We start from the raw sequence: 230,686 nt of genomic DNA, 5'->3' as shown, positions 1-230,686 counted from the left end.
GGATATTGTCACCCAAAGCAATGTTTCCTGCTGAATTCTCGTAGACAAATTGACCATAGCTCGATCCAAATCGTTCGTATTCCGGATGTATGGCGTAGATGTATTCGAGTGGCGGCAAGTGTGTGAAGCCGTACCACAAAACTGCCATAGCAGCAAAGAAACCTGCCAGCGGGCCCGCAATTCCTATATCGAAGAATTTAAGCCTTGACTTCACAACAGAGGTGATGCGGATAAACGCGCCCATGGTACCAATACTCTGAGATATACCAAACCAGAGTGGAATGTAATAAGGGAGTGTAACTTTAACCTGATGTGCTTTGGCCGTGAAATAATGCCCAAACTCATGAATGGTCAATATGGCTAGGAATGGGATTGAAAATTGGAATCCCCGCACAAACTCTGACCAGCCCATCGCTTTTGCTGATGCAGCTTTAAGTTCAGGACTGTCGTTTCCGATTAATCCGAAAAAATCAAAAATAAAAGAAAAGGTATTTCCAAATATCCACTCCGCACCGGCCATGGTGGTGGTAATGAGTGTCGCAATAAATAAAAGGGCCTGAATAAGATAGGTACGTGAACTAGACTGCATAGTCTTTGAGATATTCCAGAATGGTGACAGGCTTTTGAACCAAAATGGTATCAATGCCCAATGCGGCAGCAGCTTTAATATTATCGGCGTTGTCGTCGAGAAACAGGGTTTCTTCTGCTGTAATATTTTGCTCTGCCAATACTTGAAGGTAAATATTGGGATCAGGTTTCATGAGTCCCATTTCATAGGATAAATACACCTTATCGAACAGATCATCCAGTTTTTTAACACCGGTTGAGGCTTCCAAAATCTTATTTACCTGTGTAATGTGAATAGAACTCGTATTGCTTAAAAGAAACAACCTGTATTCACCTCTCAGCTTTTTGAGCAGGTCTACTCTTTCGGCAGGAAGATCCAGAAGCAAGCTATTCCAGGCAGTGTCGACCATCTCATCTGTCCATTCCGGAAAATTAACTAGCTTGCGGATTAGGTTCCGGAAACCACTTTCGTCAAGGAAGCCTGTTTCAAACTGTCTGAAGAGATCATTCTCTTTAAATAGTGTCAATATTTCCGACTGCTCTCTGCCACTTAGTTTTGCAAAGGAAAGCGATGCAACCGGAACGTCAATGTTCAGAATTACATCGCCTAAATCGAAAATGATATTCTTTATCTTCTCGTTTTTCATTTTTTATTAGCTGTGAGCTCTTGGCTATTAGCTTTTTTGAAAGCCTTCGGTGGTTTTAACGATTCTACCGTAAACTTTAAATTCAAAATCACTCCACCACAACGCCCATTGATGAGAATTTGTCTATACGCTGATCTATTCTCTTGTCAACAGATATTTTAGATAACTCCTTGATATTTTCCAGAATTACTCTTTTCAATTCTTCTGCCATCCAGTCGTGATCCAGATGTGCTCCGCCCAGCGGTTCAGAGATAATACCGTCTACCAACTTGTTGGCAACCATATCTTTGGCAGTAATTTTCATTGCATCTGCTGCCTGCTCTTTAAAATCCCAGCTGCGCCAAAGAATCGTAGAGCAGTTTTCAGGAGAAATAACAGAATACCATGTATTTTCAAGCATTAGCACACGATCGCCAATCGCAATGCCCAAAGCACCACCGGATGCTCCTTCACCAATAACGATGCAGATCACCGGAACTTTCAGCATAAACATCTCTTTAAGATTTCGTGCAATGGCTTCACCTTGTCCCCGTTCCTCTGCTTCCATTCCTGGAAAAGCGCCCGGAGTATCGATAAAAGTTACAATAGGCTTGTTAAACTTTTCGGCAAGCTTCATCAATCGAAGCGCTTTTCTGTAACCTTCTGGATTTGGCATACCGAAGTTGCGATGTTGGCGCTGCTTGGTATTTCGTCCCTTTTGTTGACCGATAAGCATGAAAGATTGTCCTCCTACGTTGGCAAGTCCACCGATAACTGCCGGATCGTCGCGCACCTGGCGGTCACCATGAAGCTCGATAAACTCGTCACAAATACGCTCAATGTAGTCAAGCGTGTATGGGCGGTCGGGATGGCGCGACAACTGCACACGCTGCCAGCGGGTAAGATTTTCAAATATTTCTTTTCGAAGATCTGTTATATTCCCTTCCAACAAGGAAATGGCACCTGAAAAATCCACATTATTTTCTGATGCTAATTTTTTCATTTCTTCGAGCTTGCGTTCGAGCTCGGCCATAGGTTTTTCGAAATCCAGGTATGTTCTCATTTTTTAGGTTCTTAATTTTGGGGCTGAATGCGAGGTATTAAAGTTCGTAAGTTTGTCCTCTGAGTGGTATTTCTACTGTATTATAGCCCAATTGTTGAATTTTACTCTGGAAATCAGCCATGCTTTGCTGCTCTCCGTGAACCAGAAAAACTGATTTTAGTTTGTCAGGGTTCTGCATTTTTACAAATCTTATCAGGTCATTCTGATCTCCGTGACCGCTAAATACGTCAATTTTTTCAATATTAGCCAAGACGGGTAGCTGTTTACCACGAATGGAAATCGTATCCTGGCCATTTAACAGCCTCCAACCCAGCGTACCTTCCGAGGCATAGCCAATCATGAGTATGGTTGCATACGGGTTTCCGATATTTGCTTCCACATGATGTTCTACACGGCCACCCTGTACCATTCCTGATGACGAAATGATGATACACGGCTCATTGTAGTTGGAAATAGCACGGCTAGCGTCAGAACTTTCAAGGTAAATAAGGTTGTCGAAATCGAACAACATGTCATTGTCATCCTGGAAACTCCTTGCTTCCTTATTTAGCAAGCGCACATGTCGCTGGTAAACCTTGGTGCTGCTGTAAGCCAGTGGGCTGTCCGAGAACACTTTAAGGTTCGGAAATTTATGGTCTGCGTAAATTTTATTCAGTGTATACAGCAATGCCTGTGTTCGGCCAACGCTGAAAGAAGGAATGATGAGCCTTCCGGGTATGTCAACACACGTCCTTTTGATGACGTCTGCTAAGGCTGCCGAAGGTGATCCTGTTGTTTCGTGCAAGCGGTTTCCGTAGGTCGTTTCGCAGATCAGATAATCCACATCCGGTACTTCTTGGGGGTCTGTAAGCAAAGGATAGTTACTTCTTCCTATATCACCCGAGAAACAGATTCGTTTTTTCTCACCGTTTTCAAAAACCTCGACCACAATGTGTGCTGCACCCAACAAATGTCCTGCTGCATAAAATGTGATCGAAATATGATCGGCAATGCGGTAACGCTGACCAAAAGCTACCGGGACGAAATTATCAAGGGCTTCAATTACGTTTTTCTCAACAAAGTAGTCCCTCGGAACGTCCTTCTTTTTCTTTCCTTTCTTTTTACTGTTGGCTCCGTTGCGTGCATTCAGGCGTTTTTGGTGCAAATTGGCAGCATCTTTAAGAAGCAGAGCCGTTAGCGACAACGTAGGTTCGGTACAAACAACCCTTCCTTCAAAACCCTCTTTGAATAAATTCGGAATATTTCCTGAGTGGTCGATGTGAGCGTGTGTGAGAAGTACAGTGTTAATTAAACTTGCATCAAAAGGAAATACGCTTTTTTGTTCATCGTAACGGTTTTTTCTTCCTATCTCATCTAAATCAAAATCTGAACCGCAGTCAATCAAAAGTCGGTAATCATCAGCTTCCAAAAGGAACATACTACCGGTCACTTGCTGTGCAGCTCCCCAAAATGTCAATTTCATACTTTGTGATCGGGGTGAATATTTATATTATAATTTTCCCTCAGCCGGGAAAATCAATATTACTTCTATGTCTTTTTTATATCAACTTCTTAGATTCCAATGAACTACTAATTTTAAGTTACGTTCAATGGAGGTCAGCGCCGGCATTTAATGCCTGTGGAAGCTCACCTTATGAATGCAAAAGTACCAAAAAAGACGCTGAGATTTAGGGAATAGTTGCTAGTTTAGAATTGAATCTTTGTTTTGCCGGAAAACCTGACATTCGTCGAGCCTTATGAAATTTATTCTGACAATACTTTTTTCGCTTTGGGGCTGTGCCAGTTTTGCACAATCGCCCGATAGTCTGTCTATAAGTAATTTGAGCGATGCTGTATTGGAGTTGCAAAACAGTGAATTGTTTCGAAACGGGACCTTGGCGGTAAGTTTGACTACCGTGAAAGATGGTAAAAATGTGTTTTCCGTTAATCCGGAGTTATCGCTGCCGTCAGCGTCGACACTGAAACTGATATCAACAGCAACGGTATTGTCTATTTTCGGAAGTGATTATCGTTTCAGAACTTTTCTGGAACACGACGGCGTGGTACGAAAGGACACGCTGTATGGCAATGTTTACATTCGCGGAACGGGCGATCCTTCTCTGGGAAGTGACCGGTTTAAAGGTTATCCCAACTACACTACGCTGCTGACACGCTGGGCACAGGCAGTTTCCAAAGCGGGCATAAAAGTGATTAAAGGAAAGATACTGGCGGATGCCTCTTTTTTTGATAAAAAACCTGTGGCCGATAGCTGGATATATGCGGATCTGGGGAATTATTATGGTGCTGGTGTGTATGGATTGAACTTTAACGAAAATCAATATAAAGTTAAGTTCAAACCCGGCGTAGAAGTTGGAGACCCGGTTACGTACCTGGGAACGGAGCCTGCTTTGCCATATCTGGCTTTTCAAAATCAGGTGTTAACAGGAGAGAAGGGTTCGGGCGATAAGACCATTCTGTATGGAAATCCTTTGAGCAGTAACGTGGTAATGACCGGTACTATTCCTTTGGGATTCACAACTTATTCTGTCAAAGGGTCCATACCTGACCCTGGATTTTTCTTAAATCAAGCGTTAAAAGAAGCAATGTCTTCGACTCAGATTGTCTTAATTGAACCGGTTCCTTTGCTGACAGGTGATGTGGTTGCGTCGGTAGGAGAACGCAAAGTACTTGACGAGTATAAGTCTCCGCCGTTGCAGGAGCTCTGCCTGCAAACAAACTTGTGGAGTATCAATCTGTATGCTGACAGTTTCCTGAAACAAATTGGTAAGCGGCTTTCGGGAAATAGTGAATTTGATGCGTCTGTAACTGCGTTAGCTAATTATTGGTCATTGAAAAATGCCGACGTGCGGGGATTTTTTATAAAAGACGGAAGCGGTCTTTCTCCGTCTGGCTCCCTGACGGTACATAATCTTACAACAATTCTGAACACCGCAGGTAAAGGTTCGGACTTCGATTCATTTTACAAGACAATTGCCGTCATGGGGCAAAGCGGTACCGTAAGAAATCTTGGAAAGGGAACCATAGCGGCTGGCAACATCAGGGCTAAAAGTGGTTCAATTGAGGGCACTAGGGCATTTGCCGGCTATGTCACTTCGAAGTCGGGTGCACTCATGAGTTTTGCAATTATTGCTAACAAGTACCAGCCGGGAAGTCAGCGAATTGTTTCAGATGAATTGGTACGATTGATGACGCTGATGGCGGAGATTTGAAAAATGAATTATGAATATTGAAATTAAACAGGTTGCGGTGGATGATATCCTTGGGATACGGCATCAGGTTCTCTGGCCCGATAAATCACCGGATTTTGTGAAGGTGCCGGAAGATGATCAGGCAACGCACTTTGGCTTGTATTTAGAGGGGAGGTTGGCATCGGTTATTTCTTTATTTCCCAATTCAAAAAGTATCCGGTTCCGCAAGTTCGCTACACTTTCCGAATTTCAAAATAAGGGACTGGGATCGAAATTACTGACTCATGTGATAGACCATGCCCGTAACCAGCAGTATGAGAAAATCTGGTGCGACGCAAGAAGCTCGGCAATGAATTTTTATGAGAAGTTTGGTTTTGAAAAATTCTCAGAACCGTTTTTCAAAGAGGAAGTCGAGTATTTCAAGATCAGCAAAAGATTATAACAACTTTTTGCCAAAACATTAATTTGCTACGAAGTCACAAAGACACCAAATCTTGGATTTTTTTTGTGACTCGTGTCTCTAAGTGGTAAAAAATTAAAACACGATTAAGTACGAAGCTAGGCGAATATTGATGAATTGCAATCAAAAAAAATGCCACGGATGCACGAATGTTCACCAATTGAAATGAAAAAAATCAGTGCTAATCCATGTATCCGTGGCTAAAAATTACTTTGTCTTATTGGCAACAATAAAATCTACGACTGCACCTTTTCAATCACGAAATTGTGATTGGTGTAAATGCAAAGATCAGCAGCTACTGTAAGGCTTTCTCTTACCATTTCCTCGGCAGTCAGATGTTGCGCATGTTTTTTAAGTGCCTGCGCGGCGGACTGAGCGAAATTTCCTCCCGAGCCAATCGCAGCAATACCATTTTCTGGCTCCAGTACATCACCTGTTCCCGAAATTACCAATATCTCATCCTTACTTGCAGTGATCATCATCGCTTCCAGTTTGCGTAGGTAGCGGTCCGTTCTCCAGTCTTTGGCAAGCTCTATGGCGGCACGTTTCATATTGCCGCCGTATGCATTCAGTTTCTCTTCAAAGCGTTCAATAAGTGTAAAGGCGTCGGCAGTAGAACCTGCAAAACCTGCAAGAATTTTTCCACCCATCAATACGCGTATTTTTTTGACATTGCCCTTTGCCACAGTATTTCCCATCGTTGCCTGGCCATCAGCTCCCAAGGAAACTGTTCCATTGTGAAGTACGCCAAGGACGGTGGTTGCGTGTATTTTTTCCATGAATAAGTCTTTGTTAAATCTTACTAATTTATATCTGCTTTTCGATTGTCAGTTTACAGAAAACATTGTCGACCTGCATAATCGGGAAGTCTGCCGGTAATGACTCCTTACTTACCGTTACAAAACCATTCCGCTCATAAAACCTGAGCGCCGCAGCCAATTGACTAACTGTTCCCAGGTAGAGCGTCGTTACATCATTTTGTGCGCAGTAGCCAAGCATGTGATCAAATAAACGTTGCGCGATACCCGATTCTTTTCCGCGAAAATCTTTCGCTACGAACATCTTTCTGATTACTCCGGACTGGTTTCCAATACGAATGAGCGCAATACTGCCAACCACTTTATTTTCGGAAACTGCCAGCCAGAATTCTCCGCCATTTTTGCGATAGAAATCATCGATAATGAATAGATCGGGTTGATCTGCTGCTGTGATCGGTACATTAAATTCTAACTGCTGGATATCTAAAATTAACTTAACAAGTTGATCCTGATACTCTTTGCGAAAAGGAATTATTTCAATCATATACTTTCTTCTGCTCTGGTGCTATAAACTAAAACTGCTATATAAAACAAAAGTGCCAGGTTTTAAAACCTGACACTTTGTACATTTTATCAATATTAATCTGATCCGAACTGTTTGCTAACAGCTTAAACCAGCATGCTCATTGGCTCTTCCAATAATTTTTTCACTGTATTCAGGAACTGAGCAGCAAGTGCTCCGTCCACTACACGGTGGTCAGCAGAAAGAGTCACTTTCATGATGTTGGTTGGATATACCGTACCATCTTCTTTGAAAGCAGCAACTTTTTTGATTCCACCAATGGCAAGAATACATGAATCCGGTGGGTTGATAATCGCAGTGAATTCATCTACACCAAACATACCCAGGTTTGAGATAGAGAAAGTATTACCTTCCCAATCCTTTGGTTGTAGTTTTTTATCCTTCGCTTTACCGGCAAGATCCTTCACTTCACCAGAAATAGTAGAAAGCGTTTTCTTATCAGCATCACGGATTACAGGTACAAGCAAACCTTCGTCTACTGCAACTGCCACACCGATATTTACATAATTGTATTTTCTGATTTTATCTCCCAACCATGCTGAGTTCACTGCAGGGTGTTGTTTCAATGCAACAGCACAAGCTTTGATCACCATGTCGTTGAAAGAGATTTTCGCAGGACTTACATCATTCAGCTGAGGACGAAGTGCCATTGCTTTGTCCATCACGATTTCCATGGTTACATAGAAATGCGGTGCAGTGAACAAGCTATCGCTCAAACGACGAGCAATGGTTTTACGCATTTGCGACACCGGAGTATCGGTAAAGTCGCCTGATGCCGGAGCCGCCGCTGGTGCAGCTTCTGCTTTTGCAGGTGCAGCCTCTGCCGCTTTTGCCGGTGCTTCCGATTTTGCAGCAGGTTTGAAGTCGTCCACATCGCGTTTTACAATGCGTCCGTTGTCTCCGCTTCCTGCAACTTCGTTCAGGTTAATTCCTTTATCTTCTGCAAGGCGTTTAGCAAGAGGGGAGGCCTTAATTCTGTCACCAGAATCAGCTACCGAAGTTGTTTTTTCTTCCTTAGCAGGTTCACCTTTTGATTCTTCACTTTTCGCAGGAGCACTTTCCGGTTCAGCCTCGCCATTTTCACGGGCAAGTAATGCTTCCACATTGGATCCTTCCTCACCAATAACAGCAATAATACCGTCAACAGGTACAGCTTCTCCTTCTTTAATACCAACATATAGAAGTGTACCGTCTTCGTACGCTTCCAGTTCCATGGTTGCTTTGTCGGTTTCCACTTCCGCCAGAATGTCTCCCGACTTCACTTTATCACCCACTTTTTTCTGCCACGAAACCAAAGTTCCTTCCTCCATGGTATCGCTCATTTTTGGCATGCGAACCACAGCGGCATTTATTTTTTCAGTTGATTGAGCAGGTTTTGCCGCCGGTTTGTCCGGAGTAGCAGTTTCAATAGCTGGTGCTTCAGATTTTGCTTCCTCTTTTGCAGGAGCTTCTGCTTTGCTGCCATTGTCACTTCCGCCTTCCAACAATGATTTATAATCTTCTCCTTCTTCTCCAACCACAGCCATTACCCCGTCAATGGGTACAGCATCACCTTTTTGTACACCTATGTATAGAAGCGTACCGTCATAATAAGATTCAAGATCCATTGTAGCCTTGTCCGTTTCGACTTCCGCTATAACTTCTCCGGATTTGATTTTATCACCAACTTTTTTGTGCCATTCTGCGATAACACCTTCTTCCATGGTGTCGCTCATCTTGGGCATACGGATTACTTCTGCCATATCGCTTATTAAGGTATTTTAGTTTCTTGGTCTAAAAATTAGATTTCAGTCAAAATTACAACAAAAGGCTTACGTAGCACCTGATTTTGGTATTAATTCTGAAAACCGGACTTTCCGGAAAGCATGAAAGTAGTGGTGTTATTGTAAAACAGTGTACCGATTTGTTTGTTAAAGAAGCCTTTACACTGTTTTGATATATATCACATTTTAAGGCGAACTAGTTGATTTTCAATACAGCCATAAACGCCTCTTGAGGTATTTCAACATTACCCACTTGTCTCATACGCTTTTTACCTTTTTTCTGTTTCTCCAAAAGCTTACGCTTACGGGAAATATCACCACCATAACATTTTGCCAAAACGTCTTTACGCATGGCTTTTACTGTTTCCCGGGCAATGATTTTTTGTCCGATCGCTGCCTGAATAGCAATTTCGAACATCTGACGCGGGATCAGTTCACGTAGTTTTTCGCAAAGTTTTTTACCCCACTCGTAAGACTTGGTACGGTGTACAATCGCCGAAAGTGCATCCACAGGCTCGCCATTCAGCATGACGTCCAGTTTCACCATATCCGACTCCTGGTATCCGGCAAGCTCATAATCGAGTGATGCGTACCCTTTTGAAATGGTTTTGAGTTTATCAAAAAAGTCAAACACAACTTCTGCAAGTGGCATTTGGAACTGCAATTCAACACGCTCTGCGGTAAGGTAAACCTGATTTTTGAGTATACCTCTTTTATCCATACAAAGGTTCAGAATAGGACCGATGTAATCAGATTTGGTGATGATCTGCGCGTTGATAAAAGGCTCTTCAATCGATTTGATATGATTAGGTTCCGGCATTTCCGACGGAGCACTAATTCTTTGAAGAACATCTTTGGTATTTGTGATCCTGAACTGAACCGAAGGGACAGTAGTAATGACCGTCATGTCAAATTCACGTTCCAGCCTTTCCTGAACAATCTCCATGTGCAGCATACCCAGGAATCCGCAACGGAAACCAAAGCCAAGTGCGGCTGATGTTTCCGGCTCCCATACAAGAGCGGCGTCGTTCAGCTGAAGTTTTTCCATCGCTTCACGAAGATCTTCAAATTCGGTGGTATCAACGGGATATATACCTGCAAAAACCATCGGTTTTACTTCCGAGAAACCAACGATGGCTTCACTTGCCGGGCGTTGTATATGTGTAAACGTGTCACCCACTTTTACTTCTTTGGCAACTTTGATACCGGAGATCAGGTAACCTACATCTCCGCATTCAACCACCTGCTTTGGTATTTGTGCCAAACCAAGTGTACCAATTTCATCTGCAATGTATTCCTTACCGGTCGCCATGAACTTAACACGGTCGCCCTTTCTTACACTTCCGTTTTTAACACGGAAAATAACTTCGATCCCACGGTATGAGTTAAATACCGAGTCGAAGATCAGGGCCTGCAAAGGTGCCTCAGGGTCGCCCACGGGAGCAGGTATTCTTTCTATAATGGCATTAAGGATATCTTCAACCCCAATTCCTTCTTTACCACTCGCAGGAATGATGTCTTCTCTTTTGCAATCGAGCAGGTCCACCATTTCGTCTTTGATTTCTTCTGGTCTTGCACCAGGCAAATCAATTTTGTTCAAAACCGGGATAATGACCAGGTCGTGATTAATAGCCAGATAAAGATTGGAAATGGTTTGCGCTTCTGTGCCCTGTGATGCGTCAACCAGTAGCAGTGCGCCTTCGCAGGCTGCAATGGAGCGGGAAACTTCGTAAGAGAAATCGACGTGTCCCGGGGTGTCGATCAGGTTTAATATATATTCTTCTCCTTTATAGAGATAGTTCATTTGAATGGCATGGCTCTTGATGGTAATCCCGCGTTCGCGTTCAAGATCCATATTGTCCAATAACTGCGCCTGCATTTCGCGCTGGGTAACTGTTTTGGTGAACTCCAACAAACGGTCGGCCAGTGTGCTTTTCCCATGATCAATATGGGCGATGATACAAAAATTACGAATTTTCTTCATGAAGTAAATTAAGCCGATAACCAGCTGCCGGTTATCTGATTGATGCACAAAATTACAAGGCTCCCTGTGATTTTAACAGAATGGAAGATTTATTTATAAATTTTTCTGTCCGAACATGCAGGAAGGTGTAAAAGGTAAATGAAAACAGCTGTTTCATCTTATCTTGTTGACGTAGTGTCTGTTCTGTACAGTTGTAATATATTCTACATATTTGCAGAGTAAATGTGTCTGTATCAGTTGATTTGCTCTAAAAAAGAAAAACACGCAGGTTTCAAAATGAACCCGCGTGTCAAATTACACTTCATCAACAAACTAAAAACCAAATAAAACTACTACGAAAATATTCGCTTGTCAAGTTTTTTTTGCTGTAGGAGGGGGATTCGAACCACCCACGGTGCGGTTAGCTACGGTACAAATACTGATTTGGTGGTCCACCCCAGTCGACTTGCGTCGGCATTACACCGCGTTTATCCCTTATTCACCACCCCCGAGACAGGAGGGCATGGCTGCCAATTTCATCACCCTACAATGTGATATTTTTTATTTAATCCGTCACTGTTCATTAAAACAAATAACTGATTCAACACTGCGAAATTAATTCTAAACAATTTAATTATAAAATATTTTCATCAAAATTTCGTAAAATTTATCATTTTTTCATAATTTGTGTCTTATAATTACGAAATATCTAACGATTTATGAAAAAATGATAAAATATTCAGACATTGATAGTACGGATCTTCGCATACTTTCTCTGCTAATAGAAAACGCAGCATTACCTTACACTGAAATAGGAAAACGGGTTTTCGTTTCGGGTGGAACCGTTCATGTCCGGATGAAAAAACTGGAACAGATGGGCATTGTCAAAGGTTCACAATTGGTGATCGAACCTGCGAAACTGGGTTGGGATATCAGTGCTTTTTTGGGTATTTATCTCGAAAAAAGCTCTTTGTATGAGCAGGTAGCTACGGAACTGGAGGGAATACCCGAGGTGGTTAACATTCATTATACGACCGGCATATATAGTATTTTTATCAAGATAGTCTGTCGGGATACAGGTCACCTCAGAGAAATTCTACACGACAAAATCCAAAAGGTTAACGGAATTCAACGAACGGAAACGTTTATTTCGTTAGAGGAACGAATCAATCGTTCCATTCCGCTGTCTGAGGGGTAGTTCAGTAAAATTAATTTTTAGAAAATCATTGACGCGCTAGCGCAAAAAAGTTACTTTTGTATTGTATATATAAAAAACTTATATATATTTGCATAAGACAAAACGAAATTATGGAGAATAACGCAACAAGTAACGAATATGTGAGGGGTACGCTGAAAACCATCGTACTGAATTTGTTGGCCGAACATGACCGTATGTATGGGTATGAAATCACTCAGGAAGTTAAAGACAGAACAGGGGGAGCAATAGCTCTGACGTTTGGTGCCTTGTATCCGGTTCTTCACAAGTTGGAACAGGAGGGGCTGTTGGTTACAGAGTCGGTGGAAGTAGATGGCAGGCTGCGGAAATATTATTCGCTAACCACGCCCGGCAACGAAGCTGCCCGTAATAAAACCAATGATCTCGAGCGTTTTCTGGATGCGGTAAGATTATTGCTCGCGCCGAAGAGTTTAGCAACCGAATAAAAAACAATTCATGGCTAATTTCTAAACAGAAGATCAGATGAAACGCCTTCAAGAAAATCGAATCGCACAGTTAAGCAAATATCTGCAGGCCAGCAAGCTTGATCCGGAGTTGCTTCCGGAAATATTGGACCATCTTGCGTGTGAGGCAGAGGAGCGACTTTGGGACGGGAATTCATTCCAACAGGCCTACGATAAGATCGTGGCAGATGCTGATTTGAAAACCCTCCATCATTTGAGTGTTGATCACAAAAATCTGTTAGCCATGGACAAAACATTAGATGACATTGTTTTTGAAGGACGTAACAAACAGTATGGCGCTTATCAGCTCAGACGTGGTTACGGACAAACTATGCAAAGATCGGTTCTGATGGGCGTTACGCTGTTTTTATTGATGGTGCTGCTGCCCAATCTGTATGCGACTCTCGTGCCGGACAAAAAACCGGAAGATATTCGATTTGAAATAACATTAGATAGAAATATAGATATTCGCCCGGAACCGAAGCCATTACCGCCGCCTCCTGTGAAGGAAGAAGCTCAGCCTGTTGAAAAAACAGTTAAGAGCGTGATACCAACGGTGGTGCCCGATGAGCAGGTGGATGTAGAATATACGCCACCGGTTGTTGAAGATCTGCAAACAGCCAAACCTGGCGAAGTAACGCAGGATGGACTGGTGGATGTGAACGTAATTACAGCGCCTTCGGCAACGGTTACTTCAGGCAACGGCTTAGCAGTAGAAGTTGAGCCGGAGAAGGAAAAGGAATACATTCTGGTAGATCAGAAGCCTGAATTTATAGGAGGGAATGCTGCCATGGGCGCTTTCTTGCAAAAACATTTGAGGTATCCTTCTCAGGCTATCAAAGCCAGTGTGCAGGGTAGGGTGTTCTTAGAATTTACTGTTGGATCTGATGGAAAAATTGAAAATGTGAAACCGATTAAAGGCATAGGCTTTGGCTGTGACGAAGAAGCAGCAAGAGTGGTGAAACTCATGCCGGAGTGGAAACCGGGCAAACAGGCCGGTACTCCCGTACGAGTGAGATTTACACTGCCAATTGTCTTTAAAATGGATTGAGGATGAATATCGAAATGATGTAAGCTTCCTCTAAATTTGGTAAAATCCTCGCTTTGGCGGGGATTTTTTTGTTTTTTTGTATTTCATTTTAAAATATTCAGACTTGTTGAGAATGAGTTCTATGTACAAAATTAGTGCCCTGAATTAATGTACGCGATAGTTGATATTGAGACAACCGGAGGAGGAGCAGCTTCACGTATTACTGAAATAGCAATTTTTCGTCATGACGGAGCGAAAGTGGTGGATGTTTTTCACTCACTTGTGAACCCGGAAATGTACATCCCGCCCTTTATTACCAGGCTCACCGGCATCGACAATGCCATGGTACAGGATTCCCCCACCTTTTATGACATACAGGACTCCGTGCGCCAGTTTACAAAGGATGCGTGGTTTGTTGCACACAATGCAAAGTTCGATTATGGATTTATCAAGAAGGAATTTGCGGTTATGGAGGAATATTTTCAGCGTGATTTGCTATGTACAGTCCAGTTGAGTCGGAAAATTTTTCCCGGTTACAAGTCATATAGCCTTGGGAATTTGTGCGTGAGTCTGGATATCTCATTGGAAAACAGGCACCGTGCGCATGGAGATGCAGCGGCAACCGTTCAACTATTCGAAATGTTATTGCAAAACGACCGCCAGAATCTGATCCCCACAGACATCTCAGTTCTTGCCTGATTGCCCTTAATGAACATATTGGAACGATTATTTTATACGTAGATTTATTTACCAACTTAAATCGATCTTATATATGAAAGCGTTCCTCACCTATATGTTTATTTTTTTTGCAGCCATTGGGCTAACCAGCTGTGAAATTGTTGGCGGTATTTTCAAAGGAGGTATGTGGACAGGAGTTATCCTTGTCGTAGGCGTTATTGCCGTAGTGATCTGGGCATTGTCCCGTGCATTTGGCGGTGGTAACCGAAGTTGATGCAATTCCTTAAACAGATATAGAAGGAGCGGGCCAAAAGTCCGCTCTATTTTTTTGGTAGAAAGGCGGCATCGTATCAATTGAAATTAATACCGTAATATTTATCTGAGAAGCTTGTTTATAAAGTTTCTCCGTTTAATCTTTGCACTCCAATCCGAAACGCGGGGGATTAGCTCAGTTGGCTAGAGTGCTTGCATGGCATGCAAGAGGTCATGGGTTCGAATCCCATATTCTCCACAAAGTGTACTGTAAATCAGTAGGTTGTAGAACTTGCACAGTTTTTTACACACAGTTAAGCCCTGAGCACTCAATGTTCGGGGCTTTTTTATGCTAAACTTCTAAATTCCTTTGTACGGAGATGACTTCGTAGATAAAATAACATTGCCAAATTTAATTTTAAAGTCAGGGTACATAGTTTTATTCGGGTTCAGAGATGTGCAAAAGACGGATTTTTCGATCTGTATATCTTATTATTTGCAAGGGCCAACTAGTCAACACTACTATGACATCCTCAAAACCAGGCGTTTACCTTTATCTCATATCTTGAGGCCTTCAATTATCACGTCATCAATGGGGGCTTGTGCACTCAGTGCGACAGTTGCGGGTGATATTGGGGCGTTAATTGGCGCAGTTTTTGGTGCTGCCGTAGTTGTGTGGTCCGAGCTTAAAAATTGACACGCTAGAAATTCCCTCGACAGTCTTTAGTCAGCTGACTCATTTTTAGCCAAGAACTGTAAGGAACGATGCAATCTTCAAGAGAAAAGGTAATAATTTTTCCCACCCGTCTGCAATAGTTACAAGAGCACTGATGAACCCAATAATGGCACTGACAGCGACTGAGAGTTTAAAAAGCCAATTTTGGCTTGCGTTTCTAACCCTATTCTCTGACAAAAGGCCGAACCATTTTAGAACCCAAAGCGGTACCTGAAAAATGGTGTTAACACCCTCTCTGAAGCATATAAATGGGTTTTTTAACTCTTTTGCTAGCTCTTTGGATCTATCTTCAATGTCTCCTAAATATAGTGTCAGAGATTGATGCGTGACAATTATAAGCTGACTTTCAACACTTGAATCAGGGAATTGAGGTAGGATATTTACAATGAGCTCGTAAGAATCGCTACTGAATCCATTGAATCTGTGTTTATAAATATAGATTCCGAATCTTCCTATCATTCGTTGAGCCTTTGTTGATCTTCTTAATAACCAGTCATAGTCTTGATAAATTATCCCGGCAGCCCCGCTTTTACCGTACTGATTTGTGAAAGCTATAAATCGATTCAAGTAGTCCTGGATAAATTTGTAATCATTATCTATATCAGTATATTTCAATCTGAGCCTAGTGAATCCAAGAATTATTAGGAAAATCATTATTCCTACTGCGTAAATCATCTCGATGGTATTTTCCCCGAAAGTAGCTAATTTTAGTATTCTTGGAGTTACTAAGGGCGTTGTAACTTTTTCCTTGGGTATACTGCCAGTGTATCAACTAGTTACAGTCCCTAATCTGTCTAGGGTGCAATCGTGGATGTAGATTTACTGTAAGTGCCTCTAATTTTAGGCGCATTCATTACCAGATCTCCCAGGGTAAGGTTTCTATGATATTTTTCAATATCAGGCAGGTATACGAACAATTGCCTATCTCTTCTGGACTTAATTGTCTTTTACCTGGCTATCTATTATTTTTTTGAATTCAGCACGTATATCACTTGAGTTGATTAGTTTTTCAATTTCAGGATTTGAAATGAAGATAATTTTATGATGTTCGGTCGAAGTACGTACAGCTTCTATGTAGGTGGTTTGTGCAATATAACCAGTGGTGAATAAGATACCTAGCTCCGCTAATCCATTAGTGTTTTTCAGTTTAGATAAAAACTCTATAAATGCATTTTTCCCGACACCATCAGCTGGATAATTTTTACATTCCACTAAAATGTATTTGCCAAATTTACCTAAAAAAGTGTCGCTAATGTCATTTCTTACCAGTAAATCAACTTCATTTCTAGATCGGTCAATAACTCGATGCGTAATCTCGCGAAAGCCCATTATACCTAATAGAAAGGTGACAAAATGCTCAAACGCTTTACCTTTTAAATAGGTATCGCTTTCATTCTTAGCTTTTGAGTAAAAACTAAGCAGGGAATTGGATATTTCTGAAGGATTCTGTTCGATTTTCTCGAAATAGGTATTCATTAGGTCCGTGAGTTCATCTGACCAAGGATCTATTGATTTCTTGTCACTCACGGCCAAAATTTTACCTGTTCCGATAAACGGATTAAGCTTGTGGGTAAATTCACTTGTGAATGCCGATACCACGATTATTCGTGCAAATGGGTTTTCGGTTATAATTTTGCCGATCAGATCTACCCCATCGTAATCAAAACCATCCATTCGCAGATCAACTATCGCCAAATTGAAAAATGTTGTTTCTATCTTATGTAGAATGTCCTTTTCTTCAAAAGCATGAAAAAAGTGAGTGGATGGGTTTTTCTTTGTTAATAGACGGGTCAACCCTTCCGCTTGGTTTTTTTCATCATCTATAATCAGAACGTTTCTTTCCATTATTCAAGGTCCAAAGGTAATTCGATGGGGAACTTAATAGTAAATTTTTTGGTAAACAAGGAATTCTCTGGAATTGACAGTACGATTGATCCTTTTATTGCTTCACAGATATATTGAGCATGAAATAATCCAATACCCGAACCGCCAGTTGTAGAGTAGCCATATTCAAATATTTTCTCTAAATCTTGTGACTCAATCGGTATTCCGCTATCTAACACTTCTATTTCACATATTGAGGCGTCAATTGTTGCTGAAATAGAAAGTAGCTTAGATTCGGAGCTCGACAAGGCTTTAACCGCATTTAGAACTAGGTTGTGCATTAGCTGGAGCAGAGCGTGAAACGATTGTTTGATAGGAGTCTCAGATTTTCTTGGGAAATTAAATTTGTATGTTATCCTGTTCTGGTCGAGTAGTGATCGACAAAGGAGCTCGACACCAACCATGAGTTCAGGAAGCAAAAATCTGTTTTTTGAGTCAATAGGTGCTAATTTAGAAAAATCGTCAATTGTTTTCCTTATATTCTCTAAGCAGGCCTTTAAGCTCTCCCAATCTTCATTTTTAAGCTCATCTAATGAGAGAGTGTTCAAAATGCTGTCCATACTCTGAACACTATTTTTCATATCATGCCTAGCGAAATTAGCAAGATGCTCAATGTGTGTCTGATATGAGTCATTAACCAAATTATTTAGGTTTTTTAAATGGACGATTTTTTCACCCATTTTGTCTAATTGCCTTTGAAAAACTACTGAGTTAGGCTGCTTTTTTTTTATGTATTTGCTTTTTCCCATTAAAATTGTGCTAGTATCTTGCTATGATAGGATATTTTGGAAGAACTTTCAATACTGCTGTTAAATTTATTAGGAATTCTCCATCTTACATTGACTCAGAATCGAAAAACTACCGACTGAGTTGATTAGGAACTCTCGAAAAGGCGGCATACAGTGGATAATTTCTAACAGTAAAAGCCATGCGTTGGAGCCAGTTTTTACGGTAGCCTAAATCCTCCGTTTGATGTTGAATCTATGCGTTCCAATCTATCCACGATATCTATCAATAATTTGTTATACGCGGTGTCTTGCGCAATGGTAGACAGGTAGGGCACTGGGATTCGAGTGCTGTCTGCCATTGCGGCCTGATATGCGTATTGCGTTAATCTGCCCCATAAGTATCGACACAGACTCTTCGGAAACACCTTTTACTACTCCCTGCAAATTTTGATCTTTCGCTCCCTGACTACGCCCAAAAATATCCTCATAACCGTTTTTTAAAGCCTATTCGTCGAACTGTTTCAAGAAATCCATTCCCGATTCGAAACCGGGTAATCCATATCCTTTGAATTTGTTGAGATCATCAACAATTGACATGACATGTTATAGGGTTCCATGAGTCCGAAATTTTCCTTTAACGTTCAGCCAGGAAACGTTTTACGAATTTATGAATAGTAATCTTTTGTGAATTGATGGCAGTATTGCTACCAAATTTGGATGAATGTTTTGAAAGAGTGTAAACGTTTTTACAGATTAGAGTAAGGATCCTAAATTCAGTGATTTCCTTTCATCCCAACCCAAAAACCAATACCTTTGCACCCTTAAACCAATCACCCACATCGTGTAAGATATAATTTCTTTCAAAGAGGACAAGTAGCCGGGGCCGCGAGACGGCGGGCTATGATTATTCACTTTTTTAAGAAAGGAATTATGTTAATTCTTCAAAATCTTACGTACATACATCCCAATAAGGATCTGTTGTTCGACAACATCAATCTGTCCATACACAATCAAAAAATTGCGCTGATCGGTAACAATGGGGCGGGGAAATCAACCTTGCTGAGAATTGTTGCGGGTTTGCTGGCTCCATCAAAAGGTCTTGTTTCTGCTGATACAGCGCCATATTATGTCCCGCAACATTTCGGGCAATACAATGCACTAACCATTGCCGGAGCTTTGCAGGTCGAAGAAAAGATCACTGCTTTGCATCAAATTCTGGATGGCCATGTAACGGAAGCAAACCTTGCAGCGCTGAACGACGACTGGACCATAGAGGAGCGTTGTGCACAGGCATTGGCGCACTGGCAGCTCGCAGGTTTTGACCTCACGCAGCCGATGGGCACGCTGAGCGGCGGGCAAAAGACCAGGGTTTTTCTGGCAGGAATTTCCATTCACGAACCTGAAATTGTGCTGCTCGACGAACCAAGTAATCATTTGGATGTTTCGGGCAGGGCGCTGTTGTATGATCTTGTCAGGTCTTACAATGGCACTTTACTGGTGGTAAGCCACGACAGGCAATTGCTCAATATGCTGGATACGGTTTGTGAACTAAATAAACGTGGAATTACTGTTTATGGCGGGAACTATGATTTTTATGCAGAGCAGAAACAGATCGAAAGCAACGCGTTAAATCAGGATGTGAAAAGCAAGGAAAAAGCGTTGCGAAAGGCGAAAGAGGTAGAAAGGGAATCGGCAGAGCGGCAGCAAAAACTGGATGCGCGCGGAAAGAAAAAGCAGGAAAAGGCCGGAATGCCGACGATCATGATGAACACCATGCGAAACAATGCAGAGAATAGTACCTCCCGACTCAAAGGTGTTCACGCGGAGAAACTCGGGGCGATATCGCAGGAGCTCACCGAGCTGCGCAGTAACCTGCCTGATACAGATAAAATGAGATTTGGCTTCGACAATTCCATGTTACATGAAGGTAAAGTGCTGGTAACAGGCGAAGGGATCAATTATGGTTATGATGGCGACCTGCTTTGGAAACAGCCATTGGATTTTCAAATTACAAGCGGAGAACGGATTGCATTAAAAGGGGCGAACGGTTCTGGGAAAACAACTTTGATCAGGCTCATTCTTGGGAATCTGGAACCGGATTCAGGCACGATTTACAGAGCAGAGAACAGAGCTGTTTACATTGATCAGGACTATTCGTTGATAAACAATTCACTCAAAGTTTACGAGCAGGCGCAGTCATTTAATGTAGCCGGTTTGCAGGAACATGAAGTGAAAATCAGACTGAACAGATTTCTTTTTACAAAAGAGTATTGGGATAAAACCTGCGATACGCTTAGTGGCGGAGAGAAAATGCGGTTGATGCTCTGCTGCCTGACGATCAACCAACAAGCACCGGATATGATCATTCTGGATGAACCGACGAACAATCTGGATATTCAGAACGTCGAGATTCTGACTGCTGCGATCAACGATTACAAAGGAACGCTCATTGTGGTGTCACATGATGCATATTTCCTGAAAGAGATTGGCGTAGATAAAACACTTGTTTTGGAATAACACGAAATGGAAACCCAATGCTGCATTTGCACAGCATTGGGTTTTGTAATACTACATCATTATCAGTGGTCATTCGCCAGCTCACAACTAAGCATCCAATTGATGCCAAACTTGTCGGTAAACATGCCAAAGTAAGATCCCCAAAAAGTCTTGCTCATGGCCATGGTGACATTCCCGCCTGACGATAATCCGTTGAAAAGTCGGTCTGCCTCAGCTGTGCTGTCGGTGTTGATGGAAACAGAAAAATTGTTGCCTACTACCAATTGATTACTCCATTCGCCACCGGTATCACTTCCCTGTATCGTGGTTTCTTTGCTAATGGGCAGGCTCATGTGCATGATCCTGTTTTTATGTTCTTTCGGCAATGGCGGCATGTTCTCCTGTGGAGGCATATCACCAAAACGTCCAACGTACGGAAATTCTCCTCCGAATACAGATTTGTAAAAATTGAAAGCTTCCTCGCAATTACCATTGAAGGTAAGATAAACATTAACGGTGGTCATCGTTTTCAGGTTGGTTAGTTCATCGAGTGAAAACCAATTGTGTTGCCTTCCGTATCAGAAGTAATTCCGCAGAAGCCAAAATCACCAATAGAGAATTTTTCAGCAATAACTTTTCCACCGGCAGCCTCTACACGACCAATTTCTGTGGCGCAATCCTCACAGGAAAAATAAAGCAAGGTACCAGTTGCGCTAGGCTCACCCATTTCATGTTTTACGAGTGCGCCCGATGTGCCGGGGGCTGTCATGTCCCCAGGGAATGCAAACATTTGGCCTTCCCCCATACCTTCGGGAGCTGGCAATTCGGTTAAAGTAACCTTCAAAACGGTTTCATAAAATTTCCGGGCGCGGTCCATATCTGTTACATAGATTTCAAACCAGCCAACTGGGTTTTGCGCTGCCATAGGGATTTGTCTGTTTAAGATTTTTAAGAATTTTCTGAGATAAAATTAGGAATTTCCTGGATTTGGATTGCTTTCTGTCGAGATAAATTTGTGAATCGTTGGTTGGTTAAAAGCAACCGGATAAGCCCATTGTAAACTATCCTGCCTTTATGTAACTCCATCCTTCACTTTGCCGGATAATAATATGCGCTAGTGCGGAGGGAATGACATTGCAAAATGGTAAAAGGGATTCGGTTGTTATTTGCTTAGCCAGCAAGGTATTCTGACAAACCAGAAAATGTACATCCTGCTCGTGTAGTTTTTTTAGTTGCTCGTTGTACTTATTTTCCAGGTATAGCAGCGTGAGGCCGTCACCATGCACTACCACCTCCATTTCTATGTGTTCAATTGCATTTTTTATATTATTCAGTTGTGTAATTAACGATTCCTGGATTTTTGTATCGGAATCGGAGAGCTGAATTACGGCTTTGTATATCGTCATGGTTGATCTTTTGAGGTAAAATTAATCCGCTTTATCTATGGTAAATACGACTGATAAAGCGGAGGAATTTAGTTTACTTTTTCTTTCCACTCTGCTCCGCTTATGTCAGTTAGCGTGAGGAGGTAAGTGGCATTATCAGAGATGCCGTCATTTTTCAGGTCAAGGTTTATAACGCCTTTGGCACCCAATGGAATTACAAGACTGTGTTTTCCTGGTTTAATCTTAGTCACATATTTATTGGATATCTGAGCGGGTGATAACCTGGCAAGATCCTCGCCATTCATTTCAAAAACGGTTTTTCCGGTTACATCACTAAGTTTGATGCCAATCAGAAAAGAACCATATACATCTACGCCTTCGGTTCGGTATACCTCAAATTGTAAGGAATTGTTAAGGAGACTGACGTCCTTAATTTCTATCAAAGGTTTGATCGATTTGTTATGAAGCGTACCTACAACTCCTCCGTGAAAATACTGGTTGGTAAACAAGGTCATTAAAAAAATGAAAGCCGAACCCCAAAGTACAAATGGCTTTAAGTCTTTTACTGGTAATGAACCTGACCCAAGCCAGGGAAACCAACGAGATCGGGTAAATGGGAAGTCTTTTTGGACGAAAAAATTGTCGAGCGAGTAAATGCTGCTGCCGCTTAAAAACAATGTGAAACCGGAAGCAATTCCGAGAATACCAATTTGCCACTCGTCCAGGCAAGTGGTACCCAGCCAGCCTGAACCCAGCAAGATTCCCATGGCCAATGCAAAAACACCCACACTCATAAGGCGGGTAAATAGCCCGAGTATCATAAAAAGCCCTACGAAACCTTCAACAATGGTAAAAATGACCATGGCCCACCAAAGTGCTTCCGGATGCGTAACCAGGTATTCTATCAGCGGTTTAATTCCCAGGGCATTTGGAAGGAAGTGATTGAATTTTTCGCCTATGTAACCCGGCTCATCGGGTATCAGTTTGTTTTCTAAAACCAGTCTGCGCCAAAATGCAGAGAAATAAGTCCACCCGACTACCAGCCGGATAGAAAGTGCAAAAAGACCGTCCGTGCTGTACGGTCGGGAGATATAAGAGATTTTCATTAAAAGTATATTTATAAACGGCTTGTAAAACAGAATTTATGTCACACAACAGATGATGACAAATCCGATTTGAAGCGTTTATATAAAATATACATGGGTGGGCTGTTGCCGGAAGTAAGGCTGGAATAGCCGGCCTTTTTGGAAGCGATAATGGGGAGTAAAAAGCGTTGATCCCGATTTTTAACATGCCATACTTTTCGGGATTCACGCTTCCCGGCAAGCACATTGGTCTCGATTTTTAAGTCGGACGCAAGAAGGGAAGGACATGCCGTGCTGGCTGGCAACGCAGTTTTACTTTTATTTAAAGGCTGATTGTACGCAATATCCAGCGCATCAAAGATGGAAATCTTTACCGCACACGGAGCCAGCGAAAACATAACACCAAGAAGTATAATGATTTGGCCGATATTTCTCCGATCTGATTTGGTAAAGCGCATTAGTGAGTTTTCATTGTTACCTTCTTAACGGTTATTTTCTGTTAATATTCAACGCTTGCCGTGAATACCGGGTAAATATAATTTTGCAGTTAATCATTCAGGCTGTTTCTTTGTATATAGGTTTACTAGCTTAGCAGAGAGGGGTGTGTAGGGATGAAATGAAAAAGAAGTGATTTAATTTATTGATTATTAAGTATATGAATAACTTATTTATTTTTAATATTCGAAAAAAACGTCGTATCTGATCTTAGTTGCGGCGTTTTTTGTTGTTTGTTAAATTCAGGTCATCTGTTTGGATTTTATTTTTAAAGCTCATTTGAGCGTATATTCCTTTTCAAAAGGGCTAATATTGCACCTAATTGTACTATATAGAAATAATTTATGTCAAATAACTTATTCGATTTTGGGATGATCGGACTTGGAGTAATGGGTAGAAACTTGTTGCTTAACGTCGCAGATCACGGCTTTTCTGTTATCGGTTTTGATAAAGATGAAGCAAAAACGACGGCATTGGAAACTGCTGCTACGGCAGGAACAACAGTGAAGGGTGTTCCGGATCTTGAAGAAATGGTTCAGAATTTAAAAACACCCCGCAAGCTGATGATGCTTGTACCAGCTGGTCAGCCGGTTGATGATGTTATCGCTTCACTTTTACCGTTGCTGGAAAAAGGAGACGTTGTAATAGATGGAGGTAATTCACATTATACAGATACGTTACGCAGGGTTGAATATCTGAAAGAAACAGGTATCAACTTCATGGGCATGGGTGTTTCCGGCGGTGAGCAGGGAGCGCGTACAGGCCCGAGTATGATGCCTGGTGGCAATGTGGAAGCATACGGACACATTAAACCCATATTGGAATCCATCGCTGCGAAAGTAGGTGGTGTTCCTTGTGTGGATTATCTGGGAAAAGGTGGCGCAGGTCATTACGTGAAAATGGTTCATAATGGTATCGAATACGCCATTATGCAGCTGATCAGTGAGTCTTACGCTATTTTGAAGAAGGGCGGACTGAGCAACGAAAAACTGCACGAGACTTTCAAAACCTGGAATGAAGGTTTGATGCAATCGTTCCTGATTGAAATCACCGCAGATATATTCCTGCAAAAAGATGATAAAACGGATGCACATCTTGTGGATGTGATATCTGACAAAGCAGGATCAAAAGGTACCGGAAAATGGACTTCACAGGATTCCATGGAGCTTCCGGTAGCTGTTCCGGTGATTGATACCGCGGTTGCGATGCGTACTTTGTCTGGTTACAAAGACGAAAGAGTTCAGGCTGCTGCATTGTATCCGGATACTGATTCGAGTGCGAATTTGTCGGAAGAGGAGCTTATCGCGAAAGTACACGATGCTCTATATTTTGCTACCATTTTGAGTTATGCGCAAGGATTGGCGATGCTTTTCCAGGCTTCCAAGGACTTGAACATGGATATTCCATTGCCGAAAGTGGTAAGTGTCTGGAGAGGTGGTTGCATCATCCGTTCGCTGTTGCTTGAAGTATTCTCTAAGGCGTATGCTAAAAATGCGGATTTATCCAATATCCTGCTGAACGAAGATGTGGCCGCTGTGGTTAAATCTGTTGTTGGTAACACACGCGAAGTGGTTTCTTTGGCAGCGAAAGAAGGCGTACCGGCAGGTGCTTTGATGTCGTCACTGGCTTACTTTGATGCTTTCAGAAGCGAGCGCATGCCTACAAACCTGATTCAGGCGCAACGCGATTACTTCGGTGCTCATACTTATCAACGTACCGACATCCCGGGTACATTTCATACGGAATGGGGTCAAAATTAAATATTGAAATTTATGCAAACCAATAAGCGTCCCCCTGCATCGTTACTTTTCATTTTTGGAGGGAGCGGGGACTTGAATTATAGAAAACTTACTCCTGCGTTATACAACTTATTCCTGGACAACTGGATGCCTGAGAAATTTGCAATTGCAGGTATCGGAAGGAGTCCATATTCCAATGAAGCTTACCACACCCATTTGCTGGATGGTGTATCCCGTTTTTCCCGCAGGAAAGATCAGGAAAATCAGCATTGGTCTGAGTTTGCCGAGCATGTTTCGTATCTGCAGATGGACGGAGACAATGCCGAAGCTTACCATTTGATCACGGATGTGGTAAAGCAAAAAGAGGAAGAGTGGGGTGTTCACCCTAACGTCATTTTTTATCTGGCAGTAGCTCCTCAGCTGGTGCCATCCATAGCCCAGAAACTTGGCGCTCTGAAAATTTGCTCAGATAAAAGCAGCACGCGTATTGTAGTTGAAAAACCATTCGGTCACGACCTGAAAAGTGCACACGAGCTGAATGAGTTGCTTGCAGGCATGTTTACAGAAGAGCAGATATTCCGTATTGACCATTATCTGGGTAAAGAAACGGTTCAGAATATTCTTGCTTTGCGTTTTGCCAATGCACTTTTTGAACCTTTGTGGAACCGTCATTACATTGATCACGTACAGATCACTGCTGCTGAAAGCGTAGGGCTTGAAGGCCGTGGCGGGTATTTTGAACGCTCGGGTGCATTGCGCGACATGGTTCAAAACCATATTCTTCAGATTCTTTGTATGGTAGCCATGGAGCCTCCGGTCTCTTTTGATGCCAACGAAATTAGAAATAAAAAGGTAGATGTTCTGAATGCGATACGTCGTATTGGGAAAGATCAGGTGCACGATTACGCCGTGCGTGGTCAGTATTCCAAGGGCTGGAAAAAAGGTCAGCAGGTGGTAGGATATCGCGAAGAGGAGGGTGTTAATCCCAAATCGACGATTGATACTTTTGCAGCTGCCAAATTCTACATCGACAACTGGCGCTGGCAGGGAGTTCCTTTTTATGTTCGTACCGGAAAATACCTGAATGAAAAGGCGACACATATCACTCTGGAATTCAAGCAGGCGCCGCATTATGCGTTCCCTGCTGAGGCTACGGAAACATGGAGGTCCAACAGGTTGACGATCAGTATTCAGCCGAATATGGACATCAGCATTCGTTTCCAGTCGAAGAGACCAGGTCAAACGATGGATCTGGATCCGGTAGATATGACTTTTGATTACGATAAAGTAGCAGGAGAACATTTGCCGGAAGCATACGAAACGTTGCTGCTGGATGTAATGGAAGGTGATGCTACGTTGTTTATGCGTGGCGATCAGGTGGATGCAGCCTGGAAGGTAATCATGCCGATTCTGGAAACATGGGAAAACCGTACACCGGTAGACTTCCCTAACTACGCTCCGGATTCATGGGGACCTGACGAAGCTGACGCGCTGATTGGCCGTGATGGTCATACCTGGATCAATTTCCCACCACACGACTAGTTTCATGCAAATTCACATAGCAAAAAATACAGCAGATCTAAGTCAGGAACTGGCCATTCGCATTGCGGAACTGATCAGGGAAGTTTTGACGAAACAAGATCGTTTTACTTTTGTTTTGTCAGGAGGCAGTACACCCAAAGCACTTTACGCGCTGTTGGCTTCTGCTCCTTATAGTGAAAGTATCGATTGGCAGAAGGTTCACTTTTTCTGGGGTGATGAAAGAGCCGTTCCTTTTGAAGACGACAGGAACAATGCCCGGATGTGCTACGAAGAACTTTTGGATAAAGTGAATGTTCCGGCAAGTAACATCCATGTCATGCGCACGGATATTGGTCCGGGGGAATCAGCGGCTGAATATGAAAAAGTATTAAAAACCTACTTTGGAGATGCTGAGGTAACCTTTGATTTCGTACTTCTGGGAATGGGAGATGACGGCCATACCTTGTCATTATTCCCGGGGACAGATGTTGTCCATGAGCAAAATGTATGGGCAACGGCCTTCTTTTTGCCAGCTCAGGATATGTATCGGATCACGCTTACAGCTCCGGTTGTAAATGCTGCGAAGTATGTTGCCTTTATGGCGGCAGGTGCGGGCAAAGCGGATACTTTGAAGAGTGTGCTCGAAGGTGAAACCAATCTGGATAAATTTCCTTCTCAGATCATTAATCCCGCAAAAGGAGAGCTTCATTGGTTTGTGGATGAAGCTGCTGCGGCGTTGCTTTCGAAATAGGAAAGACATAATTTGTTAAAACAGAATAGCTCCTTGCCGGTTTGGGTAAGGAGCTATTCTGTTTTTAGTAACAAAATGAAGATTTCTTAAAACCACCTTTTCCATTTAAAGTAAAATACCATTCCGATCGTGACGACCAACATAAGCGCCCAGGTATAGTAGTAGCCGTTATGGAGTTTCAGCTCGGGCATGTTTTCAAAGTTCATTCCATATACCCCAACAATAAAAGTAAGTGGCATGAATATGGCTGAAAAGATAGTCAGCGTTTTCATCACCGCATTCATTCTGTTGCTGATGGTAGACAGGTGCACGTCTGCAAGACTGGCCAGTAATTCACGGTATGAATCAACGGTGTCGATCACCTGCATTACGTGGTCGTACAGGTCACGGTAGTAAGGAATGGATCTTTTACTCACCAGCGGGTTGTCCTCTCTGATCAGCTGATTAATAATATCGCGTAGTGGCCAGATAATCCTTCTCACAAGCGTTAGCTCTCTCTTCAAAGCATACAAATCCGCAAGCGAAAGGTGTTTGGTGCCCCTTATCACCTGATCTTCCACAAGTTCGAGCTGGTCGCCGAGCTGTTCCAGAATGATGAAGTAATTGTCTACAACCACATCCATGAGCGCAAACATCAGGTAGTCGGCTCCATTCTTACGGGTTTTGCCAACTGATGCCTGCAATCTGCTCAATACTGGTGTGAAAATATCATTGGTAAGCTCCTCCTGAAAGGAAATGAGATATTTTTCGCCCAGAACAAAGCTGACGTGCTCGGCCGAAATGGTTAGAGGCGAATTGCTTTCTATATGCAACATTTTCAGGGTAAGAAACAAGTGCCCCGTATCGTACAACTCAAGTTTGGGCTTGTGTTCCGTATTAACAACGTCCTCAAGTAACAACGGATGAAGCTGAAATAGCGATCCGAGTTTCTCAATCAAAGGGGTTTCATGAATACCGTCCACATCCAGCCAGGTGATCTGTCCTTCGGTATTGGCATCCGGCAAGCAGTCGCTCAGTGATTTCACATTTGTTTCCGAGAATACTTTGTCGTTATACTGGATTTTTTTAATCCTTGTTTTTAACTCAGTTTCCGGACCTATGTATACCAGCGTTCCCGGCGAAGTCATCAGATTGTGACGCTTGTAACGCTTACTCTTCGGACTTTTTCCCGGGGAATCGTTTGGTTTCAAATGTTCTATGGTGTCAGTTGTCTCCAATTGGCATTACTACTTAAGATGAAATACAAGTAAAGGAACGTGCGTATCAATCACCAGTTTTTTGGTAATGCTTGGATTAATAAGGAATTCCTCAATAAAGGAACGTTCTCTTGACGACATTATCAATAAGTCCGCGTTTGTTTCGTCGCAATATTCTTCAATACCATCGAGCACATAACGCGCCTTGCGGATGACAATATCTTCATCTGTAATAGCAAACTCAGTTTTTATTTGCTTAATGTACTGGTTGTCTGGTTGTATGTCCGGCTGTGTATCTGCATGTATTTTAAGTAGCCGAAGACGGCTTCCAAGGTGATTCATCATTACGAAAACTTCCCGCAGAATATCATTTTCATCGTATTCAAACTGTGTTGCATACACGACATTCGAGAACTTTTTAGGGGCGACCTGAGGTGGAATGATCATAACCGGGCAAGGTGAATGCAGTGCGATACTGGTTGCCGAACTTCCGATCAGTTTATCGAGGAAGCCACCTGTGCCCGTTCTCCCCATTACAACCAGGTCAGGATTATGCTCTTTAATCGCATCTTCCACGGCGGATTGTACGCCACCGGCAGACCATAGCGTTGTAACATGAAAACCTTCTTCTGTAAGGTTTTCGGAATAGCTTTCCAATCGTTTGCGGAACTCATCTTCCAACTCCATCGACATGGAGAGGAAGTCCGGAGAGCCAATTCCGGGCAGTACACTACCCGACATCACATTAACATCCGCTATGTATGGCTGGTAAGCATGCAGGATCAGAAGTTCGGTTGACTGTTTGTCTGCCATTATTTTGGCGGCAGCAAGAGCGCGGTCAGCATTTTCTGAGAAGTCTATGGGAATGAGTATACGTTTCATGATTGAAGGAATAAGGTGAAAAACAGAGGTGAATTTTTGAAAGAGGTAATATAATCCGATTATGCATCATAATTACCGCGCTCCCAAAATGTAATGATTGTTTAATATTGATCATGAAACTCAAATACTATGCCAGTCATTCCTGTGGGATGTTACCAGTGACAGAACAGAATTTAATTTTCATGAGCATTACTCAGGGAAAACGATTGATTATTTCTTAAACAGAATGGGGAATAGTACAAACTATAAACTATATCGTTCTATACCTCATATAAGTTTTGATATTTGTGCGAAATGCATTTATTAAATGAATGTTCCTTAAATTGATTTTTTATAAGTTTACTGTTATATAGCGTTTCCTTACACCAAATTTTCTGTATGAAGAGCAAAATTACTATTGTTAATATCGCCCTGATAAGTGTTGCCGCCATCGCTACGGTTCTTAATGCGTATAATATCATATCGTTCTCACCCGAATTTCTATTGGCGCTTCGCTGGCTTGCTCTGACGGGCTTGTTAATTTACGCTTTCATCAAAAGAAATCTTACCACATCCATTCTGATTTCAATGTTGGTTGGTACCGAAATCGGTTACGATTTTCCTGAAATGGGAACCAACCTCCATTTTTTGAGACAGATATTCCTGCAGATGATCAAAACGGTGATCGCCCCTTTATTGTTTGCAACGCTGGTGACTGGTATTGCCGGCCATTCCGATCTCAAACAAGTAGGACGAATGGGCTGGAAATCGCTGCTGTATTTCGAGGTTGTTACCACCTTTGCACTGATCATCGGGCTGGTATTTGCCAACTGGTTTAAACCTGGCGAGGGAATTATTCCACCTGCTTCGCTCAATGCTACCTTGCCGGATGTGAAACACCAAACCTGGCAGGACATTATTGTACACTCTTTTCCTGAAAACATGGCAAAGTCGATCTACCATGGAGAAGTGTTGCAGATCGTCGTTTTCAGTGTTTTGTTTGGTATCAGCCTTGCGTTATTGCCTGCTGTAAAAAAGGAGAAATTTGTTGCTGGTGTAGAGCTGTTGGCAGAGGTAATGTTCAAATTCACCAAAATCATCATGCTTTTCGCGCCAATTGGTGTAGGTGCTGCCATCGCGGAAACGGTAGGGCATATGGGTATTGATGTATTGAAAAATCTTGCGCTGTTGCTTGCGACTCTGTATTGCGCGCTGATTGTTTTTGTCCTGGTTGTTTTCATACCTGTTGCACTCATTGCACGCATTCCGGTTATTAAGTTGGCCAAAACCATTTTCGAACCTTTATCTATTGCATTTGCAACCACCAGTTCAGAAGCAGCCTTGCCCAAAGCCATGGAAAAGATGGAAAAGTTTGGTGTTCCAAGGCAAATCGTAGCTTTTGTAATGCCGACCGGTTACAGCTTCAATCTCGATGGATCCACGCTGTATCTTGCATTGGCTACGGTATTTGTGGCTCAGGCAACAGGTACAGAAATGTCCGTCGGTCAGCAGATTACGATGGTGTTTTTGCTTATGCTTACAAGTAAAGGCGTTGCCGGTATTCCTCGTGCCACGCTGGTAATCCTGCTTGGTGCCATTGCCAATTTTGGTATGCCAGAGTGGCCTGTGTTACTTATTATGGGTATCGATGAGCTGATGGATATGGCCAGAACAACGGTGAACGTTGCAGGAAACTGTCTGGCTACCGCCGTTGTTGCACGCTGGGAAGGAGAACTGGATGATGAAAAAATGCAGAATTCTGACAAGATTGTATCCGAACCAATAGTTGAAGCTTAAACAGTATTTTAATATTTATGTTTACCGTATACGGAATTCCGAATTGCAACACAGTGAAAAAAGCCCGTACCTGGCTTGATGAAAATGGTGTCGCTTATACCTTTCACGATTATAAAAAGAAAGGCATCAGCGCCGAAAAATTAGAAAAATGGATTGAAGTATTTCCCTGGGAAAAGCTGGTGAACAAGGCTGGTACTACCTGGAAAGCATTGTCGGAAGATGAAAAATTGGCTGTAAAGGATGCTCAGTCTGCAATAGAGCTCATGACTGAAAAAACATCGGTCATTAAAAGACCGCTTGTTGAAGATGAAACGGGGAAAGCCGTCTCGGTAGGTTTTTCTGAACCTGAATTCGCAAAACTTTTTTTATAGATCGGGCAATCCCCCTCATAAAAAAAATCCCCGGACTGATCAAATCGGTCCGGGGATTTTTTTTATCGGTGGATCTTATTTCAAGCCAGGAACTTTCACCTTAGCTGCTTCCAGTGCTTTTTGCTTGTTTTGCAGGTCAAGTAAAGAGGTTTGAGAATCTGTTTTTCCTTTTTCTAATTCAGCACGAAGCTCTGTGAGCTTCTTTTCTGTTTTTTCGATCTCTTTTGTTTTGTCCTCCATGTCACGCTGCAATTTCTGATGCGTTTTTTCAGCGCCCGTAAATACTTCGTCTGCGAGTCTCACCTGCTCACGCGAAGCTGCATATTCGGAGAAATCTTTCAAAATACTTTCAGCGGTTTTGTATGACTGGTCGCTGTCATTTGTGACGTAAGAACCATCCACATTAAGCGCGATGAACACTTTCGAAAGTGTTTTATTGACAGAAGCAACCTGGCTGGTGATCTGAACCGGATTTGGAGAAAGGATGGTAACGGCAGCCTTTTCAATTGAATAGGTGCCCTTTTTGCCTTTTACTTTTCCAAATTTGGTAAGATAATTTTCCCAATAAGTGCTTAAATGTTTGTCCTGAATTCCCTGACTAAGGGTTAGCCCGGAGTATTCTTTTTTATCAATGGTTTCTTTGCCTGGAAACACGCTTTGTGCAGATGCAAAAAATGATATTGCAGATAAGGCTGCAATGCTAAAAACGGAGGTGATTTTGAATTTCATTTCTATATACTTGTTTTACATACCGGATTTTCCGGTGTTTTGTGAGTAATTGCTTGGCTGGTCTATTTTCTGGTAACCACTACAATTTTCTTGTCGTCAAAAAGCGTAGTAGCAAACAGGTAAAATTCACCACCTTCGTTGAGACGCCATTTTTTACGCAAGTCTTGAATTTTTGCAGGAAAATTTCTGAGTGTTAAATTCGCTTTGTTTTGTCCTGTTAATTGCTGAATTTCTTTGGCATCCGGTTTACAAAAGCCCACTATTTCGAACGTCCGACCGGGAAAGTTGGCTACGCGATTGTGAGATGTATACAAATGACTGCTTGGTGCCAGCTTACTTACACCAAATCGCTGCCCTAAAACTTTAAATGCTCCCGATTTCAGGACAGCAGCATGTGGTTCGTACAAGTAGGCAAGCGGGTATGAATGCTCTATTTGCGAGTTTTGCTCTTCTGTTTTGTCAAAATCCAAAACCTGATCAGCTTTGCCGAAAGCATTAAGAATGCGAACTTTCAACTGAAAAGTGTCTGTTTTGTGTTCCTTGTTAATGTGAAACAACAGCTCTTTGCATTCCTGATCATAGCCAATAACATATACAACTTTTACATTTTTGAGCTCTTTTACAGCCAGGTCAATATCAAGCAAAGGAGATGTTTTTAGCAAAATATCCGGAGCTGCATTCTGCAATAGTTCCAGATTAGAAACAACATCGGGCGTGCAATCGGCAAGTCTTACCACTTTATCTTTATTGTTATCCCGCCTTGCCGGATCGGTATAGATCCAATCCGCCTTTAAGTTCTCCTGTTGGATTGTCGCAAGAGAGTCGGCATTTCGAACCGTTATCTTTTTGTTATTCAGAACATCAAAATTATAGGATGCAGTGGCTGCAACTTCTTGCTGCAATTCAAAATAAGTAGCCGTTTGAAATTTTTTGCTCATGTAAAAGCAATCCACACCCATGCCGCCGGTAATGTCTATGAGTGTGTTTCCTTCTACAAGACTGGCTTTAAAAAGCGCGGTTGCCTCTGACGAACTTTGTTCAACTGAAAGTGCCGGCGGAAATATCAGTTTTGGATTCGCGGACCATTCCGGAAGCTTTTTTAGTGCCTTTTGCCTGGCCTGAATCTGTGCTGCAAGTTTTTTTATATCAATGCCCTTAAAGCTGCTCGAACGCAGGATAAGCTGGTTGACGTCATCTTGCAAATGTTCATCAATAAAAGCCAGCTCAACCTCAGTCAGCCCAATTTTCGGCTTATCTGATTGATCAGAAAAATCGTCACTCATATTAACGGGAGGTAATCTTGATATTCCCTTCAAAGTACAGAAATTTCCCGCAATAGCATTTCGCAAAATATATATTGTATGGTAAAAATTATAAAATAAATCCGATATGTACAGAAGTTTAATTGTTCGGTTTGTATATAGGTTTCAGCAGTAATAGTTCGGAACATTCTATGCATCTTTAAGTAGGACTAACCGAATGAAAATTATAAATTGTCGGCTAATATCCTATTTCCCTAAGTTAACCAGTATTTACTATGAGAATAAAAACCTTTGAAGAGTATCAGATTGCCTACAAACAAAGTGTAGATGATCCCGAAGGTTTCTGGGCAGAGATTGCTCAACAATTTAAATGGCGTAAACCATGGAAAAAAGTCCTGAACTGGGATTTTAATGAAGCCAAGACCACCTGGTACGAAGGCGGTGAAATGAATATCACTGAAAATGCGTTGGATCGTCATTTGGAAGATAAAGGTGATCAGGTTGCTATATTATGGGAACCAAACGATCCTGATGATGAAGCGGTTAGTATCACGTATCGTGTTCTTTACGACAGAGTTTGCCGTTTTGCTAATGTGCTTAAAAAACATGGCGTTAAAAAGGGCGACCGGGTTTGTATCTATCTGCCGATGGTTCCCGAGCTTACGGTTGCTGTCCTTGCCTGTGCACGTATAGGAGCTGTTCATTCGGTTGTATTTGGAGGTTTTTCTGCTAAATCCATCGCCGATCGGATCAATGACTCGGCTTGTACCATGGTCATTACTTCTGACGGTGCATTTCGTGGTAACAAGGTAATTCCAATGAAGGAAACGGTTGATACAGCACTTGATCTTTGCTCAACTGTAAAGAATGTGATTGTAATGACCCGAACCAGAACACCGGTTTCGATGCTGAAAGGCCGCGATTTATGGTGGGAAGAAGAAGTAAAACACGTGGATTCCGTTTGTCCTGCGGAACCTATGGATGCCGAGGATACACTGTTTATACTTTATACATCGGGCTCAACCGGCAAACCGAAAGGGGTGGTTCACACCTGTGGAGGTTACATGATTTTCGCAACCTATACTTTTGCGAATGTATTCCAGTATGAACCAGGCGAGATACATTTCTGTACTGCGGACATTGGCTGGATCACCGGGCACAGCTACATTGTTTATGGTCCACTATGTTACGGAGCTACTTCTGTGATTTTTGAGGGCGTACCTACATACCCGGATGCAGGCCGTTTGTGGCAGATTGTTGAAAAGCATAAAGTAAACATTTTATATACGGCGCCAACGGCAATCCGTTCGCTGATGAGTTTTGGTTTGCAGTATGTGAAGGATCGCAACTTATCATCTCTCACCAAGCTGGGATCGGTTGGGGAACCTATTAATGAAGAAGCGTGGCAATGGTTCAAACAGAACATTGGCGGTAACCATTGCCCGTTGGTTGATACCTGGTGGCAAACGGAAACCGGCGGTATCATGATATCTCCTTTGGCAGGAATTACTCCTGAAAAACCAACCTACGCAACTTTACCGTTGCCGGGAATTCAACCTGTGTTGGTAGATGAGAGCGGTAATGTAATTGAGGGTAACGATGTGAGTGGTAACCTTTGCATCAAATTCCCTTGGCCGGGTATTGTGAGAACTACCTATGGCGATCATGAACGTTGCAAACAAACCTATTTCTCCACCTATCCGGGTATGTATTTCACCGGAGACGGTTGTTTGAGAGACGAAGATGGATATTACAGGATTACAGGCAGGGTGGATGATGTTCTGAACGTATCGGGTCACCGGATTGGAACGGCAGAGGTAGAAAACGCGATCAACATGCACCTCGGGGTAGTGGAATCAGCGGTGGTTGGTTATCCGCATGACATCAAAGGGCAGGGGATTTACGCTTACATTATTACGGATTCAAAACCGGATGATGCCGAAATGTTCAGAAAAGATATTTCTGCTACTGTTTCCAGAATAATCGGCCCTATTGCCAAACCCGATAAGATTCAGTTCGTGTCTGGTTTGCCAAAAACCCGTTCGGGCAAAATCATGAGAAGGATCCTGCGAAAAATTTCGGAAGGAGATGTCAATAACCTGGGAGATACATCTACGCTTCTGGATCCGGCGGTGGTTGATGAAATCAAGAAAGGGGCACTTTAAGTTTCAATTGTTAAGTATTAATTGTTAATGGTTAATTGCCTTTCGGGTGGTTAACCATTAACAATTTTTTTTCGCCTTGCCAGCAAGCTGTATGGCTGGATATCATGAAGAGTCGATAGCTGAGGATGCATAGAGCGATTAATCGTGGCTTAGTCAATTAAAATTAATCACTAACAATTAACCATTAAACACTTCTTTGTCCGCCGCGCATCCGCATCCTTTGGCGCATCCGCCGCCTTTTCTGCTGCTGAATGATTTATAGAATTTCCAGCCTATAAAGCCTCCTGATACCAGGAAAAGAACCAGGACGATAATTTCTTGTGTTGCCATAAGTTAGAAACAGCAGGCTACTACCAATTGTTCCGTGCAGCCAGCTGAAATGCATGCTGGTAATGGTGTTCGCTATGCCATGCATAATTCGCAATAACTGTATCCAGTCTCACTGTTTCATTATTTCCGGGATGGTAGTAAGTCCGCGCCAAATCCGCGTCATTCATGGAATTTAATAATAAAACCCAGCGAAGATGTACGTATCTGATCAGTTGTAATGACAATTCTACCTGTGCGGTTTGTGCATCAGGGAGCTCTGCCCAGGCAGCTTCGTTGTAAGGTTTAACGGTAGGGTTATCCTCGGTTAGCGCAAGCCGAAATCTCGTATATGCATTAATATGGCTGTCAGCAACGTGGTGTACAAGCTGGCGCACTGTCCATCCATCCGGACGATATGGCGTACTAAATTTATCTTCATCCCAGCCACCCATCAAATTAATGAACTTTGAAGGCAACGCGCTAATGATCTGAATATTGGTTTTTATCTCAGCCGGAGTGTAGCTACTCTGAGCGTTGAATTGTCCTATCGGGTATTTTAGTTTTTCCAGTTCCATGGTGATAATTCTTTGGTAATTTGTGATGGTGAATTTAGAAATTGGCTCGTATAACTTCAACCAGTTCCTGGTGCGCTCCGGCAGCTGCAATAATATCACCTCCAAAAAGGTAATTGTCGCCACCGTTAAAATCCGTAACCGTACCGCCCGCTTCTTTGATGAGCAATACGCCGGCTGCCATATCCCAGGAATTGAGATTGTACTCGTAAAAACCGTCGAATCTTCCGGCGGCTACATAAGCAAGGTCAACCGCTGCTGCGCCCATTCTTCTGATTCCATGTGTTTTACGCATCAGCAATTCCAGTATGTGCATGTAACGCTTTTGCTTTTCAAATTTATAATAAGGGAAACCGGTTGCAATAAGGCTTTCCTGTAAAAGCGGAGTCGTAGATACCTGCAATTTCTTGCCGTTACACCATGCTCCGCCATCTTTCCAGGCATAAAACATCTCATCCATATTAGGCTGATGAATTACACCGAGCAGCAAGTCTTTGCCTCTTGCCAGGCCCACGCTCACACAATAAACCGGAATTCCGTGTATGAAGTTGGTAGTGCCGTCCAAAGGATCAATGATCCAGTTTAGTGCTTCGGGATCAGGTTCTTGTCCGGTTGTGCCTTCTTCGGTGATGTAACTTGCTTCGGGTAAAATTTTACTGAGACCCGCCACCAACAACTTTTCTGCTTCCTTGTCTACATAAGAAACCAGGTTGTTCAGGTCTTTGTATTCAATTTTGTCACGGGAAAAAAGTGCTGCTTCCATCTGTATAAAAGCGGACGCTTTTCTAACGATCTCTATGGTTTGTTGGGTCAGCAATTCAAGATTCATGCGTCAATTATCCGTTTTGCGGGATTTTAGAAAGTGAGTTATTCATGTAATACACCCTGATGATCAGTATCAGTAGTATTGGAATAACGACAAGGTTATGTTTTAAAAGATTTCCGGTTGCACAAAGTAAAAGAAATCCATAAAATATCAATAGAAACTGAAACCAGGATGGTTTTTTGTTTGGCGAAATAAAGAATATCAATGGCATCCAGAGTGGAAACGCCCACAGGATATCATAGTTAAAAGCCGTTACGCCATGGTTGGTACCGAACCACAGTAAAAGGATAAACCAGCCAATAACTCCTGCAAAACCAAATAATATTTTATCCAGCGTAAAGTCAACCTTATTCTTTTTTGTCTGCCAATAAGTGAAAGCAAGAACCAGACCAGCCAGAACCCAGAAGAAAATCATGGGGGTAATGAGTTCTGCATTATCGACGGGCTGTGCGACGAAAATGTCTTTTTGGGATGCCACAAGTGGTAGTGTTTGCCCGCCTATTTTTATTTTAGAATCCCTGAAAGCCGCACTCAGGTTATCGGGTAAAAATGTAGCCTGCTCAGCAGTTGCAACTTCGTCGGATGGCGCACCAATTGCAAGGTCCATTCCAAAGTCAGCCCATGGATTTTGCTTATAAGCGTATTTGTCAATCCACTGGCGGAAACTCCTTTTTTCGTGGGTATAACCAGGGAACTCGAGACTATCGCCGCAGGCTGCTTTGAGCGCAGTAACCATACGGGTAGAGCAATTGTCGAAGAAGAATTTATACTGATATAATCTGTTTTCTGGCAAATAATTGTTTTCCAGAAAATTATAGAGCTTTTGTTTCTGGGAGGCCGATAAATTTAAAACTTCTTCCTTGATAGACCTGTTTTCCGCCTGCCAGTAAGCTGCCTGCTGATAAAGCGGTCCGACTGAAAGAGAGTACGGCAGCGTTCCTCTTAGAAATTTTACATAGAAATTTCCGGTTTCAAAACTGAAAGTACCGTAATTGTAAGCCCTGTCCAATCCTTGCATTGGGTCCGAAACCCAGAGTACACTATGGCCAAACCCAGAGTAAAGTTCGTTTCCGGGGGCAACGGTGATGAGACTGATTTTAGCTTCCGGACTTAGTGTTCCAAACTGTGCTGAAACTTTACCAGAAATTAGCAGCAAGCAAAACAGGACAAGAGTGAGTGGCTTCATATTATAACTCCTGGCAGTCAAAAAGAGGGATTTTAAATTAATGTTCATAAATGTTGATAACATAACGTGTTAGTCCTCAGAATCGTCGTTTGATTTTGCTCCACTGTTTTTTCCGCCAACGATGATCACAATTTCACCTTTAATCGTTTTTGCAGAAAAGTAGGCCAAAACCTCCGTAACGGTTCCGCGGATATTTTCTTCAAAAATCTTTGTGAGTTCGCGTGAAACTGAAACCTGGCGGTCGGGTCCGAAGTATTCCGCAAACTGCGTTAAAGACTTCACTAAACGGTGGGGCGATTCGTAGAAAATCATCGTCCGCTCTTCGTTTACAAGATTTTGCAGACGGGTTTGCCGCCCTTTTTTATGAGGTAAAAAACCTTCGAAAGTAAATCTGTCGCTGGGTAGGCCAGAGTTAACCAGTGCTGGTACAAATGCCGTTGGGCCGGGCAGACATTCTATTGTGATGCCGTATTTGATACATTCTCTTACCAATAAAAAACCCGGATCGGAAACTGCCGGTGTACCCGCGTCGGACACCAGTGCCATGGTTTCACCTTTTAAAATCCGCTCAATAACCCGAGTCACCGTCTGGTGTTCGTTGTGAATATGGTAACTCTGTAAAGGTTTGCTTATTCCGAGGTGTTTTAAAAGGTTACCCGAAGTACGTGTATCCTCAGCAAGAACAACGTCCACAGTTTTCAACACATTAATGGCACGGAGCGTGATATCTTCAAGATTTCCGATTGGAGTTGGTACTATAAAAAGCTTCATTTTTGTTCGAAAATCTGATCTATTGAGGTGGCTAGTTTTCTGTCTTTTTCTGTCACTATGTTGCCGGCATCATGCGTATTGAGCTCAATGCTAACTTTGTTGTAGGTATTGGTCCAAAATGGGTGGTGATCCATTTCATCCACTACTGCTGCAACTTTTGTCATAAAGGCAAATGCTTCTTTAAAGTCTCCGAATGTGAAACTTCTTTTCAGTTTGTTATCTTCTTCTTTCCACATGATCAGGAAATTTAGGATGGAATTTAATTGCTGTGGTCAGCAAAGCATTATCGAACGAAGATACAAGGATAAAACTTGTTTTTAAATTATGCCGTGGCCTAATCCATGATCAAGTATATTTGAACTTTGATTCGGTCATATACATTATAAGGTTACTTAGCGCGTGCGGGCTTTGCTGAGAATAAAATATTAACAGTCCGGAATTGATCATTTTAAGATTTTATTTACCAGATAAATATGAAAATTGAAATAGTACGTGTGGATGATGCTTTTCATTTTGAGGGAAGCGGTTCTTCGGAAATAAAAGTACATACCGACGGATCTCCGGAAATCGGTGGAACCAATCAGGGTGTGAGACCAATGGAACTTTTACTGATGGGTCTTGCGAGCTGCAGTGCGATCGACGTGGTCTTGATCCTGAAAAAACAAAAACAGGAAATAACGGATTTCAGAATCGTGGCAGACGGCGACAGGGTAGAAGAGGAAGGAACAAAACGTTCGCCTTTCAGAAATATCCACCTCACTTTCAAGTTTGCAGGAAACCAGCTTGATGAAAACAAGATCAACCGAGCCATAGCACTTTCGATGGAAAAATACTGCTCGGCGACTGCCCAGCTGGAAGCATTGGCAACCATAACGCACAGCGTTGAAATTGCATCAGTTTAAGACAGCGCTTACCAGTAAATTAACCGCAATGGACGCAAAGATGACGCAAGGACATGGGCTGTTTTTTGTCATTCTTTGACATAAAAGGACTACTCAGTGAAACTCCTAAACTTCTCTGTGAACCTCTGTGTAATTAAAAACTCTTACGACTAAATACCGGAATTTAAATACCAATGCAACAATATCACGATTTATTACGCCACATTCTTGCAAACGGAGTGAAGAAGACTGATCGTACCGGCACGGGTACAATCAGCGTTTTTGGCTATCAGATGCGGTTTAATCTCAAAGATGGATTTCCGCTTGTTACAACCAAAAAGGTTCATACCAAATCGATCATATACGAGTTGCTCTGGTTCCTGAAAGGAGATACAAACATTAAATATCTGAAAGACAACGGTGTGTCGATCTGGGATGAATGGGCGGATGAAAATGGCGACCTGGGACCTGTATATGGCAAACAATGGAGAAGCTGGGAAGGCATCGACGGCAAATCTGTGGATCAGTTGCAGGAGGTATTAAAACTGCTTAAAAATACGCCGGATTCGAGACGAATAATGGTTTCAGCCTGGAACCCGACTGAGCTTTCGAAAATGAAATTGCAGCCTTGTCATGCTTTGTTTCAGTTTTATGTGGCTCCTCCGGATGAGGAAGCGGGTGAAACGCGTGGCAAATTATCCTGTCAGTTGTATCAACGCAGCGCTGACGTTTTCCTGGGTGTTCCTTTTAACATTGCCAGTTATGCTTTGCTAACGATGATGATCGCTCAGGAATGCGATCTGGATCTTGGCGATTTTGTATGGACTGGCGGTGATACGCATATTTACAGCAACCATTTGGAACAGGTTGAATTGCAGCTAAGCCGAGAGTTCCGTCCGCTTCCTACAATGGCAATCAATCCCGACATTAAGAGCGTATTTGACTTCAAATTCGAAGATTTCGAGCTTCAAAATTACAATCCATGGCCGGGAATTAAGGCGCCGGTAGCGGTTTAGGGTAAGGGAATTAAGAATTAAGAATTAAGAATGAGGATCGGGTCGCCGGTGCGATTAAGAAGTCAGTAGTTAAGGAGTTATGATATAGGGATTTGAAGTTAGAAGAGTTATTTTTCTCTATTAATAACACTTCATTTTTAATTCCTAATTCTTTATTTTTTTCATGAGTATCCAATACATTTTAGAAATTATCGGAACCTTTGCTTTTGCCATTTCCGGTGCTTTGGCTATGAAAGACCAGAAGCATCAGGATTGGTTTGGGGCTAGTTTTACTGCTTTTATTTCTTCAATCGGTGGTGGTACATTGCGTGATATTTTGCTGGATAGTTATCCACTCGTTTGGATTAGCGACATCACCATCATATACGCCATCATGGCAGGGATTTTGGTAACCTTCGTTTTTTATAAATTTCTTCTCAATCTCCGAAAAACACTTTTTCTTTTCGATACCTGCGGTATTGCCTTGTTTACAATTGTAGGTACAGAAAAGGCATTGAACCTGGGGGTAAGACCAGAAATTGCCGCAATTATGGGCATCTTCTCGGCCATTATGGGTGGGGTGATTCGGGATGTAATGACCAACGAAATACCAATTATTTACCGCAAAGAGGTATATGCAACGGCCTGTTTTGCAGGAGCTTGCTGTTATCTGATTCTCGATAAATTCGGAGCAGAAAGGAACTTTGCATTTATTACAGCTTCATTATTGATCATTTTGATCAGGGTACTGGCTGTTCGTTACGAGTGGACTGTTCCGCGGTTTTTCAGGTAGTGATGAATTCAATTGCCAAATCTTAATTTTGTTTGCAATTCGTCTTAAACAAAAATAGCCGCTCCAATCGAAGCGGCCACTCTGTAAATTCTTAGAGCAAATACTTATTTTTTCTTCTTCTTTCCTTTAATTGCCGAAGCAGCTTCTTTTACAGCTGGCAATTTGGCTGTCATACTTTTAATACCATTTTCAATTTGTCCTTTGTAAAAGCTTGCAAATGCACCGTCACCAGATGCAGCTCCAACTGTCAGTGCTTTTTGTGCAACAGGTATTGCTTCTGCAACTTTTCCAAGCTTGGACAAAATCTGTGCTTTCAGCCATAGGTTTGAGAAAGTCTCTTTTATGCCAATCGCTTTGTCAGCCATAGAAAGTGCCTGCGACAAATCTTTTCCTTTACCAAGCAGGTAACCTGCTGTGCTTTGTAATGTAGCAACGTCTTCTGGTTTCTCAGCAACGGCTTTGTTCAAACCAGCCATGGTAAGTTGGTCCGTGTCAATGCTAATTTGTACCGGAACTTTAACAGATGCCCAGTTGATATTCAAGTAAGCTGTGCTGTCCGAAATGTTTGAAAAGTCGATCGAAAAGGATTCCGTAAAATCTGACGATGTAGGGACAACCATAATGCGTGCTACATCTTCTGTCTCCTTGTAATTATCCGTTCCTCCCTGGTTGAAATTCTTATTCAAAATGACTGCCCAGGCAGAGCCCGAAGGGATAGAAAACAATGCATATTTTCCAGCTGCAACTTTTTTGCCACCGAATGAAAAGTCAGTGCTTGATTCGAGTGTAGTGGCCATGTTGGCTCCTGTGCGCCAGATTTGATTATAAGGAGCAAGCGTAGAACTGTCTGCGAATATAGAACGGCCTTTTATATTTGGACGGGAATATTTCACGGTGAAATCAGTCACTCCGACAGTCTGCATGACGCCAGCCGCAGTGCTTGCTTGTGGTGTGCGCTGAGCCATGGATACAGTTGCAACAGCAATGGCCAAAGAAATTGATAATAGATACTTTTTCATTTTAACAGGTGGTTTGTGTATTATTTTTAAACTTGCAGCGAAATTAGAATGAAAAGTTTAGATAGCCTACGATGAACCGAAACAGTTTACTGTCGCTGCTTGACGCCTACAATACCACCGACGTGGAAGAGGCGGAAATGCTTACTGAAATGAAAAATTTTGTTGCCACTAATAAGGATTGTTTTGAGAGAACTTTCGCGCCTGGCCATGTTACAGCTTCCGGTTGGATTGTTTCTGAGACGGGCGATCAGGTGTTATTGATGCATCACAGAAAGCTGAATCGCTGGTTTCAGCCGGGCGGACATTGCGACGGAGATCCGGATGTACTGGCCGTTGCACGGAAGGAAGTTGAGGAAGAAACAGGGCTATTGAATTTTAGACTGGCAAATGAAGGCATTTTTGATGTGGATATACACCTTATTCCTGCCAATAGCAAAGATGCTGCGCACTACCATTACGATGTGCGGTTTTTGTTCAAAGCTGATGCGCAAACAGAATTGGTCATCAATTCCGAATCCAGGGATCTGCGTTGGATTTCGCTGTCAAAGGTTCAGGATTACAACAATTCGGAGTCTATTATGAGAATGGCCAGAAAGGCTATTTTTTAATAAATTTTAGTGTCCGTTCGCGGGAATCAACACTGGTTTTTAGAATGTAGAGTCCGGAGTTTAAGCTACTGGTAGCTATGCTGGTTTTGGCGGAAAGTCTTGTTTCCTGCTGTGAGATAAGGCTTCCGTTCACCTGATATATTTTCAGGGAAGCTTTTTTGCCAACCAATGATTCCGGCACTGTTAAAAAAAGTACTCCTTCCGTCGGATTTGGAGATAGAGTAAGGTTAGAAAGTATATCTTTTTCAGTTCCCAACGGTTGGAATTCCTCCTGAATAATGTGTTCCGCAACACTTATTCTGGGTACGCCATATCCCAAAATATTGTTAGGATTAGCGGCCTGATGTCCCGATTTTTTTAATACATATATAAGTTGTTGAGCCGTAAGGCGGGGATAGGCCTGCCACAGAATAGCACTTAGACCGGCAATGAGTGGTGACGCAAACGATGTTCCGTTACTGGTTGCTACATTACCTGCTGTGTTTCCAATCACAGCTCCCTGGCCTACCGCAGCCACATCAGGTTTCATTTGGTTGATGGCGTTAGGTCCAACGGAGGTATTTGTATAGGGGCTAAGATCCAATGCAGTTCCGCCCACTGTTAAAACTGAATCTACATCCGCCGGGGCGGATAACCCGGCACTACCTTCGTTTCCTGCTGCATTTACTACAAGCATTCCCGTACGAGTAGCGTAACGGGCTGCACGGCTGATAATCGTCGTCTTACCATCCATTTGCGCACGCGTGTAATTGTAAGCAGGGGTATTGAACTCCCTTGCAAACGTGCGGTAGCCTAACGATGAATTGATAATATCAGCACCAAGACTGTCGGCTCTTTCCGCGGCAAGCAGCCAGGTAACTTCTTCATAAGGTGATTCTTCCAGATCATTTTCGGTACGATACAGCGCAAATGCAGCTTTGAAAGCTGCACCGATCATGGTAGATGGAACGTATGCCGCTATGGTGGAAAGAACATGCAAACCATGCGAACCGTCGTTGTACACATTCCCGTCCCGCGCTACGAAATCGTGAGAGTCTACCAGCCTTTTTTCATCATACATTGATTTGAGGAAACTAACATTGTTGCCGTTCAGAAAACCATTATCAAGAACAGCAATAAGCATATTTTGACCTTGAAATCCTTTGTCGTGTAACTGGCTTGCTTCCATAAGCGCAAGCTGGCTGTTCATTCGCCCATAATCCAGGTCTTCGTAAGTGCCCAATTTATCCTGTACGGCTTCCGTCCGGAATATACCAGGTGATGCTGATGTGAGGTTAGCGACGGGTAAATTCAATTCTATTCCACGATAAAAGGGCAATTTTTTTATTTGTTCCAATTGATCTGCGGAAGCCTCAACGAGAGACCCGTTAAACCAGCGTGAAGAATAAATGAGTTTTGCACCTGTCTGTGTAATAGCCGCATTGTAAGCCGGATTCACCGGAAGATCATTTGTAGTGAAAGGAATGTTCTGACGTGTTCTTCTCAGCACGGACCGTTCAGATACGAATTCGGTTGGTTTGGAAATGGAATAGGGAGAGCCTGTTTTGTCTTTAAACAGAACCAGATATCGCGGATTGTTTTGTGCGGAAGCCACTGTTACAAACAACGAGCACAAGAAAATGAGTGATAGATATCTTGTCATTTTTTAATGTAAGTTTTTAATACGCTGATCTCTTTATACCCCGAATTGATAATCCCTTTTCCAATACAATCCGGTGTGTTACAATATTTGACAAACACCTTCTCCGTACTTATGAGTCCAATCTCTGCTGCATACATCTCTATATACTTGTTTCTGGACAAAAGTGTGGAATCGTCCTGTCGGATTATAGTAACTGTGTTTGGATAGTGAATTGAGCCGATCGTGAGAGGTTTATTTTTAGCAGTACAACGAAAAATAGTTTCGGGTAATGTGTTGTAGTCATTTCCGTTCCATGCAGTTCCATCTGCCAACGGGAAAATCATTTTTACAACTGTCTGCCCGTTTTCCTGTATATATGCTTTGTCTAAACCACGCCACAAAATGCTAACAGAATCTTGTCTCCATTGGTTTTGTCTGGTATTAACTTCAAATTCTATTTTATATGCCAGATTCCCGTTAAGGTCTGTAAAAGAATTTGTGATTGTCTGTCGAAGGTTAATTTTTTTGTTTGTCGGAGTTTCGCTCAATGAATAGTTTATCCTTTCAACCTCAAATACGGATTCACTTCCCACCGCTAACGGGAAATAGGAAGTATCTGGTGGCGCGTTTTCCTGATCTGACGAGCAGGAAAACACGAAAAGAATAAGAAGTGCAATTTGTACCTTTTGCAAAAATTTGATGGTGACTTTCATGGCTTAAAAAACAAAGAAGTACACTCAAATCATTTTAAGCAGAAGCTTTGACCCGGGTCTTATTTCCTCCCAAATGGCTGCAATCAAGCAATGAATCGATACCTGAATAGGGCACGATTGATTTTAAATAACCATAATTGTCGGCAAGAGGTACAGTCCGGTTGTTGTCTCCCATCGAAATATCAACGTCACTCATGCCAAACTGACAAGGATGTTCATACCCAGCCGCATGTGTGATTTCAATAATTTCTTTCGACAGCGTTTGCATGTAATTTTTGAAACGTTCACTTTTAAGTGTTGGATCTATACCTGCTTCCAGCCATTTGTTATTGGTGGCAATTCCCGTTGGGCAACGGTTGGTGTGGCAGGATTGAGCCTGAATACAGCCGATCGACATCATTGCTTCGCGGGCGACATTAATCACATCGGCTCCCATTGAAAACGCCATCACAGCCTGAGCGGGTAAGCCAAGTTTGCCTGAAGCGATAAAGGTAATTTTGTCTGTAAGGTTTCTCTTTTGGAATATCTTATAAACCGTACTGAACGCAAACACAAGAGGTAACGAAACATGGTCTGCAAATGATGGAGGTGCAGCTCCTGTTCCACCTTCTCCGCCATCTATCGTAATGAAATCAGGACCTTTCCCTGTCTCCACCATAATGTCAGCGAGCTCTTCCCACATGTCTGTTTTACCCACAGCCGATTTAATACCAATGGGTAATCCGGTTTGCTCAGCCATTTGTTCAATAAAATCCACCATTCCTCTGACACCCGAAAATGCACTGTGATAAGGTGGAGAAACAATATCCTTACCCATCGGTACCTGGCGTATCTCCGCAATTTCTTCGGTTATTTTGCTTGCCGGAAGTACTCCGCCTTTTCCTGGTTTAGCACCCTGCGAAAGTTTGAGTTCGATAAGTCGTACAAATGGTTTGGTTTCTGTCATTCGCACCAATTTCTCCATTACAAAATTGCCGTCGTCGTCGCGGACACCGAAATAGGAAGTTCCCATATTGAAAACCACATCGGCTCCGTATTGGTGGTACGGAGATAATCCACCTTCGCCGGTATTGTGATAGTTTCCAAATTGGAAAGAACCTTTGTTGAGCGATTCAATAGCCCTCGCAGAAAGTGAACCAAAACTCATGGCGCTCACATTAATAACCGAATGCGGACGATAGAGGCGTTTTCTGTTATGATGTTCACCAATTACTTTGGCCGACGGAATGGTGTAATGGTTAGGATCTTTTCCCTGGCTTACATGATGCGGATGCGATGCCGGAAGTTGGTAAGGAAGCATGGCAGGCTTGATGAGCACGTAACCCGGTTCCTGCATATTTTGATCTGTACCAAATCCCTGATAATTGTTTTCCTTTTTGGAAGAAGCATATATCCAGGATCTTTGGCGACGATTGAAAGGTAACTCTTCTCTGTTGTTGGCAACAATATACTGGCGTATTTCGGGACCTATTTTTTCAATCAGGTATCTGAAATGCCCGACGAGTGGGAAATTATGTTGAATCGTATGCTTTTTCTGTAAAATATCGCGCAGAGCAAGCGCAACTAATAAAATGAGGATGTAAGCCCAGAACGGGATAGAAAAAAGAAAATGAAGAGCGGGTTCCATTGGGATTTAACTTGATGAAGAAAAATTGAACCCGTCAAGATAACAAAGTTTCCTTTAATTATCCTGACGGGCTGCTTGTATTACAATTCTTCTATTACAATTCTTCCCAGGTGGTGACCTTGGCTAGGTCAGACCAATATCCAGGATATGATTTTACAACCACGCCTGGCTCTTCGATAATAATCGGGTGAAGCATTCCCACTGGTGCGAAAGCCATCGCCATGCGGTGGTCATCATAAGTGTGTATCGACGGCGTACTTTCCGGGAAGTCTGCTATGCGCGATACCCTATATAAATGATTGGTTTCAATTTCTTTGAGCTCTGCACCAAGTTTTTTCAACTCCTGCTGTAAGGCAAGTACGCGGTCCGTTTCCTTTATTTTAAGGCTTTCAATTCCTGTTAAAGAAAGCGGGATATCTTTCAGGGCACAGCAAACGGCTACGGTTTGAGCCAGATCCGGGCAGGCTGTAAAGTCCCAGCCGATGGAAGGCGCTGCATGTGTTTTTCTCAGCAGTACACCTCTTTCCGTGAAAATACTCTCAACACCCAGATGGCTCATAATTTCCGCAATGGCGCTGTCTCCCTGTAACGAATCTTTTTTGAGACCAAGAAGCTCAACTTCAGCATCGTTGGCCAGAGCCACAATGCTGTACCAGTAACTAGCACCCGACCAGTCTGACTCTATGGCATATGGAGCTTCCTTATACCTTGATGCCGGAATGTGTATAACATTGGTTTCCCAGTTTGCCTGATAATCGATTCCAAATGCTGCCATTTGGTTTAAAGTCATTTCAATGTATGGCCTGGATCCGACTTCTCCTTCGAGCTTGATGGTGAGGCCGGCTGGCAAAGCAGGAGCAATGAGCAAAAGCGCCGAAATATATTGGCTGCTCACATCGCCGCGCATGGTCAATTCATTGTTGCCCGAATAATTGAAACCGTTTATCAACAGCGGAGGATAGCCTTCCACTTTTTCATACTGGATATCTGCACCCAAAATGCGTAGTGCATCTACCAGGATTCCAATCGGACGTTCACACATTCTAGGTGTTCCGGTCATGCGTTTTTTCTGATTGGTAACCGCAAAGTATGCAGTCAAAAATCGCATGGTTGTTCCCGCATCAATTACATCTGCTTCAAAATCCTCAGAACCCAGCAATCTGAGCATGGTTTGCGAATCTCTCGCTTCTGAGATATTCGAAAGTTCGGATCTGAAACCCGTAAGAGCGTTAATGATCAAAGCTCTGTTACATTCACTTTTTGATGCAGCCAGTTTAATTTCTGACTGTATTGGTTGCTGCGGCGGATGGACAAGAATAGATTTCACTTTATAATATTACAAGGTTATTGGAGCAAAAATCGGAGAAATAGTGTTGGAGCCGAACTGTATGTCAGTACGTTTCAAGTACTTTTAATTTGTTGCGGTTGTTTATTTTCAGTGACGAAAAGGACAATTTGTAGCAGAAAAAACCGGTTGCTATAAAAGCACCACCCACGGCAATGGTAGAGCCGTCGGTAGTAAAACGTTTGTTGTCAAGCCCTTTATTAAAAAAGTCAGCTCCGATGTAAATCAGTCCGGCAAATGGTAACAGATAAGCAGCCTGACTAACGAAGGGAATGCGGCGGGATACTTTCATGAGGCGGATGTCTTTTAAAAGAATATCCTGATAATCCATTCTTCCAAGCGCATCATTCACAATCCCAATTGTAAAAGAAGAATCCTTCACAGCTGTGATCATGTCGTTGAATCGTATCGTTTCGTTATTGAGCCTGAACTTAATGTTATCGCCAGGGAAGAAACGATATCTGTGGAAACCTCCTATTACCGGAGATGCATCCAGAATGATGTATTTCTGCCCGGGTGTGCTTATGATCCGGTTGTTGCTATTTTGTTTCAGGAAAAGTTCTTCGCTGGAAAGTGCTTTTTGTGGATCATATTGATCCTGAGACCAGGCTGGAAAATTAGCAAGGACAAAAAGAAAGAGTATAGTAAGGTATTGTTTCATGTATCAAAAAGAATGGTTCAAAGATAGGGAATCATTCTTTTAAACGGGCAATTCCGTTGCAATGTTGCCCGGATTCAGCTCGATGGGTCATCATCTTCGTGGGTTTCCTCTTTGGAAATTTTGACCGACACACCACCCGAAATTAACATTTTCATTACGTCGGTTGAGCTCGTTTCCAGCATAGTGAGATTTTCAACCGGAACAATGAACAATTCGCCCGAAAGTGAGTAGGAAAGTGGCATGTATACAGCTACATGATCATGTATATTCAGGTGGCTAAGGTCGGTTTGTGTTATAAATCCAATCTTTTTAATTCCTGTGTCTTTATACATCGTCACCAACACAGGCTGGTTGAATTTCTTTTTGTCCCCAACAAAAGCCAGAATCAGATCTTTGATAGAATAGTAGATCAGGCTCACCAATGGAATTCTCCGCATAATGCTCTCCGTAAATTTTAGGAACGATTGCGGAACAAACGTGGAGAAGAAAAAACCCAGCAGAATAATCCCCCCAACGATGATAAGACCTCCCAAACCAGGTAGGTAAACCATCTGATTCCCGGAAATGGGTACGTGTATTGGAATAATATTGTCAAGAAACTCAATACCAGTCCAGATGATGAGTGCGGTGGCATACAACGGTGCAACCAGAACCAATCCCCGGATAAAATAACTTAGGATACGTTTTATAAAACTATTCTTAATTTCCATTTACAGTTTTGTATGCCGAATGATACAAGATTTATTAATGACTATACGAAGGTACAGTTTTAAACCGCTTTTGAGTCGATTCAGTGCCGTACCGGGGAATCAAAAGTTAGTATTCTGTCCAATTGCAAAGTGAAAATATTGGACGGTGCAGATGGAATACGGATATTTGCACCCGCTGGTTTCAAAGAAGTATTCATAGCAGCGATTTTAGTATCAAAAGCATTTCCATTTAGCAGGTATATATGTATCAGGCAAGTTATTTAAAGCATTTTACAGAAGAAGTATTTTTGGCAATTGGCTGCCGTCCTGAAGAAGCTAAACTGGCATCAGAGGTATTGGTAAGTGCCGACCTTCGTGGTGTAGATTCCCACGGAATTGCTCGTCTGGCTGGTTATGTTCGGTTGTACGACAACGGACGCCTTAATCCGACACCGGATATAAAGATTGTTCACGAAACGCCAAGTACTGCTGTGGTGGACGGAGACCGCGGTCTTGGACTAGTAGTAGCTCCCAAAGCGATGGAAATTGCAATGGAAAAGGCTGAAAAGGTTGGATCGGGATGGGTTTCTGTTCGGAACTCCAACCACTTTGGAATTGCCGGTTACCACGCCATGCTTGCTTTGCAAAAGGAAATGATCGGGATGACAATGACCAATGCTGCTCCGCTGGTCGCGCCTACTTTTTCCCTGGATAAATTGCTGGGTACAAACCCCATTGCAGTTGCCGTTCCGGCTTTAAATGAGCCGCCATTTGTTGCGGATTTTGCCTCTACGGCTGTCGCGTATGGGAAATTTGAAATATTGCAGCGAAAAGGTTTGCCAGCTCCGCTGGGCTGGGCTCAGGATGCAGAGGGACACGACACAACGGATTCCAACGCTGTGAAAAGTGGTGGTGGTTTGTTGCCATTAGGCTCAGACAGAGAACATGGCAGCCATAAAGGTTATGGACTTGGTGCTATTGTTGATATTTTTTCAGGTGTGCTTTCCGGTGCCAATTTTGGTCCCTGGGTTCCGCCATTCGCTACTGCCGGATTCATGTCGGCTCAGCAAGGTGTGGGATTGGGTACCGGGCATTTTCTTGGTGCCATGCGTATAGATGGTTTCAGGCCGGCAGAGGATTTTAAAAAGGATATGGATAAATGGATTGGTGCTTTCAGAGGAGCGAAAGCGGTTGAGGGGAAAAAAGTTTTGATTCCTGGTGATCCTGAGAGAGAAATAGAAGCAGTGCGTAGTGTAGAAGGGATTGAACTTTTGGAGCCGGTTATATTGTCATTAGCAGAACTGGCTACGCGTTTCAGTATTAGTTTTGACAAAAATATTTAATTGTATTTAACATTTAACCGGCTGAAAGTTAAAGGCTGACAGCTAAAAGCTAAACAACATGTCTCGTAATTTAAAAGTAGGATTATTTGTCACACTGGCGATCCTGACGACAACGTTCACATTTTACTTCTGGCAGATTTTCAAAACGCCTAATATTCAGGCAGATAAACAATCCAGCTTCGCTTTGCTTATTCCTGAAAGCGGCACATATCAGGGCGTGATTGACTCTTTGAACAAACACGAGGTCATTACCGATCAGATTTCTTTCCGGTTTCTGGCGAAATTTTTGAAATATCCCGAAAAGGTAAAGCCGGGGCGATATGTTTTTAAGCCTAACACCACTAATTATGAAGCTGTAAAAAAACTAATTTCCGGTGATCAGGATGCGGTGAAGCTAACTTTCAACAATATCAGATTGAAGGAAGACCTGATCAAACGCATCGGAAGTCGTTTTGAATTTGGAGAGGATAATTTCAGAAAGGCTTTAAACGATCCGGAAGTTTGCCGTAAATATGGTTTAGATACGCTTACAATTGTTTCCATGTTCCTTCCAAATACCTACGAAGTTTTTTGGACTACAGGAACCGAGAAGTTCCTTGACCGCATGCATTCGGAGTATAAGAAATACTGGACGGATGAAAAACTGGCAAAAGCAAAGGAAATAGGTTTGACGCCGGTACAGGTATCAATTCTTGCTTCTATCGTTGAGGAAGAGCAGGCACGGAAGACAGATGAAAGGCCGAAAGTTGCAGGGTTGTATATGAACAGACTGAACGCCGCGATGCCTTTGCAAGCCGATCCTACCATCAAATTTGCCTTGCAGGATTTCGCAATCAAACGAATTTTAAACGAGCAGCTTCGGGTAAATTCACCTTATAATACATATGTAAACATCGGTTTGCCTCCGGGCCCAATTCGTGTGGCGGATTTGAAGTCGATGGATGCAGTGCTCAATTATGATAAGCATGATTATTTATACATGTGTGCAAAAGCGGATTTGTCGGGTTATCATGCATTTGCCAAAACATATCCTGATCACCTGAACAATGCCCGGATGTATCAGGCGGAATTGAACAGATTAAAAATCATGAAGTAATACAATCCGAAGGAATAAATGTTTCTTTGGAGCGGAGCCGGATAAGGGTCTGTCGGCCTCTGATCCGGCTTTTTTGTTTACGCAATATCAGATAATAAAATGTTTATCTACGAAGTAAAAGGAATAAGAGTCCGCTATGCCGATACCGACCAGATGGGTTATGTGTATTATGGCAATTATGCGCGTTATTATGAAATTGGCAGGGTGGAAGCATTACGCAGTATAGACTTTCATTATAAGGCAATGGAAGATGAAGGTGTAATGATGCCGGTGTATGAGAACCGGTCGCGTTATTTGAAACCCGCACGATACGACGACGTGCTTAGTATTAAGGTTATTCTGAACCAACTTCCTGGTGTGAGGGTGGTTTTTCAATATGAGATAAGGAATCAGGATAATATTTTATTGAATACCGGCGAGACCACGCTCGTTTTTCAACGTACCGATAATGCGAAGCTTTGCATGGCTCCGGACAATCTGCTCGAAAAATTAAAACCTTATTTTTTGAAGTAGTAACTTAATTATCCGATCTATGCTCGAAAAACTGTTGAGAAACCGCCATGTTAGACAACTTGTGATCTGGCTTCAGAGAAATAATTTGTTTCGTGGAACGGTGTCGCTTTATGACATTCTGCTCAACGTTGTTCACAGTAACCGGAAATTCGACATAGATCAGAGAGCTTCTGGTGTCGCATATAGTTTGACACTCGCTTCGTTTCCAGCAGTCATTTTCCTTTTTACATTAATCCCCTACATTCCGATTGCGGATTTGGACAAGGAAATTATGGTGATGCTCCGGGAAGTGATGCCGCAAGGGATTTATGAAGATGCGAACGTCACCATCATGGACATTCTCAGCAGGCCGCGTCGGGATGTATTGTCTTTCGGTTTCATATTTACATTGTTTGCTTCTACCAATGGAATGATGTCGCTCATGCAGGCATTCGATATGGTATTTGAGGACGAAGAAACCCGCGGATTTCTGAAAACCCGCGGCATTGCCATACTGCTTACTTTGCTGTTAATCATTGTTCTATTCTTAGCCGTTTTGATGCTTATAGTCGGTGATGCTGCGATGAAACTGTTGAGTGACTGGCATATTTTTCAGGATGATTGGGTTGTTTTTACTCTGAATATTACCCGTTATCTGATCAGTTTCAGTGCTTTAATGTTAGCGATCTCTCTGGTTTACAGGTTCGCTCCAAGCCATGGAAAACGTTATGCCTTTATCAATCCGGGTTCCATTGTTGCTTCTATTTTGATATTGGTTGCTACCTACGCATTCTCTTTTTACCTCTCCAAATTCAGCTCCTACAACAAGCTATATGGATCCATAGGTACCATGATCGCCCTCATGATCTGGTATTATCTGCTTGCATTTCTGATCATTTTGGGCTTCGAGATCAACGCAAGTATCGACACTGCGAAAAGAAGGGTGAGTAATCTGAAAGGTTGAATTTTACCGATTAATAACTATCCGTTTTATACTGTGGTTTTGTCCCTGAATTTTGTGACTTTGGGTTATAGCTTTCGTATATATCAGCGTTCTGAAAAAATAAAATGGGGTTTTAAAAGTAATGAAACATCGAGAGCAACCTTTGGTGACTGTAATTGTTACTGCCTTTAATCACCAAAACTTTATTGAAGAATGTTTGAGATCTGTATTTGCTCAGCAATATGGCAATATCCAGCTTATTGTAATTGACAACGCAAGCTCTGACGATACCCTGCATATTATTGAGAGATTGCAGACAAATTCTCCCGATTTTATTCTTGTAAAAAATCTTTTCAACAAAGGGCTTTGTAAGGCATTTAACCAGGGATTGGCACTGGCTAAGGGAAAGTACGTGATCGACTTGTCGGGCGATGACGTTTTTTTGCCAGAGAGAATTGAGAAGCAGGTTGAAGCTTTTGAAAAGTGTTCCGAAGAATATGCGGTTGTATTTTCCAATGGAAGATATATAGATGTAGAAAGCAAACCATTGCAATACCACTACCATGTAAACGATGCAGGAAAGGCAGTGGGAAAAGTGCCAAGTGGTGATGTTTACAAAAAGGTACTTGAAAAGTACTTCATCTGTACGCCTACGATGATGATGCGCACAGAAGCACTTCGGAAAATAGGAGGGTACGATGAATCATTGAATTTTGAAGACTTCGATTTCTGGATACGTTCGGCAGTGAAGTATAAATATTTTTACGTGGATGAGGTTCTTACACTGAAAAGAGACACGCCTGGTTCTTTGCGGACTCAGGTCTATCAAAAAGGCAGCGGGATATTGGCATCTTATTATATAGTGTGTAACAAAGCTTATGATTTGAACCGGGATCAGGAAGAATTTGATCTTTTGGCAAAAAGAATTCGTACCTGTATCAGAAAGTGCCTCTATGCTCAGGAGTTTGAATTGGCGGTTAAATTTAGAAAGTTGCTTAATTATATAGAAAACCCTGGTTGGCAGACTGAAATGGTTGTTTTTTTATGCCGTCTTCATGTTCCCGTCAACGTTTTTTACAGATTTTACATTAATAATATCTATAAATTTTTCAGCAGGAGGAAGGATTTGGCTTTTGATATTGTTAATTAAAAAACCTAATTTTCGTTATGCCTGCCGACTTCATTAGAATATATCCTGAAAATCCTGACGAAAGAAGAATACGTCAGGTAGTTGATTGCCTTCGTGATGGAGGACTTGTCATTTATCCAACCGATACCGTTTACGGTCTGGGTTGCGATATTTATAATTCCCGTGCAGTGGAAAAAATAGCACGGATTAAAGGGATCAAACCTCAGAAAAACGATTTTTCATTTATTTGCTACGATCTGAGCCACATTGCTGATTTTGCAAGAGTTGGGAATTCAGCGTTTAAGTTGATGAAAAAAGTATTGCCTGGTCCATATACCTTCATTTTGGATGCAACAAGCAGTGTTCCGAAACTCTTGAACACCAATAAAAAAACGGTGGGTATTCGTGTGCCGGATAACCTCATTCCCCGTTTAATGGTGAAAGAACTGGGTAATCCAATTGTGACCACGTCGATCAAAGATGACGATGAGGTGATTGAATATTCTACCGATCCCGAATTGATTTTTGAAAAATTCCAGCATCAGGTGGATATGATCATTGATGGTGGATACGGTGGTAACATGGGTTCCACCATTATCCGGGCCGATGGTGATGATTTTGAAATCATCAGAGAGGGGCTTGGAGATACTTCTCTGTTCCTGTAAGGTTTTATTTTGGACTTAATGAAGTTGATTTTGTATAATAAAATACATGCAAAATATTTATTATTATTTTTTTGATAATATCACACCCCTTTCCCATATTTGATAGTGCCGGAATTATCTGTAAATGAAGCGAGTTGCCGGGAGGCACGCCTGGAACTGCAATACTTTCCCTGTCTGGATTATTTTGCCTGCATACTTTCTTATGATCATATATATATTGATGTTGAGGAGCGTTATGTAAAGCAAACTTTCAGGAATAGATGCATGGTTTTAACCGCTAATAAAGTGGATATACTTACGGTGCCCGTTAAGATCGAGAATAACGGTTTAACCAGAGACGTAAGAATAGATCATAGCCAGGATTGGACCAGACGGCATATTGGTTGTTTTCAATCGGCTTACGGAAAATCTCCTTTTTACGAGTATTATGCTCCCGAACTGATCAGTGTTTTTGAAAAGAAATACGATTTTTTGATTGATCTGAATTATGATTTATTGACAATTTGTCTTAGATTGGTAGGGATAAAGGACAGGGTGACGTACAATTTGTCAGGTACGGAAAATGCTCAAAACAACGTTATTGATGAGATTTCTCAAATAAATAATAAAAAAAGCGGGGATATTTTTAAATATTACACCCCGGAGCCCTATTACCAAACCTTCGGGAATGATTTTGTGAGTAACTTAAGCATTGTTGATTTGATTTTCAATATGGGGCCCGAAGCAAGAAGTGTTTTGTTAAGATCCTGCAAAAGACAATGAAGCTCATTTGAACAAAGATTGTTCAAGTAGCGTTTAGAATATTAAACACTTTTTTATTGCTGCATAATGGAAGCAAAATTTTCGAATAGAGTGAAAGAAGTAATATCTCTGAGCCGGGAAGAAGCGCTACGGCTTGGACATGATTACATCGGTGCCGAACACTTATTACTAGGAATGATACGTGAGGGCGATGGAGTAGCAATTGGATTGTTGAAGAAACTGGGAGTTTCCCTGGATGATGTGCGACAGACCATTGAGCAGGCAACCAAAGGTGCTGCAACCAATAATGTTAAAAACCTGCAAAATATTCCTTTGACTCGTCAGTCGGAAAAAGTACTTAAAATTACTTACCTGGAAGCCAAAATATTCAAAAGTCCTTTGATAGGAACTGAACATTTGCTTCTGTCGATTTTACGTGACGAGGATAATGTAGGGACCCAAATCTTACATAAGTTTAACGTTAATTACGAGGTCATTAAAGAAATGCTGGAATATCAATCATCAGGAACGAGGCCACACATGGGGCCGGAAACCGAGGACGGAGACGACGAAGCAAGAGGCGGAATGTTTGGCGGTGGAGGAAGTGGCTCAGCTTCAGGAAAAGAATCAAAGGGAGCGGAGAAATCCCGTACTCCTGTATTGGATAACTTTGGTCGTGATCTTACAAAAATGGCGGAAGTTGGAAAACTTGACCCTATTGTAGGCCGTGAAAAAGAAATAGAGCGTGTAGCCCAGATATTGAGCCGCCGCAAGAAAAATAACCCGATTCTGATCGGAGAACCAGGGGTAGGTAAAACTGCAATTGCAGAAGGTCTTGCTCTGAGGATCGTTCAGAAGAAAGTGTCACGAGTGCTTTTTGGTAAACGTGTTGTAACACTCGATCTTGCATCATTGGTTGCCGGTACAAAATACCGTGGCCAGTTTGAAGAGCGTATGAAGGCGGTAATGAACGAATTGGAAAAATCTCCGGACGTGATCCTTTTCATTGATGAGCTTCATACAATTGTTGGTGCAGGTGGTGCTTCCGGTTCTCTGGATGCTTCAAACATGTTCAAACCAGCACTTTCACGCGGTGAGATTCAATGTATCGGTGCCACTACGCTGGATGAGTATCGTCAGTACATTGAGAAAGACGGAGCGCTTGCACGTCGTTTCCAGATGGTAATGGTTGACGCTACTTCAATTGAAGAAACAATTCAGATTCTTGAAAACATCAAGGACAAATACGAAGAGCATCACCACGTAAATTACACTCCAGAGTCGATCAGCACAGCTGTGAAACTTTCTGAGCGCTACATTACTGACAGATTCCTTCCAGACAAAGCGATAGACGTTTTGGATGAAGTTGGTGCTCGTGTTCATATCAGCAACATTACGGTTCCTGAGGATATCCTTTCGCTTGAAGAGCAGATTGAAAATATCAAACAGGAGAAAAATCGTGTTGTTAAAAGTCAGAAATACGAAGAAGCGGCACAATTGCGTGATCGTGAAAAGAAATTGATCGATCAGCTTGACCGCGCTAAATTGGCTTGGGAAGAAGAAACCAAGCAAAAACGCTATACAGTTACTGAGCACAATGTTGCAGAAGTGGTTGCGATGATGACGGGTATTCCTGTTACAAACGTATCCATGGACGAAGGCAAGAAATTGCTCAACATGGCTGATGAACTTAAAGGCAAAGTTATCGGACAGAACCCACCAATTGAAAAGCTTGTAAAGGCAATTCAACGTACCAGGGTTGGATTGAAAGATCCTAAAAAGCCAATTGGCTCGTTCATTTTCCTTGGACCAACTGGTGTAGGTAAAACCGAGCTTGCGAAAGTATTGTCTACATATCTGTTCGATAAGGACGATTCTCTGGTGCGTATCGACATGAGTGAGTACATGGAGAAATTCAGTGTATCTCGTTTGGTTGGAGCTCCTCCGGGATATGTTGGATACGAAGAGGGTGGCCAGCTGACAGAAAAAATACGCAGAAAACCATACAGCGTTGTTTTGCTTGATGAAATCGAAAAAGCGCATCCGGATGTCTTTAACATTTTGTTACAGGTTTTGGATGATGGTATCCTGACTGACGGTTTAGGTCGTCGCGTCGATTTCCGTAATACGATCATCATCATGACTTCTAACATCGGAGCACGTGATTTGAAAGATTTTGGAGCAGGAATTGGTTTCTCTACAAAAGCGAAAGCAGAGAATCTGGATGACATCATGAAAGGAACCATTCAAAGTGCGTTGCGTAAAGCATTCTCTCCTGAGTTCCTGAACCGTTTAGACGATGTGATTGTGTTCAATTCTCTTCAAAGAGAAGACCTGCACCAGATCATCGATATTTCACTGGGCAAACTGTTCAACCGTGTAAAAGGTCTTGGTTACGAAATCGAGCTTACGGTTGCTGCGAAGGATTTCTTATCTGAGAAAGGATATGATCCACAGTACGGAGCTCGTCCTTTGAACCGCGCCATCCAGAAATACCTTGAAGATCCCGTAGCAGAAGAAATTCTGAAAGGTGATTTGCGTGAGGGAGATGTATTGGTAGCGAATCATGAAGAAAATACAGAAGAGCTGACAATCAATGTTCGGAAGAAAGAAGAGGAATTAGCTTAAATAGTTAAGAGTTATATTATAAAAGGGAAGAGGGCAGATCGCAGGATTTGTCCTCTTCCCTTTTTTTATCTAAATGGCTGAGCTAAAATAACTTGCACTTGATCTGTTACTTTCAATGCACTTTGCGTCAAATAGAGGATTTTACACACTTTATTAATCAAACCAATTAAGTTATTATGTCAATTAACATTCTAGACCTTGCCAATACCTACATCACAAAATCCAATGTTGAAAAACTAGCTGGACTACTTGGTGAAAATTCCTCAGGGATACAGGCTGCATTGGGAAGCATTTTACCTTCCGTTCTTGGAGGTATTATGCAGAAAGCATTAACTACCGTGGGTGCAGGAGAGATTTTAGATCTTACACGTGAAACCGAAGGCAATGATATTCTGGGAGGACTGTCATCTATTCTTGGTAATAGCACACAGTCTCAGGACTTGTTTTCACTAGGGTCTAAACTTCTTCCGGTTCTTTTTGGTAACAAAACTTCTGAAATAGCGGATGTGGTTTCCTCACAGTCAGGTATCAAAAAGTCTTCGGCGGCTTCGTTGCTAGGCTTCGCAGCACCATTGGTAATGAGTCTGCTTGGTAATCAAGTGAAATCTTCCGGTATGGGTTTATCTGGCTTCACTTCCCTGTTGATGAGTCAGAAAGATGCAGTACTTGGCGCTCTGCCATCTGGTATGGGCAGCATTCTTAAATTTGCTGACCTTGGAGATTTTAAAGGTTCGGAAGGACCGAAGAAAGTCACTTACAATGCTCCCGTAGAAAAGGAGGAAGGCTCATCAAAATGGATGATGTGGGTTTTGCTTGCTCTTATCGCAGCTGCGTTGGTATGGGCTCTTAAAACATGTAAGAAAGATGAAACAACCGTGGCGAGCACCGAGGCGACTCTGGATTCGGCAGGTCTTGCGGTAACAGATATGGTAGATTCTGCTGCAAGTAAAGTGAGCACGGGTCTGGATGCTCTGGGAACATTCTTTAAAAGAAAATTACCCAATGGAATTGAGCTTGATATTCCTGAATTTGGAATTGAGAACAAACTGGCAACTTTCATTGAAGATTCAAATGTTCCGGTTGATAAAACAACGTGGTTTAACTTCGATCGTATCAACTTTGAAACTGGTAGCAACAAACTAAGTGCAGAATCATTGGCTCAAACCAAAAATATTGCTGAGATCCTTAAAGCATTTCCAAAGGTAAGTTTGAAAGTAGGTGGATACACAGATAACACTGGTGACGCATCGTTGAATTTGAAACTTTCAAAAGAAAGAGCTGACGCGGTAAAAGCGGCTATCGTTGCCGAAGGTATAGAAGCAAGCAGACTTGATGCGGAAGGCTATGGTCAGGAGCATCCGGTGGCGAGCAATGATACAGAGGAAGGCAAAGCACAAAATCGCAGAATAGCGGTGAGAGTATTGACTAAGTAAGCGAATTGTTGGATATTGAAGGAAAGGGTGCGGTCTTTGGATCGTGCCCTTTTTTGTTGGCTTTATAAAACAGATTAAACCTTGTAATCATAGTTGATTGCTTATTTTTTATAATCTCAATTCAATTTATCTTAATTTAGAGCAACATCTGTCCATATCTACAAATGAGAATCCATCAACCATTACTTTCCATTTTGCTTATTTCCATCATTGCCTTATTGCCAAAACTGGCATCGGGGCAACAATTACAGTCTGGTCCGCAGGTTTTAACTTTCTTTTCCGATGCAGATGATACGGAACAACCTTATGGACTGTATTTACCAAAGAACTATGATCCTCAGAAGAAATATCCGCTGGTTATGATGCTTCACGGGGCGGGCTCCAACCATAGGCTTGCATTGAGAAGAGTGTTTGGGAAAAGTAATGCAGAAGGAGAAACGGATGCGGAAGCTACCCGATATTTCCCGGCTTGGGAAGATGTGGAGTACATTGTTGCCTCACCTTATGCACGTGGCACGGCCGGCTATCAGGGCATCCCGGAAGAGGATGTGTATGATGTTTTGGATGACGTTAAAAAGAGGTTTAATATAGATGAAAATCGGGTTTATTTAACTGGTTTGTCGATGGGCGGCGGCGGTACGCTTTGGCTAGGACTTACCCGACCTGACATATGGGCTGCAATTGCTCCCGTTTGTCCTGCTCCACCCGCCGGTACGATGGATCTTGCCATCAATGCGTTGAATTTCCCGGTTCATTTCTTCCATGGTGATGCGGATCCGGTTGTTCCTGTCGCGGGAACAAGAAAATGGGTTTCAGACATGCAGGATATGGGAGTGGAAGTTTTTTACAAAGAATTTGCGGATGTGAAACATGATAGTTGGGTAAATGCCTACGATAACGAATTCATTTTCGAATGGTTCGGACCGGCCGTACGGGAGCCATTTCCAAACAAAGTAAGATTCGTAAGTAAGCTATATAAATATAACAAGGCTTTTTGGGTGCAGTTTGATAAAATAAGCTATGGAATGCTCGCAGAGATCGACGCGAATTTTACTAAACAAAATTCTATTATTATTAAAAGTAAAAATTTAGAGTCTCTAAGTTTAAATCTCGCTGGTCATCCAAGATTTAAAGCAGGAGAGGACCTGAGTATTGAAATTGATGGAGTTAGCTTAAAAACCAAAACGGATAGTTCTGTCTCAATTGGCAAGACTAACAATAAGTGGGCAATTGTCAGTAAGGAATTTGGTAAGGATATTCTTCAAAAAAGGAAGGGTGCGGAAGGGCCAATTTATGATGCGTTTTCATCGAGACAGGTATACGTGTACGGCACCTTAGATAACCCTGCTGCAGATGAACTTGCTAGAAGAGTGAGCATAGCTAACAAGGCAGCCGACTGGTCTCAAAACCGCGGTCCGTTTCTTGGCAGAGTGTTGTTCTTTCCAATGGTTCTTTCCGATAAGGAGCTTAGGAAGTCGGATATTGAGACATCGAATCTGATCCTGTTTGGAACCAAAGAAACCAACTCAATCATTGCGCAACATGCAGCTAAACTTCCATTACATTTGAATGTCGCTGCAAAAGATTACGGTTTGTTGTATATCTTTCCAATTGGAAATCGTTATGTAGCGGTCAATTCCGGATTGCCCTGGTGGGAAGGTGCGGCAAATCAGGGATTTCCTTTTGTTCCCGTGGCGCACCGGAAGTTGTCCGGTTATAAAGATGTACTGTTATTTAAAAGCAATAGCAGCAATGTGGTCGCAGAAGGCTATTTTTCCGAATTCTGGAAGCTCTCTGGAAAACTGAAAGAAAGCGTGTTGCAACCAGGCGTGGTGACGGTCACTGAATAAGCACAATTATCATATTACTTTTATATTTTATACAATGAACGTCAACGAAAAGATTTCCCGGAAATCGTTTATTAAGGCAAGTGCTTTCGCATTGGCTACTCCGCTTCTGTCAAAGTTTGACCTGAACATGCCGTCTGCTTCCAAGATAGGGATTCAACTATACACTTTACGCGATGCTATCAGCAAGGATCTGGAGGGCACTTTGAAAAAGGTCTCGGAAATTGGGTACAAGGAGGTTGAATTGTTTGGATACAACGACGGGAAGTTCTTTGGCAAGACAGCTAAGGAGTTTAAAGCAATTTTAGCTCAGTACGGTCTTAAACCAGTGAGTGGACACTATGGCGCAGGGGTGGAGAATAAGACCACCAAAGGTACCTTGAGCAACGATTGGGAGCGTGCAGTTAATGATGCAGCGGAACTGGGTCATAAATATGTAGTTTGCGCTTACCTGACACCAGGTGAAAGAAAGTCGATCGAAGATTACAAAAAATATGTAGACCTGTTTAATAAGGCTGGTGAGACGGCTAAAAAGGCAGGGCTCCAATTTGCTTACCACAATCACGATTTTGAATTTTTGAAACTGGACGGAGAAATGCCCTACGATTATGTAGCGGGGAAAACAGATCCGAAGCTGGTTAAGCTTGAACTTGATCTATACTGGATCGTGAAAGCAGGGCTGGATCCGGTTGATTTATTTAAACAGTATCCTGGACGTTTCCCTCTTTGGCATGTGAAGGATATGGATAAATCGGACAAATCTTTTGCCGAAGTTGGAACGGGATCTATTGATTTCAAGAAGATTTTTGCTGCTAGAAAGACTGCTGGTTTAACCAACTTCTTTGTTGAGCAGGATGTTTCTAAAAGACCTGTCTTTGACGCAATCGCGACAAGTTATAAAAATGTTAAAGCTATGAAGGTTTAGGATTGGACTAGTAGATTGGACAAAAAAGAAGACCCGGCCGCATTGCAGCCGGGTCTTTCCACATTATGCAGATAAAAAAAATATTAATCAGCAAGTTGAAGTTTTAGCTCATTGAGCCTGCTTCTCAGAGAAGCATCTATCTGGCGATCATTAACACGAAGTACGTATCCACCAATCAGATTGGCATCTACTTTTTCTTCAAGTTCAATCGTTTTTCCAGTAGCAGAAGCAACAATATTGCTGAATTGCGTACGAAGTTCGTCAGTCAAAGGAACAGTAGTAACTACAGTTGCCTTTTGAACACCTTTAAACTCGTTGTATGCGATTATAAATTCGTCAGCAATTGCATCAAGAATTGCTTCACGGTTTTTCTTGGTAATAATCGTGAAAATGGCATAAGAAACCGCATTTACACGATCAGCGAAAAGAGCTTTCAGGATCGCCAGTTTTTTCTCGTGACGTACTACCGGGCTTTTCAATGCCAGCATCAGTCCACGATTCTTATCTGCGGTATCCTTGAACAATTTCATATCCTCAAATACTGCTTCCAATACGTTTTTCTCTTTTGCTAGTTCAATCAGTGATTTAGCGTATCTGGATGCAACTATACTAACAGACATAGTAATTGAATTTTATTAGATTATCCGGCTATTTTGAAACAGCCATTAAGATATAAGAAATTAGTTCAAACGGGCAGATGTTGCCAATTCGGCAATCAACGCCTGTTGTGATTCTTTATCTTTCAATTCACGGTGCAACACTTTTTCTGCAATTTCCAGTGAAAGCGTAGCCACCTCCTTGCGGATTTTAGAAACGGCAACCTGCTGTTCTGTACGAATTGTTTCACGAGCACTGTCAATGATTTTCTGAGCCTCAACAGCAGCAATATTTTTCGACTCTAAAATGGTGCGGTCAGCAGCATCTTTGGCATCACGAAGAATACGGTCACGTACAGCGTTGGCTTCTACGATAAGTTTCTCGTTGTCCGATTTCAGTTGGATCATCTCAGCTCTGGTTCTTTCAGCAAGATCCAATGCTCCTTGAATTTCATTTTCGCGGTCTTTAAGGCCTTTGATGATAGGCTTCCACGCAAATTTTGCCAGGATGAAAACAACCAGCAAAAATACCACCAGCATCCAGAAAATAAGACCTGGGTTAGGAGTAAGCAATGACATAGTATAAGATGAGTTTTAGTGGTAAAATATAAGGCAGATGTTGCCAGAATAATTAGTGACCTCTTTTGTTATTAAAATCCGTGGAAGCCTAATGCTCCCACAGGTAATTTTTTGTTTGCCTTCCTTTCGCCTAATGCGATTAAAGAAGTGAAAACCAGTTCGGCTTTCGTGCAGTGCTTTCTACTAAAGCTTGAAAGAAATAAGCAGACAGATTACCGCTGCGAACAATGCAACCGCCTCGATAAGTGCAGCGATGATAAGCATTGCAGTCTGGATAGCACCAGCAGCTTCTGGCTGACGTGCGATACCTTCTACTGCGCTTCCACCGATTTTACCGATACCAAGACCAGCACCAATAGCAGCAAGACCAGCACCGATAGCAGCACCGAAAACAGCTAGACCTGCACCACTTTGTTCTGCAGCCTGAAGTAAGATTTGAAGCAACATAATTGTTTTTGTTTTAAAATATATAATTAATAAAAAAGAGATTCAGATCAATGTCCGTGGTCAGCATGGCTATGTTCTTCAATAGCGCTACCGATGTACATGGACGATAAAAGGGTAAAGATAAATGCCTGAATAAAGGCTACCATGATCTCAATGAAGTTGAGGAACAAGGCAAAAAGCGATATTACAGGGGCAATCATGAAACTTTGGAATATGAAGATCAGACCAAAAAGACTCAGAAGGATAATGTGACCCGCTGTCATGTTGGCAAACAAACGTACCATCAGAGAGAAAGGCTTCATGAATACACCCACAATCTCAACAGGGATCATGATAAGCAACAATGGAACAGGTACGCCGTCAGGCTTAACAAGGTGTTTGTAGTAATGTCCGTTTGCTTTAAGGTGCGTAACAATAAATGTCAGAACCGCAAGTGTCATTGTCACCGCAATATTTCCTGTCAGGTTGGCTCCACCAGGAAGCAGACCTAAAATGTTATTGACAAGAATGAAGAAAAACAAAGTCAGCAGGTAAGGTAGGTATTTTTCGTATTTCGGGCCAACGTTAGGTTTAACCACGTCGTCACGAATGAAAAGTATAATCACTTCCATTGCAGACTGGAATCCTTTCGGCGCTTTTCCTTTATTATTTTGATATGACTTACCGATGCTAACAAAAATGAATACCAGAATGAAAGCACTCAGCAACATCGAAGCCACGTTTTTCGTGATTGAAAAATCGTACACTACTCGAGATTCGTCAACCGGTACTATTTTCTCTGAATCTCCGTGTACCAAATGGTATCCGTTGTATTCATGATGATCGTTGTGGAAATTGGAAGAAGAGAATACTTCAATACCGCGATCAGCAGAATAAAGAATAACAGGGAGTGGAATTGTAACACCGTGTGTAAATTCCCACTCATGAGAATCTGCAATGTGGTGCATGATCATCTCTCCAATGTTGAACTTTGCCTCTGACTCTTCCAGATTATGTTCAATTTTGTGCTCTGCCTGATTGATGCCTTCAGTCACCTTGTTAGGCTCGTGTTGGGCAGGTTCATCGGCATACGCCGGAACAGAAAAAAAGCAGGTTGCCGCTACAAGGGCAGTGGATATTAACAGTCTGAAATGCGTATACATAAATGCTTGAAATACTATGCTTTGTCAATCGCGGCGCAAGTTACAATACAAACCATATATTTCAAAGCATGTATAAAATAAATAGAGTGCAAAAAAGTTTATAACAAATAGAAATGAATCAGTTAGCCCTCTATATAAAAACAGCGCTATGAAGACGAGGCTCAGTATAAGCCTCCCAACAATGGTAGAAAGGTAAAATGTGACAAATTTTTCACGATTGTTTCTTAAGCCGAATTCCATGAGACGGTGGATAAGAAACGACAAGCCAAAAAAGAAAGCGAGTATGTACCAGATATCCGGGTGAATATAAGAATCGAACTTGAAATGCTGAGCAAGGAATAATACAATTCCAAGGATAATGGTAGCCAGTGTGCTGCGAAACATGATTGCGGGTTTTGTTACCGTTTGCCGGTTTGGGAAAGTCCTCTGATTAATAAATAAAGTGAAGCAGCTATGGAAGTCAGAGATAGAACCAGTGTCCAGACAGGAATTTTATTCTGCTGCCATTCATCAAGCTTGTAGCCTCCGTAGGTAAAAACAAGAATGGTGCCGAGCATTTGCATTGCCATGCCTGAGTATCTCAAAAAGCCGGAAGCTTTTCGAACCGGATCTTTCTGAGTTTCATCCTTTTTCTCGTCACTCATGGTATGCATTTGTATTTTCGATGCAAAATTGCTTCAAATTTTATAAATGGCGTTATCTTCGATACGTAATTATCGAAATTAGCGTTTTAGTTTTGCCCCTACAAGAGATCGAATCATTTATAAAGTTGTCGTTTGTGTTAAAGAATATAATGTCTGGTTTTCAGAAAATAGGCCTTTTTGTACTGATCTTGTGCGTTTCGGCTGCATGTTCGCAGTATAGCTCACGTCCGGTAGCAATTGGCGCACACAATTTTTCGGCCAGATACAATGCGTACTTCATGGCCGACCAGGATCTGGCGGAAGCCGAGTTTGCGATCAGAAAGGCATACATTGAAGATTATAATCAGTTACTTCCTATTTTAATTCCTCTTGATTCGGTATTGGCATTACCTGCAAAACCGCAATTGGAAAGTGCGATCAAAAAGGCTTCTATAGTTGCTGAGAAACATCAGAACAGCAAATGGGTTGATAATAGTTATGTCATTTTGGGTAAATCAAGATTATACCTGGGGCAATGGGCGGACGGGCTCGAAGCATTACGTTACGTATATGCAAACGGAAAGGATGAAAATGACAAGAATGTCGCGCTGATAGTTTTGATGAAAGCGTATACCTCACGAAAAGATTATTCGAACGCGCTTGGTGTTGCTGAGTATTTGAGTCAGCAGCCTTTGCCCAAATCCTCGTTGAAAGATTTTTATCTGACAAAGGCTTATTTGCACCAGCAAAATGGGGAGTACCTTACATCTGTTGCAATTCTGGAAGAGACTTTCCCATTACTCAAAAAGAATGTGGAAACAGCCAGGATACACTTTGCCGCCGCACAGATGTATGATAGGCTCGGGCAGTACGCCTTGGCAAACAAACACTATAAAGGAGTGATGAAAAACCGTCCTGGCTACGACCTGGGATTTTATGCGTCAATGAACTCCTTACAAAACAGGGTCATTCTGGAACCCAAATCGGATCTGGCTTCGGTTGGGTTTGACAAGATGCTAACGGATAGAAAGAACAACGATCTCCGGGACCGGATTTATTTCACAATGGGACTTCTTGCTGAGCACCGTAAAGATCTGCCTCAGGCTGTGGACTTGTTGCAAAAATCTGCGGCAGCTTCATCAGGTAAAAATCAGACCCAAAAAGCATATACATACCTTCAACTTGCCAGGATCAATTACGAGTCTCTGGAAAAATTTGAATTGTCGAAAGCGTATTACGACAGTGCTCTGGCTATTTTGCCTAAAGAAGCACCTGAATACCGGCTTGTGTCCGACAGAAAGCGTGCATTGGACAGCTTTGTGAATGAATTTACCATTGTTAACAGAGAAGATAGTCTGCAACGGTTGGCAGCAATGAATCCCGCAGCACTTGATAACAAAATTGATGCAATTATAGAAGAAAGAGAGAAGGCGCGTCTGGAAGAGGAAAAACGTGCGCGTGAGATGGCGGCAGCTGCTAATAATCCGGTGGTGTCAGGTGGCGGTGCGATCATTGATGGTAGCCAAAGGCGTTGGGAGCTATATGATCCGGCTTTGATCAACCAGGGGAAAATTGAATTCAAGAGGATTTGGGGAAACCGGGTTTTGGAAGATGACTGGCGTAGAAGTGGTAAACAGATGCGTTCGCTGGCGGCTGTTCCCGGAGCAGGTACTGATTCACTTGCTGCCGACGTGCCGGTGGACACTGAAATGAAAAAAGGAAGTGATGCATGGCTTGCTCAGCACGCGGAATTGAAGAAAAATGTCCCATTAAGCTCAGAAATGCTCGCTGTTTCGCAAAAGAACAAAGAAGATGCGCTATATAAATTAGGTAAAATTTACAGATTCGATTTGCATGAGGATCTCAGGGCGGTAACAACATTCAATCGTGTTTTAGACGAATATCCTAAGACCTTATATAAAGACGAGATTTATTACCTGATGTATCTTACTCTTCCAGAAGATGACAAAGGGAAGCTGGCGTGGAAAGACAAGTTACTTACCGAATTCCCGAATTCCACTTATGCAAGATTGGTGACTAAGGCTCCGGGAAAAGAAGGTACGTTGGCTGGTGGCAATCAGTTAAAAGAATATGAAGCGGCCTACGAATTGTATAACCAAGGGAGCTTCGCAAAAGCACTCGAAGATATTGAAGCAAATATGCCTTCGTATAAAGGCGGCGAACTGGAAGATAAATTTGCTTTGCTTCGTGTATTCCTGATTGGTAAAGTTCGTGGTAAAGAGGCTTATTCGCAGTCTATTACCGAATTTATCACTTTATATCCTTCAAGCAGCTACCTTCCACGATTGAAGGAAATGCAGGATCTTAGCTCGCTTTCTGGCGGAAAGAGATAGTTCCTGTTTTTTATATCTTTGTCTGTTTTTAATAAATACCCCAATTATATGATTGAATTACAACCAGGAAAATACCGTCGCAGCATTATCCGTCTCTGGAGATTTGTGGGGCTCGGCCTGGGACTGATCATTTTTTACGTTGTTGCCGTAAGTTTTAATTTTTTCTGGCTTTTCGGTGGAATGCCTGATTTGAAAACGCTGGAAAATCCTAAGAGTGAACTTGCTTCGGAACTGATTTCGGAAGATGGCAAGTCGCTTGGGAAATACTTCTTTGAAAATAGAACGCCTATTGAAATAGGTCAAATATCTCCCAATCTGCTAGAGGCACTTTTGGCGACAGAAGATGCACGTTTTGTTAATCACTCAGGGATAGATCCACGAAGTTTACTTCGTGTGGTAAAAGGTGTGGTGTCTGGGAATTCAAGTTCTGGTGGTGGTAGTACGTTGACACAACAGGTAGCCAAAAACTTGTTTCAAACCCGTTCGGAAAAATACAGAGGTATTTTGGGATATATCCCGTTGGTTCGTACAGTTATTTCAAAAACCAAGGAATGGATTCTTGCGGTGATTCTGGAAAGGAAATATACGAAGCAGGAAATTCTGAAAATGTACCTGAACACCGTATCATTCGGTAATAATACTTACGGTATCAAAGTTGCTGCAAAAACCTATTTCAATAAAGAAGCCTGGGATTTGAATGTACCTGAATCTGCTATTTTGGTGGGGATGCTTCAAAATCCAACATTGTATAATCCGTTACGCTTTCCTACCAATACGCTGAACAGAAGGAATACGGTCATGTCGCAGATGGTAAAATATGACTATCTGCCAGAGGAAAAGTTTTTGGTTTACAAAGAACAGCCTCTTAATCTCGACTTTACGGTTGATAATCATAATTCTGGTTTGGCTCCTTATTTCAGGGAATCCATGCGAAACTATCTGAAAAGCTGGGTGAAGCTGTATAATGAAGAACACGATACAGACTTGGATTTATATACAAGCGGATTAAGAATCTATACTACGATTGATTCCCGTATGCAGCGTTACCAGGAGCAGGCTGTGCAGGAGCATATGAAGCAACAGCAGAAGCTTTTTGATGAGCACTGGAAAGGCAGAAATCCATGGATTGATGCAAACGGAAAAGAGATTCCTGGTTTTATCAACAGAGCTGTAAAAATGTCTCCACATTTTATTGCCCTTAAAAAGGATTTAGGCGAGGAAAAAGCTTGGGAGATTATGCGGAAACCTTATAAAATGAAGGTGTTCTCCTGGGAAGGTGAAAAGGAAGTGACGATGAGCCCGATCGATTCAATCGCTTATTACAAGCGGTTTCTGAGAGTCGGGATGATGTCGATGGATCCGCGTAACGGGCACATCAAGGCATGGGTTGGTGGTATCAATTTCAAACATCTTAAATACGATCACGTTAAACAAGGGAAGCGTCAACCGGGATCTACCTTTAAACCGTTCGTGTATGTATCGGGACTGGATAAGAGTTTCCTGACTCCTTGTGATCATGTGACTGATGCACCGGTATATTTCGGTCCAAGTGACGGCGTGCCGGGAGGCTGGTCGCCAAAAAACTCTGATAATAAATACTCTTACCGATCGCTCTCACTGAGGCAGGCTTTGGGTAAATCAATCAATACGGTAAGTGCGCATATCATGAAGATGGTAAGGCCAAAAACGGTTGTTGAGTACGCACATAAATTGGGAATTACCAGTCCGCTGGAAGAAAAGCCCTCTTTATGTCTCGGTATCAGTGATGTATCTGTGTATGAAATGGTCGGTGCTTATTGCTCTTTTGCCAATGGCGGACACAGAACAGAGCCAATGACGATTCTTCGTATTGAAGACCGCCATGGAAATATTTTGCAGCAATTCTACCAGAAACAAAATCAGGAACTGAGCGAGAATATGGCATATAATATGTTGTACCTCATGCGTGGTGCTGTGGAAGATCCGGGTGGAACAGCTGGTCGTCTGCGTCAATATGGCGTAACGGAGGGAAATGAAATTGCTGCAAAAACCGGTACGACTTCCAACTATTCTGATGGTTGGTTCATGGGGATGACGCAGCATCTGGTTTCAGGTATCTGGGTTGGTGGTGAAGACAGAAGTATTCACTTCCGGACCATTGCTCTCGGGCAAGGTGGACGTATGGCCATGCCAGCCTGGGGACTTTTCATGCAGAAAGTTTACAACGACCAGACTTTAACAGAGTATAGAAAAGGACCATTTAACAAACCTGATAACTACGTACGTGACTGCGGAGGATTTGCCACCGATAGTACCGATACATACATTCCGCCTTCAAGGTCGGACGACGAAGGCGTATTGTTCTAATCACCTCAAATCATGCGGATACTTATTGCCCCTGACAAATTTCGCGGATCTTTGGAAGCAGACGAGGTATGCAATGCCGTGGAAGCGGGCATTTTACTCGCATATCCTGCTGCCGAAATTACGGCAATACCGTTAGCGGATGGAGGAGAGGGTACAATGGAAATCCTGACAAACCTTTCCAGAGGGACACTTGTAAATGTTTCCGTTCAGGATCCACTGGGGCGATCAGTAAATGCCCAATATGGTTTGTCAGAAGATGGGAACACTGCTTTCCTCGAAATGGCAGTTGCATCAGGTTTAAAGCTACTTTCCAGAGAGGAATACAATCCAATGAAAACAAGTACTTATGGCACAGGTCAGCTTTTGCTTGATGCCATAGAGAAAGGTGTAAAAAATATTATTCTCGGAATAGGAGGAAGCGCAACAACGGATGGAGGGATCGGGATGGCTGCTGCATTGGGTTACCGTTTTTTCGACCGATCTGAAAATTTATTAGAACCTGTCGGTGGAAATCTGTCGCTTATTTCAAGAATTGATTCCGAACAGGTTCATAAAGGATTTGATTCGCTGAATGTGATCGTAGCCTGTGATGTTACAAATCCATTATTTGGAAAAAATGGTGCAGCTTACATCTACGGCCCTCAAAAGGGAGCTGATTCTGAAATGGTGGAATTGTTGGATAAGGGATTAAAAAACCTTGCTGATGTTGCCTCCAAAACTTTTGGAGAAGATGTAAGTAATGTCCCAGGATCAGGTGCTGCCGGAGGACTAGGAGCTGGTTGTATGTGGTTTCTGAATGGAAAGCTGCAAAATGGTGTGGGCATTGTGATGGAGCAGGCTGGTATTGAAAAACTTGTTCAAAATTCGGATCTGGTAATAACCGGTGAAGGGAAAGTAGACGAACAAACTTTGAGTGGAAAAGTGGTACAGGGACTGGCCGGCATTTGTAAAAAATACAATGTTCCGCTGGCTGTGGTTTGCGGTACACTTTTAATATCTCCTGAAGAAACCCGTTCAGCTGGCATTACCTATGCGGTTTCAGTATTGAATAAACCGATGGATCTGGATGCCGCACAGCGCAATGCTTTTACCCTGGTTAAAGAAGCAACTTTTAATCTGGTACGCTTGTTTTTCAAACAATAGTAACAAAATTGGCTCAATTTTCTGCCAAGCACATTTTCTGCACCTGAACTATATCAATGCCAGAGTTTAATTATAAAGAAGAACTTTCCAAGATTCCGTTTGATCCCGGTGTATACCGTTATTTCGATGAAACGGGAGAGGTGATTTACGTTGGAAAAGCGAAAAGTCTCAGGAACAGGGTGTCGAGTTATTTCCTGAAATCAAATCAGCATGACCGTAAAACCAAACGTCTTGTCAGCCAGATACGACGGATTGAATATACCATCGTTTTAAGTGAATGGGATGCGTTGCTTCTGGAAAACCAGCTGATCAAACAACTTCAACCGAAGTTCAATATCCTGCTGAAAGACGATAAGACCTATCCTTTTATCTGCGTAACCGATGAGCCTTTTCCACGCGTTTTTGTAACCAGAAATCTCGATCGTAAAAAGGGGACTTTCTATGGACCATTTGCCCAATTACGCTCCATGCATGCTTTGCTGGATATGTTTAAGGCACTTTATACGATACGCTCCTGCCAATTGCCTCTTACCAAGAACAATATCGAAGCCGGGAAATTTAAGGTTTGTCTGGAATACCATATTGGCAATTGTAAAGGACCTTGCGAAGGTTTACAGGCCGAGGATGATTATAATGTAGAAATTGAGCAGGTTCATCACATTCTAAAAGGTAACCTGACACAGCCGCAGCAATATTTTAAAGACCAAATGCTGGCTGCCGCGGAGCAAATGGCCTTTGAACAGGCACATACATGGAAAACCAAGATAGAACATCTGTCTATTTTTCAGAGTAAGGCAACGGTTATCAATCCTAAAATTGGCAACATCGATGTATTAACGATTGTTTCCGACGAAGATGCGGCTTATCTCAACTTTATGAAAATTAAGCAGGGATATATGGTCGCTGCGCAAACAATCGAAATCAAGAAGAAACTGGATGAGAGTGATGCTGAAATCCTGGCGATGATGATCGTGGAAATGCGCACTAAATACGGTAGTGAAGCAAGAGAGCTGATATCGAATATCAAGCCCGATCTGGAAATGAAGCTGGAAGTACTGGTGCCTCAGATTGGGGATAAGAAAAAGCTACTGGATATGTCCATGAAAAATGTGATGTATTTCAGGCGTGAAAAAGCGGAGCGGAGAGAAGTTGAAGCATCTGCCAGTTCTTCTAAAAAAGATCGTGTATTGATCCGGCTAAAAACCGACTTGCAGTTAAAAACATTACCAAGACATATTGAGTGTTTTGACAACTCCAACATTCAGGGTACCAATCCGGTGGCTGCGATGGTCTGCTTTAAAGAAGGAAAAGCTTCTAAAAAGGATTACAGGCATTTTAATATAAAAACGGTTATTGGTCCTAATGACTTTGCTTCCATGAACGAGGTGGTCGGCAGGAGATATTTGCGGATGATTGCGGAGAACGAAAGCCTGCCGGATTTAATCGTGGTGGATGGTGGAAAAGGCCAGCTTAGTGCTGCCTGTGACGCTCTGAAAAGTCTGGGTATATATGGTCAGGTTCCGATTATTGGTATTGCCAAAAGATTGGAGGAAATCTATTTCCCGGAAGATTCTTTGCCGTTGTACATTGACAAAAAATCTGAATCGTTGAAGCTGATTCAGCAGATCAGGGATGAGGCACACCGTTTTGCGATTACTTTTCACCGGGATAAACGTAGTAAAGGAAGCCTTGTAAGTGAGCTTGAAGGTGTTGATGGCGTAGGTAAAGTGACGGCGACCAAACTCTTAAAACATTTTGGTTCTGTCAGAGCAATCCGTGAAAGTTCGGTTGAAACACTTACCAGCTTAATCGGTTTGGATAGGGCAAAAAAGGTACGAGCCTATTTTGATACCATGTCGCAGGGATAATTTGACTACCTGCTATTTCCCAACCGATTGGCCAACAATGTAACCCGTTGTCCAGGCGTTCTGGAAATTAAATCCACCCGTAATTCCGTCCACATCCATTACTTCCCCGGCAAAATATAAGCCGGGTACTTTTTTGCTTTCAAGGTTTTCGGGATTGATGTCAGAAAGTGTGACACCTCCGCAGGTTACAAATTCTTCCTTGAAAGTAGTTTTCCCTTTTACATCAAACTGACTGTTGTTTAGCAGATCTGCCAATCGGTTCAGTAATTTGTGAGGTGCCTCCGACCAGATAAGTCCATCCGGTATTTCAGCCTGTTCGGCAAACGCCTTCCAAAGTCTTGAAGGAATGCCAAATTTTGCGTGAGAAGAAATTTGCTGTTTAGGAGTTTTCGTTTTTTCGCCAACAAAAAAATCCCTTAACTGCTGTTCATTCAGATCCGGAACCCAGTTGATCCGGCACGAAAAATTATAGTTATTTTCAGCAAGATCTCTGGCACCCCAGGCAGACAGTTTAAGTACGGCAGGTCCGCTGAATCCCCAGTGTGTGATCAATACTGGTCCACGCCATTCGTGTTTGGTACCAGAAATTTTCACCAAAACATCCTGTACAGAAACACCTGCCAATGGAAGCAGATAATTTCCTGGAGTGTTAAACGTGAAAAGGGAAGGGTTAGGCGGAACGATCTGATGGTTATGTTCTTTGATCCAATCAAAACCAGTCTCTTTGGGATATCCGCCCGTAGCAATAACCAGGCGATCGGCAAAGAGCTCCTGACCGTCATCCAAATGTAAACTGAAACCGATTTTAGAATCTGAGGCGTACTTGAACGACTTAACACCGGTCGAGGTACTGATTTTTATTCCCAGGTTTTTGGCAGTTCTAAGCAGGCATTCAATGATCGTGTGCGATGAATCAGTCACAGGAAACATTCTGCCATCCACTTCAACCTTTAATGAAACTCCGCGTTTTTCGAACCATTCAATTGTGTCTTTTGGTCCAAAACGAAGAAGCAGTTTTCGCAGTAATTTTTCCCCTCTCGGGTAATTTTTAATGAAAAATCTTAAATCCGAAGGTTGATGCGTCACATTACAACGTCCTCCACCAGAAATCCGGACTTTATTTAGGACGGTTTTATTTTTTTCCAGAATGTGTATATGTGAATCGGGAAAGGTCTCGGCTGCTGTAATAGCCGCCATGAAACCAGATGCACCTCCTCCGACAATGATAATTTGCATAAGCAGGGAATGATATTGGGTACAAAAATGAAGGTAAGTTTTTAAAAACTGGAAATTCTTTTCCTATCTTTCTTCAATCCTTGAAATATTTTACTAATTCATCATTAAACTATATGCAAAATATTCTTGTAATCGGTTTGGGTAAAGTTGGTTCGCTCGTAGGAACTTTGCTGAGTAAACAGTTTGATGTAACAGGTATCGACAAGTCGCAGCCAGAGGCAACCCTGCCATTCCCGGTTAAGACGGGAGACATTACTCAGGAAGGTTTTCTTGAAGACGTGATGAAAGGTTTCGATGCCGTTGTTTCCTGCATGCCATATAATCTTAATCTTCCTATTGCCAGACAGGCATACAAAGCCGGGATTCATTATTTTGACCTTACCGAAGATGTAGCTACTACCACGGCTATCCGCGAAATGGCAAAAGACAGCAAAGGTGCCATGGCTCCTCAATGCGGACTTGCACCCGGCTTTATTGGAATTGTCGGGACAGATCTCGCAAGAAAATTTACCAAATTAAGGGACATTGAATTACGGGTGGGTGCACTGCCACGTTTCCCGAACGGTCTCATGGGTTATTCGTTCACCTGGTCTCCGGCTGGTGTTGTGAATGAGTATATCAATGATGCCGAGGTAATTCACAATGGTGTCAGGAAAATGGTGCCATCTTTGGAAGGTATAGAAATGATTAATATTGAAGGACAGGAATTTGAGGCATTTAGTACTTCCGGTGGACTTGGTACCATGTGCGAAACATTTGAAGGAAGGCTGGATACGCTTAACTACAAAACAATACGCTATCCGGGACATTGCCAGCTCATGCGTTTTATGTTGTACGAACTAATCCTGAAAGAAAAACGTGAATTGATTGAGCAGATTCTGACAGAAGCAAAACCGCCTGTTCAGCAAGACGTTGTGTATGTATACGCGGTTGTTGAAGGGTGGAAGGGAACGCACCTGGAAAGGGAAGAGTTTTACCAGGCATATCATCCGATCACAATTGACGGGCAGCATTGGCGTGCTATTTCCTGGACCACTGCGGCGTCTATTGCGGCAGTAGTTGAGATGGTGGCGGCTGGGAGCCTGCCATCAAGAGGTTTCATTAAACAGGAAGATATAGTTTTGTCGGAATTTCTGAAAACGGAAAATGGCAAATATTTTAATGCTTAAAACGCCGGAATTGTGGTTTTTATAAAATGATTTAAATCAATGAAAGATATACAGCAGGTTTTGGATCAACTGGGAATTAAGCTGGTGAACCACGGAATAAGTACAGGACAAAATAGTTGGGACGGAGCAGGAGAATCTTTTGAATCCTTCTCACCTGTTAATGGAGCAATGATTGCGCAGATTTCCAGTGCAGGAAAAGAAGACTATGATAAGGTTGTTGCAGTAGCGCAAAAAGCCTTCACCGAATGGAGAAGTGTGCCGGCTCCCCGCCGGGGTGAGATTGTTCGTCAAATGGGTGATCAGTTACGCTTTTTTAAGACGGATCTTGGTACACTTGTGAGTTACGAAATGGGTAAAAGCCTGCAAGAGGGTTTAGGTGAAGTTCAGGAGATGATTGATATCTGTGATTTCGCTGTCGGCCTTTCAAGACAATTGTATGGATTAACCATGCACAGTGAGCGTCCGCAACATCGGATGTATGAACAGTGGCATCCGCTGGGTATTGTAGGAATTATCTCTGCATTCAATTTCCCGGTAGCTGTATGGTCCTGGAATTCGATGCTTGCCTGGGTTTGTGGTGATGTTTGTATCTGGAAACCATCTGAAAAAACACCGCTCACAGCACTTGCCTGTCAGAATATTATCAGCAAAGTTCTTAAAGACAATCAGCTACCAGAAGGAATTTCCTGTTTGCTTACTGGTGGTAAGGAAGCAGGAGAGTGGTTATCAGCAGATACAAGAATTCCATTGATATCAGCAACAGGTAGTACCAGAATGGGGCGTTTGGTAGCCGAATCCGTAGGACGAAGGCTGGGAAGAAGTTTACTGGAACTTGGTGGAAACAATGCCATTATTGTTACGCCTTCGGCAGACTTGAATGTGGCTATTCCGGGAATTGTTTTTGGAGCAGTAGGTACAGCCGGTCAAAGATGCACTTCAACAAGAAGACTTATCGTTCATAAAGACATATATGAAGATGTTAAAAAACGGCTGGTAAAGGCTTATGCCCAGCTGCGCATCGGTGATCCTTTGAACGAAAACAATCATGTGGGGCCTTTGATAGACGTGCAGGCGGTGGAACAATATGAAAGGTCTGCAAAGGAGGTGCTTGATCAGGGAGGAGTTTTTCTGATAGAACCCCAAAAGCTATCGGGCTCAGGGTTTGAATCGGGATGTTATGTGGCACCATGTATTGCTGAGGTTAGCAATGACTTTGCAATTGTGCAGCATGAAACCTTTGCACCTATTCTGTATCTCATAAGTTACGATACACTGGATGAAGCAATAGCCATACAAAACGATGTTCCGCAGGGTTTATCTTCTGCCATTTTTACACTCAATGTGAGAGAATCGGAGTTGTATCTTTCTGCCGCCGGATCCGACTGTGGTATTGCCAATGTTAATATCGGAACGTCTGGTGCGGAGATAGGAGGTGCGTTTGGTGGAGAGAAAGAAACAGGTGGCGGACGTGAATCAGGATCGGATGCCTGGAAAGCATATATGCGTCGTCAAACCAATACCATCAATTACGGAAACGCCTTACCGCTTGCTCAGGGCATAAAGTTTGAGATAGACTGATTATTATTTCTAACTTTGCATGCTTACAAGCCGCACTCAAATATCTCTGAAATATTATTAAATATGAAATACAAGCTTACCTCTGAACAAATAGCCTCAAAAGTTGCCGGAGAAACGGTTATTCTTAATCATAACAAAGGAGCTTACTACGGTTTGGATGAAGTAGGTGTGCTTGTATGGGATTCATTGGAAAAAGGACCGCAAACGATAGATGAACTGTGCGCAGCTGTACTTGCGGAGTATGACGTGGAAGAGGCGGAGTGCAAATCGGATGTAGATGATTTGTTAAAAGACCTGATTTCGGAACGACTGGTTGAAATAACCGAATAGAAATTTTGAAAAACTTCAAAACATATTGGTCACGGTGGCAGGAAATTAGCTTTAAAGAGAAAGTAGCTTTTTTCAAAGCGTCTTTGAGCTTGACAGTGATCAAGTTTGGACTGGTGGTTTTGCCGTTTTCTACTTTTCGTAAATTGTATCATTGGTTTTCCAAAACAAATAGAAAGAAAGAAGTTTCACGGGAGCACATCGACACAATCGTTTGGGCGGTGAAGTCTGCTGCTGATCATCTTCCATTCGAGCTTTTATGCTTGCCACGAGCACTGGCGACAAAATATTTACTCAGACATGTACCAGCGCTAACCCTGGAAATTGGCGTGGATATAACTGCCGCTAAAGTGTTTGAGGCTCATGCATGGGTGGAAAAAAATGGCTCGGTGATCATAGGTGACTGGCCTGAAACAGTTTCATACCAGCGTTTGTGGGTGTGGGAATAATATTCAAAAGACCCCTCTTAAATGTACTTCTATAAAGCATTCGGATTAAACATACATTCTGAAATTAGTTTGCCTGAGCTAAGTATTGGCACAGAAGAAAATGTCGCTGATCTTACTATAAAAATAGGTAGTGTGAAACTTCCCAGGCTCGCTAAAACCCCCATTTACAGAAGAGGTATTCGTGCCAAATTTGGCAAAGGTGCCGGTGATAGTCTGATCTTGCATTGGGAGGAAGTAGCCGATTTTGAATCAATTGGAACAGATTTGCTGATTGTCGCCCCGCAGACACAAGACCCCAATATTCTGAGCCTGTTTACGGTTAGCGAAGCTTTAGGTCTTGTGTTGTTTCAAAGAGGACACTTTCTCCTGCACGCAAGTGCAGTTAAAGTTGGAAACGAGGCCTGGGTGTTTATGGGCAATCCGGGTGCAGGAAAGTCCACAACCGCCGCGGCGTTCATTAAGGCCGGGTGTGCATTGTTGAGCGATGATCTGACTGCGATAACCTTCGACAGTGATGGTATTCCTTATATTGTACCGGCCTATCCGCAGCTCAAAATATGGGATAACACGGTGAACGGTTTACAATATGATAAAAGGGATTTGCAACCCGTAAGCGAGGGCGTTAATAAGTTTTCCTATCAGCCGTCAAAAGACTTTGACCACCAGCCGGTTCGACTTAATTCTGTCTACTTTATTCACAAGGCTAAAAACAAAGCTGTTTTAAAAGCGCTGGCTCCGGGGGAGATACCAATTGAAATGCTCAAAAATTTTCCTTTGCCGGTAGAGTTGTTGAAAGACGAATCATTAAAGCAACATTTTACCCAAAGTTTCAGATGTGCTGTTCATGCTCAAATATGGAAAAAGAGAAGACCCGATGGTTTTGCAAATCTTGAGAATTGGGTTCAGCAAAGTTTAGTAAGCGTTACAAGTCCTGCCTGATGCCTGTAAATAAAAAATACTTATCCCCTGAGATGAAGATGATGTTGTCAGCCTGCTTTCAGAGCAATGCGGAAGCATCGGACATTGGCATCGATGATAAGTATTTGAGAAATCTGATCAGGTACCACGGTATCCGACCACAGTTTCTGGATTTTTTACACAAAAGCAAACTACAAACGGGTTTTCAGGACGCATTGGTAAAAGAATGCCAGCAAACTGCAATTATCAATTTATTGTCGGTCAAAGAGTTGGGCAAACTTTCCGATTTACTTAGAGCAAACGGGGTAGTTTGTTTTGCATACAAGGGTAGCGTTTGGGCTGATTGGCTATATGGTAATGTTGGGAAGCGTGAATTTGGAGATATAGATTTGCTGATTGAACGTAAATCTTTGGATACGGCATTGAAGGTGATGGCTGAGCAAGGTTACCATCCGGATGCGTATAGAAATTATCTTTTGCAAACTCCCGACAGGACAGAAAGCTTTTTCAGGACGGATTATCATGTGCCTTTGGAAAACACCTCTGTTGCTACTTCGAGTATGGTTGAGGCGCACTGGCAGGTGGCATATCCTCGCTTGAAATTTGATTTTCCGGAAGAAGAATGGGCGCAGTTTCAGTCTGACTACCAGCTGCACGGTAATACTGTGAATGCTTTTCAAAACGAGTATCAGTTTTTATTACTGCTTGTTCATCACGGTGGTAAAGAGCAATGGAGCCGCATAAAATACATTGCTGATTTTGCCGCATATATGATTCGTCATGGAAGCCAGACCGATTGGAAATTGGTAGAAAGATTAGCCAGAGAGAAAGGTATTTATACGTTGTTAACCAAAAGTCTCGACTTACTCAAATCCCTAGGTATAGAGTGGAACAGTAAATGGCCTGAATCAAAAGACGTGGTTGACATTAATCCATATCTAAAATTGTGGCTTGCTATGCCGCCACAAGCTGAAAATTCTACATGGCCTTATTTTGTACATGGGCTTACTGTTCACGATGGATTAAAACATAAAAGCAAGGTACTTTTTGGGCACCTTGCTTATTTCCTGGAATGGCGCCTTTTGTATGACAAAATGAGATGGTATTCTAACAATCCTTCTTAGCGCAGACTCACATTAATTGTTCCACTAATTGCTCTGCCCTGAGCAAGAATATTCAGCCCTTCTTCATTATTGAAGGCATTTACATTGCCGGTGAGCGGCTCAATGGCTACGCAATCTCTTGAAGGCGGTGTGTACAATACCAGATAGTTAAATTTACCTTCTCCTGTTTCCTGTTCAATTCGGAGTGTTACGTGCTGATTATCAGATATTAGTTCTGTAACCGCTGTTTGTGATTCTGAATCTATAATAAAGCAGTTATCCAACTCTCTTCTATACATCAACATGGGCAGCTCCTGTGTAAAAGGAGAGACGCCAGTTGGTATCATATTATCATCAAAAGTTACGATCTTGGTTGAGGGGATATTGATTTTCCAGGCGTCCAGATCTTCGTTACCCAACATGAAATACGGGTGCCATCCAAACATAACAGGGCAAGGTTCACTTCCCAGATTTTCTGCATGATAAGTGAGGTTAAACCGGCCATCTGAATGTAAAGAGTAAGTAACAGAAAACTTGACTTCAAATGGATACCCTTCCTGCTCACTCAATTGAAATGACAAACGTAAACTGGCAAAATCTGCATGAACAATCTGTTCTTCAAGTTTAAAGATTTGCTTTCTGACAAGACCATGTATGGCGTTCAAGCCACCGCTTTCATTTTTGTTCAGTTGATAATCTTTACCAAGAAATTTATACTTCCCATCAGGAATGCGACTAGCAAACGGGAATAATAATTCACTTGCGCTCTTAGAATCCTCTTTTAAAGTTTGCGGAGTAGGAGGGGTTTTGAGAACAGAATATAGTGTCAAACCTTTTCGGAGGGAAAGCTGGCGTACAATTCCACCCAATTCCGGGAGGATAACACACCTGTTACCGGTTTCTTTTTCCTGAATAATATATTCGGTAAGCTCACCGAATTGCTGTTTGAATATTTCGAATGACATATAACGATGGGATTAGGATAAAATAACTGCTCTAAAATAAAAAATAATAGCCGGACAGTTTATCACTGCCCGGCTATTATTAAAACTTTAATTTATTTAATCGTTGGAATCTTCTTTCGCTTCGGCAACCATTTCATCTTCTTTGGCCTTGGCAAGTGCTTTATCCTGTTCCAAAGTCTGTTTCACCACTTCTTCGTGGATCGCAGCCTCTTCATTTGAACGACGGTTGATGTATGCCTGATAACTCGTTTCTTTTTCGAAAGGACGTTTCCCAATCAATTTTTCAAGATCCGCTTGAAATAAGATTTCTTTTTCAAGAAGCTCTTTTGCAATGATTTCAAGCTTATCTCTTTTGTCAAACAACATTTTTTTAACGAACTGATATGCCTGGTCGATCAGCTTTCTAACTTCTTCATCAATTGCTTGTGATGTAGATTCAGAGTAAGGTTTGGTGAACGAATACTCGGTCTGTTTTGAATCGTAGTAAGAGATATTTCCGATTCTTTCATTCATCCCGTACATCGTAACCATGCTGTAAGCAACTTTGGTCACTCTTTCCAGATCACTCAATGCTCCGGTGGAAATTTTACCAAAAACGACGTCTTCTGCCGCACGTCCACCCAGAGTCATGCACATTTCGTCAAACAACTGCTCCGTACGATACAAATACTGTTCTCTCGGAAGGTATTGAGCGTAACCCAATGCAGCAACACCACGTGGCACGATAGAAACCTTTACCAATGGATCAGCATGTTCCAGGAACCAGCCTGCTACTGCATGACCCGCTTCATGGTAAGCTACGATTTCTTTTTCTTCAGGAGAAATAAGTTTATTTTTCTTTTCCAATCCGCCGATCACGCGATCCATTGCGTCCTGGAAATCCTGCATCGTTACTTCTTCACGATCACGACGGGCAGCTATAAGTGCAGCTTCGTTACAAACGTTGGCAATTTCAGCACCAGCAAATCCGGGAGTCTGTGAAGAAAGTTTCTGAATATTTACGTCAGTCGATAATTTCAAGGGTTTCAAATGCACTTTGAAAATGGCTTCACGACCAATAACATCTGGCTTGTCCACTGAAATCTGACGGTCAAAACGACCCGGACGAAGAAGTGCCGGATCCAACACGTCGGGACGGTTGGTAGCAGCTACGATAATGATACCAGAGTCTGTTGCAAATCCATCCATCTCCACCAAAAGCGAGTTTAGTGTATTTTCACGTTCGTCGTTAGAACCAGGCATTGCACCACGTCCACGTGAACGGCCAACAGCATCGATCTCATCAATAAAGATGATACAAGGTGCTTTTTCTTTTGCTTGTTTGAAAAGGTCACGAACACGAGCCGCACCTACACCCACAAACATTTCAACAAAGTCAGAACCTGAAAGAGAGAAGAATGGTACACCAGCTTCACCCGCAACAGCTTTCGCCAAAAGTGTTTTACCAGTTCCGGGAGGGCCTACAAGTAGTGCTCCTTTTGGTATTTTAGCACCCAATTTCTTGAATTTGTCAGGACTTTGAAGGTACTCTACAATTTCTTTAATCTCTTCTTTCGCCTCGTCCAATCCGGCAACATCATTAAATGTAATTTTAACCTTGTTCTCAGCATCAAATAAAGTAGCTTTTGAACGGCCAATGTTGAAGATCTGCCCACCAGGACCTACTCCGCCAGACATTCGGCCAAGTATAAAATACATTACCAAGATCATCACAATAAAGAATCCCCAAGTTCCGAGGAAACTGGTCCAGTCATTACGTGTATCTACCACAAGTTCGGCTTTGTCACTTTCCGGCAAGCCCTCCTGAAGTTTATCAAAATCCTTTTTGAAGGTTTCGGCCGACGTTACCTGGAACTGATAATGTGAAGCCGATTCACCACCAAAATAAGTGTTCTCTTTTGTCAGTGTTTTGTACTTGTCCGATTTCAGCGCTTCTGGTTTCAGCGTTACTTCCACAGATTTGTCGTTAACGACAGTGACGCGAGCAACCTCTTTGTCGGCCATCATTTTCTCAAATCGTTTCTGCGTAGTTTCCCTTACCGTTGATGTCCTGTTCAGGTATGTTATCCCCAGTATCGTAGCTATCAAGGCTGCAATAATCCAGCCCTGGTAACCCTTCTGTGGACTTTTAGGGCCCAAAGGCCCTCTTTTATTATCGTTATCAGACATTCTGTGTATTAATTAAGAGGAATATATTTAACAACATTCATAAGGCGGTGAATGTTCACCGCCTTAGATGGACTTATACCACGGAGTCTTCCAGGTATGTTACTACTGCGTCTCCCCATAGCTCTTCCAGGTCATAATGCTGGCGGCGGTCTTTATTGAAAATGTGTGCGACAACGTCCACATAATCAATCAATATCCACTCACCATTCGCTTTTCCCTCTTTCTGCCATGGCTCAGTTTTTGAAACCTTGTATACTTCGTCTTCTACCGAGTTGGCAAGAGCATCAAGTTGTGTGTCGGAGTTACCCGAGCAGATTACAAAAAAATCAGTTATGGAATTTTTTACTTTTCTGAGATCCAGAATTGCTATATCAAGCCCTTTCTTTTCCGCCATTCCTTTAGCTACAAGCTCGGAGAGATCTTTTGATGATAGTTCTTTATTTTTGCGTTGTTTCATGCGTAATTGATTCCCATTTCTATAAACCCTAAAGTAAAGCAAAAAAATTGTACAACTCTATACATAATACCCTAATTATTGGCAAAAATATAATATATCTGCCAAGTTGTCATTCTACAAACGACATAGCGGCGGAATTAGTACACAAAGGTTTGGCCGAAGAGGGCACTGTTGTCATAACCGACAATCAGGTTGGAGGACGTGGGCAAAGGGGGACAAAGTGGTACTCAGAACCCGGACAAAATCTTACTTTTTCGTTTATTTTAAAACCAGTCTTCTTGCCAATTGCTCAACAATTTCTGATAAGTCAGACTATTGCGCTCGCTATTTTTGATTTTCTCTCAGCTTATACCGATCAGGTGAAGATAAAATGGCCAAATGATATTTATGTTTCTGGTAAAAAAATAAGCGGAACAAGTATTGAAAATTCAATTCAGGGAACAATAATTTCGAGCACCGTGATTGGAATCGGTATAAACATTAAACAGATTGATTTCCCTTCTTCCCGAATGACGTCATTGGCTGCTGTCCTGGGGCGGGAGGTTTCGTTGCATGATGCTTTTGAACAACTTATTAAAATGCTGGACCGGCGCTATGAGGATTTGATGTCAATGACAAAAAACGGTACAATTCATGCTGAGTATCTGACTAAACTACATGGTTATCAGCAACCTATAACATTCAATTATCAAAATAAAATGATTAAAGGAAGTGTTACAGGCGTTGCTGACAACGGAAGAATTTTAGTTCTGTTTGACGGCGAACAGGATATCAGGGATTTCGGTCTTAAAGAAATAGAATGGGTGTGGGACAATTAACCCCATTTGCCCAGGACCGCCATCACAGCTGCACAAATTCCCAATCCCAGGGATTCTCTCGCGAGCTCGATGTTTAGCGTTTTCATTTGCATTCCTCCGAAAAATATTCCTTCGAACTCCGGTGGCCATTGAAGTATAGCTCCGATGAGATAGCCGGCAGCGAGCGCATAAAATACCCAGGAAGGCCACAGTTCCCGAATACTCATGTAGCAACCGAGTGCGGCAAAGCTATAAATTGCTATCCAAACACCTGAATCAGGGTCGTTTACCTGCAGGTATGAGAAAATGATGAATATAATACCAAAAGCAATCTTGAAAATTTTCATGGGTTATAGTAGGTTAGAAATTACTGACAAAACTGGCTTATGGCAGAAGTCGCATCTTTGTATCCCAACGTAGCAGCCTGCTTGAAATTACCACAGGAGAGATCCTTTTCTCCTTCGTACCACTGCGATAATCCAAGGCCATAATAGGCTTTGCCATTCTGAGAATCCAGTTTAAGTGTTTGTCTGAAAGCCAATGACGCTTTTTTATAATCTTTCTGCCGGTAATACGTATTGCCAAGATTATACCAGGCAAGTTTATTATTGTCATTAAGGCTGGTCGCTTTTTCAAAATCCTTAACAGCTTCCGGAAGATCGTCCAACAAAACCTGTAATTGTCCACGGTTTAAGAATACGTCCGACGTGTCAGGAGCCAGTTTGGCAGCCTGGTTATAGTCCGTTAATGCGGAATCGAGTCTGTTTTCACTGGTATGTAGTAAGGCGCGGTTAAAATAGGGGCGATAGGAAGACGGGGCGATTTTCACAGCCTGATTAAAATCAAGCATTGCGTTGGGATATTCCTTCAATTCGTAATAAGCAACGCCTCGTAAATTAAAAGCTTCGGCATTAGAAGTATTTTTTTCAATGGCTTTATTAATAAATTCGATGGCTTCGCGGGTTTTGCCTTCACGCATCAGGTCTTTGCCTTTTTGAAGGAAAGCATCGGAAGATTGTGAACAAGCGGAGAGGAATAATAAAAAAAATAAAAAAAATTGACGCGGCATAATGATTCATTTCTAGATGGTTCGCACAAAAGTAATGTGAAAGTGATCTCAATGTTTTCTTTTTGTCAATAAAATGTCTTTATCTTTGCATCGGCAAATCGGAACTACCAGCTCCTTCCGAATCCCCCAGGTCCTGACGGAAGCAAGGGTAGGTGGTCGATGCGGTGAGATTCTCGGTTTGCCTTTTTTTGTGCCTTTCTATTTCAATTCACTTCTTTCTTTTTGGTTTGATCAGGGTTTTCTACTTTTGTGGAATATTAAACCATACAATTCCCGATATGAAATTTTTTATTGATACCGCAAACCTGAAAGAAATTCAGGAAGCGTACGAGCTTGGCGTTTTGGACGGAGTAACAACCAACCCTTCTCTCATGGCGAAAGAAGGAATTACTGGCAAAGACAACATCATGCGTCATTACAAAGCAATTTGTGATATTGTTGATGGCGATGTAAGTGCAGAGGTTGTTTCTGTTGATCTTGCGGGAATGATTCGTGAAGGCGAAGAGTTAGTTGAGATTGATGATAAAATTGTGGTGAAAATCCCAATGATCAAGGAAGGCGTAAAAGCATTGAAATATTTCTCTCAGAAAGGTATCCGTACCAACTGTACATTGATTTTCTCTGCGGGACAAGCCTTATTGGCTGCAAAGGCCGGTGCAACTTACGTATCTCCATTTGTTGGTCGTCTTGACGATATTTCAACTGACGGTATCGCTTTGATCGAGCAAATTCTTACAATCTATCGTAACTATGGTTACGAAACACAGGTTCTTGCAGCGTCTATTCGTCATACCATGCACGTTATTCAATGTGCAGAAGTGGGTGCTGATGTAATGACCGGACCTTTGAGCGTAATGGAAGCTTTGTTGAAGCACCCTCTTACTGACTCAGGTCTGGAGAAATTCCTTGCGGACTATGCAAAAGGAAATGCATAATTTATTCTGAGCGATCAGAATGTCTATATACCTGTTTACCTTGGTGCAGTTGGAGCGCTTCAGACTCCGGTTGCACCAGGGTATTACACCACACTAATTTTTTGAATCTTTCTATTCTTGATTATGACTGAGGCAGCCGAGCCGATTATTGTACTGGACCGGGCAGATATTTATCAGGGCGATCGTCCTGTTTTAAATGATGTGCATTTTGAAATAAAGAATGGTGAGTTTGTCTTCATGATCGGACGTACCGGTAGTGGAAAAAGTTCGCTGTTGAAAACTTTATATGCCGATCTCTGGCTACATACTGGTTCAGCCAAAGTGGCTGGTTATGAGCTTCATAAGATCAAAAGGAGTGATGTTCCATTTTTAAGACGACGGATCGGAATTGTATTTCAGGATTTTCAATTGCTTTCCGACAGGTCGGTAGAAGACAATCTGTCTTTTGTTCTTCGTGCAACCGGTTGGGTTGATAAATCCAAAATTTCCAAGCGAATCGCGGAAGTTTTGATGCAGGTTGGCCTGGGCACTGCACAGAAAAGAATGCCGCATCAACTTTCGGGAGGTGAGCAGCAACGGGTGGTAATAGCCAGAGCGATGCTTAATGAACCCAAAATATTAATAGCAGATGAACCGACAGGAAATCTGGATCCGGAAGTAGGGGATCAGATTATGCAGGTTTTTAAAACCATCAACAACGCAGGAACTGCCATATTAATGGCAACACACAACCACGATTTCCTAAGAAAGTTTCCAGCCCGCGTCCTTAAATGCGAAAATGGAAGTGTGACGGAAGGGTGATTTTTTAGTTCACAGTTTTTAGTTTACAGAATCAGTGAAAAAGCAAAAGTTCAAAGTTTACAGTGTCTCTTACGAGGGTTGCTGTAAACTTTGAACTTTTTTATTGGACTATGAAAGTCAGGTGGTATTGGTCGTAGTTTGTATACTGTAAACTAAAAACTGTAATACTTTAAAACTCCCCAGCCAAAGCCACTAACCCCATACCTCCTCTAACTTCTTCCAAAAAGGATCTACTTCGCAGTCATATCAATAAAAGGAATAATCATTTCTTCCAGCGAAACACCTCCATGCTGGAAAGTATCGCGATAAAGATTTACGTACTGGTTGTAGTTGTTCGGATAAGCAAAGAAATAATCTTCCTTGGTGAAAACGTATGAGGTAGAAACGTGCGGTTTCGGCAAGAAAATTCTTTCAGGCTTGCGGCAAACCATCAGGTGGTTATCATCAAACCCAAGATTTTTTCCGTGTTTGTAACGCAGGTTGGTATTGGTTTCGCGGTAGCCAATGATTTTAACAGGCTTTTGAACGCGTATCATTCCGTGATCGGTAGTCAAAATCAGACGGCATTTTTTCTCCGCAATCTTTTTAATGAAATCCAAAAGAGGCGAGTGCATAAGCCACGACTTGGTGATGGAACGATATGCCGCTTCGTCTGGCGCAAGTTCCTTAATCATCTGAACGTCCGTGCGGGCATGAGATAGCATGTCCACGAAGTTGTAAACAATCACATTCAGCTGGTTGTTGAGCAGGTTGCTGAAATTGTCAATCAAAGATTTACCCTGATTGGTATTCAATATCTTGTGATAGGACGATTTAATATTTAAATGGTTGGTTTCAAGCTGTTTTTGCAGGAAATCGTATTCATGGTTGTTCAAACCTTCTTCGCCATCCGGCGTATTTTCGTCACTCACCCACCATTGCGGATGTTTTCTTTCCATTTCGCTAGGCATCATACCTGAGAAAATCGCATTTCTTGCGTAACCCGTTGTGGTTGGCAAAATGGAATAATAGGAGGACTCTTCTTCAATGTTGAAATACTCCTGAAGAATAGGCTGGATCATCTTCCACTGATCGTAACGGAAGTTGTCAATCAGAAGGAAAAATACAGGTTCTGTTGAGGTTTTAAGATGTGGAAAAACTTTTTGTTTCATCAATTGATGTGACAAAATCGGCTTGTCCGAACGTGGATCGTTCAGCCATTCTTCATATTCCTCTTCTATAAACTTACAGAAATTGGCATTTGCATCGCTTTTCTGCATGCTGAATACCTCCGACATTCCGTCGTCATCAGAGTTCTCCAATTCCAATTCCCAGTAAATGAGTTTTTTGTATATATCCGCCCACTCTTCATGCCCGATACGATCCTGGTATTGCATCGCCAGGTTTCTGAATTCCTGCTGATAACTGAGCGTGGTCTTTTCTGTTACGAGTCTTTTGTTATCAAGAATTTTCTTTACAGATAAAAGGATCTGGTTGGGATTCAGAGGTTTGATAAGATAATCATCAATTTTAGAGCCAATGGCGTCTTCCATGATATGTTCCTCTTCACTTTTGGTAATCATCACCACAGGAAGGTTGGGCTGCTGTTGTTTAATCTGGGCCAATGTTTCAAGGCCTGTCATGCCCGGCATCATTTCATCCAAAAAAACAATATCGAAACGTTCGTTTTCTATTCTGTCCAGAGCATCGGCGCCGCTGTTGACTGGGGTTACGTTGTAACCCTTATTGGTCAGGAACATGATATGTGGTTTCAGGAGATCAATTTCGTCATCGGCCCAAAGAATATTGTATTGCATAAGCGAGATATTTCTAAGATGTATTTAATTAAAAACAATGTAAGGGTAACGAGTCAAAAAGTGAACTCGTATATGATTCGTGGTTTTAACGTATTTTAACATTTATGTAATTCGACCAAAAATATGTTAAAAAGACCACGCCAGCAGGTTTAAAGAAACTTTTTGGATACTTTTTCCAAATCTTCGGGCGTATCCACCCCATGTGAATCATCGTTTGTAATCACAGCTTTAATTGCGTATCCGTTCTCCAGCCATCGAAGTTGTTCAAGCGCCTCGGCCTTTTCCAGCGTACTCACAGGGAGGCGGGTAAGTGCTTCGAGTACATCTGACCTGTATGCATATATGCCAATATGCTTGTAGAAAACATGGTTTTTAAGCCATTCGCCTGCTTCATGATTTCTGATATAAGGAATGGTCTGCCGACTGAAATACATCACTTCATTACGAATATTCAAAACAGCCTTCGGAACATTCACGTTGAACAGCAGATCTTCCTGGTCAATTATCTTTACAAGCGTAGCAAGTTCAGTTACACCGTTCAGTTCCTGGGCCAGGCTATCAATGGGTTCGGGACTTATAAAGGGCTCATCACCTTGTATATTAATTACATAGTCATAGTGTCCATCCGTTTTTGTCAGTGCCTCGTAGCAACGGTCTGTGCCGCTCTGGTGGTTTTCAGAGGTCATTACAGCTTGTCCGCCAAAATCTAAAACGTGGTCCATAATGCGTTGATCGTCAGTGGCTACAACAACCTTACTCAACTTGCCTGCTTGCAGGGCCTGCTCATACACACGCCGGATCATGGTTTTTCCGCCTATGTCGGCAAGAGCCTTTGCTGGAAAACGGGTCGACGCATATCGGGCTGGTATTATTCCTAATATTTGCACAGATTTGGAGTTTGAATGATATATTTCAAATTTTGTTTCAAAATAAAGCTAAAAAATTGCAAAAACTTTTTTCATTCCGATTTTCCCAAAATATATGGCGGATTTTGCCGGATCAGGATCCGGCTAGTAATCTGTGGGCCATTGAATTGCGGAGTGGCGAAGAAAAGAAAGTTTCTTTCGCTGTGATAGATGCTGCCATTCCTGCGATAAAATGGGAGGGAACACCGGCAGGAACGGATTGGTGGACAGCTGTTACTGCTTTTTCATATAAACACCTTTTTCTCCACAACTACCGTTATCCTGACATCCCTGAACCAACGGATTTGCTGATGGTAGATGGAGAAAATGGGGAAATGCAATGGGTTTTGCCAAATTACCTGTTGGTGAAAACGCTGAGTACAACGGAAATTGAAGTCGCGACAAAGGCCGGCGACCAGTTTCGGTATATGAGGTGCAAAGCAGATACCGGGCTTTTGAATCACGACAATGAAATTGGAGAACCGCAAGCAGAAGAAATAATTTTAAGGGAGCCGATTCGTTACAAGGAAGGAAATAAGTATTTCGAACAACTGGCATCTTTCATTACAGATGTGACCGGAGGGAAACAACCGATGGCTATTGATTATCTGGAGAAAAGGCCCTATATGATGTTTTCTTACTATATTTACGAGCAGGAAAAAATAGCAGAATACCTCCTCATTATAACCGATAAAAAGGAATTTATACTTCATGAAAAATTATCGGAGGGACGAGATGGCACTGGTCAGTCGACGATGTTACTGAGGGGGGATAATCTGGTATTTTTGAGAAACAATAATGAATTTACAGGTCTAACACTATATTGTTAAATGAAGTACATTTTTTGCCTTGCGATGATCGCAGGTCTTTTTGGAGGTTTGAATAGTGCCCGGGCTAACGGGGTAACAACTGTTGATTCAGTAGGTGTGGAAAGAGTAGGAGGGAAGATGTTCATAATACATAAGGTTAATCAGGGACAAACTATGTTTGCCGTTGTGCGCAGATATGGAACTACAATCCATGCCCTGAGAGAGGCAAATCCGGGTATGAGTGATCAGATACAATTTGGTCAGACGATCCGGGTTCCTTATACTCCGAAAAGTCCTGCAAAAGAAGTTAAAAAAGAAGAAACGAAGGTGGCAGAGGCAGCAAAGCCGGTGGAGACTCCCAAAAAAGTCACTCCTGTTGCTACGCCCGCAACAACAGCTCCGGCAACTAGTCCTCCGCCAACATCGGCAGTGGCCGTGGCCCCGAATGGCATTCATAAAGTGGAAGCCGGACAAACACTTTACCGTGTAGCTGTGAAATATGGCGTGTTGATGGCTGATATCAGAAAGTGGAATAACCTTACAGATGATAATTTAAAGGATGGTCAGGAACTGATCGTAAGCGAGAAGGCTGGCGAAAAGGCGGCTACACCTGCACCGGCTCCTAAGGTTGTTGCGACAACCGTAGTGAAAGATTCTGTTCGATCCAAAGCGGCTGTTGCTGAAAAAGTTGTGAAGCCGGTTGAAGAAGTGGCTCCTCCGAAAGTAGTGAGCGGAAAAAGAAAGTCGGAATCGGGGTTGGCAGAAGTGATCGAAACCGATGAAAGTACCAGCAAATTTTTAGGATTACACCGCACGGCACCAATCGGCGCGCTGGTGGAGGTTTTGAATGAGTACAATCAGGAAAAAATTATTGTTCGGGTTATCGGACGTATTCCTGATACGAGCATTAATGATGATATTGTGATTAAACTTTCTTCCCGCGCTTTTGAAAAAGTTTCGCCGAACAGCAAACGTTTTCGCGCTGTGGTGAGTTACCTTGATAACAATTAATAGTTTTTAGCAAGGCAATCATGAAACATTCACCCGAATTTCGTTCGAAAAGAGAAGAGGAAAGGGCTGCTCTGAAAAATACTACCGGATATAAAATGTGGAGTGTACTCTTCACGATTTTATATCCATTTATTGCAATCTTCACATTTGTATTCTCTGGCATCGTGATGTTCTTCTCAGGAATATCCAGAGTACTCGCATACCTGTTGGGAAAGATCGGTGTCAAATAATAGTAAAGAACTTTCAGTTTTCTCTGCCTATGTAGCCGATCTGCTGGAAGAAAAAGCGGATCAGTACAACCAGCCAGAATTCATTCCTCACGATCCGATCAGTATTCCTCACCGTTTTACAAGGAAACAGGATATTGAGATCATGGGTTTTTGGGCCGCAATATTGGCTTGGGGACAACGTAAGACAATCATTAATAAATGCCTTGAGTTATCACAGCTCATGGATAATGCTCCACACGACTTTGTGCTGAATCATCAGGAAAGTGACCTGAAACAATTCCTGAACTTCAAGCACAGGACTTTCAACGCAACAGATACGCTTTACTTTTTACATTTTTTTCAGGATTATTATCGTCAGCACGATTCACTGGAATATGCTTTCAGCAGCCATTTGAAAAAAGGAGACGTAACGGTGGAAAATGGTCTGATCGGTTTCCATGATTTGTTTTCTGATTCTGAAAACTTTCCTGCACGTACCAGAAAACACATTGCTACACCTTTGAGGAAATCATCTTGTAAAAGGCTGAATATGTTCCTGAGATGGATGGTGAGAAAAGATGACAAAGGAGTGGATTTTGGCATTTGGAATGAGATAAAACCCGCCCAACTCGTTTGCCCTTGCGATGTCCACGTTGACAGAGTTGCCCGCCTGCTAGGACTTATTAAACGACCCGTGACCGATTGGCAGACAGCTATGGAATTAACGGCATCTCTTCGCTCACTTTCGCCAACAGATCCCGCCCGATATGATTTCGCGCTGTTTGGTCTGGGTATTGAAGGATTTGCCACACCTGCGATTCTACCGGTAAGGAAATGATCCTATTAAAATGCCGAAGGTTTTTTTGTATTAAAAGTTAACGTTATACCAAGTCCCAGATTCATCAAATCACGGTATGCGAAATCTCTACTTGGGCTAAGCGACGGGGTAACGCTGACGTAAAATTTAACCAGATCGAATCCGCCACTGAATCGGAATGATGGCTCCCACACAAACTTGTTGGGATATCTACCCAACTCATTCAATTCCTGTTCGAATGAACCAGAGGAATTAAAGGAGAACGGAGTATTGAGGTAATTTACAACTGCCATGCGTGAAGCAATGCCGAATTCGATATTCTTGGACGGGTGTGTATAAGTTAAAGATGGTTGCGCAAAAAAACGATTTTGATTGATCTGAGGTAGCTTAACAGATGCATTCTCAATGTAGTAAATACCGCGACCCATACCTCCGTATATCTCAAATAACCAATTCGGGTTTTCATCAAATTCCTTAAAGTAGCCAATACCTGCTTCATAGAAAACACTTCGGGTTCTGTCGTTTTCAGAGAATTCTCCTGTTCCGGATTGGTTTTGATTAACAGCTCCGTTGACCATTATACCAATGTTCTTGCTAACAGCATAAGAAGCCTGTAAATCAGCTCCCTCCATCATGAATCCGCTGCCGAGACCGGTCTCTATCCTCATGTCGTTTTTCTCTCGCAACGAAGGTATATTGGCTTTGTTTGGTGCATAGTAGTAGCGATTGCAGCTAGTAAATAATATCAATGTCGAAAACAAAATGGTGGTTAATGCTTTCATGACGGGAGAAGTTTTATGAGTAATAGTCTATTGATAATGTAAGTTAAAGAAAAAAATAGCTCTAAATATTTATATTTCTTCATTTATGTTATAAAAGTATTTGTACAAAAAAAGCGACGTTGACAGATTGCCAACGTCGCTTTTTAAACCAATTTTACTCCTTAAAGTGCACTTTGAAATTCAATCCATTCCAATGTGAAAAGCGGCTTCGTTCCCGCGCTAGCATTTTTAAATACAAACACCAGTTTGTGTAATAAATTGTCAGCTGGCGCTTTAACAGGAATTGCGACATTTCCTGTTGCTTCCACTTTTGCCTCACCTATTTTTGGTCCGGTAGGAGAGTCTAGTCGGGCTTCCAGGATTCCACCGGCAGTTCGTCCTTCGGTGTATCCAACAGCAACATTGAGACGGTTAATGCCTTTCAGGTCAATGTCATCAAAAGTGATAGAACTTCCATTTTTTAAGCCAACAACCACTTCTGGTCCGGATGGTAATTTGAATTTGGCAAAGTCAGCACCCTGATCCATACTGTTTGCGTAGATTTTTGCAGGACGCAGCGCAACAGTTTTGGATCCGGTAAGTGGTCCCATCGTGCCATTGCCTTTATCCGTGTAGCTCGCCGTGAAAATGTATGATCCAGCCTTCGGTTTTGATTCAGTGAGGTAGGTGCTTTTCAGCGGTTTCTTATCTACAACTTGCTCCTTTGCCAACGACAAAATGTATTTAACCATTTCTTCTGCCTCTTCGGGTTTGTGTTGAGGGTGAGCTGCCATCGCTTGTTCACCCCAAACTCCGCCACCGCCGTTAATTACTTTTTGAGCAAGAGTCTTTACTGCGTTGCGCTCTTTTTCATAGCGCTTGGCAACTTCCCTGTATGACGGTCCAATAGATTTTTTATCAATAGCATGGCAGGCTTTGCAGTCACTCAGTTCTATCATACGTTTTCCTGTTTCGAAACCCGTGTTTGCCTGATGTCCCTGTGCCAGCTGTGTTTTATCAAAGCCTTCAAGATAATTGATGGTTAGGGTAACCTCGTCTTCGGGAATTTTTTTAGTTGCAAGGCTTCCGTCTTCTTTGTCAGTTACCGATACTTCATATGCAACAGGCTTATTATTCCAGTAAAAAGTTTTGTTGCCTTTGATAGCCACGTCCACTTTTGGAATTGCATTTCCTGCCTTGATCACAATTTCAGAAGTATTAGAGTTTCCTGCGGAATCGGTCACCTTCAATATTGCTGTATGCTCGCCCGCTTTTGTATAAGTAAAAACCGGGTTTGCTTGCGTGCTCTTAGGAAGTCCTTTTCCGAAATTCCATTCGTACTTAATCGCATCCCCATCATAGTCGACTGATCCTTTCGAAGAGAAATTTACCTTCAAAGGAACTGCACCAACGGTATTGGTGGCCTTTGCAACTGCCAATGGTACACGATTTCCCGGGTTGTAGGTAATGTGAGAAAGACTAGCTTCATCATTTTGGGCAAACCAGTTTGGTCCATACTCTAGTGTGTAAAGCGATCCGTCTTTCGCAAACTGCATATCAATAGGGTGACTGAAAGTAGCACCTGGCATAAAGCGTTCCATGCTTACCAGGTCGCCTTCTTTATTCATGGTTACAATATTGATGTAATCACGGATCCAATCGTAAGCGAAAAATTTGCCGTTGTAATAATCAGGGAACTTTGTTTTGCTATTTTCAAAATCATCTGAATAATAAACAGGGCCTGCCATAGCGTTACGTCCACCCTTACCTACAATAGCCCCGAAATCCGGTGAATCGGCATAAGGATAATAAATGAACGCTGGCTGTGCAGGAGGGAGCTCTTCCAATCCTGTATTATGTGGCGAGTTGTTGATCGGCTTGGCCGGATCGAATGGTTTACCTGAAACTTTGGTTTCAAAATTATATTCGACATACGGCTTGTTGTCCGCAATAAAGAGTGGATAACCAAAGTACCCAGCCTTTCTTGCCTGATTCACCTCATCGTAACCACGAGGCCCACGGGTTGGGCTGTCATTGGAAGCATCCGGACCAACATCACCCCAATAAAGGAAACCTGTACGTTTGTCAATGGAAATACGGTATGGATTACGCGTGCCCATTACGTATATCTCCGGTCGTGTTCGGCGGTCGCTACCGTTGGGGTTGCCGGGAGGGAATAAGTTACCTTCCGGAATGTCATATAGGTTTGTACCACCAGGCATGTTCGCACGACGGTCTCCGTAACGCGGCTTAATACGAATGATCTTTCCTCGCAAAGAATTGGTATTGGACGATGTATTACGACCATCCCAACCTTCGCGGCCCGGACGGCCATCCATTGGCCCGTATCCGTCGGACTGGAATGGGTTGATATCATCTCCGGTTGACAAATATAGATTCCCTTTTGCATCCCATTCGATAGATCCACCTGTATGGCAGCAATCTGTTCTTTTTACGGGAACTGTAAGTAATACTTCTTCTGTAGAAAGCAGCAGAGTATCTTTTACATCGTCATACTTGAAACGCGACAGATGCTGTGCCGTATCCTTTTCAGATGATGGCGGAGAATAATAAAGATAAACAAGCTTGTTGGTTTTGAAGTTAGGGTCAATGTTCATCCCCATCAGTCCGTATTCCTGTTTGCTGTAAACCGGAACATCGGCAACTAACTTAATCTTCCCGGTTTTTGGACTGTACAATTTGATTTTCCCTTTACGCTCAGTCAGTAAAACACGCTGATCGTCCAACACTGCAAGTTCAGTTGGTTCATCCAGTTTGGAAGCCAATACTTTTTTAGTAAAGCGGTTTTCTTCAGGGCGTGTTTTGCTGTAATCCAGTTTGGACGCCATCACATATTCAAGACCACCCGTGAGATGTTTTACAAATACAGGGTTTGAGAAAGTAGCATCTTCATGGCCAAAATTGGTATAAAATGCTTTTCCTCCATCAAATTCATGATACCATGACATCGGGTGATCGTCACCCATCTTACCGTCCTTGTACGACTTTTCGTCCATTTTAACGAGAACATTTACTTTCTTATTGAAGCTCTTGAAATCATAAAATTCATCCTTTATTTTCCATTTGGCAGGAAAGTCTTTCATTGAAGGATGGTTTTTGTCAACCACGAAAGCTTCGCCTTCCTGAACATTAGGATTGCCAGGATGGCTGGCAAAATATGCACCGGAGAGCTGATTGTACCATGGCCAGTCGTATTCGGTGTCGGTAGCCGCATGTATACCAACGTAACCGCCGCCAGCCTGAATGTAATGTTCGAATGCCTCTTGCTGAGCATCATTGAGAACGTTCCCGGTCGTGTTCAGAAAAATAACCGCACTGTAACGTTTAAGATTTTTTTCTGTGAAAACAGATGAGTTCTCGGTAGTATCGGCAACGAAGCCTTTTTCTTTGCCCAATGCGATAATTGCTGTTCTTCCCGCTGGAATGGAGCTATGCCTGAAACCTGCTGTTTTTGAAAAAACCAGAACGCGCTTTTCCGGTGTGATAATTGTTTGGGAGAAGGTATTAAAACCGAAAAATACAAGCATCATCGAAAGGAATAATCTGCTTATTCCCGGACGACTTTTGCGAACAGTAACATTCATTTTGGTAATTATGGATTTTGGTGAAAATGATAGTGGCGGTAAATTCAAACGGGACTATAACGCAAGAATTGTATTATTATTTGTATGAAAAAACCTATCAGTCATAAGAATGATAGGTTTTAAATATACTTGTTGATCAGACAATTACTAATTATAATCCCAGAACTTTCCGGTTGAAAGCTTCGTCTGCACCTGTTCCGGCAAAATCATCAAAAGCTTTTGTAGTAACTTCTATTAGGTGACTTTCAATGAATGGCGCTCCTTCTGCCGCCCCTTGCGAAGGCGATTTGATGCAGCATTCCCATTCCAGAACCGCCCAGCTATCGTAGTCGTACTGAGATAGTTTTGAGAAAATTGATGAAAAATCAACCTGACCATCACCCAAAGAACGGAAACGACCAGCGCGGTCAGCCCATCCTGCAAAACCACTGTATACACCTTGTTTTCCCGTTGGGTTGAACTCAGCATCTTTTACGTGGAATGCCTTGATACGATCGTGATACAAATCAATGAATTGTAAGTAATCCAGTTGCTGCAATACGAAATGGCTCGGATCGTAGTTGATGTTCGCACGTGAATGACCATCAAGATAATCGACAAACATTTCAAAAGTTGAACCGTCGAAAAGATCTTCACCAGGGTGAAGTTCGTAACAAACGTCCACACCGTTTTCGTCATAAACATCCAGAATTGGCTTCCAGCGAGCAGCAAGTTCTTTGAATGCTGTTTCTACAAGTCCGGCCGGGCGTTGTGGCCATGGATAAAGGAATGGCCACGCCAATGCTCCTGAGAAAGTTGCGCTGGCTTTTAATCCAAGATTTTTACTCGCAATGGCAGTGTACTTGAGTTGCTGTGTTGCCCACTCGGCACGTGCTTTCGGGTTTTTACGAACTTCCGGGATAGCAAATCCGTCATACATTTCGTCATACACAGGATGTGATGCAACGAGCTGTCCAATGATGTGAGAAGCAAGTTCGGTGATTTCCAGACCTTTGTCTTTCAATTTACCTTTCAGCTCATCCGCGTAAGTCTGCGATTCCGCCGCCTGCTTGATATCTATAATTCTTGGATCCCAGATGGGTAGCTGAACACCTTTATAGCCTAGATCGGCCATGTATTGGGTAATGCCATCAAGTGTATTAAATGGTGCTTCGTCTCCCAAAAATTGGGCAAGAAAAATACCAGGTCCTTTTATTGTTTTCATATTTTAACAGCTTTTAGCTATCAGCATTAAGCCATTGGCCTGCCGACAATATTTAATAACTGAAATTAATTTCTATGAGATATTCTCTCATTCAATCATTCACTCATTCAAAATTATACTTCCACCCAAGCTTGCGCTTTATTGCTTTCAAGTATTCTTTCGCAGATCAAAAGCTCTCTGTAACCATCTGCAAAGGTTGGGAACGTTGGATTTTCAGGCTGTTTTCCAGCTTCGATCGCTGCATAAACTTCTTTGAAAAGTTGTTTGGATGTATCAGAGAATCCTTCATTGTGTCCACCAGGGAAGGTGATCAGCGAGCGAACGTCTTCGTTTACCAGCGATGGGTCACGGATAAGCACCTCATTGGCCTTATCTCTGTTACCAATCCACATTTCGTTCGGAGCCTCCGAAGTCCAGTTAAAAGTTTTCTTAGAACCGGATATTTCCAGCGTCATGCGGTTTTTGCGTCCGGCAGAAACTTGAGAAACAGTGATCACACCTTTGCTACCATTGTCAAAACGCAGCAATACGTTTGCATGATCTTCCGTCGTAATAGGTACATCGGCGTAATCGCTCGGCTGAAGCATTTTTCCAGAATAGGTCTCAACAGGTTTAAGCGGCTTTTTACGGGTTTTGTGAACCGTATTGAAGTCAGCAAGAACCGAAACCGTTTTCAGACCAGTGATATATTCCAGAATGTCCATCAAGTGAGAACCGATATCGGCAATTGCTCTTGAGTCACCAGATTTGTCTGGTTCAAGGCGCCAGTTGTAATCTGTTTCGTAGAAAAGCCAATCCTGCAGATAGGATCCGATGAAAGAATAAATTTCTCCCAGTTCACCTTTTTCACGCATCGACTTCATTTGACGCGCCAACGGGTAGTAACGCAAATTGAAATGAACAGCATTTACCAATCCTGTTTCGGCAGCAAGAGCAACCAGTTCTTCGGCCTCAGCAAGATCTTTGGCAAGTGGCTTTTCACAAATAACATGTTTCCCGGCAAGCAGAGCCGCTTTCGACTGAGAGTAGTGCAGGAAGTTTGGCGTACAGATATGGATTGCCTGAATGTCCTCTTGTTTCAAAAGATCATCGAAGGTGTAGGAGCGGGGAATACCCAGTGCATCTGCTTTGTCTCTTGCCAGCTCGGCAGTTACTTCGCAAAGCGCTACAACTTCTACGTTCGGAAGACGTCTCAGAGCTTCAATATGAGCAGGTCCAATGAAACCGGTACCTACTACGCCAACTTTAATTTTGTTCATAAATAAAAATAATAAAAATGAAAAGGTGGAAAAACTGTCCGTTTATCGGTTAATATTTAAATGGTAAAATGTGAGATGTAAAAAGTGAAATGAGGGATTACGTTGTTTTTTTATTTCTCTTTCATTTCACTTCTCACTCAATTTTTTATACATGAAAATCTGTCCATTTCTGGTCTGACTTATTGGAAGCCAGCACGGTATCAATGAACTTCATTCCACGTAATCCATCGTGCTCTGTCGGGAAATCGTATACCTTGTCAGCGGTTTTTCCTTCCCATCTTGCGCGTAAATGGACGGCGAAATTACGATAAAGATTGGCGAAAGCTTCAAAATAACCTTCTGGATGCCCTGCCGGGATACGTGTGTGTACCTGAGCGGCTCTTGACAAATTGCCAACCCCCGTACGAATGATTCTTGCACCCTGATTGGTTTTGTGGATTAACGTATTCGGTTCCAGCTGTTTCCATTGCAGTCCCCCTGTTTCTCCATAAACGCGAATGTTGAGGTCATTTTCTTCGCCGTTGGCAATCTGGCTGTTTTGCAAGATGCCTTTGGCGCCGTTATCAAATCGAAGCAAGATATGGGCGTCATCGTCCAGCTGCCGGCCTTCAACAAAAATTGTTAGATCTGCACAAAGCTGGGTTATTTTAAGCCCGGTAATGTACTCGGCCAGGTTTTCGGCATGTGTGCCAATGTCACCAAGTCCACCGGCTGCACCGGATTTGCTTGGATCAGTACGCCAGGCAGCTTGCTTGTTTCCTGTAACCTCTACAAGTGTTGCCAGCCAGCCCTGCGGATATTCAACAATAACTTTTCTAACCTTGCCAATTGCACCCGAAGCAATCATTTCCCGGGCCTCTTTCACCATCGGATAGCCGGTGTAGTTGTGTGTAAGGCAAAAGATCAGCCCGGTTTGCTTTACGAGTTCTACAATTTCTTCGGCCTCGGCAGTATTAAGTGTTATAGGTTTATCGCAAACCACATGAAAGCCATTTTCAAGGGCAAGCTTGGTAGGAGCAGCGTGCATGTGATTGGGTGTTACGATGGACACGAAATCCATCCTTTCTCCCTGTGGAAGCAGCTTTTCCTTTGCGATCATTTCTTCAAAATCTCTATAAACCCTGTTTTCAGGCAAGTAAAGGGCTTTTCCGGTTTCCTTGGATTTTTCCGGATTGGAGCTAAATACACCGCAAACCAGTTCAATCTCTCCATCCATAATGGCAGCACGTCGATGCACACCGCCAATGAATGCATCCAGGGAACCACCAATCATACCCATTCTTATTTTTCGTGACATTCCTGTTTGTTTAAGTTTTGAAAAGATTTTCTATTATTAAAGAGTAGTATAGATTACTCTTACTTCTTACAAATATAAATTTATAGTGTAAAAAACGTGGTGCAACTAACGAATTGAATAGTAGATTTGCCAACTATTTGTTTTTTTTGTGAAAATCTACAACAAAAGTAGGATCCCAAAATTCTTAATCTATCACATTTAAATATTCAACCTCAGGTCTCATGACTCAACCAGTTAACAGCACAAGGCTCTTTAACGCAAGTTGTTTTGCGCTTATTACCACAGCATTTTCTTTCAGTATCAGGGCTGGGATTCTTCCACAATTGGGAGCGGAATTTAATCTGACTGCTGCGCAGCTTGGGTTTATCAACTCGATGTTTTTTCTCGGATTCCCGATATCAATGGTGATTGGTGGACTGGTTTACCATACTGTTGGACCTCGTATTATTATGCAGGTAGCTTTTGTCTGCCACACAATTGGTATTTTAATGACAATCTATTCCGGTGGTTATGCCGGGTTGTTAATTTCCACATTCTTTATTGGAATTGGAAACGGATGTACAGAGGCTGCTTGTAACCCAATGATCGCCGATGCGTACTCGGGTCTTAAAATGAATAAAATGCTGAATCGTTTCCACATGTGGTTCCCCGGTGGTATCGTTGTAGGAAGTCTTATTTCGAAGTTCATGACTGACGCGAATCTTGGATGGCAGGCTCAAATCTGGGTGATCATGATCCCTACAGTTGTATATGCTTTCCTTTTCTGGGGACAAGCATTTCCGAAACCACATATCGATGGCGTTAGCTCGATAGGTGAAAATATCAAAGCCATGTTCACGCCGCTTTTCTTGTTCATTTTTGTTTGCATGATGTTCACCGCTATTTCAGAATTTGGACCACAGCAATGGACAGGTTTGATCATGAGCAAGAGCGGTGCAAGTCCGATGTTGATTTTGGCCCTGGTTACTGGTCTTATGGCGGTAATGAGGTTCTTTGCCGCTCCGGTTGTTAAGTTGTTGGGTGATACAGGAATTTTATGGACTGCATCCATTTTAACTGCGATCGGTATTTATCTGTTCAGCACTGTTACTGGTCCAACTGCATACCTTGCTGCCGTTATATTTGCACTTGGTGTGGGCTTGTTCTGGCCAACAATGGTTGGTTTTGTTGCTCAGCATGTGCCTTTGAGCGGTGCATTGGGTATGTCGATCATTGGTGGAGTAGGTATGTTATCTACTGCAATCTTCCAACCGATTATCGGTGGGTGGATTGATGCAGATACTGCTGAAAAAGCTGCTCTTGGATTAACGGGAGACCAGTTGGAACTGGCAGCAGGTCAGGCTACGCTAAGCACGATGATCGCTTTTCCAGCTGTATTGATCGTAGCTTTCGGTATACTGTTTTTCTGGATGAAAGGTAAAAAACCAGCAGGGGTTGCAGCTCACTGATAAGTATAGAGATTAATTGAGTCAAAGGTCGTTCCGAGTAATCGGGGCGACCTTTGTTTTTTGAGGGGATTTTCAAATAAATGGTTGTTGTTTTGAGATAATTATTTAATTATTTTTGATTGTAATGTTGTATTAAACATCTTGGATATGCAGTCGGATCTTGTTGGTGAACTTCTTGATGAACCTAATGTTATTTTCATCATGGAAAAAGTGCAGACCGCTCTTGCCAATGAAGCTGAGAGGAGAAAGGCATTTTATGATTGGATTAAAGAGGATCAAAAGGCAGAATTCATCAATGGAGAAATTATCATGCATTCACCCGTAAAGAGGAGCCATTTGAATGTAGTTGGAAATCTTTTTCGACTTTTAAGTGTGTATGTACTTTCTCATGAACTTGGGCAGGTGGATTCTGAAAAAGCTTTGGTTTCGCTCAGCAGGAATGATTACGAACCGGATATTTGCTTTTGGACAAAGGAAAAGACCGCTCATTTTCATGCAAACCAAATGCAACATCCCGCTCCTGACTTGATTGTTGAAGTTCTGTCAAAAGGTACGGAGGAACGCGATAGAGGAGTTAAATTCAAAGATTACGCGGCTCACGGCGTTACTGAATATTGGATTGTTGATCCTGTTAAAGAGTCAGTTGAGAAATATATTTTGGATGCAGAATTGATGGAATATGAAGCTCAGGCACCGATTAACCCTAAACAGTTCATAACCAGCGAAGTCATAGAAGGGTTTATGATTCCAGTGAGGGCAGTTTTTGATCAAAAAGTAAACCTGGATACTTTGCAGAGTCTGATGAAATAGTATTCTCCGGTTTTTAGCCCATCTTTGACCAGCTCTGTTTACTTTTTTCGGAAATCAATTGGTAGCGTGTATCTCATACGTATCACCCTACCTGATTGTCGGCCTGGTTTCCAGTTTGGCATTAATTTTACAATTCGGATTGCCTCATGATCATATTCAGAACTTAGGCCTCGCTTAATTGAGATATCCTGCAAGCTCCCATCAGTATCAATAATAAAGGAGATAAAAACTCTCCCCAAATGGTTTTTAGTTGAGGGGACTTTTGACAGGCGCATATTACGGTTAATAAATTTAGTCATTGCCATTCTTCCACCCGGGAATTCTGGTTCTTGTTCCGCCACAACCAGAAATATCTTTTCGTCGGATTGTTTGTTTTCTTCCGAATTTTTTAGTGTTTGACTATGAACCATATGAGAAGTGAGTGCCGTTAAGCAAAGCAGAATGAACAAGAGTTTGGTAGTCTTATACATGGTTCCCATTTAGCTTTTAATGATCTTTAAGGCATGAGATAATAAATGTAATATATTAAAGAAAATTAAATATAGTTTTTTTAATTATTATTGAAGATGTTTTATTTTTATAAAATATTAACACCTGATAGACAATGTCCATGCTTACAATTTCTGAATTGAAAAGACATCCTTTAGCGATTCTGACATATGTCATTTACCTGGGATTGTGGATATTTCTCATTGCGGCGTTTATCCGTATCAGCGCCGTGCAAGCAGCATCGGGAGAAATGCGTTGCATGACAGGGCCGATGGTTACCTATTTTGCGTTGCTTTGGATATCTGTTTTTTATCTGATATCCACCTTGTTTTTTGCAATTTTTGATTCAGACAGGCGGTTTTTTATCAAAATAAGTATAGCGATTTTAGTGCCTCTTGCACTGGCATTTCTATGGCGGTTCACATGGTAAAAAAAATGTCAGTATCCGGTTTCTTCCGGGTACTGACATTTTAAAATATTCAATCTGACTCTCGCTATTTCATTTTTACAATTGTAACGCCTGCGCCGCCCCGATCCGGATGTTCATCCTGCATACCTGCTACGTGTGAATAGCCACGTAAATGATTGCGCACCAGTGTTCTCAGAATGCCGTCGCCTTTGCCATGAACAATTCGTAATTCGTCATAACCGAGCATAATGGCATTATCCATGAACTGATCCACAATACCTAATGCTTCCTCGCCTCGTTTTCCACGCATATCAAGATTGAAGCTGAAATTCATCATACGTTCATTCAGGTCAACGCCTTTTGAACTGGTTTTTAACTTCTTTTCACCGGTAGCTGCCTTGTACGTTTTTTTACTTACCCGTTCAAGCCGGTTCAATTTGATGGTGGACTTAAGATCGCCAATCCGGATCTCCGCATCCTTACCTCTCAGACTAATCACTTCTCCAATAGCGGTTTGACCAGCAATGCGTACATAACTGCCCGGTACAATCGCACCTTCTTCCGGCTCATAAATATCTTCGGGTTTCGCAGTTTCGGGAAGAGCTTCCGGTTCCAGACTTTTTTTAGTGAATTTTTCCAGCTCCTGCCTAACCGTTTTCGTCTTTTCTTTCTCAGCCTTATTTTCCTTTATTTCTCTGATCGTATTCTCAATCAATTGGTTAGCGTCAGCAATCAGCGTTTTGGCTTTTTGCTTTGCTTCGTTTACGATCTTTTTCTCGTTGGTTTCCAGTCCGGACTTTAAGGCGGTATAATCTTCAAGCTGTTTGGCCAGTTTGCGCTCTTTTATACCCAGTTCAATATTCTTCTCCGAGAAAACACGACGCTCGATATCCAGCTCTTTCAGTAATTTTTCAAAATTGACCTGCTGGGTTCCCAGTTTGTCTTTTGCACGATTGATAATGCCTTTGGGCAAACCTATTTTTGACGCGATCTCAAAAGCAAATGAACTCCCAGGTCTGCCAATTTCAAGCTGATACAGTGGTTCCAGATGTTCGCCGTCAAAACGCATTGCTCCGTTTACGAGCCCGTCGGTTTTATCGGCAAGTACTTTCAGGTTGGTATAATGTGTGTTGATAACACCAAAAGCGCCTGACTTTGTAAGGTCCTCAAGTATCGCTTCCGCAATAGCTCCGCCAAGACCAGGTTCTGTACCAGTTCCAAATTCATCTATCAGAAAAAGCGTCCGCTTATTAGCAAGCGTAAGGAAATGGCGCATGTTGGTGAGGTGAGAACTGTACGTACTCAAATCATTTTCAAGGGATTGCTCATCACCAATATCAATAAAGATATTTTGAAAAAAGCCGATGGAAGAGTCTTCCCGCATGGGAACAAGCAGACCGCACTGAAACATGTACTGGATCAGACCAACCGTCTTTAATGACACGGACTTTCCTCCTGCATTGGGTCCCGAAACAATCAGAATGCGTTCTTTATCTTTCAGTTCTATATTAAGCGGAACTACCTTTTTACCTTGTTTTCGGAATGAAAGGTGTAAGAGCGGATGCCGGGCTTCCCGCCAATCAATAAATTGTCTGTTTTCAAATGCGGGACTAATCGCATTCATCTCCGCAGCCAGTTTTGCTTTGGCACGCAAAAAATCCATCAGCCCCAAAAATTGATAGGCTTTTTGTAAATCCGGAACAAATGGTCTTAGCCGACTTGTCAGTTCGAGCAGGATCCTGTTAATTTCCCGTCGTTCCTCATATTCCAGTTCCCGAATTTCGTTGTTGGATTCAAAGACGTCAGTCGGTTCGATAAAAACGGTCTGACCCGTCGCCGATTCATCATGGATAAAGCCTTTCAGTTTACGCTTATGTTCCGATGAGACCGGAATCACCATTCGGCCGTTACGTACGGTAAGCGATACATCTTCACTGATCCAGCCGTTGCTTTTTGCGGAGCGAAGCATGGTGTCCAGCTTCTTGCGAATGCCCGCCTGTTCTGAAATCAGCCTGCGTCGAATCCGTGTGAGTTCTGTGGATGCTGAATCCCGTATTTGCCCGCGATCGTCGATGATCTTTTCGATGGCATCGGTTATGGCTTTGTCAACCCGCACATTTTTTGAGTATTCCGCCAGTAAGGGAAAAGCGTTTTCTTCCTGGTTTTCAAAAAAACGGATGCACAGTTTTATCGTCTGTAAGGAAACTTTAAGATCGGAAAACTCACTCTGCGTGAGAAGCATTCCTTCTATAGATGCTCTTTTAAGATAAGGAGTAGCGTCAATATAATTCTGAGACGGAAAATTTTCTCCAATCTCCATAATCTTTCTCATTTCGGCTGTCTGGCTCACCAGCTTTTCAACCAGTCCGAAATTGTCAGAAAATCTTATTTTTTCAACAAAATACTGCCCCAGCGGGCTGATGCAAGCATCTTTAAGCCAATCGCGCAGTTTGTCGAAACCAAGTTTTTGTTCTATTGTACCAGGGTATAACATTGTTTTTTCAGGAGCTTTTAAACTTGCGCTTAAAGCTGTGTAGTTCTGTTTATTTTAAGCAGCTTAAATGCTGTCGTTTATTCCGTATCAAATAATGGATTTGTTATCTAATTGGTTCATTTAGAAAATCTCACGAATCTCGTCTTTAAGAATTTTCAGAGCCACGGTTGTTGGCTGTACCTCTCTTGCAATGACAATCGCAAAAATTTTCTTCCCTAAATCTGCCGGAGGCGACTCCGGAGCAACCTCGGATGCCGCCTTATTGATGTCTGCAACGATTTCGTTCATGGCATGGCCGATTTGTTCCCAGGCGTTGTTACTCATGTAGATTTGCTGCGCAACATTATGGTTGTACTCCTCCCGAATATCATTGAGCAACAATTGCTGTAACTCCAAAGCATTTGTTGCTGACGGTACAAGGCGGAGTAACAGGCTCGACGGGCTTATTCTTTCCAGAAATAACGACATGCGTTCGTAAGCCTGCAAACGCAAGGGAAGAATGATCTCTGTGTTTTTATTACGCGAATCCCATTTCTGTTTTTGCAAAATTTTATCGGCAACAGTGGTAATAGTGAGGTAGGTTCCATAAATAACACCGACCCCGAGAACGACCGACGTTAGTAAAAGATAGTATTCCATGGCGCTTTGCACTAGTTATTGGCTAAATGAAGCCAAAATTACAAGATAACTAAGATTAGAAGGAAGATTATTTGAATAAAACGAATTCAATCGTGTAAATTGATGTTAGGTGACTTGTAATGCACCTTTTTTACAATGGAAGATCCTATCCAAATTACTGATAAAGCGAAAGCCGAAATAATCTCAACCCTGGAAGCAAACAAAATACCCGACACCTATGGTCTAAGAGTCGGTATTAAAGGAGGCGCGTGCAGTGGTACTGTACTGCTTGGTTTCGACACTAAATCCGAGTTTGATCAGTTATATCTCATTGATGGTGTAAGGGTATACATCGACAGGAGGCACCTCATGTATGTGGTGGGCCTTTCGGTGGATTATGAGGAGGGAATGAACGGCAGCGGTTATACGGTCTCAACACCTGCCGACAAGTAATATCAAGTGGTTTATTCTTCAATGGTTACGTGTTTCCAATTCTCTCCCGACCTGATGCGATTTAGCTGCGTGTGCGTGATGCCAAACTGTTTTGCAATCATTTTCAATCGGTTGTTATCGTTTTTCAATAACTTCTTAATTATCCTGACTTTGCTTTCAGTGAGTTTGTAATTCTTTGTGCGGCGTGGAATAACCCTGTTAATGAAAGCCGGGTTTTCCTTGTTATGCTCAATCATCTCCGCCTTGGTGACCCACTTTAGGTTTTCGTAGTAGTTGGTTTGTTTTTCAAAATCCTTGTGAATTACAAATGCATGATCATCACTCGGCTTTTCAACAAAATACTCAGCTACCAGTTTGTGGACGTATCTGTTGATGGTTTTCCCTCCGGTTACCCGTATGTTCAGCGACCTGTATCCCTGAATAACCGAGCCCTTTATAATCGCTCCGTCCTTGGGATTATTCTGAAAACTCTTAAGTCTTCCATAATTGGAAACTTCGTAATGAGGAGCATTTTCGATTTCGTCGAATTTAATTCTAGCCCACTTTTCGTTCCAGTAACTCCGACTTACATTTGACTCGTTCATTGTAAATAATATAAATAATTAATATTTTTTTACCTGGTTAAATTTATCAAGTGGAAACATTTTACAGATCAAGCTCGTTTCCTTTTGTGAGAACATTTATTCTCATTGTATACATTTAACTACACCATCATGAAAAACACCCTGATCGTAGGAGCGTCTTCTAATCCATCCAGATACGCTTATCTGGCAGCACAGAGGCTAACTTCCTTAGGACATCCGATATTTTTAGTTGGTCGCAGGAAAGGTTCTGTTTTGGGAAAAGATATTAATCTCGAAAAGATTAATTGGGCCGATATAGATACAGTTACGCTTTATATAAACCCCAGTCACCAGCCGGAATACTACGACTACATTATTTCACTTAATCCTAAACGTGTGATTTTTAATCCTGGTACAGAAAATCCTGAATTTGAAACCATACTGGATTCTAAAAATATCATACCAGTTCAGGCTTGCACACTGGTTATGTTGGCATCCGGGCAATATTAATTTCCGGATGAGCAATTCTTTACCATCTGATCAATGCCGAGGCCCACGTAAACCCACTTCCAAAAGCAGCCAGGCACACAAGATCACCTTCTTTGAATTTGTTCTTCTCCCATGCTTCGGCCATGGCAATCGGAATAGAGGCGGCAGTGGTATTCCCAAATCGTTGGATATTGTTAATAACCTGATCCTCAGATAGACCCATTTGCTGGCGTACATAATCACTGATCCTGATATTGGCCTGGTGCGGTACCAGCAAATTCACATCGGAAGATTGGTAACCGTTGGCGGTGAGAGCCTCCTGGATCACTTCCCCGAATTTTACAATGGCGTGTTTAAAGACTGCATTGCCGTTCATGAATACATTAAAGCCGCCCTCATCAATTAACTCTTTGCTGAATGGACGTTCCCGGCTACTTCCGGGATCTTTCATGTACAATTCTTCCGCATATCGCCCATCAGCATGCAGGTGGGTAGACAAGATGGAATGTGCGGGATCGCTGGTTGCCTGAACTACGGCCGCTCCTGCGCCATCTCCAAATATAATTGCAGTGTTTCTTCCTGCCGTACTTTTATTGAGCAATGAGGATTGTATTTCCGAACCTACAACCAGAGCCGTTTTGTACATGCCCGACTTTATGAACTGATCCGCGATGGAAAGCGCGTAAACAAATCCTGAACATTGTTCCCTGATGTCAATAACCGGTTTACCGTCCATTTTGAGCTCCCGTTGCATCAAAAAGGCCGAACCCGGGAAGAAGTAATCGGGCGTAATGGTGGCGTAAACGATCACATCCACATCGTCAGCAGTGATTCCGGCACGATCCAGTGCCTGGCGGGAAGCAGCCGTTGCCATACTGTAATTGGTGTCTTTCCCGAATTCAAAGTACCTGCGTTCCTTTATTCCGGTGCGTTCCTGGATCCATTCATCAGAAGTTTCCATCCATTTGGTAAGGTCGTTGTTGGTAACCACATTATCGGGAACATAGTATCCAAGACCGGTAATTCGGGAGTAAGCCATAGTAAGAGTCGGGAGTAGAATATTAAGTGTTTAGTCAGGTCGGTTTAAAGCATTATTTTTTGCGTGGGTTGCTCCAAGCGCAATGTTTACAATAAAATTTTTTATGCGAATCAATTTGCTTCTTTTGTTTTAGCGAAGTTTGAGCAGATTGAAATTACAATATATAACACAATTATAATGGGTACTGCCAAAATGTGCAAGGTCAAAAGCAGTAAAACACATGCGAGAATAAATGAAAAACGGATTTCATTTCCCTTCCATGTAAACGCTTTGAATTTTAATGCCAGCAAAGGTATCTCTGAAACCAGAAGCAGCGACATCACGACGGTTAATATCAATAAATTATTGGTGTTGATGATCACGTCTTTCCACTGGTCTCCATGGAAATGAAGTATTAGAGGAAGTGAAGCGATCAGCATTGCATTGGCGGGTGTTGGAACACCAATGAACGAGTCGCTCTGCCGTGGATCATTATTAAATTTTGCCAGGCGAATTGCTGAGAAAATGGCGATCAGGAATGCAGGGTATGCCTTCCAAATTCCCATAAGATCCGGAATACTTTGCATGAGCAACTGATATACGATCACGGCCGGAAGCAAGCCAAATGTGACCATGTCTGCCAGCGAATCCAGATCCCGCCCAATGGGGGAGCTTACTTTGAGTAATCTTGCCAAAAAGCCATCAAAAAAATCGAAAATCAGCGCGATGCCGATCAGCATGCACGATATCAGAATGTTGTTATGGAAAACTTCAACTACACCTATACAGCCGCAAAGCAGATTGCCACAGGTGAGTGCATTGGGTAAATTTCGACGGATCATGATGAGGGTGACTAACCTGGTCGGTTATTTTAAAAATGGATTATTCTTTTTCTCAAAACCGATTGTTGTCGGTCCCATATGTCCTGCATAAACGGTGTAATCGTCATCCAGGGTGAATAATTTCATGCGAATACTTTCTATCAGTGTATTGAAATCTCCTCCGGGAAGGTCGGTACGGCCAATGCTTTGACGAAAAAGGACATCGCCTCCAATTACAAAACGCTGTTCATGACTCACAAATGCTACGTGGCCAGGTGCATGGCCGGGAACAAAAATCACTTTCAGCTCGGAATTTCCAAACCTGACCGATTCCCCTTCAACCAGATAACGATCAATTTCCGGTTCGTCAAATTTCGGGAAACCATAGTTGGGAGCGTAAGTTTTTACTGCTTTAAGTAGCTGTTCGTCAATTTTGTGCAAAGCAAATGGAATGTTATACTTCGTTTTTACAGCATGAACACCTAATACGTGGTCTATGTGTGCATGCGTATTGATGATCTCAACAGGTTTAAGTTTGTTGGTTTCAATATAATTGTAAAGTTCTTCCAACTCTTCGGCATCATAACAACCCGGATCCACAATCACCGCTTCTCCGGTTTCATCGTAAAGTACGTATGTGTTTTCAGAAAATGGATTAAACGTAAAAGATTGTATTTGTATCATGGTTTGTCAGCCGCAATGTTTTATTAAATGGAAAGGCGAAGTTACGAAACTGTTTGATAGCACTGGAAAAGGTATCCGGCTACTAAGCATTGAATGTATCGCTTGTGTTATGCTTGTGCCGTCCTTAGTTCTGTAAAGTCAGTTCTGCTTTAATGCGATCGTAAAATAAGGTGGTCAATCCTTTGAAGCCCGAATCCGTACCAATACAAAGCCATAGCTCACCATTTGCATCAGCAGTGACAGTGATGGGCTGATCTCTGTTGCTACGTGTCACAAGACGGTATTGGTTGTTATTCGTTCCATTGGTTATATTTCCCATCACAGCCATTTCCGAACTTCCACCGGACAGGTTACCCTTGTTTATACTGATCGTGTATTTTCCACCTTCCGGTTTAATTGTTGGTTCATTCACTGATGCGCCCGCTTTTATATACGTATCATTCCCGGAGGAAGCGCCTGTTACATTATCGGCGTATTGCGTTCCGATGGTCATGTCAAAAGTTACAAGGTAAGTTGTAGCAGGTCTTAATCCCGATACTCTTTTCTTCAAAAACATGAACATGACGTCGCCACGATTGTAACTTTCAGCCTTTATGCCATATCGCGTCGAATCCAGAATACCTGGCAGGCGGGCCCGGTCGAGTGTCAACTGAAGTGTAGAATCGGGCGTGGAGCTACTGTATCCCGAAAAGCCGCTTTGCCAATCTTCAACAGTGGTTTCGAATTCAGATTCGATAGTAATAATTCCGTTTAGCTTGGCGTCATTGTTGCAGGATAATAATCCGGTAAACATTGCCAAGCTCACCATTGTAATCCACTTTTTCATGAATGCTGGTTTTTGTTGCAAGCACATTAATTAAATATCCAAAACGGTTTGTATGGCCGATCGGCGAAAGTCATTTTTCTGTTTTGCCTTAACCAATCAGGAACATGGCCGGTCTTTTGTGCAGGTCGGGTTTTTCCTTTCTCCACTTTTTTACAGGCCAGGTCCGGATGAATTCATTCCCGGCAGTGATGCTGGCCGCTAGACACAACAGCGTATCTGGCTGGCATGATTCTAAAACTGAATCCATGAGCTGATTATTGCGGAAAGGCGTTTCCATAAAAATCTGAGTCTGATTATTATGATTAGCATCCCGTTCCAGCTGTTGCAGCGCTTTTCTTCGCAGCGCTCTGTCAATTGGCAAATAGCCATGAAACACAAAAGATTGTCCGCTCATGCCGGAGGCCATCAACGCCAGTAATATAGAAGAAGGACCAACCAGGGGTACCACTTCCATACCTATTTCGTGGGCGATTTTGACAGCAACGGCACCAGGATCTGCCACACCAGGGCATCCCGCTTCCGATAACACACCGGCATTCTGAGTCAGTCCAAGCAACTGTTCCCGTGTTTCGCCGGAGGGAGTATCCTTCGTGAGTTCGTAAAAAGTGATCTGATCGATTACCTTTCCCAATTTAAGTGAACTGATAAACCTTCGTGCAGTTCTGACATTCTCCACAAAAAAAACGTCTACATGCGATATCACGTCTCTAATTTGTGGGCTCAATACCTTAGAGGAAGTGTCTTCTGCAAGTACGCAGGGTATAAGAAACAGCGATACAGCTGACGGATTATTCATAATTAAGCACTTAATTTAATCTTGTTTCCAACCTTTCGGGTCGATATCGTATCATATTAACAGGCAAAGTTAAATGCTATGTTACGACAACTATCTATTTTACTGTTTTTATTCCTTACCCTGTCCTGTCAAAAGGATTCCATGCATGTGCCCTCAGATGCACTTGCCGAATCCGTAGCAGGAGTGTGGCATCTTTCAGAAAAGGAGGCGGGTTCATTTGGTAAGAAATATTGGGAGGATGCAAAAGCTACTCCAAAAGATCATCGCATCATTTTAGGTAATGGCTCAATACTTGATACGGACAGCCTTTCGGTGTGTTGTGCACCAACCTCATTGCTGATCAACAAAAACCTTATTGAGGTAAAACCCAATTCTTCGTTGATAGTTAATCCTTTATGTGCATTGATAGAATGTGTTTCCTGTCCAACCTGGGATTTGGAATGGACAGGAAATCAATTGATCATCACCTATTGTGACGGAACAAGGCTAAAATATCTTCGCAGGTAATTTCTTAAATAGAAACCAGTTCTGCTTAGCCAAGAAAATTGAGCAGACTTGCAATAAAAGCTTTTGGTTGTTCAGCTTGTATCCAGTGTCCTGAGTTCTCGATGGTGTCAAGCCGTGCATTTGTGAAAATTTCAAGAATCCCTTCCCAGTCTTCATCCAGAATGTAATCGGAGCGGTCGCCACGCATGAAAAGCGTCGGAACTTCAACAGGCTGGGTACTTTCTATTGCGGCACCCACATTTGCCATTTCCCTGGTGAGCAGTGGCAAGTTGAAACGCCATCCAAATCCTCCTTCCTCTTTTCTGTAAAGGTTTTTCAGAAGGAACTGTCTCACTGCCAATATCGGTTCGTACTCCGCCAGGATGTCGTCTGCCTGCTGTCTGTTTTCGATTTCAGCAACGGGAATCTGATTCAATCCCTCAATTATTTTTCTGTGATGAATAGGATAGGATTTGGGGCCGATGTCGGCAATTACCAGTTTTTCATAAGTGTCCGGAAAACGTACTGCGTACTCCATTACAGTTTTTCCACCCATGGAGTGCCCAAGCAATATAGGGTTGGTTAGATTTTGCTGATCCAGAAATTCTTTCAGATCGTTTGCAAAAATTTCATAATTAAGCCCTCCCGCGTGCGGAGAACGCCCATGGTTGCGCTGATCTACTAGATAAACCTGATAACCATGATCAGATATGGCCTTACCTACTGTAAGCCAGTTATCTAAAAAACCAAAAACGCCGTGAAGTATAACAATTGCCGGACCAGCTTCTCCTATTTTTTTGAAATTAAGATTCATTCTGAAAAAAAGTTTTTCATTTCCTTAAATATTTTTTCTGACGATTTAAAGAAGTGTATTTTATCTTATTATTAACAAAATTGAAAGTGCAAATGATGTTTGTTGCAATAGCGGTAAAGGTCGGCAGTAATTCTTGGAAAGAAAAGAATATAAGGGCTGGATTGTTAACGAAAATTTAACATCGGAGAGCTTGTCATTTTAAAGATAGAATTCTGTATTATTTCAATAAATCAGGGGTTTATGCGAAATAGTATAGCACTTTAGTAGGATGGAGTACTTTGTTTATGAAAGAAAAAAAAACTTATTTTACGGCACAATTAGTTCATCAATAAATGAACCATCCTATCACAAGTTTCAAACAAATCCCCAATTTTATGAACAGGAAAAGTTTACTTTTCAGGGCAGCGTTTATGGCGTTGTTCGTGTTTTCATTGACCTTGCTCGGTGGTTATGCCGTTGCACAGGTGACTACGTCTTCCATTGGTGGAAGGATAAGCGATCCTAATGGATCAGATTTGCCAGGAGCAACAGTTATTGCAGTGCATGAGCCGACTGGTACAAAATACGGAACTGTTACTACTGCTGACGGAAATTTCAACCTGAATAACCTTCGCGTTGGTGGACCATACACAGTTACAGTGTCGTTTATTGGGTTTAATGACCATGTAGATAAGGATATATCTCTTCAGCTTGGTGAAAAGTTTGTTTATAATGTAGTTTTGAGAGAAGAAGGTAAGCAATTACAGGAAGTTGTAATTACATCTAACAACCTTTTAAACGACAGAAAAACCGGGGCGTCTACCAATATTGGAAAGAAACAACTAGAAACGCTTCCAACAATCAGCAGAAGTCTTCAGGATTTTACAAGGTTAACTCCACAAGCTAATGGTAGTTCCTTCGGAGGTATCAATAACCGTTACAATAACATCACCATTGATGGTGCTGTAAATAATGATGTATTTGGATTGGGAAATGCAACTCCTGGTTCTCAAGCTAATACCCAGCCTATTTCTTTGGACGCGATTCAGGAGCTTCAGGTTGTTCTTGCTCCCTATGACGTCACATTGGGTAACTTCACCGGCGGTGGTATCAATGCTGTAACAAGATCAGGGACAAACAATGTAGAAGGATCAATTTACTATTTCGGAAGAAACCAAAACATTATTGGCAAAAACGTCCTTACTGATGCAAAGGCTGATTTTAAAGATACCCAGCTAGGTTTCCGCGTCGGAGCTCCTTTGATTAAAAACAAATTATTCTTCTTTGTTAATGCTGAAATGGGACGTCGTTCCGCCCCACTTGCAAATAATGCAGGAGAAGCGCAGTCAGCTATTTCGGCTGAGACAGCAAAAAGTATTGCAGATTTCACACAAGAAAAATACGGTTATGATGTAGGTGGATATGGTCCAATAAATGCTAAGACAGAAAATAATAAGGTTTTAGTGAAATTGGACTGGAATATCAATGCCAATAACCAGCTTACGTTACGCCACAATTATATCAAGGCGTTTGACGACAACATCAACCGCTCAGGAACCTTTTTTAGATTTGGGAACAATGGTTATAAGTTCAATAATACTCAGAACATTACTGTTATGGAACTTAGGTCGAAGTTGTCTGATAAACTATCGAATAACTTGATTCTTGGTTATTCCCGCATAAGAGATAACCGGCAGATTTTAGGTTCATTGTTCCCTCAGATCACAATCACCAATGTAGATGGTATCAGTACAAACTCCGTTGAGTTTGGATCTCAGAGAAGTTCTACTGCAAATGAATTGGATCAGGATATTTTCGAATTTACTGACAATATTAAATTGACCGCAGGTAAACACCTGTTTACATTTGGTACTCACAACGAATTTTTCAAGTTCCGTAACTTATTTATCAACAACTATAACGGAAGATGGGATTTTACAAGCGTAGAGAACTACTTCAATAATGTACCGGCAAGGGTTAGAGCAACTTACTCAGTTATTCCTGGTGACGACAAACCAGCTTCTAAGTTCAACGCGATGCAATTAGGTTTTTATGCGCAAGATGAATTTGAAGCTTTCAAAGGCTTTAAGCTTACGGCGGGTCTTCGTCTTGATGTACCGATTATCCCGGACAAACCGCTTCGTAACGAACTTGTTGAGCAAACATATGCAGGATATCGTACAGACGAAACACCCAGCGGTAAATTGTTGATCTCTCCACGTGTAGGTTTTAACTACGATGTTAAAGGTGACCGTAGTATACAGTTACGAGGTGGTATTGGTATATTTACTGGAAGGGTTCCATTCGTTTGGTTGTCTAACCAGTTTACAAACAGTGGTAAATTGTTCGGTACTGTTGATGCAAGAACAACCGCAATTAATGGAGGTAAAGGTTTTGATCCAGAAATTGCAAACCAAAGAAACTTAGGGCCTGCTGGTACTACTGCTGAGATAAACCTGGTTTCTCCTAACTTCAAAATTCCTCAGGTATTAAGATATAACCTTGCTGGTGACTTCAAACTACCTGGTGGTATTGTGGCAACTCTGGAGGGTATTTATTCTAAAACATTGAACAACATTGTTTATAAGGATTTGAATAGAAAAGATGCAACCGGAACGTTGAATCCAGATCTTTCAGGTGGAGCTGACGCACGTCCTATTTACACAGGTGGTAGAGTAAACTCCGCATTCACTAACGTGATTTTGTTAGAAAATTCGAACAAAGGTTACACTTACACTGCAACTGCTCAGTTACAGAAACGCTTCTTAAATGGACTTACTTCAAGCGTAGCTTATACATATGGTGCTGCAAAGTCTGTGAACGATGGAGCTAGTAGTACTGCCTTGTCGAACTGGGAATTTGTTCAGATCACACAGGATGCAAACAATCCTCCTTTGACATATTCTGTTTTTGATATGCGCCACCGCGTAATTGCAAGCGTTGGATATACATTCCGTTATGGTAGCAACAAGTTGTCAGGAACTGGATTCAGCCTGTTTTACGCAGGACGTTCTGGATCACCGTTCTCATTTGTTAACAACTCTTCAATTGACTTGAATGGTGACGGTGCGTTTTCTAATGACCTGATCTTTATTCCTGCTAACCAGAGCCAGATTAAATTGAAAGATGCAACTGTTAGCGGCAAAGTTGTTACTGCTGCTGAGCAGTGGACAAACCTTGATAATTTCATCAAGAACAATGATTACCTTAACGACAACAGAGGTAAATATGCAGATAGAAATGGAGCAAGAACTCCTTGGGAAAATCACTTTGACCTTAGATTGGTACAAGATCTTGGAATCAAAACCGGAACTAAAAGCAATGTCCTGCAAATTACTTTTGACATCTTCAATGTTGGAAATTTGCTTAACAAAGAATGGGGACGTAGCTATGGCGTAGGTAATGATGCATTGGGATTGCTTAACCCTTCAACTACTGGTTACACATTCACTTCTGCAAACAAAGATGCGTGGAATGTTAACGACCTGTCTTCAAGATGGCAGGCACAACTTGGTTTGCGTTACACGTTTAACTAAATGACCAGGCAACATAAATTGTAACGAAGCGGGGCCGTCTCAAATCTTGAGACGGCCCCGCTTCGTTACTGCGGCAATACTTCGTAATGGTAAAAAGCATACTATCTACACCACAACCTTCTTCCTTAAAACTTCAATTCCAGCCTTGTAACCCTCCACAATCAATCTTGAAATGTCGTCTGATGTGAAATGTTGCAGATCCAGAACGGGTGGAGATGTTGGGCGGATAACTGTAAGTTTCATGGGAGTGCCACGCAGGTTTGCCCGTTCTGCAAAGGATTCTGCCCATATAATGTTGCTATTTGCAACTTCATTTACTGTGATGTCTCTGATACGTTCAATGAGGGTGATCAGGTTACGAGCATTGATACCTTCGGGTTGGTACAAGTGCGGCGAATGACAACCGATCAGTACAACCTCGGTTGCGCCATCGGCCAGTGCGGGTCGTATGGGAATTACTTCTCTGAGTCCACCATCAAGGTAAAAATCATCTTCGATTTCAACTGCCGGCATCAGCATGGGTATGGATGAGCTGGCGCGTACATAGTCCAGAAAGTGGCCGTCACTTGGAGAGACATATTTCATTTCTCCACTCTCAATATTTACTGCACCAACCTTAAGTTTTATCAGGCTCTTTTCCAGCAACTCATCTTTGACATTTTGCCTGATCAGATTATGCAATGGGGAAGGATCAAGCAAACCATCAAAACGGCTCATCAGCGTATTTACGCCAAGCATCACGCGAGAACGTAAGGTTGAAATATCCTGTGGATGTGTGATATTTTTAATCCAGAATTCCAGTAAACGACGACTTACCAGCTGCCAGTTGACTTTCCCGGAGTCCGTTCGTTGACGTTCGGCCTCGTTGACTAAAAATGTTGCATTAAGTGCGCCTACCGATATTCCGTAGATCATATCCGGTTCAAATCCACTTTCGAGAACAGACTGGATCGCCCCAACCTGAAATGCCCCTTTCATTGATCCGCCGCCCAGGACGAGTGCTTTCATATTGTACTAGCTGTGAGCCGTTAGCAATTTGCTTTCAGCTTTTTTGTAAAGGAAATATCGTTGAATTCGATTCAGAAGGAAGGAAAGAAGCAAAAGAACAAAGTCTGCCTTTTCGCCATTCACATTCTTTTTTTCTCAATTCTAAACATTTTCATTCTAAAATTGGTATAAACAAAAGATTTTATTCCAAATTTGAACATTGGAATCCTGAAACCGGTTTATTTAAATAACTAACTTTGGTTTCTGCAACCAGCTTTTCACACCAGTAGGGATTAGAGTGCCCCCCGATTATTAATATGACCCTTTCAATAAAGGATATACAACTTCCTATTGCCGATGAAATGAAAGCTTTCGAGCAAAAATTTCGTCAATTTATGAAGAGTGACGTCATGCTTCTTGACCAGATCATGAATTACATCGTTCGGCGGAAAGGGAAACAACTCAGGCCAATGTTTGTGTTTCTGTCGGCAGGTGTTTGTGGGAATGTGACGGAATCAACCTACCGGGGCGCAGCCTTAATTGAGTTACTTCACACCGCTACGCTCGTTCATGATGACGTGGTCGACGACTCGAATTATCGAAGAGGCTTCTTTTCTGTAAATGCACTTTGGAAGAATAAAATTGCCGTATTGGTAGGAGATTACCTGCTGTCACGCGGGTTATTGTTGTCAGTTGATCATCAGGAATTTGATCTCTTAAAAATCGTTTCCACTGCCGTTCGTGAACTAAGTGAAGGTGAGTTGTTGCAAATTGAAAAAGCCAGAAGACTGGATATCGATGAAGGTGTTTATTATCAGATCATAAAACAAAAAACGGCTTCGCTTATTGCTTCCTGTTGTGCTGTTGGAGCCTGTTCCGTTGGTGCTGGTGAAGAAGTGGTGAAGCGGATGCATGCATTTGGAGAGAAGGTGGGTATGGCTTTCCAGATCAAAGATGACCTGTTTGATTATGGCGAAGATGAAATTGGAAAACCTCTTGGTATTGACATCAAAGAGAAAAAAATGACTCTTCCATTAATTTATGCACTCAACCAGGCTGGTTGGTTGGAAAAACGTCGCATTATCAATATCGTCCGAAATGAAAGCCATAAACCCAAAAAAGTGAACGAAGTAATCGACTTCGTGAAACAGTCGGGTGGATTAAAATACGCGCAACAGGTAATGGAACGCTACGTGGAAGAAGCCAGGGCGTTGCTGTTTGAATTCGCCGATTCCCCGCACCGCCGTTCTCTGGAACAGCTCGTTCAATATACTATTGAGAGGAGTAAGTGATTTTTTAAAGCTAATAGCGGTACGCCGCCCGGCTAATTGCTATCAGCTACTTAGCTCCTAGGAATTGTGACAATTATTTTGGTCATACCAATGTAAAAGTGGTATGAAGTTTTTTTTCGCCATCGTTTTCGTCATCGTTTGTGTTCCCGCAAACGATCTGCGAGCCGTTTTGAGGAAACAAATGCGATGCTCAAAAGCCGTTTGTGAGGACACAAACTGCGGCACTTCCAAGTATCATAAATCGACCACATCATAATTAATACCTAAATAAAAGTGGTATTAAGCTTTTCGCCATCGTTTGTGTCCCCACAAACGATCTGCGAGCCGTTGTTAGGACACAATGCGATACTCAAAGCCGTTTGTGAGGACACAGACTGCGGCACAGTCCAAGGATCATAAGTAAAAGTGGTATTAAGCTTTTGAGATTTAAAAGCTCTTACTATCACCTGCCCTGCGATTCATTCTAAAATCACCAACCATAAGCATATACAGATCAAATACATGTTTTATATATAAGAAAATTTTATAAAACTCTTGTTTCGACTAAATACTTAGTTATATTTGTGACATCATTTAAACAATGTTTGTCATGAGAATATTCATAATTTTTACACTTTCGCTGTTAAGTATTTCATTAGCTGCGCAGCCTGTGGTAGTGAGTAAGGCTGATGTGGCTAAAAAAGGAATTGTGGAGAAAGAGTTGGACAAGACTTATGGTAGCATTCCTGAGGTAGGGAATGAGATTCCGCTGAGTATGTCCACCAGATTTAATGCCGCCTACAACAGTGTTCTGGGATCGGATATTCGGGTGAAGACATATATCTTGACACAGGTCTATTTCAATGACAAAGGCAAGGTGGATTATTGCATTTACAAGGTAGATGAAACCATGCGAATGGTGATGAATCAGACCGGAAAACCTGCACCGCCAAAACAAAATCTGGATTCATTGAGCAAAGTGATTGATAGCGGCCTTCCTGCGAAACTCGCAGATTATGTATCGCGCCGTCATGTTGGCAGAAAAGGCCAGCTGTCTGTATATACGGTACTGGAAGTCAGCAAGCCGGATCCAAAGGAAGTGGCAAGGCAGGATAGTCTGATGAAGAAGTTTATGGCAGAAAACAAAGGTTCCGAACACAAAGTGGTGGTTCGTGACAGTGTTATCAAAAGTCTTGAAGGAGCATTGGCGATTAAAGACTCTTTGAAAGTAAAAGAGTTGATCATAGAGAAAGCCATGCTCGAAGCCGTACCGGGCGTTATTTACAGATTTCCCAATCTTGAAATGTTAAGCCTTTCTGACAACGATATTGAGCAGGTGGACATAGACCTTTCCCGCCTTCCAAAACTGAATCATTTAAAACTGACCGGAAATATTTTAAGGAACGATGGCTTGAAACTGACTTCAAACAAGACATTAAAACTGTTGAATTTACAGTCTAACCAATTAACGGATATTCCGGATGCTGTAAGGAACTGCAAAAAGCTGGAAACGCTTTGGTTGGGTAGAAATTCGATTACAGGGCTTACAAACAGAAGTTTCAGGAAATTAAAACAGGTAAAGGATATCAATTTTTACAAGTCGCAGATTGCAGCTTTGCCAGCAGGAATAAAAAAAATGAAGGGATTGCAAGTTTTGGATCTCTACTATAATAACCTGACCGTTTTACCAAATTCAATATCAAAATTAAAGAGGCTTACCCATCTTGCAGTGGCGCATAACGAACTTACTGATCTTCCTGCCAAAATAGGTAAAATGAAAAATATGAATACCCTGTTTGCCCATCATAACCGACTCAGCAAATTGCCGGGAAGTATTGTGAAAATGAAAAACCTTCAGGTGGTGGATTTGGGATACAACTGGTTTACCAATTTTCCACAACAACTTACAGCCCTTGATAACTTACAGGAACTCGATCTTTCTGCAAATAATTTCACTGAATTTCCAACCCAGATACTGGCTATTAAACAACTTGACAAATTGCATTTGAGAGGGAATCCATTCCTTACCGAAGATCGGGAAACCAGGTATGACAAGCAGTTCAGTCTCCTGAAAAGTAAAAATATTGAAGTTTTTTATTAAACATAAAACGGCCGATTCTTTTTGGAGTCGGCCGTTATGTTATTGGTTCAGTTGCAAATTTACTCCTAATCCTTCGCTCAAATCCCCAATCCCTAAAGGTTCCACCAGTAAGTGAATTTCAACACAATAGCCCGGTTTTTAACTCTGAAATTTTCCGGAAGATAATTGTCTGTGTATACCAGAAAGAGGTCCGATGCTGGCTTGTAGCGCCACTGCAGCCTCGAATTAAGATTGATGTTATCGGCCTGGTTGTTGTATTGCATAAAGGTGGTAAAGAAGAGTTTGTTAGTGAATGTGACATCCACCCGTGGGCCTACGAGCCATAATTCTTTTCTGTTCCATGGGTCAGGCAACCGGATATCGTTGTAATTTCCCGCCATGGCAATAGCTACAAACGGTTGAAAGCGGTAACCAAGTTCTGCCCTTAAATTATTACGGTGTCCGCCCTGATAATAACCGCCAAAAATTGCGGAAGCATTGTAAGTAAGCCTGTTTTGAGGGCCCGATGCAATGTCAAATCCGGTTGATTTCCAGCTGTGTTCAGTACCAGTTCCAAGTGTTGCTCCACCCAAATTCGTAGGATCGAACGGCCGCAATAGCCGCACGTAATTACTCGCTCCCCACACCGAAATGGTAGCGCGGTTGATGAAATTGATGTTATAAGAGAAAATAAATTCCTTGTCACTTACATTTCTTTGTTTGTCCCAAAATACATTACTTACCAGTTTTGGACCATGGCTGATGATACTTGGGGACTTGATAAAGAAGAGGTAACCTACATTTGGACTGATTTTGTAATAACCCATCCGTGTGGCGTTGGGAACATATCCCACTTCCGCATTGTAATTTTTACCTACGTATTCGTGCTGCCATTGCCAGAAAAAACTTGCTTTGCTGAATTTCAGATCGGCAGCGTGAGAAAAATCGTCGTTGGATTTCCCCGGTGTGAAAGATTTCAGAAACATCACCTTGCCTGTCCATAAATTACTTGCACTTGCTAAGTTAAACTCGGCTCCTATATTGCGGTTGTAGCGATTTGTGCCCTCGTTTTTTTCATGCGAATAGTTGATTGCGTCCCGGTTTACGAAGAGAAACCTGACATTCGATCTTGCAAAAAGTTGACGCTGCAAGGCGAAAACGGCATAATTATTTTTCGGGGTACTATCCTGAGAAGCGGTCTGCACATCCAAAACTCCGATACGCCAATTCTTATTCAGCTTCCCGCTCATACGCGCTCCAAACTGAATGGGTACGCCCAGCCCGATCCGCCGTGAGAAAAACGGTCTCAGCGTTGCATATCCGAAGTTGGCGAACAGATCCGCATTTTCTAAAAAAAATTGCCTTCTTTCCGGAAAGAAAAGTTCGAAACGGTTCAGGTTGGTTTGTTGCACATCAACATCCACCTGTGAAAAATCAGGATTTACGGTCAGGTCGAGATTCAGTGATGGGGTGAGACCAATTTTCACATCTCCGCCAACCGTAGGTTTGTATTTTGCAGGTGTATCTTTTTGATAATCCCTGGTAAGTCGTGTTGCAGCGTAAGGAATAAGGGAAATATTTGGTCCCGGATTGGGCGGAGGTGTATCCCACACAAGTACGCCGGTATAAGCCAGCGAGGCCGATGGAAATTGTCGCGGAACTGGTGCCCAGGCCGATTTTTCTGAAATGGTGAGGTCCTGTCTGCTGAAATTTATTCCCCATTCCGTGATTCCTGGTTTGTATCGGATGCTTTTAAATGGAATTGCAGCTTCCCACACCCACTTTTCACTATCATTTTTTACTTCTGAAACCCACTTATTGTCCCAGCTCAGATCCACGGCGCCACCGTCGCCCATCTGACCGTCCCAGGGTGCGCCGGCCGCATTGGCACCAAACGAAAATCCATTGGTACGGTCATCGAATGTGTCCATGAAAAGAAGGAAATTGTCATTCTTCCCAAAACTAAAATCTCTTTTAAGCGACTCGACAATGATGGCACCATTTACAGGCTTAAAATTGACTACCAGAATATAAAGATTCTGTTTGTCGTAGGTCATCCGCACTTCCGTTTTACACCGGGAAAAACTGGTGTCCATAGGCGTAACCATGTAGAAGTCAGTGGCTAGCTGAGTGCTGGCCCATGCGGGATCATCTCCTGCGCCGTCAATTCTGAGCGGGGATGAGGCGGGATGAATATGGTATTTATACTCTTCGTTGGGTTTCTGAGCCAATACGTGACTAAGAAACGCAAACAGGAATAGTTGCGGAAGTAAAATTTTTTTCAAGATGTCGGGAGTAGGAAGTTGTATTGGGGTCTCGCTTTGCGGGCGAAAATTGGTATTAAAAAAGCGGGAAGTAAACCCCGCTTATTCTTTAAACCATTTGGCATCAGCATAAAAAGTACCAAAAGGAACAATAGAAGCCAGTATGCTCAAAATTGCTTTTTTCCATGACCAACTTCTTTCAATAGCAACTTGTACTACAAGCAGAACGTACAACACGAACAGAACGCCATGTGCCATTCCCACGATACGGACAGCTTCCGGCAGACCGGCCATATATTTAAGTGGCATGGCAATTCCTAGTAATAAAAGCAGTGATACTCCTTCAAGAAATGCTACAATACGCAGACGGCCCAGAGATGATTTTAACAGTGAAAGAATCATAATATTAAGTTTATTCAAAAAGGTATTATTCTAAGGCAAAGATAAAATTTTATTTGCTTCGTTACTGCGGTAAAATATTATTGTTTTCTTTACAGCACACTTTAACTAAAAACTAAAAATGATGAACAAAATCTGCGTTTCAATCTTCCTGATATTAATTTCTATTTCTGCTTTTGCGCAGAAATATAAGGTGGCGGGGAAAGTTACTGATGAAAAGGGGGATGCATTGCCGGGAGCTTCGATAGTTGAAAGAGGGACTAATAATGGTACAATTACGGATGCAAACGGGATATATACCCTTGATGTGGGGTATAATAATGCAACGCTGGTTGTGACCTTTGTCGGATACAATAGTGTGGTAAGGGAAATTGAAGGAAAGGGAACTCAGAATTTTACGCTGGAAAATGCTACGCTTCTTAACCAGGTCACCGTGGTGGGGTCAAGAAATATGAACCGGTCTTCGACAGACACGCCCGCACCCGTGGATGTGATCAACATTGCAGAAATTACCAGTAAACAAGGCCAGCTGGATGTGAATCAGCTCTTGCAGTTTGCTGCACCGTCGTTCAATTCCAATCGCCAGACAGGTTCTGATGGAGCCGATCACGTGGATCCCGCTTCACTGAGAGGACTTGGTCCGGATCAAACGCTGGTACTCATCAACGGAAAACGCAGGCATCAGTCTTCCCTGGTAAATATATTCGGTACACGTGGTCGTGGAAATACCGGAACTGACCTGAACGCCATTCCTGCCGCTGCCATTGAACGCATTGAGGTATTGAGAGATGGAGCCGCTGCTCAGTATGGCTCAGATGCCATTGCAGGGGTAATTAATATTGTGTTGAAAGAAAATGTGAATCAGCTAACTGCTAATGCGAATGCTGGAATTTATATGGCTTCCTATCGCGCAGATGGTAAAAGTTTTGACGGTCTTAATTACAACGCAAATGTAAACTATGGATTAAAGTTAGGTAAGCGAGGCTTTTTGAACATGACAGGAGACTACAATTCAAGAGCACATACCAACAGAGCCGATACACATCCTGAAGATGAGATCGTGCGCCGCGAATATGGTGATCCGAAGGTGGAGAATATGGCTTTTTATTACAATGCGATGATTCCTGTATGGAGAAACGTGCAGCTCTATAGCTTTGGAGGAATCAACAAACGTAAAGGAGATGCTTACGCCTGGACCAGAAGTAAAGACGATAAGCGGAATATTGAGTCCATTTATCCAAATGGTTTTGATCCTATCATTGGAAGTGACATTGATGACCAGGCTGTCACCGGAGGTGTAAGAGGTGTTTGGAAAAACTGGAGTATTGATGCAAGTAATACCTATGGATTCAATAAATTTGATTTTTCTGTAAGAAATTCCCTGAACAGGTCACTTGGGTCGGACTCAAGAACATCGTTTGAAGCGGGCGGTTTTCAGTTGGGACAAAATGTAAGTAACCTTAACCTGACCCGTTTTTACAAGAATGTTTTTCAGGGGCTAAATGTTGCCTTCGGGGGAGAATATCGCACAGAGCGTTACAAGATATTTGAAGGTGAACGTCCGTCGTATTACAATTATGATCCGCGTTATGAAGGTGGTTCACAGGGCTTTCCGGGATTTGGACCATACAATGTGGTGAACGAGAGCCGGTCTAATGTGGGAGGCTATTTGGATTTGGAAGCAGATCTGACTAAAAGTTTGCTTGTCGATGTTGCCGGACGATTTGAGAATTACAGCGATTTTGGAAGTACAGTAAATGGTAAAGTAGGTTTCCGTTACAAACTTTCGGATCAATATGCTGTTCGCGGGTCGGTGAGCACAGGTTTCAGGGCTCCTTCATTGGCTCAGAAATACTTTAATTCAACCTTTACGAATTTCGTGAACGGACAAGCTGTTGAGGTATTGCTTGCAGGCAATAACAGCGAGGTTACCAAAGTATTGGGTATTCCGCAGTTGAAACAGGAGACTTCTGAAAACGCAAGTTTCGGCATAACCATGAATCCGGTTTCAGGATTTTCGGTGACTGTGGATGGTTATTATGTAAAGGTGAAAGATCGCGTGGTTTTAACGGGCCAGTTCAGCGATGAAGACAAGGATATAGGAAATCTGTTGAAATCTCTGAGAGTAGGAGAAGCTCAGTTTTTTACCAACGCCTTATCTTCCACCACATCTTACGGAATTGATGTAATTGTAGCTCATTCAACTGCGCTTGGTAAGGGACGTCTTAGCTCGACGCTGGCTGCTAATTTTAACCACATGGAGTTGGGTAAAATCAATACAAGTCCAAAGTTGGCTGGTAAAGAAGACAAATATTTTAGTGAAAGAGAGCGTCATTTTGTGCTTGCGTCGGCACCGCCTTCTAAAATCAACCTCACGCTCGACTACACTGTTGATAAACTTAGCTTTATGTTGAGAGGAATCCGATTTGGAGAGATCAGTCTGATCAACTGGAATTATGGCGAAGAAAAGAATGCAGCTACCGGAGAAAAATATTCCAGAGCCGAGTATACCGATTTATATAGACCAAAAGTGCAGTTGGATTTGACAGTAAGTTATAAATTCACTAAAAACATTTCTGCCTCAATAGGAGGGAGTAACATCCTGAACACCTATCCTGACATGCAAAGCCCGTTAACTACAGAGTCGGGTGGAGCCTGGGACCCGGTGCAAATGGGAAGTAACGGGGCATTTTTCTTTACCCGTTTAGGATTTAAATTTTAAGATACCAATTCATGAAATACAGTTTCCTTGTTGTTCTTCTAATGCTGTCGTTATCAGTGAAGAGCCAGCCGTGTGCATTGCTAACCCAAACTTTTGCCGTAGCGGATACCATTAAAAGGGATAGCAAGGAACTGTATGTTTTCCGTTTCAGCGAAAAACAGCTGAACGACATCCGAACATTACCTGGTTTCGAGAAAGCTATTGACGCGATTAAAAAACTGCAAAAAACACTGGATGAAGATCATACTTCATTCAAGAACGGAATACTGTGGCAACTCGATGTAAAGCTTGCAGAAAAGCAGTTTGCCGAATTAAAAAAGGAATGCCCTGAAACGAGTTTTGGAGTTTACAGGAGAGAGATGGATTATTACAGGAGCAGGTTTGTGGCGAAGGATAACAAGTAGTGAAAAGAGAAAATCGCGATCAGAAGGCCTCATACAAGCTTTAATTTTTGCAATATGCTTTTCCGAAGCTGTGGGCGGATGGCATTTGGCGTAACCAAGTCTACTTTTATCTTTAAAGCTTCTTCAAGTAAATCCTGAACTCTGAAAAACTCCCAACCTACCGGCTGACTGAATTCGACGAGGATATCTATGTCGCTATTCTCCCGGGCAGAACCTGATGCATGAGAACCGAAATAGCCTATTTCCTTAACAAAATACTCCTGGCTTAGTAATGGTTTAAGCGCTCGTATCTTTTCAACTATTGTTTGCTCGTTTATCATCGACATATTGATAACGGTTTTAACAAAGATAGTTAAAACTAGGATGGGCAAACAAATGTACTTTGACCTAATTATACATAAGGAGGCAACAAAAAAGGCTCTGACGAAAATCTCCGCCAGAGCCTTTTTGCATGAACTTGCTTTTACACAGTCTGAACTTTCGGTTTACCCTTCTGCTTGGTTAAGGCTGCACTTTCTTTATCCCGCATTTTAATGAAGTCTTTAAAGCGTCGGATGGTAGCCAGTACAAAACCGATAATCAATACGAACGTTCCCAACCACAGAATGTTAATCAATGGCTTTTCGGTCGCTTTCATAACGATGAAGTCGCGCTGGGTTGTGTTGACAGCAAATGAGAACTGGCCAGTCTGCGGATTAATTTCACTAAACTGAACACGAAGTCCCAGGTCATTATTAACCTCCGTCTTACGAGCAACCATGCGGTCACGAATGACGTAAGATGGTGTCAGAACGAACTCATTCTCTTTGTCAAGAACGCGGATCATTGCCTTCACAGCTGCATCGCCAGGTCCAAGTGTTACACCGTCAACAGAGTCAGTACGTACCACGTTATCAAGAATGGCCACGTAATCATTGACAAAGAACGTGTCACTCATGCTCACTGTGAAATTCTCTGTCTGGCTCCATACAGGCTCAGCAGTAGGATTGGTAACCATTGAAACGTAGGTGTACAAATCTTTCCCAAGCTCCCTGTTGATATCAGGAGACACTACGATTCCACCCATTTTTGGGTTAATCTGTACCCTAGGAAACAGGTTGAATACTTTTCCAGATGGCTCTCTGTACTCAATTTCGTAGTAGAAGTTTTCAGGTGAAATTTCAAGCGTGTCACCTTTGGCATAATACTGTTTGTCGTTGTAAACGATGTCTCTCAACGCAACAGCACGGTAATCGTTTTCAATGATATCAACCCAGCTTTTGGAAATATAACCTGGAATGTGACGTGGCTCAACGCGAACATCGCGCCATGTAAGCATGTAGTCGCCCATTTTCTCCGGCTTGTTAAGCCAAAGTGTAATGTTCTCCTTATTCTCTTTATTGTCGTTGCTTGTAAATTCCTCACTGCGGGAAATCATCAGCCCGGAGTTATTAATGGAAACCACTTTCGTATATGCAGAAGAGAAAAGTACTCCTATCAGCATTAACGCTACACCAATGTGCGTAATGGCTCCACCGGAAAGGTTGTAATTGCCTCTGACGATGTTGAAAAGTATGGTTCCGTTTGCTACGATTGCGAAGATCGAAGCCGTAAGCAAGGCAATGTATTGAATATCCTTCACACCCTGCAAAGTGATTACGGCTGCACTGATAATGAGCGTGATCAGCAATGGATTGTATAAAGCCTGAAGTTTATCTTTCCCTACACGTTTCCACCAGAAATACTGTCCGATACCTGTTAAAATGATGATGAGAGAGAAAAACCACAGCTGGAATTTGTTGTAGTGTCCAATCTGATCAGCGGGTAAAGCCATGTTTAAAACAGTGCCAAATGCTTCCGCTATTTTGTTGTAAACAGGAATAGAAGTCGTTGCAAGGATCTGGAAGCCAGACAGGCACAATAACGTTGCTCCTATGAAAATCCAGAATTCCTGCGAGTAGGTTGAAACTTCTTCATCATCGGAAGGCAAACTTTTCCAGCGATAGATCAGTAAACCAACTGAAAGTATTAGGAATGTAAGCAGGTAAATCAGAAGTTGTCCTGATAAACCAAGATCCGTAAACGAGTGCACAGACGCATTGCCCAATACGCCGCTTCTTGTCATAAACGTTGAATAAAGAACGAGTACGAAGGTGGCAATGGTTAATATGAATGACGTTTTAAGAGCAGTCGCATTCTTACGCCCAATGATCATCGTATGGATTGCCGCTACGAGAATAAGCCATGGAACGAAAGATGTATTTTCAACCGGATCCCAGTTCCAGTAGCTACCGAAGTTAAGCGTTTCGTATGCCCAATAAGCACCCATCAGAATTCCTACACCAAGTACCAGTGCCGAGAAAAGTGCCCAAGGAAGAGCGGGACGAAGCCATTCGTTAATTTTTTTGGTCCAAAGACCCGCCATTGCAAAAGAGAACGGTATCAGTGTAGAAGCAAATCCTAAGAAAAGTGTAGGCGGGTGAATTACCATCCAGTAGTTCTGCAACAATGGATTAAGACCGTTTCCGTCTTTGGCAATGAAATTCGGATCCATCTTAAAGACCGGAATATCCGGCATTACTTCTTTCAACAAAAGGAAAGGAGTTGATCCAATTTTAAGGTCAAGACCAGGGATAACCACACCAAGGATCATGGATGTAAGAAAGGCCTGTACCAATGCAAATATGGTCATTACAGGTGCTTCCCACGATCGGTTACTGAATATCAGAACGGATCCAAGAACGACATTCCAGAAAATCCATAAAAGGAAACTTCCTTCCTGATCCTGCCAGAAGCTGGAAATGGTATAACCTGTTGGCAGTGAAAGTGACGAGTTCTTCCAGGCGTAATGGTATTCAAAGTAATGATTTCCAATAATCCAGTAAAGCGAGAAAACAACGCCGAGTACTGCTACTACGTGTACAACGTAAGTAGCGCGTGCAAAACGTTTCCAGGTTAGCTGGTCGTCGAAGGTGGCGACAGCTGAGGAGGCTTTAAAATAAGCAAAAGTTGCGACCAGAGCCGAAACAAATGCAACAATTACCAGCAGGTGACCTGCACTTCCTATTGTTGTATGAATCATGATTTAGTTGCGGTCGCTTCCGTTGTTTCCAGTTTTCCGTTTTCGTATTTTGAAGGGCACTTCATAAGAATTTTTTCAGCGTTAAATGTGCTGCCTTCCATTTTGCCGATTACCACTACTTGTTCCGACTTATCAAAGTCCTGCGGTTTGGTGCTTTTGTATACCACCTTTTGCGCTATATTGTTATTATCGATCAACGTAAAGGAGAAATAATTCGGGTCAATTTCAGGCTGGTATTCCATCTCTAAAATCTGCCCTGCGGTATTCTTTTTAAGTTTACCAACAACGTGGATACTTTCGTTATCGCCATCCGATGCCATTTCTTTGGCTTTGGAAAAATCAACATAGGTACTGGCGTCGCCAGCTGTTGACACAATGATGCCAATAGCAACTGCAACAATGATCAGGCCGAATATTTGGATCTTTTTCATAACTCTTACTTGATTTTTAATTCTTTTTCAATTTTGCCAACCTTGGATTCCAGGCGAAGCATGTTGATGGCGATTCCTGCAAATACAACAGCGATAACGACTACAACAACCCATATTTTACCGTCCTCACGCAGCTTGTCTGCCATGGGAACGGTGGTGTCGACCGTGGTTTGGGCGATTGTATTAATTGATATGATCAATAGGGAAAGCAGAAGGGGAAAAACTTTTTTCATGATATTCATATAGGACTAAATTCTTAACGAATTTTTGTTTTGAAATGTTTACTATTTCCTGAAAATGTGTGTTTTTCGGTTACAGAGGTTTGCTAGTCTGTATAAATTCCTCTTCCCGTAATCTGTTGATCCTTTTGATTCTCACCCGAAGTTCAGCAAACCAGAGACCAAGTAAAATCCAGCCAATAATTGCAGGGTAGAACACCATACGCAGGTCATTATTCATATCATAAGAACCGAAAGTGCTGTTACCACCACTTCCCGGATGCAGGGAGTCGGTCAGTCTTGGAAGTATATAAATCAACGGTACAAAAACAGCAAAGGCAAAAATGTTGTAGACCGAGGCAATACGTGCCCGACGCTGTTCGTCTTCGAAAGAAGATCTCAGCAGTAAATAGGCCAGATATATCAGAATTCCGACAGCCGCACCATTCAGTTTCGGATCATTTGGCCAAGGATCACCCCAGGTAAAATTGGCCCAAACCGAGCCTGACAAACATCCCAGAATTCCGTAGAATAAGCCCGATTTGGCCAATTCGCTGGCGACGTCGTCGTGTTTCAGATTGCTACTACGCAGGTACATCAGGGAGTACACCATCGAAGCAAACAACAGGGTTGTCATGGCGAGCCACAAGGCCACATGGAAATAGGTATTTCTGATACTTTCATTGAGTATCGGCAGGTGAGGCACCGGGCCCATTAATCCCATAAAAACGACATAGAACAGCAGCGCTATGCACAGGATTTTCCACCACAGTTTTTTCATTATACTTGCTGATTAGATAATCAATTTGTTAACTCAATTCTAGCTTCTCCACAGATACGGAAACAGGAGGTAGCTTAATGTAATTACGATCAGATCGATTGATAATAGTGTGATGATTTCGTCGTTGCTCACACTCCAGTCCAGGCCATCCATGGCGTTTTTAGCCAGCCGGATGGTCATTAGAAGCATGGGCAGAATAATCGGAAAGCTCAGTACTGCCATCAGTGTTGCACTGTTGTCGGCCTTGGATGCAATTCCAGCAATAAGTGTTAGAACGGAAGCAAATCCGATCGCTGACAGGGCGATACAAATGGCGTAAAGCCCCATGTCGCCAACCTGATTTCCCATTACAAATGCATAAAACACAAAACCAACACCTGCCAGAAACAACATTACAAACGAATTGTAAATGATTTTTGACATGATGATAGCCTGGGGGCTGCACAAATTATAATAGTAGATGAGCCGGCCATGGCGTTCCTGAGAAAAACTTTTTGCAATAGCATTAACTGCTGCAAAAAGAATAATTATCCAGAATAGTGTGTTCCAAACAATGGGTGTAAGCTGATTGCGACGCAGACTGAAACTCAGATAACAGACAAAAACAGTGCTGACTACATAAAGAAGCATGCCACTCAATGCATATTTCTGACGCCATTCAAGCGTGAATTCTTTCCAGATCAGGGTTCTTATCTCGTTCAATGCTATTGACAGTCGGCAGGCAGCAACAGGCTTTCGGCACAGTGATTAATTTTTCTCAATTCTATTTCCTCTTTCGCGCTGCAAAAGTACTACATAAAGGCTCAGGGTGATAATAAAATGGTCATGATTTTGTATGATGCATGTGTTGAAAAGAGGTAAATGCCGTGTAATAGTTTGAATTACGAGCTGATAATGCTTAATTTGCAGTTTAAGTGTATTCAATCTAAATAAGGGTGTGCGATGTCCAGAACAGTATCCCATCTGCGGAAAGGAGAAAAAGGAATTATTAAATCGTTTTCAGATAAAGTAATGTCCTTGAAATTGTTGGAAATGGGTTGTTTGCCCGGATGTGAAGTGAGGCTAGACGCCATTGCTCCTTTTGGCGATCCGATATGTATTAACGTGGGAGGCCAATATTGTTTGTCTCTCAGGCTCAACGAAGCGGATGCCATCATCCTCGAATAAAGTGGCTACTCATTTAATTTAAGTAGTAACGAAAAATTAGTTTATTGATTAATTTTTTTAATTCGTTATTAATCATGCTGTTATTGTGCTAATCGCTTTTATTAGATTGGCGCCCGGCCAATGGCCAACAGCTACTTATTGCTTTTCAATTGAAATCAGAAAATATTAAAATTGCGCTTGTCGGTAACCCTAATGCCGGAAAATCCACATTGTTTAATGCTTTGACTGGCTTGCGCCAAAAAACCGGGAATTTTCCGGGCGTAACGGTTGAGAAAAAATCCGGAACGTTTCATCTCAAGGCGGCTCAGGGAGAACCTGCCCGGGAGGTTACGCTTGTGGATTTGCCGGGGACTTACAGCATTTACCCAAAATCCAAGGACGAAACGGTGGTGATGGATATTCTTGCTAATCCAAGGCATCCTGACTTCCCCGCGGTCATTATAGTGGTGGCTGATGCGTCCAATCTGCAAAGGAATTTATTGCTTTTTACCGAGATTCATGATCTGGGTGTGCCGGCGGTACTTGCGCTGAATATGCTGGATGTTGCTAAAAGTATGAATTTGACAGTGAATGCAGTGCAACTTGCCATGCAGCTTAAAGTTCCTGTGGTACGTATCAACGCCCGTACAGGAGAAGGGATGGCACATTTGCAAGAAGCGGTGTCGCAGGTACTGGATCAAAAAGAAAAGCAGGCAATTTCCTATTTCTACGAGCCGACTTCCAATGAAGTTGCATTGATTGATGAGGTGAAAAGTATACATAGCCTTGACAATGACTATGTTGCACTGCAATATGTTTGCCAGCATGATAATTTTTCTTTCCTCGAAACACCGGCAAGGGTGAAACTGGACGGACTGATTGAGAAATACGGATTTGATGAGAACCATTTTCTTGCAACAGAAACCATTGCCCGCTACGAAAAGATAAAACCCATTGTTTCCAAAGCGGTAAAGTCAGAAGGTATTTTGGAACAACCATACTGGACCAGAAAACTGGATGCCATTTTGCTTCATCCGGTTTGGGGTTATGTTACATTTCTTTTTGTATTGCTTGTAATTTTCCAGGCGATATTTGCATGGGCATCCTATCCGATGGATATGATTGATGCCGGAACCGCCGCTACAATTGAATGGGTGAAAGGTGCTCTGCCGGAGGGAATTTTGAATGACCTGATCACAGATGGAATACTGGCTGGGATTGGCGGTATTATCATTTTTATACCTCAAATTGCCATTTTATTTGCGCTAGTCGCCATTCTGGAAGAGTCGGGTTATATGGCTCGTGTGATGGTGATCATGGATAAACTGATGCGTAAGTTCGGCTTAAATGGCCGCAGTGTGGTTCCGCTTATTTCCGGTGTGGCTTGTGCAGTTCCCGCCATCATGACGACCCGAAGCATCAGTAGCAGATACGAAAGACTACTCACCATCATGGTTACACCATTAATGAGCTGCTCGGCGCGTCTACCTATCTTCGCTATCCTTATAGCACTGGTTGTTCCTTCAACAAAAGTGCTCGGTTTTTTCAACTTGCAAGGACTGGTTCTCCTGGGACTATACTTGCTTGGTTTGGTAGGAGCGTTGTTATCTGCCTGGCTTTTATCTCTTTTTCTGGAAAGAAAAGAACCTGGATACTTCATGCTTGAAATGCCTTCTTACAAGCTGCCCCGCTGGGGACATGTGGGTTTTACGATGTATGAAAGTGTGAAATCGTTTGTACTCGAAGCGGGTAAGGTCATTATGGCGATTTCAATCATTCTCTGGGTATTGGCTTCTTATGGACCGGGTGATAAAATGGAGAAAGCGGAAGCGCAGGTAGTTGAGCAGATGCAGCAAAAACCTCAGGAAGAAATAGATGCAGCCGTTGCTTCTGTCAGGCTGGAAAATTCTTACGCGGGAAGCTTTGGCCGATTTATTGAGCCAGCAATTCGTCCGCTTGGTTATGACTGGAAGATCGGAATTGCATTGTTGGCTTCATTTGCCGCAAGAGAAGTTTTTGTAGGAACAATGGCGACCATTTATAGTATCAGCGGAGATTCGGAAGATGTATTAACGGTGAAAGAAAGGCTTCTTCAGGAAAAGAATCCGGAAACTGGCGGACCCATGTATACCCCGGCTGTATGCTATTCGCTGCTTATGTTCTATGTTTTTGCCATGATGTGCATGAGTACCATTGCGGTAGTTTACAGGGAAACACATGGCTGGAAATGGCCGATGATTCAGCTGGCTTATTTGACTGTCTTGGCTTATGTGTCCGCTTTTGCGGTGTATCAGTTAATGAGTTGAGTTTCCTAGAAATCAGGGGAGTATTCGTCAGAATGTATACACGCTGGATGATTTGCCCAGTTCAAGATAAAAACCTTTCTCCTGATTTAGTTTGTAAATCACAGGAAGGTTTTTGTCTAAAAGTTCGACAAGATCCTGATTGGAAATGTTTCCAAGAATAATTCGGATTAGTTTTTTTGGAGTCCGTTTAAGTAAAAAAGAGTTACGGAAGTCCTCATCCTTGGTTATTAAAATCAACTTATGTGTATCCGCATAAATGCAAATTTCGGAATCACTGGTATTCCACTTGTTTGGAAGCCGATTTACATGTAGAGCAGTGTGACCCGCGTTTGCAAGATGCCGGACGAGCTTAAGCGATATATGAACGTCGCATAAAAAATCCATCACGCAGCTTCGCCAATAATCCGACCGGAAACCAAAAGTTTTGCATAGCTCAAACAGGCAAGAATATCATTCTTTTCCAACTCAGTATGATCTTCAAGAATTTCATCAGAAGACATTCCAGAGCTTAACATATCCATAATAACTTCCACTGGCCAACGCATTCCACGGATGCATGGTTTACCGTGACAGATGGAGGGATCGATGGTAATTCTTTCAAGATGTTCCATGTGTTGTGTTTATATAAAACAAATTTACTCTAAATCCCGCTTATTTACCAGCCCAGGTTATCTATTACATCCGAGGCAATCATGGCACTCATTCCTCTTTTTCCTACGGCCCGGTCGCCGGCCAAACCATGTTGATATACGCCCAAAGTCGCTGCATGTTCAGGCGAATAGCCCTGCGCCAAAAGTGCCGTAATAATTCCTGTTAAAACGTCTCCTGTGCCGCCAGTTGCCATTCCGGCATTTCCCGTCGAATTGAAATGAACATCTCCATTACTTAGGATTACAGCGGTATTAGCCCCTTTCAGGCATATGATGACCTGATATTTTTTTGCGAAATCACGCGCCAGTTCCAGTCTTGCAAATTCATCACTGCTTTCACCCGCAAGTCTTTGAAACTCTTTTTGATGTGGTGTTAAAATGGTTTCTTTGGGCAGTATACTGAGTAAATGCTGATTCTGAGCCAGAAGATTTAAAGCATCTGCGTCGATGACCAAACTTGCCTTCGCAGTTTTTATTAACTTTTCCAATAGCAATACTGTCGGTTTTTCCTGACTTAAACCTGGCCCTATTCCGATGGCAGAATAGGTTTCAACATCTGGCAGTTCTGTTAAATGTTTTAGACCGGAATCAACTGTTGCCATTGCTTCCGGGATGGCAATCTGCATAATATCATAACCGCAGGCCGGAATATGCATCGTTAGTAAGCCAACTCCTGATCTTAAGCACGCTTTTCCTGACAACACTGCCGCACCTATTTTTCCGTAGCTACCGGCAAGAATTAAAGCATGGCCGAACGTCCCTTTGTGAGAGAATTTTCGTCTGGGTGTAATAAGCTTTTCGGCAGTGATCTGGTCTGTGAAATGGTAAGGAGTGTCTGTATTGTTAATAAATTCCGGATGGATCCCAATATCAACAACATGCCAGTTTCCAACAAAATCTGCATTTTGAGGTAGCAAAAACGCAAGTTTAGGAAATTGAAAGGAAACGGTGCATTGCGGTTTAATGATCACATCATCCTTTCCATTGAGCTTATCGGCATACAGCCCACTGGCAATATCTACCGAAATGATTTTGTTGCGTGTTTTGTTTAAAGCGTCAATCACTTCTGCCAAAATTTCCGTTGCAGGACGTGATAGACCAGATCCTAATATGGCGTCGATTACAATCGTGTTGGCCGGGAGGTGAGGCAAATCTTTTATTTTATATACATGAGTTGGCGTTGTGTGGTTTTTCAGTTTTGTGAGATTCGATTGAAAATCCACTGAGGCATTCGCACTGTGTTCAATAATAAAAACTTTAACTTGGTAAGATCGCTCGCACAAAAGCCTGGCGATGGCAAGTCCGTCTCCTCCATTATTTCCTTTGCCACAAAAAATGGCAATGGGTCGCGTATGCACAAACTGGTCGCAGAACCAGCGTACAAAAGCTGTGGAAGCGCGTTCCATCAGATTGATGGAAGATATTGGCTCGTTGGCAATGGTGAAAGCATCGGCCTGCCGGATCTGCTCTGTGTTAAATATTTTCATTTGAAATCGTATTTCAATGCCTGTAATCTGATTCAATTTGCCCTTAGTTTCTACAAATATTGCGCCGCTTTAAGGCTGTATGCGTCCGTATGAGGATTCGAGTGATTAATTTCTTCCTAAAACCGTGTAACACTTTCTTTTAACGAGAAAAAAAATTAGCTTTGCACTCGTTTTCGCAAAAGCTGTTTTGAATGAAGGGGCGTCACCTCATCCGCTGGAAACTGCTCAATTTATTAAATTATAAAAATTTTTCGTCATGAGCGAACTTATTAAACTCGTAGAAGCTACGATTGAAAATCGTAAAGCCGAGTATCCTGAATTTAAATCAGGCGACACGATTAACGTACACGTTAAGATCAGAGAAGGTAACAAAGAGCGTATTCAGCAATTTCAGGGTACTGTAATGCAACGCCGTAACCTTAGCGCGAGCGGTGAAACTTTCACAGTACGTAAGATATCAAACGGAATCGCGGTTGAACGTGTATTCCCAATCCTTTCTCCAAGTATTTCTAAAATTGAATTACTTCGTCGCGGTAAAGTTCGCCGTGCACGTTTGTTCTTCTTACGTGGACGTCAGGGTAAAGCAGCTCGTATTAAGGAGCTTAAAGTAGCAAAAGCTTAATACAGCAATTAGCTAAGAAATTTGAAGCCCTGCACGATCTTTTTCTTGCAGGGTTTTCTTTTTATAGCTATTAGCTGATAGGCTGTTAGCTTTTATGGCTGGTACAATTTAAGCTAGGAACTTATAGACTTTCGAATTCTTAACTTATCACTGAACTGTCGCAATTAAATTTAAGTTAATAGGAAAAGCTAATGGCTAACTGCTATTGGCTAAAAGCTTCTAAGAAATGAAAATCGCATTTTATAAATATCAGGGCACGGGTAATGATTTCGTTATGGTTGATGATCGTTCGGCCACTTTTCCGGTTTCACAGGAATTGATCGCATCACTTTGTCATCGTCGGTTTGGAATCGGAGCAGATGGGTTAATCTTGCTTCAAAATGCCGAAGGTTACGATTTCCGGATGGTATACTTCAATGCAGATGGCGGAGAAGGAAGTATGTGCGGAAATGGTGGTCGCTGTGTTGTCAGATTTGCACATGATCTTGGGCTTTTTGAAACAGACACTACATTTATAGCCGTTGACGGCCCGCATGAAGCAACTGCAACAGACGAAATTATCCGACTGAAAATGTCGCCGGTTAGCAAAGTAGAGCTGTATGAGGAATATGATTTCATGAATACGGGCTCACCACATTATGTCACTTATGTAGACGATATTGAAGAAACCAACGTGGTAGAAATCGGAAAGGATATTCGCTATGGTCCTGTATTTGGTCCGGTTGGTGGAACAAACGTGAACTTTATTCAGGTTCTGGGGGAAAATAACCTGAGCGTCAGAACCTATGAAAGAGGTGTTGAAGACGAAACCTATTCCTGTGGAACCGGTGTTACTGCCTGTGCATTATCTGCCCACATTCGTGAAGGGTGGGAAGGACCTATTTCGGTTGAAACTATCGGAGGCAATTTGCAGGTTTCCTACAATGAACGTATTCCAGGGCAATTTGATGATATTTATTTGATTGGCCCCGCGGTAAGGGTTTTTGAGGGAGAGTTGGATGTTTGATCATTGGTGCTTTTCGCACGATAGTTCTATATATCATAACGCGCGCCATGAAAATCTTCATTTTTATGGCGTTTTTGTTGATACAGTATGTTTTATTTTAGCATTAGGCCCTTTTCTAAGATTCTAATATATTACATAGTGCCTGAGCAGCTATAAGTATTTGCTCATTCCGACTCTATAATGCCTCCCTTCACATGAAGAATTTTTTTGTCGTTCCATTCGGGAATGCGACAGTAATCCATAGCGGCAACTTTGCTCCGGACGCCATTGGTGCATATTACAACAATGGTATTGAAATCAGCTGCCAGTGAACGTTTTTCCCGGATCTCCGCCAATGGAATATTGATCCCGCCTTCGTTAAATTCCTCAAATTCCCAACCTTCACGAACATCAATCACAACGGTATCTTCCTGCCTTTGGATTTCTTTCATTTCTGAAAGGGATATATCTGAGTACGTATTTTTCGGCATTGTTAAATAAGCTTGCTTTACTAAAATCTTATAAAAAATAAACCGCAAAAGTAAACGGTTCGGTTCACTTTTGCGGTTGTAAATTTTCAGATTGTTGGTTGCTTACCTTCCTGCGTCATAAGGATGATCCTTCACGACAGGAATATTTTTAGCAATCAGTTTGTGAATATCTTTCAGATATGGTTTCTCTTCAATATCACAGAATGAAAGTGCTGTTCCTTTCGCACCCGCACGCCCTGTTCTACCGATACGGTGTACATAGGTTTCAGGGATGTTTGGGATTTCATAGTTGATCACGTGGGTAAGGTCATCAACATCAATTCCACGCGCAGCTATGTCTGTTGCCACCAATACACGGGTGGTTTGGCTTTTAAAGTTTTTAAGCGCATTCTGGCGTGCGTTCTGCGACTTATTTCCGTGAATCGCTTCGGAAGTAACGCCAGCTTTGCGAAGCACTTTCACAACCTTATCGGCACCATGTTTTGTTCTGGTAAATACCAAAGCGGTAGCAATAGTCTGATCGCTCAAAATGTGAAGCAACAAAGAGTTTTTATCCGATTTGTCTACAAAGAAAACAGACTGCTTGATCGTATCCGCAGTTGAAGAAACAGGAGTTACTTCCACTTTCGCAGGATTTGTCAGAATCGTATCGGCAAGGGTCATAATTGCAGGCGGCATGGTTGCTGAGAAAAACAGCGACTGGCGTTTAGCTGGCAATAATTTAATCACCTTTTTTACGTCATGTACAAAACCCATATCCAACATACGGTCGGCTTCGTCCAGAACAAATATTTCCAGTTGGTTCAGTTTTATAAAACCTTGATTGATAAGATCAAGTAAACGGCCTGGTGTGGCAATCAAAACGTCAACACCTTTATGCAGCGCATCAGTTTGTGGTTTTTGTCCAACACCGCCAAAGATTACGGTATGTTTGATGTTGGTGTGTCTTCCGTAAGCTGCGAAACTTTCTCCGATCTGGATGGCAAGCTCACGCGTGGGAGTCAATATCAAAGTTCTTATTCTTGCTTTTTCCCACTTATCCAGTGGTCTGTTCTGAAGAAGCTGCAAAATAGGAATTGCAAACGCTGCTGTTTTTCCGGTTCCGGTTTGTGCGCAGCCCAGTAAATCTCTTTGTTTTAAAATAAGTGGGATTGCTTTCGACTGAATGGGGGTGGGGGTATTGTATCCTTCTTCTGTCAGAGCCTTGGAAATAGGCTCAATGAGGTCTAATTCTTGAAATGTCATTTGGTTGTGTTAAAAACGCTCCACCAAATTATTCAAAAATGGAAAGAGCAAAAATTAAAATAATGCGTGATCGTTTTAAGTTGACCACAACATTATACACCTAACAGTTTAGAAGTTTTAAACGTTCAATAGGTCTTTGCAGGAGTTAAATACTGAACGTAATATAAATAATTTAATATTGGCAAAACAGTTACAACCAATGTCATTCGTTTTGTTTCTTATAATTTAGCTGTGTAACTGTTGGTCCTATTAGCTTAGGTAAATTCTATTTGTTCCTGTATATTATCCCGATAATCATCCTATATTAAAATGAAAAAGCTATTCATCCAGGTCCTTTTTAGTCTGATTTTCTTATACGGGGCTCAGGCACAAGATGTAATTGTGAAGAAGAATGGAACAGAGATAAAAGGAAAGGTAACAGAGGTTGGTGTTGATAAAGTGACTTACAAGCTGAATAACGATATGAACAGCGCCAATTTTGTGATCAGAAAAAGTGAACTGAAACAGATCGAGTTTGGGAATGGAGAAACGGTTGTGATAAGCAATCGTATTGATCCGCGATCACGACGCAGCCCGGTTGTTAATTACGATGAGGCGTTTGGGAAAAATATGATAAATTTTTCTCCTTTTAAGGCATTAGACAGCGGGCCAGGAATTGGCCTCAGTTATGAAATCCTGGTCGACAAGCGCCAGATCGTAGGTATTATCTTGCCGGTTAGTCTGATATTCCCCGATAGTTATGGTTTTAATTACGGATCCAATTCAGGTGGGAACAGCTACTTTTATGCATCACCTGGTGTAAAAATTTATCCTTTTGGTCAGAGAAAAGTCACTTATGCTGTGGGGCCAAACGTGTTTACAGGTTTTGGCAAAGTGAGAAATTATGAAAGTATATATGTTCCGGCAACAAACACTTATATCTCTTCCGAAAGGACTGTGGATAATTTCAGACTAGGTGTTTTGGTTAATAATTATATCAATTTTCAAATCACCCAGCATTTTCAAATCACCTTGAACGGAGGACTAGGCTCCCGTTATATTAACCGGAGAGACTTTGGAGGCAGCACCATCAATCGCGATAACGTGAGGATCACAGGAGAATTCAATTTTAACCTTGGCTTCCGTTTTTAACCGGTTACTTCAAGACTCTGAACACCGGATAACGTTGATATTCCTTCTCAGCATACGGTGAGTTTTCATAAATGAAATTCAATTGAGCGTCCCCGTTTTTCGCAAATTCGGGGTCGCTCTTTTTCTTTTCATCCAGTTTCTTTTTTAGGTCTGGTGATTTTCCAAGAAGCTCTGCTGCCGTGTCTTCAAATACATAAGCAGAGAAATGTTCTTTGGATTGCAGAATTGTGTCAAAGAAATTCCATTTGAAAAACGAATCAACCGCTTTCGGTTCCAGCGTCTCGATGATGTACCTGTTTGTCCATTGATTCACAGGAATATACCAGTCACCTTTTTTGAATTTAACCTTTTGAATCTGCGGTTTTAAAGTTACTCCTGTATGCCAGTAATGACCTTCAAAAGGTTGTTTTGGTGACTCGTATGCGGTTATGTAATAAGATTCCACTTCTATTTCGGTGTCTTTCTCCAGCTGCTCAACTTTCACCTTGTTTAGTTTTAACAGATCAACGACATTAAACCATCCTTGTGGAATAATATAGGCCTTTGGTTTTGTCACCACATCAAGAGGGACGTAGGTATCGTAAAAGGGAATCAGCTTTGTAAATGGTTTCTCTCTGTTATAATGAAGCCGGTTTTGTCCGCTTATTTTACTTGGGATGTATTCCGGCTCATACCCTTTAAAGTCGATTTGCGAACTTTTGTCTTTATTCACCTGCCAGCTTATCGCAAACTTCTCCTGTGATTTTACGGCTTCTTTTGTCTCTTTCCTGAGTTGGAGCAATTGCTTGCGCTGAGCCGCCAGGAATTTTAGATTTCCATGCAGATAGGCATAAGTAGATTTCACACGCTGGTCATACGGTTTCAGCATGTGCGTTTCTGTCATGACGCCAATTGTGTGGAACAGCGCGGCATATCCTGTTGAATACCTGGGCCAGTCCGGGAACTGAACAAAGCCTTTGTCGGGCGTTTGTCCCCACGCATTGACGTAAGGTGTTGCTTCAAACCCTGCTTCCTTCAAATGTTTGTACATATACGGAAGAAAAACCTGATCATTGAAATTGCCTAACGAGCCACCCAATTTATCTTTCTGAGCATAGTCCAGCGTAATCACATACTGGTAATCGGCCCCGTTGCTCACATGCGTATCGGCAAAGAGATCAGGATCCAGTTCATGAAATATTTCTGCAAAGCTTCTTGCGTTGCGTGTATCATTTTTGATAAAATCGCGATTCAGGTCAAAGTTCCTGGCATTCCCACGGAATCCGTATTCCTCCGGTCCGTTCTGATTTGTCCGTGTTGTACTGTTTCTATTGAGTGCGCCGCCAATGTTATAAAACGGAATGATGGCCAGCACAACGCTGTCCAGTTCCGGAAATTTTGCAGGATGAAGCGCTATGTCTCTTAGCAGAAGCATGGATGCATCCACGCCATCTGGTTCGCCGGGATGTATGGCGTTGTTGATAAGCAAGATTGCTTTGCCCTGAGCCTTCAATTTCGAAATGTCAAAAGTTTTATTTCGGGAATAAACCACTAGATGAAGCGGTTTTCCACTGTCGGTTTGTCCTTTTTCTGTGATCCGGATCTGCGGGAAGTTTTTGGCAAGCTGTTTGTAAAAGGCAATACCTTCTTCGTAGGTTGGAGTTTGCGTTCCGCCACTTTTTTCAAATCGGGTTTGATATTGTGCAATGGCTGGCATGGATACAACCAGGCTTAATAGAAGGTAAAGCAGACGTAGTGACATAAGTTGTGGCAATTATGTAGCGGATGTACATTTAAAAATAGAAATTTTCCACTTGGCTACTTCTATACGAAGGTGATTCATGAAAAACATTATAAAAAAAAGCCAGACAAGTACAGGAAGACCTGCATTTGTCTGGCTGGTAATTCTGTGACTTATTAATTAGTCTTCTTCCTCGGCTTGTTCATCAGCATGTGTTTCAGCTTCGAAGCTGTCTGCATATTTAATATCATCAAGCCAGTAAGATGAACTTACAATCTCATACGTTAAAGATTTCTCATCTTTCGAAATCGGATTAAGCTGCCATAGGATGTGTTTGGCTTCCTGAAATTCGGAACTTTCGAGCTGATCGGAAAACAAACGGTGGATCAGGCTTCGATCAGACATTCCGGCTGCAAGTAATCTCAGTATCGGCGCTTCGGGATTGGTTTCAAAAAGACTTAAATCACCATCTGCGGCCGTAATCTGGATTTGAAACTGCACAGCTTCTGCTCTTGGGAATTTGCCATTGTATGCCTGATACAGCAATTGCGTGGCTCTGAAAAAATCCGGATGCAGCGACAACTCCGGGTATTCCTCCCAAAGCTTCTCTGTCAATATTTCATGTGAAAGATTTTCGATCTGCCCGTCTGTGAGTCTTTCGTTCACCACGTAGTCCAAAACAATTTTGGCAGCTTCGGCAGGTTCAAAGTCTGTGAGTGCCATCAGACACATTTCTTTCAACTCTGCGTCTTTGATTTCTTCCGGATTGTCATAATCTATATTATTCAACAAAGCCAGATAGTCGCTCTTTTCCCATGAATTGGGAAGTTCATTGATAGTCTCAAATGACAGGATGTCTACTTTAAAGGAACTCATATTAGTTTGTTTGATCTGTTTAATTTCTGATTAATCCCTATACATCAGGTTGAGAAAGGGCTTTCTAGTAATTTTAGTAAAACCATGCCATGGCATTTTAATTTCCTTTTCGTGACAAGAATGGTAAAGTATTGAATCCCTTTTTTTAAGGTTTAAATAGTGAAAAGCATCGCAACACGGACTCTTTTCTAGGATGTAAAACAACATATTTTTTGACCCGGAAACGAAATTAGAATACTATTAGAATGATTTATTGACGCTCTTCTGGTTTTCGATTTTGCTCATTTTTGCCTATTTTGTGCTAGTACAAAAAATATTTCATGGAGTTATACTATTCATTCTCAGGACTAATCGTTCTTTCAGCCTTTTTCTCTTATTTCAATGCAAGGTATCTGAAATTGCCTGCATCAATCGGTATCATGGTCATCGCCTTATTGGTTTCCCTGGGTTTGCTCGCCACCGATAATATCTTTCCCCACACATTTGATCGCATTACAAAACTGATCGCAAGTATTGATCTTACGGAGATTCTGATGGGGGCCATGCTTAACTTTTTACTCTTTGCCGGTGCAATTCACGTGCATCTTGAAGACCTGAAAGAGCAGAGGTTGCCGGTAGTTGTTTTTTCAACCGTAAGTGTTGTGATCTCCACCTTCGTCGTTGGGTTTTTGATGTACCACATCCTGCCTTTGGTAGGGTTGCCAATTCCTTTTATTCAGTGTCTTGTTTTTGGTGCGCTCATTTCTCCCACCGACCCGATTGCCGTACTTGGTATTTTGAAACAGGCTGGTGTTCCAAAATCGCTTGAAACTAAAATTGCGGGTGAGTCACTGTTTAATGATGGTATGGCAGTTGTGGTATTTATCGTCATGCTTGCGCTTGCACGTGGCGAAGAGATAAACACTTCGTTCAGCGGGATATCGCTGCTGCTTGCCAAGGAAGCTTTGGGTGGTATTGTGCTTGGGCTGTTGCTGGGTTTTATCGGCTCACAAATGATTTACCGCGTGGATGGATACAATGTACACGTTCTGATAACCCTTGCAATTGTAATGGGCGGACACCTTGCAGCGCAGGCTTTGCACATGTCAGGTCCATTAGCGATGGTTGCAGCGGGTTTGGTAGTGGGTAATTATGGTAAAAATCTTGGGGGCGTTTCAGATGATGAACGTGATTATATAGACAAGTTCTGGGAGCTGATAGATGAAATCCTGAACGCAATCCTGTTCCTGATTATCGGGTTTGAATTACTATTGATTCCTGATCTGAGACAGTACGGTTTAATAGGTGGTATCGCCATTGCTGTTGTGCTGCTTGCAAGGTTTATATCCATTTATCTCCCTGTGAAAATAATTCCTTTCAGAACCAAGTTTGGACGGAAATCCATTACCATTCTGGTCTGGGGAGGATTAAGAGGAGGCGTATCCATTGCCCTTGCCCTGTCCATTGATCCCGGATTGCATAAGGATCTTTTGCTGGCCATCACCTATTTCGTTGTCTTGTTCTCAATCATCGTTCAGGGACTTACCGTTGGGAAACTAACCAAGAAGATGGAAAACCTTTAAGGCGAATAGTTCTTAATGCAAAAAGGTGTTGTCAGACTTGCTGGCGACACCTTTTTTGTGACTGAATGGGCTTTGTGGTCTTTAAATCAATTACCGTCTGTGATCTTATTAATGGTATTATTTACCTTATTAAGCCAAAGATATTGCCCCTGACAAGTCCAGTGCGAATCACCTTTAAGATATGCAGCTGCACCCATCTGACGAAACAGCGTGTACACATCCAGATATTCAACCGATAAGTCCGGATGTTTGTAAACCCGTTCAATCAGATTGTTGTATTGTCCATACTCCGGCATCAAAACCGAAACTTTATTCGGAATAATCGACAGTAACACCTTATCAAAACCCAGTTCCAGCGCTAGTTTTTCACTCTCATTCAAATTGCGAACCAGTGTGTCTATTTCTGCATTTTCAATTTCTGCAAATGATGATGTAGTCTCAGTAGTATCCTCATCCGTATCCATATAATACACAAGCTCTGTACCTCCCTTTATGGGTACGACCTCTTTATTGACACGGCCAAAAACATGGTTGTTGAAATTTGCCTTTAATTCTTTGAGTGACAGAATAAAGTTATTCTGAAACAAAAATTCGTCAAGCCGACCCTCTGTTGATTTGGAACTAAAAATACCGTCCAGCGTGTGCATGAAGCCTGGATTTTCGGCAGCAGCTATAAAACTGGCTGAGTCAGGTATAATATTGCCGATAGGATGATCGCTGAATTTTTCTCTGAAATGACGTTCAACCGATTCAATCAAAAGAATATTGATCGCCGAGGAGTCGGGCTTTACATGAAGTACTTCGTTCCACGAAATGCGGGTATAGCTGTCTGCCAGAAAATCCGCTTTCCCGATTCGTTGTTCTTCCGTAAAACTATCGCCTATGACGTACAAATGTATTTTACGGGAAGTTTTTTTCACAGGTGGGCTGTATGCCTCGCATCGCTTAGCTGGATCTTTAAACTCTGAAAGGTTTGATAAACGATACAGATCTCCATATCGGTAACTATCAGTTCGGCTGAGTTTCCTGCTGAGGTAAGGGCTCAAACCCACCATCCATACCATTGCTCCCAGCGCTAAAAATATATATCTGAGGTATTTCATTTATCTAAGCTTAATAGACCAGACCTGAATTTTCTTTTCTGACCGGCTAAAAATGAGCAGTTTATAATATCCCGGCTGGTATGTAAGCTGTACGGGCATTTCTGACGGAATGGCCTTGTCGCCCAGTCGTCGTCCGGTCATATCAAATACGGTCGTGTAGTTTCCTGAACGTATCGTGATAAAACGGTTATCAACACCAAAGAAATGATACTGAATGGTTGAGTTGGGGAGAATGTCCTTAATCTCAAAAAGCTCCTGACCTTCTTTGTTGAGGATCGCTGTTTTGGAAAATGCAGAACGTACCAGAATCCAGTCCAGTGAATTTCTGTCAAACAAAGTCTTGAAGCGGGAGCCAGGTTCCGGTCGTAAAAGTTGCTTACGTGAGGATACTTTTCCGTCCTGTCCAATGCGGATCAGTTCACCGGATACACTTACACCGACCAGCTCGGGTTGACCGGTGGAAAGGTTTTGAGCCCAGGTGAAAGGACTTTCAGTCCGGGTGAGTATATCGACCGGAAATCCTGCCCTTACAGAACCGTTTTCTTTGAGCAGGTAAATTTTCCCATTTTGCTGCGTAACGATAAAACCCCTGTTTCCGATCTGGTTCAGGGCAATCACCGGACTTTGAATGTTTTCAAACTTGTTGGTCCTGTTGAGACGACGAAGTGGTTTGCTTACACTTTCCCACAAAAACAGCTCCTGAGCAGTATTTTTGAGGATAAATCTGTTACTGCCGTCATAACCGCCGTCAATCAGGTAAAGATCTGAAATGGGACTCACCGACGGGATGCTTTGGGAAAACGCCGATATCTGAGATGAATCATCCTGATCAAGTGCGTACACGGATTGCTCTGTAGCGAATATGCGTTGTTCACGACCGATGTTAAGAAAATCGACCTTATAGGAAGCAGTGCGTATCGGCCCATTGAGTTTGGTTATAACCTCCGTTTTTCCGCTTTTAAGGTCAGTGGTCCGAAGCAGATCATGCTTTTCATCCGTAAGCAAAATCTCAGAACTTCCATCCACCGGATTTTGAAGAGCTGCAAGCTGATTATCGTAAATAACCGGCCATTCGACGTCAATATTCAGGAATGTACGATTGAGCACTTTCTGCGGCGTAAGTCGTTTTTTAGGGAAAAGTGTAATTTCCGGAATGGCCTTATCGTCCTCGTAATGGCATTCAAAAACCGCCGACTCAATCTTGGATAATAAATCGGTATAACTTTTGCCACTTCTGCCAGCACGCGACTGTGCTTTTCTGAGGTTGACAACCATGGACAGCTGTGCATCGGATTTTTTACTGGTAAGCACGCTGTCGTATTCCGGCGACTGCTGCCAGGTAATGTGGTTTTCGTAATCCACAATGTAATTTTGCAATACCTGAGAATTATTGCTGATCACCAGATAAGGCGCCACGTAAGTAATATAGCTTACAGGAAATCCTGAAAACATAGAGCCATACATACCAGACGGCAGTTCCGGAATAGCAACGGAATAGATATCATAACCCTGGTATTTGTCCAGCGAGACATTGGCTTCTTCGTTGGAAAGCCGCGCCAGCTTCTGCATTACAGGCCTCAGTTTATCATAATTTGAAAACTCTGAAAGCATGATTTTCGCATCGCTGATGCTATTGTTTTCTTCCAACTGACACAAGATCAATTCCGAACCAGAATTTTCCGTAAGTAACGCACTCTCCTTGCCAAGGATGTAGTTGACTTTTTCCCAGGCCTCGCTCTTGTTTTTTCTGTGCCATTTCAAATATTGCTTCTTGAAAGCCGCTTTGTCTTTTCCGGCAAATCTGTAAAGATAAGACGTCTGCTGAGAGATGTGTTTATGACCTGCAAATGGAAAACCAGGGTTGTCCATCAGCATTTGAGTCAGATAAAAATCCGGTGCTTCACTCCCGACGGAGGTCAGGTGCAGCGAGTTTTTATTCAAAGTCTTATCAATATGCAGATCCTGTATGTTTGGAAAATTTCGTGCAAACTCCCTGAAAGTGACGCTGATGTTTTCGGTGGATACAACCGATTTCCATGCCTCTGCTTTTAAATAAACACTGGTTCCATACTCATCATCCTGGATTTTAGAAAACTGGGATTTTAATCTGAATGACTGAATGTTGAGTGACGAAGCCCGCACTACGTCTTCTATCAAGTCCCCGAAATAACTTACAATGACGTAATTATCTTTAACAAGATAGGAAAACAAAGGACGCGACTGGCTGTCGTAAATGTCCGTAATTCTATTATCCTGGAAGTTGTGGTGCAGCGCACGGATATTCACATTCTGAGGCGTTGAAATCCACTTTGCTTCTTCCTCATTTTCAATAGGAATGTACATCAGAATTCCCCACTCGGTGCTTGTGCGCGGATGGTAGGAGTAACTAATGGTCTTACCTTTCAAAAAGTTGTTCAGCTTTTTGGTATCGGTCGAAAACAAACTTAATAACGAAAGGTTGTCACTTGCCAGATCGAGGAGAGGGAGTTTTTTCAGATCCACACCAGCCTCCGTAGCCACATATAGGGAATCCTGCAAATGCTCGCTGGTGATTACCACCACGGCATTGGAGGGAATATGCTTCCACGCAGCGGATGAGCCTCTAAACCATTTAAATATAAAATATCCTGCTAATGCGATAACGAACACCAGCAGGATAATAAGAATTTTCTTTTTCAGCACAGGCCTAATAATTTAAGCACGTATCGCCTTTACTTTTTGATTCAGTTCCAGGCGGAAACGCAAAAGTTCTTTGAAACTACGTATACAAACTTTCCAGAGGTTCCATTTTACAATTGAAACTTCTCCGGTTTCGCGGTCTTTATGCGTAATTGGAATATCGAAAGTCTCTTGTCCTGATTTTTTCGCCATTACCGAAAGGAAGATATTCGGTGCAAAAGGCTCCGGATTTGGCAGCTGATCCATCAATTTTTGCAGGAAGGTTCCTTTTATCAGACGGAATGGAATATTGCTGTCCATGATGAAAGTCCCGTATACCAGAGAAATGGTACCACGCAAAAACTTGGTAATGAACAAGCGCACACCTGCGTCATGCCTTACTTCCCGGTAACCCAGTATAAATTGAGACTGATCTCTTTTACTCCATAATTTGTCAAAATCATCGGAAATGAACTGGTCATCGCTGTCTGTTTGAAAAACATATTGCGAACCAAGTTCCAGTGCTTTACGGTAACCATTCACAACGGCATTGCCGTGGCCTCCGTTCTTTTGATTTATTACTGTCAGATTGGATACTTCTTTTTCCAACTTGTCCAAAAGTACTTTTGTATTGTCTTTGGATCCGTCGTTAATAACGATTAGTGTAGTATTATCATTTGGAAATTTATTTTTCAAGAAGCTTGTCCAGCCATATACTACTTTTTCTATACAATCCTGTTCGTTGTATGCGGGCATTACAATGCTTAAAAGGAACGACATGCAGAAGTTTATTTGGTATGTTAGTGCGAAATTAATAAATTAAACCTAGTAAACCACCCGGCTGTGGTCATTATTTAGCGAGCATACTTGTCTTTCAACTCGTTGATTGGTTTTTCAAAGAAATGCCATGATATGGCAGCTATCAGAATCGTGATGGCAACAACCGTAAGTATTTGAAATGGAGGGAAGTGCTCCAACTGAGGAAAATGCCGATAGACTTTATTGAAGAACCGAACAATGGGATGGTTAGGAACCGTATAACTATGATAGTGATTGAACACAAAATTGTGATACAGGTATATTCCGTAACTAATCCGGCCCAGGTATACGCTTACCGGGTTTTCAAGAAACAGAGCCATCAGTCCTGAATAACCTACCGCAGCGCTTCCAATCAGAAAGAATGAAAATGCGGATGCAGCCAAACGGTCGCCAACAATTTTAACAACATTGTATTTGTTAACCGGATCTGATTGTAGTCCAAGCTGAACTGACCAATAGTATACCAGAAACCAAACAATAAGACTTAAAACGACCAGCCATTTTTTGCTGAAAAGATTACTGAAAGCCTCTTTTTTGTTCAGCTGCAACCAAGCCATAAATCCACCAAAAGCAAAGGAATCGAGACAGGCTGGCATGGAAACATAAGACACGATCCATGACTTTCCGGTCATGAAGAAGTAAAACCTTAGCAAGACGGCGAATACGCCCATTACTCCCAAAACGGTAAGCAGGTTTTTTCTCGGAACAAAAAAGATAAGGAAAGGGAAAATAAGGTAAACCTGTTCTTCCACGGCCAGCGACCAAAGGTGATCCACGGATCCCATCCATCCTTCATTTATCGCCATATAAATATTGGTGGCGTAGAGAACCAGCCAACCCAGATGCTCACGCACGGACGGAACGCCCAGCAGATAAAGGATAAATATACAAAGATAATAAACCGGGAAAATTCTTATCGTTCTCCGTATCAGGAACTTGCGAATGTATTTTTTGAAGCCACCCGGCTCATTTTTCAGCTTATCACGGCTTTGCATCAGAATTCTGGTAATCAGAAATCCGCTCAAAACAAAAAACATGGTCACACCAAGTTCTCCAAGGGGAAGGGTAGTATCGGTAAGGTGAGCGAGTAATACGAGTGCAACCGCAATGAAACGTATGCCATCCAGTTGTATAATATGTCCCCTAGAAGTTACGTGCATGGTTACCAGTTTACTTTAACTTTATTTTCTCCAACTTCCGGGACATCTACTTTTACATTTTTGAAAAGTATGCCTGTTTGCTCTCCGTCTTGTCTCACTAACGCCACATTGTACGTGCCTTTTTTCATTTTATTAAAAGGAATATCGGCATGAAAACCTGGGGCAAAATAGTATTGTTTCAGAAAAAGTTGTTTCCTGCTTTTGTTGCGGGTACGGTCGGCGGGGAAAATATAATACCTATCTTTTGAACTGAACAAAATATAAATTCCACTATCCTGCAAACGCTGGCTGGTGAAGGTTTTGTTTTCTACTCTGAATGAATTTGCTTCTTTTTGGAAACTGGTTTCATCGTAGAGTTTCACCAATCCGCGGGAGCTGCCCGCATAGGTTTGTCTTTCAGCGATTGAAATAAGTGAAAGCCACTTTTCGTAAATAACTGGTGTTTTCGCCATCACGTTGGCAGCAAAAGCTGTATCTTCTTTCGCTTTCAGATCCTTGTTCTCATAGGTCCAGTTAAACTGATCGGTGACCAACATCTTCCTCAGATTGAAGGCATCCACAAGGTGGTAATGGTAACTGAAAATATTGAAAACGACAGCCAGGAAAACGATGGCAGTAATGTAGGACGACTGAAAACTGCCGCGTATCGGAATCACGACATACAAATACGCCACCAAAAGCAACAGTACCGAATATATTTTATACTTGCTGGTGACAAGACCTTCGATTCCGAATCCTGCACGGCTGTAAACCACAATGAGTGCTGTACCGAGAATAAAAAGTATAGCGCCAAGGCAGAAAAGATCCGTTATTTTTTCAAACTTAACGGTATACTTATTTCTGATAATACGGAAAAGGGTGGTGGACACAATTGAAACGGCCACCAGAAAAAGAACGCAACCAAGCAGAAAGCAAACCCGGAAATTGTCCAATACAGGGAAGGATTCCGCAAAAGACCCCAAAAACGCCATGTACCCTTTTACTATCTGGAAAAATGAGGCTTTTGATTCCGGATTATATTCCGCCCGGACGTATGATTTGAAAAAGAAAAATATCGTTGCAATGGAAGCTGCTGCATACAGGGCAAGCCGTTTTCTGTCACGCGTAAGTGCGATGAGAAAAGCGCCTATCGGCAAAACAAAAAGGGCATTTGGACTTGTGAACACTGCCAACAAAGCCAATGGGATAGATAAACCAAATAAGTAATTACTCGGATTTACACATAAATAAATCGTCCATAGCACCAGAGTCACCACACCAAAATTCTGAATGGATGCCATTCCCCAATACATATTTTCCCACATGGCGAGCGTCAACAGCAGGAAAGGAACCGGAACAAGGGCAAAAAGAGGTTTCTTGTTGTTTTTCAGTATTACATACCAAAGCGGAATGATACCAACGAGCAACAGATTGCCTATGAACATTAAATGCCGGTAATTCAGGGAACCGAAAACAGCATAATCCCACCACGCGAAAATCCTTGTGAGGGTTATCCGATGCTCGTTGTGTTGTTTGATAAGTGCTGCAAGCTTACCATTCCAATTGGTTGCATGGGCAAATTCGTCAATGAATCCTTTGAGGGGATGGTCGTCCCATTTAGGGATATTAATGGCATAATAATCCCAGGCCGTAAAATATACAACGACCGGGATCGCAATGATCAGGATGAGCACTAAACGTAAAACTCCCTTTGTCATGCGGGGATCAACAGTTGATTGATGTTACTGATGATGGAATCAGGATCAAGCCCTGAAAGTTTTTGGTGATACGACTGGCTACCGTATTTGCCATTCGGATAACCTTCGGCTTTCAAACTTTTGAACGAACGAGGGGAAATACCTCTCTCTAAAAGCTGTACAGAAAGTTGCTGCGCAAGACCACCGGTGCTGATATGTTCTTCGGCAACCAGAATATTGGGTGCATTACGAACCAGTTCCAATATGTCATTTTCAAGTTTCAATGGAAAATGAAGGGCTGTGATCACATTCACTTTCTCAGCAAGTTCAGGGCCGCTCCCAAGAGCCGACATGACATTATTGGCAACCGGTCCTAAAACGAAAATGGTTGTTTCTGCTTGTGCACCACGGTGTATCACTTTGAAAGATCCGGACAGATAGGCATTGTCAGGAGTTGTCTTTCCAGCACCCAGACGCAGGTACGCGGGGCAGGCATCACTTACAATTTGCTGTAAAACAGGCTCAACCTCGTCGGCAAATGCCGGAACCCACACATTGGCATTCTGCAATCCGCTAAGGCAGGCAATGTCTTCCAGCGCATGGTGGCTGCTTCCCATTATCCCATATCCGTAACCACCGCCATTTCCAACCAGAAATACAGGTAAGTTGTTGAAACAGATGTCGTTGCGAAACTGTTCCAGGCATCGGTAAACGATAAACGGAGCAATGCTGTAACAAAAAACTTTATATCCTTTGTGCGCAAAACCCGCCGCTACGCCAACCATATTCTGTTCGGCAACTCCGGCGTTAATAAAGCGTTTGCCCAATTTCGCTTTCAGGTTTTCAAGAGCGTTATATCCCAGGTCACCGGTAATGAAAACGATCGAGTCGTCTTCTGTTGCCAGCTGCTCCATGGTGTTTGAAAATTCTTTTCTCATTTTCTTAACTGCTTTACAAGTGTCCTTATTTCGTCAGCGGTTTTGTATGATCTGGAACCGCGCCTGATGCGGGTGCGAATGTACTTCGGACGTTTTTTTGTTTCTTCAAATATCTTGGCAATGTATTCTCCCAGGAACGAAATTCCCAGAATGGTAAGTCCGCCAAACAAGGTAACGAGTACGATGAGCGTACTGATACCTCTCGGTGTATCCGGGAAGAAAATAAACTTCGCCAGGATTTGCCAGATGATACCCAGAATAGACAAGCCTGTAAGACCGAAACCGGCATAACTCATCAATTCCAACGGAGCGAAACTGAATGAGAAAATGGCCTTCTTAGCCCACCAGATGTTTTTTGTCCAGTTGTTGGTCGAAACACCAAACATACGTTCAGGCCGCACATAAGGAACGCCCGTTTGTTTGAAACCCACCCAGGCTCTAAGTCCGCGAAGGAATTGTTCTGTTTCGGGCAAATCAACCAGTTCTTTCACAACCTTGCGATCAATCATCGAGAAATCGCCGGCGTCACGAGGTATAGGGATGTAACTCAATCCCTGGAAAATTTTATAAAATGTTTTGTAGAAGAAATGAATGTGCGGTTTCATTTCGCGCTGTACACGCACACCGTAAACCACGTCATTTCCCTCCATCCATTTTTCGTAAAATGCAGGAATAATTTCAGGTGGATCCTGTAAGTCTCCATCCATCAGAACCACACAATCACCCGTAGCGATTTCCATTCCGCTCAGGAAAGCAGACTGCGAACCAAAATTCCGTGAATGGCTGATTCCCACCACGTTCGGATCTTTGTCGCAAATTTTATTGATCACTTCTTCCTGATTGTCGGGTGAGTTATCATTTACAAAAATGATCTCGTACCGTACTTTCAGTTCATTGAATGTCTTCACCAGCCTTTCGTACATGAAAGGAATGGCCTGGGCATCTTTATAACAAGCAATAATGGCCGTTATTACCGGATTCAGTTTTGGATTTTCAAAAGCCGGAATAATGCTTTCTTCATATTTTACCGCTTCCTGCCACTGTTCGGTTTTATATAATCCGGTTTCCAGTGAAGTACGTGCTTTCCATCCAAAATCGTTTTCAAATGCAGAAGGATCACCGTACCAGTCCGCAAGGTCCCATTTCCTGTTCGACATACTTCCCCATTGCGGTTCCTGTGCAATAGAGAAAGTACTGCGGGAGGTTTCAACAAGATCACCGATTGTAGTCTTGCGACCCGTTGCGATGTTATAGGATTTTCCCGAAGTGGCACTGCTTATATTGAGCGCAGCATCAAGAAACGCTTCTACGCAATCTTCTATAAAAACAAAGTCACGACTAATGTCCGGTGAAACCAGTGACGGGAGCTGTTTTTTTCTTGCGCTTTCAATCAATTTTGGTACCAGTCTGTCGGGCTCTTCCCAATATCCATAAATGGAATACAACCTGAGATTGAGCGTTTTCAGATCCTGCAAACGTGCGTAGTATTCGAGTAAATAAGCCGCAGATACTTTCGAAACTGCATAGTGGCTATTTGGCTCAACACGATCTGTTTCCTTGGGCGATGTGCAATTAAAACCATACTCCGAACTACTTCCTGCATGGATGTACACCATTTCACGGGTACAGTTCTGCAAAATGTTCACCGTCCCGATCACGTTCGTTTCGTAGGTGAGGTTTACATTGCTTTGTTTGCTGTAAGCACCGTATGCAGCCAGGTTAAAGATGGTCTGCGGTTTGTACTTTTCAAATACTTCCAGTACAGAATTATTGGAAAGTATATCGCAATGAATGATATTTTCGAAAGGAACATTCAGCAATTTCAGACGCCATGCCTTGGTGGCATCGTGCGTAAGTGCATAACAGTCCTTTCTTATTTTGAAGATGTCGTGGAAAAGATTGGCGCCGATGAAACCACTGGCACCGAAAACAAATATAGGTCCTTTAAGTTTTTCTATTTTTTCCTTGTAGACCGGTAACTGATCAAGCATTCGTTAATTCATTAAGATAGCGTTCCTTTATTTCCAGAGTGGCTTGCTGATATTGTTCCGCGTTCATCGGTAAATAGTGCCATTCCATTTTGTTTTCCATGTAAGAAACACCCTTGCCTTTCACTGTTTGAGCTATAATTGCTTTCGGCAGTCCGTTTTTGTGTGTTTTTAGCTCCTGTATAGCGTGATTTAACGATAAAATATTGTGCCCGTCCACTTCGACCGTTTCAAAACCAATCGCTTTCCATTTTTCGGCGGAGGCAGTTTCGCCCAGTACTTTGTCGGTAAAGTCAAATCCCTGCAATCCATTTTTGTCAACAATCATAAATAGGTTGTCGAGCTGATTCTGAATCGCATAATGTGCAGCTTCCCAGGTAGTTCCCTCGTTCGTTTCTCCGTCAGAAAGTAATGCGAAAGAATATGTTCCGTCTTCACTGATTTTGGCAGCGTGTGCAATGCCGGTTGCAACCGGTAAACCGTGACCTAGCGATCCTGTTGCAAATGGAATGCTTTTGTATTGCCTTGGTGCGGGGTGTGCAGGAAGTGTGGTTCCGTCTTTGTAAAACGTATCCAGTTCTTCATCAGATATTTCACCCAATGTATTGAGGCAGGCATACAAAGCTGCTGCTGCATGTCCCTTGGATAAAATGAAGGTATCTTCTGCTGATTTATTAAGGAAAAGTACAGCGATCATCAGATCAATACAGCTCAGCGAACAGCCGATATGCCCTGCATTTGCCTTGTTATAAAGCCCCAGTACTTTGAGACGGAGCTCGCCGCTGATTTGGCTGGGGTCATTCAATATTTCTTCTATGGTCATCGCCATTGTGTATGTTGATGTACGGGAACAGTGCTGTTTTGTACTTCTAAAGTTAGACAAAGTAACAACTTAAGTCGTACAATTGAAGGCGCAATATACGAAATCTTATTTGACGGCTCCCTGCTTCTCTACTTTTCAGATCGGCAGAATTAGTACTGTTTGCCTTTTAAATCCATGATAGTCAGCGTGTCTTTTTGCATGCTGCGAAGAATGAATATTTTGTCGGTCTGCGTCGTATCCATGGCCTGAATATAATCGGCATCTTTGGGCAGATACAGGTTGGTGATCTGCGCTTCGCGGATAGAATAGGAGAGAAAGGTCCTGTCCATTACGGATACCATCGGGAATACTGGTGCCGGGTAATAAATCGTATCTCCCTTCTGATAAACCTCTTTTATCTTCCGAGCAGCCTCATAATAGGGGTTGGGCGAACGCGGATTCTGGAAGTAGCCGTATTTGACTGATCTATCCTGATAAAATTCTTTCAACCGAACACCAACATAATAGAGCTGCAAAGCAAGAAATACGAAAACGACGAGTCGGAATTCATTGGGCAAACGTGTGAAATATTGCAATAAGAGGCTTAGTACGATAATGACATAAGGAAACGAGAAACCTGAATACCGTTGTGTGAGTCCAAATGTATGCCCTCCCCGGAATGCCATTACAATGAGAAAAAAGGTGGGAACCAGTGCCATGATATAAAGTAACCACAGTCTTTTTTTCTGTTCTGCGCTTGCTTCCCTGTGAATATCGGGAATGAAAGAAAGAGCAAACAGGCTCACAGAAAGAATGGCAAATTGCGCTTTGTGATTGGTATAGAACAAAGTAGTTACCAATATCAATATGTATGGCAATCTGTTTCCGAGCCACGCAGGAGGATTGATCTTTTCCCTGAAACGAAACCAAAGTACCAGGATAATAGCCGCGGCAATGGCTATGATCACATTTCTTTTTCCAACAGGACCATCTGTGAGTCCGTTGGTGAAAATGATAAGATCTGAGAATATCGGCAGAGCTTTGTTAAAAACGTTTCCTAATGTTGCGGGCAGAATGAGCCCGTACGGATTATCATATGGCATGGTCTCGGCTACGCGCTTGTATAACGCTGCCTGATAACTGAGTGAATACAAGGTGTACTGCCCGCCTCCGGCAACGAGCCACCATGTAACACCCGATAAAGCCCCAATTGCTGCTATTCCCATTCTGATCCACCCTTTGATAGAACGGAGGAAGAACAAAGCATATACCGCATGTGCAAGAAGAACCGAAATAGTAAGGAAATGAGATAGCAAACTAAGTCCCGCAGCAAATACGTAACCAACGTAAAGCCATACCGTTTTTTGCTTGCTGGCTTTGTTTTCTATGATCTGGATAAAGAAATAAGTTGCCAGTAATGTCAGAAAGAACGTAAGCGAGTAGTTGCGTGCCTGGTGGCTGTAAGCAATAAAAAATGGCTCAATGGCCACAATTGCTGAGGCGATCAGCGCTGTTTTATCATCGAAAAATCTTCTTGCAAATAAAAAGGTGAGACCAATAATGAGCACGCTGAAAACAACCGAGAACAAACGGACAGCAAAATCGGACATACCGAAAATATCCATCCAGTTATGCACCAGCAAGTAGTAAAAAGGACTATTACCAATGTCACTGCGGGTCATGGCTTCGTAATAATCGGCCAGAGTTTTGGGAGACCAGAATTCTGCTGGTGTAAAAGTCTTGGGACTGTAACTTTCAGTATAGGTAAGTGAAGTGATTACGTTTGAAGGCCGGTATTCAAAAGGAGGCGTTTTCCAGAATTCAGGAACGGAAAGATGTTTAACAGCAAAAACTTCTTTTTGATTAGCGCCTTCGAGCACAATTCCCTGGCTTACTACAAGTGTACTTTTTTCGTCAAAGAAAATGCTGTAAGAATCCAGGTGGTAAAGCCTGAGCGCAGTTCCGGCTATGAGTATGATTAAAAATATCAGCAGAGTGGTTCCGCTTGCTTTTTTAGTTGTGTGAATCATTTTGAAAAATTTGTTCCCTTATTACACTTCCGGGATGAGCATCGTCGGAGGGATTTTTTGCGAAAATAAACAAATTTATCGGGACAGCCTGTTTTCTACATTTTAAGGATCGTGAATTCGACTCTCCGATTTTTCTGGCGGGTTTGTTCGGTAGCGTTGCTGGCGATCGGTTTGGCCGGTCCCCACGCTTTAGTTTGAATTCTCCTGGCTGCGATGCCTTTCGAAAGCATGTATTTTTTTACCTGAGTTACCCGCTCTTCTGAAAGTTTCACATTTTTAGATACTTCTCCCTGATTGTCCGTGTGCCCTTCCAACAAGATTTCCATCGCCGGATATTCATTAAGTGTTGCTACAATGCGATCGAGTTCCGGAAACGAAGCCGCGACCACCTCTGAACTGCTCTGGGCAAACATGGCATTGCTCAGCCTGATCTGCTGTCCCGCTTTAATGGGTTGCAGTACAATATTTTTTGTAATCGTACGAAAGCTGGTTTCAGCTGACAGGTCGATTTCCTCTGTTGTAGGGAAGAAACCTTTTTCGGTAGCTGTAAGTCTGTACACATCTTTCATAGGAAGTACCAGACGATAATTCCCTGTTTCCGGGTCGTAGGTAACGGATGTGAAAACCTCACCGCTTTTTGCAAGGTCTGCAACAATATCCGCATGCACAGGTTGGTTGCTTTCTGCCACCAGAACTGTTCCTGTAATAATCGCCACCGGATCAGGTTTGAGTTCTTTTGGAAGTGAAATTCTGAATATGTCCTGCTCACCCAAAGAATTTTCGCTGGAACTGATATAGGAATACTCTCCGGATGCCGGAATGCTAAAATATACATCCCATTGAGGACTGTTAATAACGGGTCCCAGATTGAGCGGTTTTGACCAGTTCGTCCAGGAATCGTCCAAACGGCGCGTCACAAACAAATCACTCTTGCCGTATCCGCTTTGTCCCGCCGAGGAGAAATACAAAGTTTTATTGTCCAGTGCCAGAAACGGTGTTCCTTCGTAATCCGCTGAGTTAATGACATTGCCCATGTGTCTCGGTTCCGACCAACTGTTATCTTTTTGCTTGAAAGATACATACATGTCTTTGTCGCCTTCCGTATCCCGACGTTGCAGTGATAAAATCATCACATTTCCATGCGATGAAACAGCCAGATCCATCCCATTCTGGTCGCTGTAAAGACCGGGCATCTCGATATTCTTTGGGAAACTCCACCCATTTTTGGTGTAGAATGATTGAGAAAGTCCAAAGAACATGGAGCCATCAGGTCGGTAATGATTGATGAGATAGATTGTTTTCCCGTCAGACGATATACTTGTGACAGCGTTGTCGCCGGCATTGTTTATTGGAGAACCCATGTTCACCGCAGGAGTCCACTGATTTTTGTTATTTAGTGTGGAATACCAAACGTCCTGATGGCTTGGAGAGCCAACGTTCTGTGGATGATTTGATCGGGTAAAGTATAGCGTCTTGCCATCCGGCGATATAATCGGTGCCAGTTCCTGCCCTTTGCTATTGACATTTTTACCAAGATTTTCCTTCACAAGATCCTTTGGAATGTCCGGAGCAAGATTAATAACCGCCTCTACCAGCGTCTGATGATCAGCTATGGCAATGGCGTCTAACTGGTTAAAACCCGGAACTTTATCTGGTTGTAACACCACTTTCACAGCGTTAGCATTCGGGATTTTTTCAGCGGTCATGATATTAAGTACGCGGCCCTTGAGCGAAACAGGGGCCGGGTTGTCTTTATAAATCAAAAATTCCTTGCCCGATTCATTGTAAACATAAACCCTTGCAATGGCACCGGGATTAAAATTTTCTCCGATCGCCACCTGGCTTAGTGTAATACTCTCGCTAAAGCCCACCTTAATCCATTCTTCATTCCGACTCTCAGCCTCGGCGGGAGACCAGGCAACAGGACTGTTTCCGATGGCCGGTAGTTTATTGGGTTCTCCAAGGATTTGTTTGGCACGATAAGCATGACCGTATTGATCGGGCCGGTACTCGGATGAATAACCGAGAATCTTGCTTGCCCAGAGCGTTTTTTGACTAAAACCTCGGGTCTGTGTTAGTATGAGAAGAAAAAAAACAGATATAAATTTCAAAAATATCATCGGGGTCGAGGAAGCCTGTATTTCAAATAATAAATTTCAAAGAGCAGTTTCCAACTCTGATACTTCTCTTTTGTAAAGTAATATTAAAACAAATGACAAAAGATACAAGATTTTTTACATCGGCGGTTGGCTTTCTGCTATCGGCTGTTTGGTTTTACAACCATGATATTTTTAATAGGTCGTCCGGTCAGTTGCAGTGGGCCGAAAAGTTTTAATCCTGTGCGCCTACCAGCAATATCCAATCCCATTCAGGTTTTGGATCCGGCGGTGTCACTGTTACCTCAGATCCGGTTAATGCACTGGCGCCCGACCATCTTTTCCCAGTCCGCGGACTGTACCACACCACACGGAACTCATTTCCTTTCAATTTGCTCAGATCGAGTTTGACCGGATTTGAATCTGGTGTGTACAACATAGCAAGGCGGTTGTTGGACAAGGAGAAAATACCAATTTTCTTTTGATCGGTGGAGTCGGGCAGCAAGCCTGGCGACATATCCGGGTACATGTATTCCCAGGGAATGCCTTTCAGAATTTTTACAAAATGATCGATATACTCAGCTCCGTCTCTGGTGATATTCACTTTCCAGGTTGGATTGAAATTTTTAATCGTACTCATGTGACAAAATCCTGCGGCAGAACTCATCACAGACTGATAAGCCTGGTTTCGTATCAGCACCGACTGATCCTTTATCTCTTTCGGGAATTCCGAATTGGCGATCAGAAAAGGACGTACCGAAAGTTCACCTGAGTTTTTTTGCCAGTTGGCCAGGTTGGCATATTCCGAGACGGTAACGGTGGAATCAGGAATGACGAATTTTAGATCCGATTTGTTTGGTGAACTATTGATGTCAACGGTTGGAGAGCAGGTAGAAAGCGAGGCAATCAGATTGTCGGGCGATGCGCTCCTGAGGCCGTCTGCAATGAATTTGTACTGAGCCGCGCTCTGGTATTCTTCCTCACTCACGATCCATATTATATTGGAGAATTTGGCAAATCGTTCACCCACATATCGACCGTAGGCTTTCCAGGCGTCTTCTTTATGTGCATCAAAAACAACATTCCAGCTTTTACGCGAAACCACCACACCTACTACCAAATTACGTTCCCGGGCGGCAATGATGATTTTTTCAAGATAATCAAAGTAGGCCTTGTTGGGTTGGGAAATGTCATTATTGACAAAAGGCGTCGTTTTATTAAAATTTCGCTGAGTTGGTAAAGCGGGCAAAAGTTGCACTAGAAAAGTATTAAACGACTGCGATTTTCGCTGATCCATGTAATTCACAGCCTCTGGATAGCTGAGTTTTCGCAGCATTTGCCAGGCGACATCGGCCACCATCAAAAACGGCTTTCCATTGTTATCCGTGATGTGTTTGCCGTTTGGATGAATCTTTAAGGGGAAAAAGCCGATTGCAGGAACATCTGCAACAGACACGTTTGTTTTTATCAGCAAAAAAATGAAGAAGATGAACAAATTCAGCCGGCTCATAGCTTTCCCGCAATTTTTAGATCCTCGATGGTCTGGGTTGGATTGGGCGAATTGAAGACAAAACTGCCAGCTACCAGCACATCGGCACCCTCAGCGGAAAGCTTGCCCGCGTTTTCTACATTCACACCGCCATCTATTTCAATCAGGAAATTATGATTTCCTTCGCGGCGCATCTCTGCCAGCCGGGCTATTTTTTTGTATGTGTTGTTTATAAATTTCTGCCCGCCAAAACCTGGATTTACCGACATGATCAACACCAGAGAAATATCTCCCAATATTTCCGAAAGTACTTCAACCGGTGTATGCGGATTTAACGCAACTCCCGCCAACGCGCCAAGTTCTTTGATGTGCTGAACCGTGCGATGTAAATGCGGGCAGGCTTCGTAATGAACGGTGATGATGGAAGCGCCTGCATTACGAAAATCGGCCAGGTAACGGTCTGGCTGCTCGATCATCAAATGAACATCCAATGGTTTTTTGGCATGACGATGCACCGCTTCACAAACCGGTAAACCAAATGAAATATTGGGCACGAACATTCCATCCATAATGTCCACATGTATATATGCTGCCGTGCTGTTATTAAGCATTTCAACGTCCCGTTGTAAATTGGCAAAGTCGGCGGCTAGGATAGAAGGTGCAATTCCGGTCATCACGGCAAATAATTAGCGAATAGAAAATAATGTAGCAAAACTAAATAAATTTGGCAAAAATTGGCACAGCTATTATCCGATCCGAAACCAGATAAAACAGTCCTGAAAAATATGAATCCCGAAAAAGAAATAGAAGAACTGAGCAGCAAACTCGATTATTACAATTCCCGCTACTATCAGGACAGCGTTTCCGAAGTATCGGATTACGACTTCGATCAGCTGCTAAAACAACTGAAAGACCTGGAAGAAAAGTATCCCGAGTTCAAAAAAAGTGATTCCCCTACGCAACGGGTTGGCGGCACGGTGACAAAGAATTTTGCCACGGTTTACCACCGTTATCCGATGCTTTCGCTGGATAACACGTACAACGAACAGGAGCTTCGGAATTTTGATGACCGTGTAAGAAGAGGATTGGACGGTGAAGCATACGAATACATTTGTGAACTGAAATTTGACGGGATCTCGTTGAGTTTTACCTACGAAAATGGTGTGCTTGTGCGCGGCATAACACGTGGTGACGGAACCCGCGGTGACGATATTACCAACAATGTAAAAACGATACGTTCACTTCCTTTGCGCGTGAAAGCGGATGATCTGCCACCTGTTTTTGAGATTCGCGGAGAGGGTTTTATGCCGTTCAGTTCGTTCCAAAGGCTGAATGATGATATGGATACGCTGGGAGAAAACCAGTATGCCAACCCAAGGAATGCGGCGTCCGGCTCATTTAAATTGCAGGATTCTGCTGAAACCGCCCGCCGGAATCTGGATTGTTACCTGTATTCTTTTTTGAGTGACGATATCATTTTTAACAGCCACGAAGAAAGTTTGCTTGCGCTCAAATCATGGGGTTTCAATGTTTCTCCTGGCTGGCGCAAAGTGCAGACCATAGACGAAGTGATTGAATTCATTCATGAGTGGGAAGAAAAACGTGCAACGCTGCCGCTGGCTACGGATGGTATTGTGATCAAAATCAATTCTTTTGAACAGCAGCGTGAGCTTGGTTTTACCGCAAAAAGTCCTCGTTGGGCAATTTCATTTAAATACAAAGCCGAAAACAAACCGGCTATTCTGCGTTCTGTTAATTTTCAGGTGGGGCGAACCGGAGCCGTGACGCCGGTTGCTAATTTGTCGGACGTGACGGAGAGATCGCTGGATTATAAAAAAGTAAAAGGAGTACATCTTTCGGGTACACGTGTGAAGCGTGCTACGCTGCACAATGCCAATGAAATTCTAAGACTGGATATCCGCATTGGCGATACTGTTTTTGTTGAAAAAAGCGGGGAAATTATCCCAAAAATAACGGGTGTGGATGTTGAAAAACGGGCTGAGTTTATGACTGAACCCGTTGAATTTCCAACCAAATGTCCTGAATGTGGATCGGAGCTGATGCGGAATGAAGGAGAAGTCGCGTTTTTCTGCCCGAACGACAGCCACTGTCCGCCACAGCTCAAAGGCCGGATTGAACACTATATTCACCGGAAGGCGATGAACCTGGATAGTTTGGGTGAAGGAAAAATAGAACTGCTATTTGATCTCGGACTTGTGCGCACGCCGGCGGATTTGTACGATCTGAATGAAGAAAAGTTGCTTGGACTGGAAAAGAATATTTTAAATGAAGAAACCGGCAAAACCAAGAAGATCAGTTTCCGCGAAAAAACGGTTGAAAATATTCTGAAAGGCATTGAATTGTCAAAAACAGCTCCTTTTAAAAATGTGCTGTTTGGTTTGGGAATCCGTTTTGTTGGAGCCACCGTTGCCGAAAAACTGGCGGCTTATTTCAAATCCATTGACGCAATCCGCTCGGCAAACTACGAGCAGCTCACAGCCGTTCCGGAAATTGGAGGCAGAATAGCCATGAGTATTGAATCCTATTTCAGCGTGCCCGAAAACCAGGAACTGGTAGAACGTTTAAAGGCAGCCGGTGTGCAAATGGAGAGTGACGAAAAACCAGTGGAAGTTGAGAGTGATGTTCTGGAAGGCAAAACGTTTGTGATTTCCGGTGTATTCGAACATTTTGAAAGAGATGACCTTAAAATAAAAATAGAGGCCAACGGTGGCAGAGTACTAAGCGGTGTTTCCGGTAAACTCAACTACCTGCTCGCCGGAGCCAACATGGGGCCATCCAAACTTGAAAAAGCCAGAAAACTGGGCGTAACAATTTTGTCTGAAGAGGAGTTTTTGGGAATGATTGGAGGGTAGCTGTTGGCGATTGGCTTTTAGCTTGATTTGTAAATTGTACAGGTGGCACCTACGGAGCCAGATGTTACATGTTTGGATCATATTGCTATAAACAGGAAGCTCTTCCAGAGCTGATTCGGGTGAAATAATGGCTCCGTTGGAGCCTCCTGTTTTTAGAAAAATTAAAGGAGGTTACCAGTAGTTATAACCTCACAGTGCATTTGCATTATTGAATCCGGATAATAATCTTTTAGCGCATCTTATTGCATTTTCATTATGCTAAATAAAGTATTCCTCAAAGCATTCATTGTTGTTATGGCAGTAGCGGCAGGATCATGCTGTACAAAAAAATATTGTATTGGCTCCGACGATATGGACTATATTCAGTTCAATAACTTCACAAATAGCGAACTGGATACGATTACAATACAACGATTCAGCAAGAGTAGTAATTTTGCGACCGTTCTTGAGGACATAACTGTAATAACCAGTAATTTCTCCCAAGGTTCAAATTTTCAACACATCCAACTGCCTGTAAAACTGACAATTGATTATGATTATAAAGTAAAGCTAAACAGCACCGGGGATAATTTTACGATTTCTGATTTTGTCTCAAAAAAGGAAAGTTGTAATACTGGGTTTATGTGTAATGATTCCTACAATTCATTAGAAAGTTATTTAGTAAATGGAAATCTGATGAATACTTATCAGATCGAAATAAGTAAATGAAAAGTATGATTAATTGATATGGAAGGAGAACGCCCTTTTCACCTTGGCCCGTGTCTCCACGGGACTTTTGGAGCGACATAAAGGGTCTGTGGAGACACAGACCAGGGTTGATCTATCGAGGAGTCTGCCTGTTTTTAGAAAAATGGAAGGAGCGCAATGCTGCTGGTCGGTCTCCTTGGCCTGTGTCTTCACAGGACTATCGCAGAATGCTACTCAAAAATTCAAATCCGTGTAGATATATTGATGCTTATGTAACTATTTCTGTCCTTTTGAGTCAAAAGTGAATAAAGAAATAGGTCAAGCTATGGCACCGAATCATCACCTTGAAAGTAAATACCGAAATTCCAGAATGGAATTTGATAAAGTGTACTTTTGGACGGATACTATAAAAGACTGGAAACATTTACTCAAACAGGATAAATACAAAGACCTTATTATTTCAAGTTGGCAGGAGCTTATAAGAAGGGAGAATATTGTTATTTATGCGTTTGTTATCATGCCGAATCATCTACATGTAGTTTGGGAGATGAAAGAGCCGAACGGCAAGGAAATGGGTCACGCAAGTTTCAATAAATTCACAAGTCATTTGATTGTTAAAGATTTGAAAATTAATCACCCCAACGTGTTGCCACATTTTAAAGTAGACGAAAAGGAGCGACAATATCGAATTTGGCAACGCGACCCACTTGCAATTTTAATGGATACAAAATTAAAAGTTGAACAAAAAATTAACTACATACATAACAATCCACTTCACGAGCGATGGAATTTGGCCTCTCGTCCAGAGGAATATCCCTGGTCATCTGCTGAATTTTACGAATCAGGTAAGGATGAGTTTGGTATTTTGACACATTATGGTGAGCGATTTTAAATGGAGATTTGCAATTAGTCCTGTGAAGACATAGGCTAAGGTTGATTACAACAGGCTTTTTTACCTTGTCACGGGGCTTTGGGGGTGATATAAAGGTGTCTATGAAGACACAGACCACGGTTGAGATTTGAGCTTTATCCTGATAGAGGTGGCACCTACGGAGCCGGATATTACATGTTTAGATCATATCGCTAAAAACAGGAAGCTCTTCCAGAGCTGATTCGGGTGAGATAATGGCTCCGGTGGAGCCACCTGTTTATAGTAAAATTGAAGGGGGTATGGTTTGGCTCCTGAGGAGCCTCCTGAAATGAGTGAAAAGCTTCCCTTGGCCCATGTCTTGACGGGACTTTGGGAGCGATGTTAAGGGGGCTGTGGAGACAGACTAAGGTTGAGAAGTGAACAAATATGATATGGAATGAAAAAGATAGTTTAATTGAAAGTGAAATTTGATAAAAATCAGTGATGAAAAGTAAAAAAAGTCAAATTGAAGAAATTCTTTTGAAGTTTTCTAGCGGTTACTCGAAAGCTCAATCAGTTGATGAAATTTATAGTATTTTCTATCCGCCATTGGTTGACGTCTCAGTTCATATGAGTAAGAAATTTGAAAAGGCGGGTATGTTGTTAGTATCGGCGGAACAGGAAGTAGTAGTGTGGTTGGAAGTTAACCCAAAAATCGGTCGTTTAGATCCAGTGCCTTTTCTATATGACACTAAGGCTTTCGTTGGTCTGGACGGTCATTATTTCGGAAACATTGTTCGAGTAGAGGCATCCGCAGAAGAAGTAACGGGTTTAAAATTTGATGCAATTGCAGACCTACTAATTCAAAAAATTAAAATGGGGAAATTTGAATAATCAGTTCCGTAAATGCTACTTTACTTTGGCCCTTGTTTTCACGACGGTTAGGGCACTGTAACGGGTATGTGAAGACACAGGCCACGGTTGAGAAAGCGGCTATTGCCTACAACAATAATATTAGCTTAATTGCAAATGAAATCTACATACAATTGAGACAATTCTGTGAAATTTACTGCCCAACACCTCAGTTGGAAAAGGCTGTTAGGGAAAAACTTCATGCCCTTGGTTACAAGTGGTCGGGTGGAGATTCATTGATTGGAAAATCATTTTGGGAGGCTGATAATGATTTTTCCCTATGTATAAGCAAAGATGGGATTACTTATGGTCCTGTTACTCCTTCGGAACATAGAAAGGATTTCTATTCTGTGTATTCTGCTGTTGATTTTCTGTATCATATGATACACTTCTCTTTAAAATATAAGACAATTAGTGGCTACCCAGCTAGATTAAGCTTCGCTATTGATGAAACAATCTATGGATGGATAGAAATAGATCGTGATACGTTTATACCTGCAGAGTGGATAGAGTATTCTGGTCGATTATGGAGAACTCACCCGATTACTCTTGATGCATGGTATGACGAAATAGGAAGTCTTGATCTAATCGAGGTCATGGAGAATTAACGATCTAACCTGAACGTGGTATTTTGATTTCTACACCTCAGACAAATGGTTCAGACTAAAATAACAAAGCACTCAGGATATACGGCAACCGCTGCATATGTTTTGGAGCCAGACCGCCGAATGCCATCATCCAGGTCGATCATGTCAAGCCACGCCCCCCGTTGCTCGTACTCTCCCGACTACCATCCAGCGTAATCCGTCTCCAGGCGGAAATACGATACACAACGATCAACACCAACCTCAATCCACCCCACCAAAATATTCCGCCCTACCCCAAACTCCCCCAATTTTAAATGCATATTCCGGATTACTTCCTTACATTTGCACTTTGAAATCAACCAATAATATAAGAATATAATGCCATTGGACTTACGTTTCAAAGGGGTTGGAGCAGCGCTGATTACACCTTTTGATGAAAAGAACGAAATCGATTACCCTGGTCTTAAAAAACTGATTGACCTGGTTACGGAAGGAGAAACGGATTATCTTGTTGTGCAGGGCACCACAGGCGAATCTCCAACGGTTTCTGCACAGGAAAAGAAGGATATTCTGACTTTCACGATCAAGAATAACACGAAGTCTTTGCCTATCGTATACGGTGTTGGTGGTAATGATACAAAATCGGTTCTTGATACAATAAAGAATACAGATTTCACAGGTGTAGACGCGATTCTTTCCGTTTGTCCATATTACAATAAACCTACTCAGGAAGGCATTATTGCTCATTTTACTGCCATTGCAGACGCTTCGCCGGTGCCTGTTTTGTTGTACAACGTACCGGGCAGAACGGTGATCAACATGAAGGCCGATACAATTGTAGCATTGTCGGCACACCCGAATATCATTGGTATTAAAGATGCAGGCGGAAGTCTGGAACAGAGTATGGAACTTGCTTCAAGAGTGCCAGATGATTTTATTCTGCTTTCCGGTGACGACAACCTGGTAACAACCATGATCAGCGTAGGTTGGCATGGCGTTATTTCGGTGATTGCCAATGCGTTTCCAAAAGAATTCAGAGACCTTACCTGGCATGCACTGGAAGGTCGTTTTGCGGAAGCTTCCAAGTTACAGCTTGCATTCCTTGAATTTGACACTTTGCTTTACATTGAGTCGAATCCGGTAGGAATCAAAAAATGCCTTGAAATCAAAGGTATTTGTAGCTCAGACGTTCGTTTGCCATTGTTAAAAGCAACGGATAAACTGGGAGCGCAACTTGAAACAGCGATGAAAAGGGAAGGGTTTATTTAAGGTATAGGAAGTTAAGAAGTTAAAATAGAAGTTACAGGGAGTTAAGAAGTTATACTAACAGCAGTTACAGGAAGTTAAGAAGTTTAAAGCAGTTATGGTTGCTGCGGCCTGAGCGCTTTTTAGCGGGCCGGGCTGAACGACTAAGAAGTCTAAGAGATAAAATGGCTTTGAATAAATGCAAAAAAGTGAGCTGTAAGAAAGACCTTCTTGCACCTCACTTTTTTAGTTCAAACTTAGCTAGCAACCTATTTCAGGCAATCACAACTTTTCACATTTCACCAAATTCAAAAGCCAACGGTTCGCATAGCTCATTTCACCGCCCGGCGGCCCGGTTCTCACATTTCACTTTTTACAACAAAAATATGAACCACATGATCTCCTTTTATCCCGGACCTTCCAAGGTATATCCTCAGGTGGAGCACTATTTGACTGATGCGTATCGCAGTGGGATTCTGAGTGTGAATCACCGGAGCGATGTGTTTATGGAAATGCTGCGGAACACGATTTTTGCGCTGAAAAAAAGTCTGGAAATTCCGGAGGATTATGAGGTTTATTTTGTGTCTTCTGCAACGGAATGCTGGGAAATTATAGCGCAGTCGCTGATCAGTACGTCGAGTTTGCATTTGTATAATGGTGCATTTGGAGCCAAGTGGATGGAGTATACCAATAAAATACGGCACGGTGCAGAAGGAGTGGAGTTTGGAATAAACGAACTGCCTGATTTGTCCGGGCTGAGTATTGATCTGGGTTACGATGTGATTTGTGTAACGCACAATGAAACATCAAACGGAACGGCATTGCCAGCTTCTTTTTTGTCGGCTCTGCGGCAGCAAACCAACCAGCTTATTGCAGTGGATGCTACGTCGTCGATGGCTGGTGCTGCGTTACCTTGGACCGAAGCTGACGTCTGGTATGCATCTGTTCAGAAATGTTTTGGATTGCCGGCTGGTCTGGCGGTGATGGTGGTTTCGCCTCAGGCAGTGAGCCGGGCGGAGCATGTTGGCGACCGGAATTTTTACAATAGCCTGTTATTTACGAGAGAGAACTTTCAAAAATTTCAGACGCCTTACACGCCAAATGCGCTGGGAATCTATTTGTTGGGAAGAATAATGGAAACGATAGCGCCAATCAGCGAGATATCGGCGGAACTTCATAGCAGGGCTAGTGAATTGTATGCTTTCCTGCCCGACAATGGTTATGAAGTGCTGGTGAGCAATGATGCCGTTCGGTCGGATACGGTTATTGCAGTGCAGGCGGATCGGGAAAAGGTTACAAAAGTAAAAAGCATGGCCAAACAGGCCGGTTTACAGCTGGGAAATGGGTATGGAGCCTGGAAAGATTCCAGTTTCAGGATTGCCAACTTTCCGGCGATCACATTGAGTGATATTTCTTTACTGAGAAATTTTTTGTTTTCAATTTCTCATTTGTAGTTTGAGTAGTTAAAATTAATATTGGGTTTATAGATATGTGGCGTTTTAGCCTGCAATTTATTCGACAACCCATCCTTAGAACAAGATACGTGCGATTAGATATTTTAAAACAATACGAAAACCAGACAAAATGTTTGGTGGCTCTCGATTCCATTATTTTTGGCTTTGACGGAGAACAATTAAAATTACTGCTCGTGAAGCGGGGAATTGAGGAGGAGCAACATACCTGGTCTCTGATGGGAGGTTGGGTGCAGCCGACGGAAAGTCTCGAAGATGCCTCCAACCGGATCCTTTTTGAGCTTACCAGCCTGAAAGACATTTATCTGGAACAGCTTCACACGTTCGGTAGCCCGCAGCGTGACCCGGTTGAACGGACCGTTTCGGTGGCCTATTTTGCGCTGATCAATGTGGAAGATTACGACCACAAAATCTCCAAAAATTACGAAGCGCAATGGTTTGGTATGAACGATCTGCCCAAGCTGCTTTTTGATCATGGCGCCATGGTGGAAATGGCCATTCAGCACTTGCGGTACAAGGCGTCGCAACATCCGATTGGTTTTGAATTACTTCCTGAAAAGTTCACCGTTCCTCAATTGCAAAAGCTTTACGAAGCGATTTTCGGTACGGAGTTGGACAAGCGTAATTTCAGCAGAAAACTGTTGTCGACCAATCTGCTTATAAAACTGGACGAAAAGCAAAAAGGATACTCAAAAAAGGGAGCTTATTTTTACAAGATCGACGAGGATAAATACAAAAAGCAATTTAATACTTTCCTGAACTTCCTGCCCAACGGGAACTCCTGAGCCGTTTTATTTCGGTTTGTAATGGGAAAAACGTTGCGTAAACAATGCCTTTTGTTCAACTTTGCGGGCTAAAAGGCATCGTAATGTTCAATTTAAAGGAAATAATATCCGTCTCCCTCATTCTTTTCTCTGTCATCGACGTGTTGGGATCCATTCCGGTCATCGTTGATTTTCGGAAGAAACTGGGGAAAATAGAATCGGAAAAAGCGACCCTGGTTGCCGGGTTTATCATGATCCTATTTCTTTTTCTGGGAGAAAAATTATTGAGGCTTTTCGGGGTTGACGTCGCATCTTTCGCCATCGCAGGTGCCATTATTCTGTTTCTTCTGGGGTTGGAAATGATTTTGGGACGCGAAATTTTCAAACACGGCAGTGTAGAAACCGGAGCGGCATCCATCGTTCCCATTGCCTTCCCGATTATTGCCGGTGCAGGTACCATGACAACCCTTCTGGCACTCCGATCGGCCTACGAAATCCAGAACATTCTGATCGGCGTTTTACTAAACCTGATTTTCGTATACCTGGTTTTGAAATCATCAAACTGGCTGGAAACCAAACTTGGACCAGGCGGAATTGAAATACTCAGAAAAGTTTTTGGCGTAATTTTGCTGGCTATTGCAGTGAAGTTGTTTAAAACCAATCTGGGAATCTGAAAGGCTGTTAACAGCCATAGATCATAATCTGCTAATAATTAATCCAATAGCTAACGACTAACAGCTAATAGCTTTATTTAAAAATCATACATCATGCAACAACTGGACAGCCTTAATCAGGTCGCAGAATTTCACCGTACATTCAAACACCCTATTCTTGATAAACCTACCATTCCGTCCGAAGACAGAAGCAGGCTGCGTGTGGCTTTGCTTGCTGAGGAATTGAAAGAACTGGAAGTGGCTATTCTGGAAAAGGATATCGTAGAAATCGCTGATGCGCTTTGTGACCTGCAATATGTATTGTCGGGTGCGGTGCTGGAATTTGGTCTTGGAGATAAATTCCGTGAATTGTTCGACGAAGTACAACGTTCCAACATGTCCAAAGCTTGCCTGACGGTAGAAGAAGCCGAAGCAACAGTAGCTCATTACACGGCGAAAGGAACAGAATGTTATTACAAAGAAGATTCTGGCAAATACCTTGTGTACCGTACCGCGGACGATAAAACGCTAAAAAATATCAATTACTCTCCTGCTGATTTGTCGGGGATTATTGGGTGATGGTGTTTTTGTAAAAAGTAAAAAGTGGCGTGGTGCGAACCAGCGGTATATTACTTTGGTAAAAGGTGAGAAATTTGGAGTAAGGTGCGCCCTTTGCATTTTATCTTCTTTTATCTAAACCGTTCAGACCGCGAAAAGCGTTCAGACCGGACCTCTCACTTCTCACATTTTACTTCTTCACTTCTATAACTACTCCCAAAAATGACTTCCGTTCTTGATCGTTTTCTTCGCTACGTCAAAATTGACACACAGTCTGATCCTCAGTCGGAGAGTTTTCCGAGTACTGCCAAACAGCGGGATTTGAGCAATTTACTTGTTGTTGAGTTGCAGGAGCTTGGCATTGCGGATGCCCATCTGGACGAGCATGGATATGTGTATGCGACCATCCCTGCCAATACGAATAAGGAAAATGTACCTGTGATCTGTTTCTGCTCACATGTGGATACTTCTCCTGATGTAACGGGTGCGAATGTAAAACCGCTTGTGCATAAAAACTGGGACGGAACGGATATCGTTTTGCCTGACGACACCACGCAGGTTTTAAGAGTTGGAGAGTTGAATGATCTGGAAAATCAAATTGGTAACGATATTGTAACAGCCAGCGGAGATACTTTGCTTGGCGCAGATAATAAGGCTGGTGTAGCAGAAATCATGGCTGCAACGGAATACCTGATCCAACATCCTGAATTGAAACATGGTGATATCAAAATCCTTTTCACACCGGATGAAGAAGTAGGGCGCGGAACGGAAAAAGTGGATTTGACAAAATTGGGAGCTGACTATGGATACACGGTAGATGGCGAAGCGGTAGGAACGCTGGAAGATGAAACCTTTTCAGCCGATGGTGTGAAGATTACGATTACAGGTGTAAGTACGCATCCGGGATACGCTTTCGGCAAATTGGAAAATGCGCTTAAAATAGCAGGAAATATTCTGGCGGCTTTGCCAAAGGATTCTCTGTCGCCGGAAACTACGAAAGATAAACAAGGATTTATTCATCCGGTTCATATAGAGGGTATTCAGGAACAGGCCGTTCTGGAATTTATCATCAGAGATTTTACGGATGAAGGTTTGAAACGAAATGAAGATCTATTGCAAAAGATCGTGAACGAGGTTTTGACCCAGTACCCGAATTCTGTTGCTAAAATGGAGGTTAAGGAGCAATACCGGAATATGAAAAAGGTCCTGGATCAACATCCACAGGTAATTGCCAATGCTGTAAAAGCCATGCAACGCTGCGGTCTGGAAGCCACGCCAAGAAGTATTCGCGGCGGTACAGACGGCTCACGTTTGTCGTTTATGGGTTTACCTTGTCCGAATATTTTTGCAGGAGAACATGCGTTTCATTCACGTCTGGAATGGGTGTCGGTACAGGATATGGAAAAGGCAGTGGAGGTGATTGTCGAACTTGCCCAGGTTTGGGAAGAAGAAGCGTAAAACCAATGATTAATGAGAGAATGAGTGAATAAAAGCTCAATTATTCTTATCCCAATTCACTCATTCACGCACTCATTCATTCAAAATTAGTAAATGGCAAAGAAGACAAAATTTTACGTCGTGTGGCAAGGTAGGCAAACGGGCGTGTTTACCGATTGGAAGGAGTGTGAGGCGCAGATCAAAGGATTTGAAGATGCCCGTTACAAGTCTTTCGAGTCGTTGCAGGAAGCCGAAACGGCCATTCAGCGAAACTATTGGGAGTATGTTGCCAAGGCAGGGCAAAAAGATGTTCCCAAAATAACAAAAGTTGCCCCTGTCAATATTGGCAAACCCCTCACCAATGCTATCGCCGTGGATGCTGCCTGGAACACCGCCACCGGTGATATGGAGTACCAGGGTGTGTATCTGGAAACGGGAAAAAAGATATTTCTGCAAGGTCCGTTTAAAGACGCGACCAACAACATAGGCGAATTTCTAGCGATAGTACACGGACTGGCCTATTTGCAAAAAAATGAGAGCTCTCTACCCATTTACAGCGATTCTCGGACGGCTATCAGCTGGGTGAAGAAGAAACATGCCAATACAAAACTCGCTCTAACTCCCAGAAATAAGCCGGTTTTTGAGATGTTGCAGCGCGCCGAAAGGTGGCTGGCTGCCAACAAATTCCCGAATCAGATTTTAAAATGGGAAACGGAATATTGGGGCGAAAATCCTGCTGACTTCGGCAGGAAATAAGAGTTATGGCTAAAAATTCTTACTTCCAGTTCAAGCAGTTTACCATTCATCAGGACAAGTGCGCCATGAAGGTGTGCACGGATGCTTGTGTATTGGGAGCGTCGTCAGAGCTAGGAAATTCAAAACGAATTCTGGATATAGGAGCGGGGACAGGATTGTTGTCGTTGATGACTGCGCAGCGTTATCCATTTGCTCATATACATGCCGTCGAGCTGGATTCCGATGCTTATTTACAGGCTGTTGACAATGTGGCTGCGAGTCCGTTTTCGGGACAAATTTCTTTATTCAATACAGCCATCCAGGAATTTGTCCCGGCTTATCAATACGATTCTATTATCAGCAATCCACCCTTTTTTCAGTCCGATTTGCTTTCTCCTGATACGCAGAAAAATCAGGCGCACCATTCTACTTCACTTACTTTTAATGACCTTTTGGCTGCGATCGACCGGCTTTTAACTGATCAAGGTCAGTTTCATATCTTGCTCCCAAAGGACGAGTCGGAGTTATTTTACCAAAAAGCAAAGACTTTGGGTTGGTTTATGACCAACAATCTTACTTTACAGCACAATAAGGATAAAAAGCCATTTCGCCGGATTATGACGTTTGGTAGGTCTTATTTATCTGAAAATGAGATTGATAATACAGTTTTGAACATATATGGCGAGAATAACAAAGTATATGATCCGGAGTTCGTAAGTTTAATGAAAGACTTTTATATGATATTTTGATCAGGAAAAGTGCGAACTTTGCGTTTTAAAAGTAAGTTGGAGATTTTCCCCGTTGTAATAAATTCATGATTGACTCTGGTATTCAGATTTCCGTAGTAATTCCGCTATTCAACGAAGAAGAGTCATTGCCGGAGCTTAGTGCGTGGATTGAGCGTGTGATGCTGGCCAATAATTTTTCCTACGAAATCCTCTTCATTGACGACGGAAGTAAGGATCAATCGTGGGCTGTGATCTCGGAGCTTTCCCGCAAAAACCCATGTATACGCGGATTTAAGTTTGTCCGGAATTACGGGAAAACAGCTGCTTTACAAACAGGTTTTCAGGCGGTTAAAGGTCAGGTTGTGATCACGATGGACGCCGACTTGCAGGATAGTCCGGACGAAATTCCGGATCTGTACCGAATGATTACCGAAGAGCGTTACGACCTTGTGTCAGGTTGGAAAAAGAAACGGTTTGACCCCATTACGAAGACCATTCCTACCAAGATCTTCAACGCTGCCACAAGGAGTATTTCCGGGGTAAGTTTACACGATTTCAATTGTGGATTAAAAGCTTATCGTAAAGAGGTGGTTCAGAATATCACCATTTACGGAGAAATGCATCGCTATATTCCTGTAATTGCCAAGTGGAACGGTTTTGGAAAAATAGGAGAAAAAGTAGTGCAGCATCAGGCCAGGAAGTATGGCTACACGAAATTTGGCCTTGAAAGGTTTATTTTCGGATTTTTAGATTTACTTTCGATTGCCTTTGTAAATAAATTTGGCCGCAGACCCATGCACCTTTTTGGGAGTTTGGGTACGCTAATGTTCTTTTTTGGGAGTATTATTGCAATGTGGCTGATATTTACCAAGATTTATAAAATTTACGTTTCTCATGAGCCGTTCAGAAATGTAACCGAAAACCCTATGTTCTTTTTGGCTTTATTGGCCATTACAGTCGGGTCGCAGCTGTTTCTGGCGGGTTTCATTGGCGAGTTGTTTGTGAAACAATCCATATCCAAAACCGGAGATTATCTGATTGCGGAGCAGGCAGGAGAAACGAATGAAATATGAGTTAACAGATAACAGTAAAAAGTTAACAGTAGAATAGGAGTTGACGGAAAAAAGTTATTTAAGCAAACGGCTAAAAGCCAATTGCTAATAGCTATTTAAAACAAGTATTACCAAATTAAGCCTTTTACATATTTAAATAATGATCGCTAACGTACACAAAGCCCATCCCTGGCACGGTATTCCAATGGGAGAAAATGCACCTGAATTAGTAACTGCATTTATTGAAATTGTTCCTACGGATACAGTAAAATACGAAATAGATAAAGCTACGGGCTATTTGATGATCGATCGCCCGCAAAAATATTCCAACATCGTTCCTGCTCTTTACGGTTTCATACCTAAAACTTATTGCGCTGAGAAAATCGCTGCTTTGGCACGCGAGCGTTCTGGTCGCGATGTAACAGAAGGTGATGGTGACCCGTTGGATATCCTGGTATTGTGTGAAAAAATCATTTCTCACGGTGATATCATGTGTCAGGCTAAGCCAATCGGTGGAATTCGCCTGATCGATGGTGGAGAAGCAGATGATAAAATCATTGCTGTACTTAAAGGTGACGAGGTTTATGGCGGATTTTCTGACCTGAGCGAACTTCCTGAAGGTATCGTTGAGCGTTTGAAACACTACTTCCTGACTTACAAAAACCTTCCTGGCGAAAAAGCACATATCGAAATTACGAACGTGTACGGCAGAGAAGAAGCGCATGAAGTGATCATGACATCTGTTGAAGATTATAAACACTCATTTTACTGAGAGTCTGAGTGTAACTAAATAGCTGACTTTAAAGCAATTTAAGCCGCCGCGAATAGGGGCGGCTTTTCTTTATGCTTATCTTTGTGCAAAATTTCGGTTTGGACTTCTGATTGTAGGTTACACAGAGACGCACGGAGATTTAAAAGAGAGCCACGGAGAGCATCTGTTAAACTCTTCAAATACAGAAGAAATAAGTCAAAAAGATTCTTCGCTTGACTTGTTTATTGGATAATAAAAAAGATAGATGAGTAATTTACAGGAAATAAAAAAACGCCGCACGTTTGCGATCATTAGTCACCCCGATGCCGGGAAAACGACGCTTACTGAAAAACTTCTGCTTTTTGGAGGTGCAATCCAGACTGCGGGTGCGGTAAAATCCAATAAGATTAAAAAGACTGCAACCTCCGACTTTATGGAGATTGAAAAGCAGCGTGGTATTTCGGTTGCTACGTCTGTAATGACATTCGAATACAAGGATCTGCTGATCAACATTCTGGATACACCCGGTCACAAGGACTTTGCTGAGGATACCTATCGTACGCTTACGGCTGTGGATAGTGTAATCCTGGTGATTGACTGCGTGAAAGGTGTGGAAGAGCAAACGGAGAGACTTATGGAAGTTTGCCGTATGCGTAACACGCCTGTGATCGTGTTTGTAAATAAGCTGGATAGGGAAGGGCGTAATGCTTTTGAACTGCTGGATGAGCTCGAAACCAAGCTAAAAATCCGAGTGAGACCGCTTACCTGGCCTATCAATATGGGTGTTCAGTTTAAAGGCGTTTACAGCTTGTATGAGCAAATGCTGTATTTCTTTAAGATCAATAAAACCAAAATCGAGAGTAACGTTGCCAAGGTAAGTCTGGAAGATGATAATCTTGCTGAGCTGGTTGGGCAGCGTGATGCCGATCAGTTGCTGGAAGATGTAGAACTGGTTGAAGGGGTTTACGACACATTTTCGGAAGAAGCTTATCAAAAAGGAGAACTTGCTCCGGTATTTTTTGGTAGTGCGATCAATAACTTTGGTATCAAGGAATTGTTAGATACGTTCTGTGATATTTCGCCCATCCCGCAACCACGCCCGACGGATGTGCGGGAAGTAGAGCCAACTGAGGCAAAGTTCACCGGTTTTGTATTTAAAATACACGCGAACTTAGATCCGCGTCACCGCGATCGTATTGCGTTTTTAAGGATTTGTTCCGGCAAATTTGAGCGCGGTAAATTCTACAAACATGTCCGTCTGAATAAGGATGTCCGGTTTTCGAGCCCGTTTACTTTCATGGCGTCCGATAAGAGCGTGATGGATGAAGGTTTCCCCGGAGACGTGGTGGGGTTGTATGATACAGGAAGTTTCAAAATTGGAGATACACTAACAGAAGGCGAAAAACTTCAATTTTCGGGAATACCAAGTTTCTCTCCCGAGATTTTCAAGGAGTTGATTAACCTGGATCCAATGAAATCCAAGCAATTGGAAAAGGGTATTCAGCAGCTTACCGACGAAGGTGTAGCGCAGCTGTTTAACCTGGATTTGGGTAACCGTAAAATCGTTGGTACGGTAGGTGAACTTCAATTTGATGTAATTCAATATCGTCTGGAACATGAATACGGTGCAAAATGCCGTTGGGTTCCGATGAGTATTTCACGTGCATGCTGGCTCACAGCCGACGACAAACCGGCTATGGATCAGTTTGTACGCCTGAAAGGGAACCAGATCGCCTACGATAAAGACAGAAACCCGGTGTTCCTGGCGGAATCAGAATGGATGATCCGCATGAATGTGGAGAACAACCCGGCAATCCATTTCCATTACACATCTGAATTCAAGACCGAGATTGGGGCGTAGTGAGCCTGTTAATGCAGTCACCGACCGTCTCGATTCCAAATTTCTGACACCAAAAAAGCTGCGGTGAATTTCTTCACCGCAGCAACTCAATTGAATTTTAGGAGGGTTTTATTTCAAAGTGAGTGTCGCTGCTGTATCCAAGAGCCTTTTGAATTTTTTCATACGTTGAGTTCAAAATGATATGAACCAACCCGGCCTGCTTTCCCAGTTGCTGAGTCTGTATTTTATAGAGGAGGGTTTAATTAAATGGTTATAAGACTGTTGCTTAGTAACTATTTCAATACTTCTGACCTCTTAAACACAGCAACGACATTTATATCAGATATTTTATTTTTTGGAATCTTCTCAATTTAAGGTCGTTCCGGTCGTAATTTTTGCTTGGCGAACCTTAGACTATTCCATCTGTCAATTCCTCTCCGCACTTTTCATAAATACATAAAAAGTGACCTGATCTTTTTAACGGATCAAAGTTCTCCATAAAATGTTTTCTCTGTAAGCCGTAAAACACGTGTTTCCAAAAACAGGTGTTTTACGGGGGGGGGGAATTCAACCTCGCTATTCTGTTTACCGCGATAGCAACAGGAATCAGGAATTTCCTGTAATAAAATTTCGATCTTTTTTATTCAGATCGTTGTAAATCAGATAGTATAATGTCTCTGATTTTACCTTCCTATTTTCGAAAACACCTCTTTTTAAGCCACAGTCATTGGTAGCAATGCCTTAAATCATTTTAACCCTATGCTCAACAAAGAATTAAATGCAAATCTTATCTCAGAAAAAGTCTTTGACAACTGGACAATAGCCTGGAAAGAGCTTGAATTTGACCAGAAACCCTATGAATTTTTTAAAAAAGAGGAAGGACTTATTACAGCAGCCGTGTTCGATGCTGCGGACATGACCTCACTGATTTCCACAATTGGCGTAAGTACTGTAAAAGTCCGGTTCGGGCTGGATGAGGAAAACAAAAGTTTCCAGATCCTGCTGTTTGGAACGGACAATACCGGCCAAATCCTGACGCCCTATTACGTGCAGGCAAGAAATGTATATTCCGCATTGGGTGAGGATGAAGGAGAAGTGCCTATTGAACTGATTAATCAATGGAAGAGAAACTGGATTGTAAAGGGTAGCGCGGATGAGATTTCCAACAAAAGCTTCCTGACGCCTTATGGTTTTACAAGAGGGTATAATTATCCTCTCAAGGAGTTTATACAGACCTTATTCAAATTTGAAAAGGCTCCTGATATCCTCATCGAATTTGTTCTGCACGAATATTATGGCGTAAATTATCTGACAACGAAGGAAATGACATCTACATTTGGAGTGGTACTTCATGGAAACGATGTTTCTAAAGGGTTGGATGATGGTAAAGACGGCGGATACTACGACCTGACAGCACCTTGCCCAAGAACCTGCTAGAATCATAAAATGACTCTTTTTTGCCGGTAAAATCTTCTATATCCGGCAAAAAGAGTCATTAATGTCTTTATTTGCGCCTCAATCCAGCACTTATGCATTATTCTAGTGAGCAGCTTGTTATTTTCTTTGCTTTTTTACCCATTCTGTTAGCCGCTGTAACTGGTGCGGTCAGATTTAAAAAGTTGGATACAACGCTTAAAATCCTGGCCTGTCTTGTTTTCTTTGCTTTTGCTATTGAATCGCTTTCCAGAATCTATTGGCTCTACAAAACCTCAAATCTTTTTCTTTGGCCAATATACATTACGGTGGAATTTGCCCTGTTGTTATGGATGTTTAGCAGCGAGCTGAACATTAAACTTCTGACACGGGCATGTATCCCGATTATTTTAGCTTTTACCAGCTATATGATTTACAAAACCCTTCAGGTTTCGAACGAAGGCGTGATGATAGACAACAGCGGCAGACTGATCGAGAGTGTTACGTTGCTGCTTTTAATCATGCTCTATTACGGAAAATTGTATAAAAATCAGCCTTCCGGCAAGCTTTGGACGATTCCGATGTTCAGTATTTCTACCGGGTTACTCTTATTTTTTTCGGGAAATTTCCTGATTTTTCTCTTCATTAATTTTATGTTGCAGTATTCTCAAAAACTGAATTATCAGGTCTGGATGATTCACGCTTTGCTTAACGGACTGCTATACCTGACTTACACTTATTCATTATGGAAAACCCGGGCGAATTAGAGTTCTCGCAGCTTTTATTTGGAGGCCTGGCTTTTGTGTTTGTCCTTGCGTTGTCGCTGATCATATTTTTCCTGTTGTACCAGCGAAAATTGCACAAGCAGGCACAAATCATTCAGGATCAGGAATTACAGTATCAGAAAGATCTAACGGGTCTGGTGGTTAATTCGCAGGAAAATGAGCGGGAGCGGATATCGCGGGATCTTCATGATGAAATTGGCGGAGCACTTTCGGCTGCCAAACTCTATATCAATCAGATTCAGTACGAAACATCGGCGGAGGAAATGATGCAGCTTGCGTCGAACGCGAATGGAATTCTGGAAAATACGGTGCAGGAGATCAGGCAGATCGCGCAAAATCTTTCGCCTCTTAGTATCGAAGAATTCGGGTTTCAACAGGCCGTTCGTATGCTTTTAACAAGAATAGAGGCAGGAGGAGTTAATGCCGAATGTGAGATTAATTTTGATGCCAAACTGAATAGGCAAACTGAATTGGGACTGTACCGCATTGTGCAGGAAGCAACGGGAAACGCTTTGAAACACGCCAATCCGGAATTGATTGAAGTTACGCTCAATCAAAATCAGGGTTTTCTTATTCTGACAATATCCGACGACGGATGCGGTTTCGACTATCAGGAGGCAGATAATGCTCCCAAACAATCCATGGGGCTGAGTGGCATAAAAGCACGGATAAGCTCTCTCAACGGAAAGCTCAATATCAGCTCATCGCCTGGTTCCGGCACCCGGATCGAACTAATGGTACCCATTGTCTAATCACCTCCTAAGCCAGCAAGAATTATGGATGTTTTAAAATTGGCCATTGTCGACGACCATATGCTTTTCAGGCAGGGGTTGATTCAAATCCTTAAAAAGTTTGATAAATACGAGGTCGTTTTAGAGGCTTCATCCGGAGAAGAATTGCTTGCCAAGTTAGCATTTCAAAAGCCCGACGTAATATTGCTCGACCTTAAAATGAAAGGCATGAGCGGGCAGGAGGCCAGTGTGATTATCCGGGAGGATTTTCCTGAAATAAAGATTATCATTTTGTCCATGAATTATTCGCACGACTACATCAGGCAAATGATGAAAATTGGCGTTCACGGGTATTTGCCAAAAGACATTGACCAGAAAAAAATGATTGAGGCCATTGATCAGGTTTATTACAAAGGGCATTACATGGACGAGGAAATCGCGGCCGTTCTGAGAGAAGCGATACAGTCGGTTGAACGAAAGAACCTTCGGAAAAATACGTTTCTTGAATCAGAAAATATCTCCTTGACTGAGCGTGAAATGGATGTTTTGAAACTGATCTGCAAAGGTCAGAATACACAGCAAATAGCAGACGAGCTTTTCATCAGTTATAGAACCGTGGAAGGTCACAGAAAAAACCTGTTGTTAAAAACAGGCTTAAACAATTCTGTAAGTCTGGTTGTGTTTGCAGTGAAAAATGGGTTGATAGAAATGTAGCGAAGCACTTTACTTCACCTGCTTCAAAATCCAACCCGAAATCTCATTCAGCGCGGCAGGTGCAAAAGTCTGTTCTATTTCACCATACTCTGCCGGCGAACCGGTTTTACATTCCTGAAACAGATGGTTCAGATTAGGTAGTTCTTTTGTTGTCACATTCGTATTTCCTCCCTTTTTCAGCGCCAGTTTAATCGCTGAAAGATTCTCCTCCGGAACTACCTGTATATCTTTCTCTCCATTGATTGCCAGAACAGGACATTTTACTTTTACAAGTGTTTCTTCCGGATTGTATTTCAACGCATATTGAAACCAGGGTGACGACAGGCTCTCAATTCGGGCGGCCGCAACTTGTTCCCGGGTCATTTTGGCCGGAATGAGCTTATCCGGAATTTTTGAAATATTTTCATTCACGAATCGAGTCATGTCGGTTTTGAGCTTGTTGATATCGGTAGACTGAATTACCAGTTCATAAGCCTTTTCATTGATGCCAACCAATTTTTTGACGTTCTCATCCGACATACCATAAGCTTTTGCAATCAGCCCATCTTGTATCAAAAGTAGCTTTTTAAGTTCCATACCGGGTCCGGCAAGCAATACGATGACGGCAACATCTTTGGATCTTGCAGCGACCATAGGCGCAATCAATCCACCTTCACTATGCCCGATTAAACCAATTTTTGCGGTATCAACATCCTTTCTGCTTTTCAGAAAATTGACAGCACTTTCGGCGTCATGAGAGAAGTCATCAGAAGTTGCAGGTTTGAAATTTCCGGTTGACTTCCCGAAGCCCCGGTCATCATACCGCAAAACGCCAATACCGTTTCTGGTCAGGTGATCAGCCAGAACGAGAAAGGGTTTGTGGTTTAACATCTCTCCATCCCGGTTTTGTGCACCGCTCCCGCTGATCAAAACCACCACCGGATATTTGCCCGTTTTTGAAGGCAAGGTCAGCGTTCCTGCCAGCGTCACATTTTGGTTTTTGAAACTGACCTCTTCTGAATAGTAAGGATAAGGCGGCGAGGGAGTTTGCGGTCGTCTTATGACCTGGTTGTCGAGGTATACGTACCAGGCCATTACACCAGCCACCAACACAAGAATTGTTACTGAAATGAGGACTGTCTTTTTCACTGTATGTGTATTTTGGAGGATTTGCAGAGTTGATATACGGAATAACCAAAAGCACCTGAAATCCTTTGTATATCGGGTCGTTTTAAAATTTGTTTTGTTAAAAAAGCATAAATGAAAAGGGTCGCCAGCCGATTAAAGCTGACGACCCTTTTTGAAAATTTATTTAAAATATCAGATTATTCACCACCTGATTTACTGTCCCTTTTTTCTTTTTTGTCGGCTCTCTTTTCTTTCAGACTCTTCTCTGCCTTTTTCTTGTCACCTTTCGGTGCAACTTTTTCTTTTGCCATATTTTTTTTGATTTATGTAAGATAACCCTTTAAAACGGACATTCAACATATCTGCACCTCCCTGACCGAGGCAATGAGTGTAATATCTTAAATGTACTGAAATTCAATGAAATAGGGTTCTGTTGTGGGGTAATTTGGTTAACTTAGAAGAAATCAACTCCGCACAATTATGAAGATTTCGTTTATAGGTACATTCCCGCCGCGGGAATGCGGAATTGGTACGTTTACTAAAAATTTATTTGACTCCATGGTTGGTGCTGCCCATGTGGAGCGTGTAAATCAGGGACTGGTGGTGGCGATGGATGATAATGACCAACATTACGATTACCCGAGTGAAGTTAAACTGACCATCAGGCAGGAAGAGCAGGCCGATTATCTGGAAGCTGCCAATTTTATCAATATCAGTGGTGCGGATGTTTGCCTTTTGCAACACGAATTCGGGATTTTTGGAGGACAAAACGGGATATACATTCTTCCGTTGTTATACAGGCTGCAAGTACCATTGATCGTAACATTGCATACGGTTTTAAAAAATCCTTCTTACAATGAGCGCGCCGTACTGATCGAGATCTGCAAAATAGCGCAGTCGGTGGTGGTAATGAGTCAAACGGCGATCGATATGCTGGTGGCTGAAAACGGAGTGCCTGAAAGTAAAATCATACAGATTAATCATGGTGTGCCTGACATCCGGTTTGATCAGTTGCAGGCCAAAAAGGAATTTAAATTATCGACCAAACAGGTATTGCTCACCTTCGGTTTTATAGGCAGGAACAAAGGAATTGAAACCGTTTTAAAAGCACTTCCGGCAGTGGTGGCGAAGTATCCGCAGCTGGTTTACATTGTTTTGGGCAAAACCCATCCCAACGTGATCAGGCATTCGGGAGAGGAATACAGGATCTTTCTTTTGGGGCTTGTAAAAAAACTCGGCTTAGAGAAACATGTTATTTTCCTGAATGAGTTTATTGATCAGTCTGAGCTGTTCAAATACCTTTCTGCCACAGATATTTACATCACGCCTTATACCAACGAAGCGCAAATTACCAGCGGGACATTGTCTTATGCCATTGGCGCAGGCGCTGCGGTGATATCAACGCCTTATTGGCATGCAGCCGAAATGCTTGCGGAGGGACGGGGAAGGTTGTTTGGTTTCAATGATTCAGAGGCATTAAGCGACATTTTCCTTGACCTGCTCGATCACCCTGAGGTGATGCAGGAACTTCGTAAAAAGGCATCTGACTTCGGGAGAGAAATCACCTGGCCAAAAATTGGTGAAAAGTATTCCGATCTGGCACACAAGGTTGTAGCAGAGCAGCCTGAGCTGACAGACAAGGAGATGATGCTGGATCTACCCGCGCTGCCTCCGTTTTTATTGGATCACATTCAGCGACTTACCGATGATACCGGTATCATTCAACACGCCAAATACGGAATTCCGAACTTGAAGGAAGGTTATTGTCTGGACGATAACGCAAGGGCTTTGCTGATGGTGATGATGACTTACAAACGCAATAAACATCCGTTGGCGCTTAAACTCTCGCCGACGTATCTGAGCTACATTCATTACATGCAGAATCCGGATGGGGCTTTCCGGAATTTCCTTAGTTTCAACCGGAATTTTTTGGATGAGGTAGGTTCGGAAGATTCTTTTGGCAGAACAATATGGGCATTGGGCTATTTGCTGGGCAATGCACCCAATGACGCCTATTACCAAACTGGCCGGGAGATTTTCTTTGATGCCTATCCAAATTTTGTAAAACTTAAATCAATCCGAAGTATAGCCAATACCATGGTTGGGATTTGTCATTATCTCAAAAGTAATCCTTCCGACGAAGGCATGATCGAGATACTGAGAAAACTATCTAACCGGCTCATTGAAGATTATGAGATTAATCGCACCGACGACTGGCATTGGTTTGAGTCATTACTGGCTTACGACAATGCATTTTTACCTCTTGCGTTGCTGCATGCTGCGGAGTTTTTGAATGACGAAAAAGTAAATGAAGTAGGGCTGGAAAGCATGAATTTTCTGACTGAGATCACGTTGCGAAATGGTTATCTTTCAGTGGTAGGAAATGATACCTGGTATAAAAAGGATGGAGAGAATTCCATGTTTGCGCAGCAGCCACTGGACGTTTTGGCTATGGTTCTGATGTTGCATCAGGCATTCAGACTCACCAAAGATCAGGCCTACATTCCGCAGCTTTATACCTGTTTTATGTGGTTTTTGGGAGAAAATGACCTTCGTATCAGTTTATATGACTTTGAGACTAAAGGCTGTTGTGACGGATTGGAAAGTTATGGCGTGAACCGGAACCAGGGAGCGGAAAGTACATTGGCCTATCTGATTTCTTATTTGAGTGTGCTTGAAGCATTTGAAGAAGTTTCCAAACTGGAAGGGCAACGATTGTGAAAATAGCCATTTTATCTTCCATAGCATGGCGCACACCTCCCCGCAAGTACGGACCTTGGGAACAGGTGGCCTCTTACCTTGCAGAAGGGTTGCACGCAAGAGGTATTGATGTAACCCTTTTTGCTACTTCCGATTCCATTACAAAAGCGAAGCTGGATGCGACTTGCGCGGTTCCCTATGCGGAGAACGCGCAAGTGGATGCCAAAGTGGTGGAGTGTATGCACATCAGTAATGTAATGGAAAAAGCCGATCAGTTTGACCTGATCCATAATCACTTCGATTTTTTGCCACTCACATATTCCAAGCTGATTCGGACGCCAATGGTCACGACCATACATGGTTTTTCGTCATCCAAAATCAAGGAGGTTTATCGAAAATACAATGGCCATACGCATTATGTATCCATCAGCAATGCCGACCGGGATGAAAATCTGGATTATGCGGCAACGGTATACAACGGGATAAACGAGGAGGAATTTCCATTCGTAGCTATTCCGGATGATTATCTTTTATACTTTGGCAGAATTCATGCCGACAAAGGCACGAGCGAGGCAATTCAAATAGCAAGACAGGCAGGATACAAGCTCTTCATAGCCGGACTGATACAGGATGAAGGCTATTTTGAAAGGGAAGTGAAACCGCATATAGATGAAAAGCAGGTCTTCTATATTGGGAATGTTGGTACTGAGGAAAGAAGGAAATTACTTGGAAAGGCTGTCGCCTTGCTGCATCCTATAAAGTTCGAGGAACCGTTTGGTTTAAGTGTGGCGGAATCCATGTTTTGCGGCACACCCGTGATCGCTTTCAAACGTGGTTCCATGCCCGAGCTTATTCGAGATGGAGAGACCGGTTTTCTGGTGAATACAGTAGATGAAGCCGTTGATGCCGTTGGAAATGTAGGCAAGATCAAACGGGCAGATTGCCGGAAATGGGCTGCTTCGGTTTTTTCAAAAGATAAAATGGTGGATGGCTATATTGCCGTTTACGAAGAGCTGTTGAGGAAATAGGGATTGGAAATCAGTAAAAAGTGAGAAGTAAAAAGAACTCTCACTTTTTACTGATTTTATTTCAAATTGAATGACGTGCGTGATGTTATTTTTGTAGCTCTGTGAGCAGTTCTTTTAAATCCACTACGGCATAACTTGAAGCATAATCGGACATGGCGTAAGGAATAATGAGGCTCTCGTTGTGGATGAGCGCGCCGCAGGAATACACCACGTTGGGCACATAACCTTCTCTTTCTTTCCGATTCGGGATCAGCAGTGGCTGACTAAGTCTTCCTATTTCATTCTGAGGATTATCGAGCTCAAAAAGTGATGCACCCAGTACATATTCTCGCATGGGCCCGACGCCATGCGTGAGCACTAGCCAGCCTGCTTCTGTTTCCATGGGCGATCCGCAGTTGCCGATCTGTACAAATTCCCAGGGATATTTGGGCGACTGTATCATCACCGCTTCCTGCCAGATACTGATATTGTCGGAAAAAGAGATGTAATTGTTGACACCGTCGATCCGGCAAAGCATGGCATATTTACCCTTGATTTTTCTTGGAAAGAGAGCCATTCCTTTGTTCTGGGCAATCTCTCCGTGAATGGGGAGAACTTTGAAATGGTAAAAATCCTTTGTTTTTAAAATTTTTGGCAGGATGGATGTTCCGTCATAAGCCGTGTAGGTTGCATAGTAAATCGGCTCTTTTTCATCTTCGCTAAACTTCACAAACCTTGCATCTTCAATACCCTTTTTCTCTGTATCGGCGATGGGGAAAATCACCCGTTCTGAAATATCCGTATCAAGAGAAAAGTCCATTTCATAGTGCGAGGAGGCAAGCCACATTATTTCTTTCAGGAAAATCTTACTTGGCTCATCGATTTCGATCAGCCTTCTGGTTTCGTCCACATAACGTTTTAGTTCTTCATAGGTAAAAGTTTCAGTGAGTTTTTGCTGAATTACCGGATACGCCTTGTTATCCAGATTATGCATTTCGCCTAATTTGGCCAGGAATGATCTTTTCTTATAAATGTGATTACGAACATGCTCTGGTGCATCCAGCATTCTGCCGGGAGGTTCCACACTGATGAGGTTGTTTTGGTCAATAATAGCTGACCTGAATACGATGGACGAAATATGTCCTTCTCCGGTTGCTCTGAAACTCAGAATAACTCTTTTCTCACCAGGCCCAACACGGGTTTGATCGGGATCTTCAACAATGGATGGATTAAAAAACGCAGCTGCCTCGATCGAATATTCCAGCGTAAAGTAAGTGCCGATCAGTAGCTTTTGAGAGGTTTCCAGAGTCTGAGAATTAATTCCCATACTCTGGAATACCGGTATCAATCTATGAAAATGTTTCTCAAATATCTTAGAAATACTCCTGTGCCTTTTGACATACTTGCGCAACACGTTGCTCAGTTCCTGTTTTTGTTCTTTTTCGGACAGATTAAGAATCAGCGTAATGAGTTGTTTGCTTCTCTCTTCGCTGCTGTATAAAAATCTTGCAATGACTCTACTTGAATCGGGTTGGAAAACAATATCTTTCCGGGTGACATGTATTGACATTTGCTCTTTTCGCACAAGATGAGCTATTAATCCGACAAGTGAGCTATGTTTAGCCTAACTCCTGTCAAATCTTAACGCTCTTTCCACTCGCTACGGACTTGTAAATTGCCTCCACAACCCTGATATCGCGAAGACCTTCTTCACCTGGGGCTATGAGTTGGGTGTTGTTAATAATCGCCGCGCAATCTTCGTCCATTTGTTTTGCCTGCTGGCTTTTTAAAGGAACATTGATGATGGTACCGTCCGACATGCTTCCCTTGTTACCACTGTAAGCGGACTGAGGTTCCATTTTTAACCAGCCCTTTTCGTAATTCACTTGCAAGTGGTTCATATTGATACCAAAGCTCGTCTGACATGCCGCTCGTGCACCACTTGGGAAATCGAGCATAAACATCATCGTTTCTTCCACCTCCTTATATATCTCCGGTCTGGTTGTAGAAGCTTGCGCAATGACACTGATTGGCTCCTCACCCGTGGCAAGTCGGGCACCTTGCAGTGCATAAACACCCATGTCGCCCATTACACCGCCCCCCAGTTTTTTATTTTGTTTCCAATGGTCTGTGCGGCCATCCACATAACCGGCAGCACTGTTCACCATCTTGATCTTGCCAAATTTCTTTTCCTTCGCCACCTGCATAAATGCCTGTATGTTGGGATCGTGCTGGCAACGGTAGCCAATCGCCAGTTTCACTTTGTTGCTTTTGCACGCACTGATCATCGCTTCACAGTCGGCAACGGAAGGAGCCATTGGTTTTTCACAAAACACATGTTTACCGGCTTTCGCAGCTCTCACCACAAATTCGCGGTGCATGGAAGGTGGCAGCACCACATACACGATGTCAATGTCCGGATTGTTAGCGATCTGGTCGAAGTTCTGATAGTTGTAGATATTTTTATCAGGAATGTTGTACTTCTTTTTCCAGGTTTCGACCTTGGCCGGCGTGCCTGTTACGATTCCTGCGAGGTAGCATTTTTCTGTCAGTTGGAGCGCCGGTGCCAGCAAATCGGTACTGTAATAACCCAGACCGACCAATGCAATACCCAGTTTCTCTTTTTTCGGAGATATTGCCGCCAACAAAGAGTTGCCTGAAAACAAAGTGGCCGCTCCGGCCAGGGTCAATGTGGATAGGAAATCGCGCCTTTCTATTTGCATAGCCTGTTTGGTTAAATGATCTTGTTGCCAAGTTAATGCCGGATCCGTGCTTTTTTACTCATGATTGCGTCAAAATCGGAGAACTTCTTTCATGGTTTGAGTCTGGGCAGGAAAAGTCCGCTGTTTCTGGTCTTGTTTTAGTGTAAGGATCTTAATGGTTTGGAGGAAGTTTTATAGAAACGTAAAATTGCGGTCGTGCTTTTAGTTTAATTGGAGTTGCAATTTTTGATTTAATGTGAACATATAGCGTGTATGAAAATATTATGGAAGTACTTGAAGCCGCATCGCGTACTCATTTTTTGTGCTTTGCTGCTGGCAGGTTCGGCGCAGCTGTTAACGCTGATTGACCCGATTATCTTTGGTAAAATCATTGATCAGTACGCCACCAATAAATCGAATCTGTCTGAAAATGAAATGATCAGAGAGGTTTTGCTGTGGTTGTTTTTAGCGTTGGGTATTGCCATATTGGCCAGGTCTGCAAAGGCCGGACAGGATTACATTACCAGAAAAGCGGTTGCTCGTTTCGGGATGAATATCTTCAATGACGGTCTAAAACAAACGCTGAGGTTGTCTTTTCAGGAATTTGAAGAGAGCAGGAGCGGCTCCACATTGTCGGTTCTTCAAAAGGTGAAGACCGACGCGGAACGTTTTATCAATTCGTTTATCAACGTGCTGTTTTCATCGTTGGTGGGTGTGGGTTTTCTTTTGTGGTATAGCATCAACAAAAACTGGTTGCTGGTACCCGTCTTTTTTGTCGGAGTGTTGCTGCTTGGTTCTCTTACCGGATTGGTTTCTAAAAAGATTAAGGGCATTCAAAAGTCGATCAACAGACAGACTGAAAGCCAGGCCGGAGTTATAACGGAAAGTCTGAGGAATATAGAACTGGTGAAAAGTCTGGGTTTAACCTTTGCGGAGATCAGACGGCTCAATGAACTGACCCTGAAAATATTCGACCTAGAAATGCTAAAAGCACGCAAAGTAAGTATGCTTTCATTTTTGCAGGGAAATTTGCTTAGTCTGTTGAAACAATCCATTCTTTTCATTTTGTTGTGGTTGATTTTTCGTGAAGTGCTTAGTACGGGTGAACTGATCGCCATGCAGTTTATTTCCACAGCCATTTTTACACCCTTGCAGGATCTGGGCAATATGATCATTCTGTACCGCGAAGCAGATGCATCGTTAACCAGTTTTGACAGGCTGATGAACCGGCCAGTGGAGCAACGACCGGAAAACTCTATACAACTTGGTAAACTGGAAAGTCTGCGGTTTGAGCAGGTTGTGTTCCGTCATAAAACAGCCGGGTACAATGCTATTGATAATATTTCATTCAGTATTAAGGCGGGACAAACCATCGCTTTTGTTGGGCCGTCGGGTTCGGGAAAATCCACTCTGGTGAAATTGCTTGTGGGTTTGTATGTGCCTGTGCAGGGAGATATTTATTTCAATGAAGTGAGTTCTACCCAAATACGATACAATCCATTGAGGAGACAAATCGGATTTGTGACGCAGGATACGCAGCTATATGCAGGCTCCATTAAAGACAATCTGCTTTTTGTGAATCCTGCTGCAACGGACCAGGAAATTGCCGAAGCTTTGGAGCGGGCATCTGCAACTACACTTATAGCCAAAGCGTCGCACGGAATTAATACCGTGCTCGGAGAAAGCGGGATGAAACTTTCGGGCGGAGAAAAACAGCGTTTGTCTATTGCAAGAGCTTTGCTGCGCCAGCCACAGTTGCTCATTTTCGACGAAGCCACCTCAGCACTTGATTCACTTACCGAAGAGGATATTACCGACACCATCAGGGGGATATCTGGCAACAGGCAGCAAATGACCATCCTGATAGCCCACCGCTTGTCGACCATCATGCATGCAGATGTTATTTATGTACTCGAAAAGGGAGTTATTTCCGAAACCGGTTCACACGAAGAATTACTTGAACAAAAAGGATTGTATTATTCGATGTGGAGGCAGCAGGTGGGTGAGAGGAGATAGTGGTGTTTTGGGGATTTGTAACACTGGGAAAGTGGGTGATTTTCCTTAAAATGCTGATCAGGTATTTAAAATTTCAATTCCATCATGGTAAATTCAAGCGTGAAAGCGACTGACCACATACCTACACTCGGCATTACGGAATTCCAGATTGACCTGCATGTCGATGGGAGTATTCAGTTTCATGAAATTCTGGGTCCGCGTTATATTGACAAACCGCACAAACACGACTTTTTTTTATTCCAGCTTTTTGAGCGTGGCAGTGGTGTACACAGCATTGATTTTGTTGACCATAAGGTGCGGGCAAATCAGATTCACCTGTTATTTCCTGGTCAGGTTCATTCATGGAAGTTGGGAGAAGATACACTGGCACATCAGATTATGGTGAGCCGGCCTGTTTTCGAAACTTTTGCACATGCGCTGAGGTATGATCTGGTTCATTATCAAAATCATCCGGTTCTGGAACTGGATACTCAGATATTTCAAAAACTGTTGTACGAATTTCAGTCGGTAGATACCGAACTTCGGTCGGAAACCATTCTTTGGGAGATCGTTAGTGCAAGGTGCAGGATCATCGCGCAAATGGTGAGCCGGGAGGTAGAGCGGACATTTGACGACCTGAAAATTTATCGGTCAAAACCTGTTCTTCTGCAATACAATGCGTTCATTAATTTGCATTACAAGGAACAGAAATCGGTCTCGTTTTATGCCGAAAAGCTGAATGTTTCTGCAAACTATCTGAACATTCTCTGTAAAAGGCATTTTCATGCATCTGCAACTTCACTGATCCACAACCGGCTTATTCTTGAAGCAAAGAGACAACTTACGTCCAGAAATACCATCAAGGAAATTTCTTACAACCTCGGATTTTATGATCTGGCATATTTTTCCAGATTCTTTAAAAGCCAGACCGGAATGGCTCCAAGAGAATTCAGAGAGAAGTTGTAACGTTCAGATTTTTAGCAAAAAAACTTTTGAAAATCATGTATTGTTATAAATGGTACAAGTTTTGGTATGAATGTTACCATTCTTTCGCCTTTGGGATATTTACTTTTGTATAAAACTACAATTCATGGAACCACGATCAATTTCCCGAAAAGACTTTATTAAAAACTCATCCATGCTGCTGGCTGCTGGTGCAGGTATTCTGAAGGCATCGGAGTCTATTGCTGCCGAACAGCCTCAATTCGCAGCTAAATCTTTGACCTTGAAAAATGTAAGGCTGGAAACAGGTTTTGAATATGATGGAGAAGGAAATGCGGTTCAAACAAAAACAGAACTGTTTACTATTGAGGTTCTTGATGGGAAAATAAAAGCCATTCTTCCCAATAATACTGCCGCGAAAGCAATTGATGCAAAAGGTTTGCTGCTATTGCCCGCGTTCAGGGATATGCACATTCACCTCGACAAAACTTTTTACGGACTGCCCTGGAAAGCAAAATCACCGAAACATAAAACGGTGAAGGATATGATTGCCTATGAACAGGAAATTATTCCCGAATTGCTTAAAACCTCGGTTTCCCGCAGCGAAAAGTTGATTGAACTGTTGCAATCACATGGAACAAACTACGCCAGATCCCACGTCAACATTGATCCAACTTCAGGACTGAATTCGTTGAAAAACCTGCAAAAGGCGCTGGAAAACAAAAAAGATTCGTTTCAGGCTGAACTGGTTGCGTTTCCGCAGCATGGGATCTATTACACCAAAACTGAGCCGTTAATGAAAGAGGCGGCACAGATGGACATTGATTTCATAGGAGGACTGGACCCTACGAATATTGACGGATCCATAGAAAAACACATGGATTTTATCGTGCAGCTTGCCGTTGACCACAACAAAGGAATTGACATTCACCTGCATGAAAGCGGTGAATCGGGTTTGAAAACGATCAATTATCTGATTGACAAAGTGAATGAAAATCCTGAATTGAAAGGTAAAACGTTTGTTAGCCACAGCTTTGCGCTGGCTCAGCTGGATAAAGCAAAAACGGAGGAAATGGCCGAAAAATTAGCGAACGCGAAAGTGGGAATCGCCTCAACGATCCCGTTCGGCGGAACCATCATGCCAATTCCTGTTTTGTACAAACACGGGGTAGATGTTGTGACAGGGAACGATTCCATTGTAGACTGGTGGAGCACCTTCGGAACCGGAAGCGTTTTGCAAAAAGCCAATCTGGCAGCTCAGTTATATGGTTACCGTACAGAATTCGACCTTTCAAGAATATTAAAGCTGGCTACACATAACGTACTTCCACTTGACGACAAAGGAAACCAGAGCTGGCCGAAAGTTGGGGACAAGGCTGATATGGTTTTGATTGATGCAAGTTGCTCAGCGGAAGCGGTTTCCAGAGTATCGCCCGTTAAGTCGCTGATTCATGGCGGGAAGGTTGTTTACTAGCTTTATTTGAGAAGTAAGACGTAAAAAGTACCGCCACATCTCACTTTTCACCCCATAAAAAACTTATGAAAAACACCCTCTTACTTCTCCCAATACTTTTTCTGAGCTCTTGCTCTACTGCGAGTGATATGGACAATACACCTATTGAACAAACACAAACTTCAATCATTGAAGCGGTGAAAAATGGGAAATATGATTTGGTTGAAACCGAACTGAAAAGGGGGGTGGATGTCAATTCGAAAGATCAGAATGGCAAGTCTCTATTGCTGATTTCAACCGAAGCCAATGATTTGAAAATGGCAAGGCTATTGACTGATTATAAGGCTGATGTGAACCAACAGGACAACAGACAAGATAGCCCGTTTCTACTCGCAGGAGCATCCGGCCTCACAGAACTTGTGAAACTCTTCCTGACCAAAGGAGCTCGTTTTGATATTTTCAACCGCTACAACGGAACTGCTTTAATTCCTGCCTGCGAAAGAGGCCATGTGGATGTTGTGAAAATGCTGTCCAACACCAAAGATTTTCCGATAGATCACGTAAACCGACTAGGCTGGACTGCGCTGATGGAAGCGGTTGTCCTGGGAAACGGTAGCGCCAAATATGTTGAGATTGTTCAGATTCTGGCTGATGCCGGATGTGATATCAGTATTCCGGATAAGGATGGCGTGACCGCTTTGGAACATGCCAAATCGAGGAATTACAATGGGATTGTGAAGGTGTTGGAAAAGATGAAGGCGAAATAAATACTTTATACAAAATTCCGTTTTTCTGAATTTCCGAAATCCGGGAATTGATATTTTTTGATTTAAACCTATAAAACCCTTTATGCCTCGGATGTGCAGCTTTGCATGTTCGAGGCATTTTTGTTTGTCATGCTTTCAATCGCAGCCACACATCAGGCGGTTTTATCGTACCTAATCGTGTTAAAAGCTTCTTTTATTTTGATTCCAATGGTACCAACATCCTTTGGCGTTTGTTGATCGGAGTAATATTATATTGCAATTTTTTATAAAATATCGTAGGATTGTACCCTTTATCTCAATTTTGTGATAGTTCAAATCTTAAATATTGCCTCACTCTGCACCGAACATGGACGATTCTGAGCTATGGAACGCTTTTCGTGCCGGAGATGATCTTGCTTTTGGACAAATTGCCCGTCACTATTACCGGAGCCTATTTACCTATGGAATTAAATTTTCCAGGAATCGTGAATTTGTGAAGGACTGTATTCAGGATTTATTTTTAGAGCTATGGACGAAGCGTGAAACCATTGGGGATACCGATTTCGTGAAATTTTATTTATTGAAATCCCTTCGTCGTAAAATTCACCGGGAGAGTCTCAAACAAAACTGGATGACGGATGAAGACGATCTGAATTTTGAAGCTGAAAACATTGGTGAAAGTTCAATCGAACAGCAGATCATAGAGGTCGAGACCAACGAAGAAATGTTACTTGTTCTCAAACAGCAACTCACATTGCTCACCAAGCGTCAGCAGGAAATCATCTACCTTCGTTTCTTCGAAAATCTGGACAACGAGTCGATTGCCCAGCTCATGTCCATCTCCCGGCAAGCCGTTGCCAACCTGCTCTACCGAACCATTCAGGAACTCCGTACCAGATTATAACTTTAAAAAGCCCGAAAGAGCACTTTTTGAAGTTTTTAAGAAAAAAGTGAAATATTTTGATTATTTCATGTTAGTGGCTGCCTATGTATATGTAGAAGCCAATAATAACATGAATCAATACAAAGAATACAGTCTGGAAGATTTTGTCCTGGATGCCCGTTTTCAGAAATGGGTTCGCCATGAGCATCAGTCTGAATCAGCATTCTGGCAATCCTTCATCAACGAAAACCCGCTGCTGCAAAACGATATTTTGCAGGCAAAAGTACTGCTCAAAAGTGTGTACCGCCATTACAACAGCGACATCAATGATTCAGAGATCGATGTGGAAATCCAGGAATTGCTGAGCAAGGTCCGCCTGACAAAATTGTCGGAGGATGCGGTGCCGGTTCAGGTTTTGAAAAAGAATATCTTTAAAAGGAACTCCCTGTTTTGGGCCGCCGCGTCCATCATTCTTTGTTTAAGTCTTGGCTGGCTTTACCAAAGTAATCAATCTGGTAAAAGTGATTATGAAAGGCTGACGGTAACAAAACAACTTCGGGAGGAAAGAAATGATTCGAAAAAGAATAAAGCGATTACGCTTCCCGATGGGAGTAAAATAATTTTGACGCCGTATTCCAAGATCAGCTTTCCTGAACAATTTCTGTCTGAAAAACGGGTGGTATATCTCTCCGGAGAAGCCACTTTTGACGTCTCCAAAGATCCTAAACGTCCGTTTCTTGTTTATGCAAATCAGTTGGTAACCAAGGTACTTGGAACCAGTTTTACTATAAATGCCAGGAATGCTGCTAACAAAACCACAGTTGAAGTGAAAGAAGGGAAGGTTTCCGTTTTCCGGCAGACAGACTTCTCGGAAGTAAAAGATCAAAATGCGCTGAAAACAAAAGGAATGGTGATCACGGCCAATCAGAAAGTCGTTTACGAAAAGGAAACTGCCAATATGCTGAAAACAATCAGTGACCGTCCCGAAATTGTTCCCGGCGAGGAATCATCTTTCAATTTCACCAATGTTCCTGCGTCTCAGGTTCTCAGTGAGCTCAAAGAGGCTTATCAGGTCGATATTATTTTTGATAAGGAGCTGCTTGGCGACTGTCCGGTGACCGCGTCTTTGGAACACCAATCCTTATTTGAAAAGCTGGATATTATTTGTGAAGTGATTGAAGCAAGCTACGAAATGCTGGACGGGAAGATCGTCGTATATAGTAGAGGTTGCAAAAATTAAGTTTAAATTTTCTATTAACCCTATCTCAAAAAATATGTAAAAACGAATTACAATCTAAAAAAAGAGTCGGATAATGCTACCAACATTTCCGACCCTCGTTGAATCCCCTACTTTGCTTTCCGAACAAACGCAACATCCTTCAAAAAAGGATGCAGGGGATTGTTTTACCTAATCTTATCTAAATAAAACATTTCAAATGTATGAAAGAAGCGTGTATTTTTCAAGTTATCCTAAGAGCCATGCGTATCTCGCTCTATCAGTTCATTATTGCCATTTGCATTTTGGGTAATGCCAATGCGACAGAAGGTAATGCTCAGACTTTATTAAGCCGGAAGATAAGTGTCAACCTTGAAAACAAAGAGGTTGAAAATGTGCTGCACAGTATTGAAAAACAGATCAACGGAAAGTTTGTGTTCAGCACAAAAATTATAAGAGGTGATCGCAAAATTAACCTGAAAGTAAATCAGCAGCCGCTATATAAAGTGCTGGATGAAACCCTTAAACCCCTGGAATTGACGTATCGGGTTAGTGATAATCTGATCATAATCAGTCGCACGTCAAAGGACGGGGCGCAGGAGCTCAGCCTTTCAAAGAGTAAGGCGCCCAACCATACGGTCTCAGGTAAAATAAAGGACAGCAAAGGTGAAACATTGGGCGGGGTTACTGTCCTTATAAATTATAAAAGTAACGGAGTAGTGACGGATATGAACGGTGCATTTTCGTTCAGTGATATTCCCGACGGAAGTTACACGCTAACCGTTTCCAGCATCGGTTTTACAGCTGTAAAAAAGGAAATTCAGGTTGCGGGAGGCGATTTGCAGGTTGATGTTGAAATGAAGGACGACATTCTTCAGTTACAGGAAATTATTGTAACCGGTGGAAATCCGAAGAAGAAGATCGAAAGCAGCGTTGCTATTACAACTATCAATAATAAAGATATTCAGACAAGAGCACCTCTGAATAGTACAGATTTGCTTAAAGCGATTCCGGGTTTGACTGTGGAAAGTACGGGTGGAGATGGTCCGGGTAATGTGTGGGTAAGGGGTTTTCCACAGCAGGGAGGATACATTTTTCTTGGAATTATGGAAGATGGGTTGCCGGTTTTGCCAACAGGTTACAATTCGCTCCCGTCTGTTGACCAATACTATAAAACGGATCTTACGATTAAGAATATTGAAGCGGTAAGAGGCGGAAATGCATCGATTGTGATGGCCAACACACCTGGCGCGGTTATTAACAATCTGAGTTATACAGGTGCGGAAAAAACCTATGGCAAGTTCAAAGCTACCACCGGTTTATCTCAGGGTTTGTATCGTCTCGATGGAAATGTGGGTGGAAAAGTGAATAGCAATATCCGTTACAATATTGGTGGTTTTTATCGTACGGATAAGGGAATAGTTTCTCCCGGGTATACAGCCAACCAGGGTGGGCAGCTTAAAGGAAATATGACCTACAACTTCAAAAATCAGAAAGGTTTTGTTCGTGTTTACGGAAAATATCTCAATGACAAAGTGCAATGGATGCTAACCAGCTTCTATCCGTACGATGGAACAGGAAAGCCCACCAAATCCAATTCTTTTGATATGGTGAACCAGTCGCTGGCAACCGTTGATACCAAATTCAGTTATACCAGCGCCGACGGTGTCAAAAGAGATTATGACATGTCTGATGGAATACATACAAAACAAGGCGCGGGCGGTTTTCAGTTTAATTACACAACAGATCAGGGTTGGGAGTTCAATAACAACTTCCGTTACCAGCATACCAATATGAACGTAACGGCTGGAATCCCTGCCAATAATGTAGCTTATAACGGCACCACGCAATATTATTATCTGGACGGAACTGCGGCTTCTTTGAAAGCGGGTGACAGACTTGTGAATGTGACCGGTGTTACGCAGCAGCTGGAAGATGTTCAGATCGTGAATTATCTTGACTTGAAAAAGACTTTTGGCAACCATTCTTTTTTGGTGGGAGCAGGAATTCACCAGTACAATCGCAACGACGGTCCTAACTACAATTTCGGCTACTTACAGGAGTTCAAGGAGAGACCAAGAAGGCTGATCACTTCGCCAACCGCTGCGCAGATCACACCACTTACACTGGCAACCGTGATTGGCGATTCGAGAACCTTATCTGCTTATGTATCAGACGAAATTACCCTGAATGCAAAATGGAGGCTGGATTTGGGAGCACGGCTCGACAACCAGAACGTAGATGGAAAACGTCCGTTTTATGCGTTCAAGGCCGATGGCACTCCAGATTATTCAAAAGCTTCCACTTTGGTGATTGCTGATTACACCAACTATTCGGAAAACGTTACGAACTGGTCGGCAACAGCTGGCTTAAACTACAAGATCAATAATGAAGCTGCATTGTTTGCCAGAGCTACAAGAGCATACAACGCTCCGAATATCGCAGATTACAACGCAACAGCTTACAACCCGGACAGAATCAAAAAACGTCCTGTATATCTGGGTGAAGTTGGTTTTAAATATGCGAAAAATGATTTCTCTCTTTTTGCGTCGGCCAGTTATTCTGCAATCAAGAATGTTTCGCTTTCAATCACCGTGCCAACAATTTCGTCAGGAAACCAGGTATTACTGGCATTTGGCTCAACGAGAACTTACAGTGCGGAATTTGAGGCATCTTACAAAGTCAGCAAGTCGCTCAATCTGCGTTTAACCGGCACAGTTCAGGATTCTAAATACACCGACTATTCTGCAAGCACCAATACCAACTCCGCTATCGTGGCCATTTTGGGTGATACAACATTCAGTTTCACAGGAAAAAGAACAGAACGTGTTCCTGTCCTGAACACCGAGTTGTCGGCAACTTATGATTACAAGAAATTCAATATCTATCTGGCGGGAAGTTACATAGGAAGCCGGTTCACGGCCCCTAGTGACAGTTACAGTCTGCCTGCTTACTCGTTGTTGAAAGGTGGGGCAGGTTATAGTTTTACTAAAAATCTGAGTGCAAGATTTTGGGTTGATAACCTGCTGAACGCGAGAGTACTCACAGAGGGAGACGTGCGCGGCGATCAGTTCAGGAATTTTTCAACTGTTGAAAAGGGCACATTGATGCCCGGAAGAGCCTTACTTCCAAGGAGCTTCTGGCTATCGCTGGCTTTCGAATTTTAATACTGATGGATGAAGAAAAGAGAGCCGGACGATATTGTCCGGCGACTCTTTTTATACGGCAATTTTTTCTCGATATATTCTTACATTCATGCAAATATTAACCCCGACTGTATATGATTCATAAGACTACCAGAAGTCCCAAAACCATGCGTACCGTACTTTTTTCTGCCAAATTTCTGGTAGCAGGATTTTTGGCTGCCTTTACCATTCAGGATAAACCGTCCAGACCGGATGAGAGCCGTTTCACACCTGTTGTAGTGGCCGACAATCTGGATGAACCGATGGTTTTTGAAGTGCTCAGAGATGGAACCGCTTACATTGCCGAGAGAAAGGGAGCTTTGAAAAAATACAATCCGTCCACCAAAACCACCGACTTGATTGCTACCATACCGGTGAACACCAAATACACCAGTGCGGAAGGCGTGGTGAGGGAAGCGGAAGAAGGTTTAATGGGCATGACATTCGATCCGAATTTTGAGAAAAATCACTGGATTTATCTTTACTATGCACACCCGACGGAGAAAAAACACATTCTTTCGCGCTGGGATCTGATTGATGATCAATTGGTGGAATCATCTAAAAAAGACGTAATCGAAGTTGAAACGCAACGGGAAGTTTGCTGCCATACCGGCGGTGGAATGACCTGGGATAAAGCCGGAAATCTTTTACTGACTGTCGGTAACAATACAGGAAACCAGCAGGCGGCACAAACGGACGAAAGGCCAGGGCGGGCAAGCTGGGATGACCAGGGACATGCCGGAAACACCAATGATTTGAGAGGGAAAATTCTTCGCATTCACCCGGAAGCTGACGGAAGTTACACCATTCCGGAAGGCAATCTTTATCCAAAAGGAACAGCGAAAACCAGACCAGAAATTTACTCTATGGGGCATCGTAACCCATGGAGAATTTCGGTTGATAGCAAAACAGGTTTTATTTATTGGGGTGAGGTAGGTCCCGATGCCGGTGAAGATTCTGAAATCGGGCCAAGAGGTTACGACGAACTGAATCAGGCTCGGAAACCGGGAAATTTTGGCTGGCCATGGTTTGTTGCCGACGATCAGGCGTTTCCTGTATTTGACTATGGTACCAATAAACCGCTGGCGAAAAAAGATCCTAAAAATCTGATTAACAACTCGCCGAACAATACCGGTTTGGAAAAGCTCTTTCCAACCGAGCCAACTTTCATCTACTATCCTTATGGCGTTTCGGAGAAATTCCCGCTGGTTGGATCAGGTTCAAGAAGTGCAACGGGCGGACCAATTTATCACAAGGCCGATTTCAAAAATCCCAAACGTGCATGGCCTGCCTATTACGAAAACAAATGGATAGTCGCCGATTTCTCACGAGGCTGGATCATGGCCATTTCGATGAAAGAAAATGGTGATTACGAATCCATGGAGCGCGTATTGCCGGATTATCACCCGGTTCAGCCGATTGATATCAAATTCGGTCCTGATGGAGATTTATACATTCTGGAATATGGCAGTAACTGGTTCCGTAAAAGCGACAATTCCCGTTTGATCAGAATCGAATACAACGGAGGAAACCGTAAACCAATAGTGCAGGTAGCTACTGACAAAAAAGGTGGAACTGTTCCATTTAAAGCGAACTTATCTTCTGCCGGAACAAAGGATTTTGATGGTGATGCTTTGAAATACAGCTGGAAAATAACAGCACCGGGCGTAGCCCCGCAAAGTTTCGCGACAGCAAATGCGGTGGCTAATTTTGCCAAACCAGGTGTTTACACTGCCATGCTTACCGTTACGGATTCGAAAGGAGCGAGTAATACGCAATCATTGAAAATCGTAGCTGGCAACGAACCACCGCTGGTTTCTGTAAATCTGGCAGGAAACAAAACCTTCTTTTTTGCTGAGAAACCGATTGAGTATACCATAGCCGTTGCTGACAAAGAAGACGGAAGTCTGGCTGATGGCAAGATCAAACCGGAACAGGTTGCTGTTAGTATTGACTATACTTCCGAGGGTTTCGATTATGCCGAAGTTGTTCAAAGCCAGCGTAGTGTAGATGCTTCTACACAATTCGCCGTCGCCCAAATTTTGATGAGCAAAAGCGATTGCAAAGTTTGTCATCAGCCCAATACAAAATCTGTCGGGCCTTCATTCGCAGAGGTTTCCAATAAATACAAAGGACAGGCTGGTGCACTGGATCTGCTTGTGCAAAAAGTTTTAAAAGGTGGTTCGGGTGTTTGGGGCGAAGTTGCCATGGCTGCGCATCCGTCCCTTCCTGTTGCCGATGCGGAAGTAATTGTAAAATACATCCTGCACAGTACCGACAAAACGTTGAGTTCCCTGCCTGTAAAAGGAGAGTTTACCCCGGTTATTCCCAAAGGTGATAATGGAAACGGGTCTGTTTTGATACGGGCTGCTTTCACAGATCGTGCGGTGAGTGGGAGCAAGGCTATTCCTGCACAAACATCCGAAGAGCTGATCGTTCTACGCAGTCCGGAGGTGAACGGTGCTGAGGCTCCGATTGCAAAAGGTGTGGAAAGAAAAGCGTTGGGCGTAGCCGGGTTAGGATTCTGCGTGGTTCCCTATACGAATAGTTATATAGGTTTTCAAAAGATTGACCTTGCCACGATCTCTCAAATCCAGCTGAATGCGTCAGCAGAAACGAGAGAGGGAAGTGTCGGAGGAACAATTGAAATAAGGCTTGACTCGCCTACGGGCACGTTGATCGGAGAGAAGCAGGTAGAGGTAGCGCCACCAATTGACATTGCCAAAATGATGGCAGAATTGGAAAGCGAAAAGAAAAACGCTAAACCAGGTGAAGCACCAAAACCTCGCAGCCGTTTCGCAAGGCCACCAGTTGTTCTTCAAATCAAAGAGACTACTGGAAAACACGATCTGTATTTTGTTTTCAAAAATGCCAAAGCAAAGGAAATTCAACCATTGATGTCGTTTTCTAAAATTAAGTTTATTCAATAAGAGTGACCATTTAACCTAATTATAAATCACATGATGAGCACAGGCAGAAGACATTTTTTGAAACAGGCCGGAGCAGTTTTGGCAGGTGGGCTTTTTTTGCCAGGTATATCAAAGGCATCAGGTTTGTTCGGTGAAGCGGCGGCTTCATGGCCGGTGGGGATTCAGTTATTCACGGTTTTTAAACCCATGAACGAAGATCCGGAAGGAACGCTTAAAAAGATTGCAGCCATTGGATATAAGGAAGTGGAATCGGCTTTTAGTACACGTGGCGGTTATTACGGATACAAACCAAAAGAATTTAAAAAGCTGGTGGAAAGTGTTGGTTTGAAGTGGCGTGCGCATCATGCGATGGGTGCACCTTTCAAAATGCCACCTCCTGATAAAATGCCAAAGGGAGCAGATGGCAAACCGATCGAAATACCAAAAATGCCTAATCTCCTTAATCTGAGAGACAATTATCAGCAACTGGTAGATGATGCTGCCGAAGCGGAATTGAGCTATCTGGTATGTGCAAGTACGCCGGTTTCCAATTTGGAAGAGATCAAAAATTCAATTGAGGTTTTTCAAAAAACAGGTGAGGCTGCGAAAAAAGCAGGGGTCGGTTTTGCATATCACAACCACGCCACAGAATTCGATGCAGTTGAAGGTGGCAAAACACCTTATGAACTTGTGCTGTCACAAACAGACAAGGATCTTGTAAAAATGGAACTTGACCTTGCGTGGGCAACCAAAGCAGGTAAAGATCCTGTGGCGCTTTTCAAAGAACATCCGGGTCGTTTCCCTTTGTGGCATGCCAAAGACATCAAAAGCGATTTGCAAACCATTACCGAAGTGGGCAATGGGGTAGTGGAGTTCAAACGTATTTTCGAAGCAGCCAAAATCGCCGGTTTGCAATATTTCTTCGTTGAGCAGGACATGGCTCCATCGATGGAAAATGTAGAAACAGGTTATAAAAATCTGATGAAGATGATTGGTTGAGGAGTTTTTTGAAAATGCAATAATGTGTTGAGCGGATGGTGAGCAAATGAACTTGTTCGCCATCTACTTTTCTGTTTATGGACGATATTTGAATATCTGGCCTTGCCATAAGAAGATTGCAACTAGCTGGAAGTGAAAATCAAATTGCTTAAAACTTTGTGTAGCGGCGGATATGAAACCTTAATTTTCGAGATTTGCAGCAGTTTAAGTATTGTCTTAATGATTTTAGCTGTTTTCTCTTTCGGAAACATATCGTAAGTTTCTGGTAATAAGGTGCCCAATGAATAAAATTATATTAGCTGCTCTCCTGTTTTTGAACGCCTTTTGTTTGCAAGCCCAGTCGACGACGATGGTTTTGAAAGAAAAAGGACTTATAAAATCTCAGACGATTTATCTCAATAGCAAAGCAAGGCTGGGCGGAAAGAGTCGGATTGTCATACCGCTTAAATTGCCTGCGAATACCGTTTCCTGGTCTTATTCATTTTCCACGGTTAAAACCAACGATGCCAGCACTAAACTCACCGGGTCGGGATTGGAAATTCAGATAGCGAAGTTGATTGCCAATGGTGCGCTCAATGTGATTAAAGCTGGTGTGGTGACCAATGTGGTGAGCCAACTTGTGAAACCTACTGGCAGCGGTGTTGTTGATGTATATCTCACGGATGCGAAAGGCCTGAAACAATTTGAGGAGAAGGATCTGTTAGGCATGTATTCCGAGGATGTTCCCACCTTTTATAGAGAAGGAACGGCTCAAAACAGCCGGAATGGGGTTTTCCAAATCCCTATTGTTAAAGATGATTTGTTTTTGTGTCTTCGAAATCCTTCGGTAACCGAGGGTGTAGCTGTTTCAGTGGATGTGGTGGCGATCGTATCCGTGGCGGAATATAGCGATGTTTGGTCTTCTAAAAGTACGGAATCGTTGTACAATGATTGTTTGAGCAAGTTTAGTATCCGCGACAGTGAAGCTGAAAAAATTTGCGACTGTACCAGAAACAATGTGAAAAGCAAATACAAACCTTCGACCTTTTTGAATCTGACACAGTCAGAAAAAGATAATCTGATACGTAGCAACATCAAATTGTGTTCGGATCAGGAGGGATTTTCGACGACTGTTCGCAAAGGTCAAAAGGTGAAGGATATTTGGCAATTGGTGAGAGGTCAGGCCATCACAAAGGATTACAAAGGAGCGGTGACTTCTTATCAGGAACTGTTGCAATTGGGAGAGAATTCTTGGCAGGTGTATAATGGTCTGGCTTATAACCAACTGTGTGTTGGTCAGTTTGCGGAGGCTAAAAAAAATCTGACAACTGGTTTGGGTAAAAATCCGGAGAATTTGCATCTGTTGGGCAACCTGGCCAATTACTATCTTTTGACAGGCGACGCTAATCAGGCTATGGAAATTTACCAAAAGCACAAAGGCGAAAAATTCGAAGACAAAAAGAAATTCAAAGAAGTGGTATCGGAGAATTTGGCTGAGTTTGAGCGGCTGGAATATGGGAATGCTCACTTTGATAAAGTACGCAAAGCGCTGAGAATTGATTGATATTCGCCGTTGAAACATTTATTAATCATTATTTTTTCTTCATTAAGTTATAATTAATAAAACATTATGGGTCTGCGGATAGATTTGGTTTTCCCAATTGGGGAGACTGATTCTTAACCAATTCTCAAACCTTAATGTTTTAAAAATGAAGAAACTTCTCTTATTTCTGTTTTTACTTTTTGTCGTTTTCAAGGCACAGGCGCAAGTCGTTCTGGTCGATGACTGTGAGTCGCTTGTCGGTTGGGGTGGAGGCGGCAATGCGCTCAGTTTGGATACGAGCGACCCGGTTCAGGGGCAGGCTTCGATCAGGTCCGAAGGTGGCAACACGGAACGTTTTCGCAAGAATTTCCAGGCACCACTGAACACCGGTATAGCTGCCAATGAACTGACTATTTCCTATTTGCAGTTTTCTTTGTTTGTATCTGATGTTACCAAGTTTTCCGCTTCTGACGGGCAATTTGAGATCACCAGTTCCGGCGGACCGGATACAGACGAGTATAGTTGGAGTACCGGAAGTGTAAATTTGAGAAACGGCTGGAACAATGTTACACTGCGCATGAGCGGAGCGGGAAAGTCGGGTAATCCGGATTTGTCGGCCATTAACTTTTTCAGATATTATAAGTTTATAAATGCCGGTGAAAGCGTTGTTATTAAAATTGATAACATTCGTTTTACCAAAGGATATACAGGAAGTGATCTTATTGGTGCTCATATAATGAATAACGCGGATCAGACTACCGGATGGTCTGGAACAGATGCGCTGCAATCCGATAACGGAAATAAGATTTTAGGTTCCGGCTCTGTATCCAAAACTGGTTCCGGTACCGACTGGTTTGTTTTTAATTCAGCAGCACCTTTTAATTCAACTGTAAATGAGGAGGAAGGATTGGTGAAGTTCTGGCTTTATGTTTCGGACGTGACCAAATTCTCAGGAGCAGGAAGTATTGTCTTTTCGTCTTCGGGGCAAGAGGGTGTGAATGAATACAGGTGGAATACGGCGAGCCAGAAATTGCTCAATGGCTGGAATCACGTTTTTCTGAGATTTTCGGAAGCTGCAAAACAGGGTAATCCAAATCTTGCTGCGATAAACTATTTCAAAATTTCACAACCATTATCCTCTTCAATTACTACGAAAATTGATGAAATTGAATTCTTTCAGCCCGAGCCAGCTACTACTGTGGATCCCGCTTTGAATACTTTGAATGGGAAGGCAATGTTCGGTTATCAGGGATGGTTTGGAATGCCAACCGACGGGCAACCGACACACAACTGGTGGCTGCATTGGTTTGATGGTGCTCCGCAACACAGTAATGCGACCGTGGATATGTGGCCATATCTGGCCGATTATCCGCAAGGTGATTTGCAGGCAACCAATATGACTTACAGCGACGGAAGTCCGGCTAAACTTTTTTCGAGCTACAATTATAGTACGGTTGACGAGCACTTTAAATGGATGCAGGAGAATGAAATTGACGGCGTTTTTCAGCAACGTTTCCTGCAAAATTTTACCACAACGGATACCCGTGTAACCCGTCATTTTGAAAAAGTCATTCAAAATGTGCAGACCGCAAGCAGCAAATATGGTCGTGTTTATTCGATCATGTATGATTTGTCGGGCGCCAATGCAACTTCTACCGAGGCTGTCATTGCAGACTGGAAAAAGTTGGTTGATGAAATGGGTGTTACTTCGGAAAACAATTATTTGTGGCACAAAGGAAGACCGTTGGTGGCTTTGTGGGGGCTGGGACTTGCTTCGAATCCTGATGCAACGGCAGCACGTTCCGAAAAACTGGTGAGATGGTTCAGAGATGGCGATCCACTGGACCCAACGGACGATCCCAAATATAGGGCTACGGTAATGGGTGGATTGAATGACAACTGGCGAAACCATTCTGCGGCCTGGCTTGCTGTGTATGATTTGCTGGATGCGATTAGTCCGTGGTCGGTAGGCCGGTATGGCAATGAAGCCGGTGCAAACAGCTTTGCGATCAATAGTGTGCGGCCGGATATGGCGTATTTGGAACCGAAAGGGATTGATTACATGCCTGTGATTTTTCCGGGATTTTCGTGGTTCAATTTGCAAACGGTACGGGGTACTCAGCCACCACCGCTAAAAAATTCAATTCCGAGAAATGGAGGAAGTTTCCTTTGGCAGCAGTCTCAGAATGTGATCAACGAAGGTGCAAAAATGATTTACCTTGCCATGTTCGATGAGGTGGATGAGGCTACATCGTTTTTTAAGATGGCCAAATTTTCAAATCATACACCAAAAGGAGGAGATACCTGGTTTCTTTCGCTTGATGCCGATGGTTATGACCTCACACCGGACTGGTATCTGGGGATTGCAGGATATACCAAAAAAGTACTGACAGGCAAGGCGACCAACAGCTTATCTGTTCCGCTTTTTCCCAATGCAATCACAACGGATGCAGGAAATGCTTTACCGGTAACTTTGGTAAGTTTCACCATCACCAAAGAGGCGAATTCGGCTCAGTTGAAATGGCAGACGACTAGTGAAACAAACAGTTCTCATTTTGAGATACAACGAAGTTCAGATTCGAAAACTTTCAATATAGTCGGCAAGATGGATTCGAGGAATACCGGAACAGCTTCTGAATCATATTATTATGATGATGTGAATCTGCCTTCAGGTACTTACTATTACCGTTTAAAAATGGTGGATGTTGATCAGACGAGCAGTTTGAGCCGGATTGTCACTGCCAGGTTTGTATCCGATGACCTGACTAACGTATATCCAAATCCGGTTAGTAAGAAGATCATTGTCAAATCGGAGTCGAAAATTCTGAACCTGGAAATTTTTAATCTGACTGGTCGGAAGTTCTATTCGGGTAAATCAGAGAAAGCGGAAATGGAGATTGATGTAAATAGCTGGCCAGCCGGAATTTACATCATGAAAGTGAATGGCACGGAGCGTAAGTTTGTGAAACAATAGGTTTTTAGTCCATGTATAAAAGCAAAATCCGGCACCAATTTTTGGCGGCCGGATTTGCTTTTACTTTCAAAAATAATCCGAAAGTAACTTCGGTTCAGGGTAGGAATAGGTAAAGTTTAAATGCTTTTTAAAGTCGTTTTATGGGAAAATATGGCTTAAAGTATTATTCTCCAAGGCCCCATTTTTTATTAGGTTTTGGCCCCATTTCAAGTTCCAGAGTTCCACCGGCGACCAGCTGATCGTGTGTAAAAGATGGTACTTTGAGCACTTTTCCATCAAACTTTGCGCTCTGAATGTACTTGTTGACTACCGAGCAGTTTTTTGCGATCACGGTAAATTTCTTTCCATTTTGAAGATCAATGGTCACCTTTTCAAAAATCGGGCTGCCAATTGTATACTCCGGTTTGCCGGGCGTGATCGGGTAGAAACCCATCGAAGAAAATACCACGAAGGCAGTCATACCTCCGCCATCTTCGTCGCCGGGAATTCCGAAAACGTTATCTTTAAACCAGACATCAAGCAAAAAACGAATGCGTTTCTGAGTCTTCCACGGCGCATTGGTATAATTGTACAGATACGGAATGTGAAAACTGGGTTCGTTACCCATCGAATATTGTCCGACTAAACCCGTCGCGTCAGGGAATTTGGCCCAGAATTCATATTTGCTGCGTCCCAAACCTTCTCTGAATAGCTGATCCAAATCGTTTTCAAAATTCTGTTTCCCTCCTGTCAACCGAATCAGTCCTTCGATATCATGCTGCACCTGCCATTTGTAGGTCCAGCCATTGTTTTCGTCATAAAAATCACGACCACCCATGCCGCCGTCAAATTTTGGATCGATAGCAACCCATTGACCTTTGTTGTCTTTTGGCAAGAACATTTTTTCTTCTTTGTTCCAAAGATTTTTGTAGTTCAATGCCCGGGTTTTGAAAATATCATAATCCGCATTTTTGCCTAAATCTTTGGCTAATTCTGCTACTGCCCAATCGTCGTAACTTCCGCCCAAGGTCACGGCAACTGCCTGGCGTTTTTCAAAGGGATCAACAAGCGATACATTCTCTTTTTCATTCAGACGTAATGCGGGAAAGTATCCTTTTTTGTGATAAAAATCATCCAGCTCGCATTTGGGGCCATTTCGCCAGGGAAGCATCGTGGCCTGGGTCGCGTTTTTATACATGCCGGAATAGGCTTTTGATACATCAAAATTTCTCAAACCTTTTCTGTGTCCATCCAAAAAAGTCACCGACGAATGGAATCCGTTCATACATGCATGGTCGCCAAAAAGGACCGGGAAAGTAGGCATCCATCCGCTATGTTCGTACATGCTCACAAACGAGTTTAACATATCCTCCTCCTGTGCGGGGTTCAAAATAATGCGTAATGGATGGTGTGCCAGATAGGTGTCCCAGGTCCAGTCGTCGGTATAAAACGGTCGGTTGCTGCTGTGTACTTTTTTATCAAAACCGCTGTAATACTGATTATCCTCAGTGATGTCGGTCATGCGTTCATAGGTGCGGTAGAGCGAAGAATAAAAGCTGCGTTTCTGAGCTTCTGTGCCGCCTTCCACCTGAATCTGGTTGATCACGCCCGACCAGATTTTTTCACCGTTTCGCTTTACCTCTTCAAATTCGGCAGACTTTAATTCATTGTCGAAATTCTTTTTCGCCTGTTCTGCACTGACATATGAAATGGCATACTTGAACTCAATTTTATCGGTTTTGCTATCCGGGAAATTGATCCAGGCTTTCACTTTTTTGCCCTTTGCGGATTTCTCACTTACAGTCTTCGAGTCATCAATAATTCCTGTTTTTCCAGCTTCGCTGAAAACACCATACATGTATACAACGATGTCGTCATGGTAGGTTTCGGTAGCCATGATCTCACGATCGGAAATGAATTTCCAGGATCCCTCGCCGCCATTGTACAAATTGAACAACAAACTTTTTGAGGCTTTTGCTGGAAAGCTGAAACGGTAAATTCCGGATTTTTTGCCGGGAGTAAATTCTACCTGAACGTCATCGTCAATCAGATAAGTCGAGTAATACCACGGTCGGGTAATTTCCAGGTCATGGTCGTAAGTTAGTTTTTCGTCATAATTTACAGATGCAACTGGCTTGATAAACGGCTTGATTGAAAATGCCTGACCGAGCCGGTGCGAAACCACGATGAGCGGAAAACTTGTGATCTGATCGTCCAGATAATCTTTCCGTTCCGGAAACATCCGGATCATCTGGTTTGGTAACTGAATGGTCGGGCGCGTTGGTTCCAACAATTGACCTACATTGCCAATGGTTAAATCGACGTATTTAAGATTCCCCGACGGATTTTCCTGCGCTTCCGCGGTAAATGCAATGCAGCAGTAAAAAAGCAGGCGACGGTATTTTTTAAGGATTTTAAAGGGTTGGATCATTCTTGACAAATTTCTGATTACTATGTTGCTTATTGTTAGATATCTATGTTTTCAGGAAAAAACGGCCTGAAATGTTAGTGATTAAAAACACTAACTATTGTTTAACTTTAAACCCATATTGTTATATTCGGTGTTGGTAAGAAAGCTGTGAAATAAAGCTTGTGCGGTTAAGAAACCATTAATAATAGATTAACGAAGGCTAAAAAGATTCCGGGTCGGAAATTTTATTCCTTCCGCTCAGCATTCCCTATGAAATTGAAATTCCTGTTCGTCCATTTGTGCTTGTTAATCCTTATTTGCTTCGGAAATCGCAGCTTCGCACAATCGTATGGACTTGGGTTTGACAGCTACGAGATGGTGCAGGACAAAAGGACAAGCCTGGATCTGAGTCCGGACAATACTTTCTGTTTTGAGAAAAATTTTGAATTATCCTTCGAACTTTCCTTTCTGGCCGACAAAAAAATATACTTTGGATACGTTGTCAGGCTGATTGAAAACGACAAACAAAACATCGATCTCGTTTGTGATAACAGTACAGAAAAGCCACATTTTAAACTGGTAATAGGGGACAAGTTCTCTTCTTACTCTTTCGATTTTCCCAAAGACGATCTTTACAAAAAGTGGAATAAGATCACATTGAAATTCAACAAGGAGAAGAAAAATATCCTGGTTGTGTATGGCAACAAGGCTTTCTCTCAGCCCTATACGCTTACGGATAAGGGACGTTTCAAAATCCTTTTCGGAGCGAATAGTTACAAAGATTTCAAGTCGACGGACGTGCCGCCGATGAAAATCAGGAACGTGGTCATTTCGGAGGACAACCAACCAAAATATAGCTGGCCGTTAAATGAAACCAATGGTGCAATTGCAACGGAGGAAATTCAGAAGAAAAGCGCACTGGCTTCTAATGCGGTCTGGATCAAAAAACTTCATTACGAATGGCAGCTCGCCAGAACGCAAACTTTAAAAGGTTACGTGCGGTTGGGTTTCGACGACAGTAAGGGCATGTTATATATGGTATGCAAAGACTCGACTGTTAGCTACAATGTTGGGGCGAACAGGTCAGTTTCGGCAAGACATGAAGAAGGCGCGCAGCCGGTTTATGTTGACGATCAGGTACTTTTTGATAAAACGAATAACAAGTTGTATCATATTTACCCTAACGAAAAGCAGGTTTCTACTTTTGACCTGAAAACAAATAGCTGGGATAAAAACGGTCCGAAACCGGTGTTGAAAACGCAATTTTTACATGCGAACAAATTTTATTCCGAATCCGATTCCTCCATTTATGTGCTGGGTGGCTATGGGCATTTGAAGTATAAAAGCAACATTCAGCGGTATCATGTGCCGTCGAAGACCTGGACAGATTTACAGGATTCAATTTTCACACCAAGGTATCTGGCTGCATCAGGAACAGGCAAAAATGGTGCGTACGTACTTGGCGGCTATGGCAGCGTAACCGGACAGCAAATTCTGAACCCCAGAAACTGGTACGATCTGTTGTTTTTTAATACCAAAACAGGAAATTTCACGAAGGGATACGAACTCGAACTGCCAAAAGAAGACTTCGTCTTTTGTAATTCGATGATCGTTTGTGAAGAGGAAGATTCTTTCTACACGCTCATTTTTCCAAAAGATAAATTCAATTCGGATTTACAGCTTATCAAAGGCTCTCTGAGCAAACCTGATTTTAAATTGGTTGGGTCAAAGATCCCTTATCAGTTTACAGATATCCTTTCTTTTGCTGATCTTTTCTTTGATTATGCCAGCAACAGGTATGTGGCGGTCGCGCTTAATTACGCTGAGAGCGGGCAAACCAAAATTTCGATTTACACCCTGAATGCGCCTCCGTTGGAATCCATTCCGGTGGTTGAGGTTGCCGAAGCAGATACTGGAAATGTATTCTGGCTGGTTACAGGTTTGCTATTTGCAGGAGCAGCGGCTTATGCTTATTTCAGATATTCAAGAAAGAGAAAGCCGGAGTCCGTATCACAGCCTGGTTCGCCCGTTTTTGTTGAAAACCAACCAGTTAATTTGCACGAATCGCCGTTGGTTTTGCCTTTACAACCCATTGAACGGGATGTCGTTCAACCGCTTCACAGTAGCGTGTTCTTGTTCGGGAATTTGCAACTATTTGATGAAGCAGGCAATGACATCACCAAGCAGTTTAGCCCATTGGTGAAGGAGCTTTTTCTGGTGATCCTTCTTTATTCAATTCGCTGGGAGGGTATCAGTTCTGAAAAGTTGAAGGAGTTGCTCTGGTTTGACAAATCATCTGAAAGCGCCCGTAACAACCGGTCGGTGAACATTGCCAAGCTGAAAGGAATATTGGAAAAGATGAAAGACTGCCAGGTTTCGAAAGAAACAGGATATTGGAAGATCAAAATCGACTACGACAAAATTCATGTGGATTACAAGCATTACCTTGCTTTGATCAGGAATAAAAAGGCACTGAATAAAGAGAGTATTTTGGAGCTGGCCAGTATTACGAAACGCGGAAATTTCCTTGCCAATATTGAGTATGAATGGCTGGATTCTTTCAAATCCGAGATATCCAATGAAATTGTAGACAGCTACCTGGGTTTTGCAGCGACAATGAAAATCTCAGACGATCCTGAATTTCTGGTTCAGCTTGCAAACTATGTATTCTATTTTGATCCAGTGAATGAGGAAGCGATGATTATCAAGTGCAAAGCACTGGCGCATCTTGGTAAACATTCTCTGGCAAAAACTACGTACGAGAATTTTGCCAGAGAATATAGCCGGATCTACGGCGAAGATTTTCAAATGGATATGCCCGAAGTTTTACATTCGTGAAATGGGAAAGAGGCTTCGGGCATGGGTTGAAGGTGAATATTTCACATCTCACTTTTTGCCTTTTTTACCTTTTACGTTCCGGTTTTTGTGCTCCGTATCCACTTGCTCCGTGAAACCATTTGGCGCCTTCGCCGGTGAGCCACAGGTAATAATCAGGATCAAGATCGGGTTCAATTCCCACGAATTTACCATCCGCATTCAGGGGAGTTGCACCTTCTTTTTTTGTTTTAAAGATGGCCGTTCCTTCATCTACTTCATCAAACATGGCTACGTACAAAGCTTCGGCTCCCGACATTTTTGCACCGGCAATCTGTTGCCATAGAAAATCTCCTTTTCCTCTCGGGATCTGATTATAAAGCGTTTTGTCATTTTTAAGATTTCCCCAGCTAAATCCTGGAAACACCAGAGGAGCGTAATCGATCTTGTTGTTTTTGCACCAAACAATGTCTCCCGGTAGGGTAGTGCCGGCAACAGATGTGTAAGTGGAGGCATTGTATCTGCCGACAGCCCAGGGCATAATCACGTCTGCTGTTTTGATCAACGTGTGCAATGCAGGCGAACTTTCGGTGTCGGTGCTGAGTGTACGCCAGTAATACGGGACACCCAGCAAAATGGAGGTTTTCTTGGTCGGTCCTTTGATTCTGTCAACCAGTTTCTGAATGTCGGAGGTCATGTATTTCCTGCCGTCATTAAAACCTACGCCCCAAATAGCGAGGAGCGGACGACCGTTGTGACGCAGGTAAGTTGGATTTTCCTTGTTGTCATAAAGATTAAAAATGCGTTGCAGTTCTTCCCAATCTTTGGCTATAAACTCCATATCCGAGGAAGTGGAGCCGCTCAGATCGTACATAACGCTGATCGCCCTTTTGTACTTTTTGGACGCTTTAAGTGCATTAGCCAACACCTTGTTAAAATGCCTTTTGCCACTTTCTCCTTTTACTTCGCTTACAAAACGTTGCATATACACACCGTCGATTCCGTGCTCCTGCATCCATTTGAAATGCAGATCCACGCTTTCTTCATCGTAAGGGCTGTATACTTTGGCTGCATCTCCATTCGCGTATTTGAAAGCGGTTGTATAGGTTTTGGTATAATCCGAAACATCGGGCCAGAAGTCAATGGAGGAAAAACCCGGCTCGAATTTTCCGTTCTTTTGATAGTGATGCCAACCGCGGTCCGCGCCGTCGCCTTCGGCAGTAAACCAGCCCTGGTAACCCGCCATTACCAGCCCTTTGTAACTGGGAAAAAGAACACCGGTTTGATCGTAAACGACTTCTTCAATGGGTTTCGGCGTTTCTGTTGTTTTCTCATTGGCAGTGCAGCTTATGTAAAAAAAAGAAAACAGACATAGGAATTTAAGTATTTTCATCAACGATTGGTTTATTGGGTTTAGACTAAGAAATGTTCCAATGAAGGCGTTTCAAATAGGTTTGTTGTCAGCATGAGTAACTATTTTGCGCTAGCAAGCTCTCGCTTCGGCGATCTGCCGGGTGGCCGGTGCCATTAAAAATGATACTCACGGAGCGGTCATCCTGAGCGGAGTCGAAGGATAGTTTGCAGTATGCCAAAAGGCACTTCGACTCCGCTATCATTGACGCTGTTTGTAGGTGGTTAATTGATAATAACTTACATTACGGCTCGTGCTTCGACAGTCCGATCCGCTCAGCATGACAACCACCTTAAGCGTCATCGCACCGGCCGGTACGCCGGAGCGGACCCGGTCATATTGTTTTTTAAGAAATAAAATAATAGCTCAGTGTGACAAACTTCTTGTATTACCGAAATTTGAGAGACTCACAGCAACGTTCTTCTTTACAGCGTAAGTCTCACAGCTTTGGCATAATTAAACTTCGACTCGGGAGCGTCGATAATTGCTCCTATGCGGAAGAAATACTGACTGCCAGCTTTTAAATTGCTGCTGTTCGACGGGATGTCCATTTCGAGCCTGTACACTTTGTTTGGATCTGTAACCGCATTGATTTCCTGATCTGCCAGAACGGTGCGCATCGGTTCGCCTACATTTGGCTCCGGGTGTGCATACAATCCGATCCTCTTCACATTATTGATCACCGTTTGCTGCAATTTGAAAGTCGCAACCACTTTGGTGCCTACTTTTTCGATCTTCGCTTCTTTAACCCTGATGTAAGGCTGAACTTTGAAATCAAGCTGCGTTTCTCCGTTTACGGTTACCTCCTGAGGCTCTGTGGGAACAAAATTTCCTCTCACCGGCGTGATGGTGTAAGTGTTCGAAAAAATGAGGTTGTTGCGGTACGTACCATCATTTTTGACGATCATCACCTGTTTGGTTTCAGATGCGTAGCCATGTTCCACGAATTCGATGGTGCTGCCACGAATGATGTCCTGCTCAACAGGTTCGTTGGTTTCCACATCCAGAAATGTTCCATGCAGCTGTGAATCCGGAGCAGGATAATTGTCTATCGAGCAGGCACTTGCTGCAAATGTCAACAGCAGTGCAGATACATATAATTTTATATTTTTCATCTTTGTAAAAGGTTTGAGATGTTAGCAGTCAGGCATTTGCTTTATTTGATAATGGCCTGTCCCCGTTTAGCGGGATCTTTGTCGTTTAGCACTAAAAGCTATTACCTAACCGCTAATCGCTGTTTAAATCATTGCATTTGTCTTAATACTGTGGATTTTGAACCAAACCGTTGGCGCCAATACCGGGTACGTATCGATAATATTGCCGGTATTCAAAAGTGGTCGGGTTAATGCGTTGGATTACCTGCCGGATAAAAATGTATTTAGCCGGAGAAACCCGAAGATCCAAAACGGGAATTAACGCATGGCGAACAGTATTGTTGAACAGCGTATGGTATTCACGTCTTCTGATCAAATCCCAGAACCGCTTGTTTTCAAAAGCAAATTCAACCCTTCTTTCGCGAATGACGTTGTCAATAGTAAGTGGAATATCCTTGGTATGACCCGCCCTGCGGCGCACTTCGTTTAAAGCTTTTGCTCCGTTTTGAGAAGATCCGGTTCCGCTTTCTACAACAGCTTCTGCGTGAATCAGCAGGATTTCAGCATAACGGAAATCAGCCCAATCCGATACGGTTTGGTTCCAGCCAGGAGCTACATTGACACCTTCGTTCAGGAATTTTTTGAAGCTTACACCAGTGCGCGTGTTGTTTCCGCCCCAGGTATCGAAGCCTGAGTATTGGGTACGGTCAGCGGCTCCGTAAGGATAATAGGTTTTCCCATTTGCGTTAACCGGTTCTCCGCCAAAAAGCTGCGCATTGCCATCAGGTTTAATCATTCCGGCCTGAATAATGATTTTTTGACCTTTCCACGCTGTTCCTGGCAAAACCATTGTCGCCCAAAGTCTTGCATCTTTATCCTTGTAAATTCCGGCAGGATCGTCGTAGCGTTTGTAATTTTTAGAAGCGCTGAATCCGTTGTAATCGTTGATGTCATTTCCTGCTTCCGTTGTTACAATCGGCGCACTTTTACCCGGATCTGTATAACTCTCGTAAGCATCCATCAAATCCAGGGTTGGGTTCATGCGGCCTGGATGCGGCCAGCCATTTGCGGTTTGGTTGGGCTGAAACCAGATTCCGTAATTATGGCCCGTGCCAGAACCTGGTCTTGCAAAACCCTTTATGAAAATCACTTCCGTGGGCGCAATGTTCGGGTCTTCAAACAGCTTTCTGTAATTATCGGCAGCCTCTTCCGGCGATGCCGGTGTTGGTTTGTATAAAGAGAATTTGCCCGAATTGATCAATGCCTCAGAAGCTTCTATTGCCGCTTTGTAGTATTCGGCAGCTGCCGATTTATCCAAACCAACGAGTTTCTGTTCAACCGCCGGTCCTGAAATCGGGGCTCTGTCGCCGTATTTGGCCAGCGAAGCAGCATGTAAGGCCACTCTGGATTTGAGTGCATAGGCAACCCACTTCGTAGCACGTCTTTCTCCTCCTGGCCACGATTCTGCCAGATTTTGAATTGCGAGGTCGCATTCCTTCAGCACAAAATCCCAGGTTTCTTTTTCAGTACTTCTTGGCACTTTTAGTGCTTCCACATCACCCTCATACTTTTGAACAGACGTGATCAAAGGTACGCCGCCATAACGTTTTGCCAGAGCAAAATAAGCGTAAGCACGTATGAATGCACTTTCGCCAATAAGCGCCTTGGTTTCGGCTTCTGGAACAGTTAGTGTGGGTATAATGTCAATAAGAATGTTGGTGTCGCGGATCAGTTTGTATCCCTGATCCCACCATTGGAAATCATCATTGCCAATAAAATCTCCGAACTCGGAATGAACTGCTTCATCGGTAACCATTGCAGGGGCAAAACCGCCATTGTTTGGGTCGCCTGTATTCCAGTTAAATCCCTGCCGGAAAAAGGTAAAATCCTCAATTGGGAGCTGATAATAAAGATTCGCCATGTAAAGCTTAACACCTTCGGGATTGGAGAATAGGTTTTCTCCCTGTAATTTGTCTAAAGGCTGTTTGTCCAGAACATCGCCGCAACTGAGCGCGAACAATGCAGGAAATAACAATAGATATCTGAATAATTTCATCGTTTTCTACGCTTAGAATGTAACGTTAATACCAAAGTTGTAACTTCTTGTTACCGGGTAAGTGAGTCCGGCGCCAAACAAGCCTTCTATTTTTTCAGGATCGAAAGGTTTTACGAATGGATCGGCCCAGGTGAAAATGTTGTGAGCATTTCCGTATATGCGTACACTTTCAATCCCGATTTTGGTCAGCAATCCAAGTTTGACCGTGTACCCCAACTGCGCACTTTTGAATCTCAGGTAAGACGCATCTTTACGCCAGGCCGAGCTTTCTGCGTACATGGCTCCAACATTGTAGTTGAAACGCGAAGCAGGCCAAGTTCCCGGAATCCATTGGTTGTCGTCAGACAAATGCCATCTGTCGTGGAAATATTCCGGAGTGTTCCCTCTGAAAGCGAAGACCTCAGCATATACCTCCCGGAAACGCACGCTGTATTTTCCCGATCCCTGAAAAAGGGCTGTGAAATCAAAACCTTTGTATGAAGCATTCAGGGTTACGCCATAATACATTTTAGGGTCGCCGCCGAAGAACAAAGGCATGGCATCGTTGCCATCAATCACACCATTTCCGTCAACATCTTTGTATTTGAAATCACCGGGAAGTTCACGGGTGTTACCCAGGTCACCATTTTGGATCGGTGCATAAATGACTTCATCCTTATTTTGGAACTGACCTTCCAGTTGATATGCCCATACCACATCATTCCAACGGTTTTGAGCACCGCCACGCCATCTGTCCATGCTGCTCAGAAAATCGCCTCTTTCAACATAGCGGTTCATGGTACGGGCGAAGTTGAAGTTTCCTGAAATTCCATATTTGAAATCGCGGATTTGTCCGTTGTATCCTGCTGAAAACTCAATACCTCTTACACGGTCGCTGTTCAGGTTTTCGTCGGGAAGTGTGCCTCCGAAGGTGTTGGGAAGCGATACGTTTCTCCTGGCAAGTAAGCCCTTGCGGTCTCTTTGGTAAACGTCAAAAGTCAGGTCGATTTTGTTGTCCCAAAGTCCAACATCAATACCAGCATCCTGAATGATGGATTTGAACCAGGTCAGTTTTTCGTTTACAATTGCAGGTGAAGCAGCTCCTGTTGTGTAATTGCCATTGGTGAATTCATAACCGCCGCCACCTGCCAGTGAGAATCCGGGTACATATTGGAACGGAGCACCTGCATCAGCACCCACCAAACCATACGAACCTCTAATTTTAAGAGTCGAGATAATAGGCACTCTTTTCATGAAGTTTTCTTCTGTCACGCGCCATCCGGCAGAGACAACCGGGAACAAACCCCAGCGACGATCCGGATGGTATCGGTAGGAACCGTCGTAACGGGCAGCAACTTCGAGCAGGTATTTTTCTTTGAAATCGTAATTCAAACGACCTACGTAAGACTGGCTTGCATATTCGCTTTCTGAGCCACTTGTTGTCTGGTTATTCAGACCGGCCTGATCAATCTGATCGTTGGTAAAAAATGCGTATTCTCTGCCCAGACCCGCCCAGCGGTTTTTGGATTCCTGCTGCTCATATACCAATGTAGCGCCCAGGTTGTGATTTTTGGCAATAACCGTGTTGTAGAACAATTGTCCCTGGAATGTAACCCGGTTATTATCCGAGAAATTATTTCCGATCCGGGATGGATTCCGTTGCTGGTGTGCGGTGTATTTATCTGTCGCAGCATCGTAAGTATATAAATTATAGCTTTTCGAAACCGACTTCCCGCGGTAATTATTGCTGTCGTAAGCGACCAATCCTTTCACTTTAAGTCCGGGAATGAAAGGCACAGAATAGGTCAGAGCAAAAGTAGACTGGAAGAATTTGTTCACTTCTTCATTGTAACCTGTGAGATTTCCATCTGCAAGTGCAACCGGATTGTAACCACCGCTGAGCAGTGACGGATATTTTGGGTTGTCATTGGCAAATGGCCTTTCCGTTGGCAAGGCAACACGGGTGCCTTTGTAAATGTTGAAAAAGTTGTCGCCGGGCTGTAATCTCTTGTCAAAAAGTCCTGACAAGATCAGATCAGCTTTCAGGTTTTTGGTCAGGTCTATGCCAACGTTGGTACGGAAAGTGTATTTCTTGTATCCCATGTCGTTACTTTTCAGAAGTCCGTTTTCATTCTGATAGCCGAAACTGGTGAAATACGTAGCTGCACCTTCTCCGCCGGATGCTGAAATAAAATGCTGCGTTTGGGAAGCCGATTTATTCAACACCTCCTTGTACCAGTCGGTGCTTTCGTAACCCGGTGCACCTGTCCTGAATTTTTCCATTTCCTCACTGGTATAAACCGGATTTTCACCCAAATTTCTGGCCGCGTCATTCCGCATTTCCGCCCATTGCAAAGCACTGGTCATGTTTGGAACGTCAGTCGGGCTCTGGCGACCGTATACAGCGTTGTAACTAAATTTTGGTTTACCTCTTGATCCTTTTTTAGTGGTCACAATCACCACACCATTTCCAGCCCTGATCCCGAAAATAGCCGCTGATGCATCTTTTAGTACCGAAATGCTTTCGATATCGTCCGGATTGATCTTCTGGAATTCGTAACCGCCATCTCGCGCAACACCGTCCACTACATACAATGGTTCTCCAAATCCACGTATGTTAATACTGGTGCTGAACGAACCCGGTTCGCCGGAATTCTGGCGGATTTGCACACCCGGTACTTTTCCCTGTAAGCTTTGCGCCAGACTGGTATGTGTGGTCGTTTTAATGTCTTCAGACACGATATTGGAAATAGCCCCCGTCAGCGTTTGTCTACGTTGGGTACCGTAGCCGACCACTACCACTTCTTGTAGCTCGTCGGTACTCAGTTCCATTTTGATCTGTAGACTGGTCTTGTTTCCAACTTCAATTTCCTGCCTTTTGTATCCAAGAAAACTGACGACAAGGATCGAACCTGATTTGGGAATGCCCAGAGAGAATCTGCCATCTGAGTCCGTTGTGGTTCCCTTTGCCGATCCTTTCAGTACAATGCTTGCGCCGGGAATGCGCTGATTTTTTTCGTCGTCAATGGTGCCGGAGATGTTTATTTCATCGGATCCGGCGGGCTGATTTTGAGCAAAAGCCTGAGAGGAAAGTATCGCAGCAAGGACGATCATCATTTGCTGCAGTATTTTCACAAAAGGTTTTGCGCTGCTTTTCTGTAAAAATTGATTTGCCATATAAAGTAATTGGTGAGTAGTAATTCGATTGAACGAACAATACAAATTGTTTTAAAGGAATGGGTTAGGAGGTTACGTTCAGGTCATAGGCTTGCAGGGCTTGGTTGGTTTAAAAGGAAAAGGTTAAGGGTTGTTTCAAGGTCTCAGAGAGAGACAGCTCAATCTTAGTTCGTGACCCCAGCGGAGTAGAACTATGCATGCAAAAGAAGGAGGGGGCAATTAAGAAATAGTTAACAAATGATTAATAACAGAACTTAATCAATGATTTTTTGAATTATTTGCATAATGTGGTTCAAAATCCAGACGTTTGGGGAGGAGATAAGTGCAGCACGGAAGCCGTCTGGAAATAGTTCTGAATGCCTGAACCGGGTGTGGAAATTCGACGATCGCACAAAAACCAAAAGAAAGATTTCCACAAGTTGCATGGTTTGCAGATATCCTGCTAAGCTGAACAAGTGAGGTTTGATCGATTCGTAATCTGGGTTCACTCAAATGTCTGGTAAGGTGCGTTTCAGCGGAGCCGTTGATTGTTATAACTGTCTTTTTATTTGGAAGATCTGCACCTGCGTTTACGGATAGGTATGTTCAGTCCTGATCAAACTGTGGCTGATCCGGCATCCATCGGACGTGTATAGCATACGGCACGCATTGAGCCGGCAAATACCTTCCCAACATGTCGGGGTAGTTGCACGGCGTTGGGCTGGTAACCGGGGAGAGAGAGGTGAGGGAATTTAGCGCAGACGATCATCCGCAAATGATGCAGGCTCTGAAAGTATCACTGGGCTCCATGGGTTTCCTCATGTCGAAGACATTGAAGGTTCTGCCAGACTACCGGCTCAGTCGAAGACATTACCGAGCAGCAACCGACGATTGCCTGGCACACCTTGAATCGTTGATCAAGGAAAACCGGAATTTCTGTTTTTACTGGTATCCCCGTCGCGACGATGTAAGTATTCGTAAGTGGAATGAAGATTCTGGTGAGCACTTTTTAGACTCCCTTTCTGCTCACCAAATGCTCACCTTTTATTTGCGAATATTTGAATAATTTGGTGTATTTCAGAAAAAGAAAAATCCTGTAAATATGTGATTTACAGGATTTTAATGTATTTTGATATTGTATCTGGCGGTCTGGGGGTACGGCCACCCGGCGGGACTCGAATTGCTATTAAAGCTCCGTGCAACAGGCATAGTACAACAAAAAAGCCCTTAAATCTTGCGATTTAAGGGCTTTTTTAATTTCTGGCGGTCTGGACGGGACTCGAACCCGCGACCCCATGCGTGACAGGCATGTATTCTAACCAACTGAACTACCAAACCAGACTTCGTTTCCGATCGTTATCGTTTAACGTGGTGCAAAACTAGTATTTTTATTTTCCATTGCAATACTTTTGACATCAAAATAGTTATTTATTTGCAAATAAAATTGGCTTTAATCAGAATTGTTCTGATTATGAAATAGTTGTAAATTAAATAAAAATGCCCCAAATAAGAGACCTTACTGCTGAATTGGAAAAATTGGCTCCGCTTTCATATCAGGAAGATTATGACAACGCCGGACTCATTGTGGGAAACCCGGCCGAAGAGGTAACAGGTGTGCTTATTTCACTTGATGTTACCGAAGATGTTGTGGAAGAGGCAAGAAGGAAAAATTGTAGCCTGATTATCGCCCATCACCCTATTATCTTTAAAGGTCTTAAAAAACTGAATGGTAAAAATTACGTGGAAAGAACCATTATCAGGGCCATTCAATACAACATTGCGATTTATGCCATTCATACAAATCTGGATCATGTAGGTTCCGGAGTGAATCGCATGATTGCTGAACGACTCGGTTTGGAGAATCTCAAAATACTTGCACCCAAGAAGCAACTACTTAAAAAACTGACTTTTTTTACTCCCATTTCACATTCTCAGGTAATCCTGGATGCGTTGTTTAATGCCGGTGCAGGTCAAATTGGTGAATACAAACATTGCAGTTTCCGTATTGAGGGTACAGGGACTTTTCTGCCAGGCAAAGAAGCAAAGCCTGTAATCGGAACTCCGGGCAGTCTTGAAGAAGTGAACGAGCATCGGATTGAGGTAATGTTTCCTTCACATCTCGAAAATGCCGTGCTCGGTGCTTTAAGGAAAACACACCCTTACGAAGAAATTGCCTACTATTTACATCTCCTGGAAAACGAAAATCAGGAAGTAGGATCGGGGGCGATTGGAGAATTGCCGTCTGCCTTGCCCGTTCAGGACTTTTTACAGCTTCTTAAAATAAAAATGAATGCTTCTGTGGTTAAATATACCGAGCCTGCGAGTGTGACCATCAAGAAAGTGGCTGTTTGCGGCGGAGCGGGAAGTTTTCTGTTATCCCACGCCAAAAGTGCAAAGGCAGATGTTTTCGTAACGGCCGACTATAAATATCATGAGTTTTTCGACGCTGAGAACAAGATCATGATCTGTGACATAGGGCATTATGAAAGCGAAGTATTTACTAAAGATTTACTATATAATTATTTGTCAGGAATTTTTAGTAATTTCGCACTCTGTTTGTCGGATGTCAATACCAATCCGGTTAAATATTTTGTCTAGAAAGCAATTTCAACAATTTATTTAGTCAGTTAGCTGTTAAAAATATCCGGGATACTATCTCTCACCAAATTACGCATTGAAACAAGTCCATTAAAGACATACATGGAAAATACAATCGCACAAAAATTAGACGCTCTCCTGAAATTGCAGGAAATTGATTCAAGCCTTGACGAAATCCGAAAAACGCGTGGCGATCTTCCTGAAGAAGTTAGAGATCTTGAAGATGAAATCGTAGGTTTTGAAACTCGTTTGGCTAAGTTCAAAAGCGAAATAAGCAATTTAAATTCTGAAATTGACAGTTTCAAAGGTGCTCAAAAGGACGGTGAAAAGTTGATCAAAAAATACAAAGATCAGCAAATGAATGTTCGTAACAACCGCGAATATGATGCCATAACCAAAGAAATTGAGCTTCAGGAGCTTGATATGCAGCTTGCAGACAAGAAAATTAATGAAGCCAAGGCACGTATCCGGTTGATAGAAGATGATGCAAATCGTGCAGAATCTACTTTGAACGAGAGAAACGAAGATCTTAAAGCTAAAAAAGGTGAGCTTTCGGTAATTACCAGTGAAAGTGAATCGGAAGAAAAAGCACTTCTTGCTGAACGTGAAAAACACATCAAGAAAGTAGAAGACCGCTTGTTGAAATCTTACGATAAAATCCGTGGGAATTCACTAAATGGTCTTGCAGTTGTGCACGTATCACGTGGTGCTTGCGGAGGATGTTTCAGCATTGTTCCGCCTCAAAGACAGGCAGATATTCGAGAAAGAAAAAAATTGATCGTTTGTGAGCATTGTGGTCGTATTCTTGCTGACGTAGAAAGCGTTGAGCCAGTTCACCAACGCAGATAGTACCATATCATATTTGGTTGAAAAGGTTGTCTTTCATCGGACAACCTTTTTTATTTTACCGCTCGTCCTTCTTAAGTTCGGATCCAGGATGGTTTAAATGATGAATTTGTTATTCAAATACCAATTTCGAAAAGTCACAAAGGGGATCGTCAGTTGTATTTCGGTGGTGTGGATCATTGTTTTCTGCTCTTATGGGAATGTTCTGGCTGATGGTGCTTTTGTAAAGTTCACTCCTAAATTACAGCGGGCATATTTTGAGATACAAAAACTCCGGATACAGACTGCGCGGAACCTAATAGATGAAGAGCGGAAGCAAAATGAAGATAATGTATTGATTGCATATCTTGATAATTATGCTGATCTGCACTATCTCATGATTTCAGAAGATAAGGTTGCTTACAAAAAACTAATAGAAAAAGAAGATTCCCGGTTAGCGGCAGTGGGAAAATTACCTGATTCTTCTCCGTATAAAAGACTTTTTCAGGCTGACATTCGGTTGCATTGGGCTTTTGCAAAAATCAAGTTTGGTAACGAGGTGAGCGGTGCCTGGGAAGTTGTAAAGGCATATAAGCTGCTGGATGAAAATCGGAAGAAATTTTCTTCATTTACACCAACCTTAAAATCACTGGGGTTTTTGCATGTTTTAATCGGGTCCGTTCCCGAAAACTATACCTGGGTTACCAAAGTGCTTGGACTGCGTGGAAACATAGATCAGGGAATAAAAGAGATTCAGACGGTGGTTGCGGAAGAGCCGTTTTTTCGTCAGGAAGCCGAATTAATGGATCTTCTCCTTCATGCTTATACATTACAGTTGGGGCCGAAGCAGCTTGTGAAGGTAAAACAACTCCCTAAGGACCATCCTGACAATTTGCTGTTACATTTTTTTGCCACAACCATTTTGATGAAGGAAGGTAATAGCAAAGAGGCTTCGTGGTATCTCAATGAAGCTCCTTCCGGTAATGAATACATTACATTCCCTTTTCTGAACTATCTCCGTGGCGAAATTGCGTTACAACAAGGTAAGTACGATTCTGCCTTTGCTTGGTACACCGCTTTTCAGAAGGATTACAGAGGGTTCAATTACATTAAGGATAGCAATCTAAAGATGTTTATGTGCAAATGGCTTTCCAATCACGACAACGAAGCTCTGCCGTTTATCAGGGAGATTGGAAACGAGGGCAGTGCAATTATCGAAGCTGATAAACTTGCACTTCGAATGGCAGGGGAATACACCTCAGGTAAAATAACGGCGCAGCAGAAAATACTCTATAAATCGCGTTATGCGACTGATGGGGGTTACCTCATTGAAGCCCAGAACTTTCTGAATCCTGTATCTGAGAACAGTTTTACTTCTCTATCCGACAAAACAGAATTTAATTATCGGAAGGGTAGGATACTTCAAAAATCAGGAAAGGAGAATGAGGCGACGCCATACCTAGAAAGGGCGGTGGTTCTTTCAAAAGGGGCTTCAATAGGATTCGGAGCTAGTGCCGCACTTCAATTGGGTTATATTTACAGAGACAGCGGGCATAAAACCAAGGCTGTGCAGGCCTTCAAAACGGCTATGTCTTATAAAAAATATGAGTATAAAAATAGTGTAGACAGCAAAGCCCGGGCTGCACTCACCGAAATGGGACAGTAGTGGAAGATTACTATTTTAACAAGTTGTCGTCATAGGAAGTAAAATTACCTTACTCTATATGGCTAACAACGAATACTTTAATCCCCATAACATCCGGAGCTGGGCAGAAGAAGATCGTCCCCGTGAAAAGCTTCTGCTGAAAGGCAAAGCTGCATTGTCCGATGCGGAACTGGTCGCTATTTTGATCAATACTGGTACAACATCATTGTCTGCTGTGGATGTGGCAAAGGAAATGATGAGCAGTGTCGGCAATAATATCAATGAACTGGCGAAGCGTAGCGTTAAGGACCTGATGAAAAATAAAGGCATCGGCGAAGCAAAAGCCATCACCATTGTAGCTGCACTTGAACTTGGCCGCCGAAGAAAAGACATCGTCGACGATCAGAAGAGAAAAATCACAAGTCCTCAGGATATTTATGATGAAATGAAGCCTTACATGATGGATCTCCGGCATGAAGAGTTTTGGATATTGCTATTGAATCAGGCAAATATTGTCATGAAAACCGTGAGGGTAAGCAGCGGCGGTGTGACGGGTACGGTAGCTGATTCGCGGATGATTTTCAAAGAGGCCATCGAGCATCTGGCGAGTTCTGTAATTCTTGTACACAATCATCCTTCAGGACAGCTGCGGGCCAGTTTGGAAGATAAACACCTGACTGAAAACATTGTTGCCTCCGGCCACATGCTTGGTATTCCAGTTGTTGATCACCTGATTTTCACAGATACCGGGTTTTACAGTTTTGTGGACGAAGGCCTCATTTGAATGTTAAAATATCAGATCTGTTTTTACGATACCATCCAGTTCTTTATAGGGAATGGTAAATGT

199 protein-coding genes and 2 tRNA genes (2 of these 201 running past the window's edge) are annotated in these 230,686 nt (G+C 42.6%); 102 read left to right on the top strand and 99 right to left on the bottom strand.

The features are described from left to right. The 4 genes from LZG71_RS05885 to LZG71_RS05870 form a co-directional block, all read right to left on the bottom strand. Positions 1–589, bottom strand: the 5' end (the start) of a protein-coding gene (locus LZG71_RS05885) for a site-2 protease family protein (protein ID WP_233817963.1). 605 nt of this gene lie to the left of the window's left edge; 589 of the gene's 1,194 nt are visible here — the first part of the coding sequence; the start codon lies at positions 587–589; its stop codon lies beyond the left edge, outside the window. After that, positions 579–1,214, bottom strand: coding sequence for an HAD family phosphatase (locus LZG71_RS05880; protein WP_233817961.1), 636 nt, complete (start codon positions 1,212–1,214; stop codon positions 579–581). The genes LZG71_RS05885 and LZG71_RS05880 overlap by 11 nt, the downstream gene beginning before the upstream one ends. An 88-nt stretch (positions 1,215–1,302) precedes the next feature. Continuing rightward, positions 1,303–2,256 carry an acetyl-CoA carboxylase carboxyltransferase subunit alpha gene (locus LZG71_RS05875; RefSeq protein ID WP_233817959.1) on the bottom strand — a complete coding sequence of 318 codons (954 nt, stop codon included), beginning with the start codon at positions 2,254–2,256 and terminating at the stop codon, positions 1,303–1,305. A gap of 37 nt (positions 2,257–2,293) precedes the next feature. Then, on the bottom strand, positions 2,294–3,718 hold the full coding sequence (locus tag LZG71_RS05870; protein ID WP_233817957.1) for an MBL fold metallo-hydrolase RNA specificity domain-containing protein: 1,425 nt from the start codon (positions 3,716–3,718) through the stop codon (positions 2,294–2,296). A gap of 274 nt (positions 3,719–3,992) precedes the next feature. On the opposite strand from LZG71_RS05870, the gene dacB reads away from it, so the two are divergent. Continuing rightward, entirely contained in the window at positions 3,993–5,465 is a 1,473-nt protein-coding gene (gene dacB / locus LZG71_RS05865; RefSeq protein ID WP_233817955.1) for a D-alanyl-D-alanine carboxypeptidase/D-alanyl-D-alanine-endopeptidase, read from the top strand. A 10-nt stretch (positions 5,466–5,475) separates the two neighbouring features. Beyond that, positions 5,476–5,886, top strand: coding sequence for a GNAT family N-acetyltransferase (locus LZG71_RS05860; protein ID WP_233817953.1), 411 nt, complete (start codon positions 5,476–5,478; stop codon positions 5,884–5,886). A gap of 254 nt (positions 5,887–6,140) precedes the next feature. Here LZG71_RS05860 and hslV read toward each other — a convergent pair whose 3' ends face one another. The 4 genes from hslV to lepA all read right to left on the bottom strand — a co-directional run bounded on the left by hslV (position 6,141) and on the right by lepA (position 10,992). Continuing rightward, entirely contained in the window at positions 6,141–6,683 is a 543-nt protein-coding gene (gene hslV, locus LZG71_RS05855; protein WP_233817951.1) for an ATP-dependent protease subunit HslV, read from the bottom strand. Between the two features lie 28 nt (positions 6,684–6,711). Next, positions 6,712–7,206: a GNAT family N-acetyltransferase gene (locus LZG71_RS05850; RefSeq protein WP_233817949.1), complete on the bottom strand. Its 495-nt coding sequence runs from the start codon at positions 7,204–7,206 to the stop codon at positions 6,712–6,714. Positions 7,207–7,331: 125 nt separating this feature from the next. Then, positions 7,332–8,987, bottom strand: a complete 1,656-nt coding sequence (locus tag LZG71_RS05845; protein WP_233817947.1) for a pyruvate dehydrogenase complex dihydrolipoamide acetyltransferase — start codon at positions 8,985–8,987, stop codon at positions 7,332–7,334. A gap of 217 nt (positions 8,988–9,204) precedes the next feature. Continuing rightward, positions 9,205–10,992 carry a translation elongation factor 4 gene (gene lepA / locus LZG71_RS05840; RefSeq protein ID WP_233817945.1) on the bottom strand — a complete coding sequence of 596 codons (1,788 nt, stop codon included), beginning with the start codon at positions 10,990–10,992 and terminating at the stop codon, positions 9,205–9,207. Between the two features lie 706 nt (positions 10,993–11,698). On the opposite strand from lepA, the gene LZG71_RS05835 reads away from it, so the two are divergent. The 6 genes from LZG71_RS05835 to LZG71_RS05810 all read left to right on the top strand — a co-directional run bounded on the left by LZG71_RS05835 (position 11,699) and on the right by LZG71_RS05810 (position 14,870). Further along, the gene (locus LZG71_RS05835) at positions 11,699–12,169 is read left to right on the top strand and encodes an Lrp/AsnC ligand binding domain-containing protein (protein WP_233817943.1); all 471 of its coding nucleotides are present in this window, start codon (positions 11,699–11,701) and stop codon (positions 12,167–12,169) included. 110 nt (positions 12,170–12,279) lie between these two features. After that, positions 12,280–12,633, top strand: coding sequence for a PadR family transcriptional regulator (locus LZG71_RS05830; protein WP_233817941.1), 354 nt, complete (start codon positions 12,280–12,282; stop codon positions 12,631–12,633). A 37-nt stretch (positions 12,634–12,670) separates the two neighbouring features. Then, positions 12,671–13,702, top strand: coding sequence for an energy transducer TonB (locus tag LZG71_RS05825; RefSeq protein ID WP_233817939.1), 1,032 nt, complete (start codon positions 12,671–12,673; stop codon positions 13,700–13,702). 147 nt (positions 13,703–13,849) lie between these two features. Continuing rightward, positions 13,850–14,380 carry a PolC-type DNA polymerase III gene (locus LZG71_RS05820; RefSeq protein WP_233817937.1) on the top strand — a complete coding sequence of 177 codons (531 nt, stop codon included), beginning with the start codon at positions 13,850–13,852 and terminating at the stop codon, positions 14,378–14,380. A gap of 73 nt (positions 14,381–14,453) precedes the next feature. After that, entirely contained in the window at positions 14,454–14,633 is a 180-nt protein-coding gene (locus LZG71_RS05815; RefSeq protein ID WP_233817935.1) for a hypothetical protein, read from the top strand. Positions 14,634–14,796: 163 nt separating this feature from the next. After that, positions 14,797–14,870 (top strand) — tRNA-Ala (locus LZG71_RS05810). Between the two features lie 483 nt (positions 14,871–15,353). Here the strand turns inward: LZG71_RS05810 and LZG71_RS05805 are convergent. The 3 genes from LZG71_RS05805 to LZG71_RS05795 all read right to left on the bottom strand — a co-directional run bounded on the left by LZG71_RS05805 (position 15,354) and on the right by LZG71_RS05795 (position 17,980). Then, on the bottom strand, positions 15,354–16,022 hold the full coding sequence (locus LZG71_RS05805) for a hypothetical protein (protein ID WP_233817933.1): 669 nt from the start codon (positions 16,020–16,022) through the stop codon (positions 15,354–15,356). A gap of 261 nt (positions 16,023–16,283) precedes the next feature. Then, on the bottom strand, positions 16,284–17,192 hold the full coding sequence (locus tag LZG71_RS05800; RefSeq protein ID WP_233817931.1) for a response regulator: 909 nt from the start codon (positions 17,190–17,192) through the stop codon (positions 16,284–16,286). Further along, complete coding sequence (locus LZG71_RS05795; RefSeq protein ID WP_233817929.1) at positions 17,192–17,980, bottom strand: HAMP domain-containing sensor histidine kinase; 789 nt, start codon at positions 17,978–17,980, stop codon at positions 17,192–17,194. The genes LZG71_RS05800 and LZG71_RS05795 overlap by 1 nt, the downstream gene beginning before the upstream one ends. A gap of 909 nt (positions 17,981–18,889) precedes the next feature. On the opposite strand from LZG71_RS05795, the gene abc-f reads away from it, so the two are divergent. After that, on the top strand, positions 18,890–20,476 hold the full coding sequence (gene abc-f / locus LZG71_RS05790) for a ribosomal protection-like ABC-F family protein (RefSeq protein WP_233817927.1): 1,587 nt from the start codon (positions 18,890–18,892) through the stop codon (positions 20,474–20,476). A gap of 62 nt (positions 20,477–20,538) precedes the next feature. Here the strand turns inward: abc-f and LZG71_RS05785 are convergent, their stop codons facing one another. The 5 genes from LZG71_RS05785 to LZG71_RS05765 form a co-directional block, all read right to left on the bottom strand. Continuing rightward, positions 20,539–20,979 (bottom strand): VOC family protein, encoded by a 441-nt coding sequence (locus tag LZG71_RS05785; RefSeq protein WP_233817925.1) that lies wholly within the window; start codon positions 20,977–20,979, stop codon positions 20,539–20,541. Between the two features lie 14 nt (positions 20,980–20,993). Next, positions 20,994–21,380: a VOC family protein gene (locus LZG71_RS05780; protein ID WP_233817923.1), complete on the bottom strand. Its 387-nt coding sequence runs from the start codon at positions 21,378–21,380 to the stop codon at positions 20,994–20,996. Between the two features lie 136 nt (positions 21,381–21,516). Then, entirely contained in the window at positions 21,517–21,861 is a 345-nt protein-coding gene (locus tag LZG71_RS05775) for a DsrE family protein (RefSeq protein ID WP_233817922.1), read from the bottom strand. Positions 21,862–21,929: 68 nt separating this feature from the next. Continuing rightward, positions 21,930–22,946, bottom strand: a complete 1,017-nt coding sequence (locus LZG71_RS05770) for a TQO small subunit DoxD (RefSeq protein WP_233817920.1) — start codon at positions 22,944–22,946, stop codon at positions 21,930–21,932. A 41-nt stretch (positions 22,947–22,987) separates the two neighbouring features. Further along, the gene (locus LZG71_RS05765; protein WP_233817918.1) at positions 22,988–23,383 is read right to left on the bottom strand and encodes a hypothetical protein; all 396 of its coding nucleotides are present in this window, start codon (positions 23,381–23,383) and stop codon (positions 22,988–22,990) included. Between the two features lie 381 nt (positions 23,384–23,764). On the opposite strand from LZG71_RS05765, the gene gndA reads away from it, so the two are divergent. Genes gndA through pgl form a run of 3 tightly spaced genes read left to right on the top strand, consistent with a single transcriptional unit; the run spans position 23,765 to position 27,431 of the window. Then, the gene (gene gndA, locus LZG71_RS05760; protein ID WP_233817916.1) at positions 23,765–25,180 is read left to right on the top strand and encodes an NADP-dependent phosphogluconate dehydrogenase; all 1,416 of its coding nucleotides are present in this window, start codon (positions 23,765–23,767) and stop codon (positions 25,178–25,180) included. A gap of 12 nt (positions 25,181–25,192) precedes the next feature. Then, positions 25,193–26,701: a glucose-6-phosphate dehydrogenase gene (gene zwf / locus LZG71_RS05755; protein WP_233817913.1), complete on the top strand. Its 1,509-nt coding sequence runs from the start codon at positions 25,193–25,195 to the stop codon at positions 26,699–26,701. A 4-nt stretch (positions 26,702–26,705) separates the two neighbouring features. After that, positions 26,706–27,431 carry a 6-phosphogluconolactonase gene (gene pgl, locus LZG71_RS05750; protein WP_233817911.1) on the top strand — a complete coding sequence of 242 codons (726 nt, stop codon included), beginning with the start codon at positions 26,706–26,708 and terminating at the stop codon, positions 27,429–27,431. A gap of 86 nt (positions 27,432–27,517) precedes the next feature. On the opposite strand, the gene corA is transcribed toward pgl, so the two are convergent. Further along, on the bottom strand, positions 27,518–28,648 hold the full coding sequence (gene corA / locus LZG71_RS05745) for a magnesium/cobalt transporter CorA (RefSeq protein WP_310587724.1): 1,131 nt from the start codon (positions 28,646–28,648) through the stop codon (positions 27,518–27,520). Between the two features lie 9 nt (positions 28,649–28,657). Beyond that, positions 28,658–29,509 (bottom strand): universal stress protein, encoded by an 852-nt coding sequence (locus LZG71_RS05740; protein WP_233817909.1) that lies wholly within the window; start codon positions 29,507–29,509, stop codon positions 28,658–28,660. 378 nt (positions 29,510–29,887) lie between these two features. Here LZG71_RS05740 and LZG71_RS05735 point away from each other — a divergent pair, with 378 nt between their 5' ends. Together LZG71_RS05735 and LZG71_RS05730 are read left to right on the top strand one after the other, a co-directional pair. Continuing rightward, positions 29,888–31,285, top strand: coding sequence for a dicarboxylate/amino acid:cation symporter (locus LZG71_RS05735; RefSeq protein WP_233817907.1), 1,398 nt, complete (start codon positions 29,888–29,890; stop codon positions 31,283–31,285). A 17-nt stretch (positions 31,286–31,302) separates the two neighbouring features. Next, complete coding sequence (locus LZG71_RS05730) at positions 31,303–31,656, top strand: ArsC family reductase (protein WP_233817905.1); 354 nt, start codon at positions 31,303–31,305, stop codon at positions 31,654–31,656. A 75-nt stretch (positions 31,657–31,731) separates the two neighbouring features. Here LZG71_RS05730 and LZG71_RS05725 read toward each other — a convergent pair whose 3' ends face one another. Both LZG71_RS05725 and LZG71_RS05720 read right to left on the bottom strand, forming a co-directional pair. Next, the gene (locus LZG71_RS05725) at positions 31,732–32,385 is read right to left on the bottom strand and encodes a hypothetical protein (protein ID WP_233817904.1); all 654 of its coding nucleotides are present in this window, start codon (positions 32,383–32,385) and stop codon (positions 31,732–31,734) included. A gap of 62 nt (positions 32,386–32,447) precedes the next feature. Beyond that, positions 32,448–33,668 carry a THUMP-like domain-containing protein gene (locus tag LZG71_RS05720; protein WP_233817901.1) on the bottom strand — a complete coding sequence of 407 codons (1,221 nt, stop codon included), beginning with the start codon at positions 33,666–33,668 and terminating at the stop codon, positions 32,448–32,450. A 254-nt stretch (positions 33,669–33,922) separates the two neighbouring features. Here LZG71_RS05720 and acs point away from each other — a divergent pair, with 254 nt between their 5' ends. Next, positions 33,923–35,812, top strand: a complete 1,890-nt coding sequence (acs, locus tag LZG71_RS05715; RefSeq protein ID WP_233817899.1) for an acetate--CoA ligase — start codon at positions 33,923–33,925, stop codon at positions 35,810–35,812. A 177-nt stretch (positions 35,813–35,989) separates the two neighbouring features. Here the strand turns inward: acs and LZG71_RS05710 are convergent, their stop codons facing one another. The 6 genes from LZG71_RS05710 to LZG71_RS05685 are packed head-to-tail and all read right to left on the bottom strand — an operon-like array spanning position 35,990 to position 39,730. Continuing rightward, a complete protein-coding gene (locus tag LZG71_RS05710; RefSeq protein WP_233817897.1) occupies positions 35,990–36,142 on the bottom strand; it encodes a FeoB-associated Cys-rich membrane protein in 153 nt (50 codons plus the stop codon). Between the two features lie 20 nt (positions 36,143–36,162). After that, positions 36,163–36,696 (bottom strand): YfiT family bacillithiol transferase, encoded by a 534-nt coding sequence (locus LZG71_RS05705; RefSeq protein WP_233817895.1) that lies wholly within the window; start codon positions 36,694–36,696, stop codon positions 36,163–36,165. Between the two features lie 34 nt (positions 36,697–36,730). Continuing rightward, positions 36,731–37,522 carry an inositol monophosphatase family protein gene (locus LZG71_RS05700; protein WP_233817893.1) on the bottom strand — a complete coding sequence of 264 codons (792 nt, stop codon included), beginning with the start codon at positions 37,520–37,522 and terminating at the stop codon, positions 36,731–36,733. A gap of 7 nt (positions 37,523–37,529) precedes the next feature. Further along, positions 37,530–38,753, bottom strand: coding sequence for a DUF4105 domain-containing protein (locus LZG71_RS05695; RefSeq protein ID WP_233817892.1), 1,224 nt, complete (start codon positions 38,751–38,753; stop codon positions 37,530–37,532). A gap of 21 nt (positions 38,754–38,774) precedes the next feature. Further along, complete coding sequence (rsmI, locus tag LZG71_RS05690; RefSeq protein ID WP_233817890.1) at positions 38,775–39,476, bottom strand: 16S rRNA (cytidine(1402)-2'-O)-methyltransferase; 702 nt, start codon at positions 39,474–39,476, stop codon at positions 38,775–38,777. After that, a complete protein-coding gene (locus LZG71_RS05685; protein ID WP_310587734.1) occupies positions 39,473–39,730 on the bottom strand; it encodes a 4a-hydroxytetrahydrobiopterin dehydratase in 258 nt (85 codons plus the stop codon). Before LZG71_RS05685 ends, rsmI begins: the two co-directional genes overlap by 4 nt. Positions 39,731–39,949: 219 nt before the next feature. On the opposite strand from LZG71_RS05685, the gene LZG71_RS05680 reads away from it, so the two are divergent. The 3 genes from LZG71_RS05680 (at position 39,950) to LZG71_RS05670 (ending at position 42,145) form a co-directional block, all read left to right on the top strand. Continuing rightward, entirely contained in the window at positions 39,950–40,378 is a 429-nt protein-coding gene (locus LZG71_RS05680) for an OsmC family protein (protein WP_233817886.1), read from the top strand. Positions 40,379–40,551: 173 nt separating this feature from the next. After that, positions 40,552–41,373, top strand: a complete 822-nt coding sequence (locus LZG71_RS05675; RefSeq protein ID WP_233817884.1) for a thymidylate synthase — start codon at positions 40,552–40,554, stop codon at positions 41,371–41,373. Positions 41,374–41,536: 163 nt separating this feature from the next. Continuing rightward, a complete protein-coding gene (locus LZG71_RS05670) occupies positions 41,537–42,145 on the top strand; it encodes a trimeric intracellular cation channel family protein (protein ID WP_233817882.1) in 609 nt (202 codons plus the stop codon). Positions 42,146–42,249: 104 nt separating this feature from the next. Here the strand turns inward: LZG71_RS05670 and LZG71_RS05665 are convergent, their stop codons facing one another. Next, positions 42,250–43,164, bottom strand: a complete 915-nt coding sequence (locus tag LZG71_RS05665) for a DUF2911 domain-containing protein (RefSeq protein ID WP_233817880.1) — start codon at positions 43,162–43,164, stop codon at positions 42,250–42,252. Positions 43,165–43,235: 71 nt separating this feature from the next. Between LZG71_RS05665 and LZG71_RS05660 the strand changes: the two genes are divergently transcribed. Further along, on the top strand, positions 43,236–43,772 hold the full coding sequence (locus LZG71_RS05660) for an NUDIX hydrolase (protein WP_233817878.1): 537 nt from the start codon (positions 43,236–43,238) through the stop codon (positions 43,770–43,772). On the opposite strand, the gene LZG71_RS05655 is transcribed toward LZG71_RS05660, so the two are convergent. The 6 genes from LZG71_RS05655 to LZG71_RS05630 form a co-directional block, all read right to left on the bottom strand. Next, the gene (locus tag LZG71_RS05655; protein WP_233817876.1) at positions 43,762–45,414 is read right to left on the bottom strand and encodes a S8 family peptidase; all 1,653 of its coding nucleotides are present in this window, start codon (positions 45,412–45,414) and stop codon (positions 43,762–43,764) included. The genes LZG71_RS05660 and LZG71_RS05655 overlap by 11 nt on opposite strands. Beyond that, positions 45,411–46,106, bottom strand: a complete 696-nt coding sequence (locus LZG71_RS05650) for a hypothetical protein (RefSeq protein ID WP_233817874.1) — start codon at positions 46,104–46,106, stop codon at positions 45,411–45,413. The genes LZG71_RS05655 and LZG71_RS05650 overlap by 4 nt, the downstream gene beginning before the upstream one ends. Before the next feature lie 34 nt (positions 46,107–46,140). Continuing rightward, positions 46,141–47,733 (bottom strand): FMN-binding glutamate synthase family protein, encoded by a 1,593-nt coding sequence (locus tag LZG71_RS05645; protein ID WP_233817873.1) that lies wholly within the window; start codon positions 47,731–47,733, stop codon positions 46,141–46,143. A 94-nt stretch (positions 47,734–47,827) separates the two neighbouring features. Then, positions 47,828–49,060, bottom strand: coding sequence for a 3-phosphoshikimate 1-carboxyvinyltransferase (locus tag LZG71_RS05640; RefSeq protein WP_233817871.1), 1,233 nt, complete (start codon positions 49,058–49,060; stop codon positions 47,828–47,830). A gap of 64 nt (positions 49,061–49,124) precedes the next feature. Next, positions 49,125–49,739: a hypothetical protein gene (locus LZG71_RS05635; RefSeq protein WP_233817869.1), complete on the bottom strand. Its 615-nt coding sequence runs from the start codon at positions 49,737–49,739 to the stop codon at positions 49,125–49,127. 74 nt (positions 49,740–49,813) lie between these two features. Next, positions 49,814–50,449 (bottom strand): DUF502 domain-containing protein, encoded by a 636-nt coding sequence (locus tag LZG71_RS05630; RefSeq protein WP_233817867.1) that lies wholly within the window; start codon positions 50,447–50,449, stop codon positions 49,814–49,816. A 242-nt stretch (positions 50,450–50,691) separates the two neighbouring features. Here LZG71_RS05630 and LZG71_RS05625 point away from each other — a divergent pair, with 242 nt between their 5' ends. The 11 genes from LZG71_RS05625 (at position 50,692) to LZG71_RS05575 (ending at position 63,670) form a co-directional block, all read left to right on the top strand. After that, positions 50,692–51,771, top strand: coding sequence for an Ldh family oxidoreductase (locus LZG71_RS05625; RefSeq protein WP_233817865.1), 1,080 nt, complete (start codon positions 50,692–50,694; stop codon positions 51,769–51,771). Between the two features lie 58 nt (positions 51,772–51,829). Further along, positions 51,830–52,867 carry an endolytic transglycosylase MltG gene (gene mltG, locus LZG71_RS05620; protein ID WP_233817863.1) on the top strand — a complete coding sequence of 346 codons (1,038 nt, stop codon included), beginning with the start codon at positions 51,830–51,832 and terminating at the stop codon, positions 52,865–52,867. A 99-nt stretch (positions 52,868–52,966) separates the two neighbouring features. Continuing rightward, complete coding sequence (locus tag LZG71_RS05615; RefSeq protein ID WP_233817861.1) at positions 52,967–53,380, top strand: thioesterase family protein; 414 nt, start codon at positions 52,967–52,969, stop codon at positions 53,378–53,380. 19 nt (positions 53,381–53,399) lie between these two features. Further along, positions 53,400–54,323 (top strand): YihY/virulence factor BrkB family protein, encoded by a 924-nt coding sequence (locus tag LZG71_RS05610; RefSeq protein ID WP_233817859.1) that lies wholly within the window; start codon positions 53,400–53,402, stop codon positions 54,321–54,323. A gap of 121 nt (positions 54,324–54,444) precedes the next feature. Next, the gene (locus LZG71_RS05605) at positions 54,445–55,452 is read left to right on the top strand and encodes a glycosyltransferase (RefSeq protein ID WP_233817857.1); all 1,008 of its coding nucleotides are present in this window, start codon (positions 54,445–54,447) and stop codon (positions 55,450–55,452) included. Between the two features lie 17 nt (positions 55,453–55,469). Further along, complete coding sequence (locus LZG71_RS05600) at positions 55,470–56,096, top strand: L-threonylcarbamoyladenylate synthase (RefSeq protein WP_233817855.1); 627 nt, start codon at positions 55,470–55,472, stop codon at positions 56,094–56,096. Between the two features lie 105 nt (positions 56,097–56,201). After that, complete coding sequence (locus tag LZG71_RS05595; RefSeq protein ID WP_233817853.1) at positions 56,202–56,858, top strand: WbqC family protein; 657 nt, start codon at positions 56,202–56,204, stop codon at positions 56,856–56,858. Positions 56,859–56,924: 66 nt separating this feature from the next. Beyond that, a complete protein-coding gene (locus LZG71_RS05590) occupies positions 56,925–59,465 on the top strand; it encodes an ATP-dependent Clp protease ATP-binding subunit (protein ID WP_233817851.1) in 2,541 nt (846 codons plus the stop codon). A 176-nt stretch (positions 59,466–59,641) separates the two neighbouring features. Beyond that, positions 59,642–60,898, top strand: coding sequence for an OmpA family protein (locus LZG71_RS05585; RefSeq protein ID WP_233817849.1), 1,257 nt, complete (start codon positions 59,642–59,644; stop codon positions 60,896–60,898). A 164-nt stretch (positions 60,899–61,062) separates the two neighbouring features. Then, positions 61,063–62,748: an alpha/beta hydrolase-fold protein gene (locus LZG71_RS05580; RefSeq protein ID WP_233817847.1), complete on the top strand. Its 1,686-nt coding sequence runs from the start codon at positions 61,063–61,065 to the stop codon at positions 62,746–62,748. Between the two features lie 34 nt (positions 62,749–62,782). Further along, positions 62,783–63,670, top strand: a complete 888-nt coding sequence (locus LZG71_RS05575; RefSeq protein WP_233817845.1) for a sugar phosphate isomerase/epimerase — start codon at positions 62,783–62,785, stop codon at positions 63,668–63,670. Positions 63,671–63,753: 83 nt separating this feature from the next. On the opposite strand, the gene atpH is transcribed toward LZG71_RS05575, so the two are convergent. From atpH to LZG71_RS05550, 5 genes are all read right to left on the bottom strand, one after another. Then, the gene (gene atpH / locus LZG71_RS05570; protein ID WP_233817843.1) at positions 63,754–64,290 is read right to left on the bottom strand and encodes an ATP synthase F1 subunit delta; all 537 of its coding nucleotides are present in this window, start codon (positions 64,288–64,290) and stop codon (positions 63,754–63,756) included. 60 nt (positions 64,291–64,350) lie between these two features. Next, the gene (gene atpF / locus LZG71_RS05565; protein WP_233817841.1) at positions 64,351–64,845 is read right to left on the bottom strand and encodes a F0F1 ATP synthase subunit B; all 495 of its coding nucleotides are present in this window, start codon (positions 64,843–64,845) and stop codon (positions 64,351–64,353) included. A gap of 183 nt (positions 64,846–65,028) precedes the next feature. After that, a complete protein-coding gene (atpE, locus tag LZG71_RS05560; protein ID WP_031525687.1) occupies positions 65,029–65,292 on the bottom strand; it encodes an ATP synthase F0 subunit C in 264 nt (87 codons plus the stop codon). Between the two features lie 47 nt (positions 65,293–65,339). Then, positions 65,340–66,434: a F0F1 ATP synthase subunit A gene (gene atpB / locus LZG71_RS05555; RefSeq protein WP_233817839.1), complete on the bottom strand. Its 1,095-nt coding sequence runs from the start codon at positions 66,432–66,434 to the stop codon at positions 65,340–65,342. A gap of 398 nt (positions 66,435–66,832) precedes the next feature. Further along, on the bottom strand, positions 66,833–67,078 hold the full coding sequence (locus tag LZG71_RS05550) for an AtpZ/AtpI family protein (protein WP_233817837.1): 246 nt from the start codon (positions 67,076–67,078) through the stop codon (positions 66,833–66,835). Between the two features lie 134 nt (positions 67,079–67,212). On the opposite strand from LZG71_RS05550, the gene LZG71_RS05545 reads away from it, so the two are divergent. Genes LZG71_RS05545 through uvrC form a run of 4 tightly spaced genes read left to right on the top strand, consistent with a single transcriptional unit; the run spans position 67,213 to position 74,768 of the window. Then, positions 67,213–69,411, top strand: a complete 2,199-nt coding sequence (locus LZG71_RS05545) for a tetratricopeptide repeat protein (RefSeq protein WP_233817835.1) — start codon at positions 67,213–67,215, stop codon at positions 69,409–69,411. Between the two features lie 48 nt (positions 69,412–69,459). Further along, positions 69,460–71,757, top strand: a complete 2,298-nt coding sequence (locus tag LZG71_RS05540; RefSeq protein WP_233817833.1) for a transglycosylase domain-containing protein — start codon at positions 69,460–69,462, stop codon at positions 71,755–71,757. 12 nt (positions 71,758–71,769) lie between these two features. Next, positions 71,770–72,900 (top strand): glycerate kinase, encoded by a 1,131-nt coding sequence (locus LZG71_RS05535; protein ID WP_233817831.1) that lies wholly within the window; start codon positions 71,770–71,772, stop codon positions 72,898–72,900. Positions 72,901–72,956: 56 nt separating this feature from the next. Further along, the gene (gene uvrC / locus LZG71_RS05530) at positions 72,957–74,768 is read left to right on the top strand and encodes an excinuclease ABC subunit UvrC (RefSeq protein WP_233817829.1); all 1,812 of its coding nucleotides are present in this window, start codon (positions 72,957–72,959) and stop codon (positions 74,766–74,768) included. Between the two features lie 12 nt (positions 74,769–74,780). Here uvrC and LZG71_RS05525 read toward each other — a convergent pair whose 3' ends face one another. Next, complete coding sequence (locus tag LZG71_RS05525) at positions 74,781–76,004, bottom strand: NAD(P)/FAD-dependent oxidoreductase (protein WP_233817827.1); 1,224 nt, start codon at positions 76,002–76,004, stop codon at positions 74,781–74,783. Between the two features lie 113 nt (positions 76,005–76,117). Between LZG71_RS05525 and LZG71_RS05520 the strand changes: the two genes are divergently transcribed. From LZG71_RS05520 to LZG71_RS05495, 6 genes are all read left to right on the top strand, one after another. After that, positions 76,118–77,173, top strand: a complete 1,056-nt coding sequence (locus LZG71_RS05520) for a saccharopine dehydrogenase family protein (RefSeq protein WP_233817825.1) — start codon at positions 76,118–76,120, stop codon at positions 77,171–77,173. A gap of 39 nt (positions 77,174–77,212) precedes the next feature. Continuing rightward, positions 77,213–78,751: an aldehyde dehydrogenase family protein gene (locus tag LZG71_RS05515; RefSeq protein ID WP_233817823.1), complete on the top strand. Its 1,539-nt coding sequence runs from the start codon at positions 77,213–77,215 to the stop codon at positions 78,749–78,751. Between the two features lie 63 nt (positions 78,752–78,814). Continuing rightward, positions 78,815–79,081 (top strand): PqqD family protein, encoded by a 267-nt coding sequence (locus LZG71_RS05510; protein ID WP_233817821.1) that lies wholly within the window; start codon positions 78,815–78,817, stop codon positions 79,079–79,081. A 5-nt stretch (positions 79,082–79,086) separates the two neighbouring features. Continuing rightward, entirely contained in the window at positions 79,087–79,527 is a 441-nt protein-coding gene (locus LZG71_RS05505; protein WP_233817819.1) for a lasso peptide biosynthesis B2 protein, read from the top strand. Between the two features lie 21 nt (positions 79,528–79,548). After that, a complete protein-coding gene (locus LZG71_RS05500; RefSeq protein ID WP_233817816.1) occupies positions 79,549–80,466 on the top strand; it encodes a serine kinase in 918 nt (305 codons plus the stop codon). After that, on the top strand, positions 80,466–81,569 hold the full coding sequence (locus tag LZG71_RS05495; RefSeq protein ID WP_233817814.1) for a nucleotidyltransferase family protein: 1,104 nt from the start codon (positions 80,466–80,468) through the stop codon (positions 81,567–81,569). Before LZG71_RS05500 ends, LZG71_RS05495 begins: the two co-directional genes overlap by 1 nt. Here LZG71_RS05495 and LZG71_RS05490 read toward each other — a convergent pair. The 3 genes from LZG71_RS05490 to rsfS all read right to left on the bottom strand — a co-directional run bounded on the left by LZG71_RS05490 (position 81,566) and on the right by rsfS (position 85,139). Continuing rightward, entirely contained in the window at positions 81,566–82,513 is a 948-nt protein-coding gene (locus LZG71_RS05490) for an aldose 1-epimerase (protein ID WP_233817793.1), read from the bottom strand. The two genes, LZG71_RS05495 and LZG71_RS05490, sit on opposite strands and share 4 nt — an antisense overlap. A gap of 96 nt (positions 82,514–82,609) precedes the next feature. Next, on the bottom strand, positions 82,610–84,682 hold the full coding sequence (gene ftsH / locus LZG71_RS05485; RefSeq protein WP_233817791.1) for an ATP-dependent zinc metalloprotease FtsH: 2,073 nt from the start codon (positions 84,680–84,682) through the stop codon (positions 82,610–82,612). A 73-nt stretch (positions 84,683–84,755) separates the two neighbouring features. Beyond that, positions 84,756–85,139 carry a ribosome silencing factor gene (rsfS, locus tag LZG71_RS05480; RefSeq protein WP_233817789.1) on the bottom strand — a complete coding sequence of 128 codons (384 nt, stop codon included), beginning with the start codon at positions 85,137–85,139 and terminating at the stop codon, positions 84,756–84,758. Between the two features lie 47 nt (positions 85,140–85,186). On the opposite strand from rsfS, the gene LZG71_RS05475 reads away from it, so the two are divergent. Further along, positions 85,187–85,957: a biotin--[acetyl-CoA-carboxylase] ligase gene (locus tag LZG71_RS05475; protein WP_233817787.1), complete on the top strand. Its 771-nt coding sequence runs from the start codon at positions 85,187–85,189 to the stop codon at positions 85,955–85,957. Here the strand turns inward: LZG71_RS05475 and LZG71_RS05470 are convergent. Together LZG71_RS05470 and LZG71_RS05465 are read right to left on the bottom strand one after the other, a co-directional pair. Further along, positions 85,954–86,283 carry a transmembrane 220 family protein gene (locus LZG71_RS05470; protein ID WP_233817785.1) on the bottom strand — a complete coding sequence of 110 codons (330 nt, stop codon included), beginning with the start codon at positions 86,281–86,283 and terminating at the stop codon, positions 85,954–85,956. The genes LZG71_RS05475 and LZG71_RS05470 overlap by 4 nt on opposite strands. A 20-nt stretch (positions 86,284–86,303) precedes the next feature. Further along, entirely contained in the window at positions 86,304–87,005 is a 702-nt protein-coding gene (locus tag LZG71_RS05465; RefSeq protein WP_233817783.1) for a tetratricopeptide repeat protein, read from the bottom strand. Between the two features lie 278 nt (positions 87,006–87,283). Between LZG71_RS05465 and fsa the strand changes: the two genes are divergently transcribed. Together fsa and LZG71_RS05455 are read left to right on the top strand one after the other, a co-directional pair. Continuing rightward, positions 87,284–87,940 (top strand): fructose-6-phosphate aldolase, encoded by a 657-nt coding sequence (gene fsa / locus LZG71_RS05460; RefSeq protein ID WP_233817781.1) that lies wholly within the window; start codon positions 87,284–87,286, stop codon positions 87,938–87,940. 123 nt (positions 87,941–88,063) lie between these two features. Then, positions 88,064–88,741: a cell division ATP-binding protein FtsE gene (locus LZG71_RS05455; protein WP_233817779.1), complete on the top strand. Its 678-nt coding sequence runs from the start codon at positions 88,064–88,066 to the stop codon at positions 88,739–88,741. Between the two features lie 230 nt (positions 88,742–88,971). On the opposite strand, the gene LZG71_RS05450 is transcribed toward LZG71_RS05455, so the two are convergent. Next, complete coding sequence (locus tag LZG71_RS05450) at positions 88,972–90,537, bottom strand: bifunctional response regulator/alkaline phosphatase family protein (RefSeq protein ID WP_233817777.1); 1,566 nt, start codon at positions 90,535–90,537, stop codon at positions 88,972–88,974. A gap of 149 nt (positions 90,538–90,686) precedes the next feature. Continuing rightward, positions 90,687–91,424 (bottom strand): 3-deoxy-manno-octulosonate cytidylyltransferase, encoded by a 738-nt coding sequence (gene kdsB, locus LZG71_RS05445; protein ID WP_233817775.1) that lies wholly within the window; start codon positions 91,422–91,424, stop codon positions 90,687–90,689. A gap of 56 nt (positions 91,425–91,480) precedes the next feature. On the opposite strand from kdsB, the gene LZG71_RS05440 reads away from it, so the two are divergent. The 4 genes from LZG71_RS05440 to LZG71_RS05425 are packed head-to-tail and all read left to right on the top strand — an operon-like array spanning position 91,481 to position 94,309. After that, a complete protein-coding gene (locus LZG71_RS05440) occupies positions 91,481–92,272 on the top strand; it encodes a DUF4905 domain-containing protein (protein ID WP_233817773.1) in 792 nt (263 codons plus the stop codon). Next, the gene (locus LZG71_RS05435; protein ID WP_233817771.1) at positions 92,273–93,262 is read left to right on the top strand and encodes a LysM peptidoglycan-binding domain-containing protein; all 990 of its coding nucleotides are present in this window, start codon (positions 92,273–92,275) and stop codon (positions 93,260–93,262) included. Positions 93,263–93,282: 20 nt separating this feature from the next. Further along, positions 93,283–93,492, top strand: a complete 210-nt coding sequence (locus tag LZG71_RS05430) for a hypothetical protein (protein ID WP_233817769.1) — start codon at positions 93,283–93,285, stop codon at positions 93,490–93,492. After that, the gene (locus LZG71_RS05425) at positions 93,482–94,309 is read left to right on the top strand and encodes a TIGR02757 family protein (RefSeq protein ID WP_233817767.1); all 828 of its coding nucleotides are present in this window, start codon (positions 93,482–93,484) and stop codon (positions 94,307–94,309) included. Before LZG71_RS05430 ends, LZG71_RS05425 begins: the two co-directional genes overlap by 11 nt. Positions 94,310–94,314: 5 nt before the next feature. Here LZG71_RS05425 and LZG71_RS05420 read toward each other — a convergent pair whose 3' ends face one another. The 5 genes from LZG71_RS05420 to LZG71_RS05400 all read right to left on the bottom strand — a co-directional run bounded on the left by LZG71_RS05420 (position 94,315) and on the right by LZG71_RS05400 (position 102,396). Beyond that, positions 94,315–95,070: a hypothetical protein gene (locus LZG71_RS05420; RefSeq protein ID WP_233817765.1), complete on the bottom strand. Its 756-nt coding sequence runs from the start codon at positions 95,068–95,070 to the stop codon at positions 94,315–94,317. A gap of 161 nt (positions 95,071–95,231) precedes the next feature. After that, a complete protein-coding gene (locus LZG71_RS05415) occupies positions 95,232–98,600 on the bottom strand; it encodes a ThuA domain-containing protein (RefSeq protein WP_233818352.1) in 3,369 nt (1,122 codons plus the stop codon). Positions 98,601–98,805: 205 nt separating this feature from the next. Then, a complete protein-coding gene (locus tag LZG71_RS05410; RefSeq protein ID WP_233817763.1) occupies positions 98,806–99,858 on the bottom strand; it encodes a sugar phosphate isomerase/epimerase in 1,053 nt (350 codons plus the stop codon). A gap of 113 nt (positions 99,859–99,971) precedes the next feature. Continuing rightward, the gene (locus LZG71_RS05405; protein ID WP_233817761.1) at positions 99,972–101,117 is read right to left on the bottom strand and encodes a Gfo/Idh/MocA family protein; all 1,146 of its coding nucleotides are present in this window, start codon (positions 101,115–101,117) and stop codon (positions 99,972–99,974) included. A 145-nt stretch (positions 101,118–101,262) separates the two neighbouring features. Continuing rightward, positions 101,263–102,396: a Gfo/Idh/MocA family protein gene (locus LZG71_RS05400; protein WP_233818350.1), complete on the bottom strand. Its 1,134-nt coding sequence runs from the start codon at positions 102,394–102,396 to the stop codon at positions 101,263–101,265. 239 nt (positions 102,397–102,635) lie between these two features. Here LZG71_RS05400 and LZG71_RS05395 point away from each other — a divergent pair, with 239 nt between their 5' ends. Together LZG71_RS05395 and LZG71_RS05390 are read left to right on the top strand one after the other, a co-directional pair. Then, positions 102,636–103,862, top strand: coding sequence for a sugar MFS transporter (locus LZG71_RS05395; protein ID WP_233817759.1), 1,227 nt, complete (start codon positions 102,636–102,638; stop codon positions 103,860–103,862). A gap of 147 nt (positions 103,863–104,009) precedes the next feature. Further along, positions 104,010–104,672: a Uma2 family endonuclease gene (locus tag LZG71_RS05390; protein WP_233817757.1), complete on the top strand. Its 663-nt coding sequence runs from the start codon at positions 104,010–104,012 to the stop codon at positions 104,670–104,672. A gap of 38 nt (positions 104,673–104,710) precedes the next feature. Here LZG71_RS05390 and LZG71_RS05385 read toward each other — a convergent pair whose 3' ends face one another. After that, complete coding sequence (locus tag LZG71_RS05385) at positions 104,711–105,142, bottom strand: energy transducer TonB (protein ID WP_233817755.1); 432 nt, start codon at positions 105,140–105,142, stop codon at positions 104,711–104,713. 134 nt (positions 105,143–105,276) lie between these two features. Here LZG71_RS05385 and LZG71_RS05380 point away from each other — a divergent pair, with 134 nt between their 5' ends. After that, positions 105,277–105,591 carry a hypothetical protein gene (locus LZG71_RS05380; RefSeq protein WP_233817753.1) on the top strand — a complete coding sequence of 105 codons (315 nt, stop codon included), beginning with the start codon at positions 105,277–105,279 and terminating at the stop codon, positions 105,589–105,591. Positions 105,592–105,655: 64 nt separating this feature from the next. On the opposite strand, the gene LZG71_RS05375 is transcribed toward LZG71_RS05380, so the two are convergent. Then, entirely contained in the window at positions 105,656–108,064 is a 2,409-nt protein-coding gene (locus tag LZG71_RS05375) for an endonuclease MutS2 (protein ID WP_233817751.1), read from the bottom strand. A gap of 120 nt (positions 108,065–108,184) precedes the next feature. Beyond that, entirely contained in the window at positions 108,185–108,703 is a 519-nt protein-coding gene (locus tag LZG71_RS05370) for a hypothetical protein (RefSeq protein ID WP_233817749.1), read from the bottom strand. Positions 108,704–108,838: 135 nt separating this feature from the next. Here LZG71_RS05370 and LZG71_RS05365 point away from each other — a divergent pair, with 135 nt between their 5' ends. After that, positions 108,839–109,135, top strand: a complete 297-nt coding sequence (locus LZG71_RS05365; RefSeq protein ID WP_233817747.1) for an iron-sulfur cluster assembly accessory protein — start codon at positions 108,839–108,841, stop codon at positions 109,133–109,135. Positions 109,136–109,146: 11 nt separating this feature from the next. Here LZG71_RS05365 and LZG71_RS05360 read toward each other — a convergent pair whose 3' ends face one another. Then, positions 109,147–109,719: an NUMOD4 domain-containing protein gene (locus LZG71_RS05360; protein ID WP_233817745.1), complete on the bottom strand. Its 573-nt coding sequence runs from the start codon at positions 109,717–109,719 to the stop codon at positions 109,147–109,149. Positions 109,720–109,848: 129 nt separating this feature from the next. Here LZG71_RS05360 and LZG71_RS05355 point away from each other — a divergent pair, with 129 nt between their 5' ends. Continuing rightward, the gene (locus LZG71_RS05355; RefSeq protein WP_233817743.1) at positions 109,849–110,208 is read left to right on the top strand and encodes a CoA-binding protein; all 360 of its coding nucleotides are present in this window, start codon (positions 109,849–109,851) and stop codon (positions 110,206–110,208) included. Between the two features lie 19 nt (positions 110,209–110,227). Here the strand turns inward: LZG71_RS05355 and LZG71_RS05350 are convergent, their stop codons facing one another. From LZG71_RS05350 to LZG71_RS05330, 5 genes are all read right to left on the bottom strand, one after another. Beyond that, on the bottom strand, positions 110,228–111,226 hold the full coding sequence (locus tag LZG71_RS05350) for a 3-oxoacyl-ACP synthase III family protein (RefSeq protein ID WP_233817741.1): 999 nt from the start codon (positions 111,224–111,226) through the stop codon (positions 110,228–110,230). 110 nt (positions 111,227–111,336) lie between these two features. After that, positions 111,337–112,047 (bottom strand): CDP-diacylglycerol--serine O-phosphatidyltransferase, encoded by a 711-nt coding sequence (pssA, locus tag LZG71_RS05345; RefSeq protein ID WP_233817738.1) that lies wholly within the window; start codon positions 112,045–112,047, stop codon positions 111,337–111,339. A 24-nt stretch (positions 112,048–112,071) separates the two neighbouring features. Then, complete coding sequence (locus LZG71_RS05340; RefSeq protein ID WP_233817736.1) at positions 112,072–112,710, bottom strand: MBL fold metallo-hydrolase; 639 nt, start codon at positions 112,708–112,710, stop codon at positions 112,072–112,074. Positions 112,711–112,834: 124 nt separating this feature from the next. After that, entirely contained in the window at positions 112,835–113,536 is a 702-nt protein-coding gene (locus tag LZG71_RS05335; RefSeq protein ID WP_233817734.1) for a hypothetical protein, read from the bottom strand. 88 nt (positions 113,537–113,624) lie between these two features. Continuing rightward, the gene (locus LZG71_RS05330) at positions 113,625–114,332 is read right to left on the bottom strand and encodes an SAM-dependent methyltransferase (protein ID WP_233817731.1); all 708 of its coding nucleotides are present in this window, start codon (positions 114,330–114,332) and stop codon (positions 113,625–113,627) included. 78 nt (positions 114,333–114,410) lie between these two features. On the opposite strand from LZG71_RS05330, the gene LZG71_RS05325 reads away from it, so the two are divergent. Then, entirely contained in the window at positions 114,411–114,839 is a 429-nt protein-coding gene (locus LZG71_RS05325) for a hypothetical protein (protein ID WP_233817729.1), read from the top strand. A 25-nt stretch (positions 114,840–114,864) separates the two neighbouring features. Here the strand turns inward: LZG71_RS05325 and LZG71_RS05320 are convergent, their stop codons facing one another. After that, complete coding sequence (locus LZG71_RS05320; protein WP_233817727.1) at positions 114,865–115,632, bottom strand: alpha/beta fold hydrolase; 768 nt, start codon at positions 115,630–115,632, stop codon at positions 114,865–114,867. Positions 115,633–116,006: 374 nt separating this feature from the next. Between LZG71_RS05320 and LZG71_RS05315 the strand changes: the two genes are divergently transcribed. Continuing rightward, positions 116,007–119,147 (top strand): TonB-dependent receptor, encoded by a 3,141-nt coding sequence (locus LZG71_RS05315; RefSeq protein ID WP_233817725.1) that lies wholly within the window; start codon positions 116,007–116,009, stop codon positions 119,145–119,147. A gap of 105 nt (positions 119,148–119,252) precedes the next feature. Here LZG71_RS05315 and LZG71_RS05310 read toward each other — a convergent pair whose 3' ends face one another. Continuing rightward, positions 119,253–120,155, bottom strand: a complete 903-nt coding sequence (locus tag LZG71_RS05310; protein WP_233817723.1) for a patatin-like phospholipase family protein — start codon at positions 120,153–120,155, stop codon at positions 119,253–119,255. A gap of 296 nt (positions 120,156–120,451) precedes the next feature. Between LZG71_RS05310 and LZG71_RS05305 the strand changes: the two genes are divergently transcribed. Both LZG71_RS05305 and LZG71_RS05300 read left to right on the top strand, forming a co-directional pair. Further along, a complete protein-coding gene (locus LZG71_RS05305) occupies positions 120,452–121,426 on the top strand; it encodes a polyprenyl synthetase family protein (RefSeq protein WP_233817721.1) in 975 nt (324 codons plus the stop codon). Between the two features lie 589 nt (positions 121,427–122,015). Then, positions 122,016–123,506 (top strand): leucine-rich repeat domain-containing protein, encoded by a 1,491-nt coding sequence (locus LZG71_RS05300; RefSeq protein ID WP_233817719.1) that lies wholly within the window; start codon positions 122,016–122,018, stop codon positions 123,504–123,506. A 92-nt stretch (positions 123,507–123,598) separates the two neighbouring features. On the opposite strand, the gene LZG71_RS05295 is transcribed toward LZG71_RS05300, so the two are convergent. Together LZG71_RS05295 and LZG71_RS05290 are read right to left on the bottom strand one after the other, a co-directional pair. Beyond that, complete coding sequence (locus LZG71_RS05295) at positions 123,599–125,770, bottom strand: DUF5916 domain-containing protein (RefSeq protein ID WP_255712720.1); 2,172 nt, start codon at positions 125,768–125,770, stop codon at positions 123,599–123,601. Positions 125,771–125,851: 81 nt separating this feature from the next. Beyond that, entirely contained in the window at positions 125,852–126,151 is a 300-nt protein-coding gene (locus LZG71_RS05290; protein ID WP_233817717.1) for a DUF3817 domain-containing protein, read from the bottom strand. 118 nt (positions 126,152–126,269) lie between these two features. On the opposite strand from LZG71_RS05290, the gene LZG71_RS05285 reads away from it, so the two are divergent. Further along, a complete protein-coding gene (locus tag LZG71_RS05285; RefSeq protein ID WP_233817715.1) occupies positions 126,270–128,870 on the top strand; it encodes a TonB-dependent receptor in 2,601 nt (866 codons plus the stop codon). Positions 128,871–128,881: 11 nt separating this feature from the next. Beyond that, positions 128,882–129,274 (top strand): hypothetical protein, encoded by a 393-nt coding sequence (locus LZG71_RS05280; protein WP_233817713.1) that lies wholly within the window; start codon positions 128,882–128,884, stop codon positions 129,272–129,274. A 29-nt stretch (positions 129,275–129,303) separates the two neighbouring features. Here the strand turns inward: LZG71_RS05280 and LZG71_RS05275 are convergent, their stop codons facing one another. The 6 genes from LZG71_RS05275 to LZG71_RS05250 form a co-directional block, all read right to left on the bottom strand. After that, positions 129,304–129,600 (bottom strand): nucleotidyltransferase family protein, encoded by a 297-nt coding sequence (locus LZG71_RS05275; RefSeq protein WP_233817711.1) that lies wholly within the window; start codon positions 129,598–129,600, stop codon positions 129,304–129,306. Between the two features lie 137 nt (positions 129,601–129,737). Next, entirely contained in the window at positions 129,738–132,335 is a 2,598-nt protein-coding gene (gene ccsA, locus LZG71_RS05270; protein ID WP_233817709.1) for a cytochrome c biogenesis protein CcsA, read from the bottom strand. Beyond that, on the bottom strand, positions 132,332–132,766 hold the full coding sequence (locus tag LZG71_RS05265; protein ID WP_233817707.1) for a cytochrome c maturation protein CcmE: 435 nt from the start codon (positions 132,764–132,766) through the stop codon (positions 132,332–132,334). The genes ccsA (LZG71_RS05270) and LZG71_RS05265 overlap by 4 nt, the downstream gene beginning before the upstream one ends. A 5-nt stretch (positions 132,767–132,771) precedes the next feature. Next, on the bottom strand, positions 132,772–132,999 hold the full coding sequence (locus LZG71_RS05260; protein ID WP_233817706.1) for a CcmD family protein: 228 nt from the start codon (positions 132,997–132,999) through the stop codon (positions 132,772–132,774). 79 nt (positions 133,000–133,078) lie between these two features. After that, the gene (ccsA, locus tag LZG71_RS05255; RefSeq protein WP_233817704.1) at positions 133,079–133,765 is read right to left on the bottom strand and encodes a cytochrome c biogenesis protein CcsA; all 687 of its coding nucleotides are present in this window, start codon (positions 133,763–133,765) and stop codon (positions 133,079–133,081) included. Positions 133,766–133,804: 39 nt separating this feature from the next. Next, positions 133,805–134,467, bottom strand: a complete 663-nt coding sequence (locus LZG71_RS05250) for a heme exporter protein CcmB (protein WP_233817702.1) — start codon at positions 134,465–134,467, stop codon at positions 133,805–133,807. A 240-nt stretch (positions 134,468–134,707) separates the two neighbouring features. On the opposite strand from LZG71_RS05250, the gene LZG71_RS05245 reads away from it, so the two are divergent. Continuing rightward, a complete protein-coding gene (locus LZG71_RS05245) occupies positions 134,708–134,932 on the top strand; it encodes a FeoA family protein (protein WP_233817700.1) in 225 nt (74 codons plus the stop codon). Between the two features lie 149 nt (positions 134,933–135,081). Next, the gene (gene feoB / locus LZG71_RS05240; RefSeq protein ID WP_233817698.1) at positions 135,082–137,217 is read left to right on the top strand and encodes a ferrous iron transport protein B; all 2,136 of its coding nucleotides are present in this window, start codon (positions 135,082–135,084) and stop codon (positions 137,215–137,217) included. 27 nt (positions 137,218–137,244) lie between these two features. Here the strand turns inward: feoB and LZG71_RS05235 are convergent, their stop codons facing one another. Genes LZG71_RS05235 through LZG71_RS05225 form a run of 3 tightly spaced genes read right to left on the bottom strand, consistent with a single transcriptional unit; the run spans position 137,245 to position 139,354 of the window. Continuing rightward, complete coding sequence (locus LZG71_RS05235; RefSeq protein WP_233817696.1) at positions 137,245–137,601, bottom strand: DUF5615 family PIN-like protein; 357 nt, start codon at positions 137,599–137,601, stop codon at positions 137,245–137,247. Continuing rightward, a complete protein-coding gene (locus LZG71_RS05230) occupies positions 137,601–137,828 on the bottom strand; it encodes a DUF433 domain-containing protein (RefSeq protein ID WP_233817694.1) in 228 nt (75 codons plus the stop codon). The genes LZG71_RS05235 and LZG71_RS05230 overlap by 1 nt, the downstream gene beginning before the upstream one ends. A 44-nt stretch (positions 137,829–137,872) precedes the next feature. Next, the gene (locus LZG71_RS05225) at positions 137,873–139,354 is read right to left on the bottom strand and encodes an NAD(P)H-hydrate dehydratase (RefSeq protein ID WP_233817692.1); all 1,482 of its coding nucleotides are present in this window, start codon (positions 139,352–139,354) and stop codon (positions 137,873–137,875) included. 256 nt (positions 139,355–139,610) lie between these two features. Between LZG71_RS05225 and rplS the strand changes: the two genes are divergently transcribed. Then, positions 139,611–139,976 (top strand): 50S ribosomal protein L19, encoded by a 366-nt coding sequence (rplS, locus tag LZG71_RS05220; protein WP_233817690.1) that lies wholly within the window; start codon positions 139,611–139,613, stop codon positions 139,974–139,976. A gap of 226 nt (positions 139,977–140,202) precedes the next feature. Next, positions 140,203–140,982 carry a diaminopimelate epimerase gene (dapF, locus tag LZG71_RS05215; RefSeq protein WP_233817688.1) on the top strand — a complete coding sequence of 260 codons (780 nt, stop codon included), beginning with the start codon at positions 140,203–140,205 and terminating at the stop codon, positions 140,980–140,982. A gap of 164 nt (positions 140,983–141,146) precedes the next feature. Here the strand turns inward: dapF and LZG71_RS05210 are convergent, their stop codons facing one another. After that, a complete protein-coding gene (locus LZG71_RS05210) occupies positions 141,147–141,413 on the bottom strand; it encodes a rhodanese-like domain-containing protein (protein WP_310587720.1) in 267 nt (88 codons plus the stop codon). A gap of 141 nt (positions 141,414–141,554) precedes the next feature. Then, positions 141,555–142,697 (bottom strand): DEAD/DEAH box helicase, encoded by a 1,143-nt coding sequence (locus LZG71_RS05205; protein ID WP_310587719.1) that lies wholly within the window; start codon positions 142,695–142,697, stop codon positions 141,555–141,557. Positions 142,698–143,006: 309 nt separating this feature from the next. Here LZG71_RS05205 and LZG71_RS05200 point away from each other — a divergent pair, with 309 nt between their 5' ends. Beyond that, positions 143,007–143,828, top strand: coding sequence for a hypothetical protein (locus LZG71_RS05200; RefSeq protein ID WP_233817684.1), 822 nt, complete (start codon positions 143,007–143,009; stop codon positions 143,826–143,828). A 4-nt stretch (positions 143,829–143,832) separates the two neighbouring features. On the opposite strand, the gene LZG71_RS05195 is transcribed toward LZG71_RS05200, so the two are convergent. Together LZG71_RS05195 and LZG71_RS05190 are read right to left on the bottom strand one after the other, a co-directional pair. Next, the gene (locus LZG71_RS05195) at positions 143,833–145,569 is read right to left on the bottom strand and encodes a M14 family metallopeptidase (protein WP_233817682.1); all 1,737 of its coding nucleotides are present in this window, start codon (positions 145,567–145,569) and stop codon (positions 143,833–143,835) included. Between the two features lie 159 nt (positions 145,570–145,728). After that, complete coding sequence (locus LZG71_RS05190) at positions 145,729–146,424, bottom strand: hypothetical protein (RefSeq protein ID WP_233817680.1); 696 nt, start codon at positions 146,422–146,424, stop codon at positions 145,729–145,731. A gap of 320 nt (positions 146,425–146,744) precedes the next feature. Here LZG71_RS05190 and LZG71_RS05185 point away from each other — a divergent pair, with 320 nt between their 5' ends. Beyond that, on the top strand, positions 146,745–147,986 hold the full coding sequence (locus LZG71_RS05185) for a sodium:proton antiporter (RefSeq protein WP_233817678.1): 1,242 nt from the start codon (positions 146,745–146,747) through the stop codon (positions 147,984–147,986). Positions 147,987–148,072: 86 nt separating this feature from the next. On the opposite strand, the gene LZG71_RS05180 is transcribed toward LZG71_RS05185, so the two are convergent. From LZG71_RS05180 to rpe, 12 genes are all read right to left on the bottom strand, one after another. Then, the gene (locus LZG71_RS05180) at positions 148,073–149,089 is read right to left on the bottom strand and encodes a hypothetical protein (RefSeq protein WP_233817676.1); all 1,017 of its coding nucleotides are present in this window, start codon (positions 149,087–149,089) and stop codon (positions 148,073–148,075) included. Beyond that, positions 149,090–151,771 carry a hypothetical protein gene (locus LZG71_RS05175; protein ID WP_233817674.1) on the bottom strand — a complete coding sequence of 894 codons (2,682 nt, stop codon included), beginning with the start codon at positions 151,769–151,771 and terminating at the stop codon, positions 149,090–149,092. A 12-nt stretch (positions 151,772–151,783) separates the two neighbouring features. Next, complete coding sequence (locus LZG71_RS05170) at positions 151,784–152,527, bottom strand: glycosyltransferase family 2 protein (protein WP_233817672.1); 744 nt, start codon at positions 152,525–152,527, stop codon at positions 151,784–151,786. Positions 152,528–152,601: 74 nt separating this feature from the next. Then, positions 152,602–153,726 carry an acyltransferase gene (locus LZG71_RS05165; protein WP_233817670.1) on the bottom strand — a complete coding sequence of 375 codons (1,125 nt, stop codon included), beginning with the start codon at positions 153,724–153,726 and terminating at the stop codon, positions 152,602–152,604. Between the two features lie 2 nt (positions 153,727–153,728). Then, positions 153,729–155,423 carry a hypothetical protein gene (locus tag LZG71_RS05160; protein ID WP_233817668.1) on the bottom strand — a complete coding sequence of 565 codons (1,695 nt, stop codon included), beginning with the start codon at positions 155,421–155,423 and terminating at the stop codon, positions 153,729–153,731. Further along, a complete protein-coding gene (locus LZG71_RS05155; protein WP_233817666.1) occupies positions 155,420–156,340 on the bottom strand; it encodes a transketolase family protein in 921 nt (306 codons plus the stop codon). The genes LZG71_RS05160 and LZG71_RS05155 overlap by 4 nt, the downstream gene beginning before the upstream one ends. After that, complete coding sequence (locus tag LZG71_RS05150) at positions 156,337–158,331, bottom strand: NAD-dependent epimerase/dehydratase family protein (RefSeq protein ID WP_233817664.1); 1,995 nt, start codon at positions 158,329–158,331, stop codon at positions 156,337–156,339. Before LZG71_RS05150 ends, LZG71_RS05155 begins: the two co-directional genes overlap by 4 nt. Further along, entirely contained in the window at positions 158,324–159,151 is an 828-nt protein-coding gene (locus tag LZG71_RS05145) for a transketolase (RefSeq protein WP_233817662.1), read from the bottom strand. Before LZG71_RS05145 ends, LZG71_RS05150 begins: the two co-directional genes overlap by 8 nt. A 149-nt stretch (positions 159,152–159,300) precedes the next feature. Then, complete coding sequence (locus LZG71_RS05140) at positions 159,301–161,160, bottom strand: glycosyltransferase family 39 protein (protein ID WP_233817660.1); 1,860 nt, start codon at positions 161,158–161,160, stop codon at positions 159,301–159,303. 95 nt (positions 161,161–161,255) lie between these two features. Further along, on the bottom strand, positions 161,256–163,280 hold the full coding sequence (locus LZG71_RS05135; protein WP_233817658.1) for an OmpA family protein: 2,025 nt from the start codon (positions 163,278–163,280) through the stop codon (positions 161,256–161,258). 211 nt (positions 163,281–163,491) lie between these two features. Then, positions 163,492–164,766, bottom strand: coding sequence for a DUF4038 domain-containing protein (locus LZG71_RS05130; RefSeq protein ID WP_233817656.1), 1,275 nt, complete (start codon positions 164,764–164,766; stop codon positions 163,492–163,494). Continuing rightward, positions 164,763–165,419, bottom strand: coding sequence for a ribulose-phosphate 3-epimerase (gene rpe, locus LZG71_RS05125; RefSeq protein ID WP_233817654.1), 657 nt, complete (start codon positions 165,417–165,419; stop codon positions 164,763–164,765). The genes LZG71_RS05130 and rpe overlap by 4 nt, the downstream gene beginning before the upstream one ends. A 111-nt stretch (positions 165,420–165,530) precedes the next feature. Between rpe and ligA the strand changes: the two genes are divergently transcribed. From ligA to LZG71_RS05030, 19 genes are all read left to right on the top strand, one after another. After that, positions 165,531–167,618 (top strand): NAD-dependent DNA ligase LigA, encoded by a 2,088-nt coding sequence (gene ligA / locus LZG71_RS05120; protein ID WP_233818346.1) that lies wholly within the window; start codon positions 165,531–165,533, stop codon positions 167,616–167,618. 988 nt (positions 167,619–168,606) lie between these two features. Continuing rightward, positions 168,607–169,197 (top strand): transposase, encoded by a 591-nt coding sequence (locus LZG71_RS05115; protein ID WP_233817652.1) that lies wholly within the window; start codon positions 168,607–168,609, stop codon positions 169,195–169,197. 462 nt (positions 169,198–169,659) lie between these two features. Beyond that, the gene (locus tag LZG71_RS05110; protein WP_233817650.1) at positions 169,660–170,049 is read left to right on the top strand and encodes a hypothetical protein; all 390 of its coding nucleotides are present in this window, start codon (positions 169,660–169,662) and stop codon (positions 170,047–170,049) included. A 68-nt stretch (positions 170,050–170,117) separates the two neighbouring features. Continuing rightward, entirely contained in the window at positions 170,118–170,675 is a 558-nt protein-coding gene (locus LZG71_RS05105) for a hypothetical protein (RefSeq protein ID WP_233817648.1), read from the top strand. A gap of 357 nt (positions 170,676–171,032) precedes the next feature. Further along, positions 171,033–171,923, top strand: coding sequence for a 4-hydroxy-tetrahydrodipicolinate synthase (dapA, locus tag LZG71_RS05100; RefSeq protein WP_233817646.1), 891 nt, complete (start codon positions 171,033–171,035; stop codon positions 171,921–171,923). 362 nt (positions 171,924–172,285) lie between these two features. Continuing rightward, positions 172,286–173,353: an aminotransferase class V-fold PLP-dependent enzyme gene (locus LZG71_RS05095; RefSeq protein ID WP_310587717.1), complete on the top strand. Its 1,068-nt coding sequence runs from the start codon at positions 172,286–172,288 to the stop codon at positions 173,351–173,353. Between the two features lie 89 nt (positions 173,354–173,442). Beyond that, complete coding sequence (locus LZG71_RS05090) at positions 173,443–174,156, top strand: NrtR DNA-binding winged helix domain-containing protein (protein ID WP_233817644.1); 714 nt, start codon at positions 173,443–173,445, stop codon at positions 174,154–174,156. An 83-nt stretch (positions 174,157–174,239) separates the two neighbouring features. Then, positions 174,240–174,809 (top strand): MarC family protein, encoded by a 570-nt coding sequence (locus LZG71_RS05085; protein ID WP_233817642.1) that lies wholly within the window; start codon positions 174,240–174,242, stop codon positions 174,807–174,809. 93 nt (positions 174,810–174,902) lie between these two features. After that, positions 174,903–175,367: a nucleoside triphosphate pyrophosphohydrolase family protein gene (locus tag LZG71_RS05080; RefSeq protein ID WP_233817640.1), complete on the top strand. Its 465-nt coding sequence runs from the start codon at positions 174,903–174,905 to the stop codon at positions 175,365–175,367. 201 nt (positions 175,368–175,568) lie between these two features. Beyond that, positions 175,569–176,804, top strand: coding sequence for a peptidase T (pepT, locus tag LZG71_RS05075; protein ID WP_233817638.1), 1,236 nt, complete (start codon positions 175,569–175,571; stop codon positions 176,802–176,804). A gap of 93 nt (positions 176,805–176,897) precedes the next feature. Continuing rightward, positions 176,898–177,539 (top strand): viroplasmin family protein, encoded by a 642-nt coding sequence (locus tag LZG71_RS05070; RefSeq protein ID WP_233817636.1) that lies wholly within the window; start codon positions 176,898–176,900, stop codon positions 177,537–177,539. A 5-nt stretch (positions 177,540–177,544) separates the two neighbouring features. Further along, the gene (locus LZG71_RS05065; protein WP_233817634.1) at positions 177,545–178,267 is read left to right on the top strand and encodes a tRNA1(Val) (adenine(37)-N6)-methyltransferase; all 723 of its coding nucleotides are present in this window, start codon (positions 177,545–177,547) and stop codon (positions 178,265–178,267) included. 65 nt (positions 178,268–178,332) lie between these two features. Next, entirely contained in the window at positions 178,333–179,319 is a 987-nt protein-coding gene (locus tag LZG71_RS05060; protein ID WP_233817632.1) for a glycosyltransferase family 2 protein, read from the top strand. A gap of 139 nt (positions 179,320–179,458) precedes the next feature. Continuing rightward, positions 179,459–180,070: an inorganic pyrophosphatase gene (locus tag LZG71_RS05055; RefSeq protein ID WP_255712718.1), complete on the top strand. Its 612-nt coding sequence runs from the start codon at positions 179,459–179,461 to the stop codon at positions 180,068–180,070. Positions 180,071–180,314: 244 nt separating this feature from the next. Continuing rightward, entirely contained in the window at positions 180,315–181,910 is a 1,596-nt protein-coding gene (locus LZG71_RS05050; RefSeq protein ID WP_233817630.1) for a peptide chain release factor 3, read from the top strand. A 738-nt stretch (positions 181,911–182,648) separates the two neighbouring features. Next, the gene (locus LZG71_RS05045) at positions 182,649–183,326 is read left to right on the top strand and encodes a hypothetical protein (protein WP_233817628.1); all 678 of its coding nucleotides are present in this window, start codon (positions 182,649–182,651) and stop codon (positions 183,324–183,326) included. A 92-nt stretch (positions 183,327–183,418) separates the two neighbouring features. After that, positions 183,419–184,069 (top strand): hypothetical protein, encoded by a 651-nt coding sequence (locus tag LZG71_RS05040; RefSeq protein WP_233817627.1) that lies wholly within the window; start codon positions 183,419–183,421, stop codon positions 184,067–184,069. Beyond that, complete coding sequence (locus LZG71_RS05035; RefSeq protein WP_233817625.1) at positions 184,048–184,839, top strand: sensor histidine kinase; 792 nt, start codon at positions 184,048–184,050, stop codon at positions 184,837–184,839. Before LZG71_RS05040 ends, LZG71_RS05035 begins: the two co-directional genes overlap by 22 nt. Before the next feature lie 24 nt (positions 184,840–184,863). Next, positions 184,864–185,532: a response regulator transcription factor gene (locus LZG71_RS05030; protein WP_233817623.1), complete on the top strand. Its 669-nt coding sequence runs from the start codon at positions 184,864–184,866 to the stop codon at positions 185,530–185,532. 9 nt (positions 185,533–185,541) lie between these two features. On the opposite strand, the gene LZG71_RS05025 is transcribed toward LZG71_RS05030, so the two are convergent. Continuing rightward, the gene (locus LZG71_RS05025; protein ID WP_233817621.1) at positions 185,542–186,660 is read right to left on the bottom strand and encodes a S9 family peptidase; all 1,119 of its coding nucleotides are present in this window, start codon (positions 186,658–186,660) and stop codon (positions 185,542–185,544) included. Positions 186,661–187,119: 459 nt separating this feature from the next. On the opposite strand from LZG71_RS05025, the gene LZG71_RS05020 reads away from it, so the two are divergent. Both LZG71_RS05020 and LZG71_RS05015 read left to right on the top strand, forming a co-directional pair. After that, positions 187,120–189,360, top strand: a complete 2,241-nt coding sequence (locus LZG71_RS05020; protein ID WP_233817619.1) for a glycosyltransferase family 4 protein — start codon at positions 187,120–187,122, stop codon at positions 189,358–189,360. Continuing rightward, positions 189,357–190,367 carry a glycosyltransferase family 4 protein gene (locus tag LZG71_RS05015; RefSeq protein ID WP_233817617.1) on the top strand — a complete coding sequence of 337 codons (1,011 nt, stop codon included), beginning with the start codon at positions 189,357–189,359 and terminating at the stop codon, positions 190,365–190,367. The genes LZG71_RS05020 and LZG71_RS05015 overlap by 4 nt, the downstream gene beginning before the upstream one ends. 85 nt (positions 190,368–190,452) lie before the next feature. Here the strand turns inward: LZG71_RS05015 and LZG71_RS05010 are convergent, their stop codons facing one another. Both LZG71_RS05010 and LZG71_RS05005 read right to left on the bottom strand, forming a co-directional pair. Beyond that, positions 190,453–191,916, bottom strand: a complete 1,464-nt coding sequence (locus LZG71_RS05010) for a glycoside hydrolase family 130 protein (RefSeq protein ID WP_233817616.1) — start codon at positions 191,914–191,916, stop codon at positions 190,453–190,455. A 64-nt stretch (positions 191,917–191,980) separates the two neighbouring features. Continuing rightward, positions 191,981–193,069 (bottom strand): Gfo/Idh/MocA family protein, encoded by a 1,089-nt coding sequence (locus LZG71_RS05005; protein ID WP_233817614.1) that lies wholly within the window; start codon positions 193,067–193,069, stop codon positions 191,981–191,983. 252 nt (positions 193,070–193,321) lie between these two features. On the opposite strand from LZG71_RS05005, the gene LZG71_RS05000 reads away from it, so the two are divergent. The 11 genes from LZG71_RS05000 to LZG71_RS04950 all read left to right on the top strand — a co-directional run bounded on the left by LZG71_RS05000 (position 193,322) and on the right by LZG71_RS04950 (position 211,872). Next, positions 193,322–195,064, top strand: coding sequence for an ABC transporter ATP-binding protein (locus LZG71_RS05000; RefSeq protein ID WP_233817612.1), 1,743 nt, complete (start codon positions 193,322–193,324; stop codon positions 195,062–195,064). Positions 195,065–195,148: 84 nt separating this feature from the next. Continuing rightward, positions 195,149–196,009 carry a helix-turn-helix domain-containing protein gene (locus tag LZG71_RS04995; RefSeq protein WP_233817610.1) on the top strand — a complete coding sequence of 287 codons (861 nt, stop codon included), beginning with the start codon at positions 195,149–195,151 and terminating at the stop codon, positions 196,007–196,009. Between the two features lie 124 nt (positions 196,010–196,133). Further along, on the top strand, positions 196,134–197,459 hold the full coding sequence (locus tag LZG71_RS04990) for an amidohydrolase (protein WP_233817608.1): 1,326 nt from the start codon (positions 196,134–196,136) through the stop codon (positions 197,457–197,459). A gap of 65 nt (positions 197,460–197,524) precedes the next feature. Continuing rightward, complete coding sequence (locus LZG71_RS04985) at positions 197,525–198,205, top strand: ankyrin repeat domain-containing protein (RefSeq protein ID WP_233817607.1); 681 nt, start codon at positions 197,525–197,527, stop codon at positions 198,203–198,205. Between the two features lie 346 nt (positions 198,206–198,551). Further along, positions 198,552–199,088, top strand: a complete 537-nt coding sequence (locus tag LZG71_RS04980; RefSeq protein ID WP_233817605.1) for an RNA polymerase sigma factor — start codon at positions 198,552–198,554, stop codon at positions 199,086–199,088. 46 nt (positions 199,089–199,134) lie between these two features. Then, positions 199,135–200,307, top strand: a complete 1,173-nt coding sequence (locus LZG71_RS04975; protein ID WP_233817603.1) for a FecR family protein — start codon at positions 199,135–199,137, stop codon at positions 200,305–200,307. A gap of 200 nt (positions 200,308–200,507) precedes the next feature. Continuing rightward, the gene (locus LZG71_RS04970) at positions 200,508–203,450 is read left to right on the top strand and encodes a TonB-dependent receptor (RefSeq protein WP_233817601.1); all 2,943 of its coding nucleotides are present in this window, start codon (positions 200,508–200,510) and stop codon (positions 203,448–203,450) included. 113 nt (positions 203,451–203,563) lie between these two features. Further along, positions 203,564–206,398 carry a PQQ-dependent sugar dehydrogenase gene (locus tag LZG71_RS04965; protein WP_233817599.1) on the top strand — a complete coding sequence of 945 codons (2,835 nt, stop codon included), beginning with the start codon at positions 203,564–203,566 and terminating at the stop codon, positions 206,396–206,398. Between the two features lie 30 nt (positions 206,399–206,428). Beyond that, positions 206,429–207,376 (top strand): TIM barrel protein, encoded by a 948-nt coding sequence (locus LZG71_RS04960; RefSeq protein ID WP_409013602.1) that lies wholly within the window; start codon positions 206,429–206,431, stop codon positions 207,374–207,376. Between the two features lie 280 nt (positions 207,377–207,656). Then, positions 207,657–208,919, top strand: coding sequence for a tetratricopeptide repeat protein (locus LZG71_RS04955; RefSeq protein WP_233817597.1), 1,263 nt, complete (start codon positions 207,657–207,659; stop codon positions 208,917–208,919). 145 nt (positions 208,920–209,064) lie between these two features. Continuing rightward, positions 209,065–211,872 (top strand): T9SS type A sorting domain-containing protein, encoded by a 2,808-nt coding sequence (locus LZG71_RS04950; protein WP_233817595.1) that lies wholly within the window; start codon positions 209,065–209,067, stop codon positions 211,870–211,872. Positions 211,873–212,035: 163 nt separating this feature from the next. Here the strand turns inward: LZG71_RS04950 and LZG71_RS04945 are convergent, their stop codons facing one another. After that, a complete protein-coding gene (locus tag LZG71_RS04945; RefSeq protein WP_233817593.1) occupies positions 212,036–214,282 on the bottom strand; it encodes a GH92 family glycosyl hydrolase in 2,247 nt (748 codons plus the stop codon). 249 nt (positions 214,283–214,531) lie between these two features. On the opposite strand from LZG71_RS04945, the gene LZG71_RS04940 reads away from it, so the two are divergent. Continuing rightward, the gene (locus LZG71_RS04940; RefSeq protein ID WP_233817591.1) at positions 214,532–217,099 is read left to right on the top strand and encodes a galactose oxidase; all 2,568 of its coding nucleotides are present in this window, start codon (positions 214,532–214,534) and stop codon (positions 217,097–217,099) included. A 64-nt stretch (positions 217,100–217,163) separates the two neighbouring features. Here LZG71_RS04940 and LZG71_RS04935 read toward each other — a convergent pair whose 3' ends face one another. From LZG71_RS04935 to LZG71_RS04920, 4 genes are all read right to left on the bottom strand, one after another. Then, positions 217,164–218,468 (bottom strand): glycoside hydrolase family 71/99-like protein, encoded by a 1,305-nt coding sequence (locus tag LZG71_RS04935; RefSeq protein WP_233817589.1) that lies wholly within the window; start codon positions 218,466–218,468, stop codon positions 217,164–217,166. Positions 218,469–218,911: 443 nt separating this feature from the next. Further along, positions 218,912–219,601 carry a DUF3823 domain-containing protein gene (locus tag LZG71_RS04930; protein WP_233817587.1) on the bottom strand — a complete coding sequence of 230 codons (690 nt, stop codon included), beginning with the start codon at positions 219,599–219,601 and terminating at the stop codon, positions 218,912–218,914. A gap of 142 nt (positions 219,602–219,743) precedes the next feature. Further along, positions 219,744–221,636, bottom strand: a complete 1,893-nt coding sequence (locus tag LZG71_RS04925; protein ID WP_233817585.1) for a RagB/SusD family nutrient uptake outer membrane protein — start codon at positions 221,634–221,636, stop codon at positions 219,744–219,746. A 12-nt stretch (positions 221,637–221,648) separates the two neighbouring features. After that, complete coding sequence (locus LZG71_RS04920) at positions 221,649–224,792, bottom strand: TonB-dependent receptor (protein ID WP_233817584.1); 3,144 nt, start codon at positions 224,790–224,792, stop codon at positions 221,649–221,651. Positions 224,793–225,477: 685 nt separating this feature from the next. On the opposite strand from LZG71_RS04920, the gene LZG71_RS04915 reads away from it, so the two are divergent. Continuing rightward, positions 225,478–225,837 (top strand): D-arabinono-1,4-lactone oxidase, encoded by a 360-nt coding sequence (locus LZG71_RS04915; protein ID WP_233817583.1) that lies wholly within the window; start codon positions 225,478–225,480, stop codon positions 225,835–225,837. Between the two features lie 195 nt (positions 225,838–226,032). On the opposite strand, the gene LZG71_RS04910 is transcribed toward LZG71_RS04915, so the two are convergent. Beyond that, positions 226,033–226,109 (bottom strand) — tRNA-Asp (locus tag LZG71_RS04910). A gap of 159 nt (positions 226,110–226,268) precedes the next feature. Here LZG71_RS04910 and LZG71_RS04905 point away from each other — a divergent pair. The 4 genes from LZG71_RS04905 to radC all read left to right on the top strand — a co-directional run bounded on the left by LZG71_RS04905 (position 226,269) and on the right by radC (position 230,623). Further along, complete coding sequence (locus LZG71_RS04905; RefSeq protein ID WP_233817582.1) at positions 226,269–227,369, top strand: Nif3-like dinuclear metal center hexameric protein; 1,101 nt, start codon at positions 226,269–226,271, stop codon at positions 227,367–227,369. Between the two features lie 102 nt (positions 227,370–227,471). After that, positions 227,472–228,218: a zinc ribbon domain-containing protein gene (locus LZG71_RS04900; protein ID WP_233817581.1), complete on the top strand. Its 747-nt coding sequence runs from the start codon at positions 227,472–227,474 to the stop codon at positions 228,216–228,218. A gap of 97 nt (positions 228,219–228,315) precedes the next feature. Then, positions 228,316–229,860: a hypothetical protein gene (locus tag LZG71_RS04895; protein WP_233817579.1), complete on the top strand. Its 1,545-nt coding sequence runs from the start codon at positions 228,316–228,318 to the stop codon at positions 229,858–229,860. A gap of 58 nt (positions 229,861–229,918) precedes the next feature. Then, positions 229,919–230,623 (top strand): RadC family protein, encoded by a 705-nt coding sequence (gene radC, locus LZG71_RS04890; protein WP_233817576.1) that lies wholly within the window; start codon positions 229,919–229,921, stop codon positions 230,621–230,623. Between the two features lie 3 nt (positions 230,624–230,626). On the opposite strand, the gene LZG71_RS04885 is transcribed toward radC, so the two are convergent. Next, positions 230,627–230,686: the 3' portion of a DUF3298 and DUF4163 domain-containing protein gene (locus tag LZG71_RS04885; protein ID WP_233817574.1), read on the bottom strand. It continues 753 nt past the right edge of the window; only the last 60 of its 813 coding nucleotides appear in the window; its start codon lies off the right edge, out of view; its stop codon occupies positions 230,627–230,629.

Origin of the sequence: Dyadobacter sp. CY312, from assembly GCF_021390535.1 — a bacterium.
Classification (GTDB): domain Bacteria; phylum Bacteroidota; class Bacteroidia; order Cytophagales; family Spirosomataceae; genus Dyadobacter.
Note: the sequence above shows the minus strand (reverse complement) of the source record. Positions and strands in the feature narration are given on the sequence as shown.

Coding starts and splice junctions, on each gene's coding strand:
- LZG71_RS05880 (WP_233817961.1), bottom strand. CDS start 1,214: ATGAAAAACGAGAAGATAAAGAATATCATTTTCGATTTAGGCGATGTA.
- LZG71_RS05875 (WP_233817959.1), bottom strand. CDS start 2,256: ATGAGAACATACCTGGATTTCGAAAAACCTATGGCCGAGCTCGAACGC.
- LZG71_RS05870 (WP_233817957.1), bottom strand. CDS start 3,718: ATGAAATTGACATTTTGGGGAGCTGCACAGCAAGTGACCGGTAGTATG.
- dacB (WP_233817955.1), top strand. CDS start 3,993: ATGAAATTTATTCTGACAATACTTTTTTCGCTTTGGGGCTGTGCCAGT.
- LZG71_RS05860 (WP_233817953.1), top strand. CDS start 5,476: ATGAATATTGAAATTAAACAGGTTGCGGTGGATGATATCCTTGGGATA.
- hslV (WP_233817951.1), bottom strand. CDS start 6,683: ATGGAAAAAATACACGCAACCACCGTCCTTGGCGTACTTCACAATGGA.
- LZG71_RS05850 (WP_233817949.1), bottom strand. CDS start 7,206: ATGATTGAAATAATTCCTTTTCGCAAAGAGTATCAGGATCAACTTGTT.
- LZG71_RS05845 (WP_233817947.1), bottom strand. CDS start 8,987: ATGGCAGAAGTAATCCGTATGCCCAAGATGAGCGACACCATGGAAGAA.
- lepA (WP_233817945.1), bottom strand. CDS start 10,992: ATGAAGAAAATTCGTAATTTTTGTATCATCGCCCATATTGATCATGGG.
- LZG71_RS05835 (WP_233817943.1), top strand. CDS start 11,699: ATGATAAAATATTCAGACATTGATAGTACGGATCTTCGCATACTTTCT.
- LZG71_RS05830 (WP_233817941.1), top strand. CDS start 12,280: ATGGAGAATAACGCAACAAGTAACGAATATGTGAGGGGTACGCTGAAA.
- LZG71_RS05825 (WP_233817939.1), top strand. CDS start 12,671: ATGAAACGCCTTCAAGAAAATCGAATCGCACAGTTAAGCAAATATCTG.
- LZG71_RS05820 (WP_233817937.1), top strand. CDS start 13,850: ATGTACGCGATAGTTGATATTGAGACAACCGGAGGAGGAGCAGCTTCA.
- LZG71_RS05815 (WP_233817935.1), top strand. CDS start 14,454: ATGAAAGCGTTCCTCACCTATATGTTTATTTTTTTTGCAGCCATTGGG.
- LZG71_RS05805 (WP_233817933.1), bottom strand. CDS start 16,022: ATGATTTACGCAGTAGGAATAATGATTTTCCTAATAATTCTTGGATTC.
- LZG71_RS05800 (WP_233817931.1), bottom strand. CDS start 17,192: ATGGAAAGAAACGTTCTGATTATAGATGATGAAAAAAACCAAGCGGAA.
- LZG71_RS05795 (WP_233817929.1), bottom strand. CDS start 17,980: ATGGGAAAAAGCAAATACATAAAAAAAAAGCAGCCTAACTCAGTAGTT.
- abc-f (WP_233817927.1), top strand. CDS start 18,890: ATGTTAATTCTTCAAAATCTTACGTACATACATCCCAATAAGGATCTG.
- LZG71_RS05785 (WP_233817925.1), bottom strand. CDS start 20,979: ATGACCACCGTTAATGTTTATCTTACCTTCAATGGTAATTGCGAGGAA.
- LZG71_RS05780 (WP_233817923.1), bottom strand. CDS start 21,380: ATGGCAGCGCAAAACCCAGTTGGCTGGTTTGAAATCTATGTAACAGAT.
- LZG71_RS05775 (WP_233817922.1), bottom strand. CDS start 21,861: ATGACGATATACAAAGCCGTAATTCAGCTCTCCGATTCCGATACAAAA.
- LZG71_RS05770 (WP_233817920.1), bottom strand. CDS start 22,946: ATGAAAATCTCTTATATCTCCCGACCGTACAGCACGGACGGTCTTTTT.
- LZG71_RS05765 (WP_233817918.1), bottom strand. CDS start 23,383: ATGCGCTTTACCAAATCAGATCGGAGAAATATCGGCCAAATCATTATA.
- gndA (WP_233817916.1), top strand. CDS start 23,765: ATGTCAAATAACTTATTCGATTTTGGGATGATCGGACTTGGAGTAATG.
- zwf (WP_233817913.1), top strand. CDS start 25,193: ATGCAAACCAATAAGCGTCCCCCTGCATCGTTACTTTTCATTTTTGGA.
- pgl (WP_233817911.1), top strand. CDS start 26,706: ATGCAAATTCACATAGCAAAAAATACAGCAGATCTAAGTCAGGAACTG.
- LZG71_RS05740 (WP_233817909.1), bottom strand. CDS start 29,509: ATGAAACGTATACTCATTCCCATAGACTTCTCAGAAAATGCTGACCGC.
- LZG71_RS05735 (WP_233817907.1), top strand. CDS start 29,888: ATGAAGAGCAAAATTACTATTGTTAATATCGCCCTGATAAGTGTTGCC.
- LZG71_RS05730 (WP_233817905.1), top strand. CDS start 31,303: ATGTTTACCGTATACGGAATTCCGAATTGCAACACAGTGAAAAAAGCC.
- LZG71_RS05725 (WP_233817904.1), bottom strand. CDS start 32,385: ATGAAATTCAAAATCACCTCCGTTTTTAGCATTGCAGCCTTATCTGCA.
- LZG71_RS05720 (WP_233817901.1), bottom strand. CDS start 33,668: ATGAGTGACGATTTTTCTGATCAATCAGATAAGCCGAAAATTGGGCTG.
- acs (WP_233817899.1), top strand. CDS start 33,923: ATGAGAATAAAAACCTTTGAAGAGTATCAGATTGCCTACAAACAAAGT.
- LZG71_RS05710 (WP_233817897.1), bottom strand. CDS start 36,142: ATGGCAACACAAGAAATTATCGTCCTGGTTCTTTTCCTGGTATCAGGA.
- LZG71_RS05705 (WP_233817895.1), bottom strand. CDS start 36,696: ATGGAACTGGAAAAACTAAAATACCCGATAGGACAATTCAACGCTCAG.
- LZG71_RS05700 (WP_233817893.1), bottom strand. CDS start 37,522: ATGAATCTTGAATTGCTGACCCAACAAACCATAGAGATCGTTAGAAAA.
- LZG71_RS05695 (WP_233817892.1), bottom strand. CDS start 38,753: ATGAACATTAATTTAAAATCCCTCTTTTTGACTGCCAGGAGTTATAAT.
- rsmI (WP_233817890.1), bottom strand. CDS start 39,476: ATGAAGCTTTTTATAGTACCAACTCCAATCGGAAATCTTGAAGATATC.
- LZG71_RS05680 (WP_233817886.1), top strand. CDS start 39,950: ATGAAAATTGAAATAGTACGTGTGGATGATGCTTTTCATTTTGAGGGA.
- LZG71_RS05675 (WP_233817884.1), top strand. CDS start 40,552: ATGCAACAATATCACGATTTATTACGCCACATTCTTGCAAACGGAGTG.
- LZG71_RS05670 (WP_233817882.1), top strand. CDS start 41,537: ATGAGTATCCAATACATTTTAGAAATTATCGGAACCTTTGCTTTTGCC.
- LZG71_RS05665 (WP_233817880.1), bottom strand. CDS start 43,164: ATGAAAAAGTATCTATTATCAATTTCTTTGGCCATTGCTGTTGCAACT.
- LZG71_RS05660 (WP_233817878.1), top strand. CDS start 43,236: ATGAACCGAAACAGTTTACTGTCGCTGCTTGACGCCTACAATACCACC.
- LZG71_RS05655 (WP_233817876.1), bottom strand. CDS start 45,414: ATGACAAGATATCTATCACTCATTTTCTTGTGCTCGTTGTTTGTAACA.
- LZG71_RS05650 (WP_233817874.1), bottom strand. CDS start 46,106: ATGAAAGTCACCATCAAATTTTTGCAAAAGGTACAAATTGCACTTCTT.
- LZG71_RS05645 (WP_233817873.1), bottom strand. CDS start 47,733: ATGGAACCCGCTCTTCATTTTCTTTTTTCTATCCCGTTCTGGGCTTAC.
- LZG71_RS05635 (WP_233817869.1), bottom strand. CDS start 49,739: ATGAAACAATACCTTACTATACTCTTTCTTTTTGTCCTTGCTAATTTT.
- LZG71_RS05630 (WP_233817867.1), bottom strand. CDS start 50,449: ATGGAAATTAAGAATAGTTTTATAAAACGTATCCTAAGTTATTTTATC.
- LZG71_RS05625 (WP_233817865.1), top strand. CDS start 50,692: ATGTATCAGGCAAGTTATTTAAAGCATTTTACAGAAGAAGTATTTTTG.
- mltG (WP_233817863.1), top strand. CDS start 51,830: ATGTCTCGTAATTTAAAAGTAGGATTATTTGTCACACTGGCGATCCTG.
- LZG71_RS05615 (WP_233817861.1), top strand. CDS start 52,967: ATGTTTATCTACGAAGTAAAAGGAATAAGAGTCCGCTATGCCGATACC.
- LZG71_RS05610 (WP_233817859.1), top strand. CDS start 53,400: ATGCTCGAAAAACTGTTGAGAAACCGCCATGTTAGACAACTTGTGATC.
- LZG71_RS05605 (WP_233817857.1), top strand. CDS start 54,445: ATGAAACATCGAGAGCAACCTTTGGTGACTGTAATTGTTACTGCCTTT.
- LZG71_RS05600 (WP_233817855.1), top strand. CDS start 55,470: ATGCCTGCCGACTTCATTAGAATATATCCTGAAAATCCTGACGAAAGA.
- LZG71_RS05590 (WP_233817851.1), top strand. CDS start 56,925: ATGGAAGCAAAATTTTCGAATAGAGTGAAAGAAGTAATATCTCTGAGC.
- LZG71_RS05585 (WP_233817849.1), top strand. CDS start 59,642: ATGTCAATTAACATTCTAGACCTTGCCAATACCTACATCACAAAATCC.
- LZG71_RS05580 (WP_233817847.1), top strand. CDS start 61,063: ATGAGAATCCATCAACCATTACTTTCCATTTTGCTTATTTCCATCATT.
- LZG71_RS05575 (WP_233817845.1), top strand. CDS start 62,783: ATGAACGTCAACGAAAAGATTTCCCGGAAATCGTTTATTAAGGCAAGT.
- atpH (WP_233817843.1), bottom strand. CDS start 64,290: ATGTCTGTTAGTATAGTTGCATCCAGATACGCTAAATCACTGATTGAA.
- atpF (WP_233817841.1), bottom strand. CDS start 64,845: ATGTCATTGCTTACTCCTAACCCAGGTCTTATTTTCTGGATGCTGGTG.
- atpE (WP_031525687.1), bottom strand. CDS start 65,292: ATGTTGCTTCAAATCTTACTTCAGGCTGCAGAACAAAGTGGTGCAGGT.
- atpB (WP_233817839.1), bottom strand. CDS start 66,434: ATGTATACGCATTTCAGACTGTTAATATCCACTGCCCTTGTAGCGGCA.
- LZG71_RS05550 (WP_233817837.1), bottom strand. CDS start 67,078: ATGAGTGACGAGAAAAAGGATGAAACTCAGAAAGATCCGGTTCGAAAA.
- LZG71_RS05540 (WP_233817833.1), top strand. CDS start 69,460: ATGATTGAATTACAACCAGGAAAATACCGTCGCAGCATTATCCGTCTC.
- LZG71_RS05535 (WP_233817831.1), top strand. CDS start 71,770: ATGCGGATACTTATTGCCCCTGACAAATTTCGCGGATCTTTGGAAGCA.
- uvrC (WP_233817829.1), top strand. CDS start 72,957: ATGCCAGAGTTTAATTATAAAGAAGAACTTTCCAAGATTCCGTTTGAT.
- LZG71_RS05525 (WP_233817827.1), bottom strand. CDS start 76,004: ATGCAAATTATCATTGTCGGAGGAGGTGCATCTGGTTTCATGGCGGCT.
- LZG71_RS05520 (WP_233817825.1), top strand. CDS start 76,118: ATGCAAAATATTCTTGTAATCGGTTTGGGTAAAGTTGGTTCGCTCGTA.
- LZG71_RS05515 (WP_233817823.1), top strand. CDS start 77,213: ATGAAAGATATACAGCAGGTTTTGGATCAACTGGGAATTAAGCTGGTG.
- LZG71_RS05510 (WP_233817821.1), top strand. CDS start 78,815: ATGAAATACAAGCTTACCTCTGAACAAATAGCCTCAAAAGTTGCCGGA.
- LZG71_RS05500 (WP_233817816.1), top strand. CDS start 79,549: ATGTACTTCTATAAAGCATTCGGATTAAACATACATTCTGAAATTAGT.
- LZG71_RS05495 (WP_233817814.1), top strand. CDS start 80,466: ATGCCTGTAAATAAAAAATACTTATCCCCTGAGATGAAGATGATGTTG.
- LZG71_RS05490 (WP_233817793.1), bottom strand. CDS start 82,513: ATGTCATTCGAAATATTCAAACAGCAATTCGGTGAGCTTACCGAATAT.
- ftsH (WP_233817791.1), bottom strand. CDS start 84,682: ATGTCTGATAACGATAATAAAAGAGGGCCTTTGGGCCCTAAAAGTCCA.
- rsfS (WP_233817789.1), bottom strand. CDS start 85,139: ATGAAACAACGCAAAAATAAAGAACTATCATCAAAAGATCTCTCCGAG.
- LZG71_RS05470 (WP_233817785.1), bottom strand. CDS start 86,283: ATGAAAATTTTCAAGATTGCTTTTGGTATTATATTCATCATTTTCTCA.
- LZG71_RS05465 (WP_233817783.1), bottom strand. CDS start 87,005: ATGCCGCGTCAATTTTTTTTATTTTTTTTATTATTCCTCTCCGCTTGT.
- fsa (WP_233817781.1), top strand. CDS start 87,284: ATGAAATTTTTTATTGATACCGCAAACCTGAAAGAAATTCAGGAAGCG.
- LZG71_RS05455 (WP_233817779.1), top strand. CDS start 88,064: ATGACTGAGGCAGCCGAGCCGATTATTGTACTGGACCGGGCAGATATT.
- LZG71_RS05450 (WP_233817777.1), bottom strand. CDS start 90,537: ATGCAATACAATATTCTTTGGGCCGATGACGAAATTGATCTCCTGAAA.
- LZG71_RS05435 (WP_233817771.1), top strand. CDS start 92,273: ATGAAGTACATTTTTTGCCTTGCGATGATCGCAGGTCTTTTTGGAGGT.
- LZG71_RS05430 (WP_233817769.1), top strand. CDS start 93,283: ATGAAACATTCACCCGAATTTCGTTCGAAAAGAGAAGAGGAAAGGGCT.
- LZG71_RS05420 (WP_233817765.1), bottom strand. CDS start 95,070: ATGAAAGCATTAACCACCATTTTGTTTTCGACATTGATATTATTTACT.
- LZG71_RS05415 (WP_233818352.1), bottom strand. CDS start 98,600: ATGATGCTTGTATTTTTCGGTTTTAATACCTTCTCCCAAACAATTATC.
- LZG71_RS05410 (WP_233817763.1), bottom strand. CDS start 99,858: ATGAAAACAATAAAAGGACCTGGTATTTTTCTTGCCCAATTTTTGGGA.
- LZG71_RS05405 (WP_233817761.1), bottom strand. CDS start 101,117: ATGAACAAAATTAAAGTTGGCGTAGTAGGTACCGGTTTCATTGGACCT.
- LZG71_RS05400 (WP_233818350.1), bottom strand. CDS start 102,396: ATGGGTATGATTGGTGGTTCCCTGGATGCATTCATTGGCGGTGTGCAT.
- LZG71_RS05395 (WP_233817759.1), top strand. CDS start 102,636: ATGACTCAACCAGTTAACAGCACAAGGCTCTTTAACGCAAGTTGTTTT.
- LZG71_RS05390 (WP_233817757.1), top strand. CDS start 104,010: ATGCAGTCGGATCTTGTTGGTGAACTTCTTGATGAACCTAATGTTATT.
- LZG71_RS05385 (WP_233817755.1), bottom strand. CDS start 105,142: ATGTATAAGACTACCAAACTCTTGTTCATTCTGCTTTGCTTAACGGCA.
- LZG71_RS05380 (WP_233817753.1), top strand. CDS start 105,277: ATGTCCATGCTTACAATTTCTGAATTGAAAAGACATCCTTTAGCGATT.
- LZG71_RS05375 (WP_233817751.1), bottom strand. CDS start 108,064: ATGTTATACCCTGGTACAATAGAACAAAAACTTGGTTTCGACAAACTG.
- LZG71_RS05370 (WP_233817749.1), bottom strand. CDS start 108,703: ATGGAATACTATCTTTTACTAACGTCGGTCGTTCTCGGGGTCGGTGTT.
- LZG71_RS05365 (WP_233817747.1), top strand. CDS start 108,839: ATGGAAGATCCTATCCAAATTACTGATAAAGCGAAAGCCGAAATAATC.
- LZG71_RS05360 (WP_233817745.1), bottom strand. CDS start 109,719: ATGAACGAGTCAAATGTAAGTCGGAGTTACTGGAACGAAAAGTGGGCT.
- LZG71_RS05355 (WP_233817743.1), top strand. CDS start 109,849: ATGAAAAACACCCTGATCGTAGGAGCGTCTTCTAATCCATCCAGATAC.
- LZG71_RS05350 (WP_233817741.1), bottom strand. CDS start 111,226: ATGGCTTACTCCCGAATTACCGGTCTTGGATACTATGTTCCCGATAAT.
- pssA (WP_233817738.1), bottom strand. CDS start 112,047: ATGATCCGTCGAAATTTACCCAATGCACTCACCTGTGGCAATCTGCTT.
- LZG71_RS05340 (WP_233817736.1), bottom strand. CDS start 112,710: ATGATACAAATACAATCTTTTACGTTTAATCCATTTTCTGAAAACACA.
- LZG71_RS05335 (WP_233817734.1), bottom strand. CDS start 113,536: ATGAAAAAGTGGATTACAATGGTGAGCTTGGCAATGTTTACCGGATTA.
- LZG71_RS05330 (WP_233817731.1), bottom strand. CDS start 114,332: ATGAATAATCCGTCAGCTGTATCGCTGTTTCTTATACCCTGCGTACTT.
- LZG71_RS05325 (WP_233817729.1), top strand. CDS start 114,411: ATGTTACGACAACTATCTATTTTACTGTTTTTATTCCTTACCCTGTCC.
- LZG71_RS05320 (WP_233817727.1), bottom strand. CDS start 115,632: ATGAATCTTAATTTCAAAAAAATAGGAGAAGCTGGTCCGGCAATTGTT.
- LZG71_RS05315 (WP_233817725.1), top strand. CDS start 116,007: ATGAACAGGAAAAGTTTACTTTTCAGGGCAGCGTTTATGGCGTTGTTC.
- LZG71_RS05310 (WP_233817723.1), bottom strand. CDS start 120,155: ATGAAAGCACTCGTCCTGGGCGGCGGATCAATGAAAGGGGCATTTCAG.
- LZG71_RS05305 (WP_233817721.1), top strand. CDS start 120,452: ATGACCCTTTCAATAAAGGATATACAACTTCCTATTGCCGATGAAATG.
- LZG71_RS05300 (WP_233817719.1), top strand. CDS start 122,016: ATGAGAATATTCATAATTTTTACACTTTCGCTGTTAAGTATTTCATTA.
- LZG71_RS05290 (WP_233817717.1), bottom strand. CDS start 126,151: ATGATTCTTTCACTGTTAAAATCATCTCTGGGCCGTCTGCGTATTGTA.
- LZG71_RS05285 (WP_233817715.1), top strand. CDS start 126,270: ATGATGAACAAAATCTGCGTTTCAATCTTCCTGATATTAATTTCTATT.
- LZG71_RS05280 (WP_233817713.1), top strand. CDS start 128,882: ATGAAATACAGTTTCCTTGTTGTTCTTCTAATGCTGTCGTTATCAGTG.
- LZG71_RS05275 (WP_233817711.1), bottom strand. CDS start 129,600: ATGTCGATGATAAACGAGCAAACAATAGTTGAAAAGATACGAGCGCTT.
- ccsA (WP_233817709.1), bottom strand. CDS start 132,335: ATGATTCATACAACAATAGGAAGTGCAGGTCACCTGCTGGTAATTGTT.
- LZG71_RS05265 (WP_233817707.1), bottom strand. CDS start 132,766: ATGAAAAAGATCCAAATATTCGGCCTGATCATTGTTGCAGTTGCTATT.
- LZG71_RS05260 (WP_233817706.1), bottom strand. CDS start 132,999: ATGAAAAAAGTTTTTCCCCTTCTGCTTTCCCTATTGATCATATCAATT.
- ccsA (WP_233817704.1), bottom strand. CDS start 133,765: ATGAAAAAACTGTGGTGGAAAATCCTGTGCATAGCGCTGCTGTTCTAT.
- LZG71_RS05245 (WP_233817700.1), top strand. CDS start 134,708: ATGTCCAGAACAGTATCCCATCTGCGGAAAGGAGAAAAAGGAATTATT.
- LZG71_RS05235 (WP_233817696.1), bottom strand. CDS start 137,601: ATGGATTTTTTATGCGACGTTCATATATCGCTTAAGCTCGTCCGGCAT.
- LZG71_RS05230 (WP_233817694.1), bottom strand. CDS start 137,828: ATGGAACATCTTGAAAGAATTACCATCGATCCCTCCATCTGTCACGGT.
- LZG71_RS05225 (WP_233817692.1), bottom strand. CDS start 139,354: ATGAAAATATTTAACACAGAGCAGATCCGGCAGGCCGATGCTTTCACC.
- rplS (WP_233817690.1), top strand. CDS start 139,611: ATGAGCGAACTTATTAAACTCGTAGAAGCTACGATTGAAAATCGTAAA.
- dapF (WP_233817688.1), top strand. CDS start 140,203: ATGAAAATCGCATTTTATAAATATCAGGGCACGGGTAATGATTTCGTT.
- LZG71_RS05210 (WP_310587720.1), bottom strand. CDS start 141,413: ATGAAAGAAATCCAAAGGCAGGAAGATACCGTTGTGATTGATGTTCGT.
- LZG71_RS05205 (WP_310587719.1), bottom strand. CDS start 142,697: ATGACATTTCAAGAATTAGACCTCATTGAGCCTATTTCCAAGGCTCTG.
- LZG71_RS05200 (WP_233817684.1), top strand. CDS start 143,007: ATGAAAAAGCTATTCATCCAGGTCCTTTTTAGTCTGATTTTCTTATAC.
- LZG71_RS05195 (WP_233817682.1), bottom strand. CDS start 145,569: ATGTCACTACGTCTGCTTTACCTTCTATTAAGCCTGGTTGTATCCATG.
- LZG71_RS05190 (WP_233817680.1), bottom strand. CDS start 146,424: ATGAGTTCCTTTAAAGTAGACATCCTGTCATTTGAGACTATCAATGAA.
- LZG71_RS05185 (WP_233817678.1), top strand. CDS start 146,745: ATGGAGTTATACTATTCATTCTCAGGACTAATCGTTCTTTCAGCCTTT.
- LZG71_RS05180 (WP_233817676.1), bottom strand. CDS start 149,089: ATGAAATACCTCAGATATATATTTTTAGCGCTGGGAGCAATGGTATGG.
- LZG71_RS05170 (WP_233817672.1), bottom strand. CDS start 152,527: ATGTCGTTCCTTTTAAGCATTGTAATGCCCGCATACAACGAACAGGAT.
- LZG71_RS05165 (WP_233817670.1), bottom strand. CDS start 153,726: ATGCACGTAACTTCTAGGGGACATATTATACAACTGGATGGCATACGT.
- LZG71_RS05160 (WP_233817668.1), bottom strand. CDS start 155,423: ATGACAAAGGGAGTTTTACGTTTAGTGCTCATCCTGATCATTGCGATC.
- LZG71_RS05155 (WP_233817666.1), bottom strand. CDS start 156,340: ATGAGAAAAGAATTTTCAAACACCATGGAGCAGCTGGCAACAGAAGAC.
- LZG71_RS05150 (WP_233817664.1), bottom strand. CDS start 158,331: ATGCTTGATCAGTTACCGGTCTACAAGGAAAAAATAGAAAAACTTAAA.
- LZG71_RS05145 (WP_233817662.1), bottom strand. CDS start 159,151: ATGACCATAGAAGAAATATTGAATGACCCCAGCCAAATCAGCGGCGAG.
- LZG71_RS05140 (WP_233817660.1), bottom strand. CDS start 161,160: ATGATTCACACAACTAAAAAAGCAAGCGGAACCACTCTGCTGATATTT.
- LZG71_RS05135 (WP_233817658.1), bottom strand. CDS start 163,280: ATGATATTTTTGAAATTTATATCTGTTTTTTTTCTTCTCATACTAACA.
- LZG71_RS05130 (WP_233817656.1), bottom strand. CDS start 164,766: ATGAGCCGGCTGAATTTGTTCATCTTCTTCATTTTTTTGCTGATAAAA.
- rpe (WP_233817654.1), bottom strand. CDS start 165,419: ATGACCGGAATTGCACCTTCTATCCTAGCCGCCGACTTTGCCAATTTA.
- ligA (WP_233818346.1), top strand. CDS start 165,531: ATGAATCCCGAAAAAGAAATAGAAGAACTGAGCAGCAAACTCGATTAT.
- LZG71_RS05110 (WP_233817650.1), top strand. CDS start 169,660: ATGAAAAGTAAAAAAAGTCAAATTGAAGAAATTCTTTTGAAGTTTTCT.
- dapA (WP_233817646.1), top strand. CDS start 171,033: ATGCCATTGGACTTACGTTTCAAAGGGGTTGGAGCAGCGCTGATTACA.
- LZG71_RS05095 (WP_310587717.1), top strand. CDS start 172,286: ATGAACCACATGATCTCCTTTTATCCCGGACCTTCCAAGGTATATCCT.
- LZG71_RS05085 (WP_233817642.1), top strand. CDS start 174,240: ATGTTCAATTTAAAGGAAATAATATCCGTCTCCCTCATTCTTTTCTCT.
- LZG71_RS05080 (WP_233817640.1), top strand. CDS start 174,903: ATGCAACAACTGGACAGCCTTAATCAGGTCGCAGAATTTCACCGTACA.
- pepT (WP_233817638.1), top strand. CDS start 175,569: ATGACTTCCGTTCTTGATCGTTTTCTTCGCTACGTCAAAATTGACACA.
- LZG71_RS05070 (WP_233817636.1), top strand. CDS start 176,898: ATGGCAAAGAAGACAAAATTTTACGTCGTGTGGCAAGGTAGGCAAACG.
- LZG71_RS05065 (WP_233817634.1), top strand. CDS start 177,545: ATGGCTAAAAATTCTTACTTCCAGTTCAAGCAGTTTACCATTCATCAG.
- LZG71_RS05060 (WP_233817632.1), top strand. CDS start 178,333: ATGATTGACTCTGGTATTCAGATTTCCGTAGTAATTCCGCTATTCAAC.
- LZG71_RS05055 (WP_255712718.1), top strand. CDS start 179,459: ATGATCGCTAACGTACACAAAGCCCATCCCTGGCACGGTATTCCAATG.
- LZG71_RS05050 (WP_233817630.1), top strand. CDS start 180,315: ATGAGTAATTTACAGGAAATAAAAAAACGCCGCACGTTTGCGATCATT.
- LZG71_RS05045 (WP_233817628.1), top strand. CDS start 182,649: ATGCTCAACAAAGAATTAAATGCAAATCTTATCTCAGAAAAAGTCTTT.
- LZG71_RS05040 (WP_233817627.1), top strand. CDS start 183,419: ATGCATTATTCTAGTGAGCAGCTTGTTATTTTCTTTGCTTTTTTACCC.
- LZG71_RS05035 (WP_233817625.1), top strand. CDS start 184,048: ATGGAAAACCCGGGCGAATTAGAGTTCTCGCAGCTTTTATTTGGAGGC.
- LZG71_RS05030 (WP_233817623.1), top strand. CDS start 184,864: ATGGATGTTTTAAAATTGGCCATTGTCGACGACCATATGCTTTTCAGG.
- LZG71_RS05020 (WP_233817619.1), top strand. CDS start 187,120: ATGAAGATTTCGTTTATAGGTACATTCCCGCCGCGGGAATGCGGAATT.
- LZG71_RS05010 (WP_233817616.1), bottom strand. CDS start 191,916: ATGTCAATACATGTCACCCGGAAAGATATTGTTTTCCAACCCGATTCA.
- LZG71_RS05005 (WP_233817614.1), bottom strand. CDS start 193,069: ATGCAAATAGAAAGGCGCGATTTCCTATCCACATTGACCCTGGCCGGA.
- LZG71_RS05000 (WP_233817612.1), top strand. CDS start 193,322: ATGAAAATATTATGGAAGTACTTGAAGCCGCATCGCGTACTCATTTTT.
- LZG71_RS04995 (WP_233817610.1), top strand. CDS start 195,149: ATGGTAAATTCAAGCGTGAAAGCGACTGACCACATACCTACACTCGGC.
- LZG71_RS04990 (WP_233817608.1), top strand. CDS start 196,134: ATGGAACCACGATCAATTTCCCGAAAAGACTTTATTAAAAACTCATCC.
- LZG71_RS04985 (WP_233817607.1), top strand. CDS start 197,525: ATGAAAAACACCCTCTTACTTCTCCCAATACTTTTTCTGAGCTCTTGC.
- LZG71_RS04980 (WP_233817605.1), top strand. CDS start 198,552: ATGGACGATTCTGAGCTATGGAACGCTTTTCGTGCCGGAGATGATCTT.
- LZG71_RS04970 (WP_233817601.1), top strand. CDS start 200,508: ATGAAAGAAGCGTGTATTTTTCAAGTTATCCTAAGAGCCATGCGTATC.
- LZG71_RS04965 (WP_233817599.1), top strand. CDS start 203,564: ATGATTCATAAGACTACCAGAAGTCCCAAAACCATGCGTACCGTACTT.
- LZG71_RS04960 (WP_409013602.1), top strand. CDS start 206,429: ATGATGAGCACAGGCAGAAGACATTTTTTGAAACAGGCCGGAGCAGTT.
- LZG71_RS04955 (WP_233817597.1), top strand. CDS start 207,657: ATGAATAAAATTATATTAGCTGCTCTCCTGTTTTTGAACGCCTTTTGT.
- LZG71_RS04950 (WP_233817595.1), top strand. CDS start 209,065: ATGAAGAAACTTCTCTTATTTCTGTTTTTACTTTTTGTCGTTTTCAAG.
- LZG71_RS04945 (WP_233817593.1), bottom strand. CDS start 214,282: ATGATCCAACCCTTTAAAATCCTTAAAAAATACCGTCGCCTGCTTTTT.
- LZG71_RS04940 (WP_233817591.1), top strand. CDS start 214,532: ATGAAATTGAAATTCCTGTTCGTCCATTTGTGCTTGTTAATCCTTATT.
- LZG71_RS04935 (WP_233817589.1), bottom strand. CDS start 218,468: ATGAAAATACTTAAATTCCTATGTCTGTTTTCTTTTTTTTACATAAGC.
- LZG71_RS04930 (WP_233817587.1), bottom strand. CDS start 219,601: ATGAAAAATATAAAATTATATGTATCTGCACTGCTGTTGACATTTGCA.
- LZG71_RS04925 (WP_233817585.1), bottom strand. CDS start 221,636: ATGAAATTATTCAGATATCTATTGTTATTTCCTGCATTGTTCGCGCTC.
- LZG71_RS04920 (WP_233817584.1), bottom strand. CDS start 224,792: ATGGCAAATCAATTTTTACAGAAAAGCAGCGCAAAACCTTTTGTGAAA.
- LZG71_RS04905 (WP_233817582.1), top strand. CDS start 226,269: ATGCCCCAAATAAGAGACCTTACTGCTGAATTGGAAAAATTGGCTCCG.
- LZG71_RS04900 (WP_233817581.1), top strand. CDS start 227,472: ATGGAAAATACAATCGCACAAAAATTAGACGCTCTCCTGAAATTGCAG.
- LZG71_RS04895 (WP_233817579.1), top strand. CDS start 228,316: ATGATGAATTTGTTATTCAAATACCAATTTCGAAAAGTCACAAAGGGG.
- radC (WP_233817576.1), top strand. CDS start 229,919: ATGGCTAACAACGAATACTTTAATCCCCATAACATCCGGAGCTGGGCA.